The organism is Streptomyces sp. NPDC104367, assembly GCF_055583825.1.
Map to the genome: position 1 here is coordinate 115344 of NZ_JBVJND010000008.1, position 222299 is coordinate 337642.

The window sequence follows — 222299 nt, forward strand, 5'->3', positions numbered from 1 at the left end:
TGTGGCTGCGAGTCAGGTTCCTGACGGCGGTCGCGGTCCTCGTCGGCGGGCTCTTCGCCCTGTCCAGCGGCGCCGACACGGGTTTGTGGGCCGAGGGCGAACCGCAGCTGACAGCCGTCATCGTGCAGTGCCTCGGCTTCGTCGCGATGGTCGCCGCGGCCTTCTACCTCTTCAGGGAGCCCTCCAGCACGCTGGGCACCGTGGCCCGGTTCACCACCGTGGTCGTCGGGATGCTCGCCGCCGTGGCCGTGTCGATACCTTGGTTCGGCCGCCATGCCAGCGCCGACGCGACGGCGTTCCTGGCGCTCGTCCCGCTCCTGATCAGCCTCGCGAGGGACGGACTCCTCAAGCGGCCGAAAGGGGAGTGACGGCGCCGGGCCGATGACCCTGAAGCCGCCGGGAAGCTCCTGCGAACCGTTTCGCGAAGCCAGAAGGGCGGCACCCCCGCGAGGGTGCCGCCTTTCTGCTCTGCCTGTTCAGGCAACCAGAGGCCGTGGCGGGATTCGAACCCACGTCACTCGCTTTGCAGGCGAGCCCCTAAACCACTCGGGCACACGGCCGTGTCGATGACTCGAAGGTAGGGGGCGGGAGGGTGGGGCTCAAGGGAATCGGCGGGGCTGCAACGGGACTGCCACACGGCGTTCATGAACGGGGCCGGGGGCGTACGACCAAGGTCCGACGTGAGGTACGGCTCCCGACAGGGGTCAAGCGGGGTTGTGGGGCTTACCGTGGGGCGCATGACCGCACTTGAGCCGAGCGACGCCGTTGTCGCTGATGAGACAGCCGACGGAGTCGACACCGGAGGCGTGCTGGGGCGGTCGTACCGCGCGCTCAGCGTCGGGATCGTGTCCGTGGTGCTGCTGATCGCCTTCGAGGCGACCGCGGTGGGGACCGCGATGCCCGTCGCCGCGCGGGAACTGGACGGGGTCTCGCTCTACGCGTTCGCGTTCTCCGGGTACTTCACGACCAGCCTGTCCGGGATGGTGCTGGCGGGGCAGTGGTCCGACCGGCGGGGCCCGCTCGGGGCGCTGACGGCCGGGATCGGGGCGTTCGCGGCGGGGCTGGTGGTGGCCGGGACCGCCCAGGCGATGTGGGTGTTCATCCTGGGGCGGGCCGTGCAGGGACTCGGCGGCGGGCTGGTGATCGTCGCCCTGTACGTCGTCGTGGGCCGGGCCTACCCCGAGCGGCTGCGGCCCGCGATCATGGCCGCGTTCGCCGCGGGCTGGGTGGTGCCCTCCATCGTCGGACCGCTGGCCGCCGGCGCGGTCACCGAGCACCTCGGGTGGCGGTGGGTGTTCCTCGGGATCCCGGCGCTCGTGGTGTTCCCGGTGGCGCTCGCCCTGCCGCAGATACGGCGGCGGGCCGGCGGGCCGGCCCGGGAGCCGGCGGCCGCCGGCCTCGACCGGCGCCGGATCCGGCTCGCGTTCGGGATCTCGCTCGGCGCGGGACTGCTCCAGTACGCGGCCCAGGACCTGCGGTGGACGTCCCTGCTGCCCGGCGTCCTCGGCGCCGCCCTGCTGGTGCCCGCCGTGCTCGGGCTGCTGCCGCGCGGGACGTACCGCGCGGCCCGCGGACTGCCCTCGGTGGTGCTGCTGCGCGGGGTCGCGGCCGGCTCCTTCATCTCCGCCGAGTCCTTCGTGCCGCTGATGCTCGTGACCCAGCGGGGCCTGTCGCCGACCCTCGCCGGGTTCTCGCTGGCGGCCGGCGGGGTCACCTGGGCGTTCGGCTCCTGGGTGCAGGCGCGGCCGCGCGTCGAGCCGTACCGGCAGCGGCTGATGACCTTCGGGATGGTGCTGGTCGCGGCGGCCGTCGCGGCCGCGCCCGGCGTGCTCCTGCCCGGTGTGCCGGTGTGGACCGTCGCCGTCGCCTGGGCGTTCGGCTGCTTCGGGATGGGCCTGGTGATCGCCTCGTCCAGCGTGCTGCTGCTCCGGCTCTCCGCGCCGGAGGAGGCCGGCGCCAACTCGGCCTCCCTCCAGCTCTCCGACGCCCTCTCGAACGTCGTCCTGCTCGCCGCGACCGGCGCGGCCTTCGCCTCCCTCGGCGGCGGCTCCGTCTCCGGCGACGGCGGCACCGGTTCGCACCCGGCCGCCTTCGCCGCCGTGTTCCTGCCGATGGCGGCCGTCGCGCTCGTCGGGGCCTGGGTCACCACCCGGCTCCGTGATCTGTGACGTGAGTCCCACCCGAGGGGGACCCGGCCTCGTCCGCGCGTTGACAGCCACAGCGCGCCGGTAGGGTGGCCCGGTTGTCATACGTAGCCGCCCGACCCCCTTACTACGGAGACCGTGACTACCACCGCCGCCTCTGCCGCCTCGTCGTCGTCGCATCACCTCTCGCCGGCCTTCCCGGGCCGGGCGCCCTGGGGTACCGCCAGCAAGCTGCGTGCCTGGCAGCAGGGCGCCATGGAGAAGTACGTCCAGGAGCAGCCGCGCGACTTCCTCGCCGTGGCCACGCCCGGCGCCGGCAAGACGACGTTCGCGCTGACGCTCGCCTCCTGGCTGCTGCACCACCACGTCGTGCAGCAGGTCACCGTCGTCGCCCCCACCGAGCACCTGAAGAAGCAGTGGGCGGAGGCCGCCGCGCGGATAGGGATCAAGCTCGACCCCGAGTACAGCGCCGGACCGCTCAGCCGTGAGTACGACGGCGTCGCCGTGACCTACGCCGGTGTCGGCGTGCGGCCCATGCTGCACCGCAACCGCTCCGAGCAGCGCAAGACCCTCGTCATCCTCGACGAGATCCACCACGCCGGTGACTCGAAGTCCTGGGGCGAGGCCTGCCTGGAGGCGTTCGAGCCGGCGACCCGGCGCCTCGCCCTGACCGGCACGCCCTTCCGGTCCGACACCAACCCCATCCCCTTCGTGACGTACGAGGAGGGGCAGGACGGGATCCGCCGGTCCTCCGCCGACTACACGTACGGGTACGGCAACGCCCTCGCCGACCATGTCGTGCGGCCGGTCATCTTCCTCTCCTACAGCGGCAACATGCGCTGGCGGACCAAGGCCGGTGACGAGATCGCCGCCCGGCTCGGCGAGCCGATGACCAAGGACGCCGTCAGCCAGGCCTGGCGCACCGCGCTCGATCCGCGCGGCGAGTGGATGCCGGCCGTGCTGCGCGCCGCCGACCAGCGGCTCACCGAGGTGCGCAAGGGCATCCCCGACGCGGGGGCCCTCGTCATCGCCTCCGACCAGGACTCCGCACGCGCCTACGCCAAGCTGATCCGTGAGATCACCGGCACCAAGGCGACGCTCGTCCTCTCCGACGACACCGGCGCCTCCCGGCGGATCGACGACTTCAGCGCGAGCGCCGACCGGTGGATGGTCGCGGTGCGGATGGTGTCCGAGGGCGTCGACGTGCCGCGGCTGGCGGTGGGCGTCTACGCCACGACCATCTCGACGCCGCTCTTCTTCGCCCAGGCCGTCGGGCGTTTCGTGCGCTCCAGGCGGCGCGGCGAGACCGCGTCCGTGTTCCTGCCGACCGTCCCCGACCTGCTGACCTTCGCCAACGAGATGGAGGTCGAGCGCGACCACGCCCTCGACAAGCCGAAGAAGGACGGCGAGGAGGACCCGTACGCCGAGTCCGAGAAGGAGATGGAGGAGGCGAACAAGGAGCAGGACGAGGACACCGGCGAGCAGGAGCAGTTCGCCTTCGAGGCGCTGGAGTCCGAGGCCGTCTTCGACCGGGTGCTCTACGACGGCGCCGAGTTCGGCATGCAGGCCCACCCGGGCAGCGAGGAGGAGCAGGACTACCTCGGCATCCCGGGACTCCTCGAACCCGACCAGGTGCAGATGCTGCTCCAGAAGCGGCAGGCCCGGCAGATCGCGCACAGCCGCAAGAAGCCGGACACCGAGGCCGACCTGCTGGAGCTGCCGGCGGAGCGGCGGCCCGTCGTCTCGCACAAGGAGATGATGGAGCTGCGCAAGCAGCTGAACACCATGGTCAGCGCGTATGTGCACCAGAGCGGCAAGCCGCACGGGGTGATCCACACCGAGCTGCGGCGGGTGTGCGGGGGGCCGCCGAGCGCGGAGGCGACCGCGGGGCAGCTGCGGCAGCGGATCGCCAAGGTGCAGGAGTGGGCCACGCGGATGCGCTGAGCCCGGTGGCGCAGAGTCCGCATACCGGCACAAAGCGCAGTAGTCCATACCGGTGCGTGACCGGATTCTGGACGGAGGCTTCCGCTCAGCGAACCCGCTTCGCTACTGTCCCGCTACGCATACGCCCCGTGGCAGCGCCGCCGCGGAGCGCAGCCGTGAAGCGACAGGGCCCGGAGCCGCCGGGCCGTCCTGCCGATCGGCGGCCTCTGAAGCGCGTCGCTGACGGGACTCGGTGACGCATCCGCCGCGTCGGAGGTTGCCGGCCTCACCACTTAAGGAGTGGGCGTCGTGACCGCGGAGACCTCCCAGACGCTCGACCGGGGACTGCGTGTCCTCAAATTGCTGGCCGACACGGACCACGGGCTGACCGTCACCGAGCTTTCCAACAAACTGGGCGTGAACCGGACCGTGGTGTACCGGTTGCTCGCCACGCTCGAACAGCACGCGCTGATACGGCGTGACCTGGGCGGGCGAGCCCGGGTCGGGCTGGGCGTGCTGCGCCTGGGCCGCCAGGTGCATCCGCTCGTACGGGAGGCCGCGCTGCCGGCGCTCCGCTCGCTCGCCGAGGACATCGGGGCGACGGCGCACCTGACGCTGGTCGACGGGGCCGAGGCGCTCGCCGTCGCGGTCGTCGAGCCGACCTGGACGGACTACCACGTGGCCTACCGGGCCGGGTTCCGGCACCCGCTGGAGCGGGGGGCCGCCGGCAAGGCGATCCTGGCCGCCCGGCACTCGCCGCGGGACGACCCCGGGTACACGCTGACGCACGGGGAGCTGGAGGCCGGGGCCAGCGGGGCCGCGGCGCCGCTGCTCGGGGTGACGGGTGTCGAAGGGAGCGTGGGGGTCGTCATGCTGGCGGACTCCGTGCCGGAGCGGGTGGGGGCGCGGGTGATGGACGCGGCGCGGGAGGTCGCGGAGGCGCTGCGTTAGGCCGTGGAGGCGCTGGGGCCGGTCGCGGAGGCGCTGGGGCGGGGCGCGGGCCGGGCGGTGGCCGGAACCGGTCGCCGCGTTAGATTGACTCCGTGCTCTCACGTCTCACGCGTCTCCAGGCCCTCGCCGTCTGTGCGGTTCCCGTCGTGGCCCTGATCGGTACGGCCGTCTTCGCGCCGCTGCCGTTCTCGGTGGCCCAGCCCGGGATGACGGCGAACGTCCTCGGCGAGAACAAGGGCACCCCGGTGATCACCGTCTCCGGGGCGCCCACCCGGACCACCAGCGGGCAGCTGCGGATGACCACGATCGAGGCGACCGGGCCGGACGCCCGGGTGTCGCTGGCCGACGTGCTCCACAACTGGTTCCGGACGGACCGTGCGGTGATGCCGCGCGACGCGGTCTACCCGAGCGGTGACAGCGTCAAGGAGATCGAGCAGCACAACACGCAGCAGATGGAGCAGTCGCAGGACGCGGCGGCCCAGGCCGCGCTGAAGTACCTCGACCTCAGCGCGAGCAAGGTCAAGGTGACCCTGAAGCTGGCGGACGTCGGCGGGCCCAGCGCGGGTCTGCTGTTCTCCCTCGGCATCGTCGACAAGCTCGACGGGAACGGCAGCGGGGGAGACCTCACCGGGGGCGGGAACATCGCCGGGACCGGGACGATCACCGCGGACGGCACGGTGGGTGCCGTGGGCGGGGTGGCGCTGAAGACGCAGGCGGCGCGGCGGGACGGGGCGACGGTCTTCCTCGTGCCGAAGGACGAGTGCGCCGACGCGAAGGCCGAGCTGCCGAAGGGGCTGAGGCTGGTGCCGGTGACGACGCTCAAGGGGGCCGTTTCCGACCTGGTCGCCCTGGAGAAGGGGAAGAGCGTCCCCGGCTGCTGAGCCCCCTACGGGGCGACGGCCGGCGCCGGTGCCGTCAGGCGGAGGCCTATCTCCACCAGGGTCCAGCCGATGCGCGTGCGCAGTTCCCGCTCGGGCCTGGCCTGTTGGGCCAGGCGGTAGGCGTTCGCCTGGGCGTGGAGTTCGGCGGTGCGGTGGTGGGCGAGGTGGGCGTGGGTGTGCATGGCGGGTGCCTCTCAGTCCGTCTCGATGGGGAAGAGGTGCGTGTGGACGCGTACCTGCGCGGAGCCGGGCGTGTCCTTGTCGGGGACCCGGTCGCGGTAGTCGTCGATCAGGGCGTGCATCCTGCCGACCAGCTCCCGCGCCAGGTCGGGCGTGAGCCGCAGCGTCATGTCGCTCATGTCGGTGGACCGGGTCCAGGGCTCGCCCCAGTCGTTGCGGGTGCCCAGCCAGGCGGACAGCTCCCGGGCGTGGTTGCCGGCCACCTCGTGCAGGAAGAGCTCCGCCAGGCCGCGGACCTCGGGGCCGGCGCCCTCGAACTCCTCGGTGTCGAAGACGATGCCCTGGTCCACCGCCTGCCACCACCGCTCCCGGCCCTTGCCGTGCCCGGGCGCGTCCTCGACGAACCCGTGCGCGGCGAGCTGGCGCAGGTGGTAGCTGGTGGCGCCGCTGGACTCGCCCAGCCGGGCCGCCAGCAGGGAGGCGGTCGCCGGGCCGTTGCGCCGTAGCGCCTCCAGCAGCTGCATCCGCAGCGGGTGGGCCAGACCCCGCAACGAGCGGGCGTCCAGGCGGCGTTGCTTGTGCTCCTCGTGCTCCTGCATGACTACGAAGCTAGCGGTGCAAAGGAGTCGTTGCAAGGGGTTCTTTGCAACGACTTCTTTGGAACTCCCGCCGGGGCGCGGCTACTTCACGAGTCCCTGCTCCTTCATCCACTCCAGCGCGACCTGGTGCGGGTCCTCCCCGTCCACGTCCACCTTGGCGTTCAGGGTCTGCGCCACCGTGTTGTCCAGCTTCTTCGTCAGCGGGTCCAGGACCGTCGCGATCGCCGGCCACTTCTTCAGGGCCGCGGAGTTGATCTCGGGCGCCGCGTCGTAGTTGGGGAAGAACTTCTTGTCGTCCTCCATCACCACCAGGTCCATGGACCTGATGCGGCCGTCGGTGGTGAAGACCTCGCCGTAGGTGCAACTGCCCTTCTGGACCTGGGTGTAGATGATCCCGGTGTCCATCTGCGTGACGTTCCGCGCCGGCACGCTCATGCCGTACGCCTTCTCCATGCCGGGCAGTCCGTCGGCGCGGTTGGCGAACTCGCTCTCCACGCACAGCGTCACGGCCGCGGGGTCCGACTTGGCCAGGGCGGCCACCTCGGACAGCGTCCTCGTGCCGTACTTCACGGAGTTGGCCCGGTTCATGGCGAGCGCGTAGGTGTTGTCGAGCTGTGACGCCGGCAGCCAGGTCAGCCCGTTCTTCAGGTCGGCGTCGTGGACCGCCTGCCACTGCTGCTGCGGGTCGGCGATGGGGTGGCTGTTGCCCAGGTAGGTGATCCACGCGGTGCCCGTGTACTCGTACATCCCGTCCGCGTCCCCGGACTTGACCGCCTCGCGCGCCCCGATCGAGCCCTGGATGCCGGTGCGGTCCAGGACGTCGGCGCCCGCCGCCTGGAAGGCGATGCCCATCATCGCGCCGAGGATCAGCTGCTCGGTGAACTCCTTCGAGGTGACGGTGAGATGGGCGCCCCTGAGCGGCTCGCCGGTGCCGATCGAGCCGGGCCGGACGTCGTCGACCATGGGGGAGCCGCTGGTCAGACCGCAGGCGGAGGCCAGCAGCAGGGCCGCGGACACCGCGTACGGGGCGCGTCTCACCGGCCCGCCTCCAGCCCGCGCGGGCGCAGCAGGACCTCCGCGAGGGAGGCCAGCCAGTCCACCAGCAGGGCCAGCGCCACCGTGAGGACCGAGCCGAGGACCAGGACCGGCATGCGCTGGTTGGTGATGCCGGTGGTGATCAGGACGCCCAGGCCGCCGCCCCCGCCGAAGGTCGCGAGGGTCGCCGTACCGACGTTGAGGACCAGGGCCGTACGGACGCCCGCGAGGATCAGCGGTACGGCGAGCGGGAGTTCGACCTTGCGCAGCACGCCCGTCGGCGACATGCCGATGCCCTTCGCCGCCTCCAGGAGCGTGGGGTCGTTCGCCTTCAGGCCCGCGATCGTGTTGGAGAGGACCGGGAGGACGGCATAGACGATGATGCCGACCAGGGCCGCCTTCTCGCCGACGCCCAGCCAGATGACCAGCAGGGCGAGGAGGCCGATGGCCGGGGTCGCCTGGCCCGTGTTGGCGAGGGTCATGGCGACCGGGGCGAGTCTGCGGAAGGCCCTGCGGGTCAGCAGGATGCCCAGCGGGATGGCGATGACCAGCACGAAGAAGGTCGAGATCACCGTCAGCCGCACGTGCTGCCACAGGGCCTCGGAGACCTGGCCGCCGGAGAGGGCGTTCTCGGAGATCGTGTCCAGGTCCGCCTGCTGGAACCAGAGCCAGGTGGCCAGCAGCAGCATCACCAGGAACCCGGGCAGGACCGTCAGCTGCTGCCAGCTCAGCCGGCGTCCCGGCGGGCGCGACGGCGGGGGCGCGGCCGCCGGCTCCGCCTCGCCCTCGTCGCGGAAGGCGAGGCCCTCGACCTCGTGCTCGCCCTCGGGGCGGGTGCCGGGAGAGACGCTCACGCCTTCCTCTCCCCTCTCTCGCCCTCCTGTTCGGCGTGGGTCCGGTCGGCCCGGGCCTCCTGGAGCTCGTGCTGGTGCTCCATCGCCTCCAGGCGGTCGGCCTCCAGCAGTTCGTGCACGGAGTTCATCAGCGTCTCCATGTCGACCACCCCGATGTACTCGCCGCGCCGCCCGGTCACCGCGACCCGGCCCGCGTTGTCCGTCAGCACCGCCTCCAGCGCGTCCCGCAGGGTCGCGTCCCGGGTCACCGTGTCGTGCACCAGGGTGCCGGCGCGGGCCAGCGAGCCGCGGGCCCGCATCAGGTCGCCGCGCCGCAGCCACTTGTAGGGGCGGCCGCGCCGGTCCAGCAGCAGGATCTCGTTGGTGCCGCTGCCGCGCAGCTTGTTGAAGATCTCCTGGAGCGGGGTGTCGACGGTGACCGTGGGGTAGTCGGTGACCTCCACGTCCCGCACCCGGGTGAGGTTCAGCCGCTTCAGGGCCGCGCCCGCGCCGACGAAACCGGAGACGAAGTCGTCCGCCGGGTTGGTGAGGATCGCCTCCGGGGTGTCGAACTGGGCGATGTGCGAGCGCTCGCGGAGCACGGCGATCCGGTCGCCCAGCTTGATCGCCTCGTCGAAGTCGTGGGTGACGAACACGATCGTCTTGTGCAGCTCGTGCTGGAGCCGGATCAGCTCGTCCTGGAGGTGGTCGCGGGTGATGGGGTCGACGGCGCCGAACGGCTCGTCCATGAGGAGCACCGGCGGGTCGGCCGCCAGCGCCCGCGCCACCCCCACCCGCTGCTGCTGGCCGCCGGAGAGCTGGCGCGGGTAGCGGCCGTGGAACTCGCCGGCGTCCAGGCCGACCAGGTCGAGCAGTTCGTCCACGCGGGACCGGATCCGGCCCTTGGACCAGCCGAGCATCCTCGGGACCAGCGCGATGTTCTGGGCGACCGTCATGTGCGGGAACAGCCCCGCCGACTGGATGGCGTACCCGACCTTGCGGCGCAGCTTCACGCCGTCGATGTCGGTGACGTCCTCGCCGTTGATCCGGATCCGGCCGCTGCTCGGCTCGATCAGCCGGTTGATCATCTTCAGGGTGGTCGACTTGCCGCAGCCGGACGGGCCGACGAAGATCACCGTCTCGCCGGCGCCGATCTCCATGCTGACGTTGTCCACGGCGGCCTGGGCGCTGCCCGGGTACCGCTTGGTGAGGTTCTCCAGCTCGATGGTCGCGCCCGCGACGGCGGCCTCAGACACGGATCCCCCTCGGAATGGTCAGCCGTCCGATCAGGACGTACCCGGCGTCGAACAACAGGGCGAGGATGATGATCCCGACGGTCCCCGCGAGCACCTGGTTCAGCGCGTTCGCGCTGCCCAGGGAGGCCAGCCCGCGGAAGATCTCGTTGCCCAGGCCGGGGCCCGAGGCGTAGGCCGCGATGGCGGCGATGCCCATCAGCATCTGCGTGGAGATCCGGATGCCGGTCAGGATCGGCGGCCAGGCGAGCGGCAGTTCGACGCGCAGCAGCCGTGTCGTCCGGGACATGCCGATGCCCTTGGCCGCGTCCACCAGCGCCGGATCGACGCCGCGCAGGCCCACGATCGCGTTCCGCACGATCGGCAGCAGCCCGTACAGGGTCAGCGAGATGACCGTCGGCGCCACGCCCAGGCCCACGATCGGGATCAGCAGACCGATCATGGCGAGGGAGGGGACCGTGAGGATGGTGGAGGTGGCCGTGGTGGCCATGGACCCCGCCCAGCCGCTCCGGTAGGTCACCACACCGATGAACACGCCCAGCGCGGTCGCCACGACCATGCACTGGAAGACCACGCTCGCGTGCTGGTACGCGTCCGTGAGCAGCTGCTGGTACCGGTTGGCCAGGTACTCCCAGAAGCTCACCCGCGTTCACCCCGAGTCCCGAGTCGGCCGGATCCCTTCGCTGTCCGCCGCGGCCTGCTCCACCAGCGGGATGATCCGCAGCGGAACGGGGTTCTCCATGACGATCGCCGTGGCGGCCCGGACGATGCCATCAAATCCGACGACCCGGTCGATCACCCGCTGGAGATCGGCGTTGGAGCGGGCGACCAGACGGCACAGCATGTCCCCGGTGCCGGTGGTGGTGTGCAGCTCCAGCACCTCCGGCACGGTCGCCAAGTGCGCCCGTACGTCCGGGCCTTGCCCCTGCCGGATCTCCAGCGTGGCGAACGCGGTCACGGGGTAGCCGAGGGCCGCCGGATCGACCTGCGGGCCGAATCCCTGGATCACTCCATTCGACTGAAGCCGGTCGAGCCGCGCCTGCACCGTCCCCCGTGCCACCCCCAGCCGGCGCGACATCTCCAGCACCCCGATCCGCGGCTCCCGCGCCAGCAGCACCAGGATCCGACCGTCGAGACGATCGATCGCCATACCCGCCTCCCGGATGGTCATCATGTACACAGAGCCCGCCACCACCGCCGTACTACTGAACACAATGCCCACTCGAATCGGGAACTATTGCGCACCTTGCCGACCGGGTTCACCCTTCGACCATGACCCAGACCACACACCACACTCCCGACACCGCCCGGCAGGCAGACCCCTTCCCGGTCAAGGGAATGGACGCGGTCGTCTTCGCCGTGGGCAATGCCAAGCAGGCGGCGCACTACTACTCCACCGCCTTCGGCATGCGGCTGGTCGCCTACTCCGGACCGGAGAACGGCAGCCGCGAGACCGCGAGCTACGTCCTGGAGAACGGCTCGGCCCGGTTCGTCCTCACCTCCGTCATCAGACCGGAGACCGAGTGGGGCCGCTTCCTGTCCGCCCACGTGGCCGAGCACGGCGACGGGGTCGTCGACCTCGCCATCGAGGTGCCGGACGCGCGGGCCGCGTACACCTACGCGGTCGAGCACGGCGCCCGGCCGCTGGCCGAGCCGTACGAGCTGAAGGACGAGCACGGCACGGTCGTCCTCGCCGCGATCGCCACGTACGGCCGGACCCGCCACACCCTCGTCGAACGGACCGGCTACGACGGCCCCTACCTCCCCGGATTCGTCGCCGCCGAGCCGATCACGGCACCCCCCGCCCGCCGCACCTTCCAGGCCGTCGACCACTGCGTCGGCAACGTCGAACTCGGCCGCATGAACGAATGGGTCGGCTTCTACAACAGGGTCATGGGCTTCACGAACATGAAGGAGTTCGTGGGCGACGACATCGCCACCGAGTACAGCGCGCTGATGTCCAAGGTCGTCGCCGACGGCACGCTCAAGGTCAAGTTCCCGATCAACGAGCCGGCCGTCGCCAGGAAGAAGTCCCAGATCGACGAGTACCTGGAGTTCTACGGCGGCGCGGGCGTCCAGCACATCGCGCTCAACACCGACGACATCGTCGAGACCGTACGGACCATGCGGGCGGCCGGGGTGGAGTTCCTGAGCACACCGGACAGCTACTACGACACCCTCGGCGAGTGGGTCGGCGACACCCGGGTGCCGCTCGGCACCCTGCGCGAGCTGAGGATCCTCGCCGACCGCGACGAGGACGGCTACCTGCTCCAGATCTTCACCAAGCCGGTCCAGGACCGGCCGACCGTCTTCTTCGAGATCATCGAACGCCACGGCTCCATGGGCTTCGGCAAGGGCAACTTCAAGGCCCTCTTCGAAGCCATCGAACGGGAACAGGACCGCCGCGGCAACCTGTGACCCCGCCGCCTACCGGGGCAGTTCCTCCTGGGGCGGCTCCTCGCCGAGCGCGGTGAGGGCCGCCCTCGCCGCCGGGGCGGCGAGAGGGGAGAAATAGGGGTTGACGCGGAGGGCGTCCTGGAGGTTGCGGCGGGCCGGGGCGTCCAGGTCCAGGTCGCGTTCGATCATCGCCCGGTGGAAGGAGTGCAGGGCGCTGCGGACACCGCCGCCCTTCGTGGAGTCCGTCGCCGCCGTCGCGTACCCGAGCGCCTCGGCGTCGTCCCCGGCGCGGTGCAGCGCCCAGCCCAGCGCGTCCGCCACCTCGATGCCGGGCTGGCGCTCCCACTCGGCCTCCAGCAGCCGCACCGCCTCCTGGGGATCGCCGTGGTCCGCCTCGTACCGCCCGACCACCAGATCGTCGTCGACGCCGGCCGCGGCCTCCCGCCCCGCCTGCGCGCGCAGCAGCGCGTACTGCGACCGGGCCTGACGGGCCATCCCCAGCGACTCGTACAACTCGCCCAGTTCCAGGGCGACCTGCGGGTCCGGCCGGTGCGCCAGCGCCCCCTGGTACGCGGTCACCGCCTCCTGCGTACGGCCCAGCGCGGCCAGCGCCCGCCCCTGCCCGGCCGGCGCGGCCGACTGGTCGGGGTCCAGCCGCACCGCCGCCGCGAAGTGTTGCAGCGCGTCCTCCCGGTCGCCCCGCTCCCAGGCCAGCTGCCCCGCCTGGCACAGGTACGCGGCCTGCTCCGCGGGCGACCGGGCGGCCGCCGCCGCGTCGCTCACCTGGGCCGCAGCGTCCTCGCGCCAGCCCCGGTCCCGGTACACCGCCGAGGCCCGCGCCATCACCGCCGGCTTCACGTCCGCCCCGACCTTCAGCGCCGTCAGCCTGTCCAGCGCGGAGCGGGCCGCCTTGTAGTCGCCGAGCCCGTCGTACGCGTCGATCAGCGCCGGGTACGTCGCCCACCGCTTCGGCGCCGCCTTCAGCGCCTCCTCGCCCCACCGCTTGGCCGTGGGGAAGTCCCGGCGCGCGTTCGCCAGCGCGGCCAGCGCGCCCAGCGCGTCGGCGGTGCCGCCCCTGCCCGCCGTCCGCAGCGAGGTCCGCAGCGCGCTCTCGGCCTTCGGGTAGTCGGCCGTGTCCGCGGTCCGGCGCGCCCGTGCGACGTACGCGGCCCCGAGCACCGCCCAGGCCTCGGCGTCCCCGGGCCGCGCCCGCACCCGGCTCTCGCGCTCGCCGATCAGCGTGCTGAGGTCGGGCAGCGCGGCGGGCAGCCCGCCGAGGACCGCCGTCCGCACCAGCGCCGGCGCCTGCCGGGGCGCCTCGGGTCCGGCCGCCGGGGGCCGCGCCACGCGCTCCGGCCGGGCCGGGCGGCCGGGCTCGCGCGGGTGCCACAGCATCAGCACCCCGCCGGCCGCCGCCCCGCTCACCAGCGCGACGACCAGCAGCCGCCGCAGCACCCGGCGCCGGCGGCGCGGCGGCCCCGGCTCGGCGAGCAGCGAGGTGGCGGGTGGGGACTGTCGGTCGTCGAGCGCGCACATGCCGCACACTGTGCGCCAGTACGACGAGCACATCCATGCGGCCCAGGGGCGGCACTCCTGGGGTTCACACCGATGGCCCCGGATGCGAGGCTGTGATCATGAGCAGTGTCGAAGCACCTCGGGACGAAGTCACCGGAAACCTCACCGACCGGCTCCTGGCGGGCCTGCCGGCCGACGCGGTCCTCGTCGACCCCGACGTGACCGCCTCCTACGCCAACGACATGGCGAGCTTCTGTCCGGCCGGCGCCCCGGCGGTCGTCGTACTGCCGCGCACGGTCGAGCAGGTCCAGCACGTGATGCGCACCGCCACCGAACTGCGGGTCCCGGTCGTCCCGCAGGGCGCCCGCACGGGCCTGTCCGGCGGCGCCAACGCCACCGACGGCTGCATCGTGCTGTCCCTGACCAGGATGGACCGCATCCTGGAGATCTCGCCGGTCGACCGCATCGCCGTCACCGAACCCGGCGTCGTCAACGCCACGCTCTCCCGCGCGGTCGAGGAGCACGGCCTCTCCTACCCGCCGGACCCCTCCAGCTGGGAGACCTGCACGATCGGCGGCAACATCGGCACCGCGTCGGGCGGCCTGTGCTGCGTGAAGTACGGGGTGACGGCCGAGTACGTGCTCGGCCTGGACGTGGTGCTGGCCGACGGACGCCTGATGACCACCGGCCGCCGTACCGCCAAGGGCGTCGCCGGGTACGACCTGACCCGGCTGTTCGTCGGCTCCGAGGGCTCCCTCGGCATCGTCGTACGGGCGGTCCTGGCGCTGAAGCCGAAGCCGCCGCGGCAGCTGGTGCTGGCCGCCGAGTTCGCCTCCGGGGCGGCGGCCTGCGAGGCGGTGTGCCGGATCATGGAGGGCGGCCATGTGCCCTCGCTCCTGGAGCTGATGGACCGCACGACGGTGAAGGCGGTCAACGACCTCACCCGTATGGACCTGCCGGAGTCCACCGAGGCGCTGCTGCTCGCCGCCTTCGACACCCCGGACCCGGCCGCCGACCTGGCCGCCGTCGGCGCCCTGTGCGAGGCCGCCGGCGCCACCCAGATCGTCCCGGCCGACGACGCGGCCGAGTCCGAACTCCTGCTCCAGGCCCGGCGGTCCTCGCTCGTCGCCCTGGAGGCCGTCAAGGGCACCACGATGATCGACGACGTGTGCGTGCCGCGCTCCCGGCTCGGCGACATGATCGAGGGCGTCGAGCGGATCGCGGCGAAGCACCGGCTGACCATCGGGGTGGTGGCCCACGCGGGCGACGGCAACACCCACCCCACCGTCTGCTTCGACGCACAGGACCCCGACGAGTCCCGCCGCGCCCGTGAGTCCTTCGACGAGATCATGGCCCTCGGCCTGGAATTCGGCGGCACGATCACCGGCGAGCACGGCGTCGGCGTCCTGAAGAAGGAGTGGCTGGCCCGCGAGCTCGGGCCGGTGGGCGTGGAGATGCAGCGGGCCGTGAAGGACGTCTTCGACCCGCTGGGCATCCTCAATCCCGGCAAGTTGTTCTGAACCCATCCGCCGGGGGCCTCAGCGGGCGAGCAGCTGGTCGAGCGCGTCGTCGATGCCCAGCTGCCCGCCCTCGGTCCCCGGGGGCACCACCCGCAGCGTCCGCTCCAGCCAGGCGGACACCTGGGGGGTGGGCGCTTCGAGCAGGGCGTCGCCGTCGGGCGAGCTCAGCGCCATCAGCACAACGCTGCGGCCCTCCGACTTCGTCGGCCACACCCGCACGTCCCCGTGCCCGCTGGGCCGGAACACGCCCTCCACCAGGAGGTCGCGGGCGAAGGTCCAGTGGACCGGGAACTCGGAGTTGACGTGGAAGCTGACGTGGACGGCGTACGGGTCGTCGGACCGGTAGCTGAGCCGGGCCGGGACCGGGATGCTCCGCTCGGGGGACAGGATGAGCCGCAGCTCCAGTTCGCGCTCCACCACGGTGTGATGCATGACGTCCGTTTCCTCTCTCGCACAGTCGTACGGGTGCCGGTGGGCGGGCCCGTACGAGTTGAGAGGGGCTGGAGCCGCGAGCATTACGCGGGTTCCGGGAAATTTTTTTCCGAAGCGGTGAAGGGGGTGCACAGGGGTGCCCGGAAAGGGGCGGGTCCTGCGGGACTGGCGCTCTTGGGCACCAGGGTCTGATAGATGTGGACCCTCCCTGACGACCCCCGAGCAGATACGGGACGACGGACATGAGCGCCCCAACCCCGGCACCCGGTGACGAACGGCCCCGCGAGGGCTACTACCCGGACCCGTCCATCCCCGGCTACGTCCGTTACTGGAACGGCGCCTCCTGGGTGCCGGGCACCAGCCGCCCGGCCCCGTCCGACGGCGAACCGCTCGTCCCGCCGCCCGGCGCCCGCCCCGCCGCGTCCGCGGTTCCCCCGGTCGAGGAGACCGGCCCGCACTTCTTCGACGAGGACCCGCGGGCGGAGGCGTCCGGCTGGACCGCCGAGGGGACCGCCTGGGGCACCGACCCGCGCGTCCCGGCACAGCCGCCGGCCGCGGACCAGGGCGACGTCGACTCCGGGAGCACGTTCATCTTCCGCCGCCCGACGGTCGGCCCCGCGGCGGCCCAACCGCCCGCGGACGAAGGCACCATGACCTTCCGCCCGATCCGCGACAACACCCCACAGGGGCAGGGGCAGGGGCAGGGACAGGCGCAGGGCGCGGGTGCCGCGGGTACCGCTTCGCGGGGCGCCGGCGGCACGGCACCGGGCACGGCGGGCTTCGGCGCGTCGGGTTCGGGCGGTGCGTCGGGGGCGGCCGGTTCCGGCGGCGCGGGCGGTTACGGCGCGCAGGGCTCCGGCGGTGCGGGTTCGGGCGGTGCGTCGGGTTCGGCGGCCGGTTCCGGTGGTGCGGGTGCCGCGGCGGGCTTCGGCGGGGCCGGTGCGGGTGGGTTCGGGGCTCAGGGGTCTCAGGGGCCGGTGGGTGCGCCCGCGGGGAGCGGGCGGCCCGGGTTCGGGGCCGGGAAGGCGGCCGCGGACCGTGCGGCGGCGGCCCAGGCGCAGCCCGCCCCGCAGCCCGCCCCGCAGGCCATTGCCCCCTCCGTACCTCCGCAGTCCGCGCCCCCCGCGGCCTCCGGCACCCCGATGACCGCCGGTCCCGGCGGCGGCCAGTCCTCCTGGGCGCAGCAGGTGCACCAGCTCGCCGGCGACCAGCCGGTGACGCCCTGGAAGCCCCCGGTGGAGGACGTCTTCCAGGCGGCCGCCCGGCGCCAGGCCGCCGCCCGTCCCGCCGGGCTCGGCAAGCGGCTCGCCGCCCGGCTCGTCGACAGCCTGGTCGTCGGCGCGGTGACCGCCGCGGCCGCCGTACCGCTCGGCACCAGGGCGGCCGCCCACGTCCAGGACAAGATCGACGCGGCCAAGCTGTCCGGCCGTACCGAGACGGTGTGGCTGCTGGACGGTACGACGGGCCTGTACCTCGGGATCGTGCTCGCCGTGCTGCTCCTCGCCGGCGTCCTGTACGAGGTGCTGCCCACCGCCCGCTGGGGCCGCACGCTCGGCAAGAAGCTGTTCGGACTGGAGGTGCGGGACATCGAGGGCCACGAACCCCCGGCGTTCGGCGCCGCGTTGCGCCGCTGGCTGGTGTACACCGTGCCCGGTCTGCTCGGCATCGGGATCGTCGGCGTCGCCTGGTGCCTGTTCGACCGCCCGTGGCACCAGTGCTGGCACGACAAGGCCGCACACACCTTCGTGGCCGACTAGGCGCCCGCCGGGCCCCCGCGTCCCCCGTACGGCCGCGCGCCGGATGCGGGGCGGCGGGGTTCGCGGTGCACTCGGGCCATGAGCACCGAACCGCCCGCGGGCTCCGGAAAGCCGCCGGAGGACGACCCGTTCAGGAAGCAGCCCCCGCCCGGCCGGAGCGAGGGGCCGGGATCGGGTTCGCCGTACGACAGCCCCTACGGCGGCTCGCAGCCCCCGCCCTCGTACGGCGGCGGCCCCTACGGAACCGGGGGTGGCCCCTACGGAGCCGAGGGCGGCCCCTACGCTGCCGGCGGCGGGCAGGGCGGTCACCCGGCCGATCCGCTCGCCGGGATGCCCCCGCTCGCCGACAGCGGCAGGCGCACCCTCGCCCGGATCATCGACATGGTCCTGGTGCTGATCGTGGTGTGGCTGCTCACCTGGGCGTTCGGGGTGCGCGAGTACCAGATGGAAGGCGACCGGATCGAGGTCGGCAAGTCCTTCGCGCAGTCGCTCGTCGCCGCCGTCCTGTTCGTCGCCTACGACACCCTGCTGATCGCGAAGACGGGCCGGACCCTCGGCAAGAAGTGGCTCGGCATGCGGGTCGCCAATCTGGCCGACGGCGCCACGCCCTCCACCCGGACCTCGCTGCTGCGCGCCGCGGTGCTGTGGGTGCCGTTCGCCTTCTGCTGCGCCTGCGTCTGGACGGTGATCTGCGGCGGCTGGAGCTACTTCGACAAGCCGTACAAGCAGGGGCTGCACGACAAGGCCGCCAAGACGGTCGTGGTCAGCGCGAGGTGACCGCAGGCGTGCACAAGCAGTCGGCGGGTCCGTCAGTCTCACGGACCCGCCGGCTTCTCTCGTGTGGGTGGGCGTCAGGGAGCGGTGGGCTCCCGGACGGGTTCGGCCGTGGCGGCGGCCACGGTCTCCCGCTGCACGGGGACCCGTATCCGGGACGGTGCGGTGGTCGGGGCGGGCTGCGACTGGGCTACCGTGCGGGGCCGGGGGAGCGGAACCGTCATGGCGACCAGCAGTCCCAGACCGAGCGCGGCGAGCGCGATGACCGCGATCCCGATGCCCGAACTCGTCTGTGACAGCAGCAGCATGGCGAGCGTCGAGCAGATCACGGTGCACGAACCGTAGACGAGCTGTGCCGGGGTCGGACGAGGCATGGCAATCGTGTCCTCGGGAGATGTGGAGGTGAGACGGGAAGCCGGCCTGGCATTCCACCGGCTTCCGGGCGTTCCACCATTCGACTCTATTCGCGTGTGTGCCCGAGTGGAACGACCGGTAAGCGTGACCTAACCCACGGTACCGGTGCACAGGGGGCGCACGGTCGCATGGCGTATGGCAACCGGAGGCATATGCGCGCCGGTTGACCGGGGTCCTCCGCTGGTCCGTGCGCTCCCGGGTGTCCGTAAAGCGAACTTCCGCTCCGCATAGTGCAGTTGAACTGTCCAAGTCAAGGTCTGTCTTTTCTCGTAAACCAGTAGTCAAATATCGTCACTTGAATCGACGCGTTGATCGTGCGCGCACGGACCCCCAACCATCACCCGGTCCTCCTTGCCGTGCGCGCGGCGCGGGGGAGGAACTCAAGTGACCAGCAGACCCTGGACGTTCAGAGCACTCGCCGTCGGCGTGACGCTCGCGACCGCCTCCGCCGGCTTCGCCACCTTCGCGGTCGCGGAGGCCGCGACCCCGGCGAAGACCGCCAACGTCGACCGGCACGACCCGTCGGCGAAGCAGGAGGAGCACGACCTCGACGGCCCCCTGAGCAAAACCCAGGAGGCCCAGCGCCAGGAGGCCCTCGACCAGGTCATATCCGGAAAGGCCCAGGTCAAGGACCGCGACGGATCCAAGGTCGTCCAGCTCAAGGGCAAGAAGGGCGACAGCAAGTACGTCGAGCTCGGCCGCGAGCAGACCGACAGGATCTTCACGATCCTCGTCGAGTTCGGCGACCAGACCGACACCCGCTACGGCGGCACGGCCGGCCCGCTGCACAACCGGATAGCCGAGCCGGACCGCACCCAGGACAACTCCACGGCGTGGCAGGCGGACTACAACCAGGCCCACTTCCAGGACCTCTACTTCGGCACCGGCAAGATCACCGAGTCGCTGAAGAAGTACTACGAGAAGCAGTCCTCGGGCCGCTACTCGGTCGACGGTGAGGTCACCGACTGGGTCAAGGTCCCCTACAACGAGGCCCGTTACGGCAACAACGCCTGCGGCTCCACCATCTGCTCCAGCGTCTGGAACCTGGTCAGCGACGGCCTGAGCGCCTGGGTCGCCGACCAGAAGGCGGCCGGCGAGTCCGACGCCGACATCAAGGCCGACCTCGCCCAGTACGACCAGTGGGACCGCTACGACTACGACGGCGACGGCGACTTCAACGAGCCCGACGGCTACGTCGACCACTTCCAGATCGTGCACGCCGGCGAGGACGAGTCCGCGGGCGGCGGTGTCCAGGGCACCGACGCGATCTGGGCGCACCGCTGGTACGCCTTCGGCACCGACGCCGGCGCCACCGGTCCCGCCGGCAACAAGCTCGGCGGCACCCAGGTGGGCGACACCGGCATCTGGGTCGGCGACTACACCATGCAGCCGGAGAACGGCGGACTCGGCGTCTACGCCCACGAGTACGGCCACGACCTCGGCCTGCCGGACGAGTACGACACCAACGGCGGCGAGAACTCCACCGGTTTCTGGACCCTGATGTCCTCCGGCTCCTGGCTGGGCACCGGCAAGGAGGCCATCGGCGACCTGCCGGGCGACATGAACGCCTGGGACAAGCTCCAGCTGGGCTGGCTCGACTACGACGTGGCCGAGGCCGGCGTGAAGTCCGCGCACAAGCTGGGCGTCGCCGAGTACAACACGAAGGACAAGCAGGCCCTGGTGGTCGTGCTGCCGGACAAGGAGGTCACCACCACCGTGGTCTCCCCGGCCGAGGGGTCCACCCAGTGGTGGAGCGGCAGCGGCGACAACCTCAAGAACACGCTGACCCGTGAGGTCGACCTCACCGGCAAGTCGTCCGCCACGCTCTCGCTCGACGGCTGGTACGACATCGAGGCCAACTACGACTACCTCTACGCCGAGGTGTCCACCGACGGCGGCGCCAACTGGACCGCCCTGGACGGCACGTCGGACGGCGCGGCCATCCCGCGCGACGGCAGCGACAAGCCGGCGCTCACCGGTTCGGTCGACGCGTACACCAAGCTGTCGTACCCGCTGGACGCGTACGCGGGCCAGAAGATCCAGCTCCGCTTCCGCTACCAGACCGACGGCGGCGTGGCGCTCAAGGGCTTCGCGGCCGACGAGATCACGGTGACCGCGGACGGCTCGGCGGTCTTCTCCGACAACGCGGAGACGGCGGACCCCGCCTGGACCGCGTCCGGCTTCTCGCGGATCGGCGCGTCCTTCACCAAGGACTACGCGCAGTACTACATCGCCGAGAACCGCCAGTACGTGTCGTACGACAAGACCCTGAAGGTCGGCCCGTACAACTTCGGCTTCTCGACGACCCGTCCGGACTGGGTGGAGCACTACCCGTACCAGAACGGCCTGTTGATCTGGAAGTGGGACACCTCCGAGGCGGACAACAACACCGGCGACCACCCCGGCACCGGTCTCATCCTCCCGGTCGACTCCCACTCCGCGCCGCTGAAGTGGTCCGACGGCACGCTGATGCGCAACCGCATCCAGGCCTACGACTCGCCGTTCAGCCTCTACCGCACGGACGGCATCACGCTGCACCGGGCGGACGTCGCCACGAAGATCAAGTCGTCGGCGGGGGTGTCGGTCTTCAACGACCGCACCAGCACGTACTACGACGCGTCGAACCCGGCGGCCGGCGTGAAGATCACTGACACCAACACCAAGATCAAGATCGTCAAGGAAGCGCAAGACGGCTCGACGATCTCCCTCCTGGTGGGCCCTGCGGCGAAGTAGTTCGCATCTTCGCAGGTCGGAGGCGTATCGGCGGTGACCCCCTGGCGGGTCGCCGCCGATCGTGTTTAGGTGCGTCCTGTGGCTTTCTTATTGACACCGACGCACACGGGGGTGTGACCGCATGGCCGCAGGAGGGTTCTGCAAGCTGCCGAACGGCAGGGTTGTGGTGGCGCTGAACCTGCCCAGTCCCGTCCCCGCCGGGGACGCCGACGGGGTACGGGTTCTGGTGCACGCCCAGAACCGCGCCCGGGCCCTGACCAGGCTCCGCAACCTCGGTATGCGCGCGGTCTACCTGCGGGGCAACTCCGCCCCGCCCACCCCGGACGAGATCACCGCCGTCCTCCACCACCCCGACGGCCTCATATGGCGAACGGCGCCTGACAACGGTGTCACGGCCCCCGAACTCTGGAGACCGATCAGATCGCTCCTGCGTCGGCCTGCACCGGCGTGACCATCGCTTTTCCACACCGGTCCAGGGCTGCCCACAGGTGCCCACCGCCCGGCCAGGCACCGCCGGACTTCGCCGTCGTGGCTGATCGCCGCCGCGGCGGAACAAGGGCGACCGGCGACCGAAGACGACCGGCGGCTGAAGGTGATCGGCTGGTGAAGGCGACCGGCGGCTGAAGGTGGCCGGTGGCTGAAGGCGCGGCGTCGGGAGGTCAGACCACCGGCTTGCCCGTGAGTTCGATGCCGGCCTCGCGCATCTCGTGCAGGGCGCGGTCGGTCGTCGCCTCGGCGACCCCCGCCGTGAGCGCGAGCAGGACCTGCGTGCGGAAGCCCTCCTTCGCCGCGTCCAGCGCGGTCGCCCGCACACAGTGGTCGGTCGCGATGCCCACCACGTCGACCTCGTCGATCTTGCGGGCGCGCAGCCACTCCGCCAGCTTCACGCCGTTCTCGTCGGCGCCCTCGAACCCGCTGTAGGCCGCCGCGTACTCGCCCTTGCTGAACACCGCGTCCACCGCGCCGGAGGCGACCGCCGGGGCGAAGTTGGGGTGGAAGCCCACCCCTTCCGTGCCGGCGACGCAGTGCGCGGGCCAGCTGCGGACGTAGTCGGGGTTGTCGGCGAAGTGCCCGCCCGGCGCGATGTGGTGGTCGCGGGTCGCCACCACGTGGCGGTACCCGGCGGGCGCCTGCCCGATCAGCTCGGTGATCGCGGCGGCCACGTCGGCACCCCCCGCCACCGCGAGACTGCCCCCCTCGCAGAAGTCGTTCTGCACGTCTACGACGATCAAGGCGCGGCGCATGGTGGGTGCCCTTCGGATTCGTGTGTCGACCGGGTCTGCCGACCGGGTCCGGTGGAGGAGACGCTGCGGACGGGCTGGCGGGTCCGGCCTGAACCTCCGAGCGTAGAGAGTTACGGGAGCGTAGGGGAGGGGGCTCTGCGGGGCGCGTACGCGGGCACCCGCTCTAGCTACCCGAGCGCCCCCGTACGTACTCCGTCGGAATGACCGGTTCCCCGCGCGACAGCTGGGTGGCCGACAGGGGCAGGTTCGCTCGGGCCGCCGTGTGCCGGGCGCGGGGCGCGTCCAGGGGCTCACGGGCCACGACCTCGCCGGACTTCACCAGCTCGGCCAGGAGCTGCTGGTCGACCAGGGCGGCCGGCACCTCCCCGGTGCCGATGACCTCGGCCTCCGCCACCCCGTCCGCGTCCAGCCGCCGCGCCGCCCACTTGCGGCCGCCGACGGACGTCTTGCCGCCGGACGACTTCTTGGCGACCGGCACCAGCGGAGCCTTCGGGTCGGCGGAGTCCGCGCGGGCGACCAGCTTGTAGACCATGGAGCAGGTGGGGTGCCCGGAGCCGGTGACCAGCTGGGTGCCGACGCCGTACGCGTCCACGGGCGCGGCGGCCAGCGAGGCGATGGCGTACTCGTCGAGGTCGGAGGTGACGACGATCTTCGTGTCCCGGGCGCCCAGCTCGTCCAGCTGCTGGCGCACCCGGTGGGCGACCAGCAGCAGGTCGCCGGAGTCGATGCGGACCGCGCCCAGCTCGGGGCCGGCGACCTCCACGGCCGCCCGGACCGCCTCGGCCACGTCGTAGGTGTCGACCAGCAGGGTGGTCCCCCGGCCGAGCGAGTCGACCTGGGCCTGGAAGGCGTCGCGCTCGTGGTCGTGGAGCAGGGTGAAGGCGTGGGCGGAGGTGCCCACCGTCGGGATGCCGTAGCGGAAGCCGGCGGCGAGGTCGGAGGTGGTCGCGAAACCGCCGACGTAGGCGGCGCGGGCGGCGGCGACGGCGGCCAGCTCGTGGGTGCGGCGGGCGCCCATCTCGATCAGCGGGCGGGTCCCGGCGGCCGAGGCCATCCGGGAGGCGGCGGCCGCGATCGCCGAGTCGTGGTTGAGGATGGAGAGGATCACGGTCTCCAGGAGCACGCACTCCCCGAACGAGCCCTCCACCCGCATGACCGGCGAGCCCGGGAAGTAGACCTCGCCCTCGGGGTAGCCCCAGATGTCGCCGCCGAAGCGGTAGCCGGCCAGCCATTCGAGGGTCGGCGCGTCGACGATGTCCCGCTCCTCCAGGAAGCGCAGGACGTCCGCGTCGAAGCGGAAGTTCTCGACCGCGTCCAGGACCCGCCCGGTGCCCGCCACGACGCCGTAGCGGCGCCCCTCCGGCAGCCGCCGGGTGAAGACCTCGAAGACGCTGTGCCGCTCGGCCGTACCCGCCTTCAGGGCGGCTTGCAGCATCGTCAGCTCGTACTGGTCGGTGAAGAGCGCCGTCGACGGAACATCCACCGGCAGCCCAAGGTCCGCTGTGTTCATGACGGAGACTGTACCCCCATTTCGTCAGTGTGACGATTTTTCCTCGGCGTGGCAGCATGGGCCATGTGACGTCACCCGCTCCCGTAGAGATCGAACGCACCGAGTCGGCGGAAGAGGTCTTCGCCGTACCCGAGCCCGACGTCCCGTGGATCACGATCGTGCACAACGATCCCGTCAACCTGATGAGCTATGTGACGTACGTCTTCCAGACGTACTTCGGCTATCCCAAGGACAAGGCCACCAAGCTCATGCTCGACGTCCACCACAAGGGCCGGGCGGTCGTCTCCAGCGGGACCCGCGAGGAGATGGAGCGGGACGTGCAGGCGATGCACGGCTACGGCCTGTGGGCCACCCTCCAGCAGGACCGGAAGTAGACCGGGAGCAGCCCGGAAGCAGCCACACTCCTCGACCAGGACCGGAAGCAGCGAACCCCCTCCATGCCAGGAATCTTCGAACCGCTCCCCGGCGGCGGCGCGGCCGTCGCGCTCGACGACGTCGAGATCTCCATCATCCGGTCGCTGGCCGTCCAGCTCCTGGAGCTCATCGGACCCGGCCCCGCCGCCGCGGACGCGCCCGCCGACCCGCTCGCCGAGCTGTTCGCCGAGGGGCCGAGCGAGGCGCCCGCCGACCCGGTGCTGCGCCGGCTCTTCCCGGACGCCTACGGCGACCCGGAGCGGCTCCCGGACTCGGCGCGGGAGGCCGAGGAGCAGCGGGCGCACTCCTCCGAGTTCCGCCGCTTCACCGAGAACGACCTGCGGGCCGGCAAGCGGGAGAGCGCCCTCGCGGTGATCCGGTCCCTGGACGCGCTGGCCCCGGTGGAGGACGGCGGCGCGCTCCTCAGGCTCTCCCCGGACGAGTCCCGGCAGTGGCTCGGCGCCCTCAACGACCTGCGCCTCGCCATCGGCTCCCGCCTCGACATCACCGACGAGGACGACACCGACCTGCTCTACCGGCTCCCGGACGAGGACCCGCGCAAGCCGATGGTGATGGCCTACCTGTGGCTCGGCGGTCTCCAGGAGACCCTGGTCTCGACCCTTATGTCGTAATCCGTCCCGGTTTCGCGTTCGCTCAGAGGACGCTCAAATCCGGATAACGATCCCGTCACCACCGCGGCCTGCTATGACCTTCCCGGCCGCGGTTCGTCCGCTTTTTCCAGTGGTGTGCGCCACAATCCCTCTCGGCGGAACCCGGTGGTCGGCGTTGCGGCCGTGATAAATCTTCACGACCGCCCGGCGGACACCACCCACGTGTCCGACCGGGTGCGCCACCGAACCGGCAACCACCGGTCAGGCTCAGCGGACCCGGGGAGGCCCGAGCACGCCCCCACGCCGTCCGGCACGCCGACAGCGCGCGCCGACCGACGCGGGAGCGCACCCGGACCTCCCCGGCCCCGCCCGCTCCGTCATCCGGGGGGACCGAAACCCGATCCGCGGCCGAACAGAGGCCCGGTTCGGCATGGAGAAAGGCGCACACCACAGATGACCTCCGCTCAGGTCGACACGTCGGAGAGCACCTCCGGGGCCTCCGAAGAGGGATACGAGCGCGGGCTCGGCAGCCGCCAGGTCCAGATGATCGCCATCGGCGGCGCCATCGGCGTAGGCCTCTTCCTGGGGGCCGGCGCGAACATCGCCAAGGCCGGTCCCAGCCTCATCCTGATGTACGCCCTCGCCGGCGGCATCATCTTCTTCATCATGCGGGCCCTGGGCGAGCTGCTGCTCTACCGCCCGGTCTCCGGCTCCTTCGCGGAGTACTCCCGCGAGTTCCTCGGCCCGTTCTTCGGCTACTTCACCGGCTGGACGTACTGGCTGATGTGGGTCGTCACCGGCATGGCCGAGCTGACGGCCGCCGCGATCTACGTCCACTACTGGTTCCCGTCGATCCCCCAGTGGGTGACGGCCCTGGTCTTCCTGGTGCTCCTGTTCGGGGTCAACCTGATCTCCGTCAAGGTGTTCGGAGAGCTGGAGTTCTGGTTCTCCATGGTCAAGGTCACCGCCCTGATCGGCATGATCGTGATCGGCCTCGGCGTCCTCACCCTCGGCTTCAGCAGCGCCGGCGACACCGCGTCGGTCGCGAACCTCTACCGGTTCGACGGCTTCTTCCCCAAGGGCGTCGGCTCCTCCCTGATGACCCTCCAGGGCGTGATGTTCGCCTACCTCGCCGTCGAGCTGGTCGGCGTCACCGCCGGCGAGTCGGAGAACCCGGAGAAGACCCTCCCCAAGGCGATCAACACGCTCCCCTGGCGCATCGCCCTCTTCTACGTCGGCGCGCTCACCGTCATCCTGTGCGTGGTGAAGTGGACCGAGTTCGCGCCGGGCGTCTCCCCGTTCGTGGCCGCCTTCGCGAAGATCGGCATCCCGGCCGGCGCCGGCATCGTCAACTTCGTCGTGCTGACCGCCGCCCTGTCCTCCTGCAACTCCGGCATGTACTCCACCGGCCGCATGCTGCGCACCCTCGCCGACAACGGCGAGGCCCCGGCCGCGTTCCGCAGGCTGTCCGCGTCGAAGACCCCGGCGTTCGGCGTCACGGTCTCCGTCCTCTTCATGGGCATCGGCGTGGTCCTCAACTACATCGTCCCGGAGAAGGCGTTCGGCTACGTCACCTCCGTCGCCACCGCGGCCGGCATCTGGACCTGGCTGATGATCCTCGTCGCCCACGTCCGCTACCGCCGCGGCGTCGAGGCCGGCCGCCTGCGCGCCTCCTCCTTCCCGGCGCCCGGCGGCTCGGTGTGCAGCTGGATCGCCATCGCGTTCCTGCTCTTCGTCACCTGCCTGATCGCCTACGACGCCGACTCCCGGGTCTGCCTCTACGTGATGGCCGGCTGGGCCGCCGCGCTCGCCGTCGGCTGGGCGGTCCTCAGGAACCGCAACCCCGAGGTCACCGAGCGCCGCGATCCGGAGCCGGCGAAGGTGAGCTGACCACCCCCTCCAGGACGCCCCGCCGCAGCAGCACTCGTGGTGCCCGCTCGCGGCGGCCGCTCAAGGGCGTCCGGCATCTGGGCCGTCCCGTACCACCCATCGGTACGGGACGGCCCTTCTGCTTATCCTGGCGAACATGCTGACCATCACCCAGGCCCTCGTCGACCAGATCGTCGCCCACGCGCGCAAGGACCACCCCGACGAGGCGTGCGGCGTCGTCGCCGGCCCGGCCGGCTCGGACCGCCCCGAGCGCTTCATCCCGATGCTCAACGCGGCGATGTCCCCGACGTTCTACGAGTTCGACTCCGGCGACCTCCTGAAGCTCTACCGCGAGATGGACGACCGCGACGAGGAGCCGGTGGTGATCTACCACTCCCACACGGCGACCGAGGCGTACCCGTCCCGGACGGACGTCTCGTACGCCAACGAGCCGGGTGCCCACTACGTCCTCGTCTCGACGGCCGACACCGACGGCCTGGGCGACTTCCAGTTCCGCTCGTACCGGATCGTGGCGGGCGAGGTGACGGAGGAGGAGGTGAGGGTGGTCTGACCCCTCCCCGGCCGCAGCCGGGCCCGGTCTCAAGGTGCGGTCGGAATCCGTCCGGCATATGGGATCACACTCCTGGACCCCGACCGGGAATCGATACGATGACCCCATGGTTTCCCACGACGTGAGCGAGAAGGCGCCGGGCAGCATGCTCGTGGCGCGGCTGCACGTCGACCTGTGCAGGCTGAACAGCGCCATCTGTTGACGTCTCCCTGCCGCCGTACGGCCGTGAGCCGTGGCGTGCCGCTGCGCGCCCACCCACCCAGACTCTCCGACAGGAGCCCGCAACCATGGCCATCGAGGTCCGCATCCCGACCATCCTCCGCCAGTACACCGACGGTCAGAAGGCGGTGGAGGGCAGCGGTGACACCCTCGCCGACCTCTTCAACGACCTCGAGACCCGGCACGCCGGCATCCACGCCCGCATCGTGGACGACGGCAAGCTGCGCCGCTTCGTCAACGTGTACCTGAACGACGAGGACGTCCGTTTCGTCGACGGCATCAGCACCAAGCTCACCGACGGCGACACCGTGACGATCCTGCCGGCGGTCGCCGGCGGCATGGTCTGAGATCGGCATGCGGTACGACTCCCCGCTGGCCGCGGTCGGCAACACCCCCCTGGTGCGCCTGCCGCGGCTGTCGCCGTCCGCCGACGTCCGGATCTGGGCCAAGCTGGAGGACCGCAACCCCACCGGCTCGGTCAAGGACCGTCCCGCCCTGCACATGATCGAGCAGGCGGAGAAGGACGGCCGGCTGACCCCGGGCTGCACCATCCTGGAGCCGACCTCCGGCAACACCGGCATCTCCCTCGCCATGGCGGCCAAGCTCAAGGGCTACCGGATGGTCTGCGTGATGCCCGAGAACACCTCGCAGGAGCGCCGGGACCTGCTGGGCATGTGGGGTGCGGAGATCATCTCCAGCCCGGCCGCGGGCGGTTCCAACACCGCCGTGCGCGTGGCCAAGGAGCTCTCCGCCGAGCACCCCGACTGGGTGATGCTCTACCAGTACGGGAACCCGGACAACGCCGGCGCGCACTACGCGACCACCGGTCCTGAGATCCTCGCCGACCTGCCGTCCGTCACGCACTTCGTCGCGGGACTCGGCACGACCGGCACGCTCATGGGCGTCGGGCGGTACCTGCGCGAGCACAAGCCGGACGTGCGGATCGTCGCCGCGGAGCCCCGCTACGACGACCTCGTGTACGGGCTCAGGAACCTCGACGAGGGCTTCGTGCCGGAGCTGTACGACGCCTCCGTGCTCACCACCCGCTTCTCGGTCGGCTCGGCGGACGCGGTGACCCGGACCCGGGAGCTGCTCCAGCAGGAGGGCATCTTCGCGGGCGTCTCCACCGGCGCCGCGCTGCACGCCGCGATCGGCGTCGGCAGGAAGGCCGTGCAGGCCGGCGAGAGCGCCGACATCGTGTTCGTCGTCGCCGACGGCGGCTGGAAGTACCTGTCGACCGGGGTCTACACGGCCGCCACGACCGAGGAAGCCATCGAGACCCTCCAGGGTCAGCTCTGGGCATAGTCCTCATCATGTACGCGCCAACCCCCTCCTATGAGGGGGCTAAGCGCTCTCCATACCGGGGCAAAGTTCTTCGTCCGGGGGAGTCGCCCCCCGGTGGATGCCACTAGGTTCTGCACCGTCCTGTCATGCCACGCACCTCGGCATCGCAGGGTGTTCAGAATGTCATGCTCATGACTGCGCACTCTGCCGCCGCTACGCGCGTCACGGGCCTGCCTTGTAACCCCACCGATGGAGGCAGTACCCCCATGCGTGAATCACGACGGAGCGTGCGAAGACTCCTCGCCTTCGCCTTCCCCGCACTGGCCCTCGCCGTCTCCGGTTTCGTCGCGGCCCCGACCGCGCAGGCGCAGACGGCCGCCGCCCCGACCTCCCGCACCGCCCAGACCTCCCGGGCCGCCCAGAACGCCAAGGCCCTCACCGACCCCACTCGGCAGGCCGTGCACAGCACCGGCAAGGCCGGCCAGAAGGTGCCGACCACGCACCTGTGCGCCACGGCCGGCAAGCCTGGTGAGGTCAACTGCTTCGCGCAGCGCCGCACCGACATCAAGCAGCAGCTGGCCTCCGCGCTCGCCGCCGCCCCCTCCGGGCTGAGCCCGACCAACCTGCACAGCGCCTACAACCTGCCCTCGACGGGCGGCTCCGGCCTGACGGTCGCCGTGGTCGACGCCTACAACGACCCCAACGCGGCCTCGGACCTGGCCACTTACCGCTCGCAGTACGGCCTGTCCGCGTGCACCGTCGCCAACGGCTGCTTCAAGCAGGTCAGCCAGACCGGCTCGACCACCTCGCTGCCCTCGAACGACTCCGGCTGGGCCGGCGAGGAAGCGCTCGACATCGACATGGTCAGCGCGGTCTGCCCGAACTGCAACATCATCCTCGTCGAGGCCAGCTCGGCCACCGACTCCGACCTCGGCACCGCCGAGAACGAGGCCGTCGCGCTCGGCGCCAAGTTCGTCTCCAACAGCTGGGGCGGCGACGAGTCCTCCTCGCAGACCAGCGAGGACACCTCGTACTTCAAGCACCCCGGTGTCGCGATCACCGTCTCCTCCGGTGACGAGGACTACGGCGCCGAGTACCCGGCGACCTCGCAGTACGTGACCGCCGTCGGCGGCACCGCGCTCTCCACCTCCTCCAGCACCCGCGGCTGGACCGAGTCCGTGTGGAAGACCAGCTCCTCCGAGGGCACCGGCTCCGGCTGCTCCTCCTACGACGCCAAGCCGAGCTGGCAGACCGACACCGGCTGCACCAAGCGCATGGAGTCCGACGTCTCCGCGGTCGCCGACCCGGCCACCGGTGTCGCCGTCTACGACACCTACGGCGGCTCCGGCTGGGCGGTCTACGGCGGCACCAGCGCCTCGTCGCCGATCATCGCCGGCGTCTACGCCCTCGCGGGCACCCCGGGCACCAGCGACTACCCGGCGTCGTACCCCTACAGCCACACCGGCAACCTGTACGACGTCACCAGCGGCAACAACGGCTCCTGCTCGACCGCGTACTTCTGCACCGCCGAGACCGGCTACGACGGCCCGACCGGCTGGGGCACCCCGAACGGCACCACCGCCTTCGCCGCCGGCACCAGCAGCGGCGGCAACACGGTGACCGTCACCAACCCGGGCAGCCAGTCGACCGTCACCGGCTCCTCGGTCAGCCTCCAGATCTCGGCGACCGACAGCGCGAGCGCCACCCTCACCTACACCGCGACCGGCCTGCCCACCGGCCTGTCCATCTCCAGCTCGACCGGTCTGATCTCCGGCACGGCGTCCACCGCGGGCACCTACAGCACGACCGTCACCGCGACCGACTCCACCGGCGCCACCGGCACCGCCTCCTTCACCTGGACGGTCAGCTCGTCCGGCAGCGGCTCCTGCACCTCCTCGCAGCTGCTGGGCAACCAGGGCTTCGAGTCGGGCAACACCACCTGGACCGCGTCCAGCGGTGTCATCACCAACTCCAGCAGTGAGTCGGCGCACGCCGGCTCCTACTACGCCTGGCTCGACGGCTACGGCTCCAGCCACACCGACACGCTGTCCCAGTCGGTGACCATCCCGTCCGGCTGCACCAGCACCACGTTCACGTTCTACCTGCACGTCGACACGGCCGAGACCACCACCAGCACCCAGTACGACAAGCTGACGGTCACCGCCGGTTCGACCACCCTGGCCACGTACTCGAACCTCAACGCGGCCTCCGGCTACGTGCAGAAGTCCTTCAGCCTCGGCTCCTACGCGGGCTCGACCGTCACCCTGAAGTTCAGCGGTGTCGAGGACTCCTCGCTCCAGACCAGCTTCGTCGTCGACGACACCGCCGTGACGACCGGCTGAACCGCCCCGTGAAGTGACCGGATCCCGCCCCCGGAAGCCGTCCGGGTGCGGGATCCGTACGACCGGCGGATACGTCACATCGGCACCAAGGGTCCGTTCCCCTACGGAAAGGCGGACACCTCATGCGCCGTACGACGTTCCACCGCACGTCGCTCGCCGCGGCGGCCCTGCTCCTGCTGGCGGCCTGCGGCTCCCAGCACGGGACCGATGACAACGGGGACAAGGGGGACAAGGGGAGTGGCGCGGTGTCCTCCTCGCCGACCGCGACCCCGACCCCGACCGCGAGTTCCCCGGGCGGCTGCGTCAGCCGCGACGAGGTCACCGCCGCCGACAACGGCCGTACCGTCTGCCTGGCGGTCGGCGGGCGGCTCCGGCTCACCCTGGACGGCAGCAGGCAGCGCCCCTGGAAGGCCGTGCGGGCCGACGGGTCCGCGCTGCGGGCCACCAACTCCGGGATCACGCTCCAGCCGGGCGACGCCTCCGCCGCCTACGACGCGGTCGCCGCCGGCACGGCCCGGCTCAGCTCCTCCCGCCCCCTGTGCGCCGAGCCCACCGCCCCCGGCCAGGTCTCCTGCAAGGCGATCGAGGAGTGGCACATCACCGTACGGGTGAACTGACCCTCAGCCGGCCAGGTGCCGCACCTGGTCCCACAGGACCGGGTCGACCACGCCCACCCGGCGCCGGAAGTCCCACACCGCCAGCTCACGCAGCTCGTCCGTCTCCAGGAAGCTCGGCCGGCCCTGGGCGTCCCCGACCGAGCCGGGCGGCAGCGGGATCACCCCGGCGCGCTCGTCGTGGTACTTGCTGGTGATCTTCGCGACGGTGGCCCGGTTCCCGCGCACGGCCAGCACCAGACACGGCCGGTCCTTGGCGCCGGGACCGTCCTCGTAGGGCACGTCGGCCCACCAGATGTCGCCCGGATGCGGCCGCCCCTGCTGTCCGCGGGGGCCCCGCGGGTGCCCCGGCGGCCGGGTCCGGCTCCCGCGCGGCCGGTGCCCCCGGCCCCACCCGTCCACGAGCGTGGCGACCAGCGCCAGCAGGACGACTGCCGCGAGCGCGAGCCACCATGACGTGTCCATACGACGACGTTACCGGCGCGGGATAATCGATGCGCGCCCTTGCGCGATCCTCTTACGCCCCCGGTCCAGCCGAACCGGTGACACCACAGGTGAGTTCGCCCACAACGGCCCCTGGCGGAGGAGCGACCGGCCCTTTTGCGCCTTACGCTCGACAAACCGCACGACCCCCGTCATCCCCTTTTTCCCGACTCCGGTTCCCAGCGCGGCTGGGTTTCCGCCAACGGAGGTTTCTGCTTCATGAAGCTCACCGTCGTCGGCTGCTCGGGGTCGTTCCCGTCCGCGGAATCGGCCTGCTCGAGCTACCTCGTCGAGGCCGACGGCTTCCGGCTGCTCCTCGACATGGGCAACGGCGCCCTGGGCGAGCTGCAGCGCCACTGCGGTCTCTACGACCTCGACGCGATCTTCCTGAGCCATCTGCACGCCGACCACTGCATCGACATGTGCGCCTACTTCGTGGCGCGCTACTACCGCCACGACGGCGGCCCGTGCCCCCCGATCCCGGTCTACGGTCCCGAGGGCACCGAGCACCGGCTCACCACGGCCTACGCCGACACCCCCACCGCCTCCTCGATGAGCGAGGTCTTCGACTTCCACACGGTCAAGCCGTCCACGTTCGACCTCGGCCCCTTCACCGTCCACACCGAGCGGGTCCGCCACCCCGTGGAGGCGTACGCGATCCGCGTCGAACACGCCGGGAGGTCCCTGACGTACTCGGGCGACACCGGCGTCACGGACGTCCTGGCGGAGCTGGCCCGGGACACCGACCTGTTCCTGTGCGAGGCGGCCTTCACGCACGGCAAGGAGAACATCCCGGACCTGCACCTCAACGGCCGCGAGGCGGGACAGACGGCGGCCCGGGCCGGGGCCCGCAGGCTGCTCCTCACCCACATCCCGCCCTGGACCGACCCCGCCGTCAACCTCGCCGACGCCCGCGAGGTCTTCGACGGCACGGTGGAGCTCGCGGCGCCGAGGGTGACGTACGAGATCTGACGCGACGAAGGCCCCCACGCCACTGTGGGGGCCTTCGTCATGCCGTCGCGGGGCTCATGCCTTCGTGAGGTCCTCGACCTCCTCCTCGGGCTCGCGGCCCGGGGTGGGGAGGTTGAACCTGACGATCGCGAACCGGAAGACGAAGTAGTAGACCGCCCCGAACACCAGCCCGATCGGAATGATCAGCCAGGGCTTGGTGGCGAGGTTCCAGTTGAGCGCGTAGTCGATCACGCCGGCCGAGAAGTTGAAGCCCGCGTGGACGCCCAGGCCCCAGGTGACCGCCATCGACAGGGCGGTCAGGACCGCGTGGATGACGTACAGGAGCGGGGCGATGAACATGAACGAGAACTCGATCGGCTCGGTCACGCCCGTCACGAAGGAGGTCAGCGCGAGCGAGACCATCATGCCCGTCACCGCCTTGCGGCGCTCGGGTCGAGCGGTGTGCGCCATGGCCAGCGCGGCGGCCGGCAGACCGAACATCATGATCGGGAAGAAGCCGGACATGAACATGCCGGCGGTCGGGTCGCCGTGCAGGAAGCGGCTGTAGTCGCCGTTGAAGACCTGACCGGCCGCGTCCTTGAACGAACCGAGCTGGAACCACGCCACCGTGTTCACGAACTGGTGCATGCCGATCGGGATCAGCGCACGGTTGACCAGGCCGAACAGGGCCGAGCCGAAGGCCCCGAGGCCGGTCATCCACTCGCCGAAGCTGGTGATGCCGTCACCGATCGGCTCCCAGATCAAGGAGAAGAAGACGCCGACCAGAGCGCCGACGAAGGCCATCAGGATCGGCACCAGACGGCGTCCGTTGAAGAAGCCGAGCCAGTCCACGAGCCTGGTCCTGTGGAAGCGCTGCCACATCACGGCCGACAGCAGACCCATGACGATGCCGCCCAGGACCCCGGGGTTGTTGTAGGTCGCCGCGACTATCCGGCCCTTCTCGATGTGCTGTTCCGTCAGGGGGAACGCTTCGAGCACCTTGCTGTAGACGAGGAAGCCGACCAGCGCGGCCAGCGCGGTGGAGCCGTCGGACTTCTTGGCGAAGCCGATGGCCACGCCTATGCAGAACAGCATCGGCAGGCTGCCCGTGATGGCGCCGCCGGCGGCGTTGAAGACAGCCGCCACCTTGTCCCAGCCCAGGCCGTCCTTGCCGAAGATGTCGTCCTGGCCGAGCCTGACCATGATGCCCGCCGCCGGCAGCACGGCGATCGGGAGCTGGAGGCTGCGGCCGACCTTTTGCAGGCCCTGGAGCAGGCCGGATCCCCACTTCTTCGGGGGGGCCGCCGTCACGGTGGCGGTTGTCATACGTCCTCCATCGGGGATGGTCTATACCACTCAGTGGTGTAGACCTGTTGTACACGATGGGGGCTTTATAAGGAACCCGTCAGTTCCGCAACCGGAGGGTTGCGCGCCGTACGCCGGACGGGTGGCGGCCGCTCAGGGCTTGGTCACGTCCTCGACCTCGTCCTCGGGCTCGCGGCCCGGGGTCCTCAGGTCGAACCGCGTGATGGCGAAACGGAAGACCGCGTAGTAGACGGCCGCGAAGCACAGGCCGATGGGGACGATGAGCCACGGCTTCGTCGCCAGCCGCCAGTTGATGACGTAGTCGATCAGCCCGGCCGAGAAGCTGAAGCCGTCGTGCACCCCCAGCCCCCAGGTCGCCGCCATCGAGACGCCGGTCAGCACCGCGTGCACCGCGTACAGCAGGGGCGCGATGAACAGGAACGAGTACTCGATCGGCTCGGTGATCCCGGTGACGAACGAGGTCAGCGCGACCGACAGCATCAGGCCGCCGATCTCCTTGCGCCGGTGCGGCTTCGCGCAGTGCGTCATCGCGAGCGCCGCGGCCGGCAGCGCGAACATCATGATCGGGAAGAAGCCCGAGGTGAACTGGCCCGCGTTCGGGTCGCCCGCCAGGAACATGTTGATGTCGCCGTGCACGGTCTGGCCCTCGGGCGTGGTGTAGCTGCCGAACTGGAACCAGATGGGCACGTTCAGGAACTGGTGCAGCCCGATGACCAGCAGCGCCCGGTTCGCGACCCCGAACACCCCGGCGCCCCACGCGCCCGCGTCCCGCAGCCAGTGGCTGAAGCTCTCCAGGCCGGCACCGATCGGCGGCCACACCCACAGACACAGCACCGCGAACACGATCGCGACGAACGACATGATGATCGGCACCAGCCGCCGCCCGTTGAAGAACCCGAGCCAGTCCACCAGCCGGGTGCGGTGGAAACGGGCCCAGAAGTAGGCCGTGAGCAGTCCCAGCGCGATACCGCCGAAGACGCCCGGGTTCTGGAACGTGAACGTCGACACCGAGCCGTCGCTCACCTGGCAGCCGATCCCGGGCAGTTCCTTCGAGCCGCCCGGACAGCCCTCGGGGAACTCGTGCAGCACCCCGTAGTAGACGAGGAAGCCCGCCACCGCCGCCAGCGCCGTGGAACCGTCCGCCTTCTTCGCCATCCCGATCGCGACCCCGACGCAGAACAGCAGCGGCAGCCCGATCGAGCCGTCGAGCAGCGCGCCGCCCGCGCCCTTCATCACCTTCGAGACGTCGTTCCAGCCCAGGCCCTGGTCACCGAAGACGTCCGGCTGGCCCAGCCGGTTGAGGATGCCGGCCGCCGGCAGCACCGCGATGGGGAGCTGAAGACTGCGGCCCATCTTCTGGAGCCCCTGGAACAGGACGTGCCACCGCTCGCGCGCGGAACCCGCCGTCTGGTCGGCGCTGTCGGCACTCATGGACGTCCTCCCGGCCGCTCGGCTCGCCCGCGGGGTTTGGCGACCGCCCGCCAGCTGGTGTAGACCAGTTGACCGACGGTTCCGTCGCGGTGCTCGCCATCATTCGGCACCCGCGGCACGGCCGCTCGCGAAGATGGGCCAACTGTGGGTTACTGCGACAAAGCGGTTCGGATCAGGGAGAAACGACATGGCCACCAAGGCTGAGAAGATCGTCGCCGGGCTCGGCGGACTCGAGAACATCGAGGAGATCGAGGGCTGCATCACCCGTCTGCGCACCGAGGTGATCGACCCCTCGAAGGTCGACGAAGCCGCCCTGAAGGCCGCCGGCGCCCACGGCGTCGTCAAGATGGGCACCGCCATCCAGGTCGTCATCGGCACCGACGCCGACCCGATCGCCGCGGAGATCGAAGACATGATGTAACCCGCCCCACCCGCCCCACCCGCCCCGGAGGGGCTCCTCCCACCGTGGGGGGAGTCCCTTCTCAGGCTATGGATAGGCTCGGCGGCATGTCACGCATCGACGGCCGCACCCCCGAACAGCTCCGCCCCGTCACCATCGAACGAGGGTGGAGCAAGCACGCCGAGGGCTCCGTCCTCGTCTCCTTCGGCGACACCAAGGTCTTCTGCACGGCCTCCGTCACCGAGGGCGTCCCCCGCTGGCGCAAGGGCAGCGGCGAGGGCTGGGTCACCGCGGAGTACGCCATGCTGCCCCGCGCCACCAACACCCGCGGCGACCGCGAGTCCGTCAAGGGCAAGATCGGCGGCCGCACCCACGAGATCTCCCGCCTCATCGGCCGCTCGCTGCGCGCGGTCATCGACTACAAGGCCCTCGGCGAGAACACGATCGTCCTCGACTGCGACGTGCTCCAGGCCGACGGCGGCACGCGTACGGCGGCGATCACCGGCGCGTACGTGGCGCTGGCCGACGCCGTCGCCTGGGCGAAGGAGCGCAAGCTCGTCCGGGCCGGCCGCCAGCCGCTCACCGGCACGGTCTCGGCCGTCTCCGTCGGCATCGTCGGCGGCGTCCCGCTCCTCGACCTCTGCTACGAGGAGGACGTGAAGGCCGAGACCGACATGAACGTCGTCTGCACCGGCGACGGCCGCTTCGTCGAGGTCCAGGGCACCGCCGAGGCCGAGCCCTTCGCCCGCGACGAACTCGACGCGCTGCTCGACCTCGCGGTGGGCGGCTGCCACGACCTCGCCGCCCACCAGCGCGCGGCCCTCGAAGCGGCCCTCACCGAAAAGTAAAGGCAACCCAAAGAACCGAGGCAACCAGGGCGGCCGGCCCCGCGTCCCTAGAGGTACGGGCGCACGGCGTGAACAACCGTGCGCCCGGCCAGCCGTACAACGGGGAGGGGAACACCACCATGGCCGCCAGCCGACGCCGAGGCCGCAGCACCGTCGCCGCCGTCGCCGCGACCGCCGCGCTCGCCGCCGCCCTCCTCACCGGGTGCGACGCGGTGGACAAGGCCCTGGACTGCGTGCAGACCGCCGAATCCATCGCCGACAGCGTCACCGCCCTCCAGCAGGCCGTGGAGAACGCGGCGGACGACCCCACCCGGGCCGAAGCCTCCCTCGAATCGATCCAGCGCAACCTCGACAAGATCGGCGACAAGACGGACGACGTCGACGTCAACAAGGCGGTGGACGACCTCGACAAGGCCGTGGCCGACGTCCGTAAGGCCATCGACGACGGCGACGCCACCCCGGACGTCACCCCGGTCACCGACGCGGCGGGCGAGCTGACGAAGGTCTGCACCCCGTAAGCGGCACTCGGGGCACTTGGGATACTGCCTGTCATGACGACCCGCCTGATCCTCGCCACCCGCAACGCCGGAAAGCTCACCGAACTCCGCGCGATCCTCGCCGAAGCCGGTCTGCCCCACGAACTGGTGGGCGCCGAGGAGTACCCCGACATCCCCGACGTCAAGGAAACGGGCGTCACCTTCGCCGAGAACGCCCTGCTCAAGGCGCACGCCCTCGCGCAGGCCACCGGCCTCCCGGCCGTCGCCGACGACTCCGGCCTCTGCGTGGACGTGCTGAACGGCGCCCCCGGCATCTTCTCCGCCCGCTGGGCCGGCCGGCACGGGGACGACAAGGCCAACCTGGACCTCCTGCTGGCCCAGATCTCCGACATCGCCGACGTGCACCGGGGCGCGCACTTCGCCTGCGCGGCGGCGCTGGCGCTGCCGGACGGCACGGAGCGGGTGGTCGAGGGGCAGCTGCGGGGAGTCCTGCGCCATGTCCCCGCCGGCACGAACGGCTTCGGCTACGACCCCGTCCTCCAGCCGGACGACGAGACCCGCACCTGCGCGGAACTCACCCCCGAGGAGAAGAACGCCATCAGCCACCGAGGCAAGGCCTTCCGCGCCCTGGTTCCGGTGGTACGGGAGCTGTTGGGCTGAGGTGGCGAGAGGGGCCGCCCGGACGGACGGCCCCTCAACGGTGCGGTCGGTGGGACTCGAACCCACACGGGATTTCTCCCACGGGCACCTAAAGCCCGCGCGTATCGCCTATTTCGCCACGACCGCCCCAAAACGGACTTGTTCAGAGCTGCCGTTTTGCTTGGCCCAGTGTACGGGGCCGGGCCTTTCGGCGTGAGCCTCCCCGGCACCACGTGCTCGTGACCGCATGGCAGTTCGGGCACAGCAGGCGCAGGTTCCGCCGCCGGTCGTCGCCCCGGTCACCGTTGACGTGGTCGACTTCCAGCGTCATGGGCTCGCCGAGCCATTCGGGCCCGGTGCCGCATTCCGCGCACTCCTCGGGCACGCCGGTTTCCAGGAGAGCCCGCCGCAGCAGGTGGGTTCTGGTCCGCCGGGTGCGGTCATGGCGGACCAGGATGTCCTCGGCGTGCCTCAGTTGCGTGGTGCCGGGGCCGCCGCGCTGATGTGCCTGCCCGAGGAAGTGGGAGGTGTCCAGACCGTCCTCGGCCATCCAGCGGCGGAGTTGAGTCCGCAGCCTGCTGTTGTAGGGCTCCATGCCCAGCGCGCGAAGCGTCCCGGCGATCGACGCCGACTTCTCGACCGCTTGACGCAGTGCGCCGGGTGTCGGTTTCGAGGGTGATGTCTTCGCTCGCCTCTGGCGGGGCATGTGGGAAACGTCGATCCCGAAGTGGTCGAAGCGCCGGAAGAGGTGACGGCGCAGCTGACCGTAGGGCCGGGTGCCGAAGAAGGCGATGACCTCATCGATGTCGGAACACCGCCCGGCCGCCTCGGCCAACCGCTCTCGGCTGTACCGGACGCCCGTGCTCACGAAGCCCTGCCTTTGCCGCGTCCCCGGTATCTGTCCGTCGTGGAGTGGCAGTTCGGGCACAGCAGGCGCAGGTTCCCGATCCGGTTGTCACGCCAATCGCCGCTGATGTGGTCGACCTCCAGCGGGAGCGCGTGGCCTCGCCAGACCGCCTCCGTGCCGCACCGGGCGCAGCGCTCCGGTACGCCCATCGCGGTCATCGCCTGCCTGAGCCGGTCGCCCGGAACGCGCCGGGCGCGGTCCGCCGGCTGCTCGACGAGCACCCCTTCGGGGGTCCTCGGCCGCCACGGCCTGCCCTTCCTCGTCGGCACCCGGAAATGAGACGTGTCGATCCCGTACGCCCCGATCCGTCGGCTGATGTGCGTGTGATGCCCGCCGGCCGCGTCGAGTCCCAGCCTGCGCAGCACCTCGTACATGTTCGTCGATGCCTGCACCGCTTCCTTCAGTACCTCCCGCGTCCACCTCACCCCCTCCCGCTCGAAGTGCGACACGTCCACGCCCAGTTTTTTCATCCGCTCGTACACGTACCGCCGTGTCGAGCTCCGCGGGTCCACCCCCAGCCTGCCCAGCGCCTCCGACAGCGTCCGGGCTCCCCGGGCCGCAGCCTCGAGCCGCTCCCTGGTGTACGCGCTCGTTCCCATCGGGCCCCCTCCGTTTCGACCCCGCGTTCGTGGTCCGTACGGAGTAACGAACCGGCTCGTCGGACGGTTACGCCCGGAGGGGGCGGACGGTCGTGCCGGAGAAAGGGAGACGGCCCGCGCCGGGGGGTCCGGGTGCGAGCCGTCGGGGCGGGCGGGGCGGGTGTCAGATGCCCAGGTCCTTGATGATCTTGACCACGTGGCCGGTGGCCCGGACGTTGTAGAGGGCGCGTTCGACCTTGCCCTGCTCGTCGACGACGACCGTGGAGCGGATGACGCCCAGATACGTCTTGCCGTAGTTCATCTTCTCGCCGAAGGCGCCGTAGGCGTCCAGGACCTTCTTGTCGGGGTCGGCGAGCAGGGTGACCTTCAGGTTCTCCTTCTCGCGGAACTTGCCGAGTTTCTCCGGCTGGTCGGGGGAGATGCCGATGACGTCGTAGCCCGCGCCGGCCAGCAGGTCGAGGTTGTCGGTGAAGTCGCACGCCTGCTTCGTGCAGCCCGGCGTCAGCGCGGCCGGGTAGAAGTAGACGATGACCTTGCGGCCCTTGTGGTCCGAGAGGGACACCTCGTTGCCGTCGGCGTCGGGGAGGGTGAAGTCGGGGGCTACGTCCCCGGGCTGGAGTCGCTCACTCATCGCTCTAGCGTAACGGGGGGTCCTGACATGGCACTGGCGGCGAGAGCTGACAGACTGTCCGGAACAGGCAGTACGGCAGAGTTCGGAGGGCCCACGGTGGCGGAGACGTCGGACACCAGAACCCCGGCGCAGATCGAGGCGGACATCAAGCGCCGCCGCGACGTGCTGGCCGAGACGCTGGACGAGATCGGGGTGCGGGTGCACCCGAAGACCATCGTCGGCGACGCCAAGGCCAAGGTCGCGGCCAATGTCGATCACACCCTCGGGAGGGCCTACGTCCAGGTCAACCGGGTCGTGAGCGAGGTGAAGGCGCAGTTCGTGGACGAGGACGGCGCGCCCCGGCTGGAGCGCGTGGTGCCCGTGGCGCTCGTCGTCGTGGGCGTGACCGGGCTGCTCGTCTTCGGCACCCGGCGGCGCAGGAGCTGACCAGAGGCAGGTAGGTTCAAGGCGTGAGCGCCAACAGAAACGAGCACGGCAGCCAGCACGACAAGCTGCCCATCCGCATGCTGCACGACCGGGTCCTGGTCAAGCAGGACACCGGCGAGGGCGAGCGACGTTCCGGCGGCGGCATCCTGATCCCGGCCACGGCGGCCGTCGGACGCCGGCTGGCCTGGGCCGAGGTGGTCGCGGTCGGCCAGAACGTGCGGACGGTGGAGCCCGGTGACCGGGTGCTGTACGACCCGGAGGACCGCGCCGAGGTCGAGGTGCGCGGTGTGGCGTACGTACTGATGCGCGAGCGCGATCTGCACGCGGTGGCCGCCGACCGGTTCGAGGGCTCGGAGGACTCGACCGGCCTCTACCTCTGAGTGGACGGCTGTCCCTGAACCGACGGCTGTCTTTGAATCGACGGCCGAAAGGGGCCTGGTGACCGCGGTCACCAGGCCCCTTTGTCATTCCTTTGCTATGTTCGAAGGAGCCAGCCCGACGAGACGCGCCGTACCGGGACCGTGAAGGCAAAGACGACGCACCCCGTTCAGCGAAACGTCTCGGAGGTGCCTGTCATGGCCTGGGTCCTGCTCGTCGTCGCCGGTCTGCTGGAGGTCGGCTGGTCGGTCGGCATGAAGTACACCGACGGCTTCACCCGCCTCGTCCCCAGTCTGCTCACCGGCGGCGGCATCGTCGCCAGCATGGTGCTGCTCTCGTACGCCGCCCGCACCCTGCCCATCGGTACCGCCTACGGCGTCTGGGTGGGGATCGGGGCGGCCGGGGCGGCGGTGTTCGGAATGGCGGTGCTGGGGGAGCCGGCCACCGCCGCCCGGATCTTCTTCGTGTGTCTGCTGCTGGTCGCCGTGGTGGGGCTCAAGGCGACCGGCGGTCACTGACCGCCGGTCGGCCGGCCCGGCTAGAACCCTCCGCCGTCGCTGCCCAGCGTGGTCCCGGTACTGGTCCCGGAGTCGGTGCTCCCGGTCGTCGTCCCGGTACTGGTGCCGTCGGTGGTGGAGCCGGTGGTCGTGCCGGAGGACGTGGTCCCCGACGAGGTGGTCCCGGAACTGGTGCCCGAGGTCGTCGTGCCGGACGTGGTGGAGCCGTCGGTGGTGGAGCCGTCCGTCGTCCCGCCCGTCGTGGTGGAGCCGGTGGTGCCGTCCGTCGTGCCGCCGGTCGTGGTGGAGCCGGTGGTGGTGCCGTCGTCCTGGCCCTGGCCGGTGGTGCCGTCGTCCTGGCCGTCGGTGCCCGGGGTGGCCGAGGGGCTCCGGGTGCCCGGGGCCACGGTCTCGGCGCCGGACTGGAGGTCCAGGTCGAAGGCGAAGGCCGCGGTGCCCTTCAGGGCGTCCTTGGTGTACTGCGCCCAGATCTCGGTGGGCGCGCCGCCGCCGTTGATCCGGGCGAGGCCCATGGCGCCGTACAGCGACTTGTGGGCGGCGGTGACCGGGTCCTGGCCCATCACCGAGACCACCGTGGCGAGGTCCGGGGTGTAGCCCGCGAACCAGGCGGCGGTGTCCTCCTCCGCGGTACCGGTCTTGCCGGCCGCCGGACGGCCCGCGGCCTGCGCGGCGGTCGCGGTGCCGTTGTCGACCACGCTCTGCAGGATCGAGGTGGTGGTGTCGGCGGCCTGCCGGCTGATGGCCTGCGTGGTCTTCGACTTCGGCAGCTCGATGGTCTGCGTGCCGTCCTTGGTGATCTTCTCGACCATCGAGTACGTGCCGTGCTTGCCGTGGTTGGCGAGCGTCGCGTACGCCTCCGCCATGTCCAGGACACTGGCGGTCGCGGTGCCCAGGGCGATCGACGGGTACGGCTGGAGGTCCTTGGTGTCGGACGGGATGCCCAGGTCGACCGCGGTCTGCTTGACCTTGGACGGGCCGACGTCGACCGCCATCTGCGCGTACACCGAGTTCACCGACAGGTCGGTCGCCTTGCGCACGGTGATCTGGCCGTACGACTTCTGGTCCTCGTTCTCCGGCGCGTAGGAGCCGCCGGACCAGCCCTCGACGGTACGTCCGTTGGTGCCGTCGTAGTAGGTGTTCGGGGTGATGGTCTGGCCGGATTGGGTGGTCGAGCCGTTGTCGACGGCGGAGGCGAACACGAACGGCTTGAAGGTGGAGCCGACCTGGAAGTCACCGCGGGTCGCGCCGTTGGTGTACTGCTTCACGTAGTCGATGCCGCCGTACATCGCGACGACGTGGCCGGTCTTCGGGTCGACGGAGGCGCCGCCGGCGCGCACGTAGTTGTCGACCTTGTTGTTCTTCTTGTCCAGCTTGGAGATCAGCTTGTCGTCGACCGCCTTCACGAAGGCGTTCTGCCGGTCCTTCTCCAGGGTGGTGGTGATGCGGTAGCCGCCGGCCTCCAGGGAGTCCGAGTCGATGATCTTGTTCTTGACCAGGTAGTCGTTGACGGCGTTGACGATGTAGCCGCGCTGCCCGGACATGCCGGTGGAGACGGTCTGCTCCTTGGGCATCGGGAACTTCATCCCGGTCCGCTTCGACTGGCTCAGCCAGCCCTTCTTGACCATGCCGTCCAGCACGTAGTTCCAGCGGGCGACGGCCGTCGCCTTGTTCTCCGGGTGGGCGACGACGTCGTACTCGCTCGGCGCGTTGACGAGCGCGGCCAGGTAGGCGGCGCGGGCCGGGTCCAGGTCGGTGGCGTCCTTGCCGTAGTAGGCCTGGGCGGCGGCCTGGATGCCGTAGGCGTTGCGGCCGAAGTAGCTGGTGTTGAGGTAGCCCTCCAGGATCTGGTCCTTGGACTCGCTGCGGTCCAGCTTGATCGCGACGAAGACCTCCTTCACCTTGCGGGTGACGGTCTGCTCCTGCGCGAGGTAGTAGTTCTTCACGTACTGCTGGGTGATCGTCGAGCCGGACTGGGTGCCCTTGCCGGTCGCGGTGTTCCAGGCGGCGCGGAGCATCGCCTTGGGGTCGACGGCGGACTCGGTGTAGAAGTCGCGGTCCTCGGCGGCGAGCACGGCGTGCTGGGCGTCCTTGGAGACCTGGGCGAGGGTGACGTTCTCCCGGTTGACCTCGCCGTCACGGGCGAGCTGGGAGCCGTCGGCGTACAGGTACACGTTGGACTGCTTGGTGGCGAACGCGTTGGCCGCCGGGATCTTCACCATCGAGTAGCCGAGGAAGAACAGGCCGATCAGCAGCAGTACGCCGAGCACGAACGTGCCGAGCAGCATCCGCCAGGTCGGGAGGATCCGCCGCCATCCGGTCCGCTTGGGCCGCTTCATCTTCTTCCCGCCCCCCTTCTTCGTCTCGGCGCTGGCGTCGGCGTCCGGTGCCTCGGCCGCGGTGGCGGCGGCCGGCCCGGCTCCGGCGGTGGGTGAGGCGGTGGCGGCGGTGGCCGCGCCGGGCGGTGCCGCGGGCGTGGCCGTGGCGGGTGCCTGCGGCCTCGGGAGCTTGACCGTCGAGAGCTGCCGCGTCTCCGTGTCCCGCCCGCCCGGCGCACCCGGCCCGTCCTGTCCGCCTTGCGCGGTTCCCCGCCGGTTCCGGGCGGCGCCCGGCCCGTCCTGCCCGCCCTGTCCGGGCCGTATGCCCTGCGCGGCCTTCCCGGCACCGGCTGCGGCACCAGCCCCGGCTGCGGCACCAGCCCCGGCGCTCGCACCGGACCCGGCCGCCGTCGGCCGCGTCCTCGGCGCCTTGACCGTGGTGAGCTGCTGGGTGTGCGTGTCCTCGGCGGCCGCGCGCGGCGGCACGACCTTCCTCCCGCCCGGCTTCTCCGCCCCGGCGGTCCCGGCGGCCTTGCCTGCCTCGGCCGGCCCGGCCGTCGGCTCCGGCTTCTTCGCCCCGGTCGCCCCGGTCGCCGCGGGCGGCTCTGGCCGCTGCGGGGTCTTCTCCGCCCCGGCCGCAGCCGTCGGCTCCGTCGGGCCTCCGCCGCCCTCGTTCGGCTGTTGCGGCTGCGGCTCGTCGCTCATGTCGTGCACGGACTCCTGTTTCGCGTCGTACGTTCGCTGCCGTACGACCTCGTACGCTTCTGCGCCCCCTGCTGAAGACTCTCGCACCGCGCGTTCCGTTCCCTAATTGCGGCACGCTTCGGTCACGGAAATTGCGTGGCCTGCCGGGTCGCGGGCGCAGTAGGCTCCTGCGCTTCGGTGTCCGGTCGTGCGGGAGGTCGGTTGGCGTGGGCGCGGGACGGTTGTACACGGCCGTCGCTGCGGGGGGTTTCCGACGGTACGCGACGTATCGGGCGGCCACTGCGGCAGGGGTCTTCACCAACACGGTCTTCGGGATCATCCTCGTCTACACGTATCTGGCCCTGTGGGACGAGAAACCGCACCTCGGAGGCTATGACCAGGCCCAGGCCGTCACCTATGTGTGGCTCGGACAGTGCCTGTACGCCACCCTCGCCATCCAGGGCGGGGGTGTGGAAAAAGACCTGATGGAGCGTATCCGTACGGGTGAGATCGCGATCGACCTGTACCGTCCGGCCGATCTCCAACTGTGGTGGCTGGCGACCGATTTGGGCCGCTCGCTGTTCCAGATGCTGGGACGGGGGGTGATCCCGTTCGCGTTCGGCGCGCTGTTCTTCCCCATGTACCTGCCCACGGACGTGGCGACCTGGGCGGCGTTCCTGGTCTCCCTGCTGCTGGCGATGCTGGTCAGCTTCGGCATCCGCTACCTCGCCGCGCTGAGCGTGTTCTGGCTGCTGGACGGCATGGGCGTCAACCAGGTGCTGATGGTCCTGGGGATCTTCTGCTCCGGCATGACCCTGCCGCTGAACGTCTTCCCGGGCGCCCTCGGCGACCTCGTACGGGCCCTGCCGTGGGCGGCGCAGCTCCAGGTCCCGGCGGACGTCCTGCTGGGGGAGAGCGACCCGCTCGGCGCGTACGCCTTCCAGGCGGCCTGGGCGGTGGCCCTGCTGGCCACGGGCCGGCTGGTGCAGACGGCGGCGACCCGCCGGGTGGTGGTGCAGGGTGGCTGAGACACCGGAGCGGACCGAGCCGCCGGGGGCGGGTCTCCCACGGGTCCGGGAGGGGGTGCGGGCGTACCGGCTGATCGCCGGGATGTGGATCCGCTCCTCCCTCACCTACCGCGCGTCCTTCGCCGTCACCCTGACCGGCAACCTGGTGGTGACCGGCCTGGACTTCGCCACGATCCTCCTGATGTTCACCCAGGTCGACCGGCTCGGCGGCTGGACCATGCCCGAGGTGGCCCTCCTCTACGGTCTGTCCGTGACCGCGTTCGGCATCGCCGACCTGGTCTTCGGCTCGCTGGACGTGCTCGGCACCCGCATCCGCGACGGCTCCTTCGACACGCTGCTGGTCCGGCCGGCCCCGGTCCTCGCCCAGATCGGCGCCGACCGCTTCGCGCTGCGCCGGCTCGGCCGGATCGTCCAGGGCGGGCTGGTCCTGGCGTACGCGCTGAGCGTCGTCGACGTCGACTGGACCCCGCAGAAGGCGCTGCTGGTGCCGGTGACGGTGGTCAGCGGCGCGGTGATCTTCTGCGCGCTGTTCCTGGCGGGCGCGACCTTCCAGTTCGTGGCCGGGGACGCGGCCGAGGTGCAGAACGCGTTCACCTACGGCGGCACGACGCTGCTCCAGTACCCGCCGACGGTCTTCGGGAAGGACTTCGTGCGCGGGGTGACCTTCCTGCTGCCGCTGGCCTTCGTCAACTGGATCCCGGCCGCGTACCTCCTGGGGCGGCCGTACCCGCTGCGGCTCCCGCAGTGGACGGCGTGGTCGCCGCCGCTGGCGGCCGCGGTGGGCTGCGTGCTGGCGGGTCTGGCCTGGCGGGTGGGTCTCAGGTCGTATCGGAGTACGGGGAGTTGAGCATGTTCATCGAGGTCGACGAGGTCGAGAAGGTCTTCGAGGTACGCCGCAAGAGCGGTTTCCTGAAACGGGAGCGACGGCTGGTGCGGGCCGTCGACGGGCTCTCCTTCACGGTGGCGCGCGGCGAGATGGTCGGCTACATCGGCCCGAACGGCGCGGGCAAGTCGACGACGATCAAGATGCTGACGGGCATCCTCACCCCGTCCGGCGGCCGGCTGCGGGTGGCCGGCATCGACCCGTCCCGCGAGCGCACCAGGCTGGCCCACCGCATCGGGGTGGTCTTCGGCCAGCGCACGACCCTGTGGTGGGACCTCCCCCTGATCGACTCCTACCGGCTGGTGCACCGCATGTACCGCATCCCGCAGGCCCGTTACCGGGAGAACCTCGACCGCCTGGTCGAACTCCTCTCCCTGGAGCCCCTGCTGGACGTCCCGGTACGGCAGCTCTCGCTCGGCCAGCGGATGCGCGGCGACATCGTGGCGGCGCTGCTCCACGACCCCGACGTGCTCTACCTGGACGAGCCGACGATCGGTCTGGACGTCATCTCGAAGGCCAAGGTCCGTGAGTTCCTGCGTGAGTTGAACGAGGAGCGCGGCACCACGGTCCTGCTCACCACGCACGACCTCCAGGACATCGAGCAGCTCTGCTCCCGCGTGATGGTCATCGACCACGGCCGTCTGATGTACGACGGTCCGCTCGCCGGCCTGCACGAGGCGGGCGAGAGCGAGCGCACGCTGGTGGTCGACCTGGAACGCGAGTTCCCGCCGCTCGACGCGGGCCCGTCGGCCCGGGTGGTGAAGGTGGAGGGGCCCCGCCAGTGGCTGGCGTTCCCGGCGTCGGAGTCGGCGGCGCCGCTGGTGGCGCGGATCGCCGCGGAGTACCCGCTGGTCGATCTCTCCGTCAGGGAACCGGACATCGAGTCGGTGATCGCGAAAATGCTGCGGTCGCTGGGTGACACCCCCCGGCCCCCGTCGGAACGCACCAGCGCGTAGTGCCCGCCGGGCACAGCTCGTAGGCTGCTCGGTATGACCGACGATGCCCCGGAGCTGCGCGCCTCCGACGCCGATCGCGAGCGAGTCGCCGAGGTCCTCAGGGACGCCCTCGCGGAAGGGCGCCTCGACATGGAGGAGTTCGAGGAGCGGCTGGAGGCGACGTACAAGGCCCGTACGTACGGGGAGCTGACCCCGATCACCCGGGACCTGCCCGCGGTGTCCCCGTACAAGGCCCCGGCGGACCGCGGCGGTTGGGGCGGGCGGATCGTCGGCGGCGAGGGTTCGTCGACCTGGGCGGTGGCGGTGATGTCCGGGTTCCAGCGCAAGGGGCGCTGGACGGTGCCCCGGCGCTTCAACTGCTTCGCGTTCTGGGGCGGCGGCGAGATCGACCTGCGCGAGGCGTACTTCGCGGACGGCGAGGTCGTGATCAACTGCGTGGCGGTCATGGGCGGGATGAACGTCGTCGTCCCGCCGGGCATGGAGGTCGTGGTCCGCGGTATCGGCGTCATGGGCGGCTTCGACTCCCGTGAGGAGGGCACGCCGCCGGAGCCCGGCGCCCCCAGGGTCGTCGTCACGGGCTTCGCCTTCTGGGGCGGCGTCGGTGTCGAACGCAAGGTCACCCGGGCGGAACGCCTGCGCCTCAAGGAGGAGCGCCGCCAGGAGAAGCTGGACCGCAGGGCCTCCCGCCACGAACTCCACGCGGCGAGGCGCGAGCAGCGCGAGGAACGCCGCGAGGAGCGGGAGCGCCGCAGGCACGGCGGCCACTGAACGCCGGACCGGCACCCGCCCGCCGCCCGGCCCCGCCCTCTGCGCGGGATCTCCCCGAGGGCCCGCGGGAACTCCTGTTCCGTTCCGGGAGCAGGCCGGGAAGGGACAATAGGTGCGGGAGCGCCGTGAGGGCGCGACCGGCTGCGAACGGGTGGAGCGAATGGCGGAACGTACGGAAACGGCGGACGGGGCCGGCATCCCCTCCTACAAGTCCATGAACGCCTTCACACCCGCCGACGAGGAGCGCCGGCGCGGGGTACGCCGGATGAAGCGCACGGCGACGGGGCTGCTGCTGTTCGTCGCGCTGGTGTACGTCCTGGCGAAGTGGGCGTCCGGCGAGGGCGCCGGAGTCTGGGCGCAGTACCTGGCCGCGGCCGCCGAGGCCGGCATGGTCGGCGCGCTGGCCGACTGGTTCGCGGTCACCGCCCTCTTCCGCCACCCGCTCGGCCTGCCCATTCCGCACACCGCGATCATCCCCACCAAGAAGGACCAGCTCGGCGTCTCGCTCGGCGAGTTCGTCGGCGAGAACTTCCTCTCCCAGGACGTCGTACGGCAGCGGCTGCGCTCGGTCGGCATCGGCAGCCGCCTCGGCAGCTGGCTCGCGGAGCCGGAGCACGCCGACCGCGTCACGGCCGAGCTCGCGACGGCGCTCCGCGGCGCCCTGACCGTACTGCGCGACTCCGATGTGCAGGCGGTGGTCGGCGAGGCCGTCACCCGCCGGGCCGACGCCCAGGAGATCGCCCCCGGCCTCGGCAAGATGCTGGAGCGGATCGTCGCCGACGGCGGCCACAACCGCGTCGTGGACCTCGTCGTCACCCGCGCCCACGACTGGCTCGTGCTGCACGCGGACTCCGTGATGGACGCCGTCCAGGGCGGGGCGCCCGGCTGGACCCCGCGGTTCGTGGACCGCAAGGTCGGCGAGCGGGTCTACAAGGAGCTGCTGCGCTTCTGCGCCGAGATGCGGGACATGCCCTCCCACCCGGCGCGCGGGGCCCTCGACCGCTTCCTGGCGGACTTCGCGGGCGACCTCCAGTCCGACACCGACACCCGGGCGCGGGTCGAGCGGCTGAAGGGCGAGGTCCTGGGCCGCGGCGAGGTGCAGGACCTGATCGCGTCCGCCTGGACGGCCGTCCGGTCCATGATCGTCTCGGCCGCGGAGGACGAGCGCAGCGAGCTGCGGCTGCGGGTCCGGGCCTCCCTGATCTCGCTGGGCGCCCGGATGGCCTCCGAGCCCAAGGTCCAGGAGAAGGTCGACAGCTGGGTCGAGGGCGCGGCCGTGCACGTGGTGACGACGTACCGCAGGGAGATCACCTCCCTGATCACCGACACGGTGGCCGGCTGGGACGCGGAGCACACCACCCGGAAGATCGAGGCGCACATCGGGCGCGACCTCCAGTTCATCCGGATCAACGGCACGGTGGTGGGTTCGCTGGCCGGGGTGCTGATCTTCACGGCGTCGCGGGCGCTCGGGGCGTGACCCGCCCCGGGCGCCCGCGGCACGGCCGCCGGTACCGGTGTCACTCGGGGTCGGCGTCGAACTTCGAGGCCGCCCAGAAGTGGCCGAGGACCGCGAGCCCCACGCACCAGGCGACGGCGAGCCAGCCGTTGCCGCCGATGCGGGTGCCGAGCAGCAGGCCCCGCAGGGTCTCGATGGCCGGGGTGAACGGCTGGTACCTCGCGACCGGCTGGAACCAGCCCGGCATGGTGTGCAGCGGGACGAAGGCGCTGGACAGCAGCGGCAGCAGGATCAGCGGCATCGCGTTGTTGCTGGCGGCCTCGGCGTTCGGGCTGACCAGGCCCATGCCGACCGCGATCCAGGTGAGCGCGGTGGCGAAGAGCACGAGCAGCCCGAAGGCCGCGAGCCACTCCAGGGCGGTGGCGTCGGTGGAGCGGAAGCCGATGGCCACCCCGACGGCGCCGACGAGCAGCACGCTCAGCACGGACTGGAGCACGCTGCCGACGACGTGCCCGAACAGCACCGAACCGCGGTGGATCGCCATCGTGCGGAACCGGGCGATGATCCCCTCGCTCATGTCGGTGGAGACGGAGACCGCGGTGCCGATCGTGGTGGAGCCGATGGTCATCAGCAGGATGCCGGGGACGAGGTAGGCGACGTACGCGGAGCGGCCCGCGCCGCCGCTCATCGCCCCGCCGAAGACGTAGACGAACAACAACAGCAGCAGCACCGGGGTGAGCATCAGGTTCAGGGTGAGGGAGGGGTAGCGCCGGGCGTGCAGGAGGTTGCGCCGCAGCATGGTGGAGGAGTCGCGCACGGCGAGGGAGAGGGCGCTCATCGGGCAGTCTCCTTGGACTGGGCGGGGATGTCGGTGCCGCCGGTGAGGGCGAAGAAGACGTCGTCGAGGTCGGGGGTGTGCACGGTCAGCTCGTCGGCCTCCACGCCGGCCGCGTCCAGCCGGTCCAGGACGGAGCGCAGTTCGCGCTGGCTGCCGCCGCTCGGGATCCGGAGCGTGAGGGCCTCGTCGTCCCGGTCCGCCTCGCCCAGCGCGGAGGCGGCGTTCCGGTACGCGCCGGGGTCGGCGAAGCGCAGCCGGACGTGTCCGCCGGGCACGATCCGCTTCAGCTCCCCGGCCGTGCCCTCGGCGGCGATCCTCCCGTCGTGGAGCACGGCGATGCGGTCGGCGAGTTCGTCGGCCTCCTCCAGGTACTGCGTGGTGAGGAAGACGGTCACACCGCCGGCGACCAGCTCGCGGATGATCTGCCACATGGTGTGCCGCGAGCGCGGGTCGAGACCGGTGGTCGGTTCGTCGAGGTAGATGATCCGCGGGTCGCCGACCAGGGTCATGGCGATGTCGAGGCGGCGCTTCATGCCGCCGGAGTAGGTGGAGGCGGGCTTCTCGGCGGCCTCGGTGAGGTCGAAGCGCGCCAGCAGCTCGGTGGTGACCCGCCGTCCCTCGGACCTGGACAGGTGGTGCAGGTCCGCCATGAGCAGCATGTTCTCCTCGCCGGTGATCAGGCCGTCGACGGCGGAGAACTGCCCGGTGACGCCGATCGCGGCCCGCACGGACTGCGGGTCGGTGGCGAGGTCGTGACCGCCCACCCGGATCGGGCCGCTGCCGGCGCCGGGGGAGACGAGGGTCGAGAGGATCTTCACGGCGGTGGTCTTGCCGGCGCCGTTCGGGCCGAGCAGGGCGAAGATCGTGCCTTCCTCGACGGTCAGGTCGACGTCGTCGAGGACGGTCTTGTCGCCGTAGGACTTCCGCAGCCCGTGCGCCGCGATGGCCAGGTCGGTCATGAGAGGTGCCCCCTGTTTCCTGCTTCTGCGTGTCGTCTTCCGCGTTCCGTCGCCGCCGGCCGCGGACTACAGGCTGCGGGCGGTGATGTCGCCCTGCGCGGTGGTCGCGTGGATGGTCAGACCGGCGGCGCCGGCGTTCACGAGCGAGTTGCTGATACGGCCGTGGGTGGTGCCGGCGTCGAGGGTGGCCGAGGTGCCGCGGGCGGCGCCGACGCTGATGTCGCCCTGCCGGGTGTTCAGCGTGACGGCGCCGTGCCCGGCCTCCGCGATCCGGATGTCGCCGCGCCCGGTGCTGATCTCGGCGGGGCCGCCGAGCCGGCCGACGGTGATGTCGCCGTCGTGGGCGGTGAGGCGGGCGCTCGCGGCCTCGTCGAGCTTGACCGAGCGGTGGCCGCCCTCGAAGTCGACGTCGCCGAGCCGTCCGACGCCGCGGAACTCGGCGGCGCCCGACCTCGCCTCGACCCGGGAGCCGGCGGGCAGCTGCACGGTCACCTCGACGGACCCGGAGGCGCCGAGGACCCGGTGGGCCGGTGCCGGGGCCGCGATGCGCAGGACGCCGTCGGCGTACGCCACCTCGATCTGCTCCGCCGCCTTCACGTCCCGCCCCTTCGAGGCGTCCGCGGGCAGCACCTCGACGGTGGTGTCGGCACGGTCGGCGGCGATGAACCGGATACGGCCCGCGGGGATGTCGAGGACGGCCGAGACGGGGGCGGGGGTGGCGAACTTCTGCATCGTGCTCTCCTTCGATCCGTTGTTTCCGATGATGGAAACGCTACGTTGCGTTCATGGATTGGGCAACATACTTGTTGCGCAAGAATGCCGAATTCCCAGCTAGGACACGCAATTTCATTGCAATGGAGATGGATCTAATGCAACAGTCGCTCTTCCGTCCGTTGCAATGAGTGAACGCTGAAGGCTATGCTGGCAGCCCTCAGGGAACAGGAACGGAGACCGCGATGCCAGGAGGCAGACTCACCCAGCAGGAACGTCAGCAGATCGCGCTGGGGCTGGCCGACGGCCTCGCCTACGCGGAGATCGCCAGACGCCTGGACCGCCCGACCTCGACCGTCACCCGCGAGGTCATGCGCAACGGCGGCCCCACCGGCTACCGCGCCGACCTCGCCCACCGGGCCACCGAACAGCGCGCCCACCGCCGCAGGCGGACCACGGCCCGCGCGGGGAGGACGCCCGAGCGGACCGAGGGCCCCGACGCCCAGGCGGTACGCGCGTACGAGGAGGCGTTCGCCACCCTCCTCATGCAGCAGGGCCTGCCCAGGACGGCGGCCCGGGTGCTGGTCTGCCTCTACACCAGTGACGCGGGCAGCCTCACCGCGTCCGAACTGGTCCAGCGCCTGGAGGTGAGCCCGGCGTCCGTCTCCAAGACGGTCGGCCTCCTCGACTCCATGGGCCTCATCCGCCGGGAGCGCGACGAACGCCGGCGCGAGCGCTACTTCTCCGACAACGACGTCTGGTACCAGGGCATGATCGCCAGTGCCCGGTCCCACGCCCGGTTCGCCGAGACCGCGCGCCAGGGCGCCGAGATCCTCGGCCCCGGCACCCCGGCCGCCGTCCGCCTGGAGAACATCGCCCGCTTCGTCGACTTCGTCGGCGAGAGCATGCTCCGCGCGGCGGAACAGTCCCGCGACGTCCTCTTCACCCAGCCGCAGCCGCAGCCGCAGCCGCAGCCGCAGCCGCAGCCGCCGCAGTCGCAGCCGCGGTCACAGCCGCCACAGACGCCGCAGCCACCCCAGCCCCAGCCGCCGCAACCGCAGCCGGACGCTCCCGAGTCCTAGCCTCGCGCACCCGGCCGTGCGGGGCGCGGCAGGCGGCCGGGGCGCGCGAAGGTCCCGCCGGAGCCGCCGGAGCCGCCGGAGCCGCCGGAGCCGCCGGAGCCGCCGGAGCCGCCGGAGCCGCCGGAGCCGCCGGGCTCAGGCGCCGGTCGTCGATCCCGGCCGCACGATCATCAGGATCGTCACGGCGGCCCAGAGCAGGTTGAAGATCCCGGTGAACATGGCCAGCCGGACGGTCACCTGCCGGGTGGCGTCAACGGCGCCGCCCTCCACCAGCGCGCTCTGCCGGGGCAGCACCAGCGCGGCCAGCACGACCGCGGCGACCGCGGTGAGCGCGATCGACACGATCAGCCAGGCGCTGCCGAGCACGTGCATGTTGCTCGCCGTGGCGAACCCGAACACGGGGACGGCGACGCCGACGACGGCGTACACCTTGCAGATCCGGTGCAGCAGCTGGAGCGTCCCGGCGGTCCGGAGGTCGTCCGGCGCCGCCAGGGCACGCCGGGCGGCCGGCGGGAACATGCTGGCGGCGACGGTGACGGGACCGATCGCGACGATCGCCGCGATGACATGGACGGCGAGGAGGAACTTGGTCACGGCCACGACCGTAGGCGGCGGGTGGATCACGCGGAAGCGGCGATACTGCCACCGCCCGACGGATTCTCGCCAGCGCACGTGTCAGCGCACGTGTCAGCGCACGTGTCGGCACAGCGGGACCCGTTCCCGCCGTACCTCCACCCTTGGCCGCAACCCGTCGGCCGACTAGGTTCCTGCCATGCACACCGTCGCCGTCCTCGTCCTGGACCAGGTCGTCCCGTCCGACTTCACCGTGCCGATCGACACCTTCGGCTGGGCCCGGCTGCCCGACGGCCGGGACGCCTACCGGGTGCGGGTCTGCGGCCCGGCCGCCGAGGTGACGGCGGCGGGCGGCGCGTTCACGATCAGGGCGCCGTACGGGCTGGACACGCTGGCCGAGGCGGACACGGTCATCGTGCCGGGCGTCGCCGACCCGGCCGCCGTACCCGCGCCCGAGGTCGCCGACGCCCTGCGCGCGGCGGCGGCGAACGGCACGCGGATCGCGTCGGTCTGCGTCGGCGCGTTCGTCCTCGCCGCCACCGGCCTGCTCGACGGCCTGCGCGCGACCACCCACTGGGTCGCGGCCGGCACCCTGGCCGCGCGGCACCCGCGGATCGACGTCGACCCGAACGTCCTGTACGTCGACAACGGCCAGTTCCTGACCTCGGCGGGCGCGGCCGCGGCCATGGACATGTGCCTGCACATGATCCGCCGGGACCACGGCTCGGCGGTCGCCGCGCACACCGCCCGGATGTCCGTCATGCCGCTGGAACGGGAGGGCGGCCAGGCCCAGTTCATCGTCCACGACCAGCCGCGCCCGCCGGCCCCGGCGGGCGCCGCCCTGGAGCCGCTGCTGACCTGGCTGGAGGACAACTGCGGCCGCGACCTCACCCTGGACGAGGTCGCGGCGCGGGCCGGCATGAGCACCCGTACCCTCAACCGCCGCTTCCGCGACCAGACCGGCACGACACCGTTGCAGTGGCTCCACCGGGCCCGGGTGCGCCGGGCCCAGCACCTCCTGGAGACCACCGGCCACCCCGTCGAACGCATCGCGGCCCAGGCCGGCTTCGGCTCCCCGACGGCCTTCCGCGAACGCTTCCGCAGAGTCGTCGGCACCAGCCCCCAGGCCTACCGACGCGCCTTCCGCACCCCGTCCGACCCGTCCGACCCGTCCGGTCCTGCCGGTCCTGCCGGTCCCGCCGGCCAGCCCGGCCGGCCGGCTCCGGCGGCAGGTCCGCCGCCGACCCGGCCGGCTCACCGGCGCGGCCTTGTCAGTGGTGATCGATAGGGTCTGCGCACCTGATCAGCCGAGGAGTGCGGACGATGAGATCTCCGGCCGAACTGGACCGCGTCCAGTGGCACGCCCTGACCCACGCCTACGGTTCCGCCGAGGACGTCCCGGAGCTGATCAAGGCGCTCTACGGGAGCGACGGGGAGGCGGCCGACGAAGCGGTTCACGAGCTGCACGGCACCATCTACCACCAGGGCACGGTCTACCCGGCGTCGGCGCCCGCCGTCCCCTTCCTCGCGCACGCCGTCCGGCACGCCCCGGACAGGCGCGCCGAGCTGCTGATGCTTCTCGCCGTCCTCGCCGACCACGACCCGGCGGACGTCGACTCGCCGCGCTGGCCGCGCAGTTCGGTCGCCGCGGTCTGCGCCGAGCTCTGCCGCGTCCTCCCGGAGCTGCTGGTCTGCCTCCAGGACGCCGAGCGGGGGGTGCGCCGGGCGGCGCTGCGGGTGGTCGCGGCAGTGGCCGGGTTGCTCCCGGCGGAACAGCGGGCCTGCGTCACGGCGCGGCTCGACGACGTGTACGCCACCGATCCCGTGCCGTCGGTACGGGCGGACGCGGTGGTCGTCCTGGACCGGTTCGGACGGGAGACGGCGGCACTCGACAGCCCGCTGCCCGAGGTCAGACTGGCGGCGGCCATGCTGGCCGTCGCACGGTCCGGTCCGCCGTACCCGGCCGGCCCGACGGATGTGATCGCCGAGGACGGCGCCGACCCCGACCCGGGGGACGACGACTTCCCCTGGTCGGACACCGTCACCCAGGACGAGCGGCTCAGGCGCCTGCTCACCGGGGACCCGGACGCCGGTCTCACCGTGGCCGCCCGCTGGATCACGGCCGGAGACATCGGCTCGCGCGGTTCTCATCTGGCCGAGGAGATCGCCGAGACCTGGCGGGACCGGGAGCCGGCGGTGCTGGACCTGCTGGTGGCAGCCCTGCCCGAACAGAGGGGAGCCCGCGCCCTCGCCGCCCGCCTGCGCACCATCGGTCACTGGGCCGAGCTGCTGCCCGAACCGGACACCGGTCTCCGCGACACGCTGCACCGGTACGCGCGATCCGACGAGGAGACCGCCGGGCCGGCGCTTCTCGCCCTGGTGCGCTCCCGCGACTCCCGCGCACCGGAACTGGTCCTGAGCCGGCCCGGAGCCCGGCTTCTCGCGGCGACGGCGCGGCACTTCCCCGAGGCGGCCGACCGGCTGATCCCCGCCATCCGCCGTGAGCTGGCGGCGGGCGCCACCGGCAACGAAGGCATCTGCCTGGTCGAGGCTCTCGCGCCGTTCGGTGCCGCCGCCCGCCAGGCCCTGCCGGAACTCGTCGCGTGCCTCAGGACGCGCCGCGCGCCCGTCGTCGCCGCCCGCCGGCTCGGAGCCCTCGGTATCGCGACGGGAGAAGCCATCGACACGCTGCGCGAGGCCATGCGGAGCACCGACCCCGCCCTGCGTGCCGCGGCGGCCGCGGCCCACTACCGGCTGAGCGGGGACGCCGGTCCAGCACTTCGCACGTTCGAAGGGCTGCTCTCGGGGACGGCGGGCCGGACCGGCCGGCACCTGAGCGCCCTGGAGCCGCTGGGCAGCGCCGCCGCTCCGCTGCTGCCGTTCATGGAGCCCCTGCTCGGGGCGGTGGGCGAGTGGACGCGACTGGCCGCCGCCGAGGGACTCCACCGGATCACCGGCTCCCCGGACCGCGTCGTCCCCGTCCTCGCCGACCTGGTCGGCCCTGCTCCGGTCGGCCTCCACGCGCTCCGGGCCCTCGCCGCCACCGGACAGGTTCCGGAGGAACTCCGCCCCACCCTTCGCGCGTTCGCCTTCTCACCGCTGCGTCTGATCCACGACTGGTCGCTTCCGGGGCAGGACCATCCGGACGAGGAACTCCGCACCCTGTCCCGGACCCTGCTCACGGCCGGCTAGCCCACCGCCGCCTCGGCGGCCGCCCGACCGGTCGGCCGAGGCGGGTCGGCCGCGGGGGTCGTCCGGCCGGGGCTGCGGCGGTTGCCCGGGTGGGTCGGCGCAGTGGTCGTCCGGGCGGGTCAGCCGCGGCGGTCGGCGACGGCCCAGGACGCCAGTGCCACCGCGCCCGCGACCCCGAACACCGACGGCCAGGCGCCGACCTTCTTCGCCAGCGGGTGCGACCCGGCGAAGGCGGCGACGTACGCGACGGTCAGCGCCCCCGCCGCCTTCCCGCCCGCCCGCTGCCGCCACTGCTGCGCGGCCGCGGCCCCGGCGACGGCCAGCACCGCCCCGCCCAGCGGCCGCTTCTTCGTCCACCGGGCCACGCCGTACCCTCCGACGAGCCCGCCCGCCGCGATCACCGAACCGGGAACCCTGGCCATGCCCGCGCCTCCTTGTGTCCTGCCTGCGCCCTGCCTGCGTCCTGTCTGGATCTCCCGAGGCTAGCGCGGCGCCCGCGGCCTCCCCGAACCGCGCCCCGGAATGCTTCTAACAAAATTATCATCGAAATTGTTAACAATCCTGGGTCTCCTTGCCTACAGTCTGGGACGCGAACGAGCCACGTCACCCGCTGCACAAGGAGGTCTACGAGTGGAGATCAACCGCAGAACCGTAATCCGGGGCGCCACCGCCGTAGCCGTGTTCACGGTCGCCGAGAGCGCGGCGGGCACGGCGGGCACGGCCTTCGCCGGCACCTCGTCGTCGGGCGGTTCGTCGGGCAGCCCGGCGAGCACGTCCTCCGCGTACTCGCTGGAGTTCGACTCCACCGCCTGGTCGTACGACGCGACCAACGACGTGTACTACCAGATCGGCAAGATGTACGTGGCCGACCCGGCCGCGACGGACTACGAGCACCTGTCGGTCTACGTACCTGGCGCCTATCTGAAGGCCACCGCGAACAGCGACGGAACCACCTACACCGCGACGGTCGACCCCAAGGGCACCGTCGGCGGCTACTCGGGACGCACCGCGCCGATCGTCGTCCCGGTCAACACCCCCGGCTACGCGGGCCAGAAGCCGGCCACGTCCTACAGCTACGACAGCGTGTCGCAGTACCTGGAGGCCGGCCTCGTCTACGTGTGGCCGGGCCTGCGCGGCCGGGACTCCTCGACCAGCACCCGCTCCGACGCGGCGCCCTGGGGCGTGACCGACCTCAAGGCCGCGGTCCGCTTCCTGCGCTACAACCGCGCCGTCCTGCCCGGCAGCACCGACGACGTCTTCCTGTTCGGCATGAGCGGCGGCGGCGCCCAGGACACGGTGGCCGGCGCGTCCGGCGACAGCGCCCTCTACCACCCCTACCTGCGCACGATCGGCGCGGCCTTCGAGGACGCCGAGGGCCGCCCCCTCAGCGACGCGGTCGCCGGGGTCATGGCCTGGTGCCCGATCACCAGCCTGCACGAGGCCAACCTCTCCTACGAGTGGAACATGGGCCAGTTCGCCTCGACCGGCACCCGCGCGTCGGGCACCTGGACCAGCGCCTACTCGGCGGACCTCGCGAAGGCCTGGCCCAGGTACCTCAACCGCCTGGGCCTGCGCGACGAGCGGGGCAGGAGCCTGAAGCTGACCGAGTCCGCCGACGGCGTGTACCTGGCGGGCAGTTACCACGACCACCTCATCGAGGTGATCACCACCTCGCTGAACCACTTCCTGTCGGACAACACCTTCCCGTACACCATCACCACGATGGGCGGCCCGCCCGGATCGGGCTCCACCGGGTCCTCGACCACCTACGAGACGGTCGCCGACTACATCGCCTACCTCAACACCGACAGCACCTGGGTCACCTACGACGCCACCACCAACACCGCCACGGTGTCCGGCCTGGAGGGCTTCGCCAGGAGCCAGAAGAACGCGAACAAGCCGGTCGGCGCGTTCGACGGGTACTCCCGCGGGCAGACCGAGAACGGCGTCTTCGCCATGGGGCTCGACGCCCCGGCCCACTTCGCGCCGCTCACCCGTGACGTCGTCAAGGCGAACGAGTCGACGTACGCCACGTACGCGGACTGGGACTCCGGCTACGGCTCCGCCGCGTACGACAGCGACTTCGCGAAGAAGGACAGCGTCGGCAAGGACATGGCCTGGCGGGCCGACGCGTACAACCCGCTGTACTTCCTCTCGCCCGCCTTCGACGGCTACCGCCGCTCGCAGCCCGCCCGCCACTGGCGCATCCGCACCGGCATCATGCAGGGCGACACCGCCAACACGACCGAGATCAACATCGCGCTGGCGCTGCGGAACTACGGCATCCGTGACGTCGACTTCGCCACCGTGTGGGCCCAGGGCCACACGCAGGCCGAGCGCACCGGCGACTCGACGGCGAACTTCATCGCCTGGGTGGCCTCCGTCTCCGGACGGTGACCACCGGCCCCGACGGCCCGGGCGCGCGGCCGTGACGGGCGCCGCCGGACGTTCGTGGCTCCCCGGCGCACGACCGGGGAGCCACACCGCCTTGCCGCCAGCCGCCAGCCGCCAGCCGCCAGCCGCCAGCCGTCCGTCGGCAGTCCGTCAGTCGTCGGCAGTCCGTCAGCCGTCCGTGGCGGTGACGTCCGAGGCGTACACCAGGGCGACCCGGTGGTTGTACTGGATGGTGTACATCGCCTTGCCGCCGGTGACGACCGTGCCGCTGGAGGGGAAGAAGTCGTCCGTGAGGGACGGCGCCACCGTGGCCACGTAGGCCTGGCCGGCCGGGACGGTGTACATGCTCAGCGGGGCCTGCGTCGAGGGCGACAGGCCCGCGGGGTACTCGGCGGCGTCCGGGTAGCTGGAGCCGTACACCGCCACCGGGGAGTCACCGGCCGCAGCGATCACCTTCACCCCGTGGGCGGGCGCGGTGTTGCAGCCGTGCGGGTTGTGGAACCACACCTTCGAACCGCCGTACCAGACGGCGGTCCAGTCCCCGTCCTGTCCCGCGACCACGAACTGCTGTCCGGCCGCCGCGGTGCTGCCCCAGTCGTTGATCCGGTCGGTGCCGGCCGCGCCCGGGTGCAGCGCCTGGTCCCCGAAGAGGGGCGCCGTGTCGCTCGGTTCGGTGCGCAGGTAGACGAAGTCGGACGGCTGCCGCGTCTCGGTGCACTCGGTGGTGGCGCCGGTCGGGTCGTCGGACGGGCAGATCTGCACGGTCTGCGTGTTCCCGTCGAAGCGCGGCGCGATGGTGACCACCGAGCCGACGGGACCGACGCCGTGCCGCCCGGTGCGCTCCCCGAGCAGGCTCATGAACCGGTTCCAGTCCCAGGACGGCCCCGGGTCCCAGTGCATGCCGGAGACCAGCGACGACTTCGGCCCGGCGACGTTGTCGTGCCCGATGATGTGCTGCCGGTCCAGCGGTATGCCGAATCGGTCGGCGAGGTACTCGACCAACTCGGCCGTGGCCTCGTACTGCGCCTTGGTGTACCAGGTGGCACCGTGCGCGGCGTACCCCTCGTGCTCGATGCCGATCGAGTGCATGTTGGTGGAGTAGTTGCCCGCGTGGAAGGCCAGGTCCTTCGTGGGCACCATCTGCGTCACCGCGCCGTCGGAGGACCGCATGACGTAGTGCGCGGCGGAGCCGCCCGCCTGCTGGAAGAGGGAGACGGCGGCGTCGTACGACGTCTCGGTGTCGTGGATGACGATGGAGTCGATCCGGATGCCGTCGGCGGGGCGGTCGGCGACCTGCCCGTTGGACGCGGCCGCCGGAACGAACGTGCAGGCGACGGTCGTCGGGCACTCGGTGTCCGTGGTCGCCGCGGACGCCAGGTCCAGGGCGGCCAACTGGCCGGTGGCCGGGGTGACATCGCTGTCGGCCGCCAGACGCACGTGCTCGCCCTCGGCCGTGGTGCGGCCGGCGCCCTTCTCGACCGTGGCGAACACCCGGTCGGCGAAGGCCGAGGCACCCTGCCGCACGCCGGACTGGCTGTAACGGGCCACCGCCCCGTACCAGTTGCCGGGGTCCGCCGCCTCCTCTCCGCCGGCCCCGGTCACCGCCTTCTGGTACGAGGCGAGCAGCGCCGCGCCGCCGCGGATGTTGGCGCCCGGGTCGGTGCGCAGCTCCTCGGCCGACAGGCCGGTCAGCTTCGCGGCGGCCTGAAGGGTGTGCAGGGCCGGATCGGCGGCGAGCCGCGCCAGTTCCCCGCGCCCGGCCGCGCCCGCGTCGCCGCCGGCCATCATGGCCGGGGTGACGTCCGTCAGGTGCATCGGCCCGTAGCCGCCGTCCGTGCTGTGCTGCCCGACGTGCGTGTCCCAGGCCGACTCCTGGTAGGCCACGGCCAGCAGCACCTGCCGCGGCACGTGGTACGCGTCGGCGGCGGCCGTGAACTCCTGCTGCAGCGTGGGATCCGCCGCGTCCGCGGCCAGCGCCGGTCCCGGCACGGCCGCCCCACCCGTGACGGCGAGCGCGGCGACGACGGTCATCAGGACCGGACGCCGACGCCTCGACGCGTCGGCGCGTCTGGATTTGCTAGTGGTCATGAGCAGTGGATGATTCCCCCGGGCCGAACACACGTCAACTCATCCTGCATATAGCTGACTTGCGCACCCCGACGGCGTCCCGTGCGCCCCGCGCCCCCGTCCTGTCCGACCGCCATGAGACAGTCGGCGCACCACCGTCAGACCAATCCCCCCAATCCCCAGCCGAAGAGAAGAGCACCATGAGAACGCTGCCCGCCGTCACCGGCCGCAAGGAGTTCGACGCCCTGGTCGTCCGGACCGACTACGAGGACGACCGCGCCTGGCAGGACGTGACGGCAGCGCTGACGGCGCCCTGGGGGGACGGCGCGTACGAGGCCCACGTCCACTTCGTCGACGACCCGGCCTGGGCGGACGCGGCCGTCGACGAGATACTCCCCGTGGTCTCCGTCGACGAGGACCTCTCGGTGGTGTTCCTGGCCGACCGCACGACCATGACCTCCGCGGACCACCCCTTGCTCGCGGTCACCACCCTCACCCGGGAGGAGTGCGAGGACGACGAGGACTACGAGCAACTCATCGAGTTCGGCACCGAGTTCCGCACCACACCACCCGGCGTCCACGACGTCCACGCCAACCTGAGCATCGGCAACCTCGGCTTCGAGGAATACGCGGAATGGGCCCAGGACGACGACGAGGGCGTCTACCGGTCGGCTTGACGGCCACCGCTCACCGCACGGCCTCAGTCCTTGGGCTCCACTGGAAACGGCAGCTTCTCCGCCCAACTGGCCAGAGCAGTCACGGCGATCCGGCGGGATTCCCCGCCCACCGCGGTCTCCGTAAGCAGCCCGCGCTCCGCGTTGGGGACGGCGAGTTCACGGTAGTACTGGAGATCCTCGAAGCCGTTGACCGCGACGTCGTGACTGGTGGCGGCGTAGACGAGACGCGAGACGCGGGCCCAGTAGCAGGCGACCAGACACATGGGGCACGGCTCGCTGCTGGAGTACATCACCGCCTCCTCCATGAGATGGCGGCCGAGCCTTTCCCCGGCCGCGCGCAGTGCCATGACCTCGGCGTGCGCGGTCGGGTCCCGGAGTTCGATGACCGAACTGGTGCCGGTGGCCACGACCTCCCCGTCGATGACGACCAGGGCACCGAACGGGGTCTTGCCCTCATCCTCCAGAGCGTGGCGGGACAGGTCGACGGCCTGGGCGAGAAAGGCGTGGTCTGCGGGGATCTCGGGGGAGAGGGGCACCGGTTCTCCAAGTCTTCACATGTGGATGGAGGGATCGGCGTCGCCGAAGGGGCCGTCCAGGTCCATGTCGTAGCCCGTGAGGGGCGTGGTGGCGCCGACCGTATGGATGATGTCCAGCGCCGGTCCGGCCCGCAGGTGGTCGGTCCAGTCGCCGTTGTCCAGCACTTCGACCATATCCGGAATGGGCGCGGACGCCCGGTCGCCGCCCAGGATGAGCCGGTGGATCCTGGGTGCCGTCCGGCCGTCCCCGCAGAGCAGCAGCGTGGTGGCCGCCATCCGGAGCTGCCACTCCTCGAACACGCGGGCGTCCGCGGCGAACTCGACGGGCAGGCTGTGCAGGACCACGCGGTCGACGGTGAGGCCGGTCCCGCGCCGTAACTGGGCCTGCATGACCGCCTGGTCGGTCTCGTTGCGGAGGCCGAGGAGGCCTGGCCGCAACCACATCGGATCGCACTGTACGACGACGGCGGCCGTCACCGTCTCCGATTCCAGCGCGGCGAGCCGTGCGTGCCAGCCGTCCAGGTCCAGACCCGGATCCGTCATGTTCCCTCCCCGGTGCGCGACCCGACCAGGGTCAGGACCCTCAGGCCCACGACGACCGCCTCGGCTGGATCCGTCTCCGCGACCGCGGCGGCGCCGGGCAGGATCCGGGCGGCCAGAGCGGCGGTGATGCGCAGGCTCACCGAGGGAAGCAGGGCGAGGAAGCGGCGCAGTTCCGCGTCGCCTCCGCCGGGCGCGAGCGGAGCCAGCCTGCACGCGATGGCGAGGATCACCGCGGCGGGCCGGAGCTGCGGCTCCACGTGCGGGGCGGGCACCCGGAACGCGCGGCCGGCCCGCACGTGGTGCACCCGCTCGCTCACCGACCCGGCCGCGGCGGTACGGGAGAGCAGCCGGAGCAGCGCGGTACGCCCCTCCTCGGCGGTGCCGAAGTACCGGTGTGTGGCGAACGTCCGCAGGTACGCGCCCAGCAACTGGTGATCGGGGGTGAACTCGGGCCGCACGAACTCCGGAGGGTGCGCGACCCGGCAGTCCCGCAGGGTGGCGAGCGCGGTCACCGACGCCAGGGCCCAGAAGTGGTCGTACTCCGCTACGTCCCCGAAAGCCGCCCGCGACGCGTCCGCGGCCGGAGTGCGCACGGCCTCGGCGCCCGCGAACAGCGCCGTACGCAGCCGCGTGAGAATGGACGCCCCGTCCCAGTAGTTCCCGATGAACTTCGTGCCGGTGAGAATCTCGTACACGCCGTACAGGGCCCCGGCCTGGTGCGCACCGTGGAACTCGGTGAAGTCCGCGCTCCACAGCAGGACCTGCGCAGGCTCGGGCAGCAGGGTGCCGATCTCGTCCGGGCCGCTTGCCGTCTTCGGGTCCGGGTCCACACACCGCAGGATCCTCGACCGGGCGTCGGTGCTCAGCGCGACCAGCTCACGGGCGGACCGGTTGGACGCGACGCCCCGCACCGACATCAGCAGCGCGGTCTCGGCCAGCCAGGCCAGGTACCGGCTGAGGGCACCGAGAGGCGAGGCCGGGTCGGGCATCCGCCGGCACAGCCGGACGACGGAATCGACCAGCGTGTGGGCGCAAGCGGTGACCTGGATCGGGTCGGCCCCGCTGACGAGGGCGGCGCGGGCGAGCCGGTGCAGGACGTCGATGTGCAGCGCGATCGCGTTCCCGGCCGCCTCGCCGCCCACCTCTGCATCGGCCAGCTGCTCCACCAGGTGCCGGACGGCGGTCGGGTCGTTGCTGGTGACGGCCTGGCTGATCGCGCTGAGGTAGGCGTTGACGACCGGACCGTCCTCGAAGTCCCGCTGTGACGGTCCGCCCCTTACCTCCCCGAGAGCCTGGGCCAGCGTCCGGCACAGCAGCCGGTTGCGCCCTTTGGCACCGGCCAGCCCGAAGAGCTGAACGAACGAGAAGATCCCGAAGACATTGGCCAACAGGAACAGCAGCGCGCCGTACGTCGCGCTGACCGGGCTGTCCCACAACAGCCCGCACCCGGTGAACAACGCGGCGAACCATCCGACGAGCACCCACTCCCGGAAGGCGATGTGGCCGTCTATCGCCCCGAGCGAGGGCCACGAACTCGCCGCCGAGAACGTCAGGGCGAAGATCACGGCCTCGCCGGTCAGCAGCGTGGCGAAGAACGCGATGCTGAACTGGGTCGCCGCCACGACGTCATCGGCATCGCGCGGCCACCCGGCGGCGAGCCCCGCGAGCACGCCGGCACACACGCACAACACGACCCGCCGACGCCTCTGCCCCACGCCCACTCGTTCCCCCGAGCCGCAGCTGACGGCTCAACTCTCGCAGGGAGAACGGCAGTTGCCAACCGCGACGACGGACGGAAACCGCGCGGATCCGCCAGCCGTTCACTCCAGGACGTCGGCCACGAATCTGCTCCAGATCTCCGCCGAGATGCTCAGGCGAGGACCAGCGGGCCGTTTGGAGTCACGTATCAGGACTTCCGCGCGGGCGAACGCGGCCTCAAGGCACTCCGTTGCGTTTCCTCCGCTGTACGAGGACTTGAACCATCTGGGCTCTTCAGCGGATCCACCGGGCACAGGCATTCACAGCTCCTTGCGGGCGCGTTCGATCAGAGACGAGGAAGCCTCCATGTCCAACGCTTGGGCGCGAAGGTACTCGAACGCAAGTCTGTACCGGTCAAGTTCCTCGTCCTTCTCAAGAAGGAGCGAGCCGGTGTGGAAGTCGACGTACACCACGTCGAGAGCAGGCTCGGTCCCTCCGATGATGACGAAGCTGCCGAGAGCGGCGGCGTGGGCGCCCTTGGAGAAGGGGAGCACCTGAAGCGTGATGTGGGGTGACTCGTTCGCTTCGAGCAGCCGGTCCAGTTGTTCCTTCATGACGGCAGGGGACCCGACCACCCGGCGGATCACGGACTCATCGAGAATCGCCCAGAGCCGCAGTGGCCTGGCCCGGCCAAGGATCTCCTGCCGCTTCAGACGGATGTCGACGAGCCGCTCGATCTCCGCTGGCTCCAGAGGGACTTCGTTGGCCTTCTGGAGTGCCGTGCTGTACGCGCGGGTCTGCAGAAGACCAGGGACGTAGACACAGGAGAAGTGGCTCTCACTCACCGCTTCGTCCTCCAGCGTCAGCAGGAGGTTCATGCTCTCCGGAATGGAGTCGGCGAAGGAACTCCACCAGCCCTGCTGCTTGGCGTCTTTGGCCAGTCCGACAACGGCCCGCCGCTCGGCCTCCGTTGCCCCGTACTCCCGGCACAGGGCGTCCACGACAATCCACCTCACCGGCCCCGCCTGTGTCTCGTACCGGCTGACGGTGGCCTTGGAGACACCGACGAGCCCTCCCGCCTCCTCAAGCGTCAGCCCTCTGCGAGCCCGCAACTTGCGCATCATCGAGCCAAGTTGACGACGTCGGGTAGTGGTCCGCTCGGCCATACGACTCCTTCGTCCGCATCCGGGTATGGCCCGGTGACCGCCCTCAGGCTAGGCAGCGGAGAACTGACTGACCAACAGATTCACTCGATGGAGTCCCGTGAGAAGTTACATAGAGAGATTTCTCTGTGTCATCCTCGCTTACAGGTCGCTACGCGATGCAGTCGTGCGGATACGACGCGTGCGGGTGTGTGCGTGGCTGGGAGTGAGGAGCTGACATGTCTGCTTACGAGGCGCCCGAGCCCCGACTCCGCTGTGTGCTGCCGTTCGAGGCGGCGCCGGCGGAGGTGCGCTTGCTGCGGAGAGCGGCAGTGCAGCAGCTTGGCGGCTGGGGTCTGCCCGCAGTTGCCGATGAGGCCGAGCTGCTGGTGGCTGAGCTGGCGACGAACGTTCTCAAGCACGTCGGCGAAGGCGCGTCGGCGACCCTGATCCTCGAATGGGCCGGCGAACGGCTGCGGGTGGAGGTTCATGACAAAAGCCGCACGGTTCCGGTCCTCAGGTCAGAGTCGTGTGAGGAGGAGTGTGGCCGGGGTTTGCACCTCCTCGCGACCTTCGCGGCGGACTGGGGAACGGTCCTGACCGCGGTCGGCAAGGCGGTGTGGTGCGAGATTCAGCTCGGTGCGGGGAGCGACTGCCGCCGAATTGAGCGGGCGGTCGGGACGCTGGAGAGCTATCAGGCTGGTCGCGCCGACCGTGAGGGGAAGGTGCGGAAAGCCGGTTTAGAGGAGTCTGCTATCGCATTGATCGCCGACCTGCTCCACTGGTCCGCCGCCTGCGGTTATGACCCGGACGATGTTCTTGACCGGGCTCAGATGCACTATGAGGCGGACGTGTGTGCGGCTTAGCGGCCGCCGCCCAGCCGGACTTCCGCAACTGCTCCTGGGGGGCTCCGTGGAGGCTGCTGCGGCGCATGCGGTTGCAGTTCGCGCACGAGAGGGCAAGATCCGCCGCCCGGGCCTCCAGTGCCGCGGATGCGTGGGGAGGCGCCTTGTGGTGGGCCTTGATGCGGCCGCATTCCGGTTCGTCGTAAATCGTACTGGCATTCGAAATTGTCAGCTGTTGGTGACTAAGGTGGGGCGGGGGATGCCGCACACTAGTGTGTGCCGCCGTGTCGAGTCTCAATGTCAGTGGGTCATGTCACCCTCTGTGATGGCTGTTGTGCGAGGCGTCAGTGGAATACGTGCAAGAGGAGGGGCCATGACCGGGACTGACCGGGGTTACACGTCGATCGAGATCTGCGCCGGCGCTGGCGGGCAGGCGATCGGACTGCACTTGGCTGGTTTCAGGCACCTTGTCCTCGTCGAGATCGACAAGCACGCCGCTGCGACACTTGAGCAGAACATCAAAGAGCACCCGGAGTGGGAGTGGGAGCGCGACAACTGCGACGTGCTCTGCAAAGACGTCCTGGAGTTCAACCCCGAGCGCGACCTGGTGAAGAGCGCTGGCCTGTACCGCACCGGTGAGGTCGATCTGCTGGCCGGCGGCGTTCCGTGCCCGCCGTTTTCCCATGCGGGCAAACAGCTCGGTGAGGACGACGAGCGCGACCTCTTTCCACGCATCCTGGAGCTGGCGGAGCACGTCCGGCCCCGGGCGGTGATGATCGAGAACGTTCGCGGCCTTATGGACGCCAAGTTCGATGACTACCGGTCCCGTATCCAGGCGAGTCTTGAGGAGATGGAGCCAAGCGAGGACGGGCTGCCCGGTTATGAGGTTGTGGCGTGGAAGGTCTACGAAGCGGAGAAGTTCGGCGTACCGCAGCTCAGGCCCCGCTCTATCCTGGTCGCGTTCCGGAGGGACGTGCTCAAGGACCTGAAGTACGAGGCTCCCACTCCCAGTGCCCGACGGGTCACGGTTTATGACGCGCTCAAGAAGACGATGAAGGCGCGCATCGAGCCGTTTGAGGGAGGAGCCCAGGCCGCTCGGGCGCAGGAGATGTTCGACAGCTGGAAGCGCGACGCGGCCAAGGACGTGGCTCCCACTCTCGTAGGCGGCTCCAAGAAGCACGGAGGAGCGGATCTCGGTCCCAGCCGGGCCAAGAAGGCGTGGCGAGCACTGGGAGTCTCGGGCATGGGCGTGGCGAACGCGCCTGCCGACGGAAAGCCGACTGGTACTGAGGAGAGGGATCTGTTCGGTGCCGACGGCCCGATGCTCACGGTTCCGCAGGCCGCGATCATCCAGGGATTTCCAGAGAAGTGGAAGTTCAGCGGCAGGAAGACCGCCCAGTACCGGCAGGTCGGGAACGCGTTTCCGCCGCCTGTCGCGCGGGCGGTGGGCGAGTCGATCATCGAGGTGCTCAACGCCGACCGACGGCGTGACGCGGGCCGGTGACGGTGAGCGGGTGACGGGTGGCGCGGCTCCAGGGCGTCGCCGCCCGCCACCCGTCCGTCACGAGACCGGGCTGCCCAGATGTGCGAGAAGGGCATGGATGTCATCGGCGTCCATCCCCAGCTCCGTGGTCTCTTCCTCCTGAAGATCGCCGAGCTGCCGCACGGCAGGGTCGTCAAGCACGCTTCCCAGGAATGCCAGCTTCTTTTCCAGACTGAACGCGACGAGTTCATCGATCGTGCCCCGGGCGGCGAGTACGGTGACGCGTGTATCGGTGCCCGGCGGCAGCCCCAGCCGGTGGATGCGGTCCAGGCTCTGGAGGAAGCGCCCGGCCATGTAATCACGGTCCACATACACCGCGTCGTGACAGACCTGGTGGAGGCTGATGCCCTCTCCGAGAGTCGCGGCATTGGAGATCAGGACCATGCACGAAGGGTCCTCCCGGAAGCGGCGGAGCTCAGCTTCCCGGTCCGCGCCCGGCGTGGCGCCGTAAACGGAAGCCGGGGCGTGCGGGGCCAGGAGCTGCTCAAGTGTCCTTTGGCTGCGGATGAAGCTGGTCCATACCAAGGTCTTGCGGCCAGCCCGTGCGTTCTGGGCCACGATGCGCACGGTTTCCGCGTACTTCGGTGAGAGCTCGTGCTGAGGAAGCCGATGCAGCAGAGTGTGGAGCGTGTCCTGGGCTGCGGGTTCAGCCGACGGCAGCTGAAAGACAAGCGGGTCATACGGGTCGTCGCTGGGAGCGAGCAGAGCCGGACTGATCGCCGCCATCAGCAAGCGCATGGCTGCCTTGCCAAGAGAGGCCAGGTCGCCACGGCGTGACGTCGGGGCTCCCTTGATCGCTTCGTACAACTCGCGATGCAGCGCGGGGAGTTCTACGTAGCGGACCACCGGCTCAAAGGGAGGCAGACCCAGTTCCTTCTTCGTTGTCCGCGTGAACAGCGGACGCAGCACCTTGCTCGCGTGGGCGAGGTCACCACCGCTGACCGCCTGGACGACGAGTTGCTTGCCGCGTCCAGGCCAGACGAACGACAGGAGGCTTTCCAGGTCGCGGGCCCCGTTAGGGGCAGGCGTTCCGGTGAGAATGAGACGTCGTTGGGCTAGCGGTCCCAAGGCGAGGCATGCGGCGCCGTACGTGCCGCGGGCCCCGAGTTTCATGCGGTGCGCCTCGTCCAGTACCAGCATTGCCGGGACCGTGCGCAGCCACTCCGACAACTGGTTCACCGAGCCGGCCAGACGCTCGTAATTGACGAGAACGACATCAGCTTCGGAGACAAGGCGACCGTTGTCCATGACAGACGTCAGCAAAGGCTCCTTGAAGCAGATATCCGCTTCGAATTCCCATGCTTCATAGGCGGATTTGGGGCAGACGACGAGAAGCCGACAGACCTCTCCCCGCTCCCGCAGGGCACTGAACACAGCCAGTGCCGTGCGGGTCTTGCCGGCTCCCGGCACGCTGAAGTTCGCGCCATGGCCCAGGGACAGCAGCTCCCCGATGTCCCGGAGCTGGAACGCGGTGAGATCCGCTTGCCAGTCCGCTCCCAGCAGCGAGTGCACATCCTCAAGCACGGGAGGTGCCTGCGGGGCGCCGGCTGACGAAGAGCTGAGCCGTGCTTCGACGGTCTCGGAGTCGTCTAGAACGCCTGTGACCAGGCTGGCAAGCTCGGGTTCCCATTCGACGTCGTCGTGCGGCCACTCCGCCAGGTCGCTGATGGAAGACAGGAAACTGTCCAGATCGGCATCTGAGGTCAGCGGGCCCCGCTGGCCACCAGGAGTCACCCGGGTGGCCAGCAGTCCGAAGTCCGCTTCGAGCCCCGGACGGGCGCGGAGTACCGCTCGCGTCCTCGTAATATCGAAGGCGATACGGAGGGACGGGGTATCAGGATGGGTCACTGCTGGCTGCTTCCTGCCGCTTCACGGAGCCACACCAGGCCCTCGCCTGGCAGTGGGATGCTCCGAGAGGCCTCAGCCGATACCTTGGTCAGCGCCTGCTTGAGTGAGACCAGCGCATCGTCGAAGGCACCCTCGTCCAGGCTGTTGTTACCGCGTGCCATCACCAGGTCCGTGACGCACTGCTGCAGGCTGTCGACCGCTGCAATGACCCGGTCGGGCGCGGCGAGCCGCTTCTTCTGCTCACGGATGACCTTCTGAGCGGCCTGGATCGAATCGTCGAAGGCTTCCTTCAGCAGGGACACGGAGTGGTTGGCCGCGTTGGTCTCCTCGGCAGTCGCAGCGGTCCCGGACTTCTGAGTGGCTTTGGCCTTGAGGAGTGCGTCAGTGAGGGCGCGGGCCTTGGCCGTCTCTGAACTCGGCGCTGGAACAACGCGGTTGAGGCCAGGAATCGATACCGCCCTGGGCGCTTCGGACGGCGCCGTCCGTACCTCCTCAGTGAGACGGTGATCCAGGTACTTGTCGCGGAAGTCGGTCCGGATGGCCCGGATGTCCGTCTTGGCGAAATCGAGGACGATAGCCGCGAGCCGGTATTCAAGAAGCGTGTCGGCCTTCTCCTTCCCCTTGGCCTTTTCCTTGATGTAGGCCCGGTACAGCTCGGCGAAACTTTCCTGGGCGTCCTCGAAGTCCATGAGACGCAACGCGATCTGCCCGTGCTCGCTTCGCTTGACCAGGTCACGCAACTGACCGAGAACCCAGGTGTCCCGCTCCAACGCCGGAGTAGTGGTGTGGAACAGCTTGGAGATGGCGGAAAACGGCACCCCCAGCCTGGTCTGTTCCTCGATCGCCATGAGCCGGTTGACGTAGGAGTACTCTCGCCTGCGGTCTGGCCTGAGCTGCAGGGACAGTTCGACAGATCTGATGTCATCCCAGGTGCAGCTGGCCGGCAGGACACCCACGCGGATGGACAGGACACCCAGTTCCTTGAGAGCGGCTCGGCGCGTGTTGCCGTTGACGAGGACACCCTCACGCGAGATGAGGCCAGGCTCGTTCTGCTGGTGCTCGCGGAGGCTGTCCATCAGCTTGCCGAAGTCTGGGTCGGGCTGGTGCGGGTTGGCCGGCTTCGCCATCAGAAGGTGGTGGAGGTAGCGCTGGCCGGCCTCAGACCAGCAGTCCTTTTGCAGTTCTTCTTCCTGTGCCCGGTCGTAGGCACGCTGTGCGCTGACCCTGTGCGTCCCGGGATTGTAGAAAAGCCGGTCCACTGGCATGTCGATGACTTCCACGTGGATGGGGCGGCCCCGGAACTCCACCCGGAGAGTCTCGGGTACGGACTCACCTTCACGTGCGTCCTGAAGTCGTTGTTCGACCTGGGCACGGTTCTCCTCCGCGATCGGGGGGACACCGAAATCCGTCGGCATGGATACCTCTCGTAAACTGGAATGAGCTGTGTAAACCGATGACGGCAAGCGCGTCAAGCGTGGCGCTTGCCCGCTCAGTTCAGGCCGTCAAGAAAAGCCTCTCGCGCCTCGGTCGGCAGCGCGCGGTACTTCGCCCAGAGCTCCTCAGCCGCGCTGAACGTCCGGGCGTCCTGCTTGATCCACGATTTCAGGATGTCGAGTTCGAGCGCGGGCAGCCTTCCGGCTTCAGAGAGCAGGGTCGGCACGTCGTACGTGGAACCGATGCCACCGACACGGCAGCGATTGCACTCGATGACGTACTGGAGAGCCTTGGTGCCGTCCGGCATCAGTACTTCGCGTCTGGCGACATCAAGCTGGGCCGTGACCTCGGAGTCTGCGTACTTGTCGCCGGGGGTGGCGCCGCACGAACTGCACTTGTTGTTGTATTTGGCCAGCAGTTCCCGGCGCTGGGTCACGGTGATGGCGCTCCTGGGCCGGGTGCCGCGTCCGGGCTCCCAGACAGGTGCGCCGCGCTGAACGAAGCGCTGCTCGTTGGCGCCGAGTTCGATGTCCTCGCGATTGGTGTCGATCTTCCATCCGAAATCGCGGAGATCGCGCATCCGGCGGTCGATCTGGGCTGTATCCGGAAATGCCTCACGCAACTCTGATTTCGTGAAAATTCTTCCTTCGCCGACTCTCTGGACGAGCCAGAGAGCGGCGCGCTTCATCGTGCCCAGCTTGCTGTCCTGCCATGAAGGCAAGGCTGCACTCATTCGTCACCTCGCGGAGCCTGAGTGGCCAGTCCAGATGGACGCCAGAGCAGTGAGTTCCTGGCGGCGGCCCGTGAGACCCCACTCAACTCGAAGCTCACTTGGAGCGGAAGGGGCTGTGTGTCCGGATGAGTATCCGGACATATCTGGGGCGCGAGTTGGCGCAGGGTGGAGGCAGACTGTTGCCGAATGCTTTTTCGCGCGATGAGGCTCAAGGAGCTGGTGTGCCGAGACGTGGCCGCTTCAGGGAGCTGGAGGCTGGTATTCCGGATGAAAGGAAGGCTCTCGCGGCGGCCTTGCGACGCCTGATGCTGTTGACCGAGCTGTCGTTCCGCCAGACGCATGAAGCTCTGGAGCAGCGGAGCAGCGGTTGTGACACTTCGGCGAGTGCCCTCTCTGACCTGCTCAGCGGGCGTATCAGCAAGCCGAAGGAGAGCGTGGTCCAGGCGCTCTACTACCTGGCGGAGGGTATCGCACGGGAGAAGCAGCTTCCCATGCCGATTGGTTGGAAGGAGCTCAGAGCCCTCTGGGAGAAGGCATGCAAGCCGCCGGCGCCGTTCTGTGCCGAGTGCGGTTCGCCCGTGTTGCCGGTCCCCCAACCGGCGGGGGACCGGCAACACGGGCAAGGGCGGTGGCCCGCCGTGGTCGCTTTGCTGGCCATGAAGCAGAACAGAAGAAGTGAGGATGTCGCCGGCGTTCTGCGGCACCTCGGTATGACCGCGAGCCCGGAAGAGGTGGCGCATGCGGTGACCGTGTGCGGGGCCCGAGGGCTGCGCTCCGAGGCGGAAGTCATCGTCCAGTATGCGCAGTCCGGGCGGGATGAGCGTGAACTCGCCGCAATTGCGTACGAGTTCATGCAGCTCGGCAACAACCCCATGGCCCGGCACATGCTTGAGATCTCTCTCACCCGGTAGGCGCTTCCGGTTTCCGGTCGCTCCTGGAGGCACGCAGGGAAACCACGGTCTGACAGATCGACTCGCTGCACTCCTCTGCCGGTTCGTGTTCCCAGAACCTCAGGACGAGCCAGCCGGCCGCTCGCAGGCGTTCGTCCGTATCGCGGTCACGGGCCATGTTCCGGGCTACCTTGTCGGACCAGTAGCCCTGGTTGGTCTTCGGGGGGACGTAGTGCTGGGGGCAGCCGTGCCAGTAACACCCGTCTATGAAGACGGCCACCTTCACAGGGCGGAAGACCATGTCGGCAGTGCGGCGGAGATCTGAGAGCGGCCGAGCTGCCACTCGGTACCGCAGTCCTTGGGCGTGCACTAGCCGGCGTACGAGACGCTCCGGCGTGGTGTCGCGGCTTCGGATTGCCTGCATATTGCGGCGACGCGCGGCGGAAGAGGCCCAAGAGCCCTCGGGAGGCGTCCATGGGGCCTGCGGCTCATCTGGTTCGGATGTCGGAGTAGTCATCTGTCCTGAGTGGTTGCCGGCCGGACAGGGCTGGAAGCAGCTATCCGTACGCTAGAGGGGAGCCTCTCCCGGTGCCGCGACGGTGTCTGATCGTCCGGAGGACTCATGCTGTACGTTCTGTACATGGTCTGACCGGATTTCCACCTGCAGGATACCGCCGTGTGCAGGTGGGGCGGGCGGAGTATCTGCTGTCGGCGTCCTAAGAACGCGCTTTGCAAGAAGTTCCGTTTCCCGGTCTCGTCCAGCTTCTTCACCCGGGAAGACAGGCCGCGAACGGAGCGTTCATGGTCAGTCCTCCTTGGTATGCGCAGGCAAGGCCGGAGCGGGTACAGCGGCGTCGCCCGGCAGAGCGAGGACCCACTCCCCGCCGTCCAGAGTGACGCGGGCGCTGTCTCCGTGATCCGGCCCTGCCGGGACCAGGCGGGCGCTGACGAATTCACCTTCGTCGGGAAGCGGCAGGCCCAGCTGGCCGGCGATCTCACGGTGGCTGGTGTAGTGGCCCATGATGACGATCCCCTCGGGTGCCAGAGCCGACCGGCAGCCGCCGTTGCCGCGTACCCGTTTCATGTAGTCCTTCTGCTGGGCCACGGTACGCACCACGTTGCGGCCGATGCGCCGCCGCTGAACGCGCCGGAAGAGCTCGTTCAAGCGCCGCTGGCCCGAACCCGCGGCGAACACGGCGTCGCGGTCGGCGGCATCCATGTGGAGAAGCACGTTCTCGGGCAGCGGCTCATCACGCCACAGCCAGTGGATCTTGTCACGGTGCGCGGCCTTGATAGTGAGCTTGAGATCACGGTTGTTGCCCGTGTTGAGCCACTCGCTGCGTATCCGGACAAGACCGATGCTCCAGCGTGACTTGTAGTCGTCCGCCCAGGCCAGCAGGCAGAGGTGACCCACCGCCTCCGGCGGAATCATCCAGCCGCCGAACTGCTGTGAGTACTTGCAGTCCACGTCGACGTCGGCGATCTGATAGTCCATGGCCTCGCCGTCCGCGAACCTGAACTCGCGCTGCAGGTTGATCTCTACCAGGGTGCCCGCGTGTGTCTTCTCTGTCTTGAAGAGCGTCTTCCAGTCGTACCGCCCGGTCACTTCGCCGTTGAGCAACTGGTCGATGGTGTCGCGGAGGACCGTGGCGAACCGTCGGCCAGCAGGGTCGAGTGCCTTGACGTGCTCGTAGACCTGGTTCAGTTCAGGGTCCGGCAAGGCCGCCATGTCGCTCAGTGCGACCGACGTGGCAGCCTTGATGTCGGCTTCTTCTAAAGGAAGCATGCATTCCCTCGCTGACGGCTCGCTCATCGGACAAGAAGCGGGAGTGCCTCAGAACGCATCGACGATAACCGCCTCCGGACGGGAAGAGTCCTTCGTCCGGAAGCGCACGAGCTGCTTTTTCGAGTCGACGGCAGCCTTCGGCGGAATCACGGTGAACGCCATGATGACCTGGTCGGGCGCAGCCGCCCCGGCTGCGGCAACCGCCTTCACCTCATCGTCATGGCGCGCATCGACGACGGGGTACAGCAGAACCACACCGCGATGCGGCCCCAGGTCGCTCTCTCCCGCTGAAGCTGGACCTGCCAGGTCGATCAACTGCTGTGCGTACAGCCGGTGTTCCAGGCCCGAGATGCGGCCAAAGGACAGCTTGTCGGACTGACGGCTTCGGCGGAACAGCGAGAAGGGGCCTTCGCCCAGCACCGTCGCCTCGATCCGGTTGCGCTGCGTGCGCTGGGGAGCGATGACCAGCCAGTCGTCCACCTTGGCCAGGCGGCCGTCGAGCTGAGAGAGATAGGTCAGGTGCGGGGCGAGGACATTGCCCTCCTCCCACTCCAGTGAGCTGAGCACGGAAAGGAGGCGGCTGTGCGGGATAATCGCGGTTGCCGCCTGGAAGCTGCGCGGCAGCGGCGAGGACGCGTCTGGCTGCAGAGTGCAGGTTGACGGGGTTCCGCCGAGTGCCGCGAGGACGGGCTCCCAGCGCCTGGTGTTCCGCTCGGTCATCCCGGAGTCCTGTGGATACGCAGCCGGCTCGATCGGCTTCCCCGGCGAACGTACCTCCACCAGCTCCGCGTTGAACATCTTGTTCCGGGCTGACGGCTTGATCCAGGAGAGGTGCTGCGCCACCAGCGGCGGGATCTGGGCCGGGGTGACCTGGGGGTGGCCATCCACCAGAGCGGTGTACCGCGTCAGCTCCTCGCGGAAGAGTTCCTCGTCGCGGCAGATCGCCTCGAAGGCTTCATACAGGTCGACGGTCTTGGCGCTGCGCCCCTTGCCGAGCTGCTCCTCGCGGCCGATGTACAGCCGCACCAGGTCCCGGTACCCGGGACGGAAGCCGAACCAGCGGCCCATCTGCATCAGGGTGTCGGCCTGCTGAGTCCTGCGGCGGTAGTACGTGATGGTCAGGCCTTCGACAGTGAAGCCCCGGGACAGCTTGGTGCCGCCTACGAGGATCTTCCAGACGTTCGTGGTCCGGTCGAAGTCGAGGTCCGGCTGCGCGTAGTCGCGTTCGCTCTCGCCGTTGACCACGATGACGGGGCTGCCACCCTGACTGATCAGCTGGCAGGCCCGGGACACATGCGGCTTGAGGTCGGCGTAGGTTGCGGGGTTCGGCAGGGAGCCGCTGGCGTGTGCGCCGAAGTCCTTGTCGAAGAGGTCTGCCAGGCGTGCGTGGCCCTTCGGGCCCGTGTACGCCGAGTTGTGCCACATAGTGTTGATCCGCAGGGCGAGCGCGGTGTGCTCGGCCATGCGGACGGATTCGTGCACGAGCATCGTGTGGTGCCGGAACGGGTCGGAAGGAACGCCGTGCTTTTCGCGGTAGATCTTCAAGGCTCCCGTGAGCACGAAGGCGTCCAGGGCCTCCTGGAGACGGTCGCCCGTGGCGTCGTAGATGCCTCGGACGTGCGTCTTCTCGGCCTCGCCTTCGCCGTCGTCGGCGTTGTCCAGGTCGTGGAAGTCCTGTACGCCCATGTAGTCGCTGGGGCGCGGGAGGGAGATCAGGAAGTCGCGCGGGAAGATGTCCTCCTCGTCCCCCGGATCGATGAACACGTTGGCGAAGGGAGTCGCGGTGTAGCCCACGTACTGTGCGCGAGGCAGAAGGTGCAGGAGCTTGCTGATCTGGCCGTTGATCGCGGTGCGGGTGACCTTGCCGTCCTCCCACTTCTTCGGGTCGGTCGTGTTCACCGAGGCCTGGTCGGACTCGTCGTCGATGATCAGGGCCGGAATCTCGCCGAGGATCGGGCCCATCTTCTTCAGGTCCTTGACCAGCTTCTCCAGGACCGACTTGTTCTTCTTCACGACCATGACGCGGGCGCGGGCGGCGTGCAGGTTCGCGGGGTCGTACAGCGGCCGGGTGCGGTCGGGCTTTTCGAACTCCAGGGCGCTGATGCCGCGTTCCAGCGCCATGTAGTCACGGTCGCGAGAGGTCAGACGCTCGATGTCGAAGGCGCCGAGCACGGAAGGCCGGGCGCCGAACGAGACGAACTTCGCGGGCCAGTCATCGTCGTCCTGGTAGTCGATGCCGACCAGGGCGTCCGGGTCGCCGGGGTCGACGGCGCCCAGGATGTTCTCCTGGCCGATCAGCTCCATGTCGAGACGGCGCTGGGTCTGGCCGCGCAGCAGGTTCAGCGTGCCGCCCAGGACGATGACCAGACGGTAGCCCGCGTCGATCGCCTTGGCGGTGACGCCGGTGAAGTTGGCGGTCTTACCGGACTGCACGTAGCCGACGACGAGTCCGCGCGCGCCGTAGGCATCGTCACGGGTGGGGTCGGCAAGCCGCTCCACCACCGCGTGGGAGGCTTCGTCCAGGCTGGAGACGGCCGTGTCGCTCCAGCCCTTGCGGCGCAGCAGCTGCTCGTACGAGGTCCAGTAGAAGGAGCGGTTAGCCGCGTGTTCCCTGGTGTACCAGGCCTGGAACTCGCGGCTGATGGTGACCGGACCCTGTTCCTTGTGCACCGGGACAGCGGCATCGAGGGCCTTGCGCAGATCCGCGCCGAACGCGAGCTTGCCGTAGACCTCGGCACGGCGCTCCGGAGTACGGGGCTCGGTAGCCGACCACGAGGGGGACTGCTCGAAGTCCCATGCGGTGAGCTTTCGGCGCCAGAGGGCGAGCAGTTCGTCGCCTGGGTCAGCTGCCAGGATCCGGTCCCGGAGGTGGAACATGTCCGTGTCCGCCGGCTCATCGGTGTCGGCGAGCACGGAGGCGAGCTTGGCGAAGTGCTTGGGCCCGCGTCGGCTCATCGCGTCGAGGACCTCGCCGTGGAGATCGGCGAGGCGGTCGTGGGCAGGGGTGTTCTCGGCAGTCACAGCGGCTTGTCGGCCTCTCTGGGATACGGGCAGTTGCGGGAGAGAGGCCGGCTATTCCTCGGCGCGCTCGATCTCAGCCCGTGCGGCGGTGACGAGCACGCTGTTCCACAGGGCGACCTTGTCGGTCTGGTTGGCCCAGACCCGTTCCTTCTGGAAGATCTCGTTGAGCATCAGATAGAGGAGGCTCTTGAGGACGGGCGCGTCATTGGAACCTCCGCGCCGGCCGCCGTTGAAGACGTGCCGGTAGTCCCTGTTGAGGACGATCCGGCGCTCCTTGTGGTCGATCGTGAAGATCAGTTCAGCGGAGTCGACGCCGGGCGGCACGTCCAGCCTGGCCCAGGTGAAGGTGATGGGATCGTCACCCTCCAGCTGCGGCAGTTCGTCGCGCAGTGTCCGCTTGAGCTTCGGGTCGAGTCCCTTGCCCGGCGGGATGACGGCCATGCGCTTGACCTCGGTGCGCCGTTTGGCGGCCTCGCGGTAGGTCGTCTCGGCCTCACGGATGTACTCGCCGAAGGTATGGCCGGTCGTGGGATCGGCTGCCTGCTCCAGCCCGCGGGCGAATGCCGGGGTGACCTGGACGCCGTCCTTCTTGACGGTCAGGGCGAACACGTCGTTGGGCTCCGACGGCAGGTCCACGGCGATTCGGGCGAGCGCGAGGTGGCCTTCGGGGCTGCGGGTGTCGTTCCAGCCGCCGGCCTGGACGAGCCGGTCGTTGCGGTAGACGTAGAAGCCCTGTCGCTCCGCGAGCGGGCCGATGCCCCGGTAGGCGACGAGCGGTGATTTGGGCGGCCATATGTGCGCGGTGAGCGCGACATCGCCGACGCCCTCGACGGGCGCGCTGTACGTGCGTGGGTAGCCCGCCCGGCCCGGAACACGGTAACCGAAGGGGTCGACGGGCTCGACGCCCCTGTGGTCCAGCTCCTCCCGGGTGTGGACGTCCTCGACGACGATGTCGATGTTGAACCCGTCGCGCGCGAGGAACCGGTGGAGATGGAGACCGAGGTGGGTCTCAAGCCGCTCGATCGCGTCGTTGAGGTAGCGGTCGGTCTGCCCCTCCGTGATGGTCTCGAACGCCCGGACCTCGTCCCAGCGGACGATCGTGCCGTGCCAGCCGATGACGCCGTCGTACCGGTCGACCAGACTCTGGCAGTACGTCGCGTCCACGATGTCGCAGGTGAAGTCCGCCTGCGCGCGGGCGGTGAGCCAGCGGCGGCCGGTCGACCGGGTGCGCTTGGTCCGGCTGATCACGGTGAGCGAGTCCGCGTGCGAGAGCGAGGCGGCCTTCAGCCCGGCTCCGAAATGCCCCAGAGCGCCCGCTGGGTAGTCCTCACGTCCGCCGACGGTCATCGCGGTGTCAAGGCCGGCATCGTCCATACCCCGGCCGTCGTCGATGACGAGCAGGCCGACCAGGCGGTCCCGGCCGCCCCGCTCGCCGGTGTCCCGCAGGAAACTCACGACGACGTTGTGCGCCTGCGCGTCGATCGAGTTGTCGATCAGGTCGGCGATGGCCGCCTCGAAGCTGTAGCCCTGGTGCGCGAGCGACTCGAACGACCGCGCTGCCGGAGGCAGCCGCTTGCTTCCGCTGGTAGGTACGTCGAATTGCCAGTCCGAGGACGGCTGGTAGGGCGGCATGCGGATGTTCCTCGGGCGCTAGGACATGCCAGGGACGCCTGGGGGCATGCCAGTTCAGCTGGTCACATATGACGTTAGCGTGAGCCAGTTGTGAAGGAACAGGGGGATCGGAGCAAACGGTGCCGATTCAGGCCCCGGGCGTCCCGTGACACTCCGCGTAGGCCGACCCCACCCCGCACCAACACTCTGAAGTCCGCTGCGGCGGCCACACCACGGCCCGTCCCCGGGCCGCCAGGGTCGTTGCGTACTGGGGGAGGAGGGTGGTGTCGCCGGGGGAGGAGCCTTCCGAGGCGGCGAAGGCCTCGTAGGAGGGGACGGTGCCGGTGACGATGCCGAGGTTGGGGGTGCCGGAGGTGGAGAGCTCGCGGAGGGAGGACTCTATGGTCGAGAGGTGCTCGGGGTGGGACGGGTACTCCGTGGTCAGCGTGGGGTACGCCGACAGCAGCTCCTCCAGCTCGCCCGCCGGCCAGTGCAGGACCGCCACCGGGAAGGGGCGGGAGAGGGCCTCGCGGTAGGCGCCCAGTTCCGCCCGGAGGCGGGAGATCTCGGCCTTCAGTTCCGCCGGGTTGTCCGAGCCCAGGGACCACACGCGCTTCGGGTCGTGGAGTTCGTCCAGGGAGACCGGGGAGGTGTGGAGGGCGTCGGCGCGGGCGTCCCAGTCGTCGTGGGGGAGGCCGAGCATGCGGCGGACGCGGTGGCGGCCGAAGAGGAGGGGGTGCGTGGCGTAGGGGGGCTCCGGGACGTCCGTGAGGAGCAGGGTCGCCGCCTCCGTGAACGTGTCGTGCGCCGCTTCGAGTTCGTCGTGGGATTCGAGGGACTCGGCGATGATCACCCACGGCGCCGGGTCGCTGGGAGCGGTGGTGCGCAGGCCGTCGATGATCGCCCTGGCCTCGGCCTCGTGGTCGTACTCCCACAGGTTCGACGCCTTGAGGGCCCGGACCAGGGCCGCGTTCTCCAAGGCCTCCGGGGCGGCGAGCAGGCGGTCGTAGAGCGCGGACGCGGCGGGGCGGTCACCGGCCAGTTCCAGGTGGGCGGCGGCCTGGAGGAGGAGGGCCTCGGCGTCCTCGGGGTAGAGGCCGGCGGTCCGTTCCAGGCGTGCCGCTTCGGCGGCGTGGTCGACGTTCTCGGCGGGCGTGTCGGGGCGCATGAACGACACGGTACTGCCCGGCGGTGACAAACGAGAGACAGGGATGGGGGCAGTCGACGGGAGAGGAGCCGTTGCGTGGAGTTCGGGTTCGGTGGGTGCGTGGTGGAGTGGCGGGGCCCGCTCCCCACTACTTCGTGCCCGTGCCCGTGCCCGTGCCCGAGGAGGAGTCCGAGGAGATCCGCGGTGGCCGCCCTGCTCTCGTACGGGTGGGGGCGTTCCGGCCGAGGCGACCGTGGGCGGGGTGGTGTTCGGGACGTCCCTGTTCCCGAAGGACGGCGGCTGTCCGCTGCCGCTCAGGAGCGTCGTGCGAGGGCCGCAGGGGCTGGGGCGGGCGACGAGGTGCAGGTCGGGATGAGGGTCCTGGTGCGGTAGGGCGAGGGGTGGGTCGGTGCGGTGGGCCCAGTGGTGGGCGGTGAGGTCGTGGGGGTGGGGGCGCCGGGGGCACGGGAGGGGTGTGTGTCCCCGGCGCCGGTCCGTCGTCCGGATGCGTCGGGCCGGACGGTGCGCTAGATCGTCACGCCGTCGATCTGGAGCGTCTGGACGGACTTCGCGGGGAAGGAGACCGCGACCGTCTTCCCGGACAGGTACGTGTCCGAGTACGACTTGTACGCGTCGCCGCCCGTCGTCACCGTGCTCCAGCGCGGCACCAGGCCGCCCGTGCCGCCGGTCACGGTCGTGAAGCCGGAGAGGTTGAAGGTGAGGGTCTGGGCGGAGGTGGCGGTGTTCAGGGCCACGATCACCAGGCGCTTCGCGGACGCGTCGTAGGCCGCCGTCGCGTAGCTGACGCCCGTGTCGAGGATCGTCATGCCGGGGCGGATGTGCCGGCTGAACTGCGCCATCACGTAGTACTTCGTGGTGATCGCGCCCGCGGCCAGGGTGTCCGCGTCGTACGCGATCATCGCCCAGTTCGAGGACGGGTCCATGACCTGCCAGTAGACCCAGGCGGTGGGGTGCAGCCAGCGGAAGTCGTAGAGGAGGTTGAAGGCCATGGTGTAGCCGGTGCCGTCGTTGTCGCCGGTCTCGGAGTTCCACAGGGCCTTGCCGGCCGTCGTGACGACGTCCGTGTAGAGCAGGTCGCGACGGCCGCCGGAGCCCTGGTAGCCGTGGACGTTCACGCGGTCCACGTAGCCCTTCGTGGTGGAGGAGAAGGAGCTCCAGGTGGTGCGGGCCAGGTCGTAACTGGTCTCGTCCGATGCCGAGATCTTGGTGCCGGTCAGGCCCCGGCTGTTCAACTCGCTGCGGAGGTAGGGAAGTACGGCCGACTGGACGGTGGCGTCCATGTGGCAGCCCTCCTGGGTGCCGGTGGCCGTCCACCAGGAGGACGAGGGCTCGTTGAAGGCCTCCACCGTCGCGAAGTTCACGCCCCAGTTGTTCTTGGCGTACAGGGCGACCGAGGCGAGGTGGGAGGCGTGCTGGCGGTAGTTCCAGGACTGGAGGTTGTTGCCGCCGTCGGAGGCGCCGGACGGGTTGTGGTTCAGACACATCCACCACATGGGGGAGTTGGCGAACAGCTCGGCGGTCGCGCCGCGGTTCACCGCCTTCACGAGCATCGCGCGCTGGGTGGCGTCCGCGGTCCAGTCCCAGGCCGAGGAGGTGGGGTCCTCGTTGTTCCAGTCCTGCCAGTAGCCCTCGATCTGCTTGAACGCGGGGATGTTGGCGGAGGCCACCATGCTCTCGCCGCTCACGGTGTTCCAGCTGCACGCGCCCAGGTTGTAGCGGGCGATGTTCAGGCCGAGGCCCGGAAGCGAAGTGCTGTTGTACGTCGTCGACTTGGTGGTGAAGAAGATGTCGGCGAAGTCGTCGCGGGTGCCGAAGACGTTGCCCCACCAGGCGAGCGAGGTGCCCCAGCCCTCCCAGGTGCCGTACGACGTCGACGGGCTGACCGCGATGGTCGCGTCGGCGCGGGCCGTGCCCGTGGCCAGGGCGCTGCCCAGGAGGCCGCCGCCCGCGGCGGCCAGGAGTGTTCTGCGTCGGATCATGGCTGCTTCTCAACCTCTCCGTTGCGGCTCAATCACCGGTTCCCGGACCGGTGTTGACTCGTCCCCCCGCATGCCAACAGGAAGCATCGGGTGTGGCGCATGAGGTTGTCGAGGGATGTGACAGCGCTTTCTAAAACCCGTGGAGGAAGTGCTTGTGGGGAGGGTCGGTGACGGGAGGCCCTGCGGCTCTGGTGACTTGGCGGCGATCGCCTTATCGTGCGGGCCCGGCGGGAGCCGGTGACGAGGCCGGCGGCGGCCGGTGACGCGGCTGGCGGGAGGTGCGCGGTGCGGGTCGTGGGGCATGGTGACCGGCGGTGGCGGGCTCGGCGTCGGCGGGTGTGGTGGACCGGGGGCGAACTCCTGGTCACCGTGGGCGTGGTGCTCATGCTCCTCGTCGTGCACCAGCTGTGGTGGACCAACCGGGAGGCGAAGCGGGGCGCCGAACGGAAGGTGGAGGCGCTGGAGCGGGAGTGGGACAACGACGCGTCGAAGAAAGCCGGTTCGGGCGGCTTGGGTGAGAGCGGGGGCGGCGACTCCGGTACGGCCGGCTCCTCGTCGTCCGCCCGCTCCGGCACCGGCCGCTCCTCGACGTCGTACACCCCGCGGGTCACCGCCTCCCGGGCGTACGCCGTCCTCGTCATCCCGCGGCTCGGGCTGCGGGTCCCGATCGCCGAGGGGGTCAGCAAGCCGAAGGTCCTCAACCACGGATACGTCGGCCACTACCCCGGCACCCAACAGCCGGGCCAGGCCGGGAACTTCGCGCTCGCCGGGCACCGCAACACCCATGGCGAGCCGTTCCGCCACCTGCCGCGGCTGCGGCGCGAGGACACCGTCGAGGTGGAGACGGGGTCGGCGACCTACACCTACGCCGTGGACCAGATCCTGCCGCAGACCTCGTCCCGGGACTCCGGGGTCATCAAGGCCGTACCCCGCTCGACCGTGAAGCCGTCGTACGGCTACAAGCAGCCCGGCTACTACATCACCCTGACCACCTGCACCCCCGAGTTCACGTCCCGGTACCGGATGGTGGTGTGGGGGAAGCTGGTGTCGATGCGGCCGCGGACGTAGCGCGGACGGGGGCGTGACGGCGCTACGGCCGCGGCCGCATCGACACGGCCGGGCGACGGAAGGCGGTGCTCCGGCTTCCCCGGGGGCGCGGATCGCGCGAGACTGCACCATGGCATTCCTGGGACGGCCTTCGCCGCCTCCGTCGAGGGAGCCGGCCGCCACCCTCGACGGGCACGGCAGAGCGGTCAACGCGGTCGCCTTCAGCCCGGACGGGCGGCTGCTGGCGTCCGGCGGCGGTGACAGGACCGTCGTCCTGTGGGACGTCACGGACGCGTCCCGCCCGGTCCGGGCCACGGCCCTCACCGGCCATCGCGGAGCGGTGAACACGGTGGCGTTCAGTCCGGACGGGCGGCTGCTGGCGTCCGGTGGCAGCGACTGGAACGTGCTCCTCCGGGACGTCACGGACGGGACGGGCGTCAGGGACGGGACGGGGGTCAGGGACGGGACGGGCGTCAGAGATGGGACGGGCGTCACGGACGGGGCGGGACCGGCCCGGTCGGTGACCCTCGCGCACCGACCCCCCGGCCTGCTGCTCCGCGACGGCTGGCGGCAGGGCGGTGTCCACGCGGTGGGGTTCAGCCCGGACGGACGGTTCATCGCCTGTGCCGTCGGCCGTACGGTGACCGTCTGGGACGTCTCCGATCCGTCGCGGCCCGAACGGGGCGCCCCGCTCACCCACCAGCGGCACCTCTGGCGGTCCGGTCCCGTCAGGACGGTGATGTACAGCCCGGACGGGCGGCTGCTGGCCACGGGGTCCGACGGAGACAGGAACACCGGAGTGCTGTGGGACGTCGGCGAGCCGACGCGTCCGGCCCGCACCGCAGTCGTCCGGCCGCAGGCCCGCGACTGGCCCAAGGCGTTGACCTCGGGAGGGGCGCCCGCCGTCCATTCGGTGGCGTTCAGCCCGGACGGGCGGTTGTTGGCCACCGGCAGTGGCGATCTGGGCGTCGTCTCCGGCACCTACGGGTCGTGGCGGCAGGGAGCCGTCACGCTGTGGGACGTCACCGACCCGGCCCGTCCCGCGCGGACGGCCGCGGCCTCCCTCCCCCTGGCCGGACGCGGGGACACGGGGCGGATGTTCGCGGTGGCGTTCGGTCCGGACGGGCGGCTGCTGGCGTCCGGATGCGAGAACGCGACCGTGACCCTGTGGGACGTCACCGATCCCACGCACCTCACCGCGACCGCCCACCTCACCGGCCACCGCAAGGCCGTACGCGGGCTGGCCTTCAGCCCGGACGGCCGACTGCTCGCCGCCTGCGGCCTCGACTCGACGGTGAGGCTGTGGGAGACGCGTGCGTGAACCCGGGTCGGTTTTCTCGCCGAGCACCGTCCGACGGAGCGGTCAGTGCCGCTCCCGCAGGGCCAGCACCCCCGCCGCCCCGACGACCGCCAGGACCGCCGACACCGTCATCGCGATGTCCGCGCCGTGGGGCAGGCCGGCGCGGGCGGAGGTGGCGAGGGCGATGGTGAGGGCCACGCCGGCGCAGGAGCCGATGTAGCGGAAGGTCTGCTGGGCGCCTGAGCCCATGGCCGCCCGCGCGGCGGGGACCGACTCGACGGCGAGGAGGGGGAGCCCGGCGTTGAGCAGGCCGCTGCCGACGCCGCCGAGGACCAGGCCCGGCAGCAGGCGGGGCCAGGAACCGGCGTCGAGGGCGCCCAGCATGGAGAGGGCGCCGCCCGCGTGCAGGAGGAAGCCGGCGGCCAGCTGCTGGCGCGGGGAGACACGGCCCGCGAGGCGCTTGGCCTGGAGCGCGACCGTGAAGGACAGGCCGGACCAGAGCAGGAGCAGCCACGCCGTCTGTATCGCGGTCATGTGCAGGGTCTGCTGGAGCAGCGTCGGCAGGAAGCTGAAGAGACCTATCACCGTCAGGCCCGTGAAGAGCCCGGCGGTGGCGGAGCCCAGGAAGCGCGGGCTGCGCAGCAGGGAGAGGTCGATCATCGGGGTCGCCGCGAAGCGGTGCTCGACGAGGGTGAAGAGCGCCAGCAGGACGACGGTCGCCGCGAACAGCAGGGCCACCGGTGTCCGCAGCCAGCCGTCCCGGCCCAGGGTCAGGGCCGCCACCAGGCAGACCAGCGCCAGGCCGAAGCTCACGGCCCCGGCGATGTCCGGGCGGCCGCCGCGCGGCGAACGGGACTCCGCCAGCGTCCGGAAGGAGAGTCCCGCCACGACCAGCGCGGCCGCGCCCAGCACGGCGTACGCCACCCGCCAGTTCGGCATCGCCCCGGCGACCAGCGGGCCGACCGCGATACCGCCGCTGACGAACGCGCCCCACACGCCGGTCGCGTGCAGCCGGCCGCGCGGGCTCGGGAACGCGGCCACCAGGAGGCCGAGGCTGCTCGCCAGGATCGCCGCGCTCGCCGCTCCCTGCGCCACCCGGGCCAGGGCGAACGCCCAGGTGGAGGTGGCCAGTGCGCCGAGGGCCGTGGTCACGCCGAGGGCGACGGCGCCGGCGACGAAGATCCGGCGGCGGCCGTAGTCGTCGGCGAGGCTGCCGGCCACCAGGAGGAGGGCGGCGAGGCCGAGCGGGGTGCCGTTCAGCAGCCACGCCTGCGCGGAGAGCGGAGTGTGCAGGGCGGCGGCGGTGTCCGGGACCGTGACCATCGGGGCGGTGTACGTCATCAGGGCCACGGCGGTCGCGGCGCTGGTGAGGGCGAGAGTGGCCCGAGCGGTGGGGTGGTCGGCGGTCTTCACGGTGACCGCCGCCGCGCGCTGGATGGTTCGTTCATTGAACCTAGGCATGCCGCTACCCTAGCAGTATCGGTTCGGTCATTGAACCAACGGCAAGGAAAGCGGCTGAGGTGGTCTATGGCACTGGGCAGGGACTACGTGACGCAGGAGTGCTCGATCGCCCGCGCGCTGGAGGTCGTCGGCGAGCGGTGGACCCTGCTCGTCGTCCGCGACGCGCTCTACGGCGTCCGGCGCTACAACGACTTCCTCGTCCACCTCGGCATCCCGCGCGCCGTCCTGTCGGCCCGCCTGAAGACCCTCACCGAGGAAGGGATCCTGGAGAAGCGCCGGTACCAGGAGTCGCCGCCCCGGGACGAGTACGTCGTCACCGACCGCGGTATCGCGCTGTGGCCCACGCTGCGCGCCCTCGCCGTCTGGGGGCGCGAGCACCTCATGGACCGCCGGCTGCGCTACTTCCGGCACGCGGACTGCGGTACGGAACTCGGGTCGTACGGCGAGTGCCCGGCCTGCGGGCTCGTGGTGCCCGCCGCGGACGTCCTCCTCATGCCGGGGCCGGGGCTCGACCCCGATCCGGCCGACCCGGTCAGCCGGGCCCTGCTCAAGCCGAAGAGGCTGCTGGAGCCGATCGAGCCGGTCGAGTCCCTGGGGGCGGAGCGGGGCTGAGGGTGGCGTGCGCGGTCCAGTACGTGAACAGGCTCTTGCCCGCTGCACTCACTTCTCGGAGGATCGAACAAGTCCTCCGATGGCTGCACCCATCGGCCGGGCGCACGCTATCAAGGGAGATGGTGACGACCATGAAGCTGCTGCGAGTCGGTACGGCGGGGGCGGAGCGGCCCGCGCTGCTCGACGCCGAGGGCGTCCTGCGGGACCTCTCGGGGATCGTCGACGACATCGACGGCGCACTGCTCGCCGACGACGCGGCCCTCGGCCGGGTCAGGGCCGCCGCCGACGCGGGGGAGCTGCCCGCGCTCGACGCGGCCGGGCTGCGGATCGGGCCGCCGCTGGGGCGGATCGGCAAGATCGTGTGCATCGGGCTCAACTACCACGACCACGCCCGCGAGACGGGTGCCCAGCCGCCGGCCGAGCCGGTCGTCTTCTTCAAGGCCGCGGACACGGTCGTCGGGCCCGACGACACGGTGCTGGTGCCGCGCGGGTCGGTGAAGACCGACTGGGAGGTGGAGCTGGCGGTCGTCATCGGGCGTACGGCGCGGTACGTGGGCGACGACGAGGACCCGTTGGCGTACGTCGCCGGATACGCCGTCGCGCACGACGTGTCCGAGCGGGAGTTCCAGATCGAGCGCGGCGGGACCTGGGACAAGGGCAAGAACTGCGAGACGTTCAACCCGCTCGGGCCGTGGCTGGTGACCGCGGACGAGGTGCCGGACCCGCAGCGGCTGTCGCTGAAGCTCTGGGTGAACGGCGAGCTGAAGCAGGACGGCACGACCGCCGAGCAGATCTTCCCGGTCGCCGAAGTCGTGCGCTACGTCAGCCGGTTCATGGTCCTCTACCCCGGCGACGTCATCAACACCGGCACTCCGGCGGGCGTCGCGCTGGGAGCACCCGAGCCGAAGCCGTTCCTGCGGTCCGGCGACGTGGCCGAGCTGGAGATCACCGGGCTCGGCAGGCAGCGGCAGGAGTTCAAGGACGCCTGACGGCGGCCGCAAGCGACAACACCCGCGCACGGTACGGGACCTGGGGAACCCGGAGAAGTCGGAGGACCCGGCGAACTCGGAGGACCCGCGGAACCGTACCGTGCGCGGGCGTGCGCAGGGCGCCTCTATCTCCTCCTGCGGGGCAGGATGTGGGCGAAGGCCCTTAACACCGCCGGTCGTTGGGCGGGTTCCGTTCCGTGCACCGCGATCAGCAGCGCGAGCAGGAACGTCACGGACAGGACGACGACCACGGCGAGCAGGGCCACGGGGGCCTGGGCGGCGAGAAGCGTGGTGAGGGTGAACACGGGACCTCCTCCGATGTCGGGCCGGAACGGGCGGAACGCAGCCGATGAGCCGGAAAGCCGGCCATCAGCCGCGGTCCCTCCCGCTCCGCGACGGAGCAGGGTGACGTGTCGTCAGGGAGCTGCTGCTTCAGGCGACGCCCGGCTGCGCCAAGGCGTCGTCGAGGTGAATTCGCTTGGTGTGTACGGGCATCGTCCCTCCTTCACTGACAGCGGACTCGACGCGAGTCCCCGTGGCACCGACGGCGCCACTCCGTACAGCATGCCGTCTGCCGGCAACACGTGCACGGGGCGACGCCGTTCGGTGACGAACCCGTTACGGGACGTGTCGGCTAGACGCCCAGGAACCGCTCCAGCGCCTCCACCACGAAGCGGTGGTCCTGGAGTTGGGGGAGGCCCGAGACCGTCACCGCGCCGATCACGCCCACGTTCTCGACGGTGATCGGGAAGGAGCCGCCGTGGGCCGCGTACTCGTCCGGGTCCAGGCGGGAGGACTCCTCGAAGGTGGTGCCCTTCGCCCGGAAGCGGGCTCCCACCAGGTAGGAGGCCGCGCCGTAGCGCATCACGACCCGGCGCTTGCGGGCGATCCAGGCATCGTTGTCCGGGGCGGAGCCGGGCAGCGCCGCGTGGAAGAGCTGCTGGCCCGCGCGGTGGATGTCGATGGCCAGCGGAGCCTGGCGCTCCTGCGCCATCTCCACCAGCAGGGAGCCCAGCGCCCACGCGTCGTCGTTCGTGAACTGCCTGAAGACCAGGCGCTGTTCCTGCTTCTCCAGCTCCTCGGCCGACGGGGTCAGTTCGGGGGTGGACCGGGGGGTGATCTGCGGGTGGTGCATCAGAGGGTCACCGTCACCTTGTCTCGCGCCGAGCGGCGGGCTGCTTCCAGTACGTCCAGGGCGGCGGCCGCCTCCAGCGCGGTCACCGGGTTCGGGCCCTCGCCCCGCAGGGCCGCGGCCACGGCAGCGTAGTACGCGGGGTAGTCGCCGGGCACGGTGGGCACGACCCGGCCGCCGCCGGTGACCGGGGACTCTCCCGCGCCGACCCGCCCGTACAGCGACTCCGGCTCGGTGCCCCACCCGGCGTCCGGGCGCCCGCCCTCGCGCAGGGCCGCCTCCTGCGGGTCCAGGCCGTACTTGACGTAACCCGCCCGCGAGCCCAGCACCCGGAAGCGCGGGCCGAGCTGGGCCGCCGTCGCCGAGACGTAGAGGTGGGAGCGGACGCCGCCCGCGTGGGTGACGGCGATGAACGTGTCGTCGTCGGCCTCCGCACCGGCGCGGCGGATCACCGACTCGGCGTAGACCTCGGTGGCCGGGCCGAAGAGGACCAGGGCCTGGTCCACGACGTGGCTGCCGAGGTCGTAGAGGAGGCCTCCGATCTCTTCCGGGTCGCCGGACTCGCGCCAGCCGCCCTTGGGCTGCGGCCGCCAGCGCTCGAAGCGGGACTCGAAGCGCCAGGCCTCGCCCAGCTCGCCGGAGTCCAGCAGCGCGCGCAGGGTCAGGAAGTCGTTGTCCCAGCGGCGGTTCTGGAAGACCGAGAGCAGCAGGCCGCGCTCCTCGGCGAGGGCGGCCAGGCCGCGTGCCTCGGCGGCGGTACCGGCCACCGGCTTGTCCACCACGACCGGCAGGCCCGCCTTCAGCGCGGTCGTCGCCAGCGGGACGTGCGTCCTGTTCGGGGAGGCGATGACGACCAGGTCCAGCCCGGCCGCCCGGTCGAACAGCTCGTCGGCGGTGGCGACCGTCCTGACGTCCGGGAACTCGGCCCTCGCCCGTGCCTGCCGCTCGGGGTCGGAGGTGACCACGGTGTCCAGGGCGAGGCCCTCGGCGGCGGCGATCAGGGGGGCGTGGAAGACGGATCCGGCGAGGCCGTAGCCGATGAGGCCGACGCGGAGCGGGCGGGCAGCTGTCGTACGGGTCATGGCCCCCACTTTCGCAACGCTGTTGCCAAAGTGCAAGCGGCAGCGAGAATGGACGACGTGAACAGGACGAGGAACGGTGCGAGGGGAAGCACGGGGAGCGGCGCGGGCACGGGTCCCGGCCCGGCAGCCACTGCCACCGGCCCGGCCGGGACTGCTATCGGGCCGGCCGGGACCGGTGCCGGCCGGGCCGGGACTGCCACCGGCCCGGTCGGGGCGAATCTGCTCGCCGTGCGCAGCCACAACGCGGCGCTGGTGCTGGACCTGCTGCGGACGGCCGGGGAGGGCGGCATCAGCCGTCTCGAACTGGCCGAGCGGACCGGGCTCACCCCTCAGGCGGTCAGCAAGATCACCGCCCGGTTCCGTGCGGAGGGCCTCGCGGCGGAGGCCGGACGGCGCGCGTCCACCGGCGGCAAGCCGCGCACGGTCCTGCGGCTGGTGCCGGAGGCCGGACACGCGGTCGGCGTCCACCTCGACCGCGACGAGCTCCGCGCGGTCCTCGCCGACCTGAACGGCACGGTCCTCGCGGAGCGCCGGGCGGAACCGGGCCTGGGCGCGGGAGCGACGGCCGTGGTCGGCGCGGTCGCGGACCTGGTGGACGAGCTGACCCCCCTCGGCGTCCCCCGGCCGCTGCTCGGGGTCGGGGTGGCGTTGCCCGGGCCGCTCGATCACGCGCGTGGGGTGCTGCACCGGGTCACCGGGTTTCCCGGGTGGGACGGGTTTCCGTTGCGGGACGCGCTGGCGGAGCGGCTCGGGGTGCCGGTCGTCGTCGACAAGGACACCAACGCGGCGGCCCTCGGTCTCGCCGTCGGCGGCGAGGGCGGATCGTTCGCCTATCTGCACCTCGGCACGGGGCTCGGCGCCGGTCTGGTGATCGGTGACGGCGTGCACCGGGGTGCGCGGACCGGGGCCGGGGAGTTCGGGCACCAGGTCATCCAGCTGGACGGGCCGCCGTGCCCCTGCGGCAACCGGGGCTGCGTCGAGGCCCTCTGCCTGGCCGCGGTCGGCCGGGGCGACCTCGGGGAGGCGGCGCGGATCCTGGGCGCCGGCGCCGTGAACCTGGCCGGGCTGCTCGACATCGACCTGGTGCTGCTCGGCGGCCGTACGGTCGCCGCCGCCCCGGACACCTTCGTACGAGGGGTCGCCGCCGTCCTCGACGAGCGCGCCCGGCGCGAGGGCGGCCTCGGCTACGCCGTCCCGGTCCGCCTCGCGCCCGGCGGCGACCGGGGCGTCGCCCAGGGCGCGGCCCAGCTGCTCCTCGCCCCACTGTTCGGCCGCGCGAACGGCTGACGGCAGGACGGCTGACGGCAGGACGGCAGGCGTCTGACGGGAGGACGGGAGGACGGGTGGACGGGAGGAGGGCTGACGGCTCGTCGGCAGGACACCTGACGGCCTGGCGGGAGGACGGCTGACGTGGCGGGAGGACGGCTCGACGGCAGGACGGCTGACGACAGGGGGCTGATCGAGCGGAGTCGGTCCGCCCGCGCGGAGTGGCGGCCGCCGGGCCGCGGCCGTGCCCGGCAGGATCACATGACCATGCGACCGAGCACCCCCGCGTCCCTGTGCCTCTGCCTGACCGCTGCCGCCGCATTGACCGCCGCCGTCCCCGCGGCGGCAGCCGCTCCCGTCGTCGCCGAGGCGTCCTGCACGGCCGCCGACGCGGGGGACTTCCCGCTCACCACCCGTATCCACGACGGCCCCCGGACCTACGACCCCGGCGGCGGCTTCGGCACCTGGTACCTGGACCTCACCAACACCACGGGCCGCACCTGCGCCGACGTCCACCCGGTCGTCGTCCTCACCGACGACAGACGGGCGCTCGAACCCGCGCAGACCGAGCTGGAGTTCTACGACGGCCCGCGCACCCGCCCGGTCGAGCTGACCTCGACCGACGAGTCGGAGCTGATCGGTGTGTTCGACGGGAACGACTTCCCGGGGTTCACCGTGGCGCCCGGGGCGACCGTCTCGGTCAAGGTCAGACTCGCCGTCACCGCGGACGCCGTGCCGAACTCGGTCACGGTCAACGCGGCCCTCGTCCAGCGCCAGGGTGCGGACGGCGGCTGGGTGGGTGAGTCCGGCGACTACCGCTTCGGCATCGGCGGCGAACCGCAGCCGTTGCCCACGGCCCTCGCCGGCACGGCCGCCGCGACCTCGACCGGGACCTCGACCGCGGATGCCGTTCCGACCGCCGTCCCGACCGGCTCGACGGCCCCGTCCACCGGTCCCGCCGCCACCCCCGCCGCCACCCCCACCGCCTCTCCCGGCGACGCCCTGGCCTTCGCCGACGAGGCGGAGGCGGCCGAGCAGGCCGGTGAACGCGCCCGCGAACTGGCCCGCACCGGCCTCGGCCTGGCCCAGGGACTGCTCGCGGCCACCGCCACCCTCCTGACCGTCGGCACAGCCGCCTCCCTGCTGGCCCGCCGCCGGAGGTAACCCCCGGACCGCTGCCGGAGATACCCCCGGACCACCGCCGGAGGCACCCCCCCGGACCGCTGCCGGAGGCACCCCCGGATCACCGCGCCCGCAGCCCCGGTCCGCCCGCAGCCCCGGTTCGCCCGTGGCCCCTGTCCGCCCGCAGCCCCGGTCCGCCCGTGGCCCGGGGACTGCCCGGCGACCGGTACCCGGTGATCGGCGGGGTCGGTCCGGCGCGGTCCTGACTAGGCTTGGGGGCGTCGGTACGTCGTGGTTCCGGCGCCCCCAGCTCACGTATGACCGCACGCCAGGAGACGCATCCACATGGCAGACCGCAAGCCCATCGAGTCGTGGCTCACCGACATGGACGGCGTCCTCATCCACGAGGGCGTCCCGATCCCCGGCGCGGACGCCTTCCTGAAGAAGCTGAGGGACTCCGAGAAGCCCTTCCTGGTCCTCACCAACAACTCCATCTACACCGCCCGTGACCTGCACGCACGGCTGCGCCGGATGGGCCTGGACGTGCCGGTGGACAACATCTGGACCTCCGCCCTGGCCACCGCCCAGTTCCTGGACGACCAGCGGCCCGGCGGCAGCGCCTACGTCATCGGCGAGGCCGGTCTGACCACCGCCCTGCACGACATCGGGTACATCCTCACCGACCACGAGCCCGACTTCGTCATCCTCGGCGAGACCCGCACCTACTCGTTCGAGGCGCTCACCAAGGCCGTGCGCCTGATCAACGGCGGCGCCCGGTTCATCGCCACCAACCCCGACAACGTCGGCCCCTCCACCGAGGGCGACCTGCCCGCCACCGGCTCGGTCGCCGCGCTGATCACCGCCGCCACCGGCAAGGAGCCGTACTTCGTCGGCAAGCCCAACCCGCTGATGATGCGGGCCGGACTCAACGCGATCGGCGGCCACTCGGAGACCTCCGCGATGATCGGCGACCGCATGGACACCGACGTCCTCGCGGGCCTGGAGGCCGGTATGCGCACCTTCCTGGTGCTGTCCGGCGTCACCCGGCCGGAGGACGTCGACCGCTACCCCTTCCGGCCCTCCCGGACCGTCGACTCCATCGCGGACCTCGTCGACCTGATCTGACCCGGGCCGGGGGGCCGGGGCCCAAACCCGGCCTCACCCGTACGGAGCAGAACGGCGCCCTCCGAGGATGCGGGGGCGCCCGCCGCGGGGGAGCCTCCAGATATCTGGAGGTTCACGATGGGCTCAGTACGCCTCACTCTCAGTACAGGACTCCTGGCCTCGGCCGCCGCCCTCTTCCCGGCGGCCGCGTTCGCGGCGGACGGTCACGGGGTCTCCGTGACCCCGGCCTCCCCGGCCCCCGGCACCGACGTGGCGCTCCGGGTCAGCGGCTGCTCCGGCTCGACCGGCACCGCCGTCTCCGGGGCCTTCGTCGCCGACGCCCGGCTCACCGGCTCCGGGGGCACCCTGACCGGCGAGACCCGGGTCCGCTCGGCGATCAGCGCCGGCGCCTACGACGTGAAGATCACCTGCGCCGGTGCGGTGCTCGACGGCAGCGTGACCGTCGCCGAGCGGTCGTCGTCCCCGTCCCGGCAGGACGCGCCCGGCATCCCGCCCGGCATCCCGTCCGGCGTCGTACCCGCCTCGCCCGTCGCGCCCGTGCACGCGGGCGGCGGGGGGACCGCACCGCTCGCCTCGGTGGAGTCCCGGCCGGCCGAACCCGGTACCGCGCAGGCGGTCACCGGTCTCGTGCTCGCCGGGTGCGCCGCGGTCGCCGTCGGGCTGCTGAGCGCCCGGCGGAGCCGGGGCTCGGGCTGAGGACGCACGCGATATGTCACATGGCACACATGACACGGAACAGTCCACCGGAACCGGCCGGCTCCTGACCGGAGTGGCCTGGGCGCTCCTCCTGCTCGGCCTGTGGCTGTGGGGCCGCGGGGTCACCGAGGTACCCGACGGCATGTCCGGCCCCACCACCGGTGACGTGGCCGCCGTGGGCCGCCCGGCCGACGCCGGACTCCCGCCCGCCGCGAAGCCGTTGAAGGCGGCCGTGCCCCAGCGCGTCGACATCCCCGAGCTGGGCGTGCAGGCCCCGGTCGTCGCCCGCGGCCTGGACCGGCAGGGCGCGGTCGACCCGCCGCCCTTCGACCAGCCGGGCGTGGTCGGCTGGTACGGCTCCGGGACCGAACCGGGGGCGGCCGGCACCGCGCTCCTCGTCGGACACGTCGACACCGAGACCCGGCCCGCCGTCTTCTACAAGCTCAGCGCCCTGCACGCGGGCGAGACGATCCGGGTGGTCCGCGCCGACGGCACGGTCGCCGAGTTCACCGTCGACGACGTGCAGGTCCTGCCCCGCGACGGCTTCGACGCCCGGCAGGCCTACGGCACCCGCGAGTCGGGCCGCGCCGAACTCCGCCTGATCACCTGCGGCGGGACCTTCGACCGGACCACCCGCAGCTACACGGCGAACGTGGTCGTCTCGGCGTACCTCACCGGCACCGCCGTCTGAGGGCCTGCCCGTACGGCCCACCTGGCCCGGTCGACGACCCGCTCCCCTGAGACCGCCGACCGGGCCGGTCCTCGACCGCGCGCGCACGGGCTGCGGGAGTAACCCGGCGTCAGGCGCGGGAGGTTGGAAGGGCGGGCCGGGAGGCCGGGCCGCCTGCAAGCGACTCTAGAGGGCAACGGGCGCCCGGGCCTAGCTTCCGTGCCCGCCGAGCCGCCTTCCCGTACGCGTACCCGGAACGCGACGGAGGAACACCGAGGTCTGCCCGGACGCGGCCGACGCCGGCCGGAACGGCAACGGCCCCTGCGCGGGCGGGGATCCGGGCGAATGCCGGTGCGACCCGCCGGGCCGGTCCCTGGGCGGGACGCCGACGGCGGGCGCGGCGGAACCGCCGGCGGACGCGCACCTGCGGGTCAAGTGCCCGGGGGAGCCGGACGGGACGTGCGGGGACGGGCCGCGGGCGGGGGACCGGTGGCCGCGGTACGCCCCGGAGCCGGCGGGGGCGTGGACCTCCCGGGGAGTGTCCGCCGTCCTCGGGGCCGGCCCGCGCGTGTGGGCCGGCCCAGGACGACGCCCACCAGGGCGAGGGCCAGTCCGCACGTCTGCCGGACCGTCAGCACCTCGCCGGCGACCGCCGTGCCGAGCAGCACACCGGTGAGGGGGTTGAGCAGCCCTATCAGCCCGACCGTCCCCGCGGGCAGGTGGCGCAGCCCGGTGAACCAGGCCACGAAGGCCAGCGCGGTGGCGACCAGGGTGACGTAGCCGAAGGCGAGGAGGGCCGTCGGGGAGAGCGCGGGCGGCGGTCCTTCCACCGCCGCGGCGACCGGGAGCAGGAAGAGGCCTCCGGCGGTGAGCTGCCAGGCGGTCGAGGCGAGGACGTCGGTGCCGGCGCTCCACCGCTTGGCCAGGATGTGCCCGAAGGAGGAGACCAGCATGGCGGCGGCCGAGGCGAGCACGCCCTCCGCGCTGACCCCCTCGGTCCCGGTGAGCAGCAGGAGGCAGACCCCGCCGAGGCCGACCGCGGCGCCGGCCAGGTGGGCGGTCCGGGGCCGCTCGGACACCAGGGGCCAGGCGATGAGCGTCATCGTGAGCGGGGACACCGCCATGACGGTCGAGGCGACGCTGGTCGGAAGCAGCTGGGAGGCGGCGTAGACGAGGACGAAGAACACGCTCATGTTGAGCAGCCCGAGGACCGCGGACCGCCACCACCACGCCCCGTGCGGCCGCTGTCTGCGCAGGGCCAGCAGGACGAGGCCCGCGGGCAGCGCGCGCAGGGCGGCCCCGTACAGCGGGGTGTCGGCCGGCAGGTACTCGTGCGTGACGAAGTAGTTGGCTCCCCAGGCCACCGGGGCGACGGCGGTCAGCGCGACCCAACGGGAATTGGCTTCCATGGAAGACAATATAACTTCCGGGGAAGCTAATATGGGAGTCATGGAACACGGTGAACCGATGGACCACGTCGCCCGCATCCAGGCCGACTGGCGCCGGGAGCGGCCCGACCTCGACGTCGGCCCGCAGGGCGTGATCGGCCGGCTGCACCGCCTGGCCGACCGGCTGACCGGCGAACTCTGCCTGGTCTACGGCCGCCACGGTCTGAGCGAGGGCGAGTTCGACGTCCTGTGCGCGCTGCGCCGGGCAGGCGAACCCTATGAACGGGCACCCGGTGAACTCGCCGCGCACACCATGGTCACCACCGGCGCGATGACCAAGCGCGTCGACCGCCTGGAGCGGGCCGGACTGGTCACCCGCCGCCGCTCCGCCGACGACCAGCGCGGCCGGATCGTCGCCCTCACCCGGCCCGGCCGCGAACTGATCGACCGCGCCTTCACCGACCACATGCGCAATGAGCGCCGGCTGCTCGACGCGCTGAGCCCCGCCGAGGCCGCGGCCCTCCAGACGCTGCTCGCGGCCTGGCTGTCCCGCACGGAGGAGCCGGGCCCCGACGCCGGCTGACCCCCCGCCCGGGCCGGCCCTCTCCCCGCGGATCCGGTAACCGGGGTTGTCCACCCTGCCCAAGTGTCCGTAATCACCGGCGCTTTGCATGTGAAATGCGCTGTTTATCGGTCACACATGTTTATTGTCGGGCATATGGGAATTGTTCGGGCCGACCGTGTCGGTTCTTGACAGAAGGGGGTGAATGCGAGAAGGCCCCTCGCTCTCGCGAGAGGCCTTCCGCTGTCTGTGCGCCGCCAGGGACTCGAACCCCGGACCCGCTGATTAAGAGTCAGCTGCTCTAACCAACTGAGCTAGCGGCGCCTGCTGACATCGAGAACTCTACCCGACCCCGGGCGGTGCTCCCGACCACCGGTCGTCCGGGGGACCCCCGTTCGCCCGCCCCCGTACATCATTCGGACCGTCAGCATGCGCGTCGGGGCGACAGTTGGGAAACTCATCAACGTGCACAGTTCTGGACATACCCACCCGAAGTGTGAGGGGAATCGCATGCCGGCCCCGGTATTCGAGGAATTCGACCCCGCGAACGACTGCGAATGCCCCGGCTGCGTCCACTGGCGCCGGGTGGGCCCCTCCCCGCTGCCCGGCCGGTTCGGCGGGCACCCGGCGGCCAGGGGCGTGCTGGTCGTGGCCGCCGCCGCGTCCGCCGCCCTCGCCGCGAGCCCCCCGGCCGCCGCCCACAGCACCCCGCCCGCCCCCCACCGCTCCGGCGCCCCCGCGGACGGCGAGCCCGACACCCCGCAGGGCAGCAAGGCGCCTCTGCACGGCCCGGCGGGCAAGCCCGCCCACAGCCCGGTCAAGACGCCCCCCATCAGCCGCACGGAGATCATCAACCGCGCCAAGACCTGGGTCGCCGCCCAGGTGCCGTACAGCATGTCCCTCTACTGGACCGACGGGTACCGCCAGGACTGCTCCGGCTTCGTCTCGATGGCCTGGGGGCTGACCGGGAACGAGTGGACGGGCAGCCTCGGCCAGTTCGGCACGAAGATCACCAAGGGGGAGCTGCAACCCGGCGACATGCTCCTCTTCCACAACCCGGCCAACCCCGAGCGCGGCTCCCACGTCGTGATCTTCGGCGGCTGGACGGACTACACGCACACCTACTACACGGCGTACGAGCAGACACCCCCGCGCACCCGCCGCCAGTCCACGCCGTACGCCTACTGGAGCAACTCCGCCAAGTACGTCCCCTACCGCTACAAGGGCCTGGTCGCGGACGCGGGCGCGTCGGGCGCCCAGTCCGGCACCGCGGGCAGGACCTCGGAGCCCTTCCCCGGGGCGGCCAGCTTCGGGCCGGGAGCGGACAACAAGTACGTCACCCTGCTCGGCAAGCTGCTCGTCACCCGCGGCGCCGGCGGCTACTACGCCAAGGGCCCGGGGCCGGTCTGGGGCACGGCCGACCAGCGGGCGACCCAGGCCTTCCAGCGGGCCCAGGGCTGGACCGGCGCCGCCGCCGACGGCCTGCCCGGACCGCGCACCTGGGAACTCCTCGCCACCGGCAAGGGCAAGAACATCAAACCGGCCGCCCCGGCCGCACCCACCGCCCCCGCCTCGCACGGGGTGCCGGGCTATCCCGGCAAGAACTACTTCCGGCCGGGCGCCACCAACGACCACGTCACCCGGCTGGGCCGGCAGCTGGTCGCGAAGGGCTACGGCCGCTTCTACGCCGACGGCCCGGGACCGGCCTGGGGCGAGGCGGACCGCAGGGCCGTCGAGGCGTTCCAGCGGGCCCAGGGCTGGCGCGGCGGCGCGGCCGACGGCTACCCGGGGCCGGAGACCTGGCGCCGCCTGTTCCTGTGAGCACGCGGACGTCCGGTCACCCGGGCGTCCGGACACCCCCCACGAACACCCATGAAGCATCTGGCGCGGAGGCTGGAGGCAGGCATGAGTACGACCACCGCACACACCCCTGATTCGGACGAGCCCATGGACGGCGGGGCGCCCGTCCGCCCGGCCCCCCGGCTGATCCACACCGAGGCCACCACCGAGATCCCCGTCCACCTGCTGTTCCGCGACGACCCCGACCCGGTGTCGGTGCCGCTGCGGCCCGCCGTGGTGGGCCGCCGGCAGGGCACCGGCGAACAGCCCCGGCTGCGCCGCCCGGTCATGGCCGAGCCCCGTCCGGCGGCCGCCGTCGACCCCTCTCTCGCGGAGCACCCCGCCCGGGTGCTGCCCGGCCTGGCCGGTGTCCTCGCCGGTCTGGGCGGGGTGGCCGGCGGCCTCGCCACCTCGTGGTGGGCGGGGGTGCTGCCGCCGCTCGCGGCTCACGCCCTGCGCCTGCCGGAGCACACGGGCACGGGCCTCGGCCCGGCGCAGTGGGCCGCGTACGCCGGAGCGGGCGCGCTCGGCGTGTTCGGCTTCGGCGGGCTCGCGCGCGGGGCGACCGGGCGGGCCTGGGTGCTCGGCCTGTTCGGCCGCTACCGGGGGACGGTACGGCGCACCGGCCTGCTCTGGGTCAACCCGCTGTTCCTGCGCCGCCGGGTCGACGTCCGGCTGCGGCACTGGCGCAGCGAGGAGATGCCCGCGGCGGACGGCAACGGGGTCGCGCTCCGGGTCGTCGTCCTCGTGGTGTGGCGGGTGCGGGACACCGCGCGGGCGGTGCTCGGGGTCGAGGACCACGAGACCTATCTGCGCGAGTGCGTGGAGGCGGCGCTGGCCCGGGTGCCGGTGGAGCTGCCGGGCACCGTCCGGGGCTCGGTGGAGGTGGCGGGCGAGGCGCTGACCCGGCGGGTCGCGGCGGACGCGGCGGGGATCGGCCTGGAGGTGTTCTCCGTGCAGCCGGTCCGGGTGGAGTACGCCCCGGAGGTCGCCGCGGCCATGCGGCGCCGCCGGATCGCCGCGCTCGACGCCCAGCAGCGGGCCACCGCGCTCACGTCGGTCGTGGACTCGGTCGAGGACACGGTGACCCGGCTGACCATGCGCGGCCTGGTCGAACTCGACGACTACGAGCGCAAGGTGCTGGTGCGCGACCTGACGGTGGCGTTCTGCTCCGGTCGGACCGAGCCGGCGCCGTGACGGGGATGGACACGGTCAAGTGACGGCAATAATCTGGGACTTGGTCTAGACCTGCACGGCTCATAGAACCGTCCCCACGTTCTCCAGGAGCGGCAGCATGCGTAAACGGACCAAGATCTCGGCCGTCGTGCTCGGCGCGGCGACCGCCGGAGCCTTCGCGCTCTCCACCGGCGGCGCCAGCGGACACGGCTACACCGACCTCCCCGTCAGCCGGCAGAAGCTGTGCGCGAACGGCACGGTGACCGGCTGCGGCGACATCCAGTACGAGCCGCAGAGCGTCGAGGGCCCCAAGGGCTTCCCGGCGTCCGGACCCGCGGACGGGCAGCTCTGCAACGGCGGGCTGAGCAGGTTCGCCCAGCTCAGCTCGCCGACCACGCCCTCGGGCGGGGCCTGGCCGACGACCGGCGTGACCGGTGGCCAGTCGTACACCTTCCGCTGGCAGTTCACGGCGCTGCACGCGACCACCGACTTCGAGTACTACGTCACCAAGCAGGGCTGGAACGAGAACCACGCCCTCGCGCGGTCGGACCTCCAGACGACCCCGTTCCTCACCGTCCCCTACGGCGGCCAGCGCCCGCCGGCCACGCTCAGCCACAGCGGCACCCTGCCGACGGGGCTGAGCGGTCACCACGTGATCCTCGCGGTCTGGACGATCGCCGACACGGGCAACGCGTTCTACGCCTGTTCGGACGTCACGTTCTGACCGGAGCCGTTCGACGAGTGCGTAACACCGGGCTGATCTGAGCTCCGCTTGAGGACCCGCCGCAGGTCGAAGGGGTACGTTCCCGCCACACCGGTCATTCGGACCGGCGTTCGGAATCGGGGGATTCCCATGGGCCTGATGGAAGCGTTCTTCTACATCGTCCCCAGCGTCATGATCGTCGCCGTGCTGTTCGGCGCGGTGGGGCTGCTGAGGCGGTCGCGGGCGATCAGCCGGGCGTGGAGTCACGGCCGGACCGCGGAGGCACGCTGTCTGCGGACGTTCACGACGACCGGCGGTGGCGGCGGGGACACGGCCGTGACGACCACGCTCCATCACGTCTACGAGTTCAGGACGGCCGAGGGGCGCACCGCCCGCTTCGAGGAGGAGAACGGGGCGGCCACCGTCGTCGAGGGCGACTTCGTGACGGTGTACTACCTGCCCCGGGTGCCCGAGGAGGCGACCGCGCACGCTCCGGCGCGGGGACGGCTGGCCGCCGGGACGGGGTGCGTGCTGGCGTTCTTCGGGGTGTTCGCCACCGGGTGCGTGGCCTTCATGGTCGTGGCCCACTTCGCCTTCTCGGCGGCGCAGGACTTCGGGCCGTGAGCGCCGGATGCCGGCCGCCGGGGTGTTGATCTGACGGGTTGTCAGTTAACCTGCGTCGCCATGGCCTTCGAAGGGCGCACGATCGCTGAGGCAGTGGCCGCCCGGTGGGGGGACCACCGGCCGGGGCTGTGGTGCGGGGAGCGGGTGCTCACGCACCACGAGGTGGCCGCGGGCGCGGCGGCGCGGGCCGGGCTGCTGGCGGACCTGCTGCCCGCGGGCGCCGTCCCGCACGTCGGGGTGCTGCTCGACAACACCCCGGAGTTCCCGCTCTGGCTGGGGGCCGCCGCGCTCGCCGGGGCCGCCGTCGCGGGGGTCAACCCGACCCGCCGGGGGGCCGAGCTGGCGCGCGACATCCTGCACACCGAGTGCGCCGTCCTGGTCACCGAGCGGGCGCACCTGCCGTTGCTCGCCGGGCTCGAACTGCCCGGGGTGCGGGTGCTGGTGACCGGCGAGCCGGAGTACTACGGCCTGCTCGCCCCGTACACCGGCGCCCGTCCCGACGCCTCGCGGGCCACCCCGGCCGACCGGATCCTGCTCTACTTCACGTCCGGGTCCTCGGGGGCCCCGAAGGCCGCGCTCTGCTCGCAGGGCAGGCTGGCGGCGGCCGGGCGCTCGCTGGCCGGGCAGTTCGGGGTCGGACCGGACGACGTGCACTACGTCTGCATGCCGATGTTCCACGGCAACGCGGTGATCGCGGACTGGGCGCCCGCGCTGGTGGCCGGGGCCGGGGTGGCGCTGCGGCGGCGGTTCTCGGCGTCCGGGTTCCTGGCGGACGTGCGGCGCTACCGGGCCACCTACTTCACCTACGTCGGGCGGGCGGTGCAGTACGTCCTGGCGACCGAGCCGCGGCCGGACGACCGGGACAACCCGCTGCGGCTCGGGTTCGGCACCGAGGCCGGGGCCGTGGACGCGGCGGCGTTCGAGCAGCGGTTCGGGGTGCGGCTGGTGGAGGGGTACGGCTCCTCGGAGGGCGGGGCGGCGGTGCAGTGGTCGCCGGGGACGCCGGCCGGGGCGGTGGGGCGGGCGGCGCCCGGGCTCGCCGTGCTCGACCGGGAGTCGGGCCGGGAGTGCCCGACGGCGGTCTTCGACTCCGGGGGGCGGCTGCTCAACGGGGAGCAGGCGATAGGCGAGCTGGTGAACCGGGCCCCGAACCCCTTCGAGGGGTACTGGCGCAACCCGGAGGCGGAGGCCGAGCGGCGCAGGGGAGGCTGGTACTGGACCGGGGACCTGTTCTACCGGGACGCCGACGGCTATCTGTTCTTCGCGGGGCGTACCGACGACCGGATCCGGGTGGACGGGGAGAACCTGGCCGCCGCGATGATCGAGAACATCGTGGCCCGCTACCCGGGCGCGGAGGCCGTCGCGGTGTACGGGGTGCCCGACCCGGTGACCGGGGACCAGGTGATGGCGACGATCGCCGGCCGGTTCGAGCCGCTGGACTTCGCCGAGTTCCTGCTGGCCCAGCCGGACCTGGGGACGAAGATGGCGCCCCGGTTCGTGCGGGTGGTGGAGCGGATGCCGGTGACGGCCACCAACAAGATCCAGCGCGCGGCGCTCAGGAAGGAGGGGGTGCGGTGCGCCGACCCGGTCTGGTGGCGGCCCCCGGGGGAGCAGACCTACCGCAGACTCACCCCGGAGGACGCCGAAGGGCCCCTCGTCTGACGAGGGGCCCTTCGGTATGGTGCGCCGCCAGGGACTCGAACCCCGGACCCGCTGATTAAGAGTCAGCTGCTCTAACCAACTGAGCTAGCGGCGCATGACTCCCGCCGACCGCTCGAATCTTCATTCTCGCGGCTGGCGACGAGGAAAATACTACCTGGTCCGCGAGGATGCTTCCGACCAGCGGTCCGGGCGCTGGTGCTGCGACCGGAAAGGTTCACCGGCTCGCGACGCCCGGCACGGCACCTCGCCGCGTTGTCACATCACCCGAGTACATCCAGTACGCGGGCCATGCTCCGCCTTGCGATGCACCGCACCGGACGCCGCGAGCTTTCCGGTAAACCTTTCCGGCCACAGCACTAGATCGCCAGCGAGAGCAGCAGGGGTGCGGCCCCGCGGTTGAGGGCGTCGGCGGCCTGGCGCAGCCGGTGCGCGTGCTCCACCGGCAGCGACAGGGCCAGGCAGCCCACCGACGATCCGGCGGTGATCGGCACCGCCGCGCACACCGTGCCGATCGCGTACTCCTGGAGGTCCAGGACCGGCACCGTCGGCGGCTGCGACTCCAGACGGGAGAGCAGCAGCTTGTCGCTGGTGATGGTGCGCGAGGTGAGGCGGGCCATCTTGTGCCGGGAGAGGTGGTCGCGGCGGGCGTTGTGGTCGAGCTGGGTGAGCAGGCTCTTGCCGATCGCGGTGGCGTGCGCGGAGGAGCGGAAGTCCACCCACTCGTTGACCGCGGGGGTGGCCGGACCGGCCGCGTACTGCCCGATCCGCACCTCCCCGTCGACGTACCGGCTGAGGTAGACGGCGGCGCCGACCGAGTCGCGCAGCCGGTCCAGGGTCAGCTGGAGCTGCTCCCCGAGGGCCTGCTCCCGGTCGTGGGCGGAGCCGAGGCGGCGCAGTGTCTCGCCGGTGACGTAGGCGCCGTCGGCGGTCTGCTCGACGTAGCCCTCGCGGCGCAGCATGCGCAGCAGCGGGGTGAGCCGCTCGGGGGCGAGGCCGGTGTGGCGGGCCAGTTCCGTGTCGGTGACGCCGGCGGAGTGCCGTCCCACCGTCTCCAGCACGCGCAGGGCGTCCTGGGCGGAGTGGTACGGGGCGGTCGGCTCGTGCTTCAGCGCCACGGTGGTCCCCCTGCGCTCGCTCGGCACTTCTACGGTCTGGCCGCGTTCCGGATGGCGGATCCTCTCCACGATAACGGGCAAGAAGCCGAAACGGAGAGGGTGTTGGCGAGAACGCACCCCTCCGAGCTGGGACAGAGACCCGCTGGCATATGCCAGCGGGATGTCCCGGCCGCCGGACCTCGTCTGATCGCGGCTTCACTTCCTGTAGCCACGGGACTGCGTCGGGAAACTTTTACGGCGCCGTGATGGAAATATCTACAGCACCGCGCCGAGGAACTCCCGGGTCCGCTCGTGCTCGGGCTCGCTGAAGATCCGCTCCGGCGGGCCCGCCTCGATGATCCGCCCCGAGTCGAACATCAGGACCTGGTCGGAGATGTCCCGGGCGAAGTTCATCTCGTGGGTCACGCAGAGCATCGTGATGTCCGTGGTGCGGGCGATGTCCCGGAGCAGGTCGAGGACGCCCGCGACCAGCTCCGGGTCGAGCGCCGAGGTCACCTCGTCGAGGAGCAGCACCTTGGGCCGCATCGCCAGTGCCCGCGCGATCGCGACCCGCTGCTGCTGGCCGCCGGAGAGCCGGGTCGGCCGGGCGTCGGCCCTGTCGGCGAGGCCCACCAGGTCCAGCAGCTCCCGCGCCCGCTCCTCCGCCTCCTCCCGGGACAGGCCCAGCACCGTCACCGGGGCCTCGGTGATGTTGCGCAGCACGCTCATGTTCGGGAACAGGTTGAACTGCTGGAACACCATCCCGATCTGCTTGCGGACCTCCCGCAGCTCCTTCTCGGAGGCCGGGAAGAGCCGCTGCCCGTCGACGGTGACGGTGCCGGTGTCCGGCTTCACCAGGGTCATCAGCAACCGCAGGATGGTGGTCTTGCCGGACCCGGAGGGCCCGATCAGGGTGACGTGCCGGCCCGCCTGCACGGTGAGGTCGAGCCCGTCGAGGACGGTGTTGTCCCCGAACCGCTTGCTCACCCCCTCCAGGCGGACGAGATCGGTGCCCGGGGTGCCGGGCCTGGCCGGCTGCTTGCTGGTCTCAACGGACAAGGCGACGCTCCAGGGTGCGCAGGAGGAGGGAGGCGAGGTAGGAGATGACGACGAAGGCGACGCCGATCACCGTCACCGGCTCGGTGAACTGGAAGTGCTGCTGGGAGAAGAGCCGCGCCTGGCCCAGCATCTCCAGCACGGTGATCGACATCAGGACCGGTGTGTCCTTGAGCATCGAGATCACGTAGTTGCCGAGCGGCGGCACGACCCGGCGCAGCGCCTGCGGCAGGACGACCGCGCACCAGGTCCGCCGCGCGGGCAGGCTGAGCGCCGTGGCCGCCTCCCACTGGCCGGCCGGCACCGCCTCGATACCGGCCCGGTAGACCTGCATGGTGTACGTCGAGTAGTGCAGGCCGATCGCGAGGACACCGGTGGTCAGCGCGGACAGGGTCAGACCCCACTCGGGCAGCACGTAGAAGAGGAAGAACAGCTGCACCAGCAGCGGGGTGTTGCGCACGAACTCGGTCACCACGCCGACCGGCCAGCGCACCCACCTGGTCGGCGTCCGCATCAGCAGCGTCCAGACCAGTCCCAGCGAGAACGAGATCAGCGAACCGAGGACCAGCGCCTGGAGGGTGACCAGCAGGCCGTCCCAGAAATGCGGCATGAACTCGTGCACGGCGTTCCAGTCCCACGTCACGCGACACCACCGACCCCGGTCGTCTGCGCACGCTTGGCCTCACGTGCCGTCCGCTCGTCCCCCGGGTCCTTGCCGATCCCGGCCTTCAGCCGCTTCTCCAGCCCGCGCATCAGCCGCGTGATGGCGAACGCGATCACGAAGTAGACCAGGAGCAGGTACGTGTAGATGTGCGCGCTCTCCTGGAGCGCCAGGCGCACCAGGTTCCCGCTGAACGCCAGGTCGCCCATGCCGGTGACCGACACCAGCGCGGTGCCCTTGAGCAGCTCGACCAGCAGGTTGCAGAAGGACGGGATCATCTCCGGCACCGCCTGCGGCAGCAGGATCAGCCGCAGCCGCTGCCAGGGCGTGAAGCCGAGCGCGATCCCGCCCTCCTGCTGCGCCGGGTCGACCGCGTTCAGCGCCCCGCGCACGATCTCCGAGCCGTACGCGCCGTAGGTCAGCCCGAGCGCGAGCGTGCCCGCCCACATCGGCACCAGCTGCCAGCCGAAGGCGACCGGCAGCACGAAGAACACCCAGAAGATCATCACCAGCGCCGAGGTGCCGCGGAACACCTCGGTGTAGACACCGGCGAGGAACCGGACGAACCAGTGCCGGTTCGTCCGGGCCACGCCCACCACGAAGGCCACCGCCGTCATCAGCGCCCCGCTGAGCACCAGCAGCTGCACGGTCGTCCAGGCACCCTTGATCACGAGGTCCCACAGTCCCGAGGTCATCCGCCGCACAGCTCCTTCGCCGTCAGGTCGGTCATCTCGGCCTTGGTGAAGCCGAACGGCCGCAGGATCCGGAACAGTTCGCCGCTCTTCTTCAGCTTGCGCAGCTCCACGTTGAAGGCGTCCCGCAGCCCGGTCTCCGCCGACCGGAACGCGAACGCGCCCCCGTCCACGTGCGGTTCGCCGTCCACGAGCGGTGCGAAGGCCTCCGTCGCCTCGGCCTTGGCGGACTTCTTCACGACCGCGCGGGTGGTGAGCGCGGTCCCGGCGAAGACGTCGACCCGCCCCGCCTCCACCGCGTTCAGTCCGGCGACCTGGTCCGGCACGATCAGGATGTCGCTCTCCGCGTACCCGGCCTCGACCGCGTACCGGATCTCCGCGTACCCGGTGCCGGTGGCGAACCTCGCCTTCTTCGCCACGACGTCCTCGTAGTCGTGCAGCCCCTTCGGGTTCCCCTTGCGCACGATGAACGAGTCGAGCATCTGGTAGTCGGGGTCGGCGAAGATCACCTGCTCGCACCGCTCCGGGTTGACGTACATCCCGGCGGCCACGACATCGAACTGCTGCGAATTCAGTCCGGGAATCAGCGAACCGAACTCGGTCGGCACCGGCTGGACCGTGTCCACCCCGAGCCGCTTGAACACCGCCTTCGCCAACTCCGGTGCCTCACCGGTGAGATGACCGTCCCTGTCGATGTACCCGAAGGGGATCTCACCGGCGATCCCGAGCCGTACGACACCCTGGGCGCGCAGCCGTTGCAGCAGGTCACCGCCGTCCTTGCCGGAGGCGGTGGCCACCCGGGAGCACCCGGCGGCGGCGAGTGCGCCGAGGGCCGCTGCCCCCGCGAGCACCGCCCGCCGAGAATGTCTGGATTCATTCCCGGATGTGTGTATGTCGTTCCCATGTGGTGGAGCCATGGCGGCGCGGCTACCCGGGGTCAACCGACTTATGCACCATGGATTGCATGGGCAATCGATGCATCGAAGTCTCGCTGGTCAGCCGCGGGGTCACCGCCAGGGCCCGACTCCTCGACGACCGCGCTCCGCTCACCTGCGCCGCCGTCTGGGACGCCCTGCCGCTGGCCGGCGACGTCTACCACGCCAAGTACGCCCGCAACGAGATCTACGCGCTTTTCCCGCCATTCGCGTCGGCCGAACCGCCCCTGGAGAACCCGACCGTCACCCCCGTCCCGGGCGACCTGTGCTACTTCTCCTTCGCCGGAACGGAACTGGGCACGAAGGCCTACGGCTACGACCGCGAGGTGCGCGCCGGCACCACCGTGGTCGACCTGGCCCTGTTCTACGAACGCAACAACCTGCTCCTCAACGGCGACGTGGGGTGGGTGCCGGGCATCGTCTGGGGCCAGGTGATGGCCGGTCTGGAGGAACTGGCCGAGGCCTGCAACGACCTGTGGCGCACCGGGGCGGCGGGGGAGACCCTGGCGTTCCGCCGGGCGTAGCCCGACGTCAGATTGCCACCGTGCGGTCCGGCACCGCGGCCACCCCCGCCTCGTACAGCGCGTGCGCCGCCCGCAGCACCAGGTCGTCGCGGTGGCGGGCGGCCACGATCTGGAGGCCGACCGGCAGGCCCCCGGCGTCCCGGCCCACCGGGACCGTCGCGGCCGGCTGCTGGGTCAGGTTGAACGGGTAGGTGAAGGGGGTCCAGCCCGTCCAGCGGCGGTGGCCCGAGCCCTTCGGCACCTCCGCCCCCGCCTCGAACGCCGTGAGCGGCAGCGTCGGCGTCACCAGCAGGTCGTACCGCTCGTGGAAGAGGCCCATCCGGCGGCCCAGGTCCATCCGGACGTCCACCGCCGCGAGGTACTCCAGCGCGCTCAGCCGGGCACCGGCCGTACGGATCTCCCGCAGCCCGGGATCCAGCAGCTCGCGCTGCCCGGGCGTGAACCGCTGGGTCAGCCGGGCCGCCCCCGCGAACCACAGCGTGTGGAACGCCTCCACCGGGTCGCTGAGGTCGGGGTCGGTCTCCTCGACGTACGCCCCCAGCCCGGCCAGCCCCGCCACCGCCCGCCGTACCGCCGCGGCGACCGCCGGACGCACCGCCACCTGGCCGCCGAGCGACGGCGAGAAGGCCACCCGCAGGCCGCGCACGCCTCCGGCCAGCCCGGCCAGGAAGGACCCCGGCGCCGGTCCCAGCGCCGACCAGTCCCGGGCGTCCGGCGCCCCGATCACGTCCAGCAGCAGCGCCGCGTCGGCCGCGTCCCGGGCCATCGGACCCACGTGCGACAAGGTCCCGAAGGCGCTCGCGGGGTGGAGCGGCACCCGCCCGTACGTCGGCTTCAGCCCGAAGATCCCGCAGAACGCGGCCGGGATGCGCACGCTGCCGCCGCCGTCCGTGCCGAGGGAGAGCGGACCCGCGCCCAGGGCCACCGCCGCCGCGCTGCCGCCGCTGGAGCCGCCGGCGGTGCGCGAGGTGTCGTACGGATTGCGGGTGACACCGCAGAGCGGGGAGTCCGTGACGCCCTTCCAGCCGTACTCGGGCGTGGTCGTCTTCCCGATGAACACCGCGCCGTGCTCGCGCAGCCGGGCCACCGAGGGCGCGTCCTCCTCCCAGCGCCCCTCGGGCGAGACCGTTCTGGAGCCGCGCAGGGTCGGATGGCCGCGCATCAGGAGGATGTCCTTCACGGTCACCGGGACCCCGTCGAGCAGCCCCCGCGGCTCGCCCCGCCGCCACCGCTCCTCGGACGCCCGCGCCCGCGCCAGCGCGTCCTCCTCCGTGAGCCGGACGAACGCGTTGACCTCCGGCTGGATCCGCGCCGCCCGCTCCAGCGCCGCCCGGACCACCGCCACCGGCCCGAACTCGCCCCGGCGGTAGCCGTCGAGGAGTTGCCGGGCGGTGCGGTCGGTGAGCTCCATGGGGTCCCTCCCGGGGGTCAGTGACCTGGCACGTATCCGCGTTCCTTGTCGACCACGTTCGGCAGAGACCTGCCCGCGGCCCAGCGCTCGTACAACTCCACGAACTGCGTTCCCAGTTCGTCCCGCCAGCCGACCGTGTCCCCGCTCATGTGGGGGGACACGATCAGACCCGGCACCCGCCACAACGGGCTGTCGGCGGGCAGCGGTTCGGTGCCGAGGACGTCCAGCGCGGCGGCCGCGATCCAGCGCCGCGTCAACGCCGTGACCAGGGCCTCCTCGTCCACCAGCGGACCGCGGCCGACGTTGATGAAGCAGGCCGACGGCTGCATCACACCGAACCGGTGCGCGTCGAACATGCCCCGCGTCCGCTCGGTCAGCGGGGCGGCCGAGACCACCCAGTCCGCGCGGGACATCAGCCGGTCCAGGTCGCCGGGGCCGTGCACGCCGGTGCGCGGGACGCGCCCGACCAGCGCGGTGGTCACGTCGAGCGCCTTCAGGGTGCGCACGATCGCCCGGCCGATCGGACCGGAGCCGACCACGCACGCGCGGGTGCCGGCCACCCGGCGCGTCTCCCGGTGCCGCCAGGTCCGCTCCCGCTGGAGATCGAGGGTCCGCGGCAGGTCCTTGGCGACGGCCAGCACCAGCGCGGCCACGTACTCGGCGATCGGCCGGTCGAAGATCCCGCGCGCGTTGGTGACGACCGTGTCGGACGCGGCCAGCTCGGGGCACATCAGATGGTCCACGCCCGCGCTCGCCGTGTGCACCCAGCGCGGCCGTGGCCCCTCGCCCGGCCAGGCCTCGCGGACCGCCCGCGAGGCGAAGTCCCAGACCAGCAGGACGTCGGCGGCCGGCAGCCGGGCGGCCAGGCCGGCCGCGTCCGTGTGCACGATCCGGGCACGCCCGGTGAGCCGGCCCAGCCGCGGCGGCGGGTCGGCGTCGAGGACCAGCAAGGTGGGCACGGGGGGCGTCATGCGGGGCGGTCTCCCGGTCTGCGACGGCGTCTGACATGCGCGGACGGATCGTCTGACATGCGCGGATTGACCACGCTCGCACCCGAACCTACCTTCGTCAACACGGGCGTATCCGTCGACCGTTGCCCCTCGACTTCCAGCGTGAGGCCGGTGACTTCCCATGGACGTCTCCTTTCTGGGCGGACCTCTTCCACAGCGCGGCATCGGCGTGGTGGCACCGTTCGACTTCGCGCTCGACCGCGAGCTGTGGCGCTGGGTGCCGGACACCGTCTCCCTGCATCTGACCAGGACGCCCTTCGTGCCCGTCGAGGTCGGCCTCGACCTGGCCCGGCTGGTCAGCGAGCACGAGACCCTCGGCGAGGCGGTGCGGGCGCTCACCGCCGTCGCCCCCGAGGTCGTCGCCTACGCCTGCACCTCCGGCAGCTTCGTCGGCGGGATCGCCGGTGAGCGCGCGATGTGCGAGGCGATGACCCGCTCCGGCGCGGTGCCGTCGGTGACCACCTCCGGGGCGCTCCTGGAGGCGCTGACCGAGCTGGGCGTACGACGGCTCGCGCTGGTCACGCCGTACACCGTCTCGGTGACCCGGGTGCTGGAGCGGTACGTCGCGGAGGCGGGCACGGTGGTCGCGGGCTGCGCGTTCATGGGGCTGACCAGGCACATCTGGCAGGTGCCGTACCGGGACGTGGCCGTCATGGCACGCAAGGCGGTACGGCCCGGGGCCGCCGACGCCCTGTTCATCTCCTGCACCAACCTGCCCACCTACGACGTCATCCCCCAGCTGGAGGCGGAGCTGCGCATCCCCGTCCTGTCCGCCAACCAGGTCACGATGTGGGCGGCGCTGCGCAGGCTGGGTACCCGAGCGGTGGGCCCCTATCAGGCGCTGATCCGTCACGGGGACGGATCGACCGCGCCGCGGGAGTGGCCCGTACTGCCGGAAGAACAGCAGGAAGGCTGGACATGACAGCGCTAGGACTCCTCTACCCGGGGCACTCGGCCGAGGACGACTACCCCCGCATCGAGCAGTTGCTCGGCAGCGACATCCGGGTGGACGTCGTCCACACCGACATCGGCGAGGACGCGCACCGGGTGGACGCGCTGCGCGAGATGGGCTCCGAGCGGCGGCTGGCCGCGGGCGTCGCGGAGCTGCGGCTGACGGGCGCGGACGCGGTGATCTGGGCGTGCACCAGCGGAAGCTTCGTGTACGGCTGGGAGGGCGCCCAGCAGCAGGTCCGCGCGCTCGCCCGGGCGGCCGGGCTGCCGGCCTCCTCGACGTCCTTCGCGTTCGTGCGCGCGGCGCGGGAGCTCGGGCTGCGGCGGGTGGCGGTGGGCGCGACCTACCCGGACGACGTGGCCGCCCTCTTCGCGGACTTCCTGCGGGCCGGGGGCCTGGAGGTGACCGGCGTCCGCTCCTGCGGGGTCGTCACGGCGGCGGAGGTGGGGACGTGGGGCGAGGAGGAGGTGCTGACGCTGGCGCGGGCCGCGGACGACCCCGGGGCGGAGGCGGTCCTGCTGCCGGACACGGCGCTGCACACGGCCGCGCACCTGTCCCTGCTGGAGAAGGCGCTGTCGAAACCGGTGCTCACGGCCAACCAGGTCACCGTCTGGGAGGGCCTGCGCCTGGCGGACCGCAGGGTCAACGCCCCCTCCCTCGGCACCCTCTTCACCCGCGAACCGATCGTGCAGGCCTGATCCCGCAGCGCCCCCGGAGGGGCCTGCCCGCGCGAGGCCCGGCACAGCGCCCCGAAGGGGCGCGGGGAACTGCGCGACCGGCCCCCACCCGCCCGCGGCCGCGCTGCGACAGCGGGCCAGGAATAAACGGAGACATCCTCCTGTTAACGCCCCTCAGGACAGCTCAAGGCCGCGAAACAGGAGGCTCTCACCGTGTCGGCAGACGAGATCCGGGGCATCACGCACGGCACCGCCCCCGTCCCCCTCTCCGTACTGGATCTGGTGACCGTCGGCACCGGCAGCACCGCCACCGACGCACTGCGCACCAGCGTCGAGCTCGCGCGGCTCACCGAGGCGCGCGGCTTCCAGCGGTACTGGGTCGCCGAGCACCACTCGATGCCGGGCGTGGCCTCCTCCTCGCCCGCCGTGATCCTCGCCCACCTCGCCGCCCACACCGACCGCATCCGGCTCGGCTCGGGCGGCGTCATGCTGCCCAACCACGCCCCGCTGGTGATCGCGGAGCAGTTCGGCACGCTGGAGGCGCTGGCCCCCGGCCGGATCGACCTCGGGCTGGGCCGCGCCCCGGGCACCGACGGCGCCACGGCCGCCGCGCTGCGCCGCACCCAGACCCTCGCCGAGGGCGCCGACGACTTCCCGCAGCAGCTCGCCGAGCTGACCCGGTTCCTCGACGACGACTTCCCGGACGGGCACCGGTACCGCAGGATCCACGCGATCCCGGGCCCGGTGCAGAGCAGCACCCCCGGCGGTGTGCAGTCGCCGCACCGCCCGCCCGTGTGGCTGCTCGGCTCCTCCGGGTTCAGCGCCCGGCTGGCCGGCATGCTCGGGCTGCCGTTCGCCTTCGCGCACCACTTCTCCGCGCAGAACACCCTCCCGGCCCTCGACCTGTACCGGGAGTCCTTCAGCCCGTCCGCCGTCCTCGACGAGCCCTACGCCGTCATCGGCGTCTCGGTGCTCGCCGTGGACGAGGAGCGGGAGGCCGGCCGCCAGGTGCGGGCGGGGGCGCTGAACATGCTGCGGCTGCGGACGGGCCGGCCCGGCCTGTTCCCGGACCCGGACGACGTCGACGGGTACGAGTTCTCCCCGATGGAGGAGGAGTTCGTGCACTCCTGGACGTCCAACATCGTGTCCGGCACCGCCGACCAGGTCCGCTCCGGCCTCGACGACCTCCACAAGCGCACCGGCGCCGACGAGTTGATGCTCACCACCCACGCCCACCGCGGCGAGCTGAGGCTGCGCTCCTACGAACTGGTCGCCGACGCCTACGGTTTGCCGGCCGGGGTGTCCGCGTAGGTCCGGGTGTCCAGCAGTTCGGAGATACGATCCGCCGTCACCGGCCGGGAGTAGAGCCAGCCCTGGCCGGTGTCGCAGCCGATGTGGCGCAGCCGGGAGGCCTGCGCCGAGGTCTCCACGCACTCGGCGGTGACGGTGAGGCCGAGGCGGTGGGCCAGCTGGATCATCGCCTCGACCACCACCTCGTCGGCCGGGTTCGGGCGGTCGCCCGGGTCGTCGTACTGGAAGCCGCGCACGAAGGAGCCGTCCAGCTTGAGGACGGAGACCGGCAGGCGGCTGAGGTAGGCGAGGTTGGAGTAGCCGGTGCCGAAGTCGTCGATGGCGATCCGGACGCCCATGTCGCTGAGCGCCTGGAGGGCCTGGAGCGGGCGGCCCGCCGAGCCCATGACCGCCGACTCCGTCAGCTCCAGCTGGAGCAGGTGCGGGGCCAGCCCGGTCTCGGCGAGGGTCTCCGCCACGTCGGCGACCAGGTCGGAGTCCCAGACCTGGCGGACGGCGACGTTGACGCTGACGAAGATCGGCGGCTCGCCGGGGTGGTCCAGCTGCCAGCGGCGGGCCTGGCGGCAGGCGGTGGTCAGGGCCCAGCGGCCGAGCGGGACGATCGAGCCGTCCTCCTCCGCCAGACCGATGAACCGATTCGGCGTCAGGGTGCCGAACTGCGGGTGGTGCCAGCGCACCAGCGCCTCGACCCCGCTCAGCCGGCCGTCCCCCATGCCCACCAGCGGCTGGTACTCCAGCACGAACTCGCCGCGCTCGATGGCCGGGCGGAGGGTGGAGGAGAGCGCCTGGCGGGTCATGCGGTGGGCGTTGCGCTCCGGGTCGAACAGCGTCCAGCGGGACTTGCCGTCGGCCTTCGCCCAGTAGAGGGTCGTGTCGGCGGCCTGCATCAGGCCGGTGGCGGTGGTGCCCGCCGCGTGCCGCTCCACCACCCCGATCGACGCCGACAGCGACAGCCGCTGGCCGGCCAGGTCGAACGGCGCCTGGAGGGCGGCCAGCGCCGACTCGGCCAGGTCGGCCAGCTGCTCGGTACCGGTGGAGTCCTCGACCAGCAGGGCGAACTCGTCGCCGCCCAGGCGGGCGACGAGCGGGGCCCCGGCCCGTGCGAAGCCGGCCTCGTCGGCCACCCGGGTCAGCCGTTCGGCGACGGAGGCCAGCAGCCGGTCGCCGACCCGGTGGCCGAGGGTGTCGTTGACCGCCTTGAAGCCGTCGAGGTCCAGATAGCACAGACCGATCCGGCCGGTGCCGCTGCGCTCGTACGACTCCGCCTCCAGCGCGGCCGAGAGCCGCTCGAAGAACAGGGTCCGGTTGGGCAGCCGGGTCACCGGGTCGTGCATCTGCAAGTGCCGTAGCCGGGCCTGGAGTTCGCGCCGGTCGCTGATGTCCGAGACCGAAACCAGCACCCCCGGCGCGTCCTTGGCGAGCGGTGCGACGGTCACCTGGGCCCACACCGAGTGCCCGTCGGGGTGCTTCAGCCGCCGGGTGCAGCGCAACTTGGCGTTCCTGCCGCGCAGTACCTCGCGATAGGCGTGCCAGGTACGGGCGTCGGAGGCCAGGTCCACCAGGTCCGCGGCGGCCCGACCGGGCAGTCCGGCCGGATCGGCGCCGATCAGGGTGGCGAACGCCTCGTTGGCGGTGGCGACCAGGCCTTCGCGGTCGACCACGGCCATGGGCAGCGTGGCGCCCGCGAAGGCGTGCTCGTACGTCTTCTGCTCTGTCGTCCCGTACGACTTCCGATAGCTCTTGTCACTGTCTGTGACGGCGGACCGGTCGAGGTCTGCCGCGGGCGTCGGCCCTTCGGACGTTCCGCTCACCGCTCGCTCCCGCAGTGCACTCGATCGCTGTCCGTGCAGGAAAGTGTGCCGATCATAGAGGCTGGCCCGGAGGCCTTCCAGCCACTCTCCAGTGTCCCCGATGAACCGGGTGTTCTGACAGATCGTTTCTGCCCGCACCTGGACGGGTTCTTGAGGCACCCGACCACTTGTGACGTTCCGTGAGTGTGTCGGGGTGTCGGCCGTTCGGGTCGTCCGGCGGCCACCTGGGGGTTCCTCACCCTTCTGGTGCAGATAAACAGGTCATACGACGACAAACTCGCACAGGCTGGGTGGCGGTGTCCCGCGAACCGCCCCGGAGGTCCTTCCGTGCCGCGTCCCCCGCTGCGCAGCACCGCCGCCGTCCTCACCACGATGGCGGCGCTCGTCGCGATGACGATCCTCACCGGACCGTCGGCGGCCGAGCCGTTCTCCACGGCGCCGTGCGCCCTGCCCCGCACCGACGCGCACCACTCCGAGGGCGTCGACACCTGGAACCCCGACTACACCCGCCCCACCCGCCCGCTCTCGGCCGTGATGGTCTTCCTCTCCTTCCCGGACGCCGCCCCGCGCACCACGCCCGCGGAGCTCGCCGCCGACCACTTCCCGGCCACCAGCCGCTACTACGAGCAGGCCTCCTACGGGAAGTTCACCATCGCACCGCACCCCATGAAGCACTGGCTGCGGATGCCCAGGCCGTCGGTCGCGTACGGGATAAGGCGGGACTGGAGCATCCCGCTGCGCGCCGCCTACCTGCGGGACGCGTTCGCGGTCGCCGATCCCGAGGTCGACTTCTCGCGCTACGACGTCGTCTACCTCGTGGCCGACCCGGACGCGCCCGGCGTGGACTCGGACGCCACCAAGGTGGTCAACCTGGACACCCCGATGCGCGTCGACGGCACCGACGTCCGCAGGGTCGTCACCGTCTTCGAGAAGCATCCGCCGGACCGGCTGGTTCTCGCCCATGAGACCGGGCACGTCTTCGACCTCCCCGACCTCTACCACCGTCCGGCGGACGGCAAGGGCGACTGGGACACCTATGTCGGCGACTGGGATCTGATGGGCAGCCAGTTCGGGCTGTCCCCGGATCTCTTCGCCTGGCACAAGTGGAAGCTGGGATGGCTGGATCCGCGCCAGGTGGTGTGCGTACGGGGGACCGGGCCGGTCCGGCTGACGCTGGAGCCGCTGTCCGCCGGGCCGGGCGGGTCCGCCCTGGGGACGGCCGGCGCCCCGGCCTTCGGGCTCGGCGGCGGCACCAAGCTGGCGGTCGTGCGCACCGGTCCGCACAGCGTGCTGGCCTTCGAGGCGCGCGGCGCCTCCGGCAACGACAGCGCGGCCTGCCGGCAGGGCGTCCTGGTCTACCGGGTCCGCGACGAGACGGCCTCCGGCGGCGGCCCCGTCGAGGTGATCGACGCCCACCCGGACACCGAGGCCTGCTGGGAGACCTCGGTCTACCCGCCGCTCGCCGACGCCCCGGTCGCGCTCGGCGAGAGCTTCACGGTGCCGGGGGACGGGGTGAAGGTGGAGGCGGAGAGCCGGACGGCGTCGGGCGCCTGGAACGTGAGGATCACACCGGGGGAGCCGGGCGGACCGGGCTGAACCGCCCCGGAGACGTGAAAACGTTCGGGCCAGGCTCACAGGAGCCTGGCCCGAACGTTCTACTCTGCGTGCGCCGCCAGGGACTCGAACCCCGGACCCGCTGATTAAGAGTCAGCTGCTCTAACCAACTGAGCTAGCGGCGCCTGCTGACGTCGTAGACCTTAGCATCCTGATCGGCGGGAGGAAAAATCGATATCCGCACGGCCGCCCGGGCCGCCCGCACCGCCGCCCACAGCATGATCTCGGGGCCCGGAAGCCACGGGTGCCGGGTGTCCGGGGCGACCAGCCAGCGGGACCCGGCCGGGCCGGGGGAGGGCTCGGCCCGCGGCGCCGGGACGGTCACCGCGTCGCCGGTGCCGTGGCACAGCAGCGGCGGTACGGCCCGGCCGCGGCCGCCCCACTCCTCCCAGTCCAGCAGCGAGGGCAGCCGCTGGGCGGTGCCCGGAGCGGCGAACAGGAGCGTCCGGCCCCGGAACACCGCGACCGGCCCCGAGCCCGGCCCCTCGTCCCACAGCCGGTCCAGCATCCGGCGGCCGAACATCGCCGGGGCGCTCACCACGTCGAACGAGCTGCCGCAGGGCAGGACGACCGGGGCGTCCGGCCGCTCCTCCCAGAGCGCGAGCGTGCTCCGCGGATACGTTCCTGCGGAGGCCAGCCAGGCGGCTCCGTCGGAGGTGACCCCGGCCGCGTCGTCGCGGCCGGCGGGGCCGGGGTGGGGCGCCTCGTACGAGTTGCTGCTCATACGGAATTGATACCCCGCGTGCACGCACGCTCGCCCTCGGTTGCGAAAAACCGGGACGCCCCGCCCCACACCGGGTATCTTGCCCGCCCGGCATATGCCGTCCGCTAGATCTGCTCGGGCCCCTGCCCCTCCAGCCCCTTCAGCAGGTCCCGGCCGAACTCGACCATCTTCTTCGCGTAGTCCTCGGTCCAGTCGGCGCGTTCCGCGATGTCCGCCGGGGTCAGCCGGTCGAAGCGGCGCGGGTCGGCGAGCTGGGCCGCGGCCATCGCCTGGAACTCCACCGCCCGGTCGGTGGCCGCGCGGAACGCCTGGGTCAGCTCCGTCGCGCGCGCCAGCAGCACCTTGGGGTCGTCGATCGACTCCAGGTCGAAGAAGTGCTCCGGGTCGGCGACCGCTTCCACGGGCTCGAAGAGCAGGGGCGCGGGGCGTAGCCGCGGTTCGTTCCGACGCGGCGTGGGCTCCGCCATGTCTGGTCCTCCTCGTACGGTCCTACGGTTCGATGGCCACCGTCCATTGTCTCGCGCCCGCGCAAGGCCACCCCCAGGCCGACGCGTGACACTCCGCACGCCCGAACACACGAACCCCGTCACGGCTTCCAGGGGACGCGGTGTTCGGTCAGGTGGGCGAGGACGGCGTGGTTGGCCTCCCAGCCGTCGGGGGCTGCGACCCGTCGGCCGCCTCCGGCGGCGTGCCGGACTCCGTCCGGCGGGTGGGGCCCGGCAGCGCAGGTCGGCCGGCGGGCACCGAAGCGTTGGTCACGGCTTCCAAGGGACGCGGTGTTCGGTCAGGTGGGCGAGGACGGCGTGGTTGGCCTCCCAGCCGTCGGGGAATTTGACGACCGTGCCCAGTTGGACGGGTTCCGTCGACGGGTAGTCGTCGAGGAGGTCGGTCACGCCCGCGCGGCAGACCACGATGCACGCGTGGCGGTGCCGGGAGGCCAGCACGCACAGGCGCCCCGTCTCCAGGTGGAAGGCGGTCGCGTCGGGGCGGCCGGAGAGCGGGTGGAGCACCACCGTGACGTCGTACTCGCGGCCCTGGAGCCGATTGGCCGTGTCGACCGTGACATCGCGCACGCCCAGCTCCGCCAGGGCCGCGCGGACCGCCGCCGCCTGGTCCCGGTGGGCCGTGCCGACCGCGACCCGGTCGGCGGTGAGGGGCGTGGCGTCCGGTGAGCGCTCCGAGACGGCGGCGCCGCCCCGGTCGAGCAGCCGCCGCACCACCACCGCCACCGCCCGGACCGCCTCCGGGTCGGTGCGCGGGGTGTGCCGGGCGGGCAGCTCCAGCAGGCCCCAGCCGGACTCGGCCGCCTCGTCGATCACCCGGTCGGGCCCGGAGCCGTCGCCGGGCACGGCGAAGGTGAGGCGGCGGTCGCCGTGGCCGGTGCCGCTGCGGAACGGGGTGTACGGGTAGAACGCGCCGGAGACCAGCGGGGCGGCGGAGGCGGGCAGCCGCCAGGAGACGGGGAGGCGGTGCTGGGGCAGGCCCGGGTTGTGCGCGAGCAGGGTGAAGACCGCCGAGCCCGAGGGGTCGTACGACAGGCCCGCCCACTGCTCGCTGCCCACGATCGCGAACGGGTCCAGCTGGCCCGGGTCGCCCACGAACAGCGCCCGCTCGAACAGCCCGGCCACCGCGAGGAGCGAGTCCGAGCGCATCTGGTACGCCTCGTCCACGATCGCGTGCCGCCAGGGCTCGTCCACCTTCACGTGCGCCCACTTCGCGGCCGTGGACAGCACGACCGGCGTCTCCCTGAGGTCGCCCGCCTTCGCCGACTTGCGGACGTTCGGCAGGTCGTCCAGTGCCTTGTCGTACGGGTCGGCGTCACTGCTGTGCAGCCGGCCGACGGGCAGCTCCGGGTTCTTCTCGGCGAGCCTGAGGACCAGGTCGTCGACCTGGGCGTTGGTCTGCGCGACCACCATCAGCGGGCGCCCCGCGTCCGCGAGTTCCAGCGCCGCGCGGACCACCAGCGTCGACTTGCCGGCGCCCGGCGGCGAGTCCACGACCACACCCCGGTCGGTGCCGTGCAGGGTGTCGTGGAGGATCGCGGCGGTGGCCCGGGCCGCGGCCGTCCCGGGGTCGAAGTCCGTGGCCGTCACAGCACGTCCTCCCGCGTCACCGCGTCCGGGGTCTCCTGGACGGCCTCGCCCGGCGGCCCGCCGTGCGTCCACGGAGTCGCCTCCGGGTCGGGCAGCTTCGCCCCGCCGCGCTGCTCGTGCTCGAACAGGGTGAGGACGAGCCGGTCGCCCTTCTCCGGGACGGAACCCTCCTCCGGTTCCTTTCCACGGCCCATCTTGTCGAGCACACGCAGCACCAGGACCCCCTCGGCCTCGAACCCGGCGAACTCCAGCGACTGCGGCTTCCCGCCCAGCGAGCGGTACACCTTCACCCGCTCGCCGAGGTGCGGCCGGTCCTCGGTGCGCACCGTCACCAGCGGGCGCGGGCTGGGCCGCTTGCCCTCGCTGTACGCCATCACCACATCGAGGACCTCGCCCGCGAACGCCTCCCCGGTCAGCCGCCGCCCCGCCATCACCAGCGGGTCGTCGAGCGCCTCCTGGGCGTCCAGCCGGGCCTGTTCGCGCTCGCGCGTGGCCAGCTTGTTCGCGGCGGTCACCGCGTCGTCGCGGCGCGGCTGCGGGGGCTCTCCGGCCAGGACGCGGTCGCGGTGGCCGGTGAACGACCAGCGGTCGCGCGTCCACCGCTCCTCGGCACGGGCGCCCTCGGGCAGCCCGCGCAGCAGGTCCAGCCCCTGCCAGACCGCGTCCCAGGTGGGCCGGGTGCGGCTCTCCACCAGCGCGAGGACCTCCCGCTCGGCGGCGGTGAGAACGGCCAGCCGGGCGTCGGCCTGGAGGCCGTCCTCGGCGGTGGCGAGGGCGGTGCGGGCCCGGTCGTAGCGCTCGAAGGCGGGGGCCAGCAGCCTGTTGTCGAAGGCGGGGTCGGTGGCGGGTCCGGCCGGCGGGCACAGCAACTGACCGTCCCCGTCCCGCGCCAGCTCGGCCCGCCGGGCCGCCGCCGCGCCCGTGCTGCCCCGCGGGGGGTCGATCCAGGCGAGCAGCGCCCCCAGGTGCTGGTCCTCCACGCCGGACTGACCGGTCGCCCAGTGCCGGGACAGCAGGTCCGTCATGGCGAGCAGCAGGGCGGAGCCGGGGACCCGGGCGCGCTCCCCGAAGTGGGTGAGCCAGCGGCCCAGCAACGGCACCCGGGGCGGGGCCGGATAGGGCGTCTCCGGGTCCTGCTCCGCCGTGCGCCGGAACCGCATCGAGCGGCCCAGCAGCCGTACGTACTCGATGCCCGCGCGGCCCGGGACGATCAACTGGGGTGCGTCCGAGCAGAGTTCGACCTCGACCTTGACCCGCTTGCCGGTCTCCGGGTCGGTCTCGGTGCGCTCGGCGGCCTCCACGGACCCGGCGTAGGAGTCCAGATGGGGCAGGACGACGTCGGCGAGTTCGGCGAGGAAGGCGAAGCGCAGGTCGCGGTCGCGCGGCTGGGGCACGACCAGCAGCCGCGGGGCGTCCCGGTCGGTGCCGACCAGCGCGCCGAGCGGGGCACCGGCCTCACCGGCGGTGGTCAGCGGCACCAGGACGAGCGGCCGTTCGGACAGGTGCCGGTGGCGGACGGTCGCCGCCCGCTGGGCGGTGCCGGTGCTCACGGCCTCCAGCCGGGCCAGGGTGGTGATCAGGGACACGCGGCCCCCTCCAGTGCCTCCGCCCGCAGGGCCGCCGCCCGCCGCAGGGCCGCCACCGCCGGGTCGTCCGGGTCGCCGGTCTCGCCGCGGGCCGCCGACAGGACGTCCTCGACCGTGGTCAGGCCGCCCAGTTCGGCGCGGACCGCGCGGCCGAGCGAGGTCACCTCGTCGGCCGCGCGGGAGCGCTGCCGGCAGTGGAAGGCCAGCTCGCAGGCGGACAGGCACTCGGGCGCGTACGTCGCCGGGACCGCGTCGACCGCCGCCGTCAGCTCCTCGGCGGGCCGGTCCGGGGCGAAGCAGGTGCCCTCGGGGAGGGTGTCGGCGATCTCCTGGATACGGGTGAGCCGGGCCAGCTGGCGGGCGGTGACCGCGCGCTGCTTGCGGACGTCCACGGCGCAGGCGGTGGGCAGGTTGGAGAAGTCCTTGGGGCAGACCAGCAGCACGTCGTGGCGCACGCGCGGAGCCGGGTCGAGCCGGGCGGCGACCTCCTCCAGGGCCAGCACGTACACGGCGGCCTGCCGCGCGGCCGCGCCGACCTTGGCCGCGTCCGCCGAACCGTCCAGCATCGGGAAGGACTTGATCTCCACGACCGTCCAGCTGCCGTCGGGGTGCACGACCACCGCGTCCGGCTCCAGGAACGCGGGGGAGCCGGCCACCTCCAGGGTCAGCATCGGATGGTCCAGCAGCGTCCAGCCGCCCGCCTCGGCCGCCTCCCGCAGCGCCAGCGCCGTCCGCGCCGTACGCCCCTGGGGGCCGGTCGCGGTCAGGTCGGGCACGGCGGCCCCGTCGGCCGGCTCGGCGCCCGGGTCCAGCCGGGACCGCACCAGCCGCAGCAGTTCGGCGCCGCCGTCCGCCTTCACCTTCGCCTCGAACGCGTTGCCCCGGGTCAGCGCGAACTGAGACTGGCCGAAGGCCGACGGCGCACCGAGGGCGCTCGCCAGCGCGGTCTTGTCCACCCCGGCGCCGTCCAGGATCGCCCGCCGCCGGCACCCCGGGTTCGCGGCCAGCGCCGCGAGGGCGCGCGCGTCGAGGGCCTTGGCGGGGACTTCGGGGCCGCGCAGCTCAGCGAGCTGGTGCCGGAGCGCCGTCCCCCGCGTCTGACGGAGAGGCGTCCGGTTCGGCTCCGGAGGCGAGCCGGGACTCGCGCTGCGATGGGATTCGCTCACCCGGCGAAGTCTGGCACCCGCCACTGACAATCGGGGAACCCGAGCCGTCCGAGCGTGCTGCGACGAGCGAGGCGCCCGGGGCGAACCGGACCCGGACGTGGTCCGCGCCGCGCATCACGTACGGCGTGAGCAGGAGGCCGACGCCCATCACCGCGACGCCCGCGACCGCGTCCAGGAAGTAGTGGTTGGCGGTGCCCATCACGACGATCACGGTGAGCAGCGGGTAGACCACGCCGAGCACCTTGGTCAGCCGCGTGCCGCCGTGCCGCCACAGCATGATCCCGCACCACAGCGCCCAGCCGCAGTGCAGGCTCGGCATCGCCGCGTACTGGTTGGTCATGCCGCCCAGACCGCGCGGGGCGCTGGCGTCGCCGCCCCACCAGCCGTACGAGCTGTACTGCGCCATCGTGTCCACGAAGCCGTACTCCGCGGCCAGCAGCCGGGGCGGGCAGGTGGGCAGCAGGGTGAAGCCGATCAGGCCGATGAACGTGGACGTCATCAGCCAGGTGCGGGCCCGGCGGTAGACCTCGGCGCGCCTGCGGAAGAGCCAGACCAGGATCACCGGGGTGACCAGGTAGTGCAGCGACGCGTACCAGAAGTCGGCCGGCACCCCGAGCCACGCCTCACGTGTGAACAGGCGGTTGAGCGGGTGCTCGGCGTTCAGGTGCAGCGCCTTCTCGACGCGCAGGATCGCCAGACCGTGGTCGACGGCGGTGGCTATGTTGCCGCGCGCGAGCAGGCGGCCGGCCGAGTAGCAGCCGTACACCAGCAGGATCAGCGGCAGCTCGGTCCACCAGCGCAGCCGGGCCCGCGGGACCACCTCGGTGCCCGGTGTCTCGGTCTGCGGCATCCGATCGCCCTCCCCCTTCTTCTCGTCCCCGCGCCGCCCGGTGGGCCGACCGTGTCACTTTACGGTGCCCGCGGTACCGCCCATGCGGGGCGCTCAGCCCTCAAAGACGCGGAGAGCGTCCGCCGGGTTGCCCGTTCCCGGCGCGTTCCCAGGGTGGGTGATGATGGAGAGGTCCCGCCCCCGGTTTTCCTGCCCCCGCTTCTCCCTCCCCCTTCTCCGAAAGGCGCTTCCCCCATGGCACCGCGCATCCTGTTGGCCCGGCACGGACAGACACAGTGGTCGCTGTCCGGCAAGCACACCGGCAGGACCGACGTACCGCTCCTGGAGGAGGGCCGCCGGGGCGCCAAGCTGCTCGGCGAGCGCCTGCACCGGCCGCCGTTCGACGGCCTCGCCGGGGTCGAGGTGCGCACCAGCCCCCTGGCACGCGCGCGTGAGACGTGCGAACTGGCGGGCTTCGGCGACCGCGCGGAGCGCTGGGACACGCTGATGGAGTGGGACTACGGCGCGTACGAGGGCCTGACCCCCGCCGAGATCCAGTCCGTCCGCCCCGGCTGGCTCATCTGGCGCGACGGGGTCCCCGAGGGGGAGACGCTCGCCGAGGTGACCGCACGGGCGGACGAGGTGGTCGCCTGGGCGCGCTCGGCCGACCGCGACGTCCTGGTCTTCGCCCACGGCCACATCCTCCGGTCGATCGGCGCCCGCTGGCTGGGGCTGCCCCTCGACTTCGCGGCCCGCATCAGGCTGAACCCGACGTCGCTGTCGGTGCTGGGCTGGGCCTACGGCGAACCGGCCGTCGAGAGCTGGAACGACCTGGGCCACCTCGCCGGGTAGGCACGCGGCCCACCCGGCCTGCACGGCGCACGCGGCCCACCCGGCCTGCACGGCGCACCCGGCTCACCCGGCCTGCACGGCCTGTGCGGCCCAGCCGGCCTACACGGCCCTCGGCGTGGACGTGTGCCGGTCCAGGAACTCCTGGACGCCGCTCGCGCGGCGGTGCGGCAGCAGCACCCGGGCCGTGCCCGCCAGCATCGCCTGGATGCGGGACGACTGGACCTGGTCCAGCAGGTCGAGCACCCGCATCCCGGCCGTCGCCGCCTCGTCCGGGCGGCCGCCCCGCGCGAGGTCGTCGGCGAGTTCCGCCGTGTACAGCGCGATGTTGCGGGTGAAGTGCGGATCCTGGAGGTCGGCGGCCCGGCGCGCGTGCCGCGCCGCCCGCGGCCAGTCGCCCAGCGTCGACCAGCACTGCGCCTCCAGGCCCTCCAGCTCGGCCTCTCCGTAGAAGCTCATCCACTCGGGGTCGGCGTCCGAGTGGCCTCGCTCGAAGAGGGCCTGCGCCCGGGCCAGGGCCTGTTCGCAGCCGGTGCGGTCGGCGAGCCCCGCCCAGCCGCCCGCCTCGCGCAGCGCGAGCAGGGACATCAGGCGGGCCGAGCCCAGCGGCCGCCCGACCCGCTGCGCGGCCTGGGCCGCCCGTACCGCCTCCCTGGGCCGCCCGGCGTCCCGCGCCAGGAACGCCGTGTTGCAGAAGGCGTGCGCCTCCAGCCCGGCGTCCCCGGTCATCCGCGCCGTCGCCAGCGCCTCCGCGTAGTGCGAGCGGGCGTCGTCGAAACGGCCGGAGTCATGGGCCAGCCAGCCCACCGAGATGGCCAGTTCACCGGCGCCCGAGTGCAGGCGTTCGGCGGTCGTCTGCCGGGTCGCGCCGGCGTCCAGCAGCGCGTACGCCGCGCGCAGCGGGGCCGCCGCGCGCCGGTACAGCCCGTCCGCGCCGTGCCGGTCGTCCAGCAGCCGGATCCGCCGTACGGCCTCCTCCAGGGCGGCCGCGTGGGAGGACCCGGCACGGCGCACCGGCCGGTCCGCCGCCACGGCGTCGATGGTGAGGCCCAGGGGGGCCATCGTGGCGGCGGCCACCGTGGCGCCCCCGCCGGTCATGAATAGGCGACGCAGCACGTCGCTCTCCTCGTAGTTGTCGTGCGTCTCGTACGGGTCCTGCGGGTCATACGGCCCGATGGCCCCCTGCGTCTCACCTCCGGGGAGGAAGGGGGGCTCGTCCTCGGGCGGCCGGGCCCAGCGTCCGCGGACGGACGAGCGGGGCGCGAAGCCGAGATCGGCGAGCGTGCGGCCGGGGAACATGTGCAGGAACACCCGTTCGTACGCGTAGTTCGGGCAGCGGATCTCACCTGCCTCGACCCGGCCGATGTAACGCGCGTCACAGCTCACCCGCTCGCCGATCTCGCGGGCGGCACGCCGTACCAGCGCGGCGAACTCGGCCGGCGAATGCCGGCCTCGCAGCTGCCGGAAGGCGAGGTTCGGCCGTACCGGCCGATCGGGCTGTGACGAGGTCGTTGGTGACGACGTCATGGCCGGGTCCTCTCGTGCGAACCGTCGAACCATGCCGGACTCATGGTGAGTTGTCCGTGTGGACCCTTGGTTCCGGCGGGCAAGAACGTACCTGGTGTGTCGGACCCGTGATGCCGGGTTTGGCTACAAACCGGATATCTCATGCACGATCTGCCATGAACTGCCATCCTTTGCGGCTGACTTCCGCCGTAGCCGTTGACGCGGTGGCGCGTTGGACCTCCTGGACTGCAAGGGGGGCTGCGTGGTGGAGGCCGGGATGGAGACCAGCCAGAGCAACGATCCCTGTGCGCCGTCGGCACCGGCGGCAGGCGACACGGGATGCGACCTCGTGACGGTGCCGGCCAGACAGGGCCTGGAGGCGGTCGACATCCTGCGCCGGGGGACCGGGGAGGCGGTGGGGCCGGTGCTGCACGACGACGGGGGCGACACCCTCGGCTTCGTGGTGCCGGCCGGTACCGCGGCGGGCTGGGACGTCCCCGGCAGCACCTGTACGGGGACCGACGGGCGCGGGCTGCGGTTCGACCCCGAGCCGCCCGTCGAGGGGTCCGACTGGCTGCTGCCGCCGGGCGAGGCCGACCTCGCGACGGACCCGGCGGTCCTGCGCCGGGCGCTCGGCGAGGCGGCCCGGCTGATCGAGGCCGCGGACAGCTGTCGCTGAATTTCCCGTACGGCCGCCGCCTGCGAAAATGGCGCAATGGGCAAGTCCAGGAACTCACGGCGCCGGTCGGCGTCCGCCGCCGAACCCGTGGTCGAGGCCGTCGACGGCGGCCTCGCCCAGCTCCTTCCCGACCCCGACCGCGGCCGGGCCTGGACGCTGCTCATCGACGGCGCCCCGCAGTCCCATGTCGACCTCGACGACCCCGGCTACCTCTCCTTCGAGTACCAGCGCCGCCTCGGCCATGTGATCGACCTCGTCGCGCCGCCGGGCCGGCCCCTCCAGGCCGTCCACCTCGGCGGCGGGGCGTTCACGCTGGCGCGGTACGTCGCGGCCACCCGGCCCCGCTCCACCCAGCAGGTCGTCGAGCGCGACGCGGCCCTCGTCCGGCTGGTCCGCCGGGAGCTGCCCCTGGACCCGAACGCGCGGATACGGGTGCGGTCCCTGGACGCGCGCGAAGGGCTGGGGAAGGTGCCGGAGGGGTGGGCGGACCTCGTCGTAGCGGATGTGTTCGCCGGGGCGCGCACCCCGGCGCACCTGACGTCCACGGAGTTCCTGGACGAGGTGCGCAGGGTGCTGCGGCCCGGGGGCGTGTACACGGCGAACCTGGCGGACGGACCGCCGCTGGCCCATCTGAAGGGGCAGATCGCCACCGCGGGGGCGCGGTTCGCGGAGCTCGCGGTGGTCGCGGACGCGGCCCTGTGGCGGGGGAAACGGTTCGGCAACGCGGTGCTGGTGGCGGCCGATGTACCGCTGCCCGTCGCGGAACTGACCCGGCGTTGCGCTTCCGACCCGCACCCCGGGCGGCTCGAACACGGGCGGGCACTGCGGGATTTCACCGGCGGGGCGGCCGCCGTCGGCGACGACGCGGCGGTGGCTTCGCCCGCTCCGCCGCCGTCGGTCTTCCGCTAGCCGTCAGCCGTCAGCCGTCAGCCGTCAGCCGTCAGCCGCCGACCGTCGGCCGCCAGTTGCGGGGACCGTGGCTCAATACGTCTCCACCTGCACGTTCGGCGGGCCGTCGTGCCAGGTGCAGAAGACCGACACCCGGTCCGTGCTCCGGCTGAACTCGACGCGGATCCAGTACTCCGTCTTCCACACCTGCATCGACCAGCCCGTCGCCGGCGTCGCCGACACCAGGGTCGCGCTGGTCTCGCCCAGGTCGAAGACCGCCCGTCCGCCGTCCGTGTCGTACGCCTTGACCTGGCCCGAGGCGGAGGCCGAAGCGGACGCGGCGGCGGAGGCCGACGGAGTCGGGGACGGCGTCCGGGTCCGGGACGGCGTCGGGGTGGGAGTCGGCGACGGAGTCCTCGCCGGGCTCGGCGCACGGGACGTCGAGGACGCGAGGGGCTTGGCACCCTGGGTCGTCGGGGTGTCGTCCGTCGCCGTGACGGGAAGGGCGCGTGGCGGGTCGTAGGCCGTGCCGGCCATCACCGTGTGGACGCCCCACCACGACAGCGTGGCCGCCGCGCCCGTGGCGAGCAGCCAAGCCAGTACGTGTACGAGTCCTCTGCGCATCGCGGGCCATACTGCCTCAGGCGCACCGGCGTGCGCACTCGCCCCGAGTTATCCACAGGCTCCGGCCGGCGTCGTCCGCATGGCGTACGGTGCGGCGCATGGCAAGTGTGCTCGTGGTCGAGGACGACCAGTTCGTACGCTCGGCGCTCATCCGGCATCTCACCGACGCCTCGCACACCGTGCGCAGTGTCGGTACGGCACTGGAGGCGCTGCGCGAGGTCGCCCATCTCCGTTTCGACGTGGTCATCCTGGACCTCGGACTGCCGGACCTGGACGGCTCCGAGGCGCTGAAGATGCTGCGCGGCATCACCGACGTGCCCGTCATCATCGCGACCGCGCGCGACGACGAGACGGAGGTCGTCCGGCTGCTCAACGCCGGTGCGGACGACTACCTGACGAAGCCGTTCTCCGTCGAGCACCTGTCGGCGCGGATCGCCGCCGTGCTGCGCCGGGCCCGGTCCGGCGGCGGCGAGCCGGCACCGTCCAGCGTGCTGCGGGTCGGCGGACTGACCGTCGATCCGCTGCGCCGGCAGGCCGAGCTGGACGGGGCGCGGCTCGACCTGACCCGGCGTGAGTTCGACCTGCTGGCCTTCCTGGCCGGCCGGCCGGGGGTCGTCGTCCCGCGCAGGGAACTGCTGGCGGAGGTCTGGCAGCAGTCCTACGGGGACGACCAGACCATCGATGTGCATCTGTCGTGGCTGCGCAGGAAGCTGGGGGAGACCGCGGCCCGGCCGCGCTATCTGCACACCCTGCGCGGGGTCGGGGTGAAGCTGGAGCCGCCGGGCGGGGAAGCGGGGCCGGTCGGATGAGATGGGCACTGGTCAAGGTCTGTCTGGCGGTCACCGCGATGGTCGTGGTCGCCTTCGCGGTGCCGCTCGGACTGGTCGTCAAGGAGATGGCCCGCGACCGCGCCTTCTCCAACGCCGAGCGGGAGGCCGCTGCCGTCGCCCCCGCCCTGTCCATCACCACCGACCGGGACAAACTGGAGCGGGTGGTGGCCTCGGCCGGCGCCGACCAGGGCATGGCCGTGCACATACCCGCGGCCGGGGGCGCCGCCGCCGTCGACATCGGCCGCCGGCGCGCCGCCGACCGGGACATCTCGGCCGTGCGCAGGCTGGGCAGGGCGTCCACCACCGAAGTCGCCGGCGGGTCCACCCTGTTGCAGCCGGTCGCGCTCGGCACCGGCGCCATCGCGGTCGTCGAGGTCTACGTCCCCGAGTCCGAGGTCAGACACGGCGTCGGCACGGCCTGGGCGGTGCTGGCCGCCGTCGGCCTGGCGCTGGTCGTCGGCTCGGTCGCGGTCGCCGACCGGCTGGGCGTACGGATGGTGCAGCCCGCCCAGCGGCTGGCCGAGGGCGCGCACGAACTGGGGGAGGGCAAGCTGGGGTCGCGGGTGCCGGAGGACGGCCCGGCCGAACTGCGGCTGGCGGCCGTCGCGTTCAACTCGATGGCCGACCAGGTCGTCCAACTCCTCGCCAACGAGCGGGAGCTGGCCGCGGACCTGTCCCACCGGCTGCGCACCCCGCTCACCGTGCTGCGGCTGAACGCCGCCTCGCTCGGGGACGGCCCGGCCGCCGACCAGACCCGGGCCGCCGTCGCGCAGCTGGAGCGGGAGGTCGACACCATCATCCGTACCGCCCGGGAGGCCAAGCCGCAGACCGCGGCGGTCGGACCGGGCGCCGGGTGCGACGCGGCCGAGGTGGTGCGCGAGCGGATGGGGTTCTGGTCGGCGCTCGCGGAGGACGAGGGCCGCAAGTGGCGGCTGGCCGGCGTCGACCGGCCGGTGCGCATCCCCGTCGCCCGGACCGATCTGGCCGCCGCGCTGGACGCGTTGCTCGGCAACGTGTTCCGGCACACCGCCGAGGGCACCGCCTTCGCGGTCGACGTGCACAACGGCGAGGACGCGGTGATCGTGCTGGTCTCGGACGCCGGGCACGGCATCCGGGATCCCGAGGCGGCGATGGCCCGCGGGCGCGGGTCCGGGGCGGCCGGGTCGACCGGACTCGGGCTGGACATCGTGCGCAGGCTCGCCGAGTCGACCGGCGGCGACGTGCGGATCGGCTCGTCGGTGCTCGGCGGGACCGAGGTGCGGATCTGGATCCAGCTCGACGGCCGGAAACCGGAGCGCAAGGGGCACCGAGGGAGCGTGCGGCGCCGTCGCACCGGGCGCCGGACCCGGAAGATTGGTCTCGACCTTTAATCGGTCCCGATGCCTTCCTTAAGCGCACCCTAAGATCCCCGACGGCCGTCCCTATCAGGCCGTTTGTCCGGTTCCCGGTCGCTAGCGTGCTGCCGCACCCCACCCCATTCGGCAGGCGAAGGCAGGCACGCGCATGAGCACGCACCGGCGCAGAATCAGTGGCAGGAACAAGGCGATAGGCGGATTCGTCGCGGCGGCCGTCGTCGGCGGCGGGGCCTTCCTGTTCACCGGCATCGCGCAGGCCGCCGGGGTCGGCGCCGCGTACACGAAGACCAGCGACTGGTCGACCGGGTACACCGCGCAGTACGTCGTCACCAACAACAGCGGGGCGACGGAGAAGGACTGGACGCTGGAGTTCGACCTGCCGGCCGGGGCGAAGATCAGCTCCCTGTGGAACGCCGAGTACACCGTCAGCGGCCAGCACGTCACCGTCAAGCCGCCGAAGTGGGAGACGGACGGGCTGGCGGCCGGCGCGTCGGACACCGTCGGCTTCGTGGTCAACGGCAGCGGCGACCCGACCGGTTGCCGGATCGACAACGCGAGCTGCTCCGCCGACGGCACCGCCACCCCGGAGCCCAGCGGCCGCCCGAGCACCACCGCGACCTCGACCCCGACGGCCACCGCCACCCCGACGGCCTCGGCCACGGCGTCCGCCTCGGCCACGGCGTCCGCCACCGCCACCGCCACCGCCACGGCCACCGCCTCGCCGAGCCAGAGCAGCGGCACCGGGTCCGGCACCACCACCTCCGCCGGCTTCGCCCCGTACGTCGACACCTCCCTCTACCCGGCGTTCGACCTGCTCGCGGCCGCCGACGCCACGGGCGTGAAGAACTACAACCTCGCCTTCGTCACCGACGGCGGCGGCTGCACCCCCAAGTGGGGCGGGGTCACGGACCTGGCCAGTGACGCCGTGGCCGCCCAGATCGGCTCGCTGCGCGCCAAGGGCGGTGACGTCCGGGTCTCCTTCGGCGGCGCCTCCGGCTCCGAGCTCGCCACCACCTGCTCCTCGGCGGACGCGCTGGCCGCGGCGTACGGCAAGGCCGTGGACGCCTACAACCTGACCAAGGTCGACTTCGACGTGGAGGGCGGCGCGCTGCCCAACACCACGGCGAACACCAACCGGGCGAAGGCCATCGCCAAGCTCCAGGCCGCCCACCCGGACCTGGACGTCTCCTTCACCCTCCCGGTCATGCCCGAGGGCCTCACCCAGGACGGCGTGAACCTGCTCTCCAACGCCAAGGCCAACGGCGTGAAGATCAGCACCGTCAACATCATGGCGATGGACTACGGCGCCTCCTACAGCGGCGACATGGGCACGTACGCCACCCAGGCGGCCACCGCCACCCAGGCCCAGGTCAAGAGCGTCCTCGGGCTCTCCGACACCGCCGCCTGGAAGACGGTCGCGGTCACCCCGATGATCGGCGTCAACGACGTCTCCACCGAGGTCTTCAAGGTCGACGACGCCACCGAACTGGTCGCCTTCGCCAAGTCCAAGGGCCTCGGCTGGCTCTCCATGTGGTCGGCCACCCGCGACCAGCAGTGCTCCGGCGGCGCCAAGTCCACCGCCGACGCCACGTGCAGCTCGATCGTCCAGGACAAGTACGCCTTCTCGAAGGCCTTCGCCGCGATCGGCTGACCCCGCCGCCACCAGGCACGGCCGCGCACACCCCGACGGGCGGGGCCGGTTCCACCGGCCCCGCCCGTCGCACACCCGTCACCCGCCCGTCGCACACCCCTTCGCGCCCTAGAAGATCCCCGGTCCGCCGAAGCCCCCGAACCCGCCCGGTCCGCCGGGCCCGCCGCCCATGGGAGGACCGTGGTGGTGGAAGCCGTCGAAGATCGCGTCGGCCAGGAGCATGCCGCCCACCCCCGCCGCACCCGCGACCAGGGCCGTCTTCCACCACGGCGTGCTGTACCAGCCGCCGGGGACGGTACGGCCGCCGACCGAGCCGCCCGGGTAGTAGTAAGGAGTCCCGGCGCCCGGCCGGTCCGAGGACGTGTACGTCTGGCCGCCCACCGACACCTGCTGCCCCGCCGTCGCCGAGCCCATCGGGGGCAGCGCCGGACCCGGGTCGAGACCCAGGGCGGTACGGGCCGCCCGCACGTAGTGCAGGCCCTCCACCGCGGTCTGCGTCACCAGCGCGTACTGCGCCGGGGTGTACGCCGTCGCCAGCTGGTTCTGCGCCGCGCGGTGCCGTTCCGCCGCGTCCGCCAGCGCCTGCCGGGCCGCCCGCTCGTCGCCCGCGTCCAGCGTCGCGAGGCCGCCGCCCAGCCGGTCCACCCAGCGGGTGGCCTCGGCCCCGGCGTCGGCGGTGAAGTCCTGCTGCGCCGTCCGCCCGGCACCCGTCGCGGCCCGCTGCCGGTTCCGGCCGGCCAAGGCCACCACCGCGGCGACGACCAGCGCCAGCGTCACCAGCGCGATGAAACCCATGACGTCCTCCGATGTCCCCGAGGCGCGATCACCTCGTGCGTCCCATGAGACGCCCCGGAGTTGAGAGGCCGCTGATCGAAGGCTGAGCGGTTCCTGTGAGATGCGGAGGACGATGCGCGAGGGCACGGCACCGGCCGGGAAGGGGACGGGGTGTTCCGGGGGGCGCCCCAACGCCCCCCGGAACGCCGCCGGGTCACGCCACCGGAACCTCCGGCAGCGTGCCCGTGCGGGCCACCTCCCCGTACCAGCGGGCGCTGGACTTCGGCGTCCGCGCCAGCGTCCCGTAGTCGACGTGCACCATGCCGAACCGCTTGGCATAGCCGTACGCCCACTCGAAGTTGTCCATCAGCGACCACAGGTAGTACCCGCGCACGTCCGCGCCGTCGGCGACCGCCCGCCGCACCGCCGCCAGGTGGCCGCGCAGGTAGGCGATCCGCTCCGGGTCGTGCACCCGGCCGTCGGCGTCCACCTTGTCCTCGTAGGCGGCGCCGTTCTCCGTGATGTACAGCGGCAGGCCGGGCGCCTCGCGCGAGTACCGCATGATCAGCTCGTGCAGCCCGGACGGGTCGACCGTCCAGCCCATCTCGGTGCGCTCGCCCGGCGTCTGGTGGAAGGCCACGTCGTCCGCCGCCGGCCACGGCGAGGCGCCGCCCCCGTGGCCGTCCGCGCGGGGTCCGGCCGGTGCGCGGTTCCCGGCCGACACCAGCGCCGGCGTGTAGTAGTTGAGCCCGAGCAGGTCCAGCGGCTGCCGGATCGCGTCGGTGTCGCCGTCGAGGACGTACGACCAGTCGGTGACCGACGAGGTCGCCTCCAGCAGCGTCGCCGGGTACGCGCCGTGCAGCACCGGGCCGTGGAAGACGCCGTTGGCCAGGTCGTCGATCCTGCGGGCCGCGGCCAGGTCGGCGGGGTCCTGCGAGAGCGGCCGCACCACCGAGGAGTTGAGGCTGATCCCCACCCGGCCGCGGGCCGGCAGCACCGAGCGCAGGGCCGAGGCGCCCAGTCCGTGCGCCAGGTTGAGGTGGTGCGCGGCGCGCAGCGCGGCCGCCGGGTCGGTCCGGCCGGGGGCGTGCACGCCGGCGCCGTAGCCCAGGAAGGCGCTGCACCAGGGTTCGTTGAGGGTGATCCACTGGTCGACCCGGTCGCCGAGCGCCTCGCCGACGATCCGCGCGTACTCGGCGAAGCGCGCCGCGGTGTCCCGCTCCGGCCAGCCGCCCGCGTCCTCCAGCTCCTGCGGCAGATCCCAGTGGTAGAGGGTGATCGCGGGCTTGATGCCCTTCGCGAGCAGCTCGTCCACCAGGCGCCGGTAGAAGTCCAGGCCCACCTGGACCGCCGGGCCGCGGCCGGTCGGCTGCACCCGGGACCAGGAGACCGAGAAGCGGTACGCGGTCAGGCCCAGGTCCGCCATCAGCGCCACGTCGTCGCGGTAGCGGTGGTAGTGGTCGACGGCGATGTCACCGTGGTCGCCGTCGACCGTCTTGCCCGGCGTGTGGCTGAAGGTGTCCCAGATGGAGGCGGTCCGGCCGTCCTCCCGCACCGCCCCCTCGATCTGGTAGGCGGAGGTAGCGGCACCCCAGAGGAAGGCCGGAGGAAAGCTCTCGGTCAACGGATCGGGCATGGAAGCGCTCCCATAGTCGGTGGGCCCCATTATGCATGGGAGCGCTCCCACGGCAAAGGGTCCGCACCCGCCCGCGCTCCGGCCCGCCCCTCGCGCCGCAGCTGCCCGCACCGGACGCACCCGCCCCTGCCGTCCCCCGCGCCCCGCGCACCCCGTCGGCGACAGCCCCGAAAAGCCCTCCGTTCACCTCTCGGTGAGCGGTTCCGGAGGTTCCCCTCCTCGCCGGGGGAAGGGCCGCACCACCCCGTCCCGACCTGCGACGTCTGTGACGCCTGGGATATGCGCCTCTGTGACCTGCGTGATTCCTCGGGGAGACGCGCCGATGTCCGGCCGGTGAAACCCGGCGGTGCGACACGTTCCCGTGACGTACGGAACACGCTTGCGCAACAACGCCGTTTTCAAGTCTTGACAGCTGGCCCGGCAGGAACCAGTCTTCCGGCATGCCGCGTGGGAGCGGTCCCACGGGCAGTCGGGGGAATCTCTCCCGTGTGGAGCGAACCACCCCATGGCCCTTCCCTCTGCCGTTATCGCACCCCGTTGACCAGCACCTTTTCACCGCACGCCGCGTGCTGTGGGCTGGCCGCTGCTCGCACCGAGAGGGCAGGTCAGGACCGTCGGACCCCGGCGGCCCGATTCCTGAGATCCCGTTCCCCACTGGAACAAGGAGTAGTGGAATGCGTATCACCCGTACCGGTCGTCGCGGCCGCAGAGCGGCGGCCCTGACCACATCGGTCCTGACCGCCTCGGCACTGCTGCTGACCGGTTGCAGCAGCGACAGCGACTCGGACGCCTCGGACTCCAACGGGAACATCACTCTCACGGTGGCGGACTTCGGGCAGTTCGGCTACAAGGAGGCCGACCTGTTCGCGAAGTACCACAAGCTGCACCCGAACATCACGGTCAAGGAAGAGACCACCGCCAACGAGCAGGACTACTACCCCAAGCTCCTTCAGCAGCTGAACACGGGCAGCGGCCTGGCGGACGTCACCGGCATCGAGGTGGGCCGCATCAAGGAGGTCGTCGACACCCAGGCGGCCAAGTTCACCGACCTGAGCAAGACGATCGACGTGAACGACTGGGTCTCCTGGAAGGAGAAGCAGGCCACCGCGGCGGACGGCACGGTCATAGGCGCCGGCACCGACATCGGCCCGATGTCCCTGTGCTATCGCAAGGACCTGTTCGACAAGGCGGGTCTGCCCAGCGACCGCGACTCCGTCGCCAAGGCCGTCGCGGGCGGCTGGGAGGACTACCTCAAGCTCGGCGAGCAGTACAAGAAGAAGGCCCCGTCCGGGACCTACTTCATGGACTCCGCGAGCGCCATGTACAACGCGGTCGTCAGCTCCTCCGCGCAGCAGTACTACGACGCCGACGGCAAGGCGATCTACAAGGACAGCCCCTCCGTGCAGCAGGGCTGGAACCTGGCCGCCGAGGCCGCGTCGAAGAAGCTGACCCAGGGTCTGCCGCAGTTCACCGACGCCTGGACCGCGGCCCTGCGCAAGGGCACCGTGGCCACGGTGGCGTGCCCCGCCTGGATGGCGGGCCAGATCTCCACCAACTCCGGTGACGCCTACAAGGGCAAGTGGGACATCGCCAAGGCGCCCGGTTCGACCGCCGCCAACTGGGGCGGCTCCTTCCTGGCCGTGCCCAAGAGCGGCAAGCACACCAAGGAGGCCGCCGCGCTCGTCAAGTGGCTGACCGCGGCCGAGCAGCAGGCCGAGGTCTTCAAGGCGATCGGCGTCTTCCCGTCGAACAAGGGCGCGTACGACCTCGACAGCGTGAAGAGCGCCAAGCTCCCGTACTTCAACGACGCGCCCGTCGGCGAGATCTACGCCGACGAGGCCAAGTCCATCCCCGAGGCGGTGCTCGGCCCGAAGGACGCGACGATCAAGGACACGATCTCCACGCAGATCAACAACATGGAGCAGCGGGGCACCAAGCCCGCCGACGCGTGGAAGGCCGCGACCGAGGCGATCGACAAGGCGATCGGCTGACGACCGGCGGTGCGGACGGCCCGACCGGCCGCCCGCACCGCCCCGCGGCGCGCGGACCCGCCACCGGCGGGCCGCGCGCCACTCGGCGGCAACCCGCCCCGACACCGCCCGCCGATCCGGCGGTTTCCGTCGTGTCGTCATCGTCTTCGCCACCCGGTCGCAACCCCAGGAAGGAACTCCCCCGTGGCAACCACAACCCCCACACGGGGTGCCCCCACCCCGCCCGCCGGCGGCTCCGGTGCCGCGCCGAACGGCCGCGGCACCTGGCGCAGCCGGCTGTGGCGCTTCGACGACCTCGCGTCCCCGTACGCCTACATCGCCCCCTTCTTCCTCGTCTTCGGCGCCTTCGGGCTCTACCCGCTCCTCTACACGGGCTGGATCGCCCTGCACCGGGTGGAGATGACGAGCCTCAACACCTCCGAGTGGGTCGGCTTCGACAACTTCACCAAGATCCTCCAGGACTCGGAGTTCTGGACGGCCGTCACGAACACCTTCCTGATCGGCGTCATCTCGACCGTCCCGCAGCTGCTCGTCGCCCTCGGCCTCGCCCACCTGCTCAACTACAAGCTGCGCGCCAGCACGTTCTGGCGGACGGTCATCCTCACCCCGTACGCCACCTCCGTGGCCACCGCGGCCCTCGTCTTCGCCCTGGTGTTCCGGGCCGACGGCGGCATCCTCAACTGGGTGCTGCACTTCGTCGGCATCGGCAACACCGACTGGGGCAACGGCGAATGGACCTCGAAGATCGCCATCTCGGTCATCGTGATCTGGCGCTGGACCGGCTACAACGCCCTGATCTACCTGGCCGCCATGCAGGCCGTGCCCACCGACCTGTACGAGGCCGCCTCCATCGACGGGGCGACCCGCTGGCAGCAGTTCCGCAAGGTGACCATCCCCTCGCTGCGGCCGACGATCCTGTTCACCATCGTCATCTCGACCATCGGCTCCATGCAGCTGTTCGGTGAGCCGCTGCTGCTCCAGGGCGGCACGCTCGGCTCCACCGGCGGCAGCGAGCACCAGTACGAGACCCTCAGCATCTACCTCTTCAACTACGGCTGGAAGCTGGGTCACCTCGGTCCCGCCGCGGCGGTGGCCTGGGCCATGCTCGCCCTGCTGCTGCTCATCGCCCTGATCAACCTGATCGTCGGCCGGTTCGTGCGCAAGAGCGCGGCCTGACGGGAGCGAATCGATGACCACGACCAGCCCCACCAAGACCGTGCCGGGCCTCGACCCGGCGCCGCCGGTCGCCTCCCAGGGCAGGAACCGCGTCCGTCTCAAGCTCGGCGCCGGGCAGCAGCTCAAGGGCGGCCCCCTCACCTACACCGCGCTGATCATCGTCGGCCTGGGCTCGATCTTCCCGCTGTACTGGACCCTGGTCGCCGCCTCGCACGACCAGCAGCGGGTCCTCGACAGCCCGCCGCCGCTGCTGCCCGGCGGCAGACTCTGGACCAACCTCCAGACCGCCTGGGACCAGGCGCACCTCGGCAAGGCCATCGTCAACAGCGTCATCGTGGCGGGCTGCATCACCGCGGCCACCCTGTTCTTCTGCACGCTGGCCGGCTACGCCTTCGCCAAGATGCGCTTCCGCGGCCGGGGCGCCCTGATGACCGCGGTCATCGCCACCCTGACGATCCCGCCGCAGCTCAGCGTGGTCCCGCTGTTCATGATGATGGCGGACATCGGCTGGGGCGGAAAACTGGAGTCGGTGATCTTCCCGACCCTGGTCGGCGCCTTCGGCGTCTTCTTCATGCGCCAGTACCTGCTGGAGGCCCTGCCCTACGAGCTCATCGAGGCGGCCAAGGTGGACGGCGCGACCAACATCCGCATCGTGTGGAACGTGGTCCTGCCCGCGGCCCGCCCCGCGATGATGGTGCTGGGCATGCTCACCTTCGTCCAGGCGTGGAACGACTTCTTCTGGCCCTTCCTCGCGCTGAACCAGGAGAACCCCACCCTCCAGGTCGCGCTCGGACAGCTCAGCGCCTCCTACACCCCCGACCAGAGCATCGTCATGGCCGGCGCCCTGATCAGCACCCTGCCACTGCTGCTGGTCTTCGTGATCTTCGGCAAGCAGATCGTCGGCGGCATCATGGCGGGCGCCGTCAAGGGCTGACGCCCGGCCGCCGCGGCCCCGCCGTCCCCCGCCGTCCCTGCCCCGCCGTCCGGTACGGCCCGCCCCGCACACGGGCCGTACCCGGCGGGGCGCCCCCGCGTGCGGCCCGTCCCGTCCGGACACCGCCCGCGTCAGGCCCCCGGACCCCTGTCCGGCCCCTTCCCCCCGTCCTTCCCCACGCCACTTCGGGAGCGCTCTCACCATGACCGCCGTACGAACCGAGACCACTGCCCAGTCGGCCTTGCACACCTCCTTCCCGCCCGGCTTCGTCTGGGGGGCCGCCACCGCCGCCTACCAGGTGGAGGGCGCCGCCGCCGAGGACGGCCGCACCCCGTCCATCTGGGACACCTTCAGCCACACCCCCGGGAAGGTCCGCAACGGCGACACCGGGGACATCGCCGCCGACCACTACCACCTGTACCGCGACGACGTGGCGCTGATGAAGGACCTGGGCCTGAAGGCCTACCGGTTCTCCGTGTCCTGGTCGCGGGTGCAGCCCACCGGCCGGGGGCCCGCCGTCGAGCGCGGCCTGGACTTCTACCGCCGGCTCACCGACGAGCTCCTCGGGGCGGGCATCACCCCCGTCGCCACCCTCTACCACTGGGACCTGCCCCAGGAGCTGGAGGACGCGGGCGGCTGGCCGCAGCGCGACACCGCGCACCGCTTCGCCGACTACGCCGAGATCATGGCCCGCGCCCTGGGCGACCGCGTCGGGGTCTGGACCACCCTCAACGAGCCCTGGTGCACCGCGTTCCTGGGCTACGGCTCCGGTGTGCACGCACCGGGCCGCACCGACCCGGCCGCCACCCTGCGCGCCGCCCACCACCTGAACCTGGCCCACGGGCAGGCGGTCGGCGTGCTCCGGGAGAACCTGCCGTCGACCGCGCAGACCTCCATCACCCTCAACCTGCACCAGGTGCGCCCGCTCGGCGACAGCCCCGCGGACGCCGAGGCAGCCCGCCGTATCGACGCGGTCGGCAACCGGATCTTCACCGGCCCGATCCTGGACGGGGCCTACCCCGAGGACCTGCTCGCCGACACCGCGCACATCGTCGACTGGGCGGAGCTGGTGCACGACGGCGACCTGGCGGAGATCAACCGCCCCATCGACCTGCTCGGCGTCAACTACTACGCGCCGACCGTGGTCTCCGCGGCCCCCGAAGGCGCCGCCAGCACCCGGGACGACGGCCACGGCGCGAGCGACCACTCGCCGTGGACCGGCGCCGGCGACGTCGCCTTCCACCTCGCCAACAACCAGCTCACCGCGATGAACTGGGCCATCGACGCGAGCGGGCTGCACACCCTGCTGACCGACCTGGCCGCCTCCCACCCGGAGCTGGCGCTGATGGTCACCGAGAACGGCGCCGCCTTCGACGACTACATCTCGCCCGAGGGCCGGGTGAACGACCCGCAGCGGATCGCCTACCTCCACTCCCACCTGGACGCCGTCCGGCAGGCCGTCGCCGACGGGGCGGACGTGCGCGGCTACTTCCTGTGGTCCCTGCTGGACAACTTCGAGTGGTCCTACGGCTACTCCAAGCGCTTCGGAGCCGTCTACGTCGACTACTCGACCCAGCGACGCATCCCCAAGGCGAGCGCACACTGGTACGCGGAGGTGATCCGCCGGAACGCGCTGCCGGAAGGCGGTGAGCAGGGCTGACCCGCCACGGCCCGGGCCCGGTCGGCCGCGGGCGACGGGGCCGGGAGCGGCCCGGCCACGGCTGTTACATTCCTGGCCTGAAGGCTGCGAACGGAAGGCGGCGACCATGACGGTCAAGGGTGAGCGGAGCCGGGGGGCCCGGCGGCCGACCCTGGAGGAGGTCGCCGCCAAGGCAGGCGTGGGCCGCGGCACGGTGTCCCGGGTGATCAACGGTTCGCCCCGGGTCAGCGACGCGACCCGGGCGGCCGTGGAGGCGGCCGTGCACGAGCTCGGCTACGTCCCCAACACCGCCGCCCGCGCGCTGGCCGCCAACCGCACGGACGCGATCGCGCTGGTCGTTCCCGAGCCGGAGACCCGGTTCTTCGCGGAGCCGTACTTCTCCGACATGCTCAGCGGTGTCGGTGCCGAACTCTCCGACACCGAGCTGCAGTTGCTGCTGATCTTCGCGGGCAGCGACCGGGAGCGGCAGCGGCTCGCCCAGTACCTGGCCGCGCACCGGGTCGACGGCGTGCTCCTCGTCTCGGTGCACGCCGACGACCCGCTGCCCGACCTGCTCGCGCAGCTGGAGATCCCGGCCGTGATCAGCGGTCCGCGCTCGGCGACGGAGACGCTGACCTCGGTGGACTCCGACAACTACGGCGGCGCCCGGTCGGCCGTGGAGCACCTGCTGGCACGCGGCCGCGGCACCATCGCCCACATCACCGGCCGGCTGGACGTGTACGGCGCCCAGCGCCGCGTCGACGGCTACCGCGAGGCGCTGCTGGACGCGGGCCGCTCCGAGGACGAACTCCTCGTGGAACCGGGCGACTTCACCGAGGAGGGCGGCCGGCGCGCGATGACCAGGCTGCTGGAGCGCAGTCCGGGTCTGGACGCGGTGTTCGCCGGTTCGGACGTGATGGCGGCCGGTGCCCGGCGGGTGCTGCGCGAGACGGGCCGCCGTATCCCCGAGGACGTGGCGCTCGTCGGCTACGACGACTCGGCCATCGCCCGGCACATGGAGCCGCCGCTCACCAGCGTCCGCCAGCCCATCGAGGAGATGGGCCGGGCGATGATCGACCTGCTGCTGGCGGAGATCGCCGACCGCCGCCCCGCCGCCGCCCGCGGCCCGGAACGCCGGCACGCGGTGCTCCCGACGGAACTGGTGGCCCGGGCGTCCTCCTAGCCCCGGCCGGGGCGGCCCGGGGGCGGTCACCCGGGCCGGCCGTGCCCCGAAAGCAAGTCAGCCGGTGACCCGTCTTTCGACGAGGTCACCGGCTGACGGTGCAGGGTGAGTGACGGGACTCGAACCCGCGGCATCCTGGACCACAACCAGGTGCTCTACCAGCTGAGCTACACCCACCACGACCGGCAGTCATTCCGTGGTCTTTCCGACCGGCCGAGAAAAAGTGTACAGGGTCCGAAGGGGTGCTCGCGCACGGCTTTCGGGGAGCCCTTCCGAGGGCCTCCCCGGCGGCTATTCCGCAGGCAGGACGTGCCGGGCCGCGATGGTCCGCGCGGTGTCGGAGTCCGGGCCGGGCTGCGGCACGAAGATGGCCTCGCGGTAGTAGCGCAGTTCCGCGATCGACTCGCGGATGTCGGCGAGGGCGCGGTGGTTGCCGTTCTTCTCCGGGCTGTTGAAGTACGCCCGCGGGTACCAGCGCCGGGCGAGCTCCTTGACGCTCGACACGTCGACGATCCGGTAGTGGAGGTAGCCCTCCAGGGCGGTCATGTCCCGGGCCAGGAAGCCGCGGTCGGTGCCGACGGAGTTTCCGCACAGCGGGGCCTTGCCGGGCTCCTTCACGTGCTCCCGGACGTAGGCCAGGACCTGTTCCTCGGCCTCGGCCAGCGTCGTGCCGCCGGCCAGCTCGTCGAGGAGTCCGGAGCTGGTGTGCATCTGGCGCACCACCTCCGGCATCGTCTCCAGGGCCTTGGCCGGCGGACGGATGACGATGTCCACGCCCTCGCCGAGCACGTTCAGCTCGGAGTCGGTTACCAGTGCGGCCACCTCGATGAGCGCGTCGTCCGACAGCGAGAGGCCGGTCATCTCGCAGTCGATCCACACCATGCGATCGTTCATGTGTCTAACCTTACGGCGCGCCGCCGTGACCTGAACCGACCGTGCGGCGACCTTGTGGGCGACGTCGCGGACGGGACCCCGCGAACGGCGACCGCCCACCCGGCCTGGCCGGATGGGCGGTGCGGTGGATCAGCTGCCCGTGCGGGGGCCCGGCAGGCTGGGCGACAGGCCCATCGCCGCCGTCCTGCGGGTCTGCATCGGCAGGACCCCCTCGGGGTACGGGACCGCGAGCGGACCCGTCGGTGCCAGTGCGGCCGGCTCCGGGGTGTCGGCCCGCTCGGCCTGCGGCCGGCGCGCGCGGTACGCCGCCCGGTACGCGGCCGGGGACGAGCCCAGCTGGCGCCGGAAGTGGCCGCGCAGCGCGACGGGGGAGCGGAAGCCGCAGCGGCCCGCGACCTCGTCCACCGAGTAGTCCGACGTCTCCAGGAGGCGCTGGGCCTGCAGCACCCGCTGCGTGATCAGCCACTGCAGGGGGGCCGATCCCGTGAGCGAGCGGAAGCGGCGGTCGAAGGTGCGTCGCGACATGTACGCCCTCGCCGCCAGTGTCTCCACGTCGAACTGTTCGTGGAGGTGCTCCAGCGCCCAGGCGACGACCTCGGCGAGCGGGTCGGCGCCGATCTCCTCTGGTAAAGAGCGGTCCAGGTAGCGCTCCTGACCGCCGGAGCGGCGGGGCGGGACCACCAGGCGGCGGGCGAGCGCACCGGCCGCCTCGTTGCCGTGGTCCGTCCGCACGATGTGGAGGCAGAGGTCGATCCCGGCCGCGGTACCGGCCGAGGTCAGTACGTCGCCGTCGTCCACGAACAGCTCTCGCGGGTCGACGTGGACCGACGGGTAGCGCTTGGCCAGTGTCGGCGCGTACATCCAGTGGGTGGTGGCCGGGCGGCCGTCCAGCAGGCCGGCGGCTGCCAGCACGAACGCGCCCGTGCACAGCCCGACGATGCGCGCGCCCTCCTCGTGGGCACGGCGCAGTGCGTCGAGAGCGTCCTCGGGCGGCGGCGCGGTGATCGAGCGCCAGGCCGGTACGACGACCGTGCCGGCCCGCGAGATCGCCTCCAGGCCGTGCGGCGCGGTGAGTTCCAGGCCTCCCGTGGTGCGCAGCGGGCCTTCCTCGCCTCCGCACACCAGCAGCCGGTAACGGGGTACGCCGGCGTCCTGGCGGTCTATCCCGAACACCGACAGCGGTATGGAACTCTCGAAGATGGGGCCGCCGCTGAACAGCAGCACCGCGACGATCTCCTTGCGGCGTCGCCCGGACAGTTTCCGGGCCGCGGCTTCCGGCGCGGCAGTGGAGTCGTGGCTCATACTGCTAAGCCCCCCTCGGTGGTCGCGGCTCCTCGGTTGTGTCGCTCCTGCACGTTTCCCCTCGGTCCTGCACGAGTCCCCCGCCGTAAGACAGTCAAGATCGAATCTACTGGTTCCCGCGGTGTCGCGTTGACCAGTTCGACACGCCGCCGATTGTCGACATGACAACTTGGCGTGAAGCATTCGATCACGAAGGGTTGCACTCACGGGCCGTGCAGGGAAGTGCGCCTCGTGGCAGTGGCCAAACCGCGTAGGGTGCGTGGGTCCTTCCGGACCCTTTCCGTGCAGGTGGAACGGGGGTTGGGGGGTGGTCGGGGCGCCTCTTGCGCAGGGTCGGGAAGTTGGCTGAAAAGAAGCGTTCGTGTGCACGGAAACCGGTCAGTCGACCGGTGTAGTGCTCCCGGTGTGACGTGTGCCTCCCCGGGCCGCCCCGCGCTCCGAGCGGCGCAGCAGGAACCGGCACGCGGTGGTGACGGCCGCCAGCCCCAGCGCGGTACCGGCCGCGCCGGCCAGCGAGGTGCCGTACCAGAGCAGGACCACGGGCACGAGCACACAGGAGAACACGGCCCAGCGGACCACGTCGCCCGCGGGGTCCTGGGCGGGCGTGGGCTCGGGGGTGGGACACGGTCCGGACATCGTCGTACTCCCTTGTCGTACTCCCATGTGGTGCACTCGTACCCGGGATCAACGCGTGTTCGAGCGGTCGGTCACCGTGCGCGGGCCCGTCGCGCTGTCCGAATCCTGTGCAAACCGCCTGTACGGGGCAGCAACCATTGCGTTACGGGCGCGGCTCGTGCATGCTCCGGGGAACCCCTAACCCACTCCGGAGGGTCCCTCCTGCGGAGCGTGCGCGGGATCTGGGCTGAGGAGGCGTGCCGCCGTACCCTTGGGGGTATGGGGTTGGGAAGATGTTTCCCGGACACAGCTCCGCCGCACATGCCGCCCCTCCCCTACACAAGGATCACAACGCCGAGACAGCCATGGCCGGTCACGAATTCTTCGATCCAGCGGACCGCAAGCGGCCGGTCGCCGACCCCACGGCGGCCGATGCCCTGGCGGCGGAAGACTCACGCCCTTCCTGCGATCCTGCCTTCAAGCACGGGGTGGTCGTCGGCTTCGACGGCTCCACCTCCAGCGAGCGCGCCCTCGCCTACGCGATCGGGATGGCCCATCGCTCCCGCACGGGGCTGATCATCGTCCACGTCGCCAACCGACTGCCCACCACCGTGTGGGCCGGCTGCGAGCCACCCGTCTTCGTCGACGTCCCGGACCACCGCACCGAGGTGCTCGGACTCGAACTCGCCTGTGCCGACTACCTGTCGGAGGTGCCCTGGATCCTCGTCGAGCGCGGCGGAGACATCTGCCACGAACTCGAGGAAGTGGGGCGGGAGTACGAGGCCGACGCGATCGTGGTGGGGTCCACGCACGGTATCGTCGGCCGGATCTTCGGCTCCGTCGCCGGACGGCTCGCCAAGCGGGCCAAGCGGCCCGTCATCGTCATTCCGTGACTCCCCGTCCTCCCAGGTGGGATGGGGAACGGGCGCGGTACGGCCCCTTTTGCGCGGTGCGTAAAACTACTGGCGCGTAGAGGTGTTTGTGCCCTTGTGAAGGGCATATATCGGTCACCGCGCGCAACTGCACCAAGCATGAAGGGAGCCCGCCGTGGACAACGACGTCTCCGCGGGAAGCGGAACCACCACCGTGGCCGGCCGACTCGCCCTGGGGATCACCCTGTTGGCGTTCGGCCTCGGAACCACCGGCGTGATCGACGGTGTCACCGCCTCCGACGCCGTGTCAGTCGCCCACTATGTGGGCGGAGTCGCCCTCCTCCTCGTCGGCCTGCTGGCCTTCCGGGACCGTGACACCGTGAACGGTACGGGCCAAGTGGCCCTCGGCGCCCTCTGGTTCACCTGGGCCGTCTCGGCGGGCGGCCCCGCCTCGGCCAACGGTGCCGGGCTCTTCCTGCTCCTCTTCGCCCTCGTCGCCCTGTCGTTGGCCCTCGCGGGCGGCGACACGCTCGGACAAGCCGTGCACGGGCTGCTGTTCCTGGCGATGCTGCTCCTCGCCGTCGCGAGCTTCGCGGACAGTTCGTCACTGACCAAGGTCGGCGGGTGGGTTGCCGCGGCGGCGGGAGCGGCGGCCTGGTACGCCGCGACGGCCGCGCTCGCGCACTGGCCGACGGCGCTTCCGAGGCGGGCTGCCGGCCGGGGGGTGACGGCCGCCGGCTGAAGGCAGCCGACGCCGGGGAAGTCGGGCGGCCCCGGCGACACATAGAGCGGACCCCCTGTGGCCTCATGGCACACATGGGGGTCCGCTCGGCCGTCCGGCCCGCTGCGGCCGGCCCCCACGCACCCGCACGGACCATGCGGCCGTCCTACTCCACCGTCACCGACTTCGCGAGGTTGCGCGGCTTGTCGATGTCGCGGCCCAGGGCCTTCGCCGTGTGGTACGCGAGGAGTTGGAGGGGGATGCCCATCAGGATCGGGTCCAGCTCGTCCTCGTTCTTCGGGACGACGATCGTGCGGTCGGCCTTCTCCTGGTGCCGGTGGGCCACCGCGAGGATCCTGCCGCTGCGGGCCTTGATCTCCTCCAGGGCCGCGCGGTTCTTCTCCAGGAGGTCGTCGTCGGGGACGATCGCCACCGTGGGCAGGGCCGGCTCGATCAGCGCCAGCGGACCGTGCTTCAGCTCGGACGCCGGGTAGGCCTCCGCGTGGATGTAGGAGACCTCCTTCAGCTTCAGGGACGCCTCGCGGGCCACCGGGTAGCCCCGGACGCGGCCGATGAAGAGCATCGAGCGGGCCTCGGCGTACTCCGCGGCCAGCTTCTCGATCTCCGCCTCCTGCGCGAGGATCTCCGAGATCTGGGCCGGCAGCTTGCGCAGGCCCTCGATGATCCGCTTGCCGTCGCGGACCGACAGGTCCCGGATGCGGCCCAGGTGGAGCGCGAGCAGCGCGAACGCCACCGTCGTGTTCGTGAAGCACTTCGTGGAGACCACGCAGACCTCGGGACCCGCGTGCACGTACGTGCCGCCGTCCGCCTCCCGCGCGATCGCCGAACCCACCACGTTCACCACGCCCAGCACCCGCGCGCCCTTGCGCTTCAGCTCCTGCACGGCGGCCAGCACGTCGTACGTCTCACCGGACTGGGAGACGGCGATGTACAGGGTGTCCGGGTCGACGACCGGGTTGCGGTAGCGGAACTCGGAGGCCGGCTCGGCGTCGGCCGGGATGCGGGCCAGCTCCTCGATCATCTGGGCGCCGATCATGCCCGCGTGGTACGAGGTGCCGCAGCCGAGGATCTTGACCCGGCGCACGGCGCGCGCGTCCCGGGCGTCCAGGTTGAGGCCGCCGAGGTGCACGGTGGAGAAGCGGTCGTCGATGCGGCCGCGCAGCACGCGGTCGACCGCGTCGGGCTGCTCGAAGATCTCCTTGTGCATGTACGTGTCGTGGCCGCCCATGTCGTACGACTCGGCCTCCCACTCCACGGTGGTCGGCTCGGCCGTCGTCCGGGTGCCCTCGGTGGTGTAGGTGCGGAAGTCGTCGGCCTTGAGGGTGGCCATCTCGCCGTCGTCGAGGGTCACTATCTGACGGGTGTGGGCGACCAGCGCCGCGATGTCCGAGGCGACGAACATCTCCTTGTCGCCGATGCCGAGGACCACCGGGGAGCCGTTGCGGGCCACCACGATGCGCTCGGAGAAGTCGGCGTGCATGACCGCGATGCCGTAGGTGCCCTCGATCAGGCGCAGCGCCTGGCGGACCTTCTCCTCCAGCGTCTCCGCCTGGGAGCGGGCGATCAGGTGGGTGAGGACCTCGGTGTCGGTCTCGGAGAGGAACTCGACGCCGTCCGCCTCCAGCTTGCGGCGCAGCTCGGCGGCGTTGTCGATGATGCCGTTGTGCACGACGGCGACCTTCTGGTCGGCCGACATGTGCGGGTGGGCGTTCATGTCGGAGGGCGCGCCGTGGGTGGCCCAGCGGGTGTGGGCGATACCGGTCGTGCCCTTGAAGCGCGCCGGGACCTTCGCCTCCAGGTCGCGGACCCGGCCCTTGGCCTTGACCATCTTCAGGCCGGCCGTCTTCGGGGAGGTGATGACGATGCCCGCCGAGTCGTAACCGCGGTATTCCAGCCGCTGGAGGCCCTCCAGGAGGAGGGGGGCGACATCGCGCTTACCGATGTATCCGACAATTCCGCACATATATAGGTGTTCCGTATTCCTCAGCCGTAGACCATGCGGCGCAGCTGCCGGAGGGTGAGCTCCGGCGGGGCGACCGCCCTGTACTTCAGATCCGCCGCGATCCGGTCGAAGATCTCCGTGTTCACCAGGCCTTCCGCCTGGAGTTCGCGGTGGCGGCGCCGGACGTAGTCCCCGGCCGTCTCGTCGAAGTAGGCGAGCACGTCCTGTATCACCCGCAGGGCCTCGCCCCGGCTGAGGGGCGTGGACCGTGTCAGGTGATCAACAAGTTCGTCGTGCACCCGGTTGATCCTGGAGCACCGTGGCCGGTTTCGCAAGAATCCTGCCCGATTCCGGGCATGGCCCTGTTGAAACTCTTATGGGGTGCTGTTCGCAGCCTGTCCATCCTGTGTCTTGCGCCACGTCGTTTGTGGAGACGACTTTCAGACGCCATGGACATTCCTCGTATGGGCGTACCCGATGAGCTCGCCGACCGCATGAGCATGGCCGAGCAGCACGAGTACCTCCGCGCCAAGTTCTCCCGGCGCTCCATGATCAGGGGCGGTGCCGTCACCGTCGGCGCCGTCACGGGCGGCTCGTTCGTGCTCGGTGGCACCGCCCAGGCCGCCGTTCCCACCCGCTCCTCCGCCCCCGCCGCCGAGCAGGTCGACGGCGCCCTCGTCGCCCCGTTCGGCCGCCACCTCGCCTTCGGCAACGACGCCGCCACGGAGATGACGATCTCCTGGCAGGTCCCCGTCGCCGTCAAGAAGCCCTTCGTGCGCGTCGGCGCCCACCCCTGGGACCTCTCGCGCAAGATCCCGGCCGAGCTCCGTACCCTCCACACCCCGGCCGGCGTCGGCGCCAGCGCCGACCACACCCAGTACTACCTGCACGCCCAGCTGGCCAACCTGCGCCCCGGCAGGACCTACTACTACGGCGTCGGCCACGAGGGCTTCGACCCGGCCGAGGCCCACCTGCTGGGCACCCTGGGCACCTTCACCACCGCGCCCGACCGCAAGACGCCGTTCACCTTCACGGCCTTCGGCGACCAGGGCGTCAGCTACCACGGCCTGGCCAACGACGCCCTGATCCTCGGCCAGAACCCCAGCTTCCACCTGCACGCCGGCGACATCGCCTACGCCGACCCGGCCGGCCAGGGCAAGAGCACCGACAGCGGCTTCGACTCGCGCACCTGGGACCAGTTCCTCGCCCAGACCGAGTCCGTCGCCAAGTCCGTGCCGTGGATGGTGTCGTACGGCAACCACGACATGGAGGCCTGGTACTCGCCCAACGGCTACGGCGGCGAGGAGGCCCGCTTCACCCTCCCCGACAACGGCCCGGACAAGGCGAACCTGCCCGGCGTCTACTCCTTCGTCTACGGCAACACGGCGATCATCTCGCTCGACCCGAACGACGTCTCCTTCGAGATCCCGGCCAACCTCGGTATCTCGGGCGGCACCCAGACCACCTGGTTCGAGGGCCAGCTGAAGAAGTTCCGCGCCGCGAAGGACATCGACTTCGTCATCGTGTTCTTCCACCACTGCGCCTACTGCACCTCCACGGCGCACGCCTCGGAGGGCGGTGTGCGACAGGAGTGGGTGCCGCTGTTCGAGAAGTACACGGTGGACCTGGTCATCAACGGCCACAACCACCAGTACGAGCGCACCGACGTCATCAAGGGCGGCGCGGTCGTCAAGAAGCTCCCGATCGGCGAGACGGCCTACTCCGAGACCGAGGGCGTCGTCTACGTCACCGCGGGCGCGGCCGGCCGCAGCCTCTACGCGTTCACCGCCCCCGACTCCTACGAGGGCCACCCGAACGAGGTCGACTCCGTCGCCTCCTTCGTCAACACCAAGGACGGCAAGGTCAACGAGACCGTCACCTGGTCCCGGGTGCGCTACCTCAACTACTCGTTCCTGCGCGTCGACGTGGAGCCCGCCGCGCGCGGCCACTACGCCAGGCTGAACGTGTCGGGCATCGCCGAGACCGGCGACCGCATCGACCACTTCACCGTCGCCCGCAGGGCCAAGTAGCCGCAGCCCGGCGAAGACCGGCAGGCGGCCCTCGCCCGCGCCGTACGCGTCACCCGCGTCACATGCGCCTGAGGACCGCCTGCTTGGCCGTCGTGAACTCCTCGTCGGTGAGCACCCCCGCGCGCCGCAGCTCGCCCAGCTCGCGCAGCCGCCGCAGCAGCGCGTCGTGGTCGGCCTCCGGCGCGTCGGGCCGCCGCGGCACGTCCGCCGCAGCGGCCCGCGACGGATGCGGCAGCCGCGCCTGCACCGCCGCCGCGACCAGCGCCATCAGCGGGTCCCGCCCGAACCCCCACAGCTCCACCGCGTTCGGGTCGTACGTGGCCCGGGTCCCCGCCGGGGCGCCGCGCACCCGGAACCGCAGATGGCCGTTGGCCAGCCCGGCGGACGGCTGCCACTCGACCCCGAGGATGTCCGCCAGGTCCAGTGTGCGGGGGCCGGAAGCGGCCTTGGCGTCCTCGGTCCTCCAGTTCCACTCCAGGCGCACCCGCTCCCCGTCGAACGAGGCGGTGCCGTCCCCGGCGGAGACCGACAGCGGCAGCCGCGGCCCCGGCAGCAGGTACTCGCTCACCGGCGTGCCCGGGACCCGCTCCAGCAGCAGCGCGTCCCGCACCGCCTCCGTGAAGTACTCGGCGACCCCGTACCGGTCCGGCTCCACCGTCAGCCGGTAGGGGTCGTGGGGTTCGGCGAGGCGGCCCCCGGTGGCGTGCAGCAGCGGGTCGGCGCCGTCCCGCAGCCGCAGCCCGAGCCGCCCGGACCGCCGGCCCCGCTCGAACGACACGCCCGCCAACGCGGCCAGCGGGACGACCAGTTCACCCAGGGCCCGGCGCAGTGCGCCGACGCCCCTGTCCCGCCCCGGCGTCAGCCGCAGGGCATCCTGGACGAAGACCCAGATCCCGTCCTTCTGGATGATTTCCGCCATGAGGGGATTCTGGCATCCGGCCGTCGGCCGCCTGACCGGCCCGAGAGGCCGCCGGCCCGGCCCGCGAGGCCGCCGGCCCGGCCCGAGAGGCCGCCCGCCCGGGACCGTCCTAGTCGCCCAGGGCCCGCGCCAGCTTCTCGTCCAGGGTGAACCGGACCGCCGTGCCCGAGCCGGACGCGGCGAGCATGCGCGGTTCGCCGGAGCGCAGGCCGAAGGCGATGTCCGGGTTGTCCTGGCAGACCAGGGTGAAGGTGCCGTCGTCGTGCGTCCTGAGGAGGAAGGCCTGGTCCTCGGGGTAGGGGGCGGTGCCGTTCTGCTGGAAGGCGCAGGGGCGCAGCTGCATGGGGTCGCCGGTCACCCGGTCGCCGGCGATGTCGAGGCAGAGCCGGGAGGCGACGTGCTGGAGGGCGACCGTCTTCCTGCCGCTGATGACGACCCGCCACTTCTGGTTCCTGCCGCCGTCGCAGGCGGCCGACCGGGGGTCGTTGTCGAAGGACTCGCTCGCGGCGGCCGTGACACAGCGTCCGCTGCCCTCGCCCCGGAGCGCGAGGACGGCGAGTGCCGTGCCGGTGGCGGAGCCCGGCGAGGCGGAGGCGGAGGCGGAGGGGGTGGGGGAGGCCGGGGCGGAGGAGACGGGCCCGGTGGCGGAGCTCGCGGCCAGGCCGGGGATGTCCGTGCCGCCCAGGAACCTCCAGGCGGCCGTGGTGGCCAGGGCGGTGAGCACGACCGTGACGGCCACCGTGAGCAGGGGCCGCCGCCCGCGCGGGGTGTACGGCGCAGGCCCGGGCGGCCCGGACCGCACCGGCCCGGCCTCCAGGACCGGAACCGGGGCGGGAACCCGGGCCGGAACCGGGGCGGGGGCCGGGTTCCCGAGGGCCGGAGGGGACGCCCGGACGCGGGGCGGCCGGTCCCGTTCCGCCTCCCGGTAGGCCGGGCCGCCCCACACCAGTAACCGGTCGACGAGCAGGGCGCGCACCTCCTCCTCGCCGCCCGAGGTCAGGGCGCGCAGCAGGACGTAGTCGTGGGTGCAGAACCGGCAGTCGTCCAGGTGCTGCTGGAGGTCGGCGGGGGTGTCCCGGTGGGTGCCGCGGGCGATCGCGCCGAGCATGGTGCCGTAGTGCACACAGCGCGCGTCCGCCGTCCGCTCGGCCCGCAGCCGTACGAAGGAGTCGGCCAGCCGGGACCGGGCCGACTGCGCCATGGAGTCGGCGAACTCGTCGGACACGGCGAGGAGCCGCGCCGCCCTGGCGGTCTCGCCGCGCTCGGCCAGGCACAGCCACAGGGCGGTGCGCGGCTGGTCGGGGAGTTCCAGGTAGGCGGTCAGCAGCAGCGAGGTGTGCTCCACCCGGCGCAGGGTGTCCACCGGCCCGAAGGTGTCGGCCGCCCGCCGCGACCAGGACCGGAACCCCTGGCTCAGCCGTCCGGCCCGCCCGTCGCCCAGCCACGCGTCGGCGGTGCGCCGTACCGCGGTCAGCAGGGCGAGACGGGCGATGGGGCCCGGCGCGCGGGCGGCGTGGGCGAGGACCTCGGCGGCGAGGTCGGCGGCGGCCTGCCGGTCGCCGCAGAACGCGGCGGCGTAGGCGTGGACCGCGGACACGTCCTCCGGCGCCGGGTCCGGGCCGGTGCCGTCTTGCTGTGCGGTGTGTTCGGACATCGTCGTCTCCCCCAAGGAGCCGTCACGGCAAGGTGTGGACCGTAGTGGTGTGTCCTGTGGTGCGGCTGTGTGCCCGAGGGGTGAAGGATGTGCGCGGCGTGAAAGGGGAAGGCGGGCACCCCCGAGGACCGTACTCCGGGGTGCCCGCCGCCCTGATCAGAACCCCGCGACGGGATTTTTGAGGGTTCCGACCAGCTGGAGGGCGCCCGACGGGTCCGCCAGGTCCACCATCTGCCGGTTGTCGCGCAGCTGGAGCCGGTTGAGGCAGGACAGGGCGAACTCGGGCGCGAACATGTCGTACTGCGCGAACTTGTCGGCGAGTTCGGGCGCCGACTCCTGGTACTCGCGGGTGACCTCGGCGACCGTCCGCCAGAAGCCGTCCTCGTCCAGCACGCCCTCGGCCGCGAGGTTCGAGGCGAGGAAGCGGAAGAAGCAGTCGAAGACGTCCGTGAAGACGGAGAGGAGTTTCATGTCCTCCGGGACCTCGACCGCGATCCGCCGGACCTCGGGCGGCAGCACCGCGTCCGGGTCCATCACCGCGATCTCCTCGGCGATGTCCTTGTAGACCGCCCGCCGCACGACCCCGTCCTCCAGCACCAGGATGACGTTCTCGCCGTGCGGCATGAACACCAGGTCGTAGGCGTAGAAGCTGTGGAGCAGCGGGACGAGGTAGGCCCGCAGGTACGACCGCAGCCACTCCCTCGGCGCCAGACCGCTCCGCTCGATCAGCGCCGCCGTGAAGGACGCGCCCTCGTGGTCCACGTGGAGCAGGGAGGCCATGGTCGCGAGCGACTCGCCCTCCTGGAGGGAGGGCACCGGGCTCTCCCGCCACAGCGCGGCCAGCATCTTGCGGTACGGCGAGTAGCGGTCGGTGGCCTTCTCGTACTCCAGGTGCCGGTAGCCGACGGCCGCCCGCTCCCGGATGATCGACAGGCCGGTCGACCTCAGCACCGGGTCGTTCTCGATGAGCTGGGCCAGCCAGTCGTTGATCGCTGGGGTGGCCTCCATGTACGCGGCCGAGAGTCCGCGCATGAAGCCCATGTTGAGGACCGACAGGGCGGTCTTCACGTAGTGCTTGTGCGGGGCGGACCGGTTGAAGAAGGTCCGGATGGACTGCTGGGCCAGGTACTCGTCGTCGCCCTCGCCCAGGCACACCAGGAGACCGCGCGCGACCTCGGCGGCGAAGGTGACGGTGAGCTTGTTCCACCACTGCCAGGGGTGGACCGGGATCAGGAGGTAGTCGGCCGGGTCCAGGCCCCGGTCGCGCAGGACGCCGTCGAAGCGCTCCAGGGCCGGCTCGCCCAGCTCCTCGCGGACGAAGGACTCGTACTCGATGCCCACGCCCGCCGTGAACGCGGCGCGCGAGCGGTGGGCCGCCAGCCACACCAGCCGGACCGGGCTCGCGGTCTCGGGGGCGTACGACAGGTACTCGTGGACGCCGAAGCCGAGCCGGCCGTTGTTGGCGACGAAGCAGGGGTGGCCCTCGGTCATCCCGGTCTCGATCGCCTGGAACCCGCTCCTCGCCAGCTCGGCGGCCGGCACCTGCGGCTTGGTGAGTTTGTAGCAGGTACCGGAGAGGGTGGAGGAGATCTCCTCCAGGTAGACCGGCAGGATCTCGTCGCCCAGCCCCAGGGACCGCTTCAGCTCGATGAAGAAGTCCAGCGCGGCGAGCGGGAGCGCGGCGCCGTCCCGGACCCGGGTGATGGAGTCCTCCGCGATCTGCCAGTGGTCCAGGGCGCGGCGCACGGCGGTGAAGCGGTACCGGGTGAGTCCGTCGTCGCTGCGGACGACGTACGTGCCGTCCTCGCCGTCCGGCTCCGGGGTGATCAGCCGCTCGTGGGCGAACTCGGCGAGCGCTTTGCGCACCAGGAGCCGGTTGGCCTTCTCCCAGCGCTCGGGGGAGAGGTGGGCCACCGCGTCGGCGAGGGTCATGCGGACACCGCCCTCTCGAACCGCTCCCGGGTGCAGAAGCTCAGCAGCGCCGTCTTCTCCGGCTTGCGGATCTCCCGTTCGGGCACGAACCCGACGGCCTCGTTCAGCGCGTGCACGGCTTTGTTGCGCACGTCCGGCTCGACGACGATCCGGCGGACCGACGGGTCCTCGAAGAGCCGGGCGACCACGGCGGTGATGACCGCTTTGGTGAACCCGTGCACGGGCGTGTCGGTGGCCGGGGTCAGGAAGTGCATCCCGACGTCCCCCGGCTCGGGCTCGTACAGCCCGACCAGTTCCCGGTGCGCGGGGTCGTACATCTCCATCAGGAAGGCCGGCGCGCCGTCCTCGCCGAGTCCGAGCAGCGCGTGGTGGTGCTCGTCGGCCGCGATCTCCATGTACGCCCGCTCGACGTCCTCCAGCCGGGCCTCCTGCATCATCCAGAACGCCGCTTTCGGGTGGGTGACCCAGCGGTGCAGCAGCTGCGCGTCCTCGATCGGGTCCAGCGGGCGGAAGGTGAAGCCGCCCACCGCGGTCGTGGTGGTCATACGGAGAACTCCTGGAAGGCGATCGTCTTCTCGACCGGGTAGTGCTCGCAGCCCAGCAGCTCGCGGATGATGCAGGCGTTGCGGTACGGGCCCATGCCCAGGTCGGGGCTGGTGATGCTGTGGGTGTGGACGCCGGCGTTCTGGAGGAACACGCCGCGGCCGGTGACGTCGATGGCGTAGTTGCGGGCGACGTCGAAGTTGCCGTGCGCGTCGTGGCGCAGCCTGTCCTGGACCGGGCGCAGGAACTCCGGCTCGGCGTACCGGTAGCCGGTCGCCAGGACCAGGCCCTGGGACTCGATCTCGTAGTCCTTGCCCTGCTCCTCCTGGCGGAACTTCAGGGTGTAGGTGCCGTTGTCGTGACTCGCCTCGCGCAGGGCCGAGTTGGTGAGCAGCCGGGTGGGGACCGGGCCGCCGAGGTTCTTCTGGTAGAGCAGGTCGAAGATCTCGTTGATCAGGTCGCCGTCGATGCCCTTGAAGAGGCCCTTCTGCTCGGCGGTGAGCCGGTAGCGGGTGTCCTCGGGCAGGGCGTGGTAGTAGTCGATGTACTCCGGGCTGGTCATCTCCAGCGTGAGCTTGGTGTATTCGAGGGGGAAGAAGCGCGGGGAGCGGGTCACCCAGTTCAGGCGGTAGCCGTGGACGTCGATCTCGCTGAGCAGGTCGTGGTAGATCTCGGCGGCGGACTGGCCGCTGCCGACCAGCGTGATCGACTCCTTCGCCTGGAGCGCCTCCTTGTGCCTGAGGTAGCGCGAGTTGTGGATGAAGTCGCCGTCCAGCCCCCGGCAGGCGTCGGGGATGTGGGGCGGGGTGCCGGTGCCGAGGACCAGGCGGCGGGCCCGGTAGGTCTCGCCGGTGGCCGAGGTGACGACGTAGACCTCGTCCGCGTCCTCGTAACGGACCTCCGTCACGGTCGTGTTGAAGCGGACGTTGGTCAGCCTCTGGGCGGCCCAGCGGCAGTAGTCGTCGTACTCGACGCGCAGCGGGTAGAAGTTCTCCCGGATGTAGAACGAGTACAGCCGGCCCTTGTCCTTCAGGTAGTTGAGGAAGGAGTACGGCGAGGTGGGGTCGGCGAGGGTGACCAGGTCCGACATGAACGGGGTCTGGAGGTGGGCGCCGTCCAGGAACATGCCCGCGTGCCACTCGAAGTCGGGCTTCGAGTCGAGGAAGACGCCGTCGAGTTCGGCGATCGGCTCGGTCAGGCAGGCCAGGCCGAGGTTGAAGGGCCCGAGCCCGATGCCCACGAAGTCATAGGTCTTGGCGTGGTTTTCAGGACGCGCGGTCAAGGGACTCTCCCAGGTACTGCTCGGCGTGGCCGGCGATCAGATCGAGGACGGCGGCGATGTCGGCCGTCGTGGTCTCGGGGTTGAGCAGGGTGAACTTGAGGTAGTGGCGGCCGCCGACCTTGGTGCCCGCGACGACCGCGTCGCCGGAGGCGAACAGGGCCTTGCGGGCGTACAGGTTGGCGCGGTCGATCTCGGACGGGTCGGTGACGGCGGCCGGGATGTAACGGAAGACGAGGGTGGACAGGGACGGTTCGACGACCACGTCGTAGCGCGGGTCGGCCGCCAGCAGCCGCCAGCCCTCCCGGGCCAGTTCGCAGACCTCGTCGAAGAGTTCGCCGATGCCGTCGGCGCCCATGGTGCGCAGCGTCATCCACAGCTTGAGGGCGTCGAAGCGGCGGGTGGTCTGGAGGGACTTGTCGACCTGGTTGGGGATGCGTTCGGTGACCATCCGGCGCGGGTTGAGGTACTCCGCGTGGTAGGTGGCGTGCCGCAGGGTGGCGGCGTCGCGGACCAGGACGGCGGACGAACTCACCGGCTGGAAGAAGGACTTGTGGTAGTCGACGGTGACCGAGTCGGCGCGCTCGATGCCGTCGATGCGGTCCCGGTGCTTCAGCGAGGCGAGCAGCCCGCAGCCGTAGGCGGCGTCGACGTGCATCCAGGTGCCGAACTGCTCGCACAGCTCGGCGATCTCCGGCAGCGGGTCGATGGAGCCGAAGTCGGTGGTGCCGGCGGTGGCGACGACGGCCATCGGGACGAGCCCGTCCTGCCGGCAGCGCTCCAGCTCGCGGGCGAGGGCGACGGTCTGCATCCGCTTGTCGTGGTCGACGGGGACGACGACCACCGCGTCCATGCCGAGGCCGAGCAGTTTCGCCGACTTCTTCACGCTGAAGTGGCTGACCTCGGAGGCGAAGATGCGCAGGCTGCCGAGCGAGTCGGCCTTGGCCTCCTCCCTCGCGAGCAGCAGCGCCTGGAGGTTGGACTGGGTGCCGCCGGAGGTGAACACGCCGTCGGCGGCGTCACCGAGTCCGATGCGGTCCGTCGTCCAGTCGATCAGTTTCCGCTCGATGAGGGTGCCGCCGGCCGACTGGTCCCAGGTGTCCAGCGAGGAGTTGACGGCGGAGAGCACCGCCTCGCCGAGCACCGCCGGGATGACCACCGGGCAGTTGAGGTGGGCGAGGTAGCGGGGGTGGTGGAAGTAGATCGCGTCGCGGAGGTAGACCTCCTCCAGCTCGTCCAGGACCGCGGCGGTGTCGTGCAGCGGCCGGTCGAGGTCGATCGCGTCGATGTGGGGGGTGAGGGCGTCGACGGTGACACCCGTGAACGGCCGCTCGGTGGTGGCGAGTCTGGCCGCCACCCGCTCGACTCCTTCGGTCACGGAGCGGCGGTAGTGCTCCGCGGTCAGGTCATTGAGCAGGTGCGAGCGCATGAGGGGGTCCTCCGGGGACAGTCCGTGCGGGGAACGGGGAGAGCTTGGGGGGTGAGAAGTTCCGAAGTTCCGCGGTTTCAACTTAGGTTAGCCTAACCTAAGTAACGGAACGGAGGTCGCGCCTCTCCCGTGACAGCCGTCACGTCGGCCCCCGCTCCGGGACGGATCACCCGCGGGCGGCCCGGAGTTGCCCCTCCGTCAGGCCCCGTCGCCGGTACCCGGTGAGGGCGACCCGGACCGGAGACGGACCGAGCCGCCTCGTCCGTGCGCCCCGGAGGGAGAGGGAACGGAACGGGGCGGCTGCGGCCTTCGTCGTATGGACTCCTGAGGCGGGGTCAGGAGGATGTGGGGGAGGCGGGGACCGGAGGAGGTCAGCTGACCTTCTTCGCCGTCTCCAGGGCCTTGGCGAGGTTCTCCACCATGTCGACGCACTTGTCGTAGGAGAGGATCGGCTCCGGGGAACGGGCGATGACCTGGCCGGCCTTGACCGCGGGGAGCTTCTTCCAGGTGGCCTCGGTGATGTCGGCCGGCTGGATGGTCGCCGTACGGTCGTCCATCATGATGACGTCGGCCTCGTACTTGTCGACGTTCTCCCAGCTCAGCGACTCGTACCAACCGCCGCTCGCCTTCAGCACGGACGCCGGGGGCTCGACGAAGTTCACGCCGAGGGCCTTGAAGTACTCCAGGTCCACGGAGAGGTTCGTGCCGGAGACGTAGAACAGGTCCTGGGCGGCAGAGCCGGCGAGCACCTTGATGTCGGGGTGCGCCTTGGCGGCCGCGCGCAGCCGGGTGGACGCCTCCTCGAACCGCTTCTTGGCGTCCGTGACCTTACTGGCCGTCATGTCCGCGCCCAGCGACTCGGCGAGCGCCCACACGCGCTGGAGCGGCGTGGTGATCTGACGGTCGTAGACCGAGACGCCGACGCTCGGGGCGAGCTTGGCGATCTTGTCCTTGGACTCGTCCGGGACGTACCAGAGGGTGCCCGCGGAGTCGAACATCGTGCTGATGAGGACGTCCGGGGCGAGGGCCGCGTACTTCTCGACGTTGAACTGGCCCCACTCGTTGCCGAGGACGGTCAGCTTGCTGACGTCCATGTCGCCGGCCTGGACATCGGCCTTGCCGTCCTTGGTCTTGGTCGGGCCGAAGACTCCCTTGACCTCGATGCCGTAGTCGTACAGCGCGGCGGCGACACCGACGAACGCGACGATGGTCGCGGGGATCCCGTCCAGCTTCACGGTCGTGCCGCGGTCGTCCTTGAACGTCCAGGGGCCGGACTCGGCGGCGGCCGTCTCCTTGCCGGAGGAGCCACCGCTTTTGTCGTCACCGCACGCGGCGAGCGCGGCACCGAGGCCGAGAGCGCCACCGGCGGCGAGGATGCCACGGCGGGTGAGGCGGGAGGCTCTGACGTTGGGCATGTGTGTGACTGCTTTCGGACGTGCGGGATCACCGCCGGACAAGTCGTGGATTAGGTTAGCCTAACCTCACGGATGGTCCAGCTCCCGGGGGTCCTCCGCCCGAACCTGTGAGCCTCCCGTGGACACTCTCCCGGTGGCGTCAGCCGGCCAGGCCCAACTCCCGCGCGATCAGCATCCGCTGCACCTCGCTCGTGCCCTCGCCGATCTCCAGGATCTTCGAGTCGCGCCACATGCGGGCCACCGGGTACTCGTTCATGAAGCCGTAGCCGCCGTGGACCTGGGTGGCGTCCCGGGCGTTGTCGACGGCGACGGTGGAGGAGTAGAGCTTGGCGAGGGCCGCCTCCTTCTTGAAGGGCTCCCCGGCGACCAGGCGCGAGGCCGCGTCCCGCCAGGCCAGCCGGGCCGTGTGGGCCTTCATCTCCATGTCGGCGATCTTGAACTGGATGGCCTGGTTGGCGCCGATGGGGCGGCCGAAGGCGTGCCGTTCCTTCGCGTACTTGACCGACTCGTCCACACAGCCCTGGGCCAGGCCGGTGGCGAGCGCCGCGATCGCGATCCGGCCCTCGTCCAGGATGCGCAGGAACTGGGCGTAGCCGCGGCCATCCTCGCCGAGGAGGTTGGCGGCGGGGACCCGGACGTCCGCGAAGGACAGTTCACGGGTGTCGGAGGCGTTCCAGCCGACCTTGGAGTAGGGGGCGGCGACCGTGAAGCCGGGGGTGCCGGACGGCACGATGACCGCGGAGATCAGCGGCCTGCCGTCGGGCCTGCGGCCGGTGACGGCGGTGACCGTCACCAACCCCGTGATGTCCGTACCGGAGTTGGTGATGAAGCACTTGCTGCCGTTGATCACCCACTCGTCGGTGGCCGGGTCCAGCCGGGCCGTGGTGCGGGTGGCTCCGGCGTCGCTGCCGCCGTCCGGCTCGGTGAGGCCGAAGGCGCCGAGGATCTCGCCGGAGCAGAGGCGGGGGAGCCACTCCCGCTTCTGCTCCGGTGTGCCGAAGAGGTGGATCGGCATGGCGCCCAGCGAGACCCCGGCCTCCAGGGTGATCGCCACCGAGGAGTCGACGCGCGCCAGTTCCTCCAGGGCGATGCCGAGCGCGAGGTAGTCGCCGCCCATCCCGCCGTACTCCTGCGGGAACGGCAGTCCGAACAGGCCCATGCGGCCCATCTCGCGGACGATCTCGTACGGGAACTCGTGCCGCTCGTAGAAGTCGCCGATCTTCGGCGCCACGACGTCGTGCGCGAACTCCTCGACCGTGCGGCGGAGTTCGTCGAGTTCGGGGGAGAGGCGGTGGTCCATGGTCGTCACTCCTGGTGGGAGAGGGCGCGGACGGTACGGGACGGGCTGGGCCGGCCCAGTTGTTCGGCCATCCACACGCTGGTGGCGGTCAGACGGCCGAGGTCGACCCCGGACTCGATGCCGAGGCCCTGGAGCATCCAGACCAGGTCCTCGGTGGCGAGGTTGCCGGTGGCGGACCTGGCGTAGGGGCAGCCGCCGAGCCCGCCGGCGGACGCGTCGACCGTCGTCACGCCGTGTTCCAGGGCCGCGTAGGTGTTGGCGAGCGCCTGGCCGTAGGTGTCGTGGAAGTGCACGCCGACGACGTTCGTCGGCACGCCCTCCTCGTTGAGCAGGGAGAGCAGTTCGAGGACGTGGCCCGGGGTCGCCACGCCGATGGTGTCGCCGAGGCTCAGCTCGTCGCAGCCCATGTCGCGCAGCGCCCGGCAGACCCGGACCACCTGGTGGAGCGGGACGGCCCCCTCCCAGGGGTCGCCGAAGCACATCGAGACATAGCCGCGGACGTGCGCGCCGGCGTCCTTCGCCCGCCGGACCACCGGGTCGAAGACGGCCAGGGACTCCTCCAGCGAGCGGTTGAGGTTGGCCTTGGCGAAGGACTCGGTGGCGCTGGCGAAGACCGCGATCCGGCGGGCGCCGAGGGCCAGCGCCCGGTCCAGGCCCCGCTGGTTGGGGACCAGGACGGGGAGGGCGACGCCCGGCAGATCGGCGATGCGGGGGAACAGGTCCTCCGCGTCGGCCAGTTGGGGCACCCACCTGGGGTGCACGAAGCTGGTCGCCTCGATCGTCGTCAGGCCCGCGTCGGCCAGCCGCCGCACGAATTCGGCCTTGACCTCCGTCGGGACCGCCGACTTCTCGTTCTGGAGGCCGTCGCGCGCGCCGACCTCGTGGATCCGGACCCGGGCGGGCAGGTCGGCCGCCGGTACGGTCATGGGCAGGGTCACCGGTCCTCCTCCGCCGGGGCGATCACGGCCAGCACCTGGTCCATGGCGACCGTGGCGCCGGGTTTCACGTCGAGTTCGGCGACGGTGCCGGCGTGCGGGGCGGAGACGACGTGCTCCATCTTCATCGCCTCCACCACCAGCAGGCTCTGGCCGGCGGCGACCTGGTCGCCCACGGCGACCTTCACCACGGTCACCGTGCCGGGCATGGGCGCGGTGAGGGAGTCGCCGCCCGCGTGCGCGGTCCGGCCGAGCGTCGCGGCGACCGGGTCGTGGTCGCGCACCTGCCAGGCGTCGCCGTCCCGGCCGATCCAGTCGCCGGCGCTGTGGAAGGTGTGCGTGACGCCGTCCAGCCGGAGCGTGAACCGGTCCCCGCCGTCCCGTCCCGGGGACGCGCCCATGGACCCCGGCAGGGCCGCGTCGGCGCCGGGCAGGAGCAGTTCCGCCGCCCCGTCCGGGGCGCTGCGCACGCGGACGGTCACCGGTTCGTGGCCGGGCACCTGGAGGTGGTGCGCGGTCCAGGCCCGCCGGCCGCCGAGCCGCCAGCCGTCGGCGGCGGCGAACGGGTCCGTCCAGCCGGAGCCGCCGGCGGGCGTGATCGCGTCCTGGCGCAGCAGCGCGGCCGCCGCGTACACCTCCGCCGGCACCTCGTCCGACACCAGCGCGTCGGCCTCGCGCTCCACCAGCCCGGTGTCCAGTTCGCCCGCGGTCACCGCCGGATGCGCCAGCAGCCGGCGCAGGAACCCGGCGTTGGTCGGCACGCCGAGCGTGACCGTCGCCGCGAGGGCCGCGCGCAGCTTCCGGAGCGCTGTCTCCCGGTCCGGTCCGTACGCGATCACCTTGGACAGCATCGGGTCGTACAGGCTGCCGACCTCGGTGCCCTCGCCGAGCCCGGAGTCGGTGCGGACGCCGTCCCCGGCGGGCTCCCGGAGCAGGAGGACCGTGCCGCCGGTGGGCAGGAAACCGCGCGCCGGGTCCTCGGCGCAGATCCGCGCCTCGACGGCGTGCCCGGTGAGCGTGACGCCGCTCTGGGCGAAGGGCAGCCGCTCCCCGGCCGCCACCCGCAGCTGCCACTCCACCAGGTCGAGCCCGGTGACCAGCTCCGTGACCGGGTGCTCCACCTGGAGCCGGGTGTTCATCTCCATGAAGTAGTACGACGAGGGGTCCCCGCCCGGCACGATGAACTCCACCGTGCCCGCCCCGACGTACCCGCACGAGCGCGCCGCCTGTACGGCCGCCTCGCCCATCGCGGCCCGGGTCGCCTCGTCCAGGAGCACGCTGGGCGCCTCCTCCACGACCTTCTGGTGCCGTCGCTGGAGCGAGCACTCGCGCTCGCCCAGGTGCAGCACGTTGCCGTGGCCGTCGGCCAGCACCTGGATCTCGATGTGCCGGGGCCGGTCGATCCACCGCTCGACGAGGAGCGTGTCGTCGCCGAAGGAGGCGCGGGCCTCGCGACGGGCGGCGGCGATCTCGTCGTCCAGCAGCGTCAGGTCGCGCACCAGGCGCATGCCCTTGCCGCCGCCGCCGGCGGACGGCTTGAGCAGCACCGGCGCGCCCAGCGCGTGGGCCGCGCCGGCGAGTTCGGGGTCACGGCCGCCCGGCACCACCGGCACCCCGGCCGCCCGTACCGTCTCCTTCGCCCGGATCTTGTCGCCCATCAGGGCGATCGCGTCCGGCGGCGGGCCGATGAACACCGGCCCCGCCTGCGCGCAGGCACGCGCGAACCCGGCGTTCTCGGCGAGGAAGCCGTACCCGGGGTGCACCGCCTGGGCGCCGCTCGACCGGGCCGCCGCCAGCAGCCTCTCCACCGACAGATAGCTCTCGCCGGCCGGCGCCGGACCGATGCGTACGGCGGTGTCGGCCTCCCGCACGTGCCGCGCGTCCGCGTCGGCGTCGGAGTACACGGCCACCGAGCGCACGCCCAGCGACCGCAGCGTACGGATGACCCGGACGGCGATCTCGCCCCGGTTGGCCACGAGTACGGTGTCGAACACGAGTCCCCTCCTCACATCCGGAAGACGCCGAACCGGGGTTCACCCAGCGGCGCGTTGCCACAGGCCGTCAGGGCGAGGCCGAGCACCTGACGGGTCTCCAGCGGGTCGATGACCCCGTCGTCCCAGAGGCGGGCGGTCGCGTAGTAGGCGTTGCCCTGGTGCTCGTACTGCGCGCGGACCGGGGCCTTGAAGGCCTCCTCGTCGTCCGCGGACCACGGCTCGCCCCGGGCCTCCAGCTGGTCCCGCTTCACGGTCGCCAGCACCGACGCGGCCTGCTCGCCGCCCATCACGGAGATCTTGGCGCCCGGCCACATCCACAGGAAGCGGGGGGAGTAGGCCCGGCCGCACATCGAGTAGTTGCCCGCGCCGTACGAACCGCCCACGACGACGGTCAGTTTCGGGACCCTGGTGCAGGCCACCGCCGTGACCATCTTGGCGCCGTGCTTGGCGATGCCGCCGGCCTCGTAGTCCTTGCCGACCATGAAGCCGGAGATGTTCTGGAGGAACACCAGCGGGATGCCGCGCTGGTCGCACAGCTCGATGAAGTGGGCGCCCTTCTGGGCGGACTCGGAGAACAGGATGCCGTTGTTGGCGACGATGCCGACCGGGTGGCCGTGGATCCGGGCGAAGCCGGTGACCAGGGTCTGCCCGAACTCGCTCTTGAACTCGGCGAACCGGGAGCCGTCGACGACCCGGGCGATGATCTCGCGGACGTCGTAGGGCGTGCGGGGGTCGACCGGGACCGCGCCGTAGAGGCCGTACGGGTCGGCCTTCGGCTCGACTACCGGGGCGACCTCCCAGGGCAGGGCGCGACGGGCGGGGAGGGTGGCGGCGATGGTGCGGACGATCCGCAGGGCGTGCGCGTCGTCCTCGGCGAGGTGGTCGGTGACGCCGGAGACCCGGGAGTGCACCTCGCCGCCGCCCAGCTCCTCCGCCGTCACCACCTCGCCGGTGGCGGCCTTCACCAGCGGGGGACCGCCGAGGAAGATCGTCCCCTGGCCGCGGACGATGACGGCCTCGTCGCTCATGGCCGGGACGTACGCGCCGCCGGCCGTGCACGAGCCGAGCACCGCCGCGATCTGCGGGACGCCGGCGGCGGACATCCGGGCCTGGTTGTAGAAGATCCGCCCGAAGTGGTCGCGGTCCGGGAAGACCTCGTCCTGGAGGGGCAGGAAGGCGCCGCCGGAGTCCACCAGGTAGAGGCACGGCAGCCGGTTGTCGAGGGCGACCTCCTGGGCCCGCAGGTGCTTCTTCACGGTCATCGGGTAGTACGTGCCGCCCTTGACGGTGGCGTCGTTGGCGACGATCACGCACTCCCGCCCGGCGACCCGGCCGATCCCGGCGATCACCCCGGCGGCGGGGGCGGCCCCGTCGTACATCCCGTCGGCCGCCAGGGGGGCCAGCTCCAGGAACGGCGACCCCGGGTCGAGGAGGGCGTCCACCCGGTCCCTGGGCAGCAGCTTCCCGCGCGCGACGTGCCGGGCGCGGGCCTTCTCACCGCCGCCCAGCGCGGCCGCGGCGAGCTTGGCGCGCAGCTCCTGAACGAGGACGCGGTGCGCCTCCTCGTTGGCCCGAAAGGCCTCCGACGCGGGATCCGCCGCGCTGTGAAGCTCCGGTGCCTGGTCCATGCCGCGATCCCCTCACCTTGTTAATGAGCGTTAACGCATTTCCCTCAGGTTAACGACCGCTAACCTCCCTGTCTAGAATCGACCTCATGGTCACGAGAACCGACGCCCCCACCCGTCGCGAGCAGATCCTCAAGGAGGCCGCCCGGCTCTTCGCCGAGCGCGGCTTCCACGGCGTCGGCGTCGACGAGATAGGCGCGGCGGTCGGCATCAGCGGGCCCGGTCTCTACCGGCACTTCGCGGGCAAGGACGCGATGCTCGCGGAGCTGCTGGTGGGGATCAGCGGGCAGCTGCTGACCGGGGCGAAGCGGCGCCTGGCGGAGGCCGACGGGGTGCCCGCCGGGGAGGTCCTCGACTCGCTCATCGAGGGCCACATCGACTTCGCCCTCGACGACCGCCCGCTGATCACCCTGCACGACCGGGAGCTGGACCGCCTGCGCGACAGCGACCGCAAGCTGGTGCGCCAGCTCCAGCGCCAGTACGTCGAACTCTGGGTGGAGGTCCTCCGCGAGGTCCACCCGGCCCTGGCGGAGCCTGCGGCCCGCTCCGCGGTCCACTCCGTCTTCGGCCTCCTCAACTCCACCCCGCACCTGGGCCGGCCGGGTTCCCTGCCGGGCCGCGCGGCCACCGCGACCCTCCTGCACCGCATGGCGAAGGGCGCGTTCGGCGCGGCTGCGGGCACGTGAGCGAGTGACGAGCGTTACGCCCGTCCCCGCTCTCCCACCCTGGACCCATCCGCCTACCCACCGGTACGGTAATAGTCTGAGCAAGCGCTTAGACAGATGGACGTGCCTGGAGGTGGCGGCGTGCGCCGTACGTTGTTCAACGAGGATCACGAGGCGTTCCGGGAGACCCTCCGCGCCTTCATCGAGGCCGAGGTCGTACCGGTGTACGACGAGTGGTTCGCGGCCGGCCAGGCCCCGCGCGACTTCTACTACAAGCTCGCCGAGCTCGGCGTCTTCGGCATCCGCGTCGACGAGGAGTACGGCGGCGCCGGCATCGACTCGTACAAGTTCGAGGCCGTCCTCTACGAGGAGACCGCCCGCGCGGGCGTCGCCTTCGGCGGCTCCGGTGTGCACGTGCTGCTCGGCCTGCCCTACATCAAGCTGCTCGCCGACGACGAGCAGAAGAAGAAGTACCTGCCGAAGTTCGTCTCCGGTGAGGAGATGTGGGCCATCGCGATGACCGAGCCGGGCACCGGCTCCGACCTCGCGGGCATGAAGACCACCGCCAGGCTCAGCGAGGACGGCACGCACTACGTCCTCAACGGCGCCAAGACCTTCATCACCGGCGGCGTGCACGCCGACCGCATGATCGTCTGCGCCCGCACCTCCGCGCCGACCAAGGAGGACCGCCGCCACGGCATCTCCCTGTTCGTCGTGGACACCAAGGCCGAGGGCTACTCGGTCGGGCGCAAGCTCGACAAGCTGGGCCTGAAGACCTCCGACACCGCCGAGCTGGCGTTCGTCGACGTCAAGGTCCCCGTCGAGGACCTCCTCGGCGAGGAGAACAAGGGCTTCTATTACCTCGGCCACAACCTCGCCTCCGAGCGCTGGGGCATCGCCTTCGGCGCCTACGCGCAGGCCAAGGCCGCCGTCCGGTTCGCCAAGCAGTACGTCCAGGACCGGATCGTCTTCGGCCAGCCCGTCGCCGCCTTCCAGAACACCAAGTTCGAGCTGGCCGCCTGCCAGGCCGAGGTGGACGCGGCCGAGGCCGTCGTCGACCGCGCCACGGAGGCCCTCGACGCCGGTGAGCTGACCCCGGCCGAGGCGGCCAGCGCCAAGCTGTTCACCACCGAGGTCGCCCACCGCGTGATCGACCGCTGCCTCCAGCTGCACGGCGGCTACGGCTTCATGAACGAGTACCCGATCGCCCGCCTGTACGCGGACAACCGCGTCAACCGCATCTACGGCGGCACCAGCGAGATCATGAAGACGATCATCGCCAAGGACATGGGCCTGTAAGGCTCCGGCAACGGCCGCCGAGTAGAAAAGGTGCCATGAACCAGGCACTGAACGATCTCCTCGACCTGCTCGATCTGGAGCAGATCGAGGAGAACATCTTCCGCGGCCGGTCCCGGTCCGCCGTCGTCCCGCGTGTCTTCGGCGGACAGGTCGCGGCCCAGGCGCTGGTCGCCGCCGGACGCACCGTCCCGGCGGACCGGCACGCCCACTCCCTGCACGCGTACTTCCTGCGTGCCGGGGACCCGGGCGCGCCCATCGTCTACAACGTCGAGCGCATCCGCGACGGCCGCTCCTTCACCACCCGGCGCGCGGTCGCCGTCCAGCACGGCCGCCCGATCTTCGCCCTCTCCGCCTCCTTCCAGCTGTACGAGGACGGCCTCGACCACGAGGCCCCGATGCCGCCCGCGCCCGACCCGGAGACCCTCCCCACCTCGGCCGAGCGGCTGCGCGGCTACGACCACCTGCCGCCCGCCGTGGTCGAGAAGTTCCTGGAGGCCCGCGAGGCGGTCGACCTGCGCTACGTCGACGAGCCGCCCTACGGGAAGTTCGGCGAGCCGCGCGAGCCGCACAGCCAGGTCTGGTTCCGCACCGCCGGCAAGCTCGACGACGACCCCCTGCTGCACGTCGTCCTCGCCACCTACGTCTCCGACATGACGCTCCTCGACTCGGTGCTGCTCGCGCACGGCCGCGGCGGCTGGGCCGTCGGCGACGTGGTGGGCGCCTCGCTCGACCACGCCATGTGGTTCCACCGGCCGTTCCGCGCCGACGAGTGGCTGCTCTACGACCAGGAGTCCCCGTCCGCCCACGGCGGCCGCGGCCTCGGCCAGGCCCGGATCTACACGCAGGACGGCTCCCTCGCCGTCTCCGTGATCCAGGAAGGGGTCGTCCGCGTCCCGCGCGAACGGCCCGACGGTCGCGCTCCGTAACCGTTCGAGATGCCAGGCGGATTTTCCTGATCTAGTCTTTATGAGTGAAATGCCCCACAGAAAGGTATTTCCTCATGCGAGTACAACGCACGAGGCGTCTCGCCGCGATGTCCGCCGCCGGTCTGCTGATGGCCGGTGGAGCCGCGATCGGCGCCGCGGGTACCGCCTCGGCGGCGCCCGCCTCCTCCCACCAGACCGCCGTCTCCGCCGTCTCAGCAGTCTCCGGCGTCTCAGGCGTCAACGGCGGCTTCGGCTGCCGCGGCTTCCGGGGCGGCGGGTTCAACAACTGCGGCTTCCGCAGCTTCGCCGTCGTCCCCGTCATTCCCGTCGTCCCGGTCGTGGTCGTCCCCGCCATAGGTTTCGGCGGCTTCGGCGGACTCGGTGGCTTCGGCGGTTTCGGCGGACTCGGGTTCGGCTGAACCGGCCGACTCGGGTCCGGCTGAACCGGCCGACCGACCAGACGTGACAGGACCGGGAACCGAGGGTCCCGGGGCACGTCGCGGTGTGCGGCTCCGTGCGGCTCCCACCTGTCCGGGGCCGCACACCGGTCCGTCAGGCCAGCCCCGCCTCCGCCAGCAGGTACGCGGTCATCGGGTCGTAGTGACGCGGGCTGAGCACATGGTCGTCGAGCGGGACGGCCACCTGGAGGGTCCCCTCGGACTCGGCGAGGAACAGCGCCGGGTCGTTGCAGTCCGCGTAGCCGACCGAGTCCAGGCCGGCCTGCGCCGCGGCCCCCGCCCAGCCGTGGTCCGCCACGACCAGGTCGGGCAGCGGACGGCTCTCGCGCTCCAGTCCGCCCAGGATCGCCTTCATCGGCTCGCCCGAGTGGGTGTGCCACAGCGTCGCGCCGTGCTCCAGGACGGCGACGTCCGCGAACTGCATGACGTACCCCTCGTCCGTCTGCAACCCGTCCGGGATCACCACGATCTCGCAGCCGGCGGCCCGCAGCGCGACCGCCGTCGCCCGGTGCACGTCCAGCAGACCGCCCGGGTGGCCGGTCGCGAACAGCACCCGCTGCCGCCCCTCGGCCGCCTTGCGCAACCGCGCCGCCAGCCGGTTCAGCGCGTCCACGGTCAGATCGGGGTCGATGGTGTCCTGGCCGTACCGGTGCCCGGGATCGTCGTTGACGCCGACCCGCTCCGCCATCACCGCCAGCACGTCCTGCTCGTCGCTCCACCGGTCGCCGAGTTCCAGTCCCAGCCACCAGTTGCGCTCGCCGTTGGCCAGCTTGCGGTAGTGGAGCAGGTTGTTCTCGCGCGGAGTCGCCACATCACCCGCGATACGGGTCTTCACAAGGTGGTCGACGAGCTCGGCGCGGCTGGGTGTCCCGGGTATCGGCATGGCTCCATTGTGAGGCAGCGTGCTGTGCGACCACCTGGAGTCCCCTGACCGAGCGTCCCAATCCGGTATCGGCCGAAGCCGCCGAAGCCGCCGAAGCCGCCGAAGCCGCCGGAGTCACCGATGCGGCCCCCGCGTACGATCACGCCGACGGCCGCATCCTGCACCACGTCCCGCACGGCGTACGCGACCGGCCACGTCCAAGACCAGCCAGATTGCCGAGGCCCGCGCGAAGTGACCCACGACCACGACCTGGTGCTGCGCCCGACGCCCGCCCAGACGGAAGCCGCGTTGAACCCTCCCGCCGGGCGCACCGGCGGGGACCTGGTCGTGGAGACCCTGGCCGGGCTCGGCGCGACCACCGTCTTCGGCCTGCCCGGTCAGCACGCGCTCGGCATCTTCGACGCTCTGCGCCGCTCGACCCTGAGCTACGTGGGCCTGCGGGTGGAGAACAACGCGGGCTTCGCGGCCGACGCGTACGGCCGGATCACCGGCGAGGCGGCCCCGCTGCTCCTGTCGACCGGCCCCGGTGCGCTGACCTCGCTCGCCGCCCTCCAGGAGGCGGCGGCCGCCTCCGCGCCGGTGCTGGCGATCAGCAGCCAGGTCCCGAGGGCCGGCCTCGGCGGCGGCCGCCACGGCTATCTGCACGAACTCCCCGACCAGGCGGCCTCGTTCCGGGGCGTGGTGAAGTCGGTGCACACCGTCCGCAGCCAGTCGCAGATCCCGTCCGCGATCGCGGCGGCCTGGAAGTCGGCGCTGACGGCCCCGCACGGACCGGTATGGGTGGAGGTCCCGCAGGACGTGCTGCTCGCCGAGGCGGCGCTCCCGGTGGTGACGGCCGTGGACGCGACCCCCGACGAACTGCCCCCGCGCCCCGAACTGACCGCCGTGGCGGCCGACCTGCTGTCGCGCGCGGCCCGCCCGGCGATCATCGCGGGCGGCGGGGTGGTGCGGGCGGACGCCTCCGGCAAGCTCAAGCAGCTGGCGGAGCGGCTGGCCGCGCCGGTGGTGACCACCTTCGGCGGCAAGGGCGCCTTCCCCTGGACCCACCCGCTCTCCCTCCAGTCCTGGCTGGAGGACCGCCACACCACGGACTTCCTGGAGGACGCGGACGTCCTGCTGGTGGTCGGCTCCGGCCTCGGCGAACTCTCCTCGAACTACCACACGTTCGCACCGCGCGGCCGGATCGTGCAGATCGAGGCGGACCTCGGCAAGCTGGAGGCCAACCATCCGGCACTGGGCATCCACGCGGACGCCCGGCTCGCCCTCCAGGCGCTGCTGGAGACGGTGACCCCGCGCGAGGACCCGTCCGCCCCCGAGCGGGTACGGACCGTCCTCGACCGGGTCGCCGCACGCCTCGCGACCCAGGAACTCACTCTGGAACAGGACCTGTTGGCGTCGGTCCGACGGGCCCTGCCCGCCAACTCCCCGTCCTTCTGGGACATGACGATCCTGGCGTACTGGGCCTGGTCGGCGTTCGACCCGCGGGGCACCAACCTGATGCACTCCGCGCAGGGCGCCGGCGGCCTCGGCTACGGCTTCCCGGCGGCGCTCGGCGCGGCCGCCGCCGACCCGGGCCGCCCGGTGCTGGCGGTGTCCGGGGACGGCGGCGCCCTCTACTCCGTCGCGGAACTCGCGACGGCCAGGCAGTACGGCCTCCCGGTCACCTGGCTCATCGTCGACGACGGCGGTTACGGCATCCTGCGCGAGTACATGACCGACGCCTTCGGCGAGGCCACGGCGACCGACCTGACCCGCCCGGACTACGTGGCCCTGGCCGAGTCCTTCGGGGTCCCGGCCGCCCGGACCTCCCCCGGCTCCCTGGCGGCGGACCTGGCGAAGGCCCTGTCCGAGCCCGGCCCCTCGGTCCTCGTGCTCCCGGCCCGCCTGAGGATGTTCGCCCCCACCCATCTGGGCTCGGACTGATCACCTGATCGGCTGTCGGCGGTGACCTGCACGGGATATGTTCCGTGCAGGTCGCAGGCGTTCCGGCCGGGCCGATGTCACATGCGGCCATTACTCTGAGCCCGGTGAGGAGGACAGCGTGCTGCTGCGGTTCCGCGTCGCGAACGTACGGTCCCTGCGAGACGAGCAGGAGCTGTCCTTCGTCGCGCCCGGCGACGAGCAGGGCGGGTCGGCGAACGCGGTGGATCTCGCAGGCGGCGGGTCCATCTCCGTACTCCCGCTGATCGGCATCTTCGGGGCCAATGCCTCCGGCAAGTCGAACGTGCTGACCGCGATGACCGACATGAGCAACGCGGTCCTCAACTCCTACGCGCGCTGGGCCTCTTATGACGGCATCCCGCGCCATGTCTTCGCGCTGGGCCCCAAGAGCGAGAACGAGCCCTCCTTCTTCGAGGTCGATGTCGTCATCGACTCGGTCCGCTGGACGTACGGCTTCGAGCTCGGCGCCACCCGTGTCGAGTCCGAATGGCTGCACAGCTATCCGAAGGGCCACCGTCAGGAATGGCTCGACCGCGACGCCTCCCGGCCGGACGTCTTCAGGTGGCCCGGTGGGCGGGTCAGGGACCGGTCCCAGCTCGTACGGCGTACGCGGCCGAACGCCCTGCTGCTGTCCACGGCCGGTACGGACAACCACCCCCAGCTCTCTCCGCTCTTCCACTGGTTCCGCCGCAACCTCTGGATGATCAGTCCTGAGGTCGAGAGGGACGAGCGCGCGCAGTACACCACGAAGGAACTGTCGGGTCCGAGGGCCGCCAGGATCCAGGAGCTGCTGAGGGTCGCCGACCTCGGCATCACCGGAGCGACGGTCGTCCAGGACGGCCCGGGCCAGGACAGGGTGAAGCTGACGCACCATTCGGCTGCCGGGGACGTGTCCTTCGACTGGCAGGAGGAGTCCTACGGCACCCGTTCCTGGTTCGCTCTTCTGGGCCCTCTGCTCCTCGCCCTCGACGAAGGCGCGGTCCTGCTCGTAGACGAACTCGACGCGAGCCTGCACTCCCGCTTCGCCGCTGAGGTCGTCCGGCTCTTCCACGACCCGTACGCGAACCCCAAGGGGGCTCAGCTGATCTTCACCTCGCACGACGCGACGGTCCTCACCACCCCGAGCGGCGAGCGGCTCCTCGACCCCGGACAGGTCTGGCTCACGCAGAAGGACAAGGACGGGGCGACCGAGCTGTATCCGCTCACCGATGTGGAGCCGGGCGAGGACGAGGACCTCACGCAGTCGTATCTCGCGGGAGCCTTCGGCGGGGTCCCGGCCCTCCTGGAGGGGCAGATCGCGCGACGGCTGTGACACGTACTGACTCCGTCGGCAGCCACTACGTGCCGATTTCGAGATGGCCCCGGCCAGGCAACAAGGTCTGTCCGTCATCTCAGTTCGGAGCCGTAGGGAGTCGTACGTGGCCGAGCTCACGCTCGCCCAGTTGGAACGGCATCTGTGTGATCCCGTAGATCGTCTGGCATCACGCGCATTCAACTATCGGTTGTGGATCGAGAGTTAATCGAGCCGTACCTTCTGGGAGAACGGTCCGACTCATAGCGATGATCCAGCATCCAGGTCACCGCCCTTCCGCCAGTGCGTGTCCGCTCTGTGCCATGGGTTTAGCAGGGTGTCCGGGGGAGGTTCGCATGCGGCCCGTTCTCCGAATTCCGACTGGCGCCGACCCGATGGTGCGCTTGCCGTACTGACGAGCGAAGGGCAGTCCGCATGCCGCACCCCGCACCGCAGCCGACTCCCGATCCGACCGACCCGCTCACCGCCGAACTGGCGGTGGACGTTGCCACCGCCGTGGCACCGGCCATCGCGGAGCGCCTGGTGGATGAGACCGGTCCGCGTGTCGACGTCCTGGTCAACAACGTGGGCGTCGCCCCGGCCCGGCCGGGCGGTTTCCTCGACGTGAGTGACGCGGAGTGGCGGCGGACCTTCGAGGTCAACCTCTTCGCCACGGTCGCGGTGACCCGGGCGGTGCTGCCCCGCATGCCGGCGGCCGGCCGCGGCGCCATCGTGAACATCGGCTCGGTCAACGCCGAACTGCCGGACCCGACGGTGGTCGACTACAGCGCCTCCAAGGCGGCGCTGGTCAACTTCTCCAAGGCCCTGTCGAAGGAGTTCGGCCCCCGGGGCGTACGCGTGAACAGCGTCAGCCCCGGGCCGGTCGAGACGGACCTGTGGCTCGGCGGCGGGGGCGTCGCCGACACCGTCTCGGCGGCGGCCGGACTGCGGCCCGAGGAGGTCGTGGCACAGGCCGCGGCCGGGACCGCCAGCGGCCGTTTCTCCCGGCCGTCGGAGATCGCCGACCTGGTCGTGTTCCTGGCCGGCGACCGCGCCGCCAACATCCTCGGCAGCGATCTGCGGATCGACGGCGGGTTCGTGCCGACATGGTGAACCGCGGCCGGGGCGCCGCCGGTTCAGCAGGCGCCCGGGCCCACTCCGTCGATGCGGCCGCCGAAGTCGCCGAGGTAGCGGGAGCGCCAGTCGCCGTTGAAGACGTCGCGCTTCTCGACCGGGGACCAGTTGACGAAGCAGGCGCGGGTGGCGGCGACCGCGGAGCCGACGTGGTCGTGGAGGTAGGGCGGCATGTCGCGGTAGCCGCTGCGGGACGTCCACTCCCAGTAGCTGCCGCTGAAGCCCTCACCGCTCCAGAAGCACACCGAGCCTGTGGGGCAGGCGGGGGGAGTGGCGGCCGAGTGCGCCGAGGCGCTCTGCGCGGGGACGACCAGCGCGGTCAGGGCGAGGGCGGCAGCGACGGACCAGGTACGCAGCTTCACGGAAGCCTCCGGAACGGGAGTCGGGGCGCCCCGGCGGAACCGCCGGGGCGCCCCCATGCTCCTGGGCGATGACCGTGACACGCCCGGTCCCAAGATCGACTTCACCGGTGTGAGGGAACTAGTAGGACCGGTGCGGGCCGGCCGGCCTACCAGATCGCGTCGACCCACTCCGGGTGGTCGATGAACGGGTTCCGGTTGTGCTGGTAGGTGTTGTAGATGACGTTGTTGCGGTTCTCCTCGAAGGAGTCCGGCGGGTCCTCGTCGTTCCACTCCTTGAGGACCGAGAGCTTGCCGATGTACGGGGTGGAGCCGTTGCCGACCTTGTCGTCGGGCTCCAGGTCGGCCCAGCCGTCGTCGCCCTCGTAGCGGACGGCCATGTAGAGGATCATGCGGGCCACGTCGCCCTTGACGGCGTCGCGGGGCTCGAAGGAGTCCGAGTCGACCTTGCTGCCGCCGCTGTTGGTGAAGGTGGAGCCGCCCTCGTCGAAGTCGAGGTTGCCGCGCTTGGAGTTGACCGCCACGTCCTCGGGACGGATGTGGTGCAGGTCCGTGCCCGGTCCGGTGGACGTGGTGAGGTCGCCGTGCGAGATCGCCCACACGTGCTCGCGGTTCCAGTCGCCGCTGTCGCCGCCGTTGAGGGACTTGCTGCGCGAGATGCCCGAGTACAGCAGGATCACGTTGCTGCTGTTGCTCGGGTCCTGGTCGGTCACCTTCAGGGCGTCCCACAGGGCCGAGTACGACAGCTTGGTGACGTTCGCGCTGATGATCGTGTGCAGGGACGACTTGAGGCTCGTCCCCGTCTTGCCGATCGCGTTCTTGTAGTACGTCGAGTCGTACGCGGTCGTCGTCGCGGCGGCCGGGGTCGCCGTCAGTGCCGGGGCGGTGAGACCCACCAGGACGGTGGCGGTCGTCAGCGCCACCGACTTCCAGTGCCGGATGCGTGTCGCCAGCATAAAGAGTTTCCCATCTACGCGGGTTGATGAGGCGGCAAGAAGGAGCGTGACATGAACATGAGGACGTGGAGGTAAACTCGACGTAAAAAAAGGCCCCCGACCGTGCGGTCGGGGGCCTCGGTTGTGCCGGTGTGTCAGCTGACGTCCGACGGGTCCAGCCGGTAGACCGTCGAGGTGCTGCTCTGCGAGGCGGAGCCGGACGAGTCCGAGGAGCCCGAGGACTTCGAGGACTCCGACGACTTCGAACCCGAGTCCGTCGTCGTGCTCTTGCTGTACGCGCTCTCCTTGACCGCGGTGCCGTGCTTCTGCACCCAGGTGTTCACGGCGGAGCTGACGGAGTTGCTGCCGCCCATGCCACCGCCCATCCCGCCACCGCTGATCTGGATGTAGTGCAGCTTGCCCGCCTTCACCAGTTCCTTCAGCTTGGCGACGGTCATCGCGTTGTCGGAGCCGGTGAAGCCCCACATGGAGATCACGGCCTCGTGCGTGCTCAGCTCGATCTGGGCCGCGGACTGCGAGTTGGAGACGGCCAGCAGCCAGGTGGCGCCGTCCTTGTGCTTCTTCAGGTAGGCGATCAGGTCGCTGTCGACGCTGCCGCCCATGCCGCCACCGCCGCCCATGCCGCCGCCGAAGCCGCCGCGCGTGCCGCCAGTGCTGCCGCTGCCGCCGGGGAATTCACCGTTTCCGGTGCCGCCGCCGGGCAGTTCACCGGTGCCGCCGCCGGGCATCGCCTGGCCGTTGCCGTTGCTGTTGCCGGTGCCGCCGGGGGCCTCGCCGTTCGTGCCGCCCGGGAAGCCGCCGCCGGGGAAGCCGCCGCCCGTCTCGCCGCCGGCCTGGTTGTTCTGGCCGCCGCCCTGCTGGGTGCCGCCCGGCATCTCGCCGCCGCCCGGGAAGCCGCCGCTGCCGCCGCCGCCCCCGGGGCCGCCGCCCATGCCGTTGCCCGTGGAGGGGCCCGCGGTCGGGTTCGTACCGCCCATGCCGCCGCCGGTGCTGCCGAACGGCACCGCCATCGCGTACGCGGCGGGACCCGCGAGGGCCGCGACCACGGCCGCCGCCAGCGAGGCCGCCAGCAGCCGGACCCTGGTGCCGGAGCGGAAGACCAGCATGCCCGCGATGCCGGCCACCGTCAGCACGGCGATCGTCGGCCACAGCCAGGTGTTCCAGCCGGAGGCCCGGCGCAGCAGCACGATCGCCCAGACGCCGGTGATGCCGAAGGCGAGCGGCAGGACCCAGATCCACCGCTTGTCCGTGCGGAAGGCCCGCAGCAGCATCGCGCCACCGCCGCCGCACAGCACCGCGATGCCCGGGGCGAGCGCGGTCGTGTAGTACGGGTGCATGGTGCCCTGCGCGGTCGCGAAGATCACGTAGTGCAGCAGCGTCCAGCCGCCCCACAGGACCAGCGCCATCCGCCTGAGGTCGGTGCGCGGGGCGCGGCCGCACAGCACCAGGCCGCCGACCAGGGCGATGCCGGCGAAGGGGAGCAGCCAGGAGATCTGGCCGCCGAGGACGTCGTTGAACATGCGGCCGAGGCCCGAGGAGCCGGAGAAGCTGGCGCCCCCGCCCCCGCCTCCGCCGTTGCCCTCGCCGCCGAAGACGCGGCCCAGACCGTCGTAGCCCATGATCAGGTCCCAGGCGGAGCCGTCCGTGGAGCCGCCGATGTACGGGCGGTCGGCGGCCGGGACCAGCGAGACGGCGATCGCCCACCAGAAGCTGGAGATCGCGAGGACGACGGCGGCGAGCGCGAGGTTCACGGCCCGCTTCGCCCAGGACGCCTTCGACGCGTACAGGTACAGCGCGAAGACGGCCGGGAGCGCGATCCAGCCCGCGAGCAGCTTGGTGTTGAAGGCGAGGCCGAAGCAGGCGGCCGCGCCGAGCAGCGGGAGCAGCTTCTCGTCCCGGGTGGCGCGGAAGGCGAGCGCCGAGCCCGACACCATGAGGAAGACCAGCAGGGTGTCGGGGTTGTTGTCGCGGTTGATCGCGACGGTGATCGGGGTGAGCGCCAGCACCAGCGCGGCGACGGTCGCCGCGCCGTGTCCCCACACCCGCTTCACGGTGGAGTGCAGGATGTAGATCGTGGCGAGCGCCAGCACGATCATCGGCGCCATCATCTGCCACGTGCCGAAGCCGAAGATCCGGCTCGACAGGCCCATGACCATGGTCGCGAGCGGCGGCTTGTCGACGGTCAGGAAGTTGCCCGGGTCGAGCGAGCCGAAGAACCAGGCCTTCCAGCTCTTCGTGGCGGCCCAGACGGCGCCGCTGTAGAAGGTGTTCATGCTGGAACCGGTGAGGTTCCAGGAGTAGAGCACCGCCGCCAGGACCAGGATCGCGATCAACGCGGGCAGCGACCAGCGAGGTGCCTTGTCCGGCGGGGCGGCCGCGGAGGCCGGGGTCGGCGGTGCCCAGTCGGGGGACACGGTCGTGTGGGGGAGTGGATCGGTGGCAGATGTCACCACCCCAACATGCGGGCGGGTGATGAGCGAGGGCTGTGCTGATCCTGGGTGCAGCCTGTGGGTGGGTGAGATGTGGGTAAGAGGCCGGCCGCCCCCGAGGGGGGGGCGGCCGGGGCGTCAGCGGACGCGGACCGACAGGCGGTAGAAGCGGGTCGTCTGGGCGGCGTTCTGGTTGTCGTCGCTGACCAGGAGGACCTGGTACGCGCCCTTGGCACGGCCGGTGACCACCATGCCCTCGATGTTGTCGAGGAGCGGGTTGGGCTGGGTCTGCCGGGCGGTGGCGCCCAGGGTCGGGCAGCTCGCGATGTCCGTGAGCAGGGTCTTTTCGACCAGGCGGACGCCGGCCTGCCCGGTGAGGTTCCCGATGCCGCTGGTGTCGGTGGCGTGGAGCGGGTCGGCCAGGTAGAGGCGGACGGTGTTGCCGACGCCGGAGGTGAAGCCGCGCTCCAGGACGAGGAGCCGGCCGTCGGGCAGCGCCTGCACCTCGGGGACGCCGAGCGCCGGGTCGTCGGTGCGGTAGGCGTACTGGGCCGACAGCTCGAAGCGGTCGTCCTTCGTGCGCCGCCAGGTCTGGAAGCGGACGATGCCGGCGGTGTCCCCGGAGATGGCGTACTCCATGGAGGCCAGCAGGGTGCGGCCGCCGTTCAGCAGGGTCAGGCCCTCGAAGGTCTGGTTGGAGGTGGCCCGGCCGGCCGGGGACACGAGCAGCGAGGCCGGCACGGGCAGGCGGTCCAGGATCCTGCCGTCCGCCGAGTAGCGGCGGACGGACGGTTCGGTCTCGGAGGTGATGAGCCGGGTGCCGTCGCGGTCCACGGCCAGGCCCTCGGAGTCGAGGGCCGCGCCGTTCTCGTCGGCCAGGGCGACGACCGACTTCGGCGCGAGCGTCTTCGCGTCCAGGCCGAAGAGGTAGGACCGGTCGGCGAGGGCGGCCAGGGAGCCGTCCCCGTCCACGGCGAGCGCGGAGAGGTTGCCGACGTAGTAGCCGCCGAACGTCGTCTTGTCGAGGGCGTCGGAGAAGCCGTCGATGGAGACGGCGGCCGAACATGCGTGGGCGGAAGGGGTGCCGGAACCGGCGGCGGCGGGCCCGGCGGCGGCGGGCCCGGCGGCGGACAGGGAGGTGGCCGCCGCCAGGCCGGCGGTGACGGTGGCGAGTACGGTTCGCAGGCGCATGGCCGTCACCGTAGGGCGCGCCGGTGACGGGCGGGAGACCCGCTCGTGAAAGGTCGCCGCCTGTGCGTCAGCTCGCCGCCAGGTCCTTGTGGATCACCTTCGCGACGGCCTGGATCGTGTTGATCCCGTAGGTCATCGTGCTGTTGCCGTGGGTGAGCACGGTCATCTGGTAGTCGTGGCCGCCGCCCTTGAAGGTGCCGAGGCTGTGCACCCGCCAGCCGTGCGTGGCGCGTTGCAGCCAGCCGTTCTTGACGTGCACGGAGACGTCGGACGGCGCGCCGTAGGGGGTGCCCCACCGCTGGGACGAGACGACCTGCCCCATCAGCTTCAGGATGTAGGCGCGCGCGTTGTCGCTGAGCACGCTGTTGCTCGCGGTGACGAGCGCGAGCAGCCGCTGCTCGTCGTGCACGTCGATCTGGGTCAGCCCCCAGTAGCCGTTCGCCCCGGGGGTCGTCCGGGTCATCCCGGCGGCGGCCAGGAAGCCCTTGATCTTCGTGAGGCCGAGCTGCTTCCACAGCTTGGTCGTCGCGGTGTTGTCCGACTTGGTGATCATGGCCTTGGCGAGCGTCTGCTCGGTGGTCGTCAGATACCGGTCGTGCTTCTTCGCGTCCCACAGCAGCGTGGCCAGCACGGTCACCTTGACCGTGCTGGCCGAGTCGTAGTGCGTGGTGGAGCGCAGGGTGCAGGTCGTCTTCGTCGATCGGTCGTACAGCCCGACGGCGACCGTGCCCTTCCGGTTCGCGAGGGCCGCGGTGATGTCCGTCTTCAGCTTCGCGGCGAGGCCCGTCTTCGCGGACGTACAGCTGACCGCGGGCGTGGCGGCGGAGGCGGGCGCGGCGGCCGTGCCCACGGCGAGCGCGGCCCCGCCGACGACCGTCGCCAGCACTCTGGTGCGTCTGGATATCCGGTGAGTCATGCCGGGATTGACTCAGGAGTTCGTACGAAGGGTTGTACGAACGGGAGCGGTTTTGGCGAGACATTGCCCGCCGCCGCATCCGGCCGGGCACCGGACGCCGGTCCGCCCGCGTCCCCCTTTTGTTGCGGAAGGATGAAATCCGGTTTTGCTTGTGTTGTGCCCATGCGACAGAACAGGGCCGAGGAAGGGCATCCGGGTGGCAGTGCAACAGGGGGAGCGGCGGAGCTGGGCGGGCAGGCTGGCGGGGTATGCCTGGCGGCATCCCCGCAACGTCGTGCTCGCGCTCGGCTCCTCGCTCGCCGGTATGGCCGTGCTGGCCGTCGTACCGCTGATCACCAAGGTGATCATCGACGACGTGATCGGTGACCACAGCCGGTCGATGGGGCCCTGGGCCGCCGGGCTGGTCGGGGCCGCCGTCCTCGTCTACGCGGCCACCTACGTCCGCCGCTACTACGGCGGCCGCCTCGCCCTCGACGTCCAGCACGACCTGCGCACGGAGATGTACGACACCCTCGTCCGGCTCGACGGACGGCGGCAGGACGAGCTGTCCACCGGCCAGGTCGTCGGGCGGGCCACCAGCGACCTCCAGCTGATCCAGGGCCTGCTTTTCATGCTGCCGATGACCATCGGCAACGTACTGCTGTTCCTGATCTCCCTCGCGATCATGGCCTGGCTCTCGCTCCCGCTCACCCTCGTCGCCCTCGCCGTCGCCCCGGCCCTCTACTGGATCGCCAAGCGCAGCCGCAGCAGGCTCCACCCCGCCACCTGGTACGCCCAGGCCCAGGCCGCCGCCGTGGCCGGCGTGGTCGACGGCGCGGTCACCGGCGTGCGGGTGGTCAAGGGGTTCGGGCAGGAGGAGCAGGAGACCGGCAAGCTCAGGGAGGTCGGGCGGAAGCTGTTCGCCGGGCGGCTGCGGACGATCCGGCTGAACAGCAGGTTCACCCCGGCGTTGCAGGCCGTCCCCGCCCTCGGCCAGGTCGCCATGCTGGCGCTCGGCGGCTGGCTGGCCGTCCGCGGCCACATCACCCTCGGCACCTTCGTCGCCTTCTCCACCTACCTCGCCCAGCTGGTCGGCCCGGTCCGGATGCTCGCCGTGGTCCTCACCGTCGGCCAGCAGGCCCGGGCCGGCACCGAACGCGTCCTGGAGCTGATCGACACCCGGCCCACCCTGACCGAGGGCACGAGGACACTGCCCGCCGACGCGCCCGCGACCGTCGAGTTCGACGACGTCTCCTTCGGCTACGACCACGAGCGCCCGGTCCTGAGCGGGCTGAGCTTCGAGATCCGCCCGGGCGAGACCCTCGCCGTCGTCGGCTCCTCCGGCTCCGGCAAGTCCACGGTCTCCCTGCTGCTGCCCCGCTTCTACGACGTCACCCACGGCGCCGTCCTGATCGGCGGCCACGACGTGCGCGAGCTGACCCTGGACTCGCTGCGGGCCGCGATCGGCCTGGTCCCCGAGGACTCGTTCCTCTTCTCGGACACCGTCCGCAGCAACATCGCCTACGGCCGGCCCGACGCGACCGACGACGAGATCCTCGCCGCCGCCCGCGCCGCCCAGGCCGACCGCTTCATCGCCGAGCTGCCCGAGGGCTACGACACCACGGTCGGCGAGCACGGCCTCACCCTCTCCGGCGGCCAGCGCCAGCGCGTCGCCCTCGCCCGCGCCCTGCTCACCGACCCCCGCCTGCTCGTCCTCGACGACGCCACCTCGGCCGTCGACGCCCGCGTCGAGCACGAGATCCACGAGGCGCTCAAACAGGTCATGCGGGGCCGTACGACCCTGCTCATCGCGCACCGCCGCTCCACCCTCAACCTCGCCGACCGCATCGCCGTCCTCGACTCCGGCCGGCTCGCCGACATCGGCACCCACGAGGAACTCCAGGAGCGCTCCGCCCTGTACCGGCGGCTGCTCACCGACCCCGACGAGCTGGGCGGGGTCTCCCCGGGGCACGCCGTACCCCTGGAACCGCACGAGGACACGACCGTCCGCGACGAGCTGGACGCCGAGTTCGACGCCGAGCGGGGGGTGACCCCCCGGCTGTGGACCGGTGACCGCACACCGCGGGACCTCGCCCTCGCCGGCACCCCGGCCACCCCCGCACTCCTCGCCCAGGTCGACGCGCTGCCGCCGGCCACCGACGTCCCCGACATCGACGAGGCCGGCGCCGTCCGGCCCGAGGGCTCCTACGGCCTGCGCCGGCTGCTGCGCGGCTTCGGACCGCCGCTGCTCGCCAGCCTCGGCCTGGTCGCCGTCGACGCCGGCATGGGCCTGCTGCTGCCGGTCCTGATCCGGCACGGCATCGACCAGGGCGTCACCAAGGCGGCGCTCGGCGCGGTCTGGGCCGCCTCCCTGCTGGCGCTGCTCGCGGTGCTCGTCCAGTGGACGGCGCAGATCGGCGAGACCCGGATGACCGGCCGCACCGGCGAACGCGTCCTCTACTCGCTCCGCCTGAAGATCTTCGCCCAGCTCCAGCGGCTCGGACTCGACTACTACGAGCGCGAGCTGACCGGCCGGATCATGACCAGGATGACGACGGACGTGGACGCGCTGTCCACGTTCCTGCAGACCGGGCTGGTCACCGCCTTCGTCTCCGTCGTCACGTTCTTCGGCATCATGGCCGTGCTGCTGGTGATCGACGTCCAGCTCGCGCTCGTCGTCTTCGTCACCCTCCCCCCGCTGATCGTCGCGACCTTCTTCTTCCGCCGGGCCAGCGTCAAGGCGTACGAACTCGCCCGCGAGCGCGTGTCCGCGGTCAACGCCGACCTCCAGGAGTCGGTGTCCGGGCTCAGGATCGTGCAGGCGTTCCGCCGCGAGGGCGACGGCTCCCGGCGCTACGCCGAGCGCAGCGAGAGCTACCGCAGTGCCCGTGTCCGGGGCCAGTGGCTGATATCGGTCTACTTCCCGTTCGTGCAGCTGCTGTCCTCGGTGGCCGCGGCGAGCGTGCTGGTCGCGGGCGCGCACCGGGTCGAGGCGGCCACCCTCACCACCGGCGCCCTGGTCGCCTACCTGCTCTACATCGACCTGTTCTTCGCGCCCGTCCAGCAGCTCTCCCAGGTCTTCGACGGCTACCAGCAGGCGACCGTCTCCCTCGGCCGCATCCAGGAGCTGCTGCGCGAGCCGACGTCCACCCAGGCGGCGGACCGGCCCGGCGAGGTCGGCCCGCTGCGCGGGGAGATCGCCTTCGAGGGCGTCCACTTCGCCTACGGCTCCGCCGACGCGCCGGAGGAGGCGCTCGGCGGCATCGACCTGACCATCCCCGCCGGACAGACGGTCGCCTTCGTCGGCGAGACCGGCGCCGGGAAGTCGACCCTCGTCAAGCTGGTGGCGCGGTTCTACGACCCGACGGGCGGCCGGGTCACGGTCGACGGCACCGACCTGCGCACCCTGGACCTCACCGCCTACCGGCACCGGCTCGGGGTCGTCCCGCAGGAGGCGTACCTGTTCCCGGGGACCGTCCGGGACGCCATCGCCTACGGGCGGCCCGACGCCGACGACGCCGAGGTGGAGGCGGCGGCCCGCGCGGTCGGCGCCCACGAGATGATCGCCACCCTGGACGGCGGCTACCTCCACGAGGTCGCCGAGCGCGGACGCAACCTCTCGGCGGGCCAGCGCCAGCTGATCGCCCTCGCCCGCGCCGAACTCGTCGACCCCGACGTCCTGCTGCTCGACGAGGCCACGGCGGCCCTGGACCTGGCGACGGAGGCCCAGGTCAACACCGCCACCGACCGGCTCGCCGGGCGCCGTACGACCCTTGTGGTCGCGCACCGGCTGACCACCGCGGCCCGCGCCGACCGGGTGGTGGTGATGGACCACGGCCGGGTCGCGGAGGACGGCACCCACGACGAGCTGCTGGCCCGCGGCGGCCGGTATGCCGCGCTGTGGCGCACCTTCATCGGCCAGGCGGAGGAACCGGAGGAACCGGTGGGCGTCATCGGCTGACCCGGCCTGCCCGGCTGACCCGGCCTGCCCGGCTGACCCGGCCTGCCCGGCTGACCCGGCCTGCCCGGCTGAGCGGGCTGGCCGGCTGAGCGGGCTGGCCGAGCTGAGCGGTCTGAGCGGGCTGGCCGAGCTGAGCGGGCTGGCCCTGTTGAGCTGGTCGATCGGGCTGGCCTGGTTGGCCCGGCTGAACCGGCTGGCCTGGTTGGCCCGGCTGAACCGGCTGGCCTGGTTGGTCCGGCCGACCCGGCTGACCGGGCTGGCCCTGCTGACCTGGTCGATCAGGCCGGCCCGGCCGAGCGGGCTGGAGCGGTTGGCCCTGCTGACCCGGTTGGCCCGGCTGCACAGGCCGGCCCGGCTCACCCGCTGACTCGGCTCAGCAGGCTCAGCAGGCTCAGCAGGTCCGTCCGGTGGCGGGGGTCGGGTCGCCGGCCCACCGGCGCAGAGCGGCTTCGAGCCCGGCGGCGACGGCACCGGCGGCGTCTGCGGTGTCTGCGGTGCCCCCGATGCCCGCAGCGCCAGTGGCGTTCCCCGTGCCCGCGCTGTCCGTGGCCCAGGCGACCACGCCGTCCGGGCGGACCAGTACCCCGGCCGGTGCCGCGGGGCCGTCGGTCACGTTGGGCACCGCCCGCACGCGTCCGGCCCAGGCCGCGGCGAGGCGGGTGAGGGCGCCGTCGGGGGTGCGGTCGAGCAGCAGGAAGCCGCCGTCGTGCCCGTGGTCGGCCAGCCGGGAGCCGTCGCCCAGCCACAGGTCGGGCGCGTACCGCCCGGTCAGCGGGTGGCCGCCGGGCAGGCCGAAGCGCTGCGCGGCACCGGAGATCCGCTTCACCGCGTAGGTCGCGCCCTCCCGGGTGGCCAGCAGGTCCGCGACGACCTCGCGCAGCGCCGCGGACTTGGCGTCCCCGCGCAGCACCCCGATCTGGGCCCGGGTCCAGTCCAGCACCCAGGCGCCGAGCGGACGGCGCTCGGCCTCGTAGGTGTCCAGGAGCCCCTCCGGCGCCCGTCCGGCGATCACGGCGCCCAGCTTCCAGCCGAGGTTCGTGGCGTCACCGACCCCGAGGTTGAGGCCCTGGCCGCCGAACGGCGGGTGCACATGCGCGGCGTCCCCGGCCAGCAGCACCCGGCCGCGGCGGTAGGCGTCGGCCTGACGGGCGTTGTCGGTCCAGCGGGTCGCGGGCCCGCGCAGCGCGGTCAGCGTGACGCCGGTGCCGGAGACCCGGCGCAGAGCGGCCTGCACGTCCGCCAGGGTGACCGGGGCGGACCGGTCGGCGGGCCCGCCGTCGAACTCCACGGTGACCACCCGGCCGGGCTGCGGGCCGTGGCGGTACGCGCCGAGCGCCGACCACGTCCAGCCGTCCGCGAGCACCGAGGGGTCGGCGATCTCGGCGACCGCCAGGTACCCGGTCAGCTCGGGGCCGGTGCCGGGGAAGCCGAAGCCCCCGAGGCGGCGCACGGTGCTGTGCCCGCCGTCGCATCCCACCAGCCAGCCGGTGCGCACCGGCCCGGCGCCGGTGCCGACCAGCACGCCGTCGCCGGTGTCCGTCAGCGAGGTGACCTCCACCCCGCGCCGCACCGGCACCCCGAGCCGCTCCAGCAGGCCCGCCAGCAGCCGCTCCAGCTCCGGCTGCGGCACCAGCCGGGCCCCGGCGACCGCGGTGTGCGCGGCGAGATCGGGGTCGTCCCAGTCCACCAGCCCGGCGTCGAGAACCATCCCGGCGAAGTGCCCGGTGAACCGCGCCGGTGCCGGCTGCCGCCCGCCGGGGTCCGCCCGCCCGCCGGGGTCCGCCCGGTCGCCGGTGGGCCGTCCGAACGGGCCCACGCGGGTGAGCTGCTCGCGCTGGATCCGCTCGGCGGCGGGGAGCAGGCCCCGGCGGTCCAGTGCCTCGGCGGTCGGCACGTTGATCGCCCCGGCCCGCATGGCCGGGTCCGGCTCGGTGCGCCGTTCGAGCACCTGCACGCTCGCCCCGCAGAGCGCCAGTTCCGCGGCGAGCACCAGGCCCACCGGCCCGGCGCCGACGACGGTCACATCCACGTCGTGATTCATGTTCGCTGTCACGAACAGTGTTCTACGCACGAACACTGTTCGTGTCAAGCTATGATGGCCGGGTGAACCCGAGAGAGCGACGCGCGGCGCGTCACCAGGCGCCGCACCCCGAGGCGGCGGCCGGCCCCAGGTCGCGCCGCCGCCGGGTGCCGATCACCGTGGAGCAGGTCGTCGACACCGCGCTGGGCGTGGTCGCCGCCGAGGGCTACGAGGCGCTGACCATGCGCCGGCTGGCCGACGCGCTCGACACCGGACCCGCCTCGCTCTACGCCCACGTGGTCAACAAGGCCGACCTCGACGAACTGCTCATCGGACGGCTCTGCGCCGAACTGGTGCTGCCCGAGCCCGACCCCGCGGCCTGGCGCGAGCAGGTCCACGGGGTGTGCGCCGGGATCCGGGACCAGTACCTGAAGTACCCCGGGATCTCCCGCGCCGCGCTCGCCATGGCCCCCACCGACCTGGAGACCGTGCGCGTCACCGAGGGCATGCTGGCGATCCTGCTGGCCGGCGGCGTCGCCCCGCAGGCCGCCGCCTGGGCCATCGACGCCCTGCTCCTCTACGTGGCCGCCTACTGCCTGGAGACGTCGATCGCGCGCCGCCGGTCGGCCGACGACGACGCGGTCTGGGTCCTCGACCGGGACGAACTGCTGGGCCGCTTCGCCGCCCTGCCCGCCGCCACCTTCCCGCACACCTCCCGCCACGCCGCCGAACTCACCGCGGGCGAGGGCCACGACCGCTTCGACTTCACCCTCGCCCTGCTGACCGCCGGCCTCGCCCCCCGCTGACCCGGCCCCGCGGCCGCCCGTGCAACCATCCGGCATACGTTCGGCGTCCGTACATCAGTACGTTCATGGATGGTGCACGGCTGCGGTGCGGGAGGGGACGACTGTGGACAGTGGCGCGATACGCCGGCGCCTGGCGTTCGGCGCGGCCCTGCTGGCCGCCTCCGGGACGCTCGCCCTCACGGCACCGGCCCAGGCCCGGGCCGCGACGGCCACCGGATGCGCCGGGCGCGAGGTGCGGACCCTGTCCTTCGCCACCGGCGCCGTGCACGTCTACCGGCAGGGCGGCTACGTCTGCGCGGTCACCCTCCCCGGCAGGCCCGGCGCCAGGCGCACCATGTCCGTCAGCGTCCAGGCCCGCGGCAACCGTCCCGTCGTCGACAAGGGCAGATACACCCGCTGCGCGGGCCCGGTCACGGTCCACGCCGGCCACCGCTGCGTCCGCGTGAAGGGCACGGTGGGCCACGGCTCGGTGAGCTCGGACTGGATCCTGTGCTGAGGGCGGCCGCCGCCCGGTGGACAACCCCCTTGCCGGGAAAGGGTTCTTGAGGACAGCGGTCGTCAAGAACCCTGTGTTGCCCGGTCAGTGAGACTCCGGTCTCGCCCGTGACTCCCGGTGTGTACAGTCCCGGCCCATGGAATCCGGTGTCGAGCTCGTGAAGCGCGCGCACGTCGACCTGCTCAGGGTCGCCGCCTCGCTCTGCAGCTGACCCCGCGCGCCCTTCCCCGACGGATCGGGCCGGGGCCGACACCCGGCGTTCACACCCGCCCGGTGACCGCCCGCACGGTCCACGCCGGCGTGCCGGACGCCTTCCGCCGACCGGGGCCTACGCTGGGTCCGCCGCGTACGTCTGGTACGTCAGCCCGTGGCCGATCGGGTACAGCACCTGCGCCGCGTCGTCCGCCCGCCGCACCGGCACCGGCAGCTTCCCGCGCGGCGCCACCCGGCCCGCGATCACCCGTGCGGCGGCGCGCAGTTCGACGTCCGTCCAGCCGTAGGACGCCAGGAAGGCCCTGACGGAAGGCAGTTGGGCGACGTCGTAGGGATTGCGCACCGCGACGGCCACCACCGGCCGCCCGGTGGCGACCAGTTGCTCCACCAGCCGCTGCTGCCCGCTGCCCGCCGTGACGTTGTACGTCGCCACCACCACCGCGTCCGCCTCCCGCGCCGCCGCGACCGCCCGGCCGACCGCCGCGTCGGAGGGCGATGTGCCCGTGGACAACGCGCTCGCCCCGAAGCCGAGTTCGGTGAGGGCGGCGGCCAGCACACCGGTGGGCGGACCCGTGGTGCCGGACGGCGAGTCCGGGTCCGCGCCGACGACCAGCACCCGGCCGTGGGTACGGCGGGAGAGGGGCAGCAGCACGCCGTCGTTGACCAGCAGGGTGGTGGTGCGCTCGGCGACGCGGTCGGCGGCGGCGAGATGGGCGGCGGTCCCGACCACGCGGTCGACGTCCTTCTCCTGCACGTACGGGCGGTCGAGCAGCCCCAGCCGCGACTTGAGCCGCAGGATCCGCAGGACCGACTCGTCGAGCCGGGACTCGGTCAGTTCGCCGTTGCGCACGGCATCGAGGACGGCGTGCCACGCCACGTCCGGCGCGGGCGGGTCGAGGAGCTGGTCGACACCGGCCCTGAGGGCGAGCACCGGGACGCGGTCGTCGCCGTACTTCGTGCGCACGCCCGCCATGCTCAGCGAGTCGGTCACCACCACGCCGTCGTAGCCGAGCTCGCCGCGCAGGATGCCGGTGACGACGGGGTGCGAGAGGGTGGCCGGGTCGCCGGAGCCGTCCAGGGCGGGGAACTGGATGTGCGCGGTCATGATCGAGTCGACGCCGGCCGCGACCGCGGCCCGGAAGGGCACCGCGTCCAGCTCGTCCCACAGCTCCCGGCTGTGCGTGATGACCGGGAAGCCGGTGTGGCTGTCGACGGCGGTGTCGCCGTGCCCCGGGAAGTGCTTGGCGGTGGCCGCGACCCCGGCGGCCCGGTACCCCTCCGCCTCGGCGGCGGCGAGCGCGCCGGCCGCGGCCGGGTCGGCGCCGAAGGACCGCACGCCGATGATGGGGTTGGCCGGGTTCACGTTGACGTCGGCGTCGGGGGAGTAGTCCTGCCGGACGCCCATCGCCCGCAGCTCCGTGCCGGAGATCCGGCCGAGGGTGCGCACGTCGACGCGGGAGCCGCCCGCGCCCATGGCCATGGCGCCGGGGAAGAGGGTGGCGGGCCTCCCGATCCGGCAGACGGCGCCGTGCTCCTGGTCGGTGCTGATCAGGACGGGCAGACCGCGCGGCTGCTCCAGCGAGACCCGCTGGATCCCGTTCGACAGGGCGGCGATCTGCCGCGGGTCGCGGGTGTTGTGCGCCCAGGTGAAGTAGATGATCCCGCCGACGCGGTACTTCGCGATCAGCTCGGCGGCCGAACGGACGCCGAGCTCACGGAGGTTGGCGTCGACGTCGGCCTGGTCGGGGTCGGTCGCGGAGTGGCCGTGGACCCGCATCACGAACAGCTGGCCGACCTTCTCCTCCAGGGTCATACGGGAGACGAGCGGCCCGAGCGCCCTGTCGTCGGAGCCGAGGCCGTACGCGCCGGCGCCGACGGCGAGCCCCGCGGTGACCCCAGCGGTCGCGGCGAGGACAGTACGTCTGGAGGGCATGTGCGCTCCTTTGGATGGGAAACCGCCGAAACGCACGTTAACGGGAAAGGGGCCGCCATCGGCGCATTGGAGGGGGGCACGTCGATGGCGGCGGGCCGGCGGCCGTGGTGCGGCGGAGAGGGCAGACCGGCGATCGCACCCAGCGGTGAGAGCCGGGACCACACCACGGAGACTCTTCCGGCGGCCTGGACTTTGGACGGACGGGAAGCGCACCGGGTTCCCGGCGGACGCCGAATTCCCGCGACCCGGTGCCCGAGTGACTCGGGGGACGCCGGATGCGGCCGTCCGTTCCATCCTCTGGAACCGCCCGCCGTCCGGACCCCCGAACCGGCGATCATGGACGGATGCCCCTCGTCGACATCCCCGGTTCCAAGTCCGTCACCGCTCGCGCGCTGTTCCTCGCGGCCGCCGCCGACGGAGTCACCACCCTTGTCCGCCCGCTCCGCTCCGACGACACCGAGGGCTTCGCCGAGGGTCTGACCCGGCTCGGCTACCGCGTCGGCCGCACCCCGGACGCCTGGCAGGTGGACGGCCGTCCGCAGGGCCCCGCGCTGCCCGCGGCCGAGGTCCACTGCCGGGACGGCGCCACCACCGCCCGCTTCCTGCCCACCCTCGCCGCGGCCGGTCGCGGCAGCTACCGCTTCGACGCCTCCGAGCAGATGCGCCGCCGCCCCCTCGCCCCGCTCACCCGCGCCCTGCGCGACCTCGGGGTCGACCTGCGGCACGAGGAGGCGGAGGGCCACCATCCGCTGCGCATCGAGGCCGCCGGGGTGGAGGGCGGCGAGGTGACGCTCGACGCCGGGCAGTCCTCGCAGTACCTCACCGCGCTGCTGCTGCTCGGCCCGCTCACCCGCAAGGGCCTGCGGATCCGGGTGACGGACCTGGTCTCGGCGCCGTACGTGGAGATCACGATCGCGATGATGCGCTCGTTCGGGGTGGAGGTGGAGCGCGACGGGAACGTCTTCGTCGTGCCGGCGGGCGGCTACCGGGCCACCTCCTACCCGGTCGAACCCGACGCCTCCACCGCGAGCTACTTCTTCGCGGCCGCCGCGGTGACCGGACGCGAGGTCACCGTCCCGGGGCTCGGGCGGGGCGCGCTCCAGGGCGACCTCGGCTTCGTCGACGTGCTGCGGCGCATGGGCGCGGAGGTGGAGGTGGCCGAGGACCGGACGACCGTCCGCGGCACGGGCGCACTGCGCGGTCTGACCGTCAACATGCGGGACATCTCCGACACGATGCCCACGCTCGCCGCGATCGCCCCCTTCGCGGACGGTCCGGTCCGGATCGAGGACGTGGCCAACACCCGGGTGAAGGAGTGCGACCGCCTCGACGCCTGCGCGGAGAACCTGCGCCGGCTCGGCATCGAGGCCGCCACCGGCCACGACTGGATCGAGATCCGCCCCGGCACCCCCGTCCCCGCCGGGATCAGGACCTACGGCGACCACCGCGTCGTGATGTCCTTCGCGGTGACCGGCCTGCGCACCCCGGGGATCTCGTTCGACGATCCCGGGTGCGTGAAGAAGACGTTCCCCGGCTTCCACGAGGCGTTCGGACGGCTCGCCGCCGGGTGGGGAATCCCCGTCCACGGCAAGTGACTTGGGCCGCCTGACCGGGGCCGGGGCCGGGGCGGCTGGGCCGCGGGGCCTGGTCCGGGGCCGGGTGAGTGGCTCACGGTGCCGGTGGTGCCTGCCTCAGTTCGGGCGTGGTGCCGGCCACCGAGGCCACCGCGAGGACGCACAGCAGTCCGCCGGTGATCAGGGAGGCCGTGCCGGAGGTCCAGCCGGCGAGCAGCCCCGCGCGGACGTTGCCCAGGTTGGGCCCGGCCTGGCCGACGATCGCCTCGGCGGCGGAGACCCGGCCGAGGAGCGCGTCCGGGGTGTGGGTCTGGACGATCGTCGTCCTGGAGACCACCGAGGTGGCGTCCGCGGCCCCGGCCAGGACCAGCAGGGCCAGGCCGGTCCAGGCGCTGGTGGTCAGGCCGAACAGGATCAGGGCGGCGCCCCAGGCCGCGGCCGCGCACAGCATCACCGGGCCGGGGCGGCCGAGCCGGGTGGCGGCGCCGGAGAAGGCCGTGGCGAGGAGGCCGCCGACCGCCAGCGCGGAGAGGAACAGGCCGAGGGTGCGCGGGTCGTTGCCGAAGCGTTCCGCGTTGACCAGCGGGAAGAGGCTGACCGGGAAGGACAGCACGGTCGCCGCCAGGTCGGTGATCAGGGCGCCGCGCACCACCGGGTGGGCGGTCAGGAAGCGCAGGCCGTCCAGGACGCCCTGGAGCCCCGTACGGGACGGCTCGCCCTCGGGCGGCAGCGGGGGCAGGCCGAAGGCGCCGTAGAAGGAGAGGCCGAAGGTGAGGGCGTCGACGAGGTAGCAGGTGCCGATGCCCAGCCAGCCGAGCAGCACACCGGCCAGGGCGGGGCCGAGCAGCATCGTCGCCTGTCCGGTGAGGTGGTTGAGGGCGAGGCCCGCGGCCACCTGGTCCTTGGGCAGCAGGCGCGGTACGAAGACGCCGGCCGCGGGGGCGCCGAGCGCGCCGAAGAGGGACTGGACGGCGACCAGCGCGAGGATCCCGGCCACCGGGACGTGGCCGGTGAAGCCCTGGACGGCCAGCAGGAGGGAGCAGACGGCCTGGCCGACGGTCGCCGTCAGGTACATCCGGCGGCGGTCGGCGCGGTCCACCCACGCCCCGGCGAACAGCCCGAACACCACCAGCGGCAGGGCCTGCGCCAGACCGACCGCACCGCTCCAGGCGGCGCTGTGGGTCGTGTCCCACACCTGGTACATGACCGTCACCATGGTCATGAACCCGCCGAGGCCGGACACGGTCCGGCCGAACAGCAGCCGCCGGTAGACGGGGGAGAAGCGCAGGGGCCTGACGTCGACGAACGAGCGGGTCAGGCTCATGAGCGCGGGAGCAACGGGAAGAACGGGAGCGGGAGGAGCACGAGCACCCCGGGACGCTAACCGGCGGCGGTGACCACCGCCAGCGAATTAACCGCGCCCCCGGCGGCGACTCCGGCCGCGCCCCCGGCGGCGACTCCGGCCGCGCCCCCGGCCAAGGCTCTGGCTGTGACCCTGGCCGCGACTCCGGCCGCGCCCCCGGCCGTGACCTCGGCCACGATCCTGGCCGCCGCGGCTCTGGCTGTGATTCCGGCCGCGACTCCGGCCGTGACCCCCGTCCGTCTCCCGGCCGTGCCTCGGCAGACCTGTCCTGTCAGGCTGATTCGTTGAGCAGGCGGCCCAGGTGTTCGCGGCCCGCCGCCAGCAGCCCGGGCAGTGGGGGCGCCGTCTCGTACCAGCGCTTCTCGTACTCCCAGCACAGCCAGCCGTCCCAGTTGTGCCGGGAGAGGATCTCGACGCAGTCGGACAGGGGCAGGATGCCGTCGCCGAGCGGCAGCGGGGTGGTGTCGTCGGCCGAGGCGATGTCCTTGACCTGCACGTAGCCGAGGTACGGCGCGAGGGCCGCGTAGGTCTCGGCGGGCTGCTCGCCGCCCAGCCAGGTGTGCATCACGTCCCACAGCGCGCCGACCTGCCGGTGTCCGACCGGCCCGAGGACGCGGATGGCGTCGGCGCCGGCCCGGTGCGAGTCGTGGGTCTCCAGCAGGACGCGCACGCCGAGCGCGGTGGCGTCCTCGGCGACCGTGCCGAGCCGCCGGGCGGCGATCGCGTCGGACTCGGCGGCGGGCAGCGCGGGGTCGGCGCCGGGGAAGACCCGGACGAAGGAGGCGCCGAGGTCGTGGGCCAGCCGGAGGAGCCCGCGGATCTCGTCGAGGACCGGGCCGTCCTCGCCGGGGGCCGCGGCGCGCGCGTAGCCCGCGACGCCCAGCACCTCCACCCCGGCCGCCGCGAACTCGGCGGCCACGTCGGCCCGTCGGGCGGGGCCGAGGCCCTGGTGCACGGGCTCTTCAGGATGGGCGCGCAGTTCGACGCCGTGATAGCCGTGGGTCCTGGCGAGGGCCAGCACGTCCGGCACCGGCAGACCGGGGACCCCGAGGGTGGAGAAGGCGAACCTCATGCTCACCAACCTACTTCTCACCCGCCGGTCGCGTGCAGGTCCAGTCGCCAGTCCTGGCCGACCAGATCGGCGCCGAAGGAGCGGTGCGGCTTCTCGGCGGTGAGCACGAAGCCGTGCCGCTGGTAGACGCGGCGGGCGGTGGCGAGGATGTCGTTGGTCCACAGCACCAGCTCCCGGTAGCCGACCCCGCGCGCGAAGTCGATCACCGCGCCGACCAGTCGGTCCCCGATCCCGAGCCCCCGGGCCTCGGGTTCGACGAGCAGCAGCCGCAGCCGCGCGGTGCCGGGCGCGTCGTCCCGCACGCACATCACGCACCCCACCGGTCGGCCCGCCCACTCGGCGATCCAGACCCGCTCCAGATGCGGGTCGTGGTCCTCGGCGAAGTCGGCGACGATCCGGGCGACGAGCCCCTCGTAGTCGGTGTTCCAGCCGTACTCGGCGGCGTACAGCGCGGCGTTGCGCTGCACGATCCAGCCGAGGTCGCCGGGGCCCGGCTCGCGCAGCACCGGCTCGTCGGAGGGGGCGGGGACGTGGGCGTCGCCGAGGATCGTGCGGATGGTGCGCATGGCCTCGGCCAGCCGCGGGCGCTCGCCGGGGGCGACGGCGCCCAGCATCGAGCCGACCGAGTCCCGCGCCCGCTCGTCCAGCACTCCGGCCGCCTCCCGGCCGCGCGCGGTCAGGCAGACGCGCCGGCGCCGGGGGTCCTTCCGCGAGGGCGCGCGCTCGACCAGCCCGGCCTCCTCGAACTTGTTGAGGATGCGGCTCAAGTATCCGGCGTCCAGGACGAGATCGGTGCGCAGGTCGGCGGCGTCGGTGTCGTCGGAGTGCGCGAGCTCGTAGAGCACGCGGGCCTCGGTGAGGGTGTAGGGGGCGTAGAGGTGGCGGCCGTAGTCGAGGGCGCCGATGACGTTGGTGTAGAAGCGGTTGAACGCGCGGATGTCCTGGACGGTCATGGCTGTCACCCGGGTGTCCCGATAGTTGACTGAGTCAGAGATGCCGCCTCCAGAGGCTATCCCGCGACCCCGTCCGACCGGAAGCCGTCGGCCCGAACGGCGGTCACGCAGGCTTTACTTGTTCTTGTTGCCCGGGCGTGGTCCAGCTTTTGACTTCGCCGCCCCGCCGCCGTAGGTTTATACACGAACGTCACTTATGTCCGATTCAACTTCGGTCGTGGCGTGGTCCGCCGAAGGGCCCGGGCGGTGCGGAACCGGCACCGAGGGCGGGGCGGACGCGCTCAGAGCTGCGCGCAGGCTCTGGAGTGCACGCAGGGTGGCCCCCGAAGCGGCCGCCGTCACACAACCACACCCTCGGAAAGAGGCGAAATCATGCGCGCGCACACCACTCGCATCAAGAGGATCGCCATCGCCGCAGTCTCGGCGCCGATCCTGGCGCTCGCGGCCGGAGCAGGCGTGGCCAGCGCGGCCACCAACTCCGCACCCGCCCACCTCGCCAGCTACCAGGACGACCACGGCGGAGGCGGGGGCCACGGCGGAGGTTACGGCGGAGGTGGCTACGGCGGCGACCGCGGCGGCGGCTACGGCGGACACGACCGCGGCGGCGGCTATGGCGGCTACGGCGGCTACGGCGGACACGACCGCGGCGGCTGGGGCTGGGGCAACGACGACGACTACGGCTACGGCGGCTGGGGCGGCGGCTGGGGCGGGGGCGGCGGCTGGGGCGGTGGCGGCTGGGACTGACCGGTCATCGTGAGCCACACCCCGTGAGATCGAAGGGTGGGTCCGGGTGCCCGACCGGGCACCCGGACCCATGTCGAGGAACCCCCTGCGGGCCTGCGGGCCCCGTGGCCGTGGAGGCGGTGACCGGATGAGGATCGTCTGTGTGGGCGGAGGCCCGGCCGGGCTGTACTTCTCGATCTCGGCGAAACTGCGGGACGCCGGGCACGAGATCGTCGTTCTGGAGGCGGATCCGCCCGAGGCCACGTACGGCTGGGGCGTCGTCTACTGGAACGACCTGCTGGACATCCTGCACGGGAACGACCCCGAGAGCGCCCGGGAGATCAGCGCCGGCTCCGTGCTGTGGCAGCAGCAGGAGATCCGGGTGCACGGCGACCGGCACGACGGCGCGGCGTACTTCGGCGGCTACGGCTACAGCATGGGCCGCGCGGCCCTGCTCGACGTGCTGACCCGGCGCGCGAGGTCGCTCGGTGTGGACGTACGGCACGGTGAGCGGCTCGCCGACCCCGCCGACCTGCCCGACGCCGACCTGGTCCTGGCCGCCGACGGCGCGAACAGCCGTATCCGGCAGGCCCGCGCCGACCACTTCGGCACCCGGCTGGAGACCGGCCGCAACCCGTTCATCTGGCTCGGCACGGACCGTCAGTTCGACAGTTTCGTGTTCGCCTTCGAGCAGACCGACGCGGGCTGGATCTGGTTCCACGCCTACCCGTCGTTCAAGGGCGTCAGCACCTGCATCGTGGAGTGCTCGCCGACGACCTGGCAGGGCCTGGGCCTGGACACGCTCGACGAGCAGGAGGCCCTGCCCCTGCTGGAGAAGATCTTCCACCGCGCGCTCGACGGCCACTCCCTGATGAGCAGCTCGCGCGGCGCTCCGGCGAAGTGGCAGCGGTTCACGCACATCAGCAACCGGACGTGGCTCGACGGCAGTGACGGGCGCCCCGTCGTGCTGGCCGGCGACGCCGCCCACACCACCCACTTCACGCTCGGCTCCGGCACCCGGCTGGCCATGATCGACGCGATCGTCCTGGCCCAGGCCCTCACCCGCTTCCCGGACCCGCGGACCGCCCTGCGCGAGTACGACAAGCACCGCCGCGCGGAACTCCATCCCGTCCAGGCGGGCGCGCGCACCAGCATGGCCTGGTTCGAGCAGCTGGACGACTACGTGGACCGCGACCCCGTCGACTTCGCCTACGCGATGGCCGTCCGCCAGGGCCGCCACTCGCCCTGGCGCTACCAGTTCCACCTCGCCACCCAGCTGGGCACGGTACGCCGGGCCCGCCGCGCCTACGACACGGGCCGCCGCTGGTACCGAGACCGCAGAAGAGGCGAAACGGCCCTCCCGCTGCTGGGCCGGCCACCACACTGACGCCCCCCGGCCGGCCCGACCACACGCGGGTCCGCCGCCGGGCCCGCGGCCGGCTCCGCTCCCGGGACCACACGCCCTCCGACCGACCGGCCGACCGCCGGCCCGGCTACCGGACCGGTCGCACGCGGGACTGCTCCCGGGGTAGCGGGGTAGCGCACTCGGTCGCCGGGCCCGGCTACCGGACCCGGGTCGGTCGCACGCGGGGCGGCTCCCCGGGGTGGGGTGCTCGGGCGGCGGCCGCGGGGGCGGGGCCGGAGCGGCTCCGTCGTGTGCGGCCGGGCACCGGGCCTGCGGGCCACGGGTGTTCAGGCGCGCGGTACCCCCGAGGACCCCCGGACCATCAGTTCGCCGCGTGCGGTCGCGATGCCGCCCGGCGGGGGCTCCTCGCGGCCCATGGCGATGCGGCCGGCCCGGGTGCCCGCCTCCGCGAGCGGGAGCCGCACCGTCGTCAGCGCGGGCACCGCGTCGATGCTGAACGGCAGGTCGTCGAAGCCGGCCACCGAGACGTCCTCGGGGATCCGCAGTCCCGACTCGCGCAGCGCCGCGCACGCGCCCAGGGCGACGGAGTCGTTCGCGGCGACCACCGCGGTGAGCGTGGGGTCCCGGCGCAGCAGCTCCAGCGTCGCCTCGTACCCGGCCCGGCGGTCGTACCGTCCGTGCACGGTCCAGCGCGGGTCCTCCTCGATGCCGGCCGCGGCCAGTGCCGCCCGGTGGCCCTCCAGCCGGTGCCGGGTGGTGGTCCGCTCCTCGGGGCCCGCGATGTAGCCCAGCCGCCGGTGCCCGAGCCCGATGAGGTGCTCGGTCAGCTCCCGCCCGCCGCCCCGGTTGTCGAAGGTCAGCGCCACCGCGTCGGTGTCCGGCGCCGGCGGCCGCCCGCACAGCACCACGCGCGTCCCCGCGTCCGCCAGCTTGCGCAGCTTCGCCGCCACCGCCGCCGCGTGCGGCGCGTTCTCCATGGCCCCGCCGGTCAGGATCACCGCCGCCGCCCGCTGCCGCTGGAGCAGGGTCAGATACGTCAGCTCCCGCTCCGGCGACCCCCCGGTGTTGCAGACGACGGCCAGCCGCTCGCCGCCCGCGCGTCCGCCGGGCCCGCCGATCTCGGACTGGATCGCGCTCGCCATGATCCCGAAGAACGGGTCGGCGATGTCGTTGACGAGGATGCCCACCAGGTCGGAGGTGGCCGCCGCGAGCGCGCTCGCGGGACCGTTGAGGACGTAGTCCAGCTCGTCCACCGCCCGCAGCACCCGCTCCCGCGTGGACGCCGCCACCGGGTAGTTCCCGTTCAGTACGCGCGACACCGTCGCGGGCGAGACCTGGGCGCGGGCCGCCACGTCCGCCAGGGTCACCGTCATCTCGTCGTCCTCCGGTCACGCGTCATGTCGTACGCCGTCGCACACAGCCTGCTCAAAGGAAGCCCCCTTGCCGTGCAGACCATAAGGCCATAACCCCGGGTTGTTCGCCCCCTCGAACAACTCGACCCCGTCACGGTCTTGTACAGACCAGTGCACAAAGGCTAGCTTCTGTATATATAGAAAGCGCTTGCTGCGTTGCTGAGACGCACGCGGACGAAGGGAATCACGTGACACGCAAGACGGTGCGTATCGCCATGAACGGCGTGACCGGGCGCATGGGCTACCGCCAGCACCTCGTCCGCTCCATCCTCGCCCTGCGCGAGCAGGGCGGTCTCGACCTCGGCGACGGCACCGTGCTGTGGCCGGAACCGATCCTCATCGGCCGCCGCGAGCACGCGCTCCGCGAGATCGCCGACCGCCACGGGCTGGAGCACATCTCCACGGACGTCGCCGAGGTCCTCGCCGACCCGACGGTCGACATCTACTTCGACTCCCAGGTGACCTCCGCCCGCGAGTCGGCCATCAAGCAGGCCATCGCCGCCGGCAAGCACGTCTACACCGAGAAGCCGACCGCCACCGGCCTGGACGGCGCCCTGGAGCTGGCCCGCCTCGCGGACGCGGCCGGCATCAAGCACGGTGTCGTCCAGGACAAGATCTTCCTGCCCGGCCTGCTCAAGCTGAAGCGGCTCATCGACGGCGGCTTCTTCGGCCGGATCCTCTCCGTCCGCGGCGAGTTCGGCTACTGGGTCTTCGAGGGCGACTGGCAGGAGGCGCAGCGCCCGTCCTGGAACTACCGCACGGAGGACGGCGGCGGCATCGTCGTCGACATGTTCCCGCACTGGGAGTACGTGCTGCACGAGCTGTTCGGCCGCGTGAAGTCCGTCCAGGCCCTCACCGCCACCCACATCCCGCAGCGCTGGGACGAGAACGGCAAGCCCTACGACGCCACCGCCGACGACGCGGCCTACGGCGTCTTCGAGCTCGACGGCGGCGCGATCGCCCAGATCAACTCCTCCTGGGCCGTCCGCGTCAACCGCGACGAACTCGTCGAGTTCCAGGTCGACGGCACCGAGGGCTCGGCCGTCGCCGGCCTGCGCAACTGCCGCGCCCAGCACCGCAGCGCCACCCCCAAGCCGGTTTGGAACCCGGACATCCCCGCCACCGAGGTCTTCCGCGACCAGTGGCAGGAGGTCCCGGACAACGGCGAGTTCGACAACGGCTTCAAGGCGCAGTGGGAGCTCTTCCTCAAGCACGTCTACGCCGACGCCCCCTACCACTGGGACCTGCTGGCCGGTGCCCGTGGCGTCCAGCTCGCCGAGCTGGGCCTGAAGTCCTCGTCCGAGGGCCGCCGTCTCGACGTACCGGAGATCTCGCTGTGACCATCCGGCTCCCCGCCCCGGACGGGACGCTGCGCCCGTACGAGCCGCGCACCGAACCCCTCGCCCTCACCCCGGGCACGCCCTTCACCTCCCGTACGGTCTTCTCGGCGGCGCACGTCGTCGCCGACCCGTTCGCCGACGTGTCCCCGGACTCGCCCGCCGCCGTCGACTGGGACGCCACCCTCGCCTTCCGCCGCCACCTGTGGTCGCACGGCCTGGGTGTCGCCGAGGCGATGGACACCGCCCAGCGCGGCATGGGCCTGGACTGGGCGGGCGCGGCCGAGCTGATCCGCCGCAGCGCCGCCGAGGCCAAGGCCGTCGGCGGCCGGATCGCCTGCGGCGTCGGCACCGACCAGATCACCGGCGGCACGCTCGCCGAGATCCGGGCCGCCTACGAGGAACAGCTCGCCCTCGTCGAGGAGTCCGGCGCCCAGGCCATCCTGATGGCCTCCCGGGCCCTGGCCGCGGCCGCCTCCGGCCCCGAGGACTACCTCGACGTCTACGGCCACCTGCTGCGCCAGGCCGCCGAGCCGGTCGTCCTGCACTGGCTCGGCCCGATGTTCGACCCGGCGCTGGAGGGCTACTGGGGCTCCTCCGACCTCGACGCCGCCACCGACGTCTTCCTCGACGTCATCGCCGCCCACCCCGACAAGGTCGACGGCATCAAGGTCTCCCTGCTCGACGCGCAGCGCGAGGTCGACCTGCGCCGCCGTCTGCCCGAGGGCGTCCGCTGCTACACCGGCGACGACTTCAACTACCCCGAGCTGATCGCCGGCGACGAGCAGGGCTTCAGCCACGCGCTGCTCGGCATCTTCGACCCGCTGGGCCCGCTGGCGGCACAGGCGGTCCGGGTCCTCGACACGGGCGACGCGGAGGGCTTCCGCCGTCTGCTGGACCCCACCGTCGAGCTCTCCCGCCACCTCTTCCAGACCCCCACCCGGTTCTACAAGACGGGCGTGGTCTTCCTGGCCTGGCTGGCCGGCCACCAGTCGCACTTCACCATGGTCGGCGGCCTCCAGTCGGCCCGTTCCCTCCCGCACTTCGCCCGCGCCTACGAACTCGCCGACGGTCTGGGCCTGTTCCCGGACCCGAAGCTGGCCCAGGAGCGGATGAAGAACCTGCTCTCCCTGTACGGAGTCGACCAGTGACCGGCGACCTGTCCCGCTTCTCGATCAACCAGATGACCGTCAAGCAGCTGTCGATGCCCGAACTCGTCGACACCTGCCTGGAACTGGGCGTGCCGGGCGTCGGCCTGTGGCGCGAGCCGGTGCAGTCGTACGGCGTCGAGGCGAGCGCCAAGCTGGTCCGCGAGGCGGGCCTGGCCGTCACCACCCTGTGCCGGGGCGGCTTCCTCACGGCGATCGACCCGGCCGAGCGCGCCGCCGCCATCGCCGACAACCGACGGGCCGTGGAGGAGGCCGCGACCCTCGGCACGGACACCCTCGTACTGGTCTCCGGCGGTCTGCCGGCGGGCTCCAAGGACCTGCACGGCGCCCGGGAACGCATCGCGGACGCCCTCGCCGAGCTGGGCCCCTACGCCGAACGGCACGGCGTCCGGCTGGCCATCGAGCCGCTGCACCCCATGTACGCCTCCGACCGCTGCGTGGTCTCCACCCTCACCCAGGCGCTGGACCTCGCCGAGCGCTTCCCCGCGCACCAGGTCGGCGTCACCGTGGACACGTACCACATCTGGTGGGACGACCAGGCGCCCGCGCAGATCGCCCGGGCCGGCGCGGGCGGCCGCATCCACACCTTCCAGCTCGCCGACTGGACGACCCCGTTGCCCGAGGGCGTCCTCAACGGCCGTGGCCAGATCGGCGACGGCGCGATCGACATGCGCGAGTGGCAGGGCTACGTGGAGGCGGCCGGCTACAGCGGCGCCATCGAGGTCGAACTCTTCAACGACGGGCTGTGGGCGCGGGACGGCCGCGAGGTCCTGACCGAGACCGCACACCGCTTCATGCAGCACACGAACCCGTAGCGGGCCGCCGGGCGACCCGGCTCAGCGCCCCTCGCCCGGCGCATCCGGCTCCGTCATGACCAGGGCCGCGAGGTCCAGGAAGGCGTTGGCGGTACGGGACCTGAGCCTGGAGAGGTCCAGGGCCCGCGGCATCGAGAGGTGGGGGTCGTAGGGGACCACGATCAGGTCCCGGTGGCGGTCGGCCAGCCCGGAGCGGGCGACGCCGGAGAGGGACTGGTTGACCACGTTGAGGGTCGCGGTCACCACGGCGCCGTCCGCGAGGGCTCCCCAGCCCCTGTCGCGCAGCCCGTCGAGGATCTCCTCGACGGCGGTGGTGCCGTGCTCGGGTGTGCAGCAGACCACGAGCTGGTCGGTGTGCTCCAGCACGACGTCCGCCGACGCGTCGAACCGGCCGGCCCAGTCCGTCAGGACGACCGGGTAGTGCCGGGCCGCCAGGGACAGGATGTGGCGGTACTCGTCGGCGTAGGCGGGGCTCGGCGTGGCCCGCAGGGCGCGGCGGGCGAGCACCTCCAGCCCCGACGGCAGCTTGCCGGTGTGCCGGCGGACCTCCTCGTACGGGGCGTCCGCCGGCAGCTGGGCCAGCCGGCGGGGCGGTGCGGACGCCGTGGGCGGGAGGTGGCCGTGCAGGTCGCCGGTGTTGGGCGCGCCGTCCAGGGCCAGCGCGGGCTGCCCGCGCAGCGCGACGAAGAGCGAACCGAGGACGACGGTGGTGGTGGCCCGCCCGGAGTGCGCCTGCACACCGACCAGGGTGATCCGGCGGCTCCGCCGCAGCGGGCGCCGCACCAGCGCCAGCCTGTGCGCCCGCCCCGCCCGCCCGAAGTAACCGAACGACGGCCCCCGAGCCCCACCCCCGTCCGACGGAGAACCACTCCCGGTCGACGGCTCCGCGTCCCCGTCCCGCCGCCCGCCCCGATCCGCCGCCCGCCGACCCTCGTCCGCCGTCTGTCGGTCGGCTTCGGTCACCCCTTGCCGGGAGTCTTCGTCCGGTTGCCGGGGTCCGGGGCGCTGCGCGGTCTCGTCCGGGGTCTGTTGGGCTTCGTGGTCCGTGAGTCGGGCTTCGGTCCAGCGCTGGGCCTCGGTCACCTGGCGGAGCATTTCGCGGGTCCGGCGTTCGAGTTCGGCCGTCCGCCGCTCGCCCGGCAGCAGTTCGGGTGCCTCGGTGCGGACGCGTTCCGCGACGGGGGCGCCGGCGGGCGGCCCGGACTGTCCGCCGCGCATGGCCGCCGCGATCGCCACGTACTGGGCCAGCTTGTCGGCGACCTCGCCGGCCGACGGGCGTGCCGCCGGATCCGCGTCCAGGCAGAGCAGCACGAGGTCCCGCAGCGGCTGCCAGGTATCGCCCGACCAGCGGTGCATGCCCTCCGGCAGCCCCCGCAGCGGGGCCCGGGGACGGCTGCTGACCAGCCGCAGGAGTTCGCCGAGCTCCCTGATCGTGCCCGGCCTGGTGGGCGGTGCGCCGGTCCCGTGGTACTCGCCGTCGATCGCGCAGTCCGACAGCCCCGTCAGCAGCACCGTGCGCTCCAGCACCACCACGGAGTCCGCGGAGAGGTCGGCCGGCAGCAGCTCGTTGAGGTGGCAGATGCTCAGCGCGCTGGCCAGGTGGAAGCCGAGCTGGAGGCTGGTGAGCAGGTCGAAGGCGCCCAGCTGGTCGGGCCCGACGTAGGCCAGCAGATCGCTCAGCCGGGGCGGCTGGGCGTTCGAGCCGCCGGCCGACGGGAAGAGTCCCACGGCGATCCACCGGACCCTGCCGTCCTGGCCGGTGTCCAGCAGTTCGGGGGCGTACCGGCCGCCCATCCGGCGCAGCGCCTCCGCCTCGGTGTCCAGCAGGCGGGCGGTGGACGCCGGGAGTTCGGGCCGTGCGACGCGCAGCGCGGCCTCCCCGGTGCCGGGGGCCTGGCCGAGGTAGACGACGGTGCGCCGGCCGGGACGGCGGCCCCGCAGCGCGTAGGGGCCGAGCGTGGTCGGATCCTGCGGTGTCAGCGCGTTCCACACCGGCGGCCGCACCACCCGGGGCGGCGCCTCGGGGGCGGCCGGCGCGGGGGCGTTCACCCCGAAGCGGGCCATCAGCCGCCGCTCCACGGCGGTGAAGGACGAGGAGCCGGCAGGCAGCCGGTCCACCCCCTCGGGATGCGCGAGCCAGGCCGGGAAGTCCGGTGAACGGCCCGCCAGTTGCTCAAGGCGTCGGCCGATGCGCCGGCTGGTGCGCAGGAGTTCGCCGCTCGGTACGGCGTCCAGCAGGGCGGTCTTGCACTCCTCGGTGAAGTCGAAGACGCGGTGCTTGGCGGGCAGCGGGCCGGGCACGGGCGCGGGGTAGGGGTGGACGAGGCCGCCCAGGAAGACCTCCGCCAGATGGGTCGTACGGGCCTGCCACGGCACCGCGGACTGCACCAGCCGCATCACCGGCACGGTCAGCGGCGAGACGGCGGCCAGGTGGGCGGCCAGCCGGTAGGCCTCGGGCGAGGCGGCGTCCCGGAAGTGCTGGAGGCTGCCCACCTGGCGGGAGGCGACCGGGGCGAGCCGCCGGGGACGGGCCAGCAGGGGGAGCTCGACGGTGGTGCCCGGCGAGGTCAGCAGCTCGGTCCAGGTGCGCAGGGAGGCGGCCGTGGGCTGGAGCACGGGCACGGGCAGACCGGCGAAGTCGATCGGCAGGACGCGGTCGGTGATCCGCCAGGAGGTGGCCGCGCCCCCCGGCCGGCGCGTGGTGGCCTGCCAGCGGTCCGCCTGGATGCCCGAGCCGTCCCACAGGGCGGGCGGCAGGGTGTGCAGGATCGCCACCGGACCGCCCGCCGCCCACTCCATCAGGACGTCGTGCACCGCGCCGCTGCGCCACCCCGAGCCCATCCCGTCGCTGACGACGAAGACCAGGGTCTGCCCGGACGGGTCGACCAGCATGGACGGCGACTGCTGGGAACTGTCCGGGTCGAACGGGTGCCCGCGCAGCACCGGCCCGCCGGGCGCGCGGGTGTCGATGCCGCGTACGTGGATCGACCGGAAGGCACCGATCCGCTGCATGCTCGTCAGGAGTTCGGCGGTGAGCCGGTGCCAGAGCAGCATCGACAGACCGTCGTCCACCACCAGCACCAGGTTCAGCCAGCGCTCCCGCCGCGGCCGCAGGACCACGTCCGGCAGCCGGGTCTCGGCGAGCTGGGCGGCCGTGGCCGCCTCGTCCACCTCGCGCAGCCGGGGGCTCGGCCGCTTCCGTTTCAGGGGGCGCAGCGCCCGCCCGATGACCAGTTCGTCGCGCAGCGCCTTCTCCTCCGGCACGAGCAGCGGGAGCGCCGGCCGGCCCGGGTCCGGCCGGGGCAGGGACGTCGGCAGGTCGGGGAGCGCGGGGGGCAGCGGTGCCGCGTGCAGCTCCGGCATGGTCAGCGGCGGCAGGTCGGGCTCGGACGGCGAGGGCTCCGGCTCCACCTCGGGCTCCGGCCGCGGTGCCGGCCGGTCCGGCGGCGCGGGGCGGGCGGCCGGCACGGTCCGGCGCAGCATCCGGGGCAGCGGCTGGTCGTGCCCGTCCCGCGGCAGCCGGCCGGCCAGCCACAGCACGTCCAGCACCTCCTGCGGGTCCAGGTCGTACCCGACGCCCTTGAGCACGCCCAGCAGCGCACCGAGCCGGTCCGCCCCGGTGTCCCCGGCCTCCCCCCGGGCCCCCGGCACGGTCAGACCGTTCCCGTGAGCTGGTGCAGGACCGCGTCGAGCAGCCCGTCGGCGTCCAGGTCCACGCCGTTGGTGCGCAGGAACACGGCGTTCAGGAGCTGGTCGGTGGCCAGTTCGCCGGGCGCGCGGCGCCGCAGGAAGGCCTGGAGCAGGTCGTCCACCTCCGGCAGGATCTCCGGACCCAGGTGGGCGGCGACGATGGCCCGCAGCCGCTCCTCGTCGGGCATCGGCAGGGCGAGGCGGATACAGCGGCGCAGGAACGCGGGCGGGAAGTCGCGCTCCCCGTTGCTGGTGATCACGACGACGGGGAACTCCGTGCACTCCACCCGGCCCTGGCGCACCCTCACCATGCCCCGGTGATCGGCGGTGAGGACCTCGACGTCCGCCATCTCCTCGGGCAGCCGGGCCAGTTCGGGGATCTCGAACACGCCCTCCTCGAACACGGTCAGCAGGTCGTTGGGCAGGTCGACGTCGCCCTTGTCCATCTCGTCGACCAGCAGGGCGCGGGGTGTGCCGTGCGGGGCGAGCGCGGTACCGAGCGGGCCGAGCCGGACGAAGGTGCCGATCCCGGGTTCCGACTCGCCCCGGTCCCGGCTCAGCGTGGTCTCGCGCAGCCGGCCGATCGCGTCGTACTGGTAGAGCGCCTCCTGCACGCTGGAGCGGCTGTTGACCGGCCAGCGCAGCAGTTCGCCCAGGCTCAGTTCGTGCGCCACGGCACGGGCCAGCGAGGACTTGCCGGTGCCCGCCGGCCCGGTCACGAGCAGCGGGCGGCGCAGGTGCAGGGCCGCGTTGACGACGTCCGCGTGCTCGGGGGCGACCAGATAGGGCAGCGGCCCGGAAGCGCCGCCGGCGGCCCGGAAGCGGCGCCAGGGCGGGGCCGGGGGCATGGTGACCGGGCGGGCCACACCGTCCCCGCGGAAGATCCGCCAACTGCCGTGTGCCGACATGCTCATGCGTTCTCCTGGGGTTCGGCCAGCTGCAACCGGGGCACCGAGCGGTCCGCGTCCGACCAGGCGAGGACGGGGCGGCCGGCGTACTGCCGGGGACTGCCCAGGCTCATCGCCCGGTACGCCCTGGTGCCCTCGGGCAGTGCGCGCACGGGCACCATCGACAGCCGGGCCAGCGCGTGCGAACGGACCGGCCGGCCGCGGTCCCACATCACCACGGGCACCCCCATCATCAGACACGTCTGCACGATCTCGTCACGTGAGCGAGGGGGGACGTCCACGGCGACCCGGACGGCGTCCTTGTCGGCCAGCAGGGCGCCGTAGACCTCGCTGCGGCCCTGGGCGGGGTCGTCGAACGTCAGCAGGGCGTCCGAGTCGAGAAGTCTCCAGCGGTGGCGCCAGTCGGGATGGAAACGCTCGTGCCGGTGCAGGAGTTCCGGGCAGGTGACGACCACCGGGAACTCGGCGCCGAGCACCGCGGGCAGCTCGTCCGGGCCGAACACCCCGGCCGGCGTGCCGTCGCCGGTGCCGTCGGCGAGGCCCCACTCGTCCACCGACAGGTTGAGGTCGTCCCGGTCGACGAGGAGTTCCAGCACCGGCCGCCCCCGTTCGGGCGTGGCCCGGTACAACGACTCCAGGACCTTGAGGAGTTCGCGGCCGGCCTCCGCGCCGGAGTGCGGTGTGTCCGCCGCCGCCGACGTCTGCCGGGGCCCGCCGCCCTCGTCGCACCACACCCGCAGCAGGTAGCGGTCCGCGTCCGCCCGCTCCACGCGGGCCGTCACCCGTGCGGGAGCGGTCCGTTCGCGTTGCGCGCGCGCCCACTCCTCGGCGTCCGTACGGCGCTCGACCAGCGAGGTGGCCGGGATGCCCAGCCGGTCCACGACCGACATCGTCCACAGCCGCAGCGACCCCTGCGCGGCGGGCGGCGCGAGGGCGGCGAGGTACTCGACGGCCCGCAGCAGGCCCGGGACGCGCAGTCCGTCCGCCTCCGTCCGGCTGTCGCCCGGCAGGCACTCCAGGTGGTCCATGACGGCCTGGACCGTGCCGTCGGGGATCGCGGCGGCCAGCGGCAGCGCGGCCCGCACCACCTCGGGCAGCCTGGCCCGCAGCGTGCCGGGCAGGGTGTCCAGCTGCCGCATCAGCTTGCGGTGCTCGCGCGGCGACAGCAGCCGGGGCACGGGGGACAGCCGGCCGGCCGCCAGCAGCGGCGCCACGGCCCTCGGCTCACGGCGGCGCAGCAGCTCCACCAGTGCGGCCAGTGCCCTCGGCTCGGTCAGCAGCAGGCCCGCGAACTCCTCGGGGGTGGGCGCGGACCGGTCGTCGAGCCAGTCGTACCCGCACTGTTCCGCCACGGCCTGCGCGTAGTCGATGCGCCGCATCGCCAGCGGCATGTGCTGGTCCACCAGGTCCACCAGCACGTCCAAGGCGGGGTCGTCCGGGTCGGGCTCCGGCGCGTCGAACAGCGCGGCCGCGCCCGCCGCCCGCAGCTCCGCCTCGATGCGCTGCCAGGGGATGCCCCAGCTGCGCCGCGCGATGTGCTGGGTGCTGTGCGGCAGGGGCCGGCCGTCGACGGGGTCGTGGGGCGGCATGACGTGCCCGGCGACGATGCCCACCACCGCGTTGCTGCCGACCGACCACAGCGGGCCGCCGCTGTAGGAGGGGCCGATGGCCATGCCGGTGGCGTCGCCGTCGACGTAACCGACCGCCTCGTCGCAGGTCTTGACGCGTACGTCGGCGAAGGAGTGGCTGAACCCGCTGCTGTGCCAGGCGCGCAGCGACTGGCCGACGGTCATCGGCAGCCACTGCGGCAGCGCCACGGCCCGGCTCGGGACCTCCTCCAGTTGCAGGACGGCCAGATCGCCGAGCCATTCGTGGTCCTCGTTCCGCGGCGCACCGGGGGTGCCGTCCCGACGGCGCGGGGGCACCCAGTGGGCGACCCGGGCGGCGTAGGTGACCGTGGTGGTGACGCCGTGCACGGCGACCCGCACGGTGTGGTCGGCCGGCCGGCGCGCGTCGAACGGTCCGCGGCCCAGCGCGTCGTTGACGACGTGGGCGCAGGTCAGCAGGTGGTCCCGGGTGAGCATCACCCCGGCGCCCACGCTGGTGGGCCGGGAGGGGTCCAGCACCGAGACCACGCAGTGCCGCGGGTCGGCCGAGGCCGAGCGGTCGGGCTTGGAGAACCAGCCCATGGGTCAGTCCGTGGCGCCGGTGCCGGGCCGCCAGGTGGCCGAGACGGTCAGGTGCGCCTGGCCGTTGCCTCCGACGATGCCGAGTCTGAGGTCCTGCCCGACCTGCACGCCGAAGGTGACGCTGACCTCCTGGGGAGGCCGTTGGGAGTCGGACACCGCGTCGTGCACCTCCTGGAGGAACGGCCCGAGCGGACGCAGTGTGCTGCGCAGCGTCTCTACGGCGTGGGCGGCGAGGGGCCGCCCGCCCCGGGACACCGGCACGGTGGCCCCCATGCCGTCCGGGAGGTCGCCGGACGGCTCAGCGGGGGCGGCCGACCGTTCCCCCGGGGTGAGCTCGAACCGCACTACCGTCCCGTCGGCCAACTGGAGTTCGCTGAAGTCCGACACGCCTGCCATTGTGCCGATCACGGGCCCGTCGGGCAGCCGGAGGGACAAATCCCGTTTCTCCGGTGCCGGTTCGGCCGACGGCCCCGGGGTGGCAACCCCTCGGGAAATCCCCTGTGAGGGCCTCTTCACACAGGCGTTCCTTGTCTTCTCCTGTTCAGGAAATGACGTCCTGCCAATTTGCTGTGGTTCACCTGTCGGTTGGTGAACACACGTATCGCCGCCGTTGCCGTGGCCTCCGCCGCGCTCGTCGCGGCCGGTGCCACGGCGGTGAAGCTCGGCGACTCCGTCACCTTCACCGGTCACGCCACCGGCATCGAGGCGGGCAGCAAGGTGACCCTCCAGCTGAAGGACGGCGGCACGTGGGTGTCGCTGCCCGCGTCCGCGAAGCTCAACGACGCCGGCGGCTTCAAGCTGGTGAGCACGTTCGACGACAAGGGCCGCGAGGTCCTGCGGGTCAAGGACGGCAAGACCGTGTCCAAGACCGTCGCCGTCACGGTCCGCTGACCCCGGTAACCCCTGAGAACCTGCCCCACCCCGTCCGATCCGGGGTGGGGCAGGTGCCCTCGGGACGCTCACGCGTCGGCCGATCCTATGGATCCCATGGGCCACCTGTCCTTGCCGCGGAAAATCTTGGACCGCCGTACAACCCTGCCCCCACCTCGCCGGTCTCACCCGGTATCAGAACTTTCGGAGGGGGATCCGGGGGGATCGCGGGGGTTCTGATACGGAGGGGAAGGCCGAGGGGCCCGGTCGACGGACCGGGCCCCTCGAATCGTCCGGCCCGCCGGGTCCTTCCGGCCCGCCGGGTCCTTCCGGCCCGCCGGGTCCTTCCGGCCCGCCGGCTCCGGAGGCCCCCTAGAAGAACACCCCGCACCGCAGCAGCACGTTCGCGTACGGCCGGGCCTCGCCCGTACGGACGATCAGGCGGGCGTCCGCCGACAGGGCCTTCAGCCGCTCGTGCGGCACCAGCGCCAGGCCGGGAAAGTGCCCGTCCAGCAGCGCGGCGGCGGCCGGATTGGCCTCGCGGACCTCGGTCGCGGCCGTCGCACCCTCCACGACCAGCTCGGCCAGCAGCCCCTCCAGCACCTCGGCGAAGGACGGCACCCCGGCCCGGAAGGCGAGGTCCACCACCCGCGGCCCCTTCGGGATCGGCATCCCGGCGTCGCAGACCAGCACCCCGTGCCCGTGCCCCAGCCCGGCGAGCGCCCCGGAGAGCCGGCGGTTCAGGATCCCCGCCCGCTTCACAGCGCCTCGACCTCCGCCGCCGTCGGGTACGACTCCTGCGCGCCCCGCTTCGTGACCGCCGCCGCCCCGACCCGGGCCGCGTACGCCGCCGCCTCGGCGAGCGGCGCGCCCGCCCCGAGCCGTACCGCGAGGGCCGCCGTGAACGCGTCCCCGGCGCCCGTGGTGTCCACCGCGTCCACCTTCACGGACGGCACCGACCGGGTGCCCTCGCCGTCGGCGACCAGCGCGCCCTCCGCGCCCAGGGTCACCACCACCGACTTCGGGCCCTTCGCCAGCAGCAGGCGCGCCCAGTCGGCCGGTTCGCCGCCGGTGCACGCCTCGCCGAGGATCACCTTCGCCTCGTGCTCGTTGACGATCAGCGGGTCGCAGGCCGCGAGGACCTCCTCCGGAAGCGGCCGCGGCGGGGACGGGTTGAGGACGAACCGGCTGCCCGGGGCCAGGCTCCGCACCGTCTCCACGACCGTCTCCAGCGGGATCTCCAGCTGTGCGGAGACCACCCGGGAGGCGTGGAAGAGGCTGCCCGCGGCCTGTACGTCCGCGGGCGTGAGCCGGCCGTTCGCGCCCGGCGAGACCACGATGCTGTTGTCGCCCGAGGGGTCCACGGTGATCAGCGCGACGCCCGTCGGCGCCCCGCCCACCAGCACGCCCACCGTGTCCACCCCGGCCGCGCGCTGCGAGTCCAGCAGCAGCCTGCCGTGCGCGTCGTCGCCGACCCGGGCCAGCAGGGCGGTGCGGGCACCGAGCCGCCCGGCCGCGACCGCCTGGTTGGCGCCCTTGCCGCCGGGGTGCGTGGCGAGGTCCCCGCCGAGCACCGTCTCCCCGGCGGCCGGACGCCGCTCGACACCGATCACCAGGTCGGCGTTGGCCGATCCCACGACCAGCAGGTCGTAGTCGTACATCACATGACTCCCTATGCGCATGGATCGGGGCGGCCGGGGCGTGCTGCGACGGCCCGGCCGCCTCCCTGACGGATCAGCCCGTGAACCCGGCCACGTTGTCCTTGGTGACCACCTTCACCGGGACCTTGACCGTCGACTCGACCTTCTTGCCCTCGACCGCCTTCAGCGCGTTGTCCACGGCGATCTTCCCGAGCTGGGAGGGCTGCTGGGCGACCGACGCGTACAGCGTGCCCTTCTTGACCGCCGTCAGGCCGTCCGGGGTGCCGTCGAAGCCGACCACCGGGACCGACGTGCCGGCCTTGGAGCCGAGCGCCTTGATCGCGCCGAGGGCCATCTCGTCGTTGGCGGCGATGACGCCCTGGACGTCCGGGTGCGCCTGGAGCAGGTTCGACATCACGTCGAGGCCCTTGGTGCGGTCGAAGTCGGCGGGCTGCTGGGCCACCACCTGGATGCCCGGGTAGGCCTTGAGGCCGCTCGCGAAGCCCTGCGCGCGCTCGCGGGCCGCGGAGGTGCCGGCCTGGCCCTGGAGGATCACGATCTTGCCGTGGCCGCCGAGCCGTTCGGCGATCGTCTTCGCCGCCAGCTCGCCGCCGGCGACGTTGTCGGAGGCGACCAGGGCGTCGGTCTTCGCGTTGTTGACGCCGCGGTCGACGGCGATGACCGGGATGCCGGCCTTGCCCGCGGACTGCACGGAGTTGCTCGACGCGTCCGAGTCGACCGGGTTGACGATGATCGCGTCGAGGCCCGAACTCGTGAAGTTCTGGAGCTGGTTGGCCTGCTGGGAGGCGTCGTTCTGGGCGTCGGTCACGGTCAGGTCCACGCCCAGCTTCTTCGCCTCGGCCTGGGCGCCGGAGCGGATCTGCACGAAGAACGGGTTGTTGAGGGTGGACAGCGACAGACCCATCTTCGGGGCGGCCGAGGAGGAGCCGGTGTGCAGGAGCGAGGTCGCGGCGACCAGCGCCACGGTGACGACGGCGGCGAGCGCGTAGGTCCCGGCCTGCCTGCCCTTGTTCCCGCCGGTCCCGGCGGCCACCGGGGTCGCCCCGGCCTTGCGGCGCACGGTGTCCAGGAGCACGGCGAGCGCGATGACGACACCGATGACGACCTGCTGCCAGAACGCGGACACGTTCAGCAGGTTGAGGCCGTTGCGCAGCACGGCGAGGATCAGCGCGCCGATCAGCGTGCCGGAGGCCTTGCCGGTGCCGCCGGCCAGCGAGGCGCCGCCGATCACGACGGCCGCGATGGCGTCGAGTTCGTAGCCGTTGGCGGCCTGCGGCTGGGCGGAGGACAGCCGGGCGGCGAGCACGATGCCGGCGACGGCCGCGAACAGCCCGGACAGGGCGTAGATGGCGAGCTTCTGCTTGTTCACCCGCAGCCCGGACAGCCGGGCGGCCTCCTCGTTGCCGCCGATCGCGTACATCGAGCGCCCGATGTAGGTGCGGCCGAGCACGAAGGCCGCGATCAGGCCCATGAGGACCATGACGAGGACCGGCACCGGCAGCCAGCCGCCGAGCGTGTCGCCGAGGTGGGAGACCGAGTCGGGGAAGGCGATCGGAGAGCCGTCGGAGATGACCAGCGCGAGGCCGCGGCCCACCGACAGCATGGCGAGCGTCGCGATGAACGGCGGGAGTTTGCCGTAGGCGATGAGGAAGCCGTTGACGAGACCGGCCGCGAGGCCGGTGGCGACGGCCAGGACGACCGCGAGGACGACCGGCACCCCGTGCGAGGTCGCGCTCCAGGCCAGCACGGTGGCCGAGAGGGCCGCGACCGAGCCGACCGAGAGGTCGATGCCGGCCGCGACGATCACGAAGGTCGCGCCGAAGGCGAGGATGGCGGTCACGGCGGCCTGGACGCCGACGTTGAGCAGGTTGTCGGCGGTGAGGAAGTCGCCCGACAGCGCCGACATGGCGATGACGAGGACGATCAGCGCGGTGAGCGCGCCGTTGTCGAGGAGCAGCCGGCGCACGCCACCGGCGCCCGTGCTGCTGTTCCTGAGCGTGTCAGTGGCCACGTCCGGCCTCCTTGTCGGTAGTGGGGTTGCTGACGGCGAGCGCCATCACGGAATCCTGGGTTGCCTCGTCGGCGGAGAGTTCGCCCGCGATCCGGCCCTGGGCCATCACCAGCACCCGGTCGCTCATCCCGAGCACCTCGGGCAGGTCGCTGGAGACCATCAGCACCGCGGCTCCGGCGGCCGTCAGCTCGTTGATCAGCTGGTAGATCTCGACCTTCGCGCCGACGTCGATGCCGCGGGTCGGCTCGTCGAGGATCAGCACCTTGGTGTCGGCGAGCAGCCACTTGCCGATGACGACCTTCTGCTGGTTGCCGCCCGACAGGGTGCGCACCTGCTGCCCGAGACCCGCCATGCGCACGCCCAGCTGCCCGGCGATCCTCCCGGCGGCCACGTGCTGGCCCTTCAGGTCGACGATCCCGGCCCGGGTCGCCCTGCGCAGGGTCACCAGCCCGAGGTTCTCCTCGACGGAGGCGTCGAGCACCAGCCCCTGCCCCTTGCGGTCCTCCGGGACGAGCCCGATCCCGGCCGTCATGGCCGCGTTGACGTCGTACCGGCGCAGGGCGGTGCCGGAGACCTCCACGGCCCCCTCGTCGTAGGAATCCGCGCCGAACACGGCGCGCACGACCTCCGTACGGCCGGCGCCCACGAGCCCGGCGATCCCGACGACCTCGCCCGCGCGCACCTCGAAGCTCACGTCGTGGAAGACGCCGTCCCGGGTCAGTCCCCGCACGGAGAGCAGCGCGGCACCGGCCTCGGCCCGCTCCCTCGGGTACTGCTGCTCGATGGACCGCCCGACCATGAGCCGCACCAGCTCGTCCTCGGGGGTGGTGGCGGGCACCTGCCCGACGCTCCTGCCGTCCCGGATGACGGTCACCCGGTCGCCCAGGGCGGCGATCTCGTCCAGGTGGTGGGTGATGAAGACGATCCCGACCCCGTCCGCGCGCAGCTGGCGCACGATCACGAAGAGCTTCTCCACCTCCTCCGAGGTGAGCACCGCGGTCGGCTCGTCCATGATCAGCACGCGCGCGTCCAGGCTGAGCGCCTTGGCGATCTCGACCATCTGGAGCCGGGCGATGCCGAGTTCGCGGACACGCGCGCGTGGCGACACGTCGACGCCCACGCGCGCGAGGAGCACCTCGGCGTCGGCCTCCATCCGCTTGCGGTCGATCATCCCGAAGCGGCGCGGCTGCCGTCCCAGGAAGATGTTCTCGGCGACCGTGAGGTCGGGTACGAGGTTGAACTCCTGGTAGATGGTGGCGATACCGAGGCGTTCGGAGTCCTGCGCACCGTGGATGCGCACCTCCTCGCCGGCGGCCAGGATGCGTCCCTCGTCGGGGGTGTGGGCGCCGGAGAGCATCTTGATCAGCGTGCTCTTCCCGGCGCCGTTCTCACCGAGGAGCACGTGCACCTCGCCCCGGCGCAGATCGAAGTCGACGCCGTCGAGCGCGACCACACCGGGGAAGGACTTCCGTATGCCCTCGATACGCAGCAACTCGTCCGGGTCGCTCACGACGTGCTCCTTCGCACTGGGGGGACCGGCTCGCCGCACGAGCGGCGTGCGACGAGCCGGGCGGGGAGGGTGACGGACCGGGGCGGCCGTCCCTCGATGCGGTCGATCAGCGCGCGCACGGCGGCGCGCCCCAGCTCGCCCGTCGGCTGGGCGATGGCCGTGACCGGCGGGTCGGTGTGCACGAACCACGGGATGTCGTCGAAGGCCGCCAGCGCCATGTCGTGCGGCACCCGCAGCCCGCGCGCCCGGACCGCGTCCAGCGCGCCGAGCGCCATCAGGTTGTCGGCGGCGAAGACGACCTCGGGCGGCTCGGGCAGGTCGAGGAAGCCCTCGGTGACCCGCCGCCCGCTCTCGGCCTGGAAGTCGCCCTGGCCGATGTAGGCGTCGGGCAGCCCGAGGCCGTACGCGGCGAGCGCCTCCCGGAAGGCCTCCACGCGCTCCCGTCCGGTCGTGGTGGCCGCCGGTCCCGCGATGATGGCGAGCCGCCGGTGCCCGAGCCGGTGCAGATGCGCGACGAGGTCCCGTACGGCGGCCTGTCCGTCGGCCCGCACCACGGGCACGTCCACGCCCGGGATCCACCGGTCGACGAACACCATCGGCGTCCCGCCGCGCGCCGCCGCCAGCATCAGCGGCGAGCCGCCGTCGGTGGGGGAGACGAGCAGCCCGTCGATACGGCGGTCCAGCAGCGTCCGGACGTGGTGGTCCTGGAGCTCCGGCCGCTCGTCGGCGTTGCCGATGATGACGCTGTAGCCGTGCGCGCGGGCCTCCTCCTCGACGGAGCGGGCCAGCTCGGTGAAGTAGGGGTTCATCACGTCGCTGATGACCAGGCCGAGGGTGCGGGTCTGGTCGGTCCGCAGGGAGCGGGCGACGGCGTTCGGGCGGTAGCCCAGCGCCTCGACGGCGGCCAGCACCCGGGCGCGGGCCTCGTCACTGACCGACGGATGGTCGTTCAGGACCCGCGACACCGTGGCGACGGAGACCCCCGCCTCGGCGGCGACGTCCTTGATGCTCGCCATCGCCGCTCCACCTCCTCGTGGAACTCATGGAACCCGTGGAATCGATTACACGCTTGCGCGTAACGAGGATTGGAATCGATTACACGGGGGTGCGGCAAGGGGGTGGCAGCTGCTGAGACCCAATCGTGACCCGCGCCGAACCGGCTGACCGCGGCCGACCGAGGGCGGCGAGGCCGGTCAAGGGGCGTCAAGGGTGGTGAGGCTGGTCAGAGGGCGTCAAGGGTGGTGAGGCTGGTCAGAGGGCGTCAAGGGTGGCGAGGCCGGTCAAGGGGCGTCGCGGGGTGGCTGGCAGCCTGGCGGTCGTCAAGGGGTGGCTGGCGGCCCGGCGGTCGGCCGGCATCGTCCGCCGCGCCCGGCCGGGCACCCGGGCCATGCGGAAACCGCCCACGCCGGTGAACCCGGTGCGGGCGGTGGGTGAACCGGGTCCCGTCGCCGCACGCCGTCGCCGCACGGCTCGACCCGGTAGGCCACCTCGGTGCTCTCGCCGCCGCCGTGGTCGGTCCACGAGCGGCGCGGCAGCCGGGGTGCGTCGACATGAGGGGAGAGGGGGCTGCTCAGGAGCCGGCCTCTCGGGCGCGGGCGCGTTCTGCGCGCGCCGCGTCGGCGTTCTCGGGTGCGGGTGCGGGTGCGGGTGCGGGTGCGGGTGCGGGCGCGCTCCGCGTGCTCTGCGCCGGTGCGCCCTACCCCATCGGCTTCGGCTTGATGATCGCGAAGACCGCGCCCTGGGGGTCGGCGACCACGGACATGCGGCCGGCCATCATGTCGAACGGCGGTGCGAACACGGTGCCGTTCCGCTTGACCAGCGCGTCCACGGTGGAGTCGACGTCGTCCACCGCGAAGTAGGTCAGCCAGTGCGCCGGGGTGCCGGGCCGGTCCTCGCCGACCTGGGCCACGCCGCCGACGCCCCGCCCGCCGACGGTGAGCGACCAGTAGCTGTCCTCGGCGCCCTCCATCGGCTGGATCTCGATGCCGAAGGACTCGCCGTAGAAGCCGGTGGCGGCGGGTACGTCGCTGGTGTTCAGTTCGTTCCAGATCAGCGCGCCCGACTCGTTGACCAGCCCGGCGCCGTGGAAGTCGACCGGCTGCCACACCCCGAACACCGCGCCCTGCGGGTCGGCGGCGATCAGCATCCGGCCGAGGGAGCCGACGTCCATCGCCGGGGCGAGCAGGGTGCCGCCCGCCGAGACGATCTGGTCCTGGGTGGCCTGCGCGTCGGTCGAGGCGAGGTAGGTGGTCCACACGGTGGGCGGCTCCGGCTGGCCCTCCGGCGCCATCGCCGGGCCGATCCCGGCCACCGGCCTGCCGTGGAGCGTGCAGACGGCGTACCCGCCGAACTCCGGCGAGCCGACCTCGCCCTGCCAGCCGAACAGGTCACGGTAGAAGTCCAGCGCCGCCTGCTGGTCCTTCGCCATCAGGTCGACCCAGCACGGGGTGCCGGTCGCGTACGGAGCAGTGATCTCGGGCATGTCCAGCACTCCCTGCGCACGGAAAGGTGCCCGCGGAAAGGTCCCCGCGGGAAGGTCCCCCCGGCCCACCTTCACCGTCCGGCGCGGATCCCGCCACCCGGCCGACGGGGTCTCATCGCCCGGCCGACGGGGTCTCACCGCCGGCCCGCCGGGAGCCCCAGCCGTCCCCGGGTCACGACCAGCAGCACGGCCGCCGCCAGCACGGAGGCGAGCAGGAAGGCGCGGGTGGTGTCCTGCGCGCCGCCGTGCGGGAACATGTCGGACCAGGCCACCGAGAAGTAGTTGTTGACGCTGGTGTGCAGCAGCATGACCAGCGGCATGCTCTCGCCGGACCGGTTGAAGACCCACGTCATCACGAAACTGAAGGCGAGCGTGGTGACCATGAACTCGGCCGGCCGCAGCGGGCTCACCCGGGGTCCGCCGCCCCACTCCGTGAGGAACAGCGGCAGGTGCCAGGCGCCCCACAGCACCCCGACGACGAGGGTCGCGACCAGGGCGCCGTACCGCCGCTGCATGTGCGGCATCGCGAACTCGCGCCAGCCCGGCTCCTCCGCGAGTCCGGTGGTGACCATCTGGAGGACCAGCCCGGGGACGTACGCGGCGAGCACGGCGGCGGGCGGCAGCACGGGGTCCTGGTCGGTGAGCGCGGCGGAGGCGACGGTCAGCGCGGCCGGCACGGACACCGCGACCAGCGCGAACCACCGCCACCGCACCCGGAGCCCGGTCATCCGCCCCCGCCACGCGCGCAGCCCGGCCCGCCCCTCCGTCATCCCGGTGACGAAGAGCGCCGACCCGATCGGCCCGAGGTAGGCCCCCGGCAGCACCCCGAGCAACTGGCTCCCGAGGGCCCCGCCGGGAAAGGTGAAGCGCCAGATCCCCAGCCCGTTCCCGGACAGCACGTACGGCGTCCAGGCCAGCCAGCTCAGCGTCATGGCCAGCGAGAAGAACCAGATCAGCGGACGCCGTCGGATGCCGTCCCGCAGCGGCGCCGTGCGCTGCGGGGGCTGCGGCGACTGCGGGGTGAGGTCGGTGAGGGTCACGGGTGTTCCCTTCGGGAGGCGGGGCGGGGTGGTCCGGGAGGCGCGCCCCCGACACCTCCAGCACACCAGCGCGGCCCCCGCGGATCATTGCCGCGCACACCCCGACTCGCGGTACAGCAGGCTGTACCCGGCCCGCGTAAAGCCTTTGACGACCACGGGCGGACGATGGTCGTATCGACGGCCATGAGCGTGGACGACGTGGACGACGTGAGCGATGTGGACGACGACCTCGTACGGCGCCTGGTCGCCGGTCGGTTCCCCCGCTGGGCGGGGCTCGCGGTGCGGCGCTGGCCGTCCGGGGGCACGGTCAACGCCATGTACCGGCTCGGCGACGACATGGTCGTCAGGCTGCCGCTGGTACGGGGCGGCGCCGGGGACGTGTCACGGGAGCGGGAGTGGCTGCCCCGCCTCGCGCCCCTTCTGCCGGTGCGCATCCCCGAGGTGCTGGGGGCCGGGGAGCCCGCGCCGGGATATCCGTGGCCGTGGTCGGTGTACCGGTGGCTGCCGGGGAAGCTCCCCGAGGCGGGTGCGCTGACCGAACCGGCGGGACTGGCAGAGGACTTGGCCGCCTTCGTGACGGCGATGCGGAGCGTGACACTACAGCCGCCGCCGTCGGCGTACCGGGGCGGCCCGCTCACCGCGCTCGACGCGGCGACCCGGGCGGCGATCGGGCAACTACGCCTGATCCCGGGGGAGAACGTCGACTGCGACGCCGTCACCGCAGTATGGGAGGAGGCGTTGCTGACCCCGGACCCGTACGGGCCGCCGGTGTGGCTGCACGCCGATCTGATGCCGGGCAACCTGCTGCTCGACGACGACGGCAGACTGGCCGCGGTGATCGACTTCGGCTGTGCGGGGGTGGGCGACCCGGCCTGGACCCGGGGCCGCGCCCGGACCCTTTCCCAGGCACTGATCGCCCTCCCGTACTACCGCGACACGAACCCGGCGATGGCCGGCACGGCCCGCCACGTCATCCGGGCGGTGCTGGAGGAGACCTGAGGCTAGGCCGCGGCCAGCTCGCACCACACGAACTTCCCCCGGTTCCCGAACCGGGACAGCGGCTGCCACCCCCACAGATCCGAGCACGTCCGTACGAGCATCAGCCCGCGCCCCGCCTCGTCCAGTTCCCCGATCCGCTCCAACGGCACCGGCGCCCGCGGCGGTTCGGGATCGGCGTCCCACGCCCCGATCCGCAAGGTGCCGGGCGGCGCCCATCGCACCCGCAGCGCGGCCGGCCCCTTGGTGTGCCGTACGGCGTTGGACACCAGCTCGCAAGCTACTTGCGAAAGTGTGCTCTAAAGGATCCCAATCAGTGCAGGTCAGGAGGGGGTGCCGGGTTACCGCCTCTTCCGGCTACCGGGCTGCGGGCATGTTCCCGTCGCGCCAGTCGTTCACGCGCTTGCGGATGCTGGAGACCATCGGAAGCGTGTCGACCTCTTCGGGCTGGAACCAGCGAACATCCGTGGACTCCTCGGACACCGCCAGTTGCCCGGCCACGGGCCGCGCCAGGAAGCAGATGGAGAACTCCTGCCGTACCTCGCCGTCGTCGTAGGCGAAGACGTGGCGGGGGTTGGTGTACGTGCCGACGATGCCGACGATCTCGACCTCGTAACCGGTCTCTTCGCGGGTCTCGCGGACGGCACAGTCAGGCAGCGACTCTCCGATGTTCATGGCACCGCCGGGCAGGGCCCACATGCCGTTGTCACGACGACGCTGGAGGAGGATGCGCCCGGAGTCGTCGACAACGACCGTGGAGGCGGCGGGAACCAGGCTGTTCGCGCCCGGGGCGTCGGGATCGTCCTCGTAATCGCGCCTAGCCATCGGCTTCCCTTTCCCATACCGGAGTGCCCCGGTTCCACAGTTCGTCGACGTGCGACGCGAAGCGATCAAACATGCCGTCGTCCTGGTGACGACGCAGATGCAGTGTGGGGGCATCGTGTCCGACCCGATGCGTCAGCAACGGCGTGACGATCATGTCGTCATCGAAGCGGAACACGGACAGGTGGGCGTGTCCGTCGCTGTACCTCGCCTCGATGCCCTGCTGGCTTCTGATCTTCTCAAGCTCGGCGAGCGTCACGCGAATACGGGTAGAGAGAGTGAGCGCCACGTCTTCATCCTGCTCACGCGACCGCGTGAGATCGCTGTCGGGGTCACCGATCAGAAACCGGACTCGGCACCCCTGTGCGGCCTTCCGCCGCAGCGCGGTGCCGAACCGGGCCTGTTCCAGCCACAGGAAGTAGTTGGTGTACCCGGCGAAGGTCAGCTCTCGTTCGGCCTTGGTGATCAGCGACCGCCACAGAGAGGCCGGGCAACCGGACCGGTACGGATAGACGGACACGACTTCACGGTCCGGACCGACCTTGATGGCCTTCTTCGCTGCTGCTGGCCACAACACCGCCTCGTCCTCCCCGAGTGCTTCGCAGACGGCCCACCTGTGACGGGCACGGGGAACCCGCCCGGTCTCGGTGATCCATCGGCCGACGGTCTTGATATCGACGTCGCACTTCTCCGCCAACTGACGGTCTGTCATGCGGGCTTGGAGCATCGCACGGCGTAGAGCCTCATTCACTGGTACCCCCAGGGACGTTAGGCACGCTTCACACGGTAGACGTGCTCCGTGCCTAACGGTCGCGGAACGCAGTAGGAACGCACCGCCAGGGGCGGAAGTGTGGTGAGAGACGAGACCCCCGCGACCGCGCGAACGGCCCGGGGGCATGGACAACCTGAAAGAGCAGGTCGACATGAGCCAAGGTATCGCCCGCTTCGCCGAGTCGCCGTTGCGGCTCCGGCTCTCTTCTCCGAGGTACCACGAGTCCGCGCGCCTGAACCACGGTGTGGAGGCGTCGGCGTGAGCGGACACATCAACGTAGTGCGACTCCTGCCGTGGGCGGGTCCGGAAGGCAAGCCTTGCTACCTCGCAGGGGACGGCGCCGGAAGCTATCTCTCGCGCCTCGCGGACAACATGGAGGCGGTGCAACTCGGCCTGGCCGCCGACCTCGTCAAGGAAGCCAGGGGAATCCTTGACGGGCGCAAGTGGACTCAGGGCGAACTCCACTTGCTGGCCGTTCAGCTGACCGAGGCTCTCGCCGACGTGCACCGCGTCGCGGAGAGCCGGGGCGCACGCCTGCCCGATCCCGCCTGGGATGACCCCGACGTGATCGATGACGAGGACGAAGACGACCTCGCACGGCCCGTTGAGGCATCCGCATGAGCCGCGTCGTTCTGCGCTACGTGCCCCACACGATCCGGCATGTACCGGACGGCGGGGTCATCTTCGAAGCGTTCTGCGTGGCGTCCGGGTGCGACGAGACATCCGGCCCCCAAGAGGAACAGGAAACGGCCCAGGACTGGTGCCTGCGTCATACCGGCCGTACGGGCCATGACCTCTTCCGCCGTGTCGCGACCGACCACGCCCGCGTCACCCGGGACGAATGACCCGACCCGCTGAGCGACGGCGAGTAACAACGTTCAGCGGGTCGGCCGCCCCGCCCGTGCGTCCTCCCCCGTGGCGCAACGGGCGGGGCTCTCCCGTTTTCCGGGGTGCTTGGTCCTGGCTCGGGTAATGGCGCGCTGTGGCCACGCCGCCGGCCGGAGAGGCTTGGGGCGGGAGCTGCCATGGGGCGAGAGAACAGGGGGCCTTACGCTGCCCGGCGGATCGGGCAGTCTCTTGGGACCTGCCCGCGATAGCCCGATCGGCCCCCTGTTCTTGGAGGCTCGCCCCATGGTGGCTGCCTCAAGCCTCGGAGGCCGTCGGCCCCAGCCCGGTGACCGGACTCGCCACGGTCGCCGCCTTTAAGGAAAGAGAAGGAGAGTTCGACCGATCTGGCCGGAGTGACGTTCGCACACTCGGGGCTGCTTGCGGTCGTCACGCGGCTGCCGCCGGACCGGACCGGCCGAAGGCCGCACGCCGGGCCGGGCGGCACAGGCCGCGCGGCGCGCCGAAGGCGCGCCCTTGAGTAAGTAGAGAAAAGTTACGCCGATCCGGTCGCGCGCTGCTCCGAGCCTTCTCCCTGTGCGCCGGAAGGTCGGTGCGCAGTGGTGTTGGGCGGGCTCCTGGATGTTGGTTTGGTGCGCCGGTGCGGTCTGCGTGGACTTGCGGGCGTACTCCCTGGGCGGTTGCCGGACTCCATGAACTGATGGTCTGTCGGCGGCCGTTGGCGGGATGGTCATCTAGTTATTGCTGCTCGTGACGGTTCAGGCTTCATTCCGGCCGATTCCGGCACGGATTTATCGCCGCCTGGCCAACTCTATCGAGTCGTGCTTACGGAAAACTCATAGGCCCGCGTCGACGGCAATTCGTATAATCGAAGGAAAGTTAGCTGCGCCTGATCGGGGCGCATGGATTATAGCGCCCAACAAGCGCAAAGGAGAAAAACCATGAACACCCGCTACCTACTTCCCGATTTGAGGCTCTGGAGGCCACTTCATGCCCGCCGATTTCGGCAACAGCACCACGCGCAAAACCCGTACATCCGCTGCAGCGTCTGTTCCGGTCGGGTGTTCCGTCGTGCAGGCGCGCAGAAAACGTCTGCAAGCCCGCTCAGAGGGGGACCATGAGGGAGGGAGTGAAGATGAGTCGTCCCGCGCTCAGCGTCTGACCCGTGAACAGTGGCTTTCTGAGCATGTGGCGCGGGCCCCGAAGATAACGCCCGAACAGTGGCGTAAGACCCGCGCGATACTGGGACAGCGAGATATCGAGCTTGAATAGGGCTGAGCCCCGGTGACCGTGATGGCCATCGGGGCTCACTGCTGTGCGGCGGCCGCTACTGCGGCAGGGGCTTCCATACGGGCACGATCGCCTCGTGGTCGAAGCCCCGTCCCATGCGCCGTGCCGGATGCACCATGACAGCCTGCAAGTACTGAGCAAGGATGGCGCGTTTACCGGCTGTGGTGGCGTCTTCCCACTCGGCGCGGATCTGCTCGGGGCTCTTGCGCCGCTGGTCGCGGTCGGCCTGGTCGCGGCGGGCCTTGCTCAGGCTGGCGATCAGTTGTTTCTCCTGGGTCTCCAGGCCGGGCACGATGGCGAAGAACGACTCGGGGCTGACCTTGCCGCTGAGGTTGAAAGGGTGGGGTGACAGGGCTACGGGGGCTCCAGCCCGAGTTCGGTCTCGGCTATGAAGCCGTCGAGGATCTCGGGTCGGCGTTG

General features: G+C 71.9%; 200 protein-coding genes, 6 tRNA genes, 4 pseudogenes and 1 riboswitch (1 of these 211 only partly in view). Of the genes and pseudogenes, 99 read left to right on the forward strand and 111 right to left on the reverse strand.

Features of this window, described 5'->3' with window-relative positions; genetic code table 11:
* Nucleotides 1-368: the end of a CYTH domain-containing protein gene (locus tag ACZ619_RS14240; RefSeq protein ID WP_469598389.1), read on the forward strand. The gene continues 1609 nt to the left of window position 1, outside the view; the window shows 368 of its 1977 coding nt (coding positions 1610-1977); its start codon lies beyond the left edge, outside the window; its stop codon occupies nucleotides 366-368.
* A gap of 120 nt (nucleotides 369-488) precedes the next feature.
* Here ACZ619_RS14240 and ACZ619_RS14245 read toward each other — a convergent pair.
* A tRNA-Cys gene (locus ACZ619_RS14245) sits at nucleotides 489-560 on the reverse strand.
* Nucleotides 561-737: 177 nt separating this feature from the next.
* Between ACZ619_RS14245 and ACZ619_RS14250 the strand changes: the two genes are divergently transcribed.
* The 4 genes from ACZ619_RS14250 (at nucleotide 738) to ACZ619_RS14265 (ending at nucleotide 5899) form a co-directional block, all read left to right on the forward strand.
* On the forward strand, nucleotides 738-2168 hold the full coding sequence (locus ACZ619_RS14250) for an MFS transporter (RefSeq protein ID WP_469598391.1): 1431 nt from the start codon (nucleotides 738-740) through the stop codon (nucleotides 2166-2168).
* Nucleotides 2169-2282: 114 nt separating this feature from the next.
* Nucleotides 2283-4088, forward strand: a complete 1806-nt coding sequence (locus ACZ619_RS14255; RefSeq protein ID WP_469598393.1) for a DEAD/DEAH box helicase — start codon at nucleotides 2283-2285, stop codon at nucleotides 4086-4088.
* Nucleotides 4089-4376: 288 nt separating this feature from the next.
* On the forward strand, nucleotides 4377-5018 hold the full coding sequence (locus tag ACZ619_RS14260) for an IclR family transcriptional regulator (protein ID WP_469598395.1): 642 nt from the start codon (nucleotides 4377-4379) through the stop codon (nucleotides 5016-5018).
* A 92-nt stretch (nucleotides 5019-5110) separates the two neighbouring features.
* Nucleotides 5111-5899 carry a S16 family serine protease gene (locus ACZ619_RS14265; protein ID WP_469598397.1) on the forward strand — a complete coding sequence of 263 codons (789 nt, stop codon included), beginning with the start codon at nucleotides 5111-5113 and terminating at the stop codon, nucleotides 5897-5899.
* Between the two features lie 5 nt (nucleotides 5900-5904).
* On the opposite strand, the gene ACZ619_RS14270 is transcribed toward ACZ619_RS14265, so the two are convergent.
* The 7 genes from ACZ619_RS14270 to ACZ619_RS14300 form a co-directional block, all read right to left on the reverse strand.
* Complete coding sequence (locus ACZ619_RS14270) at nucleotides 5905-6081, reverse strand: hypothetical protein (RefSeq protein WP_469598399.1); 177 nt, start codon at nucleotides 6079-6081, stop codon at nucleotides 5905-5907.
* A 12-nt stretch (nucleotides 6082-6093) separates the two neighbouring features.
* Nucleotides 6094-6678: a helix-turn-helix domain-containing protein gene (locus ACZ619_RS14275; protein ID WP_469598401.1), complete on the reverse strand. Its 585-nt coding sequence runs from the start codon at nucleotides 6676-6678 to the stop codon at nucleotides 6094-6096.
* Between the two features lie 81 nt (nucleotides 6679-6759).
* Nucleotides 6760-7641, reverse strand: a complete 882-nt coding sequence (locus ACZ619_RS14280; protein ID WP_469598746.1) for a glycine betaine ABC transporter substrate-binding protein — start codon at nucleotides 7639-7641, stop codon at nucleotides 6760-6762.
* Nucleotides 7642-7712: 71 nt separating this feature from the next.
* Nucleotides 7713-8567, reverse strand: coding sequence for an ABC transporter permease (locus ACZ619_RS14285; protein WP_469598403.1), 855 nt, complete (start codon nucleotides 8565-8567; stop codon nucleotides 7713-7715).
* Nucleotides 8564-9802 (reverse strand): betaine/proline/choline family ABC transporter ATP-binding protein, encoded by a 1239-nt coding sequence (locus ACZ619_RS14290; protein WP_469598405.1) that lies wholly within the window; start codon nucleotides 9800-9802, stop codon nucleotides 8564-8566. Before ACZ619_RS14290 ends, ACZ619_RS14285 begins: the two co-directional genes overlap by 4 nt.
* Nucleotides 9795-10442 carry an ABC transporter permease gene (locus ACZ619_RS14295; protein ID WP_469598407.1) on the reverse strand — a complete coding sequence of 216 codons (648 nt, stop codon included), beginning with the start codon at nucleotides 10440-10442 and terminating at the stop codon, nucleotides 9795-9797. The genes ACZ619_RS14290 and ACZ619_RS14295 overlap by 8 nt, the downstream gene beginning before the upstream one ends.
* Nucleotides 10443-10448: 6 nt before the next feature.
* Nucleotides 10449-10949, reverse strand: a complete 501-nt coding sequence (locus ACZ619_RS14300; RefSeq protein WP_469598409.1) for an Lrp/AsnC family transcriptional regulator — start codon at nucleotides 10947-10949, stop codon at nucleotides 10449-10451.
* Between the two features lie 122 nt (nucleotides 10950-11071).
* Here ACZ619_RS14300 and hppD point away from each other — a divergent pair, with 122 nt between their 5' ends.
* Nucleotides 11072-12217, forward strand: coding sequence for a 4-hydroxyphenylpyruvate dioxygenase (hppD, locus tag ACZ619_RS14305; RefSeq protein ID WP_469598411.1), 1146 nt, complete (start codon nucleotides 11072-11074; stop codon nucleotides 12215-12217).
* 9 nt (nucleotides 12218-12226) lie between these two features.
* On the opposite strand, the gene ACZ619_RS14310 is transcribed toward hppD, so the two are convergent.
* Nucleotides 12227-13732 carry a tetratricopeptide repeat protein gene (locus tag ACZ619_RS14310; protein WP_469598413.1) on the reverse strand — a complete coding sequence of 502 codons (1506 nt, stop codon included), beginning with the start codon at nucleotides 13730-13732 and terminating at the stop codon, nucleotides 12227-12229.
* 92 nt (nucleotides 13733-13824) lie between these two features.
* Here ACZ619_RS14310 and ACZ619_RS14315 point away from each other — a divergent pair, with 92 nt between their 5' ends.
* Nucleotides 13825-15231 carry an FAD-binding oxidoreductase gene (locus ACZ619_RS14315; protein WP_469598415.1) on the forward strand — a complete coding sequence of 469 codons (1407 nt, stop codon included), beginning with the start codon at nucleotides 13825-13827 and terminating at the stop codon, nucleotides 15229-15231.
* Between the two features lie 18 nt (nucleotides 15232-15249).
* Here ACZ619_RS14315 and ACZ619_RS14320 read toward each other — a convergent pair whose 3' ends face one another.
* Nucleotides 15250-15663, reverse strand: coding sequence for an SsgA family sporulation/cell division regulator (locus ACZ619_RS14320; protein ID WP_469598417.1), 414 nt, complete (start codon nucleotides 15661-15663; stop codon nucleotides 15250-15252).
* Nucleotides 15664-15905: 242 nt separating this feature from the next.
* On the opposite strand from ACZ619_RS14320, the gene ACZ619_RS14325 reads away from it, so the two are divergent.
* Nucleotides 15906-17420, forward strand: coding sequence for an RDD family protein (locus ACZ619_RS14325; protein ID WP_469598419.1), 1515 nt, complete (start codon nucleotides 15906-15908; stop codon nucleotides 17418-17420).
* A 78-nt stretch (nucleotides 17421-17498) separates the two neighbouring features.
* On the forward strand, nucleotides 17499-18197 hold the full coding sequence (locus tag ACZ619_RS14330; RefSeq protein ID WP_469598421.1) for an RDD family protein: 699 nt from the start codon (nucleotides 17499-17501) through the stop codon (nucleotides 18195-18197).
* 74 nt (nucleotides 18198-18271) lie between these two features.
* On the opposite strand, the gene ACZ619_RS14335 is transcribed toward ACZ619_RS14330, so the two are convergent.
* Nucleotides 18272-18568, reverse strand: a complete 297-nt coding sequence (locus ACZ619_RS14335; protein WP_469598423.1) for a hypothetical protein — start codon at nucleotides 18566-18568, stop codon at nucleotides 18272-18274.
* 424 nt (nucleotides 18569-18992) lie between these two features.
* On the opposite strand from ACZ619_RS14335, the gene ACZ619_RS14340 reads away from it, so the two are divergent.
* The gene (locus tag ACZ619_RS14340) at nucleotides 18993-21341 is read left to right on the forward strand and encodes an immune inhibitor A domain-containing protein (protein ID WP_469598424.1); all 2349 of its coding nucleotides are present in this window, start codon (nucleotides 18993-18995) and stop codon (nucleotides 21339-21341) included.
* A 121-nt stretch (nucleotides 21342-21462) separates the two neighbouring features.
* Nucleotides 21463-21792, forward strand: a complete 330-nt coding sequence (locus ACZ619_RS14345; protein ID WP_469598426.1) for a hypothetical protein — start codon at nucleotides 21463-21465, stop codon at nucleotides 21790-21792.
* A 208-nt stretch (nucleotides 21793-22000) separates the two neighbouring features.
* Here the strand turns inward: ACZ619_RS14345 and ACZ619_RS14350 are convergent, their stop codons facing one another.
* Together ACZ619_RS14350 and ACZ619_RS14355 are read right to left on the reverse strand one after the other, a co-directional pair.
* Nucleotides 22001-22585, reverse strand: a complete 585-nt coding sequence (locus ACZ619_RS14350; RefSeq protein WP_469598428.1) for an isochorismatase family protein — start codon at nucleotides 22583-22585, stop codon at nucleotides 22001-22003.
* Nucleotides 22586-22748: 163 nt separating this feature from the next.
* Complete coding sequence (locus ACZ619_RS14355; protein ID WP_469598430.1) at nucleotides 22749-24095, reverse strand: nicotinate phosphoribosyltransferase; 1347 nt, start codon at nucleotides 24093-24095, stop codon at nucleotides 22749-22751.
* Nucleotides 24096-24151: 56 nt separating this feature from the next.
* Between ACZ619_RS14355 and clpS the strand changes: the two genes are divergently transcribed.
* From clpS to ACZ619_RS14400, 9 genes are all read left to right on the forward strand, one after another.
* The gene (clpS, locus tag ACZ619_RS14360; protein ID WP_469598432.1) at nucleotides 24152-24469 is read left to right on the forward strand and encodes an ATP-dependent Clp protease adapter ClpS; all 318 of its coding nucleotides are present in this window, start codon (nucleotides 24152-24154) and stop codon (nucleotides 24467-24469) included.
* A 63-nt stretch (nucleotides 24470-24532) separates the two neighbouring features.
* Nucleotides 24533-25141, forward strand: a complete 609-nt coding sequence (locus tag ACZ619_RS14365) for a DUF2017 domain-containing protein (protein ID WP_469598434.1) — start codon at nucleotides 24533-24535, stop codon at nucleotides 25139-25141.
* 432 nt (nucleotides 25142-25573) lie between these two features.
* Complete coding sequence (locus ACZ619_RS14370) at nucleotides 25574-27010, forward strand: amino acid permease (protein ID WP_469598436.1); 1437 nt, start codon at nucleotides 25574-25576, stop codon at nucleotides 27008-27010.
* 136 nt (nucleotides 27011-27146) lie between these two features.
* A complete protein-coding gene (locus ACZ619_RS14375) occupies nucleotides 27147-27560 on the forward strand; it encodes a M67 family metallopeptidase (protein WP_469598438.1) in 414 nt (137 codons plus the stop codon).
* Between the two features lie 106 nt (nucleotides 27561-27666).
* A complete protein-coding gene (locus tag ACZ619_RS14380; protein WP_469598440.1) occupies nucleotides 27667-27762 on the forward strand; it encodes a putative leader peptide in 96 nt (31 codons plus the stop codon).
* An 85-nt stretch (nucleotides 27763-27847) separates the two neighbouring features.
* Nucleotides 27848-28126, forward strand: a complete 279-nt coding sequence (locus ACZ619_RS14385; RefSeq protein ID WP_469598442.1) for a MoaD/ThiS family protein — start codon at nucleotides 27848-27850, stop codon at nucleotides 28124-28126.
* 7 nt (nucleotides 28127-28133) lie between these two features.
* Nucleotides 28134-29084, forward strand: a complete 951-nt coding sequence (locus tag ACZ619_RS14390; protein WP_469598444.1) for a PLP-dependent cysteine synthase family protein — start codon at nucleotides 28134-28136, stop codon at nucleotides 29082-29084.
* 245 nt (nucleotides 29085-29329) lie between these two features.
* Nucleotides 29330-31405: a putative Ig domain-containing protein gene (locus tag ACZ619_RS14395; protein WP_469598446.1), complete on the forward strand. Its 2076-nt coding sequence runs from the start codon at nucleotides 29330-29332 to the stop codon at nucleotides 31403-31405.
* Between the two features lie 122 nt (nucleotides 31406-31527).
* Entirely contained in the window at nucleotides 31528-32022 is a 495-nt protein-coding gene (locus tag ACZ619_RS14400) for a hypothetical protein (protein ID WP_469598448.1), read from the forward strand.
* Between the two features lie 3 nt (nucleotides 32023-32025).
* Here the strand turns inward: ACZ619_RS14400 and ACZ619_RS14405 are convergent, their stop codons facing one another.
* Nucleotides 32026-32484 carry a type II toxin-antitoxin system PemK/MazF family toxin gene (locus ACZ619_RS14405; protein ID WP_469598450.1) on the reverse strand — a complete coding sequence of 153 codons (459 nt, stop codon included), beginning with the start codon at nucleotides 32482-32484 and terminating at the stop codon, nucleotides 32026-32028.
* A gap of 237 nt (nucleotides 32485-32721) precedes the next feature.
* Here ACZ619_RS14405 and ACZ619_RS14410 point away from each other — a divergent pair, with 237 nt between their 5' ends.
* Nucleotides 32722-33474: an MBL fold metallo-hydrolase gene (locus ACZ619_RS14410; protein ID WP_469598451.1), complete on the forward strand. Its 753-nt coding sequence runs from the start codon at nucleotides 32722-32724 to the stop codon at nucleotides 33472-33474.
* A gap of 54 nt (nucleotides 33475-33528) precedes the next feature.
* Here the strand turns inward: ACZ619_RS14410 and ACZ619_RS14415 are convergent, their stop codons facing one another.
* The gene (locus tag ACZ619_RS14415; RefSeq protein WP_469598452.1) at nucleotides 33529-34779 is read right to left on the reverse strand and encodes a PTS transporter subunit EIIC; all 1251 of its coding nucleotides are present in this window, start codon (nucleotides 34777-34779) and stop codon (nucleotides 33529-33531) included.
* Nucleotides 34780-34911: 132 nt separating this feature from the next.
* Nucleotides 34912-36210 carry a PTS transporter subunit EIIC gene (locus ACZ619_RS14420; protein WP_469598453.1) on the reverse strand — a complete coding sequence of 433 codons (1299 nt, stop codon included), beginning with the start codon at nucleotides 36208-36210 and terminating at the stop codon, nucleotides 34912-34914.
* Nucleotides 36211-36397: 187 nt separating this feature from the next.
* On the opposite strand from ACZ619_RS14420, the gene ACZ619_RS14425 reads away from it, so the two are divergent.
* The 4 genes from ACZ619_RS14425 (at nucleotide 36398) to rdgB (ending at nucleotide 38615) form a co-directional block, all read left to right on the forward strand.
* Entirely contained in the window at nucleotides 36398-36631 is a 234-nt protein-coding gene (locus ACZ619_RS14425) for a PTS sugar transporter subunit IIB (protein ID WP_469598454.1), read from the forward strand.
* Between the two features lie 86 nt (nucleotides 36632-36717).
* Entirely contained in the window at nucleotides 36718-37458 is a 741-nt protein-coding gene (gene rph, locus ACZ619_RS14430; protein ID WP_469598455.1) for a ribonuclease PH, read from the forward strand.
* Nucleotides 37459-37577: 119 nt separating this feature from the next.
* Nucleotides 37578-37976, forward strand: a complete 399-nt coding sequence (locus tag ACZ619_RS14435) for a hypothetical protein (RefSeq protein ID WP_469598748.1) — start codon at nucleotides 37578-37580, stop codon at nucleotides 37974-37976.
* Nucleotides 37977-38009: 33 nt separating this feature from the next.
* Nucleotides 38010-38615 (forward strand): RdgB/HAM1 family non-canonical purine NTP pyrophosphatase, encoded by a 606-nt coding sequence (rdgB, locus tag ACZ619_RS14440; protein ID WP_469598457.1) that lies wholly within the window; start codon nucleotides 38010-38012, stop codon nucleotides 38613-38615.
* A gap of 41 nt (nucleotides 38616-38656) precedes the next feature.
* On the opposite strand, the gene ACZ619_RS14445 is transcribed toward rdgB, so the two are convergent.
* The 4 genes from ACZ619_RS14445 to bcp form a co-directional block, all read right to left on the reverse strand.
* Nucleotides 38657-38741: transfer RNA gene (locus ACZ619_RS14445), tRNA-Leu, on the reverse strand.
* Nucleotides 38742-38757: 16 nt separating this feature from the next.
* The gene (locus ACZ619_RS14450) at nucleotides 38758-39462 is read right to left on the reverse strand and encodes an HNH endonuclease signature motif containing protein (RefSeq protein WP_469598459.1); all 705 of its coding nucleotides are present in this window, start codon (nucleotides 39460-39462) and stop codon (nucleotides 38758-38760) included.
* Nucleotides 39459-40100 (reverse strand): HNH endonuclease signature motif containing protein, encoded by a 642-nt coding sequence (locus tag ACZ619_RS14455; protein WP_469598461.1) that lies wholly within the window; start codon nucleotides 40098-40100, stop codon nucleotides 39459-39461. The genes ACZ619_RS14450 and ACZ619_RS14455 overlap by 4 nt, the downstream gene beginning before the upstream one ends.
* A 163-nt stretch (nucleotides 40101-40263) precedes the next feature.
* A complete protein-coding gene (gene bcp, locus ACZ619_RS14460; protein ID WP_469598463.1) occupies nucleotides 40264-40731 on the reverse strand; it encodes a thioredoxin-dependent thiol peroxidase in 468 nt (155 codons plus the stop codon).
* A 96-nt stretch (nucleotides 40732-40827) separates the two neighbouring features.
* On the opposite strand from bcp, the gene ACZ619_RS14465 reads away from it, so the two are divergent.
* The 3 genes from ACZ619_RS14465 (at nucleotide 40828) to ACZ619_RS14475 (ending at nucleotide 42053) form a co-directional block, all read left to right on the forward strand.
* Nucleotides 40828-41157, forward strand: coding sequence for a DUF3618 domain-containing protein (locus ACZ619_RS14465; RefSeq protein WP_469598465.1), 330 nt, complete (start codon nucleotides 40828-40830; stop codon nucleotides 41155-41157).
* A 77-nt stretch (nucleotides 41158-41234) separates the two neighbouring features.
* Nucleotides 41235-41537, forward strand: coding sequence for a GroES family chaperonin (locus ACZ619_RS14470; protein WP_076089203.1), 303 nt, complete (start codon nucleotides 41235-41237; stop codon nucleotides 41535-41537).
* A 94-nt stretch (nucleotides 41538-41631) separates the two neighbouring features.
* A riboswitch (guanidine-III (ykkC-III) riboswitch) is annotated at nucleotides 41632-41700 on the forward strand.
* Nucleotides 41701-41732: 32 nt separating this feature from the next.
* Nucleotides 41733-42053 carry a DMT family transporter gene (locus ACZ619_RS14475; protein ID WP_469598467.1) on the forward strand — a complete coding sequence of 107 codons (321 nt, stop codon included), beginning with the start codon at nucleotides 41733-41735 and terminating at the stop codon, nucleotides 42051-42053.
* Nucleotides 42054-42073: 20 nt separating this feature from the next.
* Here ACZ619_RS14475 and ACZ619_RS14480 read toward each other — a convergent pair whose 3' ends face one another.
* Nucleotides 42074-45082 carry a transglycosylase domain-containing protein gene (locus ACZ619_RS14480; protein ID WP_469598468.1) on the reverse strand — a complete coding sequence of 1003 codons (3009 nt, stop codon included), beginning with the start codon at nucleotides 45080-45082 and terminating at the stop codon, nucleotides 42074-42076.
* Between the two features lie 197 nt (nucleotides 45083-45279).
* On the opposite strand from ACZ619_RS14480, the gene ACZ619_RS14485 reads away from it, so the two are divergent.
* The 5 genes from ACZ619_RS14485 (at nucleotide 45280) to ACZ619_RS14505 (ending at nucleotide 50164) form a co-directional block, all read left to right on the forward strand.
* Nucleotides 45280-46080 (forward strand): ABC transporter permease, encoded by an 801-nt coding sequence (locus ACZ619_RS14485; RefSeq protein WP_469598470.1) that lies wholly within the window; start codon nucleotides 45280-45282, stop codon nucleotides 46078-46080.
* 82 nt (nucleotides 46081-46162) lie between these two features.
* Complete coding sequence (locus tag ACZ619_RS14490) at nucleotides 46163-46927, forward strand: ABC transporter permease (protein WP_469598750.1); 765 nt, start codon at nucleotides 46163-46165, stop codon at nucleotides 46925-46927.
* A gap of 2 nt (nucleotides 46928-46929) precedes the next feature.
* Nucleotides 46930-47919, forward strand: a complete 990-nt coding sequence (locus ACZ619_RS14495; protein WP_469598473.1) for an ABC transporter ATP-binding protein — start codon at nucleotides 46930-46932, stop codon at nucleotides 47917-47919.
* Nucleotides 47920-47952: 33 nt separating this feature from the next.
* Complete coding sequence (locus tag ACZ619_RS14500) at nucleotides 47953-48687, forward strand: DUF1707 SHOCT-like domain-containing protein (RefSeq protein ID WP_469598475.1); 735 nt, start codon at nucleotides 47953-47955, stop codon at nucleotides 48685-48687.
* Nucleotides 48688-48847: 160 nt separating this feature from the next.
* Nucleotides 48848-50164: a DUF445 domain-containing protein gene (locus ACZ619_RS14505; protein WP_469598477.1), complete on the forward strand. Its 1317-nt coding sequence runs from the start codon at nucleotides 48848-48850 to the stop codon at nucleotides 50162-50164.
* A 40-nt stretch (nucleotides 50165-50204) separates the two neighbouring features.
* On the opposite strand, the gene ACZ619_RS14510 is transcribed toward ACZ619_RS14505, so the two are convergent.
* From ACZ619_RS14510 to ACZ619_RS14520, 3 genes are all read right to left on the reverse strand, one after another.
* Nucleotides 50205-50981, reverse strand: coding sequence for an ABC transporter permease (locus tag ACZ619_RS14510; protein WP_469598479.1), 777 nt, complete (start codon nucleotides 50979-50981; stop codon nucleotides 50205-50207).
* Nucleotides 50978-51940 (reverse strand): ATP-binding cassette domain-containing protein, encoded by a 963-nt coding sequence (locus ACZ619_RS14515; protein WP_469598481.1) that lies wholly within the window; start codon nucleotides 51938-51940, stop codon nucleotides 50978-50980. The genes ACZ619_RS14510 and ACZ619_RS14515 overlap by 4 nt, the downstream gene beginning before the upstream one ends.
* Nucleotides 51941-52006: 66 nt before the next feature.
* On the reverse strand, nucleotides 52007-52672 hold the full coding sequence (locus tag ACZ619_RS14520) for a DUF4097 family beta strand repeat-containing protein (RefSeq protein WP_469598483.1): 666 nt from the start codon (nucleotides 52670-52672) through the stop codon (nucleotides 52007-52009).
* A gap of 224 nt (nucleotides 52673-52896) precedes the next feature.
* Here ACZ619_RS14520 and ACZ619_RS14525 point away from each other — a divergent pair, with 224 nt between their 5' ends.
* Complete coding sequence (locus tag ACZ619_RS14525; RefSeq protein ID WP_469598485.1) at nucleotides 52897-53733, forward strand: GbsR/MarR family transcriptional regulator; 837 nt, start codon at nucleotides 52897-52899, stop codon at nucleotides 53731-53733.
* Nucleotides 53734-53868: 135 nt separating this feature from the next.
* On the opposite strand, the gene ACZ619_RS14530 is transcribed toward ACZ619_RS14525, so the two are convergent.
* Complete coding sequence (locus ACZ619_RS14530; RefSeq protein ID WP_469598487.1) at nucleotides 53869-54327, reverse strand: hypothetical protein; 459 nt, start codon at nucleotides 54325-54327, stop codon at nucleotides 53869-53871.
* 178 nt (nucleotides 54328-54505) lie between these two features.
* On the opposite strand from ACZ619_RS14530, the gene ACZ619_RS14535 reads away from it, so the two are divergent.
* On the forward strand, nucleotides 54506-55594 hold the full coding sequence (locus tag ACZ619_RS14535; protein WP_469598489.1) for a GlxA family transcriptional regulator: 1089 nt from the start codon (nucleotides 54506-54508) through the stop codon (nucleotides 55592-55594).
* Nucleotides 55595-55629: 35 nt separating this feature from the next.
* Entirely contained in the window at nucleotides 55630-57498 is a 1869-nt protein-coding gene (locus ACZ619_RS14540) for a thioesterase domain-containing protein (RefSeq protein ID WP_469598491.1), read from the forward strand.
* 119 nt (nucleotides 57499-57617) lie between these two features.
* Here the strand turns inward: ACZ619_RS14540 and ACZ619_RS14545 are convergent, their stop codons facing one another.
* Nucleotides 57618-57920 carry a hypothetical protein gene (locus tag ACZ619_RS14545; protein ID WP_351322987.1) on the reverse strand — a complete coding sequence of 101 codons (303 nt, stop codon included), beginning with the start codon at nucleotides 57918-57920 and terminating at the stop codon, nucleotides 57618-57620.
* A gap of 208 nt (nucleotides 57921-58128) precedes the next feature.
* Between ACZ619_RS14545 and ACZ619_RS14550 the strand changes: the two genes are divergently transcribed.
* A complete protein-coding gene (locus ACZ619_RS14550) occupies nucleotides 58129-59895 on the forward strand; it encodes an esterase (protein ID WP_469598493.1) in 1767 nt (588 codons plus the stop codon).
* Nucleotides 59896-60060: 165 nt separating this feature from the next.
* Here ACZ619_RS14550 and ACZ619_RS14555 read toward each other — a convergent pair whose 3' ends face one another.
* The gene (locus tag ACZ619_RS14555) at nucleotides 60061-61980 is read right to left on the reverse strand and encodes an N-acetylmuramoyl-L-alanine amidase (RefSeq protein ID WP_469598495.1); all 1920 of its coding nucleotides are present in this window, start codon (nucleotides 61978-61980) and stop codon (nucleotides 60061-60063) included.
* 179 nt (nucleotides 61981-62159) lie between these two features.
* Here ACZ619_RS14555 and ACZ619_RS14560 point away from each other — a divergent pair, with 179 nt between their 5' ends.
* A complete protein-coding gene (locus tag ACZ619_RS14560) occupies nucleotides 62160-62636 on the forward strand; it encodes a DUF6924 domain-containing protein (RefSeq protein ID WP_469598497.1) in 477 nt (158 codons plus the stop codon).
* Nucleotides 62637-62659: 23 nt separating this feature from the next.
* On the opposite strand, the gene ACZ619_RS14565 is transcribed toward ACZ619_RS14560, so the two are convergent.
* The 5 genes from ACZ619_RS14565 to ACZ619_RS14585 form a co-directional block, all read right to left on the reverse strand.
* Complete coding sequence (locus tag ACZ619_RS14565; RefSeq protein WP_469598499.1) at nucleotides 62660-63172, reverse strand: nucleoside deaminase; 513 nt, start codon at nucleotides 63170-63172, stop codon at nucleotides 62660-62662.
* A 15-nt stretch (nucleotides 63173-63187) separates the two neighbouring features.
* Complete coding sequence (locus ACZ619_RS14570; protein ID WP_469598501.1) at nucleotides 63188-63715, reverse strand: hypothetical protein; 528 nt, start codon at nucleotides 63713-63715, stop codon at nucleotides 63188-63190.
* Nucleotides 63712-65337 (reverse strand): hypothetical protein, encoded by a 1626-nt coding sequence (locus tag ACZ619_RS14575; protein ID WP_469598502.1) that lies wholly within the window; start codon nucleotides 65335-65337, stop codon nucleotides 63712-63714. Before ACZ619_RS14575 ends, ACZ619_RS14570 begins: the two co-directional genes overlap by 4 nt.
* A 198-nt stretch (nucleotides 65338-65535) precedes the next feature.
* Complete coding sequence (locus ACZ619_RS14580; RefSeq protein WP_469598504.1) at nucleotides 65536-65733, reverse strand: DUF397 domain-containing protein; 198 nt, start codon at nucleotides 65731-65733, stop codon at nucleotides 65536-65538.
* Nucleotides 65734-66579, reverse strand: a complete 846-nt coding sequence (locus ACZ619_RS14585; protein WP_469598506.1) for a helix-turn-helix domain-containing protein — start codon at nucleotides 66577-66579, stop codon at nucleotides 65734-65736.
* 215 nt (nucleotides 66580-66794) lie between these two features.
* Here ACZ619_RS14585 and ACZ619_RS14590 point away from each other — a divergent pair, with 215 nt between their 5' ends.
* Complete coding sequence (locus tag ACZ619_RS14590) at nucleotides 66795-67421, forward strand: ATP-binding protein (RefSeq protein ID WP_469598508.1); 627 nt, start codon at nucleotides 66795-66797, stop codon at nucleotides 67419-67421.
* A gap of 352 nt (nucleotides 67422-67773) precedes the next feature.
* On the forward strand, nucleotides 67774-68904 hold the full coding sequence (locus tag ACZ619_RS14595; protein ID WP_469598510.1) for a DNA cytosine methyltransferase: 1131 nt from the start codon (nucleotides 67774-67776) through the stop codon (nucleotides 68902-68904).
* A gap of 57 nt (nucleotides 68905-68961) precedes the next feature.
* Here ACZ619_RS14595 and ACZ619_RS14600 read toward each other — a convergent pair whose 3' ends face one another.
* The 3 genes from ACZ619_RS14600 to ACZ619_RS14610 form a co-directional block, all read right to left on the reverse strand.
* On the reverse strand, nucleotides 68962-70791 hold the full coding sequence (locus tag ACZ619_RS14600) for a DEAD/DEAH box helicase (RefSeq protein WP_469598512.1): 1830 nt from the start codon (nucleotides 70789-70791) through the stop codon (nucleotides 68962-68964).
* Complete coding sequence (locus tag ACZ619_RS14605) at nucleotides 70788-72206, reverse strand: ParB N-terminal domain-containing protein (protein ID WP_469598514.1); 1419 nt, start codon at nucleotides 72204-72206, stop codon at nucleotides 70788-70790. Before ACZ619_RS14605 ends, ACZ619_RS14600 begins: the two co-directional genes overlap by 4 nt.
* 74 nt (nucleotides 72207-72280) lie before the next feature.
* A complete protein-coding gene (locus tag ACZ619_RS14610; RefSeq protein WP_469598516.1) occupies nucleotides 72281-72958 on the reverse strand; it encodes a hypothetical protein in 678 nt (225 codons plus the stop codon).
* 221 nt (nucleotides 72959-73179) lie between these two features.
* Here ACZ619_RS14610 and ACZ619_RS14615 point away from each other — a divergent pair, with 221 nt between their 5' ends.
* Complete coding sequence (locus ACZ619_RS14615) at nucleotides 73180-73869, forward strand: hypothetical protein (protein ID WP_469598517.1); 690 nt, start codon at nucleotides 73180-73182, stop codon at nucleotides 73867-73869.
* On the opposite strand, the gene ACZ619_RS14620 is transcribed toward ACZ619_RS14615, so the two are convergent.
* The 5 genes from ACZ619_RS14620 to ACZ619_RS14640 all read right to left on the reverse strand — a co-directional run bounded on the left by ACZ619_RS14620 (nucleotide 73859) and on the right by ACZ619_RS14640 (nucleotide 81434).
* Nucleotides 73859-74365, reverse strand: coding sequence for a very short patch repair endonuclease (locus tag ACZ619_RS14620; RefSeq protein WP_469598519.1), 507 nt, complete (start codon nucleotides 74363-74365; stop codon nucleotides 73859-73861). The two genes, ACZ619_RS14615 and ACZ619_RS14620, sit on opposite strands and share 11 nt — an antisense overlap.
* Before the next feature lie 288 nt (nucleotides 74366-74653).
* On the reverse strand, nucleotides 74654-75661 hold the full coding sequence (locus ACZ619_RS14625) for a NaeI family type II restriction endonuclease (protein WP_469598521.1): 1008 nt from the start codon (nucleotides 75659-75661) through the stop codon (nucleotides 74654-74656).
* Between the two features lie 21 nt (nucleotides 75662-75682).
* Nucleotides 75683-78589, reverse strand: a complete 2907-nt coding sequence (locus ACZ619_RS14630; protein ID WP_469598752.1) for a Z1 domain-containing protein — start codon at nucleotides 78587-78589, stop codon at nucleotides 75683-75685.
* Between the two features lie 117 nt (nucleotides 78590-78706).
* The gene (locus tag ACZ619_RS14635) at nucleotides 78707-80287 is read right to left on the reverse strand and encodes an ATP-binding protein (RefSeq protein WP_469598523.1); all 1581 of its coding nucleotides are present in this window, start codon (nucleotides 80285-80287) and stop codon (nucleotides 78707-78709) included.
* Nucleotides 80288-80414: 127 nt separating this feature from the next.
* On the reverse strand, nucleotides 80415-81434 hold the full coding sequence (locus ACZ619_RS14640; protein ID WP_469598524.1) for a hypothetical protein: 1020 nt from the start codon (nucleotides 81432-81434) through the stop codon (nucleotides 80415-80417).
* A gap of 43 nt (nucleotides 81435-81477) precedes the next feature.
* On the opposite strand from ACZ619_RS14640, the gene ACZ619_RS14645 reads away from it, so the two are divergent.
* Complete coding sequence (locus ACZ619_RS14645) at nucleotides 81478-81789, forward strand: DUF1905 domain-containing protein (protein WP_469598526.1); 312 nt, start codon at nucleotides 81478-81480, stop codon at nucleotides 81787-81789.
* A 151-nt stretch (nucleotides 81790-81940) separates the two neighbouring features.
* On the opposite strand, the gene ACZ619_RS14650 is transcribed toward ACZ619_RS14645, so the two are convergent.
* Nucleotides 81941-83413: a glycoside hydrolase gene (locus ACZ619_RS14650; protein WP_469598528.1), complete on the reverse strand. Its 1473-nt coding sequence runs from the start codon at nucleotides 83411-83413 to the stop codon at nucleotides 81941-81943.
* Between the two features lie 336 nt (nucleotides 83414-83749).
* Here ACZ619_RS14650 and ACZ619_RS14655 point away from each other — a divergent pair, with 336 nt between their 5' ends.
* Together ACZ619_RS14655 and ACZ619_RS14660 are read left to right on the forward strand one after the other, a co-directional pair.
* Entirely contained in the window at nucleotides 83750-84481 is a 732-nt protein-coding gene (locus ACZ619_RS14655) for a class E sortase (RefSeq protein ID WP_469598530.1), read from the forward strand.
* A gap of 109 nt (nucleotides 84482-84590) precedes the next feature.
* A complete protein-coding gene (locus ACZ619_RS14660; protein WP_469598532.1) occupies nucleotides 84591-85781 on the forward strand; it encodes a WD40 repeat domain-containing protein in 1191 nt (396 codons plus the stop codon).
* Nucleotides 85782-85823: 42 nt separating this feature from the next.
* Here the strand turns inward: ACZ619_RS14660 and ACZ619_RS14665 are convergent, their stop codons facing one another.
* Nucleotides 85824-87221 (reverse strand): MFS transporter, encoded by a 1398-nt coding sequence (locus ACZ619_RS14665; protein ID WP_469598534.1) that lies wholly within the window; start codon nucleotides 87219-87221, stop codon nucleotides 85824-85826.
* A gap of 66 nt (nucleotides 87222-87287) precedes the next feature.
* On the opposite strand from ACZ619_RS14665, the gene ACZ619_RS14670 reads away from it, so the two are divergent.
* Entirely contained in the window at nucleotides 87288-87833 is a 546-nt protein-coding gene (locus tag ACZ619_RS14670; protein ID WP_469598536.1) for a winged helix-turn-helix transcriptional regulator, read from the forward strand.
* Between the two features lie 131 nt (nucleotides 87834-87964).
* The gene (locus tag ACZ619_RS14675; protein ID WP_469598538.1) at nucleotides 87965-88822 is read left to right on the forward strand and encodes a fumarylacetoacetate hydrolase family protein; all 858 of its coding nucleotides are present in this window, start codon (nucleotides 87965-87967) and stop codon (nucleotides 88820-88822) included.
* Between the two features lie 125 nt (nucleotides 88823-88947).
* On the opposite strand, the gene ACZ619_RS14680 is transcribed toward ACZ619_RS14675, so the two are convergent.
* From ACZ619_RS14680 to ACZ619_RS14690, 3 genes are all read right to left on the reverse strand, one after another.
* Nucleotides 88948-89127: a hypothetical protein gene (locus ACZ619_RS14680; protein ID WP_469598540.1), complete on the reverse strand. Its 180-nt coding sequence runs from the start codon at nucleotides 89125-89127 to the stop codon at nucleotides 88948-88950.
* A 329-nt stretch (nucleotides 89128-89456) separates the two neighbouring features.
* Nucleotides 89457-89957 (reverse strand): heme-degrading domain-containing protein, encoded by a 501-nt coding sequence (locus ACZ619_RS14685; RefSeq protein ID WP_469598542.1) that lies wholly within the window; start codon nucleotides 89955-89957, stop codon nucleotides 89457-89459.
* Complete coding sequence (locus tag ACZ619_RS14690; protein ID WP_469598544.1) at nucleotides 89957-91036, reverse strand: Gfo/Idh/MocA family protein; 1080 nt, start codon at nucleotides 91034-91036, stop codon at nucleotides 89957-89959. The genes ACZ619_RS14685 and ACZ619_RS14690 overlap by 1 nt, the downstream gene beginning before the upstream one ends.
* A 48-nt stretch (nucleotides 91037-91084) precedes the next feature.
* On the opposite strand from ACZ619_RS14690, the gene ACZ619_RS14695 reads away from it, so the two are divergent.
* From ACZ619_RS14695 to ACZ619_RS14720, 6 genes and pseudogenes are all read left to right on the forward strand, one after another.
* The gene (locus tag ACZ619_RS14695) at nucleotides 91085-92323 is read left to right on the forward strand and encodes an ROK family transcriptional regulator (protein ID WP_469598545.1); all 1239 of its coding nucleotides are present in this window, start codon (nucleotides 91085-91087) and stop codon (nucleotides 92321-92323) included.
* Nucleotides 92324-92569: 246 nt separating this feature from the next.
* A complete protein-coding gene (locus tag ACZ619_RS14700; protein WP_469598547.1) occupies nucleotides 92570-93466 on the forward strand; it encodes a hypothetical protein in 897 nt (298 codons plus the stop codon).
* A gap of 303 nt (nucleotides 93467-93769) precedes the next feature.
* Nucleotides 93770-94549, forward strand: coding sequence for an HAD-IIA family hydrolase (locus ACZ619_RS14705; protein WP_469598549.1), 780 nt, complete (start codon nucleotides 93770-93772; stop codon nucleotides 94547-94549).
* A 117-nt stretch (nucleotides 94550-94666) separates the two neighbouring features.
* Nucleotides 94667-95245, forward strand: a complete 579-nt coding sequence (locus ACZ619_RS14710; RefSeq protein WP_469598551.1) for a hypothetical protein — start codon at nucleotides 94667-94669, stop codon at nucleotides 95243-95245.
* 13 nt (nucleotides 95246-95258) lie between these two features.
* Nucleotides 95259-95936 (forward strand): class F sortase, encoded by a 678-nt coding sequence (locus ACZ619_RS14715; RefSeq protein ID WP_469598553.1) that lies wholly within the window; start codon nucleotides 95259-95261, stop codon nucleotides 95934-95936.
* Between the two features lie 334 nt (nucleotides 95937-96270).
* Nucleotides 96271-96330, forward strand: a pseudogene (locus tag ACZ619_RS14720) (hypothetical protein); the annotation flags it as partial.
* Nucleotides 96331-96346: 16 nt separating this feature from the next.
* Here ACZ619_RS14720 and ACZ619_RS14725 read toward each other — a convergent pair.
* The gene (locus ACZ619_RS14725) at nucleotides 96347-97324 is read right to left on the reverse strand and encodes an EamA family transporter (RefSeq protein WP_469598555.1); all 978 of its coding nucleotides are present in this window, start codon (nucleotides 97322-97324) and stop codon (nucleotides 96347-96349) included.
* 40 nt (nucleotides 97325-97364) lie between these two features.
* Here ACZ619_RS14725 and ACZ619_RS14730 point away from each other — a divergent pair, with 40 nt between their 5' ends.
* Nucleotides 97365-97886 (forward strand): MarR family winged helix-turn-helix transcriptional regulator, encoded by a 522-nt coding sequence (locus tag ACZ619_RS14730; RefSeq protein WP_469598557.1) that lies wholly within the window; start codon nucleotides 97365-97367, stop codon nucleotides 97884-97886.
* A 229-nt stretch (nucleotides 97887-98115) separates the two neighbouring features.
* Here ACZ619_RS14730 and ACZ619_RS14735 read toward each other — a convergent pair.
* Nucleotides 98116-98189 (reverse strand) — tRNA-Lys (locus ACZ619_RS14735).
* Nucleotides 98190-98375: 186 nt separating this feature from the next.
* Between ACZ619_RS14735 and ACZ619_RS14740 the strand changes: the two genes are divergently transcribed.
* From ACZ619_RS14740 to ACZ619_RS14760, 5 genes and pseudogenes are all read left to right on the forward strand, one after another.
* Nucleotides 98376-99686: a peptidoglycan-binding protein gene (locus ACZ619_RS14740; protein WP_469598559.1), complete on the forward strand. Its 1311-nt coding sequence runs from the start codon at nucleotides 98376-98378 to the stop codon at nucleotides 99684-99686.
* Nucleotides 99687-99770: 84 nt separating this feature from the next.
* Nucleotides 99771-100901 (forward strand): SPFH domain-containing protein, encoded by a 1131-nt coding sequence (locus tag ACZ619_RS14745; protein ID WP_469598561.1) that lies wholly within the window; start codon nucleotides 99771-99773, stop codon nucleotides 100899-100901.
* Nucleotides 100902-100998: 97 nt separating this feature from the next.
* Nucleotides 100999-101604, forward strand: coding sequence for a lytic polysaccharide monooxygenase auxiliary activity family 9 protein (locus ACZ619_RS14750; RefSeq protein WP_469598563.1), 606 nt, complete (start codon nucleotides 100999-101001; stop codon nucleotides 101602-101604).
* A 138-nt stretch (nucleotides 101605-101742) separates the two neighbouring features.
* A complete protein-coding gene (locus ACZ619_RS14755; RefSeq protein WP_469598754.1) occupies nucleotides 101743-102207 on the forward strand; it encodes a DUF3592 domain-containing protein in 465 nt (154 codons plus the stop codon).
* 60 nt (nucleotides 102208-102267) lie between these two features.
* Nucleotides 102268-103924 (forward strand): annotated as a pseudogene (locus ACZ619_RS14760) (long-chain-fatty-acid--CoA ligase).
* Here ACZ619_RS14760 and ACZ619_RS14765 read toward each other — a convergent pair.
* The 6 genes from ACZ619_RS14765 to ehuB all read right to left on the reverse strand — a co-directional run bounded on the left by ACZ619_RS14765 (nucleotide 103887) and on the right by ehuB (nucleotide 108289).
* Nucleotides 103887-103963, reverse strand: a tRNA-Lys gene (locus ACZ619_RS14765). The pseudogene ACZ619_RS14760 and the gene ACZ619_RS14765 overlap by 38 nt on opposite strands.
* Nucleotides 103964-104225: 262 nt before the next feature.
* Nucleotides 104226-104984: an IclR family transcriptional regulator gene (locus tag ACZ619_RS14770; RefSeq protein WP_469598564.1), complete on the reverse strand. Its 759-nt coding sequence runs from the start codon at nucleotides 104982-104984 to the stop codon at nucleotides 104226-104228.
* 255 nt (nucleotides 104985-105239) lie between these two features.
* Complete coding sequence (ehuA, locus tag ACZ619_RS14775) at nucleotides 105240-106022, reverse strand: ectoine/hydroxyectoine ABC transporter ATP-binding protein EhuA (RefSeq protein WP_469598566.1); 783 nt, start codon at nucleotides 106020-106022, stop codon at nucleotides 105240-105242.
* Nucleotides 106012-106662 carry an ectoine/hydroxyectoine ABC transporter permease subunit EhuD gene (ehuD, locus tag ACZ619_RS14780; RefSeq protein WP_469598568.1) on the reverse strand — a complete coding sequence of 217 codons (651 nt, stop codon included), beginning with the start codon at nucleotides 106660-106662 and terminating at the stop codon, nucleotides 106012-106014. Before ehuD ends, ehuA begins: the two co-directional genes overlap by 11 nt.
* The gene (gene ehuC / locus ACZ619_RS14785) at nucleotides 106659-107375 is read right to left on the reverse strand and encodes an ectoine/hydroxyectoine ABC transporter permease subunit EhuC (RefSeq protein WP_469598570.1); all 717 of its coding nucleotides are present in this window, start codon (nucleotides 107373-107375) and stop codon (nucleotides 106659-106661) included. The genes ehuD and ehuC overlap by 4 nt, the downstream gene beginning before the upstream one ends.
* Nucleotides 107372-108289 (reverse strand): ectoine/hydroxyectoine ABC transporter substrate-binding protein EhuB, encoded by a 918-nt coding sequence (gene ehuB / locus ACZ619_RS14790; protein ID WP_469598572.1) that lies wholly within the window; start codon nucleotides 108287-108289, stop codon nucleotides 107372-107374. Before ehuB ends, ehuC begins: the two co-directional genes overlap by 4 nt.
* A 47-nt stretch (nucleotides 108290-108336) precedes the next feature.
* On the opposite strand from ehuB, the gene ACZ619_RS14795 reads away from it, so the two are divergent.
* On the forward strand, nucleotides 108337-108831 hold the full coding sequence (locus tag ACZ619_RS14795) for a DUF3830 family protein (protein ID WP_469598573.1): 495 nt from the start codon (nucleotides 108337-108339) through the stop codon (nucleotides 108829-108831).
* 7 nt (nucleotides 108832-108838) lie between these two features.
* Here the strand turns inward: ACZ619_RS14795 and ACZ619_RS14800 are convergent, their stop codons facing one another.
* Together ACZ619_RS14800 and ACZ619_RS14805 are read right to left on the reverse strand one after the other, a co-directional pair.
* Entirely contained in the window at nucleotides 108839-110242 is a 1404-nt protein-coding gene (locus ACZ619_RS14800) for an amidase (protein ID WP_469598575.1), read from the reverse strand.
* A 17-nt stretch (nucleotides 110243-110259) separates the two neighbouring features.
* Nucleotides 110260-111213 carry a D-2-hydroxyacid dehydrogenase gene (locus ACZ619_RS14805; protein ID WP_469598577.1) on the reverse strand — a complete coding sequence of 318 codons (954 nt, stop codon included), beginning with the start codon at nucleotides 111211-111213 and terminating at the stop codon, nucleotides 110260-110262.
* Between the two features lie 160 nt (nucleotides 111214-111373).
* Here ACZ619_RS14805 and ACZ619_RS14810 point away from each other — a divergent pair, with 160 nt between their 5' ends.
* The 3 genes from ACZ619_RS14810 (at nucleotide 111374) to ACZ619_RS14820 (ending at nucleotide 114192) form a co-directional block, all read left to right on the forward strand.
* On the forward strand, nucleotides 111374-112174 hold the full coding sequence (locus tag ACZ619_RS14810) for a maleate cis-trans isomerase family protein (protein ID WP_469598579.1): 801 nt from the start codon (nucleotides 111374-111376) through the stop codon (nucleotides 112172-112174).
* A complete protein-coding gene (locus tag ACZ619_RS14815; protein ID WP_469598581.1) occupies nucleotides 112171-112902 on the forward strand; it encodes a maleate cis-trans isomerase family protein in 732 nt (243 codons plus the stop codon). The genes ACZ619_RS14810 and ACZ619_RS14815 overlap by 4 nt, the downstream gene beginning before the upstream one ends.
* 192 nt (nucleotides 112903-113094) lie before the next feature.
* Nucleotides 113095-114192 (forward strand): LLM class flavin-dependent oxidoreductase, encoded by a 1098-nt coding sequence (locus tag ACZ619_RS14820; protein ID WP_469598583.1) that lies wholly within the window; start codon nucleotides 113095-113097, stop codon nucleotides 114190-114192.
* Here the strand turns inward: ACZ619_RS14820 and ACZ619_RS14825 are convergent.
* Nucleotides 114162-116003 carry a putative bifunctional diguanylate cyclase/phosphodiesterase gene (locus tag ACZ619_RS14825; protein ID WP_469598585.1) on the reverse strand — a complete coding sequence of 614 codons (1842 nt, stop codon included), beginning with the start codon at nucleotides 116001-116003 and terminating at the stop codon, nucleotides 114162-114164. The genes ACZ619_RS14820 and ACZ619_RS14825 overlap by 31 nt on opposite strands.
* Before the next feature lie 372 nt (nucleotides 116004-116375).
* On the opposite strand from ACZ619_RS14825, the gene ACZ619_RS14830 reads away from it, so the two are divergent.
* Nucleotides 116376-117599 carry a M6 family metalloprotease domain-containing protein gene (locus tag ACZ619_RS14830; RefSeq protein ID WP_469598755.1) on the forward strand — a complete coding sequence of 408 codons (1224 nt, stop codon included), beginning with the start codon at nucleotides 116376-116378 and terminating at the stop codon, nucleotides 117597-117599.
* A 69-nt stretch (nucleotides 117600-117668) separates the two neighbouring features.
* Here the strand turns inward: ACZ619_RS14830 and ACZ619_RS14835 are convergent.
* The 7 genes from ACZ619_RS14835 to ACZ619_RS14865 all read right to left on the reverse strand — a co-directional run bounded on the left by ACZ619_RS14835 (nucleotide 117669) and on the right by ACZ619_RS14865 (nucleotide 124036).
* Nucleotides 117669-117742, reverse strand: a tRNA-Lys gene (locus ACZ619_RS14835).
* Nucleotides 117733-118341 (reverse strand): bifunctional DNA primase/polymerase, encoded by a 609-nt coding sequence (locus ACZ619_RS14840; RefSeq protein WP_469598587.1) that lies wholly within the window; start codon nucleotides 118339-118341, stop codon nucleotides 117733-117735. Before ACZ619_RS14840 ends, ACZ619_RS14835 begins: the two co-directional genes overlap by 10 nt.
* A 104-nt stretch (nucleotides 118342-118445) precedes the next feature.
* A complete protein-coding gene (locus tag ACZ619_RS14845) occupies nucleotides 118446-118808 on the reverse strand; it encodes a hypothetical protein (RefSeq protein ID WP_469598589.1) in 363 nt (120 codons plus the stop codon).
* Nucleotides 118809-119096: 288 nt separating this feature from the next.
* The gene (locus ACZ619_RS14850; RefSeq protein WP_469598591.1) at nucleotides 119097-120434 is read right to left on the reverse strand and encodes an AAA family ATPase; all 1338 of its coding nucleotides are present in this window, start codon (nucleotides 120432-120434) and stop codon (nucleotides 119097-119099) included.
* Complete coding sequence (locus ACZ619_RS14855) at nucleotides 120431-122020, reverse strand: hypothetical protein (RefSeq protein ID WP_469598593.1); 1590 nt, start codon at nucleotides 122018-122020, stop codon at nucleotides 120431-120433. The genes ACZ619_RS14850 and ACZ619_RS14855 overlap by 4 nt, the downstream gene beginning before the upstream one ends.
* Nucleotides 122011-123186: a hypothetical protein gene (locus tag ACZ619_RS14860; RefSeq protein ID WP_469598595.1), complete on the reverse strand. Its 1176-nt coding sequence runs from the start codon at nucleotides 123184-123186 to the stop codon at nucleotides 122011-122013. The genes ACZ619_RS14855 and ACZ619_RS14860 overlap by 10 nt, the downstream gene beginning before the upstream one ends.
* Nucleotides 123083-124036, reverse strand: coding sequence for a phosphatase PAP2 family protein (locus ACZ619_RS14865; protein WP_469598597.1), 954 nt, complete (start codon nucleotides 124034-124036; stop codon nucleotides 123083-123085). The genes ACZ619_RS14860 and ACZ619_RS14865 overlap by 104 nt, the downstream gene beginning before the upstream one ends.
* 234 nt (nucleotides 124037-124270) lie before the next feature.
* Between ACZ619_RS14865 and ACZ619_RS14870 the strand changes: the two genes are divergently transcribed.
* On the forward strand, nucleotides 124271-124867 hold the full coding sequence (locus ACZ619_RS14870; protein ID WP_469598599.1) for a histidine phosphatase family protein: 597 nt from the start codon (nucleotides 124271-124273) through the stop codon (nucleotides 124865-124867).
* Between the two features lie 99 nt (nucleotides 124868-124966).
* Here ACZ619_RS14870 and ACZ619_RS14875 read toward each other — a convergent pair whose 3' ends face one another.
* Nucleotides 124967-126391 carry a hypothetical protein gene (locus ACZ619_RS14875; RefSeq protein WP_469598601.1) on the reverse strand — a complete coding sequence of 475 codons (1425 nt, stop codon included), beginning with the start codon at nucleotides 126389-126391 and terminating at the stop codon, nucleotides 124967-124969.
* A 256-nt stretch (nucleotides 126392-126647) separates the two neighbouring features.
* Between ACZ619_RS14875 and ACZ619_RS14880 the strand changes: the two genes are divergently transcribed.
* Complete coding sequence (locus ACZ619_RS14880) at nucleotides 126648-127049, forward strand: hypothetical protein (RefSeq protein ID WP_469598603.1); 402 nt, start codon at nucleotides 126648-126650, stop codon at nucleotides 127047-127049.
* 36 nt (nucleotides 127050-127085) lie between these two features.
* Nucleotides 127086-127958 (forward strand): spermidine synthase, encoded by an 873-nt coding sequence (locus tag ACZ619_RS14885; RefSeq protein WP_469598605.1) that lies wholly within the window; start codon nucleotides 127086-127088, stop codon nucleotides 127956-127958.
* Nucleotides 127959-128030: 72 nt separating this feature from the next.
* Here the strand turns inward: ACZ619_RS14885 and ACZ619_RS14890 are convergent, their stop codons facing one another.
* Complete coding sequence (locus ACZ619_RS14890) at nucleotides 128031-128561, reverse strand: hypothetical protein (RefSeq protein WP_469598607.1); 531 nt, start codon at nucleotides 128559-128561, stop codon at nucleotides 128031-128033.
* Between the two features lie 98 nt (nucleotides 128562-128659).
* Between ACZ619_RS14890 and ACZ619_RS14895 the strand changes: the two genes are divergently transcribed.
* From ACZ619_RS14895 to ACZ619_RS14905, 3 genes are all read left to right on the forward strand, one after another.
* The gene (locus tag ACZ619_RS14895) at nucleotides 128660-129370 is read left to right on the forward strand and encodes a response regulator transcription factor (RefSeq protein ID WP_469598609.1); all 711 of its coding nucleotides are present in this window, start codon (nucleotides 128660-128662) and stop codon (nucleotides 129368-129370) included.
* Nucleotides 129367-130761 carry a sensor histidine kinase gene (locus ACZ619_RS14900; RefSeq protein ID WP_469598611.1) on the forward strand — a complete coding sequence of 465 codons (1395 nt, stop codon included), beginning with the start codon at nucleotides 129367-129369 and terminating at the stop codon, nucleotides 130759-130761. The genes ACZ619_RS14895 and ACZ619_RS14900 overlap by 4 nt, the downstream gene beginning before the upstream one ends.
* Nucleotides 130762-130894: 133 nt before the next feature.
* On the forward strand, nucleotides 130895-132397 hold the full coding sequence (locus tag ACZ619_RS14905) for a glycoside hydrolase family 18 protein (RefSeq protein ID WP_469598613.1): 1503 nt from the start codon (nucleotides 130895-130897) through the stop codon (nucleotides 132395-132397).
* Between the two features lie 108 nt (nucleotides 132398-132505).
* On the opposite strand, the gene ACZ619_RS14910 is transcribed toward ACZ619_RS14905, so the two are convergent.
* On the reverse strand, nucleotides 132506-133192 hold the full coding sequence (locus ACZ619_RS14910; protein WP_469598615.1) for a hypothetical protein: 687 nt from the start codon (nucleotides 133190-133192) through the stop codon (nucleotides 132506-132508).
* Nucleotides 133193-133385: 193 nt separating this feature from the next.
* Nucleotides 133386-134807 carry a GH1 family beta-glucosidase gene (locus ACZ619_RS14915; RefSeq protein WP_469598617.1) on the reverse strand — a complete coding sequence of 474 codons (1422 nt, stop codon included), beginning with the start codon at nucleotides 134805-134807 and terminating at the stop codon, nucleotides 133386-133388.
* Nucleotides 134808-135481: 674 nt separating this feature from the next.
* Between ACZ619_RS14915 and ACZ619_RS14920 the strand changes: the two genes are divergently transcribed.
* The 5 genes from ACZ619_RS14920 to ACZ619_RS14940 all read left to right on the forward strand — a co-directional run bounded on the left by ACZ619_RS14920 (nucleotide 135482) and on the right by ACZ619_RS14940 (nucleotide 141730).
* A complete protein-coding gene (locus tag ACZ619_RS14920; RefSeq protein WP_469598619.1) occupies nucleotides 135482-136798 on the forward strand; it encodes an ABC transporter substrate-binding protein in 1317 nt (438 codons plus the stop codon).
* Between the two features lie 183 nt (nucleotides 136799-136981).
* Nucleotides 136982-137974 carry a carbohydrate ABC transporter permease gene (locus ACZ619_RS14925; protein WP_469598621.1) on the forward strand — a complete coding sequence of 331 codons (993 nt, stop codon included), beginning with the start codon at nucleotides 136982-136984 and terminating at the stop codon, nucleotides 137972-137974.
* Between the two features lie 13 nt (nucleotides 137975-137987).
* Complete coding sequence (locus ACZ619_RS14930; protein WP_469598623.1) at nucleotides 137988-138908, forward strand: carbohydrate ABC transporter permease; 921 nt, start codon at nucleotides 137988-137990, stop codon at nucleotides 138906-138908.
* Nucleotides 138909-139110: 202 nt separating this feature from the next.
* Nucleotides 139111-140568 carry a GH1 family beta-glucosidase gene (locus ACZ619_RS14935; RefSeq protein WP_469598624.1) on the forward strand — a complete coding sequence of 486 codons (1458 nt, stop codon included), beginning with the start codon at nucleotides 139111-139113 and terminating at the stop codon, nucleotides 140566-140568.
* 106 nt (nucleotides 140569-140674) lie between these two features.
* Nucleotides 140675-141730, forward strand: coding sequence for a LacI family DNA-binding transcriptional regulator (locus tag ACZ619_RS14940; protein ID WP_469598626.1), 1056 nt, complete (start codon nucleotides 140675-140677; stop codon nucleotides 141728-141730).
* 104 nt (nucleotides 141731-141834) lie between these two features.
* Here the strand turns inward: ACZ619_RS14940 and ACZ619_RS14945 are convergent.
* From ACZ619_RS14945 to ACZ619_RS14960, 4 genes are all read right to left on the reverse strand, one after another.
* Nucleotides 141835-141907: transfer RNA gene (locus tag ACZ619_RS14945), tRNA-His, on the reverse strand.
* Nucleotides 141908-142021: 114 nt separating this feature from the next.
* On the reverse strand, nucleotides 142022-142624 hold the full coding sequence (gene orn, locus ACZ619_RS14950; RefSeq protein ID WP_469598628.1) for an oligoribonuclease: 603 nt from the start codon (nucleotides 142622-142624) through the stop codon (nucleotides 142022-142024).
* A 129-nt stretch (nucleotides 142625-142753) separates the two neighbouring features.
* Nucleotides 142754-143926, reverse strand: a complete 1173-nt coding sequence (locus ACZ619_RS14955; protein WP_469598630.1) for a helix-turn-helix domain-containing protein — start codon at nucleotides 143924-143926, stop codon at nucleotides 142754-142756.
* Between the two features lie 378 nt (nucleotides 143927-144304).
* Nucleotides 144305-144562 carry a hypothetical protein gene (locus tag ACZ619_RS14960; RefSeq protein WP_469598632.1) on the reverse strand — a complete coding sequence of 86 codons (258 nt, stop codon included), beginning with the start codon at nucleotides 144560-144562 and terminating at the stop codon, nucleotides 144305-144307.
* A 344-nt stretch (nucleotides 144563-144906) separates the two neighbouring features.
* Here ACZ619_RS14960 and ACZ619_RS14965 point away from each other — a divergent pair, with 344 nt between their 5' ends.
* Both ACZ619_RS14965 and ACZ619_RS14970 read left to right on the forward strand, forming a co-directional pair.
* A complete protein-coding gene (locus tag ACZ619_RS14965; RefSeq protein WP_469598633.1) occupies nucleotides 144907-145434 on the forward strand; it encodes a universal stress protein in 528 nt (175 codons plus the stop codon).
* A gap of 154 nt (nucleotides 145435-145588) precedes the next feature.
* Nucleotides 145589-146155, forward strand: a complete 567-nt coding sequence (locus ACZ619_RS14970; protein WP_469598635.1) for a GPR1/FUN34/YaaH family transporter — start codon at nucleotides 145589-145591, stop codon at nucleotides 146153-146155.
* Between the two features lie 145 nt (nucleotides 146156-146300).
* Here ACZ619_RS14970 and glmS read toward each other — a convergent pair whose 3' ends face one another.
* Complete coding sequence (gene glmS, locus ACZ619_RS14975) at nucleotides 146301-148118, reverse strand: glutamine--fructose-6-phosphate transaminase (isomerizing) (RefSeq protein ID WP_469598637.1); 1818 nt, start codon at nucleotides 148116-148118, stop codon at nucleotides 146301-146303.
* A gap of 20 nt (nucleotides 148119-148138) precedes the next feature.
* Entirely contained in the window at nucleotides 148139-148396 is a 258-nt protein-coding gene (locus tag ACZ619_RS14980; RefSeq protein WP_469598639.1) for a hypothetical protein, read from the reverse strand.
* A gap of 165 nt (nucleotides 148397-148561) precedes the next feature.
* Between ACZ619_RS14980 and ACZ619_RS14985 the strand changes: the two genes are divergently transcribed.
* The gene (locus ACZ619_RS14985) at nucleotides 148562-150127 is read left to right on the forward strand and encodes a purple acid phosphatase family protein (RefSeq protein WP_469598641.1); all 1566 of its coding nucleotides are present in this window, start codon (nucleotides 148562-148564) and stop codon (nucleotides 150125-150127) included.
* A gap of 58 nt (nucleotides 150128-150185) precedes the next feature.
* Here the strand turns inward: ACZ619_RS14985 and ACZ619_RS14990 are convergent, their stop codons facing one another.
* From ACZ619_RS14990 to ACZ619_RS15040, 11 genes are all read right to left on the reverse strand, one after another.
* Nucleotides 150186-151046 carry a DUF4429 domain-containing protein gene (locus ACZ619_RS14990; RefSeq protein ID WP_469598642.1) on the reverse strand — a complete coding sequence of 287 codons (861 nt, stop codon included), beginning with the start codon at nucleotides 151044-151046 and terminating at the stop codon, nucleotides 150186-150188.
* Nucleotides 151047-151155: 109 nt separating this feature from the next.
* Nucleotides 151156-152700 carry a ricin-type beta-trefoil lectin domain protein gene (locus ACZ619_RS14995; protein WP_469598644.1) on the reverse strand — a complete coding sequence of 515 codons (1545 nt, stop codon included), beginning with the start codon at nucleotides 152698-152700 and terminating at the stop codon, nucleotides 151156-151158.
* Nucleotides 152701-152856: 156 nt separating this feature from the next.
* The gene (locus tag ACZ619_RS15000) at nucleotides 152857-154632 is read right to left on the reverse strand and encodes an IucA/IucC family protein (protein WP_469598646.1); all 1776 of its coding nucleotides are present in this window, start codon (nucleotides 154630-154632) and stop codon (nucleotides 152857-152859) included.
* Nucleotides 154629-155177, reverse strand: coding sequence for a GNAT family N-acetyltransferase (locus tag ACZ619_RS15005; RefSeq protein ID WP_469598648.1), 549 nt, complete (start codon nucleotides 155175-155177; stop codon nucleotides 154629-154631). The genes ACZ619_RS15000 and ACZ619_RS15005 overlap by 4 nt, the downstream gene beginning before the upstream one ends.
* Nucleotides 155174-156457, reverse strand: a complete 1284-nt coding sequence (locus ACZ619_RS15010; protein ID WP_469598650.1) for a lysine N(6)-hydroxylase/L-ornithine N(5)-oxygenase family protein — start codon at nucleotides 156455-156457, stop codon at nucleotides 155174-155176. The genes ACZ619_RS15005 and ACZ619_RS15010 overlap by 4 nt, the downstream gene beginning before the upstream one ends.
* Entirely contained in the window at nucleotides 156441-157883 is a 1443-nt protein-coding gene (gene desA / locus ACZ619_RS15015; protein ID WP_469598651.1) for a lysine decarboxylase DesA, read from the reverse strand. The genes ACZ619_RS15010 and desA overlap by 17 nt, the downstream gene beginning before the upstream one ends.
* Nucleotides 157884-158254: 371 nt before the next feature.
* Complete coding sequence (locus ACZ619_RS15020; RefSeq protein ID WP_469598653.1) at nucleotides 158255-159298, reverse strand: ABC transporter substrate-binding protein; 1044 nt, start codon at nucleotides 159296-159298, stop codon at nucleotides 158255-158257.
* A gap of 139 nt (nucleotides 159299-159437) precedes the next feature.
* Nucleotides 159438-160598, reverse strand: coding sequence for an acyl-CoA dehydrogenase family protein (locus ACZ619_RS15025; RefSeq protein ID WP_469598655.1), 1161 nt, complete (start codon nucleotides 160596-160598; stop codon nucleotides 159438-159440).
* A 5-nt stretch (nucleotides 160599-160603) separates the two neighbouring features.
* On the reverse strand, nucleotides 160604-161524 hold the full coding sequence (locus ACZ619_RS15030) for a hydroxymethylglutaryl-CoA lyase (protein WP_469598757.1): 921 nt from the start codon (nucleotides 161522-161524) through the stop codon (nucleotides 160604-160606).
* Between the two features lie 8 nt (nucleotides 161525-161532).
* Complete coding sequence (locus ACZ619_RS15035; RefSeq protein ID WP_469598657.1) at nucleotides 161533-163527, reverse strand: acetyl/propionyl/methylcrotonyl-CoA carboxylase subunit alpha; 1995 nt, start codon at nucleotides 163525-163527, stop codon at nucleotides 161533-161535.
* Nucleotides 163528-163538: 11 nt separating this feature from the next.
* A complete protein-coding gene (locus ACZ619_RS15040; RefSeq protein WP_469598659.1) occupies nucleotides 163539-165155 on the reverse strand; it encodes a carboxyl transferase domain-containing protein in 1617 nt (538 codons plus the stop codon).
* Between the two features lie 86 nt (nucleotides 165156-165241).
* Between ACZ619_RS15040 and ACZ619_RS15045 the strand changes: the two genes are divergently transcribed.
* From ACZ619_RS15045 to ACZ619_RS15060, 4 genes are all read left to right on the forward strand, one after another.
* Entirely contained in the window at nucleotides 165242-165838 is a 597-nt protein-coding gene (locus tag ACZ619_RS15045; RefSeq protein WP_469598661.1) for an SACE_7040 family transcriptional regulator, read from the forward strand.
* Between the two features lie 120 nt (nucleotides 165839-165958).
* Nucleotides 165959-167116, forward strand: coding sequence for an acyl-CoA dehydrogenase family protein (locus ACZ619_RS15050; RefSeq protein ID WP_469598662.1), 1158 nt, complete (start codon nucleotides 165959-165961; stop codon nucleotides 167114-167116).
* 35 nt (nucleotides 167117-167151) lie between these two features.
* Entirely contained in the window at nucleotides 167152-168042 is an 891-nt protein-coding gene (locus tag ACZ619_RS15055) for an acyl-CoA thioesterase (protein WP_469598664.1), read from the forward strand.
* A gap of 74 nt (nucleotides 168043-168116) precedes the next feature.
* Entirely contained in the window at nucleotides 168117-168461 is a 345-nt protein-coding gene (locus tag ACZ619_RS15060) for a hypothetical protein (protein ID WP_469598666.1), read from the forward strand.
* Between the two features lie 133 nt (nucleotides 168462-168594).
* On the opposite strand, the gene ACZ619_RS15065 is transcribed toward ACZ619_RS15060, so the two are convergent.
* Complete coding sequence (locus tag ACZ619_RS15065) at nucleotides 168595-169383, reverse strand: phosphatase (RefSeq protein ID WP_469598668.1); 789 nt, start codon at nucleotides 169381-169383, stop codon at nucleotides 168595-168597.
* 231 nt (nucleotides 169384-169614) lie between these two features.
* Here ACZ619_RS15065 and ACZ619_RS15070 point away from each other — a divergent pair, with 231 nt between their 5' ends.
* From ACZ619_RS15070 to ACZ619_RS15080, 3 genes are all read left to right on the forward strand, one after another.
* Entirely contained in the window at nucleotides 169615-171306 is a 1692-nt protein-coding gene (locus ACZ619_RS15070; protein WP_469598670.1) for a thiamine pyrophosphate-binding protein, read from the forward strand.
* Between the two features lie 118 nt (nucleotides 171307-171424).
* Nucleotides 171425-172636, forward strand: coding sequence for an AAA family ATPase (locus ACZ619_RS15075; RefSeq protein WP_469598672.1), 1212 nt, complete (start codon nucleotides 171425-171427; stop codon nucleotides 172634-172636).
* Between the two features lie 414 nt (nucleotides 172637-173050).
* Entirely contained in the window at nucleotides 173051-173728 is a 678-nt protein-coding gene (locus ACZ619_RS15080; protein WP_469598674.1) for an SDR family NAD(P)-dependent oxidoreductase, read from the forward strand.
* 23 nt (nucleotides 173729-173751) lie between these two features.
* Here the strand turns inward: ACZ619_RS15080 and ACZ619_RS15085 are convergent, their stop codons facing one another.
* The 5 genes from ACZ619_RS15085 to ACZ619_RS15105 form a co-directional block, all read right to left on the reverse strand.
* The gene (locus ACZ619_RS15085) at nucleotides 173752-174111 is read right to left on the reverse strand and encodes a peptidase inhibitor family I36 protein (protein WP_469598676.1); all 360 of its coding nucleotides are present in this window, start codon (nucleotides 174109-174111) and stop codon (nucleotides 173752-173754) included.
* Nucleotides 174112-174257: 146 nt separating this feature from the next.
* The gene (locus tag ACZ619_RS15090) at nucleotides 174258-175064 is read right to left on the reverse strand and encodes an endonuclease I family protein (protein WP_469598678.1); all 807 of its coding nucleotides are present in this window, start codon (nucleotides 175062-175064) and stop codon (nucleotides 174258-174260) included.
* Nucleotides 175065-175198: 134 nt separating this feature from the next.
* Nucleotides 175199-177514, reverse strand: a complete 2316-nt coding sequence (locus ACZ619_RS15095) for an ArnT family glycosyltransferase (protein WP_469598679.1) — start codon at nucleotides 177512-177514, stop codon at nucleotides 175199-175201.
* A 117-nt stretch (nucleotides 177515-177631) separates the two neighbouring features.
* Nucleotides 177632-178684, reverse strand: a complete 1053-nt coding sequence (locus ACZ619_RS15100; protein ID WP_469598681.1) for an esterase-like activity of phytase family protein — start codon at nucleotides 178682-178684, stop codon at nucleotides 177632-177634.
* Nucleotides 178685-178751: 67 nt separating this feature from the next.
* Nucleotides 178752-179600 (reverse strand): serine hydrolase, encoded by an 849-nt coding sequence (locus ACZ619_RS15105; RefSeq protein WP_469598683.1) that lies wholly within the window; start codon nucleotides 179598-179600, stop codon nucleotides 178752-178754.
* Nucleotides 179601-179796: 196 nt separating this feature from the next.
* Between ACZ619_RS15105 and ACZ619_RS15110 the strand changes: the two genes are divergently transcribed.
* Both ACZ619_RS15110 and ACZ619_RS15115 read left to right on the forward strand, forming a co-directional pair.
* A complete protein-coding gene (locus ACZ619_RS15110) occupies nucleotides 179797-183540 on the forward strand; it encodes an ABC transporter ATP-binding protein (protein ID WP_469598685.1) in 3744 nt (1247 codons plus the stop codon).
* Nucleotides 183541-183688: 148 nt separating this feature from the next.
* Nucleotides 183689-183907: a hypothetical protein gene (locus ACZ619_RS15115; RefSeq protein ID WP_469598687.1), complete on the forward strand. Its 219-nt coding sequence runs from the start codon at nucleotides 183689-183691 to the stop codon at nucleotides 183905-183907.
* A 24-nt stretch (nucleotides 183908-183931) separates the two neighbouring features.
* Here ACZ619_RS15115 and ACZ619_RS15120 read toward each other — a convergent pair whose 3' ends face one another.
* A complete protein-coding gene (locus ACZ619_RS15120; RefSeq protein ID WP_469598759.1) occupies nucleotides 183932-185581 on the reverse strand; it encodes an FAD-dependent monooxygenase in 1650 nt (549 codons plus the stop codon).
* A gap of 62 nt (nucleotides 185582-185643) precedes the next feature.
* Here ACZ619_RS15120 and ACZ619_RS15125 point away from each other — a divergent pair, with 62 nt between their 5' ends.
* The 3 genes from ACZ619_RS15125 (at nucleotide 185644) to ACZ619_RS15135 (ending at nucleotide 187073) form a co-directional block, all read left to right on the forward strand.
* The gene (locus ACZ619_RS15125; protein WP_469598688.1) at nucleotides 185644-186366 is read left to right on the forward strand and encodes a TetR/AcrR family transcriptional regulator; all 723 of its coding nucleotides are present in this window, start codon (nucleotides 185644-185646) and stop codon (nucleotides 186364-186366) included.
* Between the two features lie 103 nt (nucleotides 186367-186469).
* Nucleotides 186470-186862, forward strand: coding sequence for a hypothetical protein (locus ACZ619_RS15130; RefSeq protein WP_469598690.1), 393 nt, complete (start codon nucleotides 186470-186472; stop codon nucleotides 186860-186862).
* A gap of 136 nt (nucleotides 186863-186998) precedes the next feature.
* Nucleotides 186999-187073: a putative leader peptide gene (locus ACZ619_RS15135; protein WP_350780434.1), complete on the forward strand. Its 75-nt coding sequence runs from the start codon at nucleotides 186999-187001 to the stop codon at nucleotides 187071-187073.
* A 117-nt stretch (nucleotides 187074-187190) separates the two neighbouring features.
* Here the strand turns inward: ACZ619_RS15135 and ACZ619_RS15140 are convergent, their stop codons facing one another.
* A complete protein-coding gene (locus ACZ619_RS15140) occupies nucleotides 187191-189008 on the reverse strand; it encodes a glycoside hydrolase family 3 protein (RefSeq protein WP_469598692.1) in 1818 nt (605 codons plus the stop codon).
* Between the two features lie 344 nt (nucleotides 189009-189352).
* Here ACZ619_RS15140 and aroA point away from each other — a divergent pair, with 344 nt between their 5' ends.
* Nucleotides 189353-190603 (forward strand): 3-phosphoshikimate 1-carboxyvinyltransferase, encoded by a 1251-nt coding sequence (gene aroA, locus ACZ619_RS15145; protein ID WP_469598694.1) that lies wholly within the window; start codon nucleotides 189353-189355, stop codon nucleotides 190601-190603.
* Between the two features lie 73 nt (nucleotides 190604-190676).
* Here aroA and ACZ619_RS15150 read toward each other — a convergent pair whose 3' ends face one another.
* The 3 genes from ACZ619_RS15150 to ACZ619_RS15160 all read right to left on the reverse strand — a co-directional run bounded on the left by ACZ619_RS15150 (nucleotide 190677) and on the right by ACZ619_RS15160 (nucleotide 193970).
* A complete protein-coding gene (locus ACZ619_RS15150) occupies nucleotides 190677-191906 on the reverse strand; it encodes an MFS transporter (protein WP_469598696.1) in 1230 nt (409 codons plus the stop codon).
* Nucleotides 191907-192216: 310 nt separating this feature from the next.
* Entirely contained in the window at nucleotides 192217-193017 is an 801-nt protein-coding gene (locus ACZ619_RS15155; protein WP_469598698.1) for a sugar phosphate isomerase/epimerase family protein, read from the reverse strand.
* A 17-nt stretch (nucleotides 193018-193034) separates the two neighbouring features.
* Nucleotides 193035-193970 carry a bifunctional helix-turn-helix transcriptional regulator/GNAT family N-acetyltransferase gene (locus ACZ619_RS15160; RefSeq protein ID WP_469598700.1) on the reverse strand — a complete coding sequence of 312 codons (936 nt, stop codon included), beginning with the start codon at nucleotides 193968-193970 and terminating at the stop codon, nucleotides 193035-193037.
* Between the two features lie 372 nt (nucleotides 193971-194342).
* Here ACZ619_RS15160 and ACZ619_RS15165 point away from each other — a divergent pair, with 372 nt between their 5' ends.
* Nucleotides 194343-194714 (forward strand): hypothetical protein, encoded by a 372-nt coding sequence (locus ACZ619_RS15165; RefSeq protein ID WP_469598702.1) that lies wholly within the window; start codon nucleotides 194343-194345, stop codon nucleotides 194712-194714.
* Nucleotides 194715-194841: 127 nt separating this feature from the next.
* Nucleotides 194842-196080, forward strand: coding sequence for an FAD-dependent monooxygenase (locus ACZ619_RS15170; RefSeq protein WP_469598703.1), 1239 nt, complete (start codon nucleotides 194842-194844; stop codon nucleotides 196078-196080).
* 305 nt (nucleotides 196081-196385) lie between these two features.
* Here ACZ619_RS15170 and ACZ619_RS15175 read toward each other — a convergent pair whose 3' ends face one another.
* Nucleotides 196386-197432 carry a LacI family DNA-binding transcriptional regulator gene (locus ACZ619_RS15175; protein WP_469598705.1) on the reverse strand — a complete coding sequence of 349 codons (1047 nt, stop codon included), beginning with the start codon at nucleotides 197430-197432 and terminating at the stop codon, nucleotides 196386-196388.
* A 227-nt stretch (nucleotides 197433-197659) separates the two neighbouring features.
* Between ACZ619_RS15175 and ACZ619_RS15180 the strand changes: the two genes are divergently transcribed.
* The 3 genes from ACZ619_RS15180 to ACZ619_RS15190 are packed head-to-tail and all read left to right on the forward strand — an operon-like array spanning nucleotide 197660 to nucleotide 200792.
* The gene (locus tag ACZ619_RS15180; protein WP_469598707.1) at nucleotides 197660-198811 is read left to right on the forward strand and encodes a Gfo/Idh/MocA family protein; all 1152 of its coding nucleotides are present in this window, start codon (nucleotides 197660-197662) and stop codon (nucleotides 198809-198811) included.
* Nucleotides 198808-199959, forward strand: coding sequence for a dihydrodipicolinate synthase family protein (locus ACZ619_RS15185; RefSeq protein ID WP_469598709.1), 1152 nt, complete (start codon nucleotides 198808-198810; stop codon nucleotides 199957-199959). Before ACZ619_RS15180 ends, ACZ619_RS15185 begins: the two co-directional genes overlap by 4 nt.
* A 32-nt stretch (nucleotides 199960-199991) precedes the next feature.
* The gene (locus ACZ619_RS15190; RefSeq protein WP_469598761.1) at nucleotides 199992-200792 is read left to right on the forward strand and encodes a sugar phosphate isomerase/epimerase family protein; all 801 of its coding nucleotides are present in this window, start codon (nucleotides 199992-199994) and stop codon (nucleotides 200790-200792) included.
* Between the two features lie 21 nt (nucleotides 200793-200813).
* Here ACZ619_RS15190 and ACZ619_RS15195 read toward each other — a convergent pair whose 3' ends face one another.
* From ACZ619_RS15195 to ACZ619_RS15210, 4 genes are read right to left on the reverse strand one after another with little or no spacing between them, the layout of a single operon-like run.
* Nucleotides 200814-204443, reverse strand: coding sequence for an SAV_2336 N-terminal domain-related protein (locus ACZ619_RS15195; protein WP_469598711.1), 3630 nt, complete (start codon nucleotides 204441-204443; stop codon nucleotides 200814-200816).
* Nucleotides 204444-204445: 2 nt separating this feature from the next.
* Nucleotides 204446-205390 carry an AAA family ATPase gene (locus tag ACZ619_RS15200; RefSeq protein ID WP_469598763.1) on the reverse strand — a complete coding sequence of 315 codons (945 nt, stop codon included), beginning with the start codon at nucleotides 205388-205390 and terminating at the stop codon, nucleotides 204446-204448.
* A 2-nt stretch (nucleotides 205391-205392) separates the two neighbouring features.
* The gene (locus ACZ619_RS15205; protein ID WP_469598712.1) at nucleotides 205393-207579 is read right to left on the reverse strand and encodes a VMAP-C domain-containing protein; all 2187 of its coding nucleotides are present in this window, start codon (nucleotides 207577-207579) and stop codon (nucleotides 205393-205395) included.
* A gap of 3 nt (nucleotides 207580-207582) precedes the next feature.
* Complete coding sequence (locus ACZ619_RS15210; RefSeq protein WP_469598714.1) at nucleotides 207583-207966, reverse strand: CU044_2847 family protein; 384 nt, start codon at nucleotides 207964-207966, stop codon at nucleotides 207583-207585.
* A gap of 201 nt (nucleotides 207967-208167) precedes the next feature.
* On the opposite strand from ACZ619_RS15210, the gene ACZ619_RS15215 reads away from it, so the two are divergent.
* The gene (locus tag ACZ619_RS15215; protein ID WP_469598716.1) at nucleotides 208168-208470 is read left to right on the forward strand and encodes a hypothetical protein; all 303 of its coding nucleotides are present in this window, start codon (nucleotides 208168-208170) and stop codon (nucleotides 208468-208470) included.
* Between the two features lie 351 nt (nucleotides 208471-208821).
* On the opposite strand, the gene rbsD is transcribed toward ACZ619_RS15215, so the two are convergent.
* The 7 genes from rbsD to ACZ619_RS15250 all read right to left on the reverse strand — a co-directional run bounded on the left by rbsD (nucleotide 208822) and on the right by ACZ619_RS15250 (nucleotide 217153).
* On the reverse strand, nucleotides 208822-209211 hold the full coding sequence (gene rbsD / locus ACZ619_RS15220) for a D-ribose pyranase (protein ID WP_469598718.1): 390 nt from the start codon (nucleotides 209209-209211) through the stop codon (nucleotides 208822-208824).
* Entirely contained in the window at nucleotides 209208-210110 is a 903-nt protein-coding gene (locus ACZ619_RS15225; RefSeq protein ID WP_469598720.1) for a ribokinase, read from the reverse strand. Before ACZ619_RS15225 ends, rbsD begins: the two co-directional genes overlap by 4 nt.
* A gap of 73 nt (nucleotides 210111-210183) precedes the next feature.
* On the reverse strand, nucleotides 210184-212121 hold the full coding sequence (locus ACZ619_RS15230; RefSeq protein WP_469598722.1) for an ABC transporter permease/substrate-binding protein: 1938 nt from the start codon (nucleotides 212119-212121) through the stop codon (nucleotides 210184-210186).
* A complete protein-coding gene (locus ACZ619_RS15235; protein WP_469598724.1) occupies nucleotides 212111-213631 on the reverse strand; it encodes a sugar ABC transporter ATP-binding protein in 1521 nt (506 codons plus the stop codon). Before ACZ619_RS15235 ends, ACZ619_RS15230 begins: the two co-directional genes overlap by 11 nt.
* Nucleotides 213628-214647, reverse strand: a complete 1020-nt coding sequence (locus ACZ619_RS15240) for a LacI family DNA-binding transcriptional regulator (RefSeq protein ID WP_469598726.1) — start codon at nucleotides 214645-214647, stop codon at nucleotides 213628-213630. Before ACZ619_RS15240 ends, ACZ619_RS15235 begins: the two co-directional genes overlap by 4 nt.
* 680 nt (nucleotides 214648-215327) lie before the next feature.
* The gene (locus ACZ619_RS15245) at nucleotides 215328-216113 is read right to left on the reverse strand and encodes a VOC family protein (RefSeq protein ID WP_469598727.1); all 786 of its coding nucleotides are present in this window, start codon (nucleotides 216111-216113) and stop codon (nucleotides 215328-215330) included.
* A gap of 134 nt (nucleotides 216114-216247) precedes the next feature.
* A complete protein-coding gene (locus ACZ619_RS15250) occupies nucleotides 216248-217153 on the reverse strand; it encodes a CPBP family intramembrane glutamic endopeptidase (protein ID WP_469598729.1) in 906 nt (301 codons plus the stop codon).
* 183 nt (nucleotides 217154-217336) lie between these two features.
* On the opposite strand from ACZ619_RS15250, the gene ACZ619_RS15255 reads away from it, so the two are divergent.
* Entirely contained in the window at nucleotides 217337-218152 is an 816-nt protein-coding gene (locus tag ACZ619_RS15255) for an aminoglycoside phosphotransferase family protein (RefSeq protein WP_469598731.1), read from the forward strand.
* Nucleotides 218153-218154: 2 nt separating this feature from the next.
* Here the strand turns inward: ACZ619_RS15255 and ACZ619_RS15260 are convergent.
* From ACZ619_RS15260 to ACZ619_RS15270, 3 genes and pseudogenes are all read right to left on the reverse strand, one after another.
* A pseudogene (locus ACZ619_RS15260) lies at nucleotides 218155-218430 on the reverse strand (ATP-binding protein); the annotation flags it as partial.
* Nucleotides 218431-218506: 76 nt separating this feature from the next.
* Complete coding sequence (locus ACZ619_RS15265; protein WP_469598733.1) at nucleotides 218507-218974, reverse strand: NUDIX hydrolase; 468 nt, start codon at nucleotides 218972-218974, stop codon at nucleotides 218507-218509.
* Nucleotides 218967-219683, reverse strand: a complete 717-nt coding sequence (locus ACZ619_RS15270) for a DUF5919 domain-containing protein (RefSeq protein WP_469598735.1) — start codon at nucleotides 219681-219683, stop codon at nucleotides 218967-218969. Before ACZ619_RS15270 ends, ACZ619_RS15265 begins: the two co-directional genes overlap by 8 nt.
* 318 nt (nucleotides 219684-220001) lie before the next feature.
* On the opposite strand from ACZ619_RS15270, the gene ACZ619_RS15275 reads away from it, so the two are divergent.
* Entirely contained in the window at nucleotides 220002-220364 is a 363-nt protein-coding gene (locus ACZ619_RS15275; RefSeq protein ID WP_469598737.1) for a hypothetical protein, read from the forward strand.
* A complete protein-coding gene (locus ACZ619_RS15280) occupies nucleotides 220361-220588 on the forward strand; it encodes a DUF7848 domain-containing protein (protein WP_469598739.1) in 228 nt (75 codons plus the stop codon). Before ACZ619_RS15275 ends, ACZ619_RS15280 begins: the two co-directional genes overlap by 4 nt.
* 1328 nt (nucleotides 220589-221916) lie before the next feature.
* Here ACZ619_RS15280 and ACZ619_RS15285 read toward each other — a convergent pair.
* Nucleotides 221917-222299 (reverse strand): annotated as a pseudogene (locus tag ACZ619_RS15285) (hypothetical protein); the annotation flags it as partial.

Coding starts and splice junctions, on each gene's coding strand:
- ACZ619_RS14275 (WP_469598401.1), bottom strand. CDS start 6,678: ATGCAGGAGCACGAGGAGCACAAGCAACGCCGCCTGGACGCCCGCTCG.
- ACZ619_RS15030 (WP_469598757.1), bottom strand. CDS start 161,524: ATGACCGTACCGGCGGCCGACCTGCCCGCCCGGGTCCGGATCCACGAG.
- ACZ619_RS14830 (WP_469598755.1), top strand. CDS start 116,376: ATGGCGGCGCTCGTCGCGATGACGATCCTCACCGGACCGTCGGCGGCC.
- ACZ619_RS15175 (WP_469598705.1), bottom strand. CDS start 197,432: ATGACGGTGACCCTGGCGGACGTGGCGGCCCGCGCCCAGGTCTCGCCC.
- ACZ619_RS14700 (WP_469598547.1), top strand. CDS start 92,570: ATGCGACCGAGCACCCCCGCGTCCCTGTGCCTCTGCCTGACCGCTGCC.
- ACZ619_RS14350 (WP_469598428.1), bottom strand. CDS start 22,585: ATGCGCCGCGCCTTGATCGTCGTAGACGTGCAGAACGACTTCTGCGAG.
- ACZ619_RS14520 (WP_469598483.1), bottom strand. CDS start 52,672: ATGCAGAAGTTCGCCACCCCCGCCCCCGTCTCGGCCGTCCTCGACATC.
- ACZ619_RS15120 (WP_469598759.1), bottom strand. CDS start 185,581: ATGAATCACGACGTGGATGTGACCGTCGTCGGCGCCGGGCCGGTGGGC.
- ACZ619_RS14690 (WP_469598544.1), bottom strand. CDS start 91,036: ATGACCCGTACGACAGCTGCCCGCCCGCTCCGCGTCGGCCTCATCGGC.
- ACZ619_RS14910 (WP_469598615.1), bottom strand. CDS start 133,192: ATGGGTTTCATCGCGCTGGTGACGCTGGCGCTGGTCGTCGCCGCGGTG.
- ACZ619_RS14365 (WP_469598434.1), top strand. CDS start 24,533: ATGCCAGGAATCTTCGAACCGCTCCCCGGCGGCGGCGCGGCCGTCGCG.
- rph (WP_469598455.1), top strand. CDS start 36,718: ATGTCACGCATCGACGGCCGCACCCCCGAACAGCTCCGCCCCGTCACC.
- ACZ619_RS15150 (WP_469598696.1), bottom strand. CDS start 191,906: ATGAGCCTGACCCGCTCGTTCGTCGACGTCAGGCCCCTGCGCTTCTCC.
- ACZ619_RS14745 (WP_469598561.1), top strand. CDS start 99,771: ATGAGTACGACCACCGCACACACCCCTGATTCGGACGAGCCCATGGAC.
- ACZ619_RS14885 (WP_469598605.1), top strand. CDS start 127,086: ATGGGCAAGTCCAGGAACTCACGGCGCCGGTCGGCGTCCGCCGCCGAA.
- ACZ619_RS14540 (WP_469598491.1), top strand. CDS start 55,630: ATGAGATCTCCGGCCGAACTGGACCGCGTCCAGTGGCACGCCCTGACC.
- ACZ619_RS14995 (WP_469598644.1), bottom strand. CDS start 152,700: ATGTCCGAACACACCGCACAGCAAGACGGCACCGGCCCGGACCCGGCG.
- ACZ619_RS14395 (WP_469598446.1), top strand. CDS start 29,330: ATGCGTGAATCACGACGGAGCGTGCGAAGACTCCTCGCCTTCGCCTTC.
- ACZ619_RS15225 (WP_469598720.1), bottom strand. CDS start 210,110: ATGTACGACTACGACCTGCTGGTCGTGGGATCGGCCAACGCCGACCTG.
- ACZ619_RS14890 (WP_469598607.1), bottom strand. CDS start 128,561: ATGCGCAGAGGACTCGTACACGTACTGGCTTGGCTGCTCGCCACGGGC.
- ACZ619_RS14400 (WP_469598448.1), top strand. CDS start 31,528: ATGCGCCGTACGACGTTCCACCGCACGTCGCTCGCCGCGGCGGCCCTG.
- ACZ619_RS15280 (WP_469598739.1), top strand. CDS start 220,361: ATGAGCCGCGTCGTTCTGCGCTACGTGCCCCACACGATCCGGCATGTA.
- ACZ619_RS15060 (WP_469598666.1), top strand. CDS start 168,117: ATGCGAGTACAACGCACGAGGCGTCTCGCCGCGATGTCCGCCGCCGGT.
- ACZ619_RS15245 (WP_469598727.1), bottom strand. CDS start 216,113: ATGCCCGAGATCACTGCTCCGTACGCGACCGGCACCCCGTGCTGGGTC.
- ACZ619_RS14405 (WP_469598450.1), bottom strand. CDS start 32,484: ATGGACACGTCATGGTGGCTCGCGCTCGCGGCAGTCGTCCTGCTGGCG.
- ACZ619_RS15255 (WP_469598731.1), top strand. CDS start 217,337: ATGAGCGTGGACGACGTGGACGACGTGAGCGATGTGGACGACGACCTC.
- ACZ619_RS14370 (WP_469598436.1), top strand. CDS start 25,574: ATGACCTCCGCTCAGGTCGACACGTCGGAGAGCACCTCCGGGGCCTCC.
- ACZ619_RS14420 (WP_469598453.1), bottom strand. CDS start 36,210: ATGAGTGCCGACAGCGCCGACCAGACGGCGGGTTCCGCGCGCGAGCGG.
- ACZ619_RS14665 (WP_469598534.1), bottom strand. CDS start 87,221: ATGCCTAGGTTCAATGAACGAACCATCCAGCGCGCGGCGGCGGTCACC.
- ACZ619_RS14325 (WP_469598419.1), top strand. CDS start 15,906: ATGAGCGCCCCAACCCCGGCACCCGGTGACGAACGGCCCCGCGAGGGC.
- rdgB (WP_469598457.1), top strand. CDS start 38,010: ATGACGACCCGCCTGATCCTCGCCACCCGCAACGCCGGAAAGCTCACC.
- ACZ619_RS14645 (WP_469598526.1), top strand. CDS start 81,478: ATGGGGGCAGTCGACGGGAGAGGAGCCGTTGCGTGGAGTTCGGGTTCG.
- ACZ619_RS15165 (WP_469598702.1), top strand. CDS start 194,343: ATGCGCGCGCACACCACTCGCATCAAGAGGATCGCCATCGCCGCAGTC.
- bcp (WP_469598463.1), bottom strand. CDS start 40,731: ATGAGTGAGCGACTCCAGCCCGGGGACGTAGCCCCCGACTTCACCCTC.
- ACZ619_RS14555 (WP_469598495.1), bottom strand. CDS start 61,980: ATGACCACTAGCAAATCCAGACGCGCCGACGCGTCGAGGCGTCGGCGT.
- ACZ619_RS14810 (WP_469598579.1), top strand. CDS start 111,374: ATGGACGTCTCCTTTCTGGGCGGACCTCTTCCACAGCGCGGCATCGGC.
- ACZ619_RS15065 (WP_469598668.1), bottom strand. CDS start 169,383: ATGCCGATACCCGGGACACCCAGCCGCGCCGAGCTCGTCGACCACCTT.
- ACZ619_RS14625 (WP_469598521.1), bottom strand. CDS start 75,661: ATGAGCGAGCCGTCAGCGAGGGAATGCATGCTTCCTTTAGAAGAAGCC.
- ACZ619_RS14880 (WP_469598603.1), top strand. CDS start 126,648: ATGGAGACCAGCCAGAGCAACGATCCCTGTGCGCCGTCGGCACCGGCG.
- ACZ619_RS14755 (WP_469598754.1), top strand. CDS start 101,743: ATGGAAGCGTTCTTCTACATCGTCCCCAGCGTCATGATCGTCGCCGTG.
- ACZ619_RS14375 (WP_469598438.1), top strand. CDS start 27,147: ATGCTGACCATCACCCAGGCCCTCGTCGACCAGATCGTCGCCCACGCG.
- ACZ619_RS14535 (WP_469598489.1), top strand. CDS start 54,506: ATGCACACCGTCGCCGTCCTCGTCCTGGACCAGGTCGTCCCGTCCGAC.
- ACZ619_RS14865 (WP_469598597.1), bottom strand. CDS start 124,036: ATGCCGCAGACCGAGACACCGGGCACCGAGGTGGTCCCGCGGGCCCGG.
- clpS (WP_469598432.1), top strand. CDS start 24,152: ATGGGCCATGTGACGTCACCCGCTCCCGTAGAGATCGAACGCACCGAG.
- ACZ619_RS15140 (WP_469598692.1), bottom strand. CDS start 189,008: ATGCCCTCCAGACGTACTGTCCTCGCCGCGACCGCTGGGGTCACCGCG.
- ACZ619_RS14610 (WP_469598516.1), bottom strand. CDS start 72,958: ATGAGTGCAGCCTTGCCTTCATGGCAGGACAGCAAGCTGGGCACGATG.
- ACZ619_RS14650 (WP_469598528.1), bottom strand. CDS start 83,413: ATGATCCGACGCAGAACACTCCTGGCCGCCGCGGGCGGCGGCCTCCTG.
- ACZ619_RS14345 (WP_469598426.1), top strand. CDS start 21,463: ATGGCCGCAGGAGGGTTCTGCAAGCTGCCGAACGGCAGGGTTGTGGTG.
- ACZ619_RS14250 (WP_469598391.1), top strand. CDS start 738: ATGACCGCACTTGAGCCGAGCGACGCCGTTGTCGCTGATGAGACAGCC.
- ACZ619_RS14955 (WP_469598630.1), bottom strand. CDS start 143,926: ATGAGCCACGACTCCACTGCCGCGCCGGAAGCCGCGGCCCGGAAACTG.
- ACZ619_RS14425 (WP_469598454.1), top strand. CDS start 36,398: ATGGCCACCAAGGCTGAGAAGATCGTCGCCGGGCTCGGCGGACTCGAG.
- ACZ619_RS14495 (WP_469598473.1), top strand. CDS start 46,930: ATGTTCATCGAGGTCGACGAGGTCGAGAAGGTCTTCGAGGTACGCCGC.
- ACZ619_RS14725 (WP_469598555.1), bottom strand. CDS start 97,324: ATGGAAGCCAATTCCCGTTGGGTCGCGCTGACCGCCGTCGCCCCGGTG.
- ACZ619_RS14635 (WP_469598523.1), bottom strand. CDS start 80,287: ATGCCGCCCTACCAGCCGTCCTCGGACTGGCAATTCGACGTACCTACC.
- ACZ619_RS14905 (WP_469598613.1), top strand. CDS start 130,895: ATGAGCACGCACCGGCGCAGAATCAGTGGCAGGAACAAGGCGATAGGC.
- ACZ619_RS14545 (WP_351322987.1), bottom strand. CDS start 57,920: ATGGCCAGGGTTCCCGGTTCGGTGATCGCGGCGGGCGGGCTCGTCGGA.
- orn (WP_469598628.1), bottom strand. CDS start 142,624: ATGAACGATCGCATGGTGTGGATCGACTGCGAGATGACCGGCCTCTCG.
- desA (WP_469598651.1), bottom strand. CDS start 157,883: ATGCGCTCGCACCTGCTCAATGACCTGACCGCGGAGCACTACCGCCGC.
- ACZ619_RS14455 (WP_469598461.1), bottom strand. CDS start 40,100: ATGGGAACGAGCGCGTACACCAGGGAGCGGCTCGAGGCTGCGGCCCGG.
- ACZ619_RS14435 (WP_469598748.1), top strand. CDS start 37,578: ATGGCCGCCAGCCGACGCCGAGGCCGCAGCACCGTCGCCGCCGTCGCC.
- ACZ619_RS15155 (WP_469598698.1), bottom strand. CDS start 193,017: ATGAGGTTCGCCTTCTCCACCCTCGGGGTCCCCGGTCTGCCGGTGCCG.
- ACZ619_RS14750 (WP_469598563.1), top strand. CDS start 100,999: ATGCGTAAACGGACCAAGATCTCGGCCGTCGTGCTCGGCGCGGCGACC.
- ACZ619_RS15005 (WP_469598648.1), bottom strand. CDS start 155,177: ATGACCACCACGACCGCGGTGGGCGGCTTCACCTTCCGCCCGCTGGAC.
- ACZ619_RS14900 (WP_469598611.1), top strand. CDS start 129,367: ATGAGATGGGCACTGGTCAAGGTCTGTCTGGCGGTCACCGCGATGGTC.
- ACZ619_RS14410 (WP_469598451.1), top strand. CDS start 32,722: ATGAAGCTCACCGTCGTCGGCTGCTCGGGGTCGTTCCCGTCCGCGGAA.
- ACZ619_RS14875 (WP_469598601.1), bottom strand. CDS start 126,391: ATGACGTCGTCACCAACGACCTCGTCACAGCCCGATCGGCCGGTACGG.
- ACZ619_RS14605 (WP_469598514.1), bottom strand. CDS start 72,206: ATGCCGACGGATTTCGGTGTCCCCCCGATCGCGGAGGAGAACCGTGCC.
- ACZ619_RS14920 (WP_469598619.1), top strand. CDS start 135,482: ATGCGTATCACCCGTACCGGTCGTCGCGGCCGCAGAGCGGCGGCCCTG.
- ACZ619_RS14355 (WP_469598430.1), bottom strand. CDS start 24,095: ATGAACACAGCGGACCTTGGGCTGCCGGTGGATGTTCCGTCGACGGCG.
- ACZ619_RS14675 (WP_469598538.1), top strand. CDS start 87,965: ATGAAGCTGCTGCGAGTCGGTACGGCGGGGGCGGAGCGGCCCGCGCTG.
- ACZ619_RS14915 (WP_469598617.1), bottom strand. CDS start 134,807: ATGCCCGATCCGTTGACCGAGAGCTTTCCTCCGGCCTTCCTCTGGGGT.
- ACZ619_RS14845 (WP_469598589.1), bottom strand. CDS start 118,808: ATGGCGGAGCCCACGCCGCGTCGGAACGAACCGCGGCTACGCCCCGCG.
- ACZ619_RS14710 (WP_469598551.1), top strand. CDS start 94,667: ATGGGCTCAGTACGCCTCACTCTCAGTACAGGACTCCTGGCCTCGGCC.
- ACZ619_RS14320 (WP_469598417.1), bottom strand. CDS start 15,663: ATGCATCACACCGTGGTGGAGCGCGAACTGGAGCTGCGGCTCATCCTG.
- hppD (WP_469598411.1), top strand. CDS start 11,072: ATGACCCAGACCACACACCACACTCCCGACACCGCCCGGCAGGCAGAC.
- ACZ619_RS14870 (WP_469598599.1), top strand. CDS start 124,271: ATGGCACCGCGCATCCTGTTGGCCCGGCACGGACAGACACAGTGGTCG.
- ACZ619_RS14590 (WP_469598508.1), top strand. CDS start 66,795: ATGTCTGCTTACGAGGCGCCCGAGCCCCGACTCCGCTGTGTGCTGCCG.
- ACZ619_RS14805 (WP_469598577.1), bottom strand. CDS start 111,213: ATGACGCCCCCCGTGCCCACCTTGCTGGTCCTCGACGCCGACCCGCCG.
- ACZ619_RS14715 (WP_469598553.1), top strand. CDS start 95,259: ATGTCACATGGCACACATGACACGGAACAGTCCACCGGAACCGGCCGG.
- ACZ619_RS14795 (WP_469598573.1), top strand. CDS start 108,337: ATGGGCAATCGATGCATCGAAGTCTCGCTGGTCAGCCGCGGGGTCACC.
- ACZ619_RS14990 (WP_469598642.1), bottom strand. CDS start 151,046: ATGGCGGAAATCATCCAGAAGGACGGGATCTGGGTCTTCGTCCAGGAT.
- ACZ619_RS14840 (WP_469598587.1), bottom strand. CDS start 118,341: ATGAGCAGCAACTCGTACGAGGCGCCCCACCCCGGCCCCGCCGGCCGC.
- ehuC (WP_469598570.1), bottom strand. CDS start 107,375: ATGACCTCGGGACTGTGGGACCTCGTGATCAAGGGTGCCTGGACGACC.
- ACZ619_RS14630 (WP_469598752.1), bottom strand. CDS start 78,589: ATGAGCCGACGCGGGCCCAAGCACTTCGCCAAGCTCGCCTCCGTGCTC.
- ACZ619_RS14740 (WP_469598559.1), top strand. CDS start 98,376: ATGCCGGCCCCGGTATTCGAGGAATTCGACCCCGCGAACGACTGCGAA.
- ACZ619_RS14705 (WP_469598549.1), top strand. CDS start 93,770: ATGGCAGACCGCAAGCCCATCGAGTCGTGGCTCACCGACATGGACGGC.
- ACZ619_RS14585 (WP_469598506.1), bottom strand. CDS start 66,579: ATGGCCGAGCGGACCACTACCCGACGTCGTCAACTTGGCTCGATGATG.
- ACZ619_RS14670 (WP_469598536.1), top strand. CDS start 87,288: ATGGCACTGGGCAGGGACTACGTGACGCAGGAGTGCTCGATCGCCCGC.
- ACZ619_RS14895 (WP_469598609.1), top strand. CDS start 128,660: ATGGCAAGTGTGCTCGTGGTCGAGGACGACCAGTTCGTACGCTCGGCG.
- ACZ619_RS14985 (WP_469598641.1), top strand. CDS start 148,562: ATGGGCGTACCCGATGAGCTCGCCGACCGCATGAGCATGGCCGAGCAG.
- ACZ619_RS15000 (WP_469598646.1), bottom strand. CDS start 154,632: ATGACCCTCGCCGACGCGGTGGCCCACCTCTCCCCCGAGCGCTGGGAG.
- ACZ619_RS15240 (WP_469598726.1), bottom strand. CDS start 214,647: ATGGCGAGCATCAAGGACGTCGCCGCCGAGGCGGGGGTCTCCGTCGCC.
- ACZ619_RS14500 (WP_469598475.1), top strand. CDS start 47,953: ATGACCGACGATGCCCCGGAGCTGCGCGCCTCCGACGCCGATCGCGAG.
- ACZ619_RS14510 (WP_469598479.1), bottom strand. CDS start 50,981: ATGAGCGCCCTCTCCCTCGCCGTGCGCGACTCCTCCACCATGCTGCGG.
- glmS (WP_469598637.1), bottom strand. CDS start 148,118: ATGTGCGGAATTGTCGGATACATCGGTAAGCGCGATGTCGCCCCCCTC.
- ACZ619_RS15040 (WP_469598659.1), bottom strand. CDS start 165,155: ATGGACCAGGCACCGGAGCTTCACAGCGCGGCGGATCCCGCGTCGGAG.
- ACZ619_RS14385 (WP_469598442.1), top strand. CDS start 27,848: ATGGCCATCGAGGTCCGCATCCCGACCATCCTCCGCCAGTACACCGAC.
- ACZ619_RS14280 (WP_469598746.1), bottom strand. CDS start 7,641: ATGGTCGACGACGTCCGGCCCGGCTCGATCGGCACCGGCGAGCCGCTC.
- ACZ619_RS14685 (WP_469598542.1), bottom strand. CDS start 89,957: ATGCACCACCCGCAGATCACCCCCCGGTCCACCCCCGAACTGACCCCG.
- ACZ619_RS14560 (WP_469598497.1), top strand. CDS start 62,160: ATGAGAACGCTGCCCGCCGTCACCGGCCGCAAGGAGTTCGACGCCCTG.
- ACZ619_RS14505 (WP_469598477.1), top strand. CDS start 48,848: ATGGCGGAACGTACGGAAACGGCGGACGGGGCCGGCATCCCCTCCTAC.
- ACZ619_RS14800 (WP_469598575.1), bottom strand. CDS start 110,242: ATGGAGCTCACCGACCGCACCGCCCGGCAACTCCTCGACGGCTACCGC.
- ACZ619_RS15190 (WP_469598761.1), top strand. CDS start 199,992: ATGACCGTCAAGCAGCTGTCGATGCCCGAACTCGTCGACACCTGCCTG.
- ACZ619_RS15170 (WP_469598703.1), top strand. CDS start 194,842: ATGAGGATCGTCTGTGTGGGCGGAGGCCCGGCCGGGCTGTACTTCTCG.
- ACZ619_RS14570 (WP_469598501.1), bottom strand. CDS start 63,715: ATGACGGATCCGGGTCTGGACCTGGACGGCTGGCACGCACGGCTCGCC.
- ACZ619_RS14815 (WP_469598581.1), top strand. CDS start 112,171: ATGACAGCGCTAGGACTCCTCTACCCGGGGCACTCGGCCGAGGACGAC.
- ACZ619_RS14380 (WP_469598440.1), top strand. CDS start 27,667: ATGGTTTCCCACGACGTGAGCGAGAAGGCGCCGGGCAGCATGCTCGTG.
- ACZ619_RS14470 (WP_076089203.1), top strand. CDS start 41,235: ATGCTGCACGACCGGGTCCTGGTCAAGCAGGACACCGGCGAGGGCGAG.
- ACZ619_RS15270 (WP_469598735.1), bottom strand. CDS start 219,683: ATGACAGACCGTCAGTTGGCGGAGAAGTGCGACGTCGATATCAAGACC.
- ACZ619_RS14935 (WP_469598624.1), top strand. CDS start 139,111: ATGACCGCCGTACGAACCGAGACCACTGCCCAGTCGGCCTTGCACACC.
- ACZ619_RS14475 (WP_469598467.1), top strand. CDS start 41,733: ATGGCCTGGGTCCTGCTCGTCGTCGCCGGTCTGCTGGAGGTCGGCTGG.
- ACZ619_RS15025 (WP_469598655.1), bottom strand. CDS start 160,598: ATGGACCACCGCCTCTCCCCCGAACTCGACGAACTCCGCCGCACGGTC.
- ACZ619_RS14300 (WP_469598409.1), bottom strand. CDS start 10,949: ATGGCGATCGATCGTCTCGACGGTCGGATCCTGGTGCTGCTGGCGCGG.
- ACZ619_RS14730 (WP_469598557.1), top strand. CDS start 97,365: ATGGAACACGGTGAACCGATGGACCACGTCGCCCGCATCCAGGCCGAC.
- ACZ619_RS15265 (WP_469598733.1), bottom strand. CDS start 218,974: ATGGCTAGGCGCGATTACGAGGACGATCCCGACGCCCCGGGCGCGAAC.
- ACZ619_RS14620 (WP_469598519.1), bottom strand. CDS start 74,365: ATGACTACTCCGACATCCGAACCAGATGAGCCGCAGGCCCCATGGACG.
- ACZ619_RS14515 (WP_469598481.1), bottom strand. CDS start 51,940: ATGACCGACCTGGCCATCGCGGCGCACGGGCTGCGGAAGTCCTACGGC.
- ACZ619_RS15160 (WP_469598700.1), bottom strand. CDS start 193,970: ATGACCGTCCAGGACATCCGCGCGTTCAACCGCTTCTACACCAACGTC.
- ACZ619_RS15080 (WP_469598674.1), top strand. CDS start 173,051: ATGCCGCACCCCGCACCGCAGCCGACTCCCGATCCGACCGACCCGCTC.
- ACZ619_RS14940 (WP_469598626.1), top strand. CDS start 140,675: ATGACGGTCAAGGGTGAGCGGAGCCGGGGGGCCCGGCGGCCGACCCTG.
- ACZ619_RS14335 (WP_469598423.1), bottom strand. CDS start 18,568: ATGCCTCGTCCGACCCCGGCACAGCTCGTCTACGGTTCGTGCACCGTG.
- ACZ619_RS14660 (WP_469598532.1), top strand. CDS start 84,591: ATGGCATTCCTGGGACGGCCTTCGCCGCCTCCGTCGAGGGAGCCGGCC.
- ACZ619_RS14310 (WP_469598413.1), bottom strand. CDS start 13,732: ATGTGCGCGCTCGACGACCGACAGTCCCCACCCGCCACCTCGCTGCTC.
- ACZ619_RS14580 (WP_469598504.1), bottom strand. CDS start 65,733: ATGCCTGTGCCCGGTGGATCCGCTGAAGAGCCCAGATGGTTCAAGTCC.
- ACZ619_RS15020 (WP_469598653.1), bottom strand. CDS start 159,298: ATGCCCAACGTCAGAGCCTCCCGCCTCACCCGCCGTGGCATCCTCGCC.
- ACZ619_RS15105 (WP_469598683.1), bottom strand. CDS start 179,600: ATGACTCACCGGATATCCAGACGCACCAGAGTGCTGGCGACGGTCGTC.
- ACZ619_RS14330 (WP_469598421.1), top strand. CDS start 17,499: ATGAGCACCGAACCGCCCGCGGGCTCCGGAAAGCCGCCGGAGGACGAC.
- ehuB (WP_469598572.1), bottom strand. CDS start 108,289: ATGGCTCCACCACATGGGAACGACATACACACATCCGGGAATGAATCC.
- ACZ619_RS15200 (WP_469598763.1), bottom strand. CDS start 205,390: ATGTCGGCACACGGCAGTTGGCGGATCTTCCGCGGGGACGGTGTGGCC.
- ACZ619_RS14525 (WP_469598485.1), top strand. CDS start 52,897: ATGCCAGGAGGCAGACTCACCCAGCAGGAACGTCAGCAGATCGCGCTG.
- ACZ619_RS14930 (WP_469598623.1), top strand. CDS start 137,988: ATGACCACGACCAGCCCCACCAAGACCGTGCCGGGCCTCGACCCGGCG.
- ACZ619_RS14640 (WP_469598524.1), bottom strand. CDS start 81,434: ATGCGCCCCGACACGCCCGCCGAGAACGTCGACCACGCCGCCGAAGCG.
- ACZ619_RS15055 (WP_469598664.1), top strand. CDS start 167,152: ATGAACCAGGCACTGAACGATCTCCTCGACCTGCTCGATCTGGAGCAG.
- ACZ619_RS15205 (WP_469598712.1), bottom strand. CDS start 207,579: ATGGGCTGGTTCTCCAAGCCCGACCGCTCGGCCTCGGCCGACCCGCGG.
- ACZ619_RS14270 (WP_469598399.1), bottom strand. CDS start 6,081: ATGCACACCCACGCCCACCTCGCCCACCACCGCACCGCCGAACTCCAC.
- ACZ619_RS15090 (WP_469598678.1), bottom strand. CDS start 175,064: ATGCTGGCGACACGCATCCGGCACTGGAAGTCGGTGGCGCTGACGACC.
- ACZ619_RS14960 (WP_469598632.1), bottom strand. CDS start 144,562: ATGTCCGGACCGTGTCCCACCCCCGAGCCCACGCCCGCCCAGGACCCC.
- ACZ619_RS15045 (WP_469598661.1), top strand. CDS start 165,242: ATGGTCACGAGAACCGACGCCCCCACCCGTCGCGAGCAGATCCTCAAG.
- ACZ619_RS14695 (WP_469598545.1), top strand. CDS start 91,085: ATGGACGACGTGAACAGGACGAGGAACGGTGCGAGGGGAAGCACGGGG.
- ACZ619_RS14595 (WP_469598510.1), top strand. CDS start 67,774: ATGACCGGGACTGACCGGGGTTACACGTCGATCGAGATCTGCGCCGGC.
- ACZ619_RS14490 (WP_469598750.1), top strand. CDS start 46,163: ATGTGGATCCGCTCCTCCCTCACCTACCGCGCGTCCTTCGCCGTCACC.
- ACZ619_RS14415 (WP_469598452.1), bottom strand. CDS start 34,779: ATGACAACCGCCACCGTGACGGCGGCCCCCCCGAAGAAGTGGGGATCC.
- ACZ619_RS14390 (WP_469598444.1), top strand. CDS start 28,134: ATGCGGTACGACTCCCCGCTGGCCGCGGTCGGCAACACCCCCCTGGTG.
- ACZ619_RS14965 (WP_469598633.1), top strand. CDS start 144,907: ATGGCCGGTCACGAATTCTTCGATCCAGCGGACCGCAAGCGGCCGGTC.
- aroA (WP_469598694.1), top strand. CDS start 189,353: ATGCCCCTCGTCGACATCCCCGGTTCCAAGTCCGTCACCGCTCGCGCG.
- ACZ619_RS15100 (WP_469598681.1), bottom strand. CDS start 178,684: ATGCGCCTGCGAACCGTACTCGCCACCGTCACCGCCGGCCTGGCGGCG.